The following is a 230,686-nucleotide window of genomic DNA, read 5'->3' on the forward strand; positions in this document are numbered from 1 at the left end:
CAGACGCGCCTGTTTGCTCGACAGATCGGTTTGCAGCCGGTGACCACACCTGTGCGCAGCCCGCAGAGCAATGGCATGGCCGAGAGTTTCGTGAAGACGATCAAGCGTGACTACGTGGCGCACATGCCCAAGCCGGATCGAGAAACGGCGTTGCGTAACCTGGCAATTGCCTTCGAACACTACAACGAGCAGCATCCGCACAGCGCCTTGAACTATCGCTCACCGAGGGAGTTCAGGCGCTTAGCGGCAGCATCAATTTAACAGGGAGTTGGTGTCCGGTTTTGTAGGGGCAAGTCCAGCTTTGGAGGAGAGTGAGTCCATCATGTTGCGTTTTCAGGGGTTGCTGCGAATATCTGAACTTGAAGATACAAGGAGAAGGTCTGGCTTCGAATCGTTCCAGCCCACATCGCTACTGACGCAGGCGCACGAGTTTTTCGAGCCTTTGGCACAGGAGCAGGGGCTCACACTGCTCCTTGATCTATCTGCAGATCTGCCGGCGTTATCGGGTGATGTTTCTCTTCTGTTCGAGGCGTTGGTTAACCTTTTAGATAACGCTATCAAGTTCACGCCCAAGGGAGGTGTGATTCACTTGAGCGGCTCTCTGACGCTCAACTCGCTCACTATCGAGGTCTCAGACAATGGCCCAGGAATCCCTGAGGAAGAGCGTGAAAGCGTGATTCGCAGGCTTTATCGCGGCGACTCTACTCGTCAGCAACCTGGGCATGGACTGGGGCTTTCTCTGGTATCGGCAATTGTTCGGTTGCATGGGTTCGTACTACGCATCCAGGAATCGCCGCGCGGAGGAGGAGCCACTGTTTCCATTATCTGTCCCTTGCCCGAGATGATCTCAATCGTAGTCGAGTCTAATTAAATTTAATTTAATATGGGTTAATTTGAGCGTTCACAAGTCCTAATTTAGTTTGGCGCGTCTTTCTGCTAATCCGAGGCTGGCGCTTGTGAAACACCCTAAATTGCGGCTTACACTCATTCTTGCGTGTTCTTTTTTGACACCAGCTTGGGCGGCTCCAATATCCACCCCAAGTCCTGCTTCACCGACTGCCCGAGCGATGATCCCAGCACCACCGCAATTGAGCGCGAAATCCTGGGTGCTTATGGATGCAGCGACAGGCACGATTATAGGTAGTCAAAACGCTGATATGCGTTTGCCGCCGGCCAGCTTGACTAAGTTGATGACGGTGTACGTCGCTACCAATGAGATACAGGCTGGACGTCTTAAGGCCGACGATACGGCTACTGTCAGTGAAAACGCATGGAGAACCGGTGGTTCCAGGATGTTTCTTGATCCTGGCGCCGTTGTCCCTGTGCATGACCTGCTCCGTGGCGTGGTGATCGACTCTGGCAATGACGCCAGTGTGGCTCTGTCGGAGCACATAGCGGGTAGCGAAGATGCATTTGCCGGGTTGATGAATGTCACTGCAAATAAACTTGGGCTGACTGACACTCACTTCATGAACCCTACAGGCTTGCCGGCACCTGAGCACTATTCCTCGGCTCATGATATGGCCCGGCTTGCGCGGGCAATTATCAATGATGAGTCCGCTTACTACCCGCTATACGCGCACAAATATTTCACTTGGAACAACATTCGCCAACCCAATCGCAATCTTCTCCTCTGGCGCGACCCAAGTGTTGACGGGCTCAAAACTGGCCACACTGAGGAGGCCGGCTACTGCATGGTGACCTCTGCTCTTCGTGATGGGCGGCGTCTTATCAGTGCGGTATTTGGCTCGACCACGATGAACAATCGTGCAGAAGATGCTCAAAAAATCCTGAACTACGGCTTCCGCTTTTTTGAGACGAAGACCTTTGAACAAGGCGGGCAAGTATTAGCCAGGCCGCGACTGTGGAAGGGTGAGAAAAACGTAATTTCTGTTGGATTACTCGATAATGTGACATTGACGTTGCCCAAGAATAGTAATCGCAAGGTGGAAAGCCGCCTGCACATCAATAACGCTCTGGAGGCTCCTATTGCCGTCGGTGACATAGTCGGAAGTTACGAGTTGTATGACGGCGAGAATAAACTTGCGACGCGCTCTCTCATCGCATTAGAAGCGGGAGAATCTGGTGGTTGGTGGACGCGTGCCTGGGATGCATTCCATCTTTTTTTTGCAGGATTGTTTGATGTGAAGGACGATACTGGAGAGTTAAAGGTTTGAAGCTGGCTGGGTGATTTCTAGTCGCGATACACCTCCCAGACAACTCAAATGATTGCCACTAATCTGACGTGGCACGGGCGAAACCGTCCAGTTGCCTCAGCAGCCTCTATGCCCAACGACATTTGCCTCAATGGCCTTTAGCGTCGGCTCGTAATGTCAGCCGTTACAGACGGAGAATGTTCAATGGGTTGTCGCTTCCATGCAGTTCATATCTGATTCCGACCTAAAGGAAAATGTTAGCTGCACCATAGATCTCCCTGAATTACACTCGAATTTGCTGAGGGATCAGCCCCATCCGAAATACAAAAAGCCCGGCTTCGCGCCGGGCTTTCTGTTTCTGTCGTTCTGCGCAAGGATTTAGCCTGGGCTGAAATCACAAACCAAATTTCATATCAGCCTGTGGTCAAATCATTTTAGATGTCGGTTACCCACTGGAACGTGAGCGCTCCTAACGCAGTCATGGCAAGCAACGCTATGACATGAAGCGAGATACCCCCAACTGCAGGAATAAACCGTTCTTTGTGGCTTAACGTAGCCGATCCTGCCGAGGCCAGTGAGAAGACCGCGAGCCCTATGCAAAAGCTAGTGATGATCGCAAGGTGCCAGCGAGGGAAGAGCAGCGGCGAATCCACCCAAAAGCCGATGGTCAGGCCAATGAAGTACCCCCCGGCTAAATTCGCTACGAGCGCTCCTGCGGGCATGCTCGGAAAAAACTCCTTGAGCTTCGCCCCCAAAATACTGCGTAGCCACCCTCCAAGCGATGCGCTTATGGCGATGGCCACTAATGTTCTCACCAAGCTTACGAACTCCTTGCAGCTCTAGGGGCTGAGAGCTTATGTACGGAAGGAAAGGGATTGGTTATCCAAAGCGACCTGTGATGTAGTCTTCCGTCTGCTTCATTTTTGGTTTGGTGAAGATGGTATCGGTCACATCATGCTCAATCAATTCGCCCATAAACATAAAGGCGGTGTAGTCCGAAACCCGAGCCGCTTGCTGCATGTTGTGGGTCACGATGATGACGGTATATTGCTCTTTTAACTCAGTAATCAACTGCTCTATGCGCCCGGTGGAGATTGGGTCAAGCGCGGAAGTCGGCTCATCCAAAAGCAATACTTGTGGGCGCAAAGCGATGGTGCGCGCTATGCACAGGCGCTGTTGTTGACCACCCGAAAGGCTCTGTGCGCTTTGTTTGAGCTTGTCCTTTACCTCGTCCCAAAGCGCTGCTCCATTTAAGGCTTGCTCTACGCGTTCATCCATCTCACGACGGGAGAGTTGTTCATGGTGACGCACGGCGTAACCGACGTTGTCGTAAATGGACATCGGAAACGGTACCGGTTTCTGGAAGACCATGCCGATATGGCTACGCAGGCGGTTCATCGAGTAACCAGGCGCGAGAATATTCTCTCCGTTGAGCAGCACCTCGCCCCGCGCTTCCTGCTTCGGGTACATGGCGTAGATACGGTTGAACACCCGCAGTAACGTCGACTTCCCGCAACCTGATGGCCCAATGATCGCAGTGATACGTTTCTCTGGAATGTCCATATCGATGGAGTTCAGAGACCGCTGGTTATTGTAAAAAAACTCCAGGCCACGAACGCGAATTTTAGTTCTTTCGTCGGCAAGGTCACGGCTATTCATCAGGTCAACCTATTGCGTAAAAGGATCAAGCGGGACAGTAAACTGAGTACCAGTACAAACAAGGTCAGCACCAATGCGCCAGCCCAGGCCAGGGCGTGCCAGTCATCGAATGGGCTCATGGCGTACTGGAAAACCACTACGGGCACGCTGGCAATCGGTTTCAGAAGATTGCTGCTCCAGAACTGGTTGCCGAACGCTGTAAACAGTAGAGGAGCTGTTTCACCAGTGATTCTGGCCAGTGCGAGTAGCACACCGGTCACCACGCCCGCTTTTGCCGCTCGCAATACGATTTGTAGAGTCAATTTCCATTGCGGGACGCCTAACGCCAGCGCGGCTTCCCGCATGGTTGACGGTTGTAGTTGAAGCATCTCGTCAGTAGTTCTCACCACCACTGGAATCACCAATAGCGCCAGTGCCAGAGCGCCGGCGATAGCGGAGAAGCCAACCTGGTGATTAGTCAGTATGTTCAACGGCAAGATGACGCCGGTGTAGATGAACAACCCAAGCACAATGGACGGTGCCGACAGCAGAATGTCGTTAATAAAACGGACTGTGGTGCCTAGACGCGAGTGTCGTGCGAATTCCGCTAGCCAGATTCCCGCCATCAAGCCGATGGGCGTCCCGATAAGCAAGGCGATACCGGACATCAGCGCGCTGCCATAGAACGCATTTGCCAGTCCACCTTCCGTACCGGGCGGCGGCGTCATCTGCGTAAAGAGGCGAAGATTGAGCGCCTGAAATCCGTTGATCACTGTGGTCAGCAGAATCCAGACCAGCCAGATGAGACCGAACGCAGTGGCACCGCAACTGAGCACCAATGCAAGTCGATTCTTGAAAGCCCGAATCTGGTAGAGACGTTCGTTGCCGGTCATAGACCCTCCTTGCGTGAAAGCCGCATGAGCAGGAGTCGTGCTAGCGCCAATACGATAAAGGTGACGACAAACAGCAGAAAGCCCAGCGCAATCAGCGCGGAGCGATGCAGGTCGGTATAGGCTTCGCTGAACTCGTTGGCGATGACTGACGCAATGGAGCTGCTTGGCATCAGCAATGAGGCGGAGAATTGTTGAGCATTACCCAGCACGAAAGTCACTGCCATGGTCTCACCCAATGCGCGTCCGAGCCCGAGAAAAATTCCTCCGACAACCGCTGACCGCGTGTAAGGCAGAACAATGTCCCAGACCACTTCCCAAGTAGTGCTACCTAGCGCGTAAGCAGACTCCTTGAGGGTTGTTGGAACACTACGGAACACCTCATGCATGACAGAGGTGATGAAGGGCATGATCATGATTGCCAGCACAATACCTGCTGTCAGCATGCCAATCCCTAAGGGTGGGCCCTGAAACAGCGAACCCACCAAAGGAAGCTCACCCAGATAGTCATTGATCCAAGGTGATAGATGTTCTGCCATGAACGGGCCGAAAACGAACAGCCCCCACATGCCATAGATAATCGATGGAATTCCCGCGAGCAATTCAACCGCCGAGGCGACGGGCATCCGCAACCAGGGCGGTGCTACTTCAGTGAGAAAAATCGCGATGCCAAAGCTGACAGGAACCGCAATCAGCAGCGCCAGTAAAGAGGTCACCAAGGTGCCGTAAATCGGTACCAAAGCACCGAAGTGATTGTTGACGGCATCCCACTCAGTGCTTGTCAGAAAGTCGAGACCGAAAGTCTTGAACGCAAGACTACCGCCCCAAAGTGTCGAGGCGGCGATGCTCACCAGTAGCAACAGCACCAGCATTGCGGCGCCCAGCATTGAACGCTTGAACCAGAGATCATGGCGCTGATCGCGAGCCGCACGCTTATCACTCGTAACGTCGCCAGTGTGGAGGGTCATGGCCAAAGGTTGCACTGTGTCGTTCATCATACGTCTACTCACAAACAAACCCCTTCGCCAGGCAAAACTTGCTAGAGGAAGGGGTTTAAGTGTTGCTGAATCAATGGGCGAAGTCAGACTTCCAGTAACCTTCGATACGCGTCACCAGAGAGTCAGGCAGGGCTACATAGTCCAGCGCCGAGGCCTGTTGCTGGCCTTTCTCCAACGACCATTTGAAGAAGTTGAAGGCTGCTTGGCTTTGCTCGGCATTCTTTGGCTGTTTGTACATGATGATCCAGGTGGTCGCCGTGATCGGCCAGGCGCTATCGCCAGGCGCGTTGGTCATGATCAGGTTGAAGTCCTTGGCGTTAGCCCAGTCCGCAGTGTCGGCAGCCGCTTGGAACGCTTTGGCATTGGGCTGAATGAATTTCCCGGCGGCATTCTTCAACTGCGCGTGCGTCATCTTGTTTTGCAGCGCGTAGGCGTACTCAACATAACCGATTGAGTTTTTGATCTGCTTTACGTAGGCGGAGACACCTTCGTTGCCTTTGCCACCTACACCGACGGGCCAAGGCACAGCGGTGCCAAAGCCGATTTTTGATTTCCAGTCATCACTCACTTTGGAGAGGTAGTTGGTGAAGTTATACGAGGTGCCAGAACCGTCAGAGCGGTGAACGACGGTGATTTTGCTGTCGGGCAGTTTCATGCCTGAGTTCAGTGCGACGATAGCCGGGTCGTTCCAGACAGTAATCTCACCAAGGAAGATTTTCGCCAAGGTCTCACCGTCGAGCTTCAATTGGCCCGGCGCGACACCCTCAATGTTCATCACCGGCACGATGCCGCCAATGACACTGGGAAATTGGCCCAGACCACCAGCCTTGAGGTCATCGGCAGACAACGGGGCGTCGGACGCACCAAAATCTACTGTTGCAGCCTTGATCTGAGCGATACCGCCACCCGATCCAATCGACTAGTAATTGATACGGTTGCTGGAGCTTTTGCTGTAGTCCTGCGACCACTTGGACAAAACCGGATAGACAAAGCTGGAGCCCGCACCGGTAACATCGGTTGCATGAGCAAGGCCACTCATGCAGAGGGAAGCCAGCAAGACAGACAGGCTTTTTTTAGTCAGCAACATCACGACAACACCTCAATGAAAGGAGTTAAGTGGAGGTATCCACCTATCGGAGAAGTGACGATTTAATTCTTTATTTATTTCTGTCTGATGACAATTTTGGCGCTTTCTGCAATATTTTGAAATAAATGCGAGTCGATCACACTCGCTCGTTTGCTCGTCGAAAAAGCTCGACTGCACCCCCATGGGGCGGTCGTTTGACCCTCATATGCGGAAGCAATGGCTGTAAGCCGAGTGAGGTCAGGCAGTCCAAGTCGTGCTCACATAATGGACAAATAGGCCATGAGCAAAACGCCTAGGATTGCCGTGATTACATTAATGCTGGGGCCAGCATTGACGCTGTAACCAAGGGGGATCTCTACGGGCTTGAGGGTCTTGACTACCTTTTTGTATTGCCAGGATGACCAACAGGCAACCCATGAGCCCAGAATCAGAAAAGCGAGTCCGATCCAGAAAGAAAAATGCTTTCCTGGAGGGCCCAAAACACCTGGCTTTAGCATTTGCAGAAGTAGTCCGGATCGTTCAATCACAAAGCCAAATGCCATCAGCGAAAGGCTGGTTCGGTTCCATGCCAGCAGCGTTCGCTCAGCGGCAAAGAACACTCGTGGATCGTTCAGGTCGGACATTAAATACTCCTGGGCCCAGCAATGATTGAAATTGCGTTGGTCAAATGGAGCAGAAATCGGACAGTGTTTCCGTCATTCGCTTTCATGGCTATCACCTGATTAACACGTGCGTCGGCTTTCTAGTACAGAGAACAAATACATACCGGCCAACATTGCCAATACGAAAACGATGATTTGCCAATGAGCTGTGAGTAGAAGAACTACCGCCGGCCCAGGACATATTCCAGCTACTCCCCAACCAACACCAAACACAAGACTGCCACCAATCAAGCGGGGGTCTAGCTCCCGATTCATGGGTATCTGCATACGGGCACCCAGCAAGGACAGCTTCTTCTTCCGAGCCCAATTCAGGGGGATAACCGCCACCGCGATGGCACCTCCCATGACCAGAGCAAGTGACGGATCCCAGGCACCGGCCAAATCAAGAAAAGCCAAAACCTTGGCAGGATTCGCCATACCTGCCAGGAGTAAACCGAGCCCAAAGATCAGTCCGGCAATAAGTGCACTCAGCTTGGTCATCTTTAAATCCCCAATACATGACGAGTGGCATACACCGTTGCGAACCCTGCCGTCATAAAACAAACAGTTGCCACGATGGAGCGAGGAGATAATCGAGAGATCCCACAAACCCCGTGACCACTGGTACAGCCAGAACCGTAACGTGTTCCCACGCCGACGAGCAGACCCGCAATAATCAGGGCCGGCCACTCTGTTTTGATCTCGATTTCTGGCAGCATTGCAAACATCCCCCAGAACAAAGGAGCAATCAAAAGCCCAAGAAGAAATAGTGCTTTCTCGCTACAGCCTTCACTATCAAATTGCATCACGCTTCCAAGCAAGCCGCTGATGCCTGCGATGCGGCCATTTGCGAGAACAAACAAGCTAACCGCTAGCCCTATAAGGGCACCGCCGCCTAGCGAAGACCAAGGTGTGAAGTTGATCCAATCAATGCTCACTTTACATCTCCTACACAGAAGTGCTGGTAAAGGACATGGATCACAGCGAGCGCCGCATAGCTGCTGATCCGGTATCTACTCGTTTCTACAACTTGTGGACAAGATCACTCCGGAGCCATCAGCACTGCGAGTGTCATTTTGATGAACTCCTTATTTTTACTGATCGTGCCCAGCGCTCCACGAACGTTGTCAGCGACTTCAGCATATCCACGCTGCTCAACCTAAAGCGTCAACTCTATAATGGCCGCCTCAAGCGAGTTGGTTCTGATTGATCTTGAAAAGCAGGGATGGGAACAGGTCTGAATTTGGCATCTTGATCCTCCGTGGAACAGGTGAGCGTAGCAGCAGTAATGTCGTCGACGGGAAGGGATTAATTGTCGGGCAGACTTGAGAGCAGGGTACGTCTCGCAGGTGTTACACGATCCTGTCGAAGGTCGTTTTCAGCTTACACGTCTCATCGGAAATCTAAGAGGATCGCTTGCTGTAGTGGCTCCCAGCCGCTAATAGTTAAGGAGGGCTTGGAGAGGGCGTGAAGATGATTTTGAGATTTGTTGTTGTCCCTGCAATTCCAACAGAAACTGGCTCGATACGTAACGGATCGCGGTTCTACTGTCAGACCGCTCCTATAGGCTTCAACCTCTATGACAATGAAGAGAAGCGTCGGCTGAATACTACCTACCAGACACGAGAAGAAGCCGAGAGTGAGTGCCAGCGGCTTAATCTGGAGCGGCTTCAAAGCGCTCTGTCGGAACGGGGCTCGATGCCCGCTCTTTAAGCCATTCACTGGTTCAGTGAGGCATATCGTCGATCTAATCTGCGCACAGCGAAGCGCTGCTGTCCAAGCCAATTGCCAGGTGCTCACCAAGTTGTATTGGTTTGATCCGCAGGCCTAATCGGCAGCTGTCTCAATTTACGAAGTGCTCCCTAAACCATTCGAGGAGGAGGTTTTCCCCATCCCTAAGTGCCTTCTAGACTTGCGATAATGGCTTTCTGATTTCAGTCCGGTTACGCTGACGCGCAACAGGGAGGAAGCGCGATGAGCCAGTACCTTTTGAGTTTTGCAAGGCAGAATCTTGAAGGGCGTACAGATGCTTATCTCGTGCTTCTCTGGTGTATGTACCAGGCGAACCAGAGCAAGGGGCGCTACTCTGACCACATTAAAGCGCACATAACGGCGGCAGCTGACCAGCTGCTGGGTCGCAACTACCAGCGCATCGCCGCGCGCTTCAAAAAAGTGCTCGATAACAGGCCGGAATTGGATCGGATACCGCCTTCCGGCCTGGGGGCGTTGGACTATCTTCGCGTCAAAAACTTCCGTGGCTTCGGGGAGTTTGGCCCTGACGACAAAGGTACCTTCATTCGCTTCAGCAAGCTGAAAAACATCTTTTACGCCCCCAATGGCGGCGGCAAATCGTCCCTGTGCGAAGCGTTGGAAATCGGCACCACTGGAGATATCAAAGAAGCTGCCAGGCGTAAGACCAAGGTCAAACAGTACGTGGCACGGGGAGATATCAAGCCCCAGCTGATGCTCATGGGAGCGGACAAGCTCAAGGTCACGCCAAGTATCAGTTGGTCGAGCTGTTTCATCGATCGGAACCGTCTTCAGGAATTTTCTCTGTTGGGTTCCAAAGACACAGGCAGTGACGAAAGTGATGTCCTGGCCACCTTGTTTGGCTTGGAAGAACTCCAAGAGGTCATTTCTCGGTTCGTCCGTCCTGAAAGCTTCACGCTTAAAGCTTCAATGCGTGCTGATCAGGCCGAAGCTCTGGCAACCCTGGAACGCACTCAGGCTGGACTGGGCCAACTGCGGCTCAAGCACAGGGCAGACCTTCAAACATCAATCTCCGAAATTTGTAAGTTGCTAGGACTGGGGCCGGATCAAGACTTCGAGATTCGCCCAAAGGTGTTGCGGCTGCGCAAAACAATAGAAATGCATATCCGTGGAGCCGAGCGCCTGCGAACAGCCAAAGCCCCTGTCGCTATCCCGGCAAAGCAGGTGAGGCGTACCTGTTCCATCGCCAAGCGGTTGCTCCACCGCAGAATTGACATCGAGAAAGCGTTTCTGCAGAGGGCCCGCGACGTTAACTATCGCGCCGTCTTTGAGGCGTTGGAGGCTATTGAGCAGTTGCAAACAGGGGAATCCTGTCCCGCATGTCTGACGCCCCTCGACAAGGTCGTCGTGAACCCGTTCGAGAGGGCGCGTGAGGAGATCAAAGCGTTGGGTGCTCTAGAGTCCTTGAAGCAATCCAAGCAACGAAATGATGCCCGGATTGCGCTCTGGGCTTCAAGAGTTGCTACGGGAATTAGCGCTGTAAAGGGCAATGAGAATGCCGACGTTCCTTGTTCGCTGAAGATGGACGAGTTGGTGGCGGTGCTCGCAGAATTTCACGCCGCTACAGATCGCTCGGAAGTGTCGCCGTCCGTCCTTGACTCATTCTTGAAGCTTTGCACGGAAAGTACAGATGAGATTGAGGCCTACCTTCGTACCTGTGAGCGCAAGCGCCGGGAGGTTGACCAAGCAGAAGTCCAGGCAGCCCGCCTTGAAAAACAGGTGGTACAACTGAAAAGGATTGATGAGTCGCTGAAGCAGCAGTTTGACAGCAAAACCCGAGCGAAAAGCGAGTTCAAGGCCATTAACGACCGGATGGCAGACCTGGTAACGCAAAAAGCGGCGTTGCTAAACGATGCCGTTGATAACAGTCACTACAACCAGTTACTCAAGGATTTAGAAGTCGAGTATCGGACGCTGTATCGCGATCTACTGGACTACAAGCTTGAGCTAGAAAAAACGCGTATTACAGGGATAGAAGCCAAGGCTGCCGAGTACTACCGAGCGATCAATAACCACGACGATGACCATGAGCAGATAGAGACGTTGAGCTTTGAGAAGCTCGCTGATAGCTACAGGATCAAGATCACCAATGTGGACGGATCCTTGCTTGATGCGTTTGCAGTGCTCAGCGAGGGGCATCTGAGGGCATTGGGTTTATCAATTCTCTTGGCGATGGCTGAGAAAAACAATTTCCCACTCATAGTTTTCGACGACGTCGTCAATGCTATCGACACGGATCACAGATCCAACATCATTGATCTATTTTTCAGCGATGCCTACCTTTGCCGGATTCAAATGGTAGTGACTACACATGACCGTCTCTTTTGGGAGCGCTTCTGTATCATTGCCGACCGTCACCCTCAGTGTGACCAGCACGCAAGCCATGTGCTCAGCTACACGAATAAAGGCGTCGTGGTTATTGATCACGCGGGTGGTTTTCAGAAGAAAGTACATGTGGCGCTGTCGGTCTTCGACGTTCGCCAGGCGTTGCTGTATTGCCGTATCTGGTTTGAATCTATGGTGCTTGAGTTCTGCATCGAAAACAGCGTTAAAGTCACCGCGAACTTCAATAAATCGCAGCTTAAGAAGAACATGTACCTTCAAGTCAGCCTGGAGCACACCTTCGCGCTGGTTGAACCGTTCATTGACTACGACTTGTCGCACTTCAATTTCATTAAGAATGATTTAGTGAACTGGGGTGGACAGAACCAGGAGCATCACGCCTTCGATGAGGGTAGCCTGAATTTCGTGCACTCGAAGACTAGCAGTGAAGTCTTGAGAATCTACGATGCCATCCGCTTCCTGGAATGCCAGCTCTTCACGGGAAGGAAAAAGGAGTCTGGGGAGAGGTACCTTACCGTGGTTCAAGAAAAAATCGAGAGGAGCCGGAGAAGGCTGGCGGGGCTCGCTAGGGCGCCGGAAGAGGTGCAGAAGGAGCATCAAGCGGTATTGAAATCCCTTGAAAAGCGTGCGGTGGAGCTCGGTGAGGAGCTTCAGTTCATCGACCGGTGCCTCGCCAGCGTCGCCCAACGCGAGCAGGGGATTGAGCAAACCGCTCGGGTACCGCCCGCCTAGATTTCAATAAACGCATCAAGATCGAGAAGTGCTCGTGGGCATGGCCTGACTTCGCTACGCACTCCTCAACCTACCGGAGAAGCGCTTCGCTGTTGGTGGTTTTAAGGTCAATACCCATCACACTCGTTTTAGGGTATGGAGGATAAGACTCTTGCTAACAGACGTACCCGTGAATGACTCTCTCGAGCTCAGCCTTTACGAGTTCGTATCCCGCTTCCGTTTGAGCAAACTCCAATGGTGTGCTTCCATCGAAGGCAGTTTTGGGGTGGTTCAGCCAAACATCCGCTTTCGCTTTGTTGCCAAATACCTGCTCGGCTTGGCGTCGGATCAGCTCAAGGTGATTCACTTTTTTGACTCTCGGAGTTCTGTTGTTGTTCTCTCGTTTCAACTGGCCGTCGAGGTTGATGCTGGGGCCTTGATGCAATATTCGCGAAACGACTTGATGCCGCGTTTGATGATCAATATTGGCTTAATCATGTAGCGATAGCTGATTAGCAGATTGAGCGCGATCCAGCATAACTGGTAAGTCGAGCCATGGAATCCTCCGTGGTGCGTGCTGTTTTGCCAGAAGCCATACGCAACAAAAATAGTAAAGATGGCGACCGCTAGAGGGAGGATGCTGAGCCTTCCCAGGGAGACGGCAATGAAGGGAATTGTGACAACTGAGCGGACAGGTTCGTTGTCGAGCTGAATGGCCCATATCCGGTTGACGTTGTCTTTGCCCGGCTGGTATGTCGCTCGAATTCGGTTGCCTGCCTTTACATGGGCATCGAGAACGTCTGGGATTTCGAGTTTTTCGTGCTTCTTGCCGTCAATTTTCCAGTAGTGATAGCTGACCATGTCGCCGCCAAAGCCTCGCGATTTCTCGTCGAGCCGACCATCTACGATTTGCATTTCCTTCATTTTGATCCCTGTCCTTGTGTTTGGAGTGATGGCAAAAGGATATTTTCGCCAGATACTAAGGAATACTTAGCATATCGTCAAAGCGAATCTAAGAATCTCTTAGCCTTTTGCGGCGAGAGAAATGACGACTTTCAGCAGGCGTTTGAAAGAGGCACGCAAGGCAAGAGGGTTTTCACAGGAGCGTTTGGGGATTGAGGCGGGCATTGAGCCGGCCACAGCTTCGGCGCGGATGTCTCAATACGAAAAGGGCGTTCACCTGCCTGGTGAAAGCATTGTGAAGCAGATTGCGACGGTGCTGGATCTACCCGTGGCGTATTTTTATTGTGCAAACGACGATGAAGCTCATCTGCTGCAATGCTTTCATTGCCTGAAACAAGATGATCGAAAACAAGTGGTCGACTTGGCCGAGAGCCTTGCTTTCAGTCAATGATGCCCACCCGTTAGATTGGCAAGCTTTCCAAATGGCCTCCGCGCTACTGACAACGGCGCCTCTTCTTTGTTGTCGGGTGAGTCGTCACTAACGCCATGTGGATTTGAGCCAGACACAGGTGTTCCCTCCGCTAGCGGTGCTGGAAGTGTTGGCAGAATTTTGGCTGAATCTGGATATCGGCGTGTGATTTCGGAGGGCGGATGGCAACGACAATAGGCGATCATTCATACAATTGCCGAGCCAGCTGAAATATTCACATCGCTTGATTCAAGGAGTTTTCTGAATGCTGGTGCAAGAGGCAGTGAGCTTTACTAAAGAGGATCAACGTATCCTGGATTCTTTGATGCCTGGACAGGAGGGATGGCACACGCCGAGTGATCTAGAGTGCTTGCCTACCTGCCCATATTCAAGTCGGTGTGACGGCCATGGGCCGGCAAAGAAAGTTTGCTCAGATGATTGGAGGCGAGCGCCCTTGGATGAATTTTCCTCCAAGGTTTTCGTGCATGTCCTGGAAAACTTTGATTTTTACAACCAGGGCGATTTACCGCATTTAACCGTCCAATCAGATCAAGTGGCGGCGCTTCATTTCAAATTCCTGAAAGCATGGGAAAGCTTGGTTGCCCCGGAGTATGCGGAAGGATCTCTGCAAATGACCAAGCATCGCCGACGTGAGCGAGCCAATGGTGTCTCTAAACTGCTGAAGAGCGAGCGTTTCTTTCAAACGAAAAAGCTTGAGTGTGAGGCGTGTGGCGTTGATTTTTACGCGCTTTACGGAACGCAGGGCTTTCGGGTAATCGAGTGCCATCACCAGATCCCACTGGCTCATGCCAACCATAAAGGGAAAACCAATGTGGAGGATTTAGCGCTGCTATGCGCGAATTGCCACAGGCTCGCTCACACATCGGAGTCACTGCATCTAACCGAGGCATTGCGCCAATACGTTCAGGGTAGGCAGGTAAATAATGGAAGACTCAGCGCGGCTTTAGAACCGCGCTGAGCTTCTTCCCTGCATGCTCCTATTCGTATCCCTGGGAGATAGCGGGCACCAAATCTTCTGAGGTTACCTGAATAGTGAATCACGTGATCCTGGCCGACATAGATACCGTGGTGGGTATATAGGCCGCGCCCGACAATGAGGTGAGATCCAGCGGGTAACGTAGGCATGGTGAGCTTCAGAGGACGCTCTTTAAGGAAGCAGCAGCGAGTTCGTCACATTCCGGTATGGCGGTGCGCTATCATCGGTAACTCTTGTATCAATACGTACCGCAGTGACTGTGGGTATCAAGTAAAGACCATTTTGGGCGGTTCTCCCGAACAGCCTTTCAGCGGCATAGGAGACAGGGATGTTCCGTCGTTTAGCTCAGGTGTTTTCGTCGCAGTGCGAGTACGTCAGCTCTCGCTTGAATCATGCGATGGGAGAGTACAAGCGCTATAGAAAAGCTGGCGACAAAGCCGTGGCTGCCGCACGTGAATACTTGGCTGTTCCCATCGGCAAAAATGTCTTCGAGCCGCTCACGCCTGTTCTTCTGGAGATGGATCGGTCACGTCGTTACGAGAGTGAGTTGCTGAGCGCACTGAGCAACGACCAAATTCGCAATATTGCGATTACGGGTGAGTACGGCGCCGGCAAAAGTAGCGTCATTCGTACGTTTGTCGATCGTCACCCTGAACTCACCTATGCATTCGTATCGCTGGCCGCCTTCGGAAAAGATCTGAGCACAGGTGGGGCAGGGAAAGTGCCCCCGGCTGATTCTTCTGTCGCTCCCGCTGATCCCAGTCCAGCGCCCAAAGAAGCAGAGAAAAAAAACGATTCGGACATCTTGACACGCATCGAGGAAACTATCGTTCAGCAGCTGCTGTACGCGGTACCGTCACATGAACTGCCGAAGAGTCGACTAAAGCGAATCATTCAGGCGTCTTCGTCCATCATCTGGGGGCGTACGTTTTTCTATCTTTTTATGATCGTAGGCATACTGCGAATTTACGTCCCGACGGTTGAGACGTTACCCAAAGTCGACCCGGCTTGGTTGGTCGAATGGCTTTTGTGGATTCCGGGATGGACAGCTGTTCTGGTGCTGGGAGTAGGTGGCATCTACATGCTGTTCTCGGTGTTGAAGCTGATGTCTCTGTTCAGCATTGACGGCTTCACAATCAAGGGCGGAAAACTGGAAACGACTCACCACGGCTCCGTGCTGCACAAAAATGTTGATGAGATCATCTACTGCTTTGAACGCAGCAAGATCGACATCGTGGTGATCGAGGATCTGGACAGATTTGGAATTCACGACGTTTTCACGCGTTTGCGGGAAATCAATTTCATCATCAAGCAGTCCCCGCAGATCAAAAGACCGGTTTACTTCATCTATGCGCTTCGGGATGAGCTGTTTGCCGTCGGTGAGAAAACGAAATTTTTTGACCTGATCATCCCGATTATCCCCGTGGTCAACTCCGAGAACTCTCGCGAGCAAATGTTCAAGATGCTTCGTGAGCGACAGTTCAGGGGGGCAGCGTTGGACATTGGGCTTAATGAGACGTTGGTCGAAACCGTTTGTTACCTCATCGATGACATGCGGTTGATCAAGAACATCGTCAACGAATTCGACATGTTCTCCAGCATTCTCAGCGGTGGCTCCGGCCTGAAGCTTGATCCAAATAAGCTGTTTTCGATCATTGCGATTCGCAATCTGCATCCTGCTGAATACGCTGACCTGGTCAAACGACGTGGGGCCATTTACGAGACCATCCAAGGATTCAACGAGTGGCGATTCCAGCAGTCCAAGCAGGCTGAAGATGCCTACCAGGCGTTGCGAGAGAAGCGGGAAAAGCGGGTACAGGAAATCGCTGGGAGTGTGGCAGAGCTGCGGGCGTACGTATGGCTAGAGCTTGTTAAAAAATCCGGCTTTGCGGCAACCCATGTTTGGATGCCAAGTGGCAGTCAATTTTCGTTGACTGACTTTGTTAAGGATGATGTTTTTGAGTCGATTTTTTCTCAAAGCATTCATTTAACGATGGCCATCAACGACATGTACGGGAATGCCAACCAGACCGCAGCACCTTTTGACTCAAAGCAGCTACTGACATCGACGTCATACTCAAAAAGATATGATCTGCTTCAGCGAACCCTTGCTGATATCGATGATGAAATGGCCGAACTCCGAATTGAGGCAGGCCGAATTAATCACCAAACCTTCCGAACTGCTGCCAAAAAAGCCTACGGCGATGTCATCACTCAAAAACTGAACGGCTTGGACATCGTTGTTTACCTGATGCGTCACGGATACTTCGATACCGATTACACGGACTATTTCGGCTACTTCTACGCAGGATCCCTCACATCCGAAGACAAAAACCTGATCCTTGAGCTGAGACGTGGTGTCTCTGTGGACATCGCGACTGTGATCAGTGCCCCGAAAAAGGCCGCCGAAAAACTGGATACTGACGATTTGAGCGATGGCAGAGGAATTATTGTCGCGCTGATCGAGTACCTTTCTAGCTGTCCATACAACGATTCCAGCATGAGCCATGAGCGCAGTAAGCTCGCGACTATTCTTGGGAGTGGGCTTGATGGGCACCTGGACAGAATGGCGCAAGCGACCGAAATTTTGATATCGACCGCTGCAACGCAAAAGTTCATTCAGGCTATTTATATTCTGGAGCCTGGGTTGTTCCAAGCGTTGTTGAACGCTAAGCGATTCGAGTCAGCAGTGCTGAGGCAAGCACTGATCAGCGCAGTTATGGATGGATTGGAGGTTGCCCAGCTCACTCAAGTTGACGCTATACCGGGCAAGGGTATCTATGATGCCATCGCGAGTCTCGAAGACGTGTCGCGATTGATGCATGGACTCGAAGCAGGAGGTAAAGGCTGGTCTTGGTTGAAAGAGCTGCCGATGCGTTTCTCAGCACTAAATGACAGCATCCTCCTGGACGACCTCAAGAAGCTAATCGGATGGGGCTGTGTTGAGGTAAACCTGAACATGCTCACGCTGATTTGCCAAAAAGCCGAACCCGTTAATGCAAGCAAATCTGATCACAGTGTAAGTATCATTTCCTATCGTCGACTGCAGGCCCTTCATATTGATGGCCTGAATAAACTCCTGGTTGAGGCCGCGGAGGAGTTTGCAAACACGCTTTTAGCCCAGGTTGGCACGCTGGACGAGTCTGCGACCTCCTTTACAGAACTGCTATGGGCCATCCTGGAAGAGTCGGACGATTCAGATGCCGTAGATCAGCTGTTTGAACGAACGACATGCACCTTCGACCGGCTTGAAGAAACCACCCCATCGTTGTGGGCGAAAATGCTGCTGTCTGATCGGGTGAAATTGAAGGCTGTTGCAGTGTGGACATTTTTCAAAGACGTACTCGTACCTGCTTTGGAGCATAAAGGTTGCGAAACCTTGGATATGGAGGCCTTCGCAAACTTCATCCAGCGCCATGAAAAGGAGCTAAAAGAGGAACTCTGGGGCCTCAACCCCTCTCTGCATCGAGAGCTGCAGACGTTCCTAATCGCCCCAACAGGGATATCTAACGAAACACTTGAAGTGCTCTTCACGAACGTCGTCTTGAGCGATCCCGCGATTCTTAAGGGACTGCAATCCAGGGAGCGTTGGGAGATGCTCGCAAGCGCGCCGTTTCTCGCGTACAGCCCTGAAATCCGCGAGAGCATCAAGACATTCAGTGCAGAATTGGAAGCTCCGTATCTCGTGGCACATTGGTTAGAGGCACGCGACCATATTGATCTATCTCAAATATCGATCGACATGGCATTGCCACTCAGTAAAAGCGGTGCGCTTGAGCTGAATGAAAAGATTCAGATGTGGACGGCGATGCCGATTGAAGCCTTTGACACCAATATCGAGGCCGTCAAAGAGGTCGCTGAAACCTGCGGCGTCGCTAATCGACACTCAACAAGCTTTCCGCCGGCGCTCATCCCCGAGCTCAAGAAGTTCGCAGCTGGGGAGGGCCTGACTTCAGCTCAGCGCTCTGAAGTTCTAATCCAATGCTTGCCATCGTGCAGTTGGGCAGAGGCAGCCACGATTCTTGGTATGTTGAGTGATGGCGGTTTCACAAAGCTTTCACCGAATGTCAAAAAAATCGAGGTGCCAAACACCGTTCTCAACATGAGACTGGTCAACGCTCTTAAAACGAAAGGCTTCGTTCAGACAGTAACGGAAGAAGACGCTGTCATCAGCGCTACCGCGAAGCCTAAAGGCATGATCTGACCTGACGCTCGCTCATTGCTACTGTGAGGACGATGCCGTTGCGATTCATCTATCCCCGCAATGGCCTAAAGAATGCTCGGATCTCATCAGCATGAATTTCAGGCTGCTCTAATGCTGCGAAATGACCTCCGCGCGCCATGTGTTCCTAGCGCTGGACATCGAACACACGGTCAACCCAACTGCGCGGCGGCATGGGTAGCGCTTTAGGAAAGACCGCCACGCCCAACGGTGTTTCCACTCGCACGCTGGCGTCAAAGATGAGCGGATTTTGTCTACTTTCCTTGTACAACCTCAAGGTCGATTGAATGCTGCCGCTGAACCAGTAAAGGGCGATGTCATTGAGGAGGGTGTCAATCGGCACCACTTGTTCAAGTTCGTAGGGATGATCTACCCAAGCGTGAAATTTCTCGAAGATCCATGCAGCCAGACCCGCTGGTGAATCCGCCAGTGCGAACGCCAGGGTCTGGGGTTTCGTACTGTGCAGCCATACGGTGATGGGGCTTCGTAAGTAACTTCATGAGCTGAACTACGCGTCTACTTTTAAGTACTGCAGCTTTCGAACGCGACTGCTGACGTGCAGTCTCTTCCGGCGTTATGCTCGATCCCAGGCAAGCATCGGTGCTCTAGGATCCAGGTAACCACCCAATGAAAAAATCACGAAAGACCCTAGCGAAGCGCGAAGGGCTGCAATCGGTGATCGATAATTCGCGCAAGTCAGCTGCAGCGGGCTATCCGGACTTTACCGCGGATGACCCTGCAACCTTCGTTGCGGATTTTCTCATTCAAAAGGAGAGGGAGGGCATGAGTCTTGACCGTGCGCTTCAGGCACTGATTGCATTCAAGCGCAATCGGAGGTCATGAGATTTCAACCCGGCTTTATGGGCTTCTATCTGATGCCAATCCAGTTAATCGGGTTCATTCATCCATTTCTCGACTTGGGAGTTCCAACCTTTAGCGCAAAAATCAAGTGTTGGCCAATAGTTCTGGAACTTCCCATAGTCTAGTTTTAACCCCTCTGCCCTTGATTTTTTGTCGATAACAATCCAAGCGTAATACATTCGCTCTTCCCAGCTATCAGCAGAGAGCAAAACATCGCCTATATCAAGCTTTCCTCCTAACCCGTACAGTCGAGAATTGAAAAACTCAATTCCAACGTGAGCATAGTTTGGTTGGCGCAGGGCAACTGCGTCGGCCATGTAATAGAGCAAGCCGATACCTTGAAAAATCGAACGTGTGATCGACTCTTTTTTTCTGTGGTGTGCTCTGTTTCTAGCACACGTCCAGCATTAGTTTGTAATAGACGAACATCGATGGAAAAGGTAGGCATGATCAGATCCTCATTTTATTAGCAGTTCGCTTCGGTGCATGCTTTCCTACGATTCCGGAGTGGGGATTTCCGAATAAAATCGTGAAACATCATGTTGAACGAGTCGAAGCCAGGCCAATAATTTTTATTTTCCTCGTCGTCATAGTCATACCCGAGTGCAAGTATTTGGTCTTGATAGCTCAATAGCGGCCAAATACGGCTGAAACGCTCCCGCCAGGTTTCAGCTCGCACAAGCGCACGCGCAGTCTCCCAGTCCAATGACGCCAGATTTATCAACGCATCGGAAACGTTGCTTTCGTGGACAATTTCGTCCCACTCGTCTACGAGCGCCCGCATTTTGTCGAACACATATAATATCCATCCGATCGTTTGGAATTTGCACTCGCGCACTGACTGCGGAACTTCACCTAAGTCATTAAAGATCACAAAAGCCATTTTGGTATTTTCTGAATGTTCAACGTGAATGGAATAAGACTCCATTGCATAACTCCTTTTTATTGTTATATGAACAAGCTAACATGGTAGATTTTTACTTTGCAAGAGACTTTCGCTTGACAAGCATCAAGTGTTATATATACAAGCAACTACTTAAATCCTGCGCGTTAGCGAGAGGCTGCTTGAATGACGCAGATTGAATTAACCCTGGTAAACCTGATTTTAGATGAGTGATAAGAATGCCCTATGACCTAGAAAATCGTTTGGTAATAGGCGTGGCTTCCAGCGCCGTTTTCGACTTGGTGGCGTCGGATGCCGTGTTCAAGAGTCAGGGAGAGGAGGAGTACCGCAAATTTCAGCAAGAAAACCTCCACGTCCCGCTTCCTAAGGGGATTGCATTCCCCTTCATCAAGCGTTTGCTGTCGGTGAATGACTTGAGCGTTAATCCTGAGGATCCGCTAGTAGAGGTCATTCTTCTTTCGCGAAATGATCCTGATACCGGGCTGCGCGTACTGAAGACTATCGAGCACTACGGACTCGGAATGACCAGGGCGATTTTCATGCAAGGCAAATCTCCCTACGAGTACATACCGGCACTGAATATCGCTTTGTTTTTGTCTGGTGACAAAAAAGACGTGGAAGCCGCTATTAAAGCCGGGTATCCGGCGGGCCAAGTGCTCGACTCGAAATTCGAAGACGACGAAGCCGACAAAACCCTACGCATCGCATTCGACTTTGACGGCGTACTCGCCGGCGACGAATCTGAAACGATCATGCAGGCCTCTGGCTTGTCAGTGTTTCATGCCCATGAAGTGAAGAACGTGATGGAGCCGCATAACCCTGGGCCGTTGAAGGAGTTCATGGTGCGGATTTCCAAGATCCAATCGGTCGAGGAGAAGCACAAAAAGCAAAACCCGAAGTACGAAAACCGTATTCGCGTTTCGATCGTCACGGCGCGGAATGCTCCGTCTCATGAGCGTGCGATGAATACCCTCAAGAGTTGGGGCGTCATGGCCAACGACGCTTTCTTTCTGGGGGGTATCGAGAAAGGCAAAATTCTGGCCGTGTTGAAACCGCACATATTCTTCGATGACCAATCCGGGCATCTTAAATCGACCAGCGCGGTTGCTCCGTCCGTGCACATTCCTTTCGGCATTACCAACAATTTGCCAACGGAGGACGCGCTCGCGACTGAGGCTGATCAGGTAGTGGTGTAGGACTGCGACCTGATGTTTATTTGTGGCTTCTCCGACGAGGCCACACCCAGCGTCTTGCGATCGCGACTCGGATTAACCGATGAGGTAGGGAGACTTCTGAATGTTCTGGTTGGGGCCGTTTGAGTACAAATCCAAAAAAGAGCTGCTGGATCGACTCAAAGACTATCTGCAAAACGCACCAATAGGCGTGGTCGCCAACATGCTCGCATGTCAAAAAAATGCACCTGCTAATAGCAATGCATCCGGAGGCGAGCAGAAAAATTGGTGTCGGGATCGACCACTTCAAGATCGTGAGAAATGCCTTGGGAGCGGGTAGGGGGATCAAACTTGATCGCACCGATGGCAGTGAAGAAGGTTTCTCCTATAAACGCTGCATTACCGGTCTCGTCCAATCGCCACATGGCAGGGTATGCGAGGCATTGAGGTTTGCTGTGCGCTCTCAATTGATCGCATTTCGTGACGCGCTGGGCATGCCGGTAAGTTGTACGGTGAGCGGGGCGATCATCGAAGATAGAGACGCTCGTCCCAGCCGCGCAGTCGACTTCCCCCCCTTCGAATTCGTTGAAAATCTCACTGGAAATATCAGGTTGTTCAGAGGGCTAACTTGTGTGGATTACCGCGTCTAGGACATCGGAGTTCGTGTGGCTTTTGCTGTTATTAGTAAATGCGGTCGCGGAGCATTTCTGGAAGATTCATAGCCAACTCGTCGATGTATGGGAGGCGGAAGCCAATTATTCCACCTGAGTGGCTCGGCATGGCTGAGCTGGAATCAGGGTCTAGGGGGAGGGCAATGACGTATCCGCGCCCCCTTTTGAAGTCCGCCCGTTGATCCAGCACCCTGCGCGTACTCCAAGCAAGCGGAGCGCGCAGGCGTGAGGATGGACGCCTACAGGGCCGAGACGCGCGCCTAGCGGGCGGCTTGGTTTACGACAGCCGAACTCGGAGAGCCACGCCCTGAATCCCAGCTGGCAGCATTAGGAAGGGTTCCCCAAATCCTTGCCCTGCCTAGGTTCGGAGACAGGCCGATTCGAGACAAGGGCTGTCGTCAAACGTCTGATTTCACTAGCAACCTCAACAATATCCGGATTATCCGACGCCAACGCCATATCCGCGAGGTTCTGCCTGATCGAGCACGTGATGAGCCAGAGACCTTTTAGATCGTGTACACCCAGCGAATCCTCCCTCGGAAACAGGCTCAACGCTGGCAACGGCTGGCTAGCATCAATATTCAGGTAAACCAGGTATCGGTCGAAAGTCCGGGAAAATGCCGGCGGCAAGGGAACCGCGGAGCCATTCTTGGGATGGCTTTCCAGCCAGTTGCCACGCTCATTACGCATGAACTGGTCGATACGCCCAGGGCTAGAAGCCGTACCCAGCACTTGCCACATCGGTCTGACCGTATGTCTGGCGATGGTCAGGTACATTTCGATCAGGTGTGAGTTATGTGGACTAAGCAGGTTCGGCAGCGTCTCGAAAATCCACTCCAGCACCACATCAGAAATGGTGCCTCGAGCCTGTGGTTCCTTAAAGAACAGCCAGTCCAGCTTGGCAGCGGCGACGTTTGGCCTCATGGCAGACACGTCCTTCAAGTAGAAATCCATGAACTGCGTGACGCTCCTGATCTCACGCTTCCAAACATTCCTGTCTATGGCGTCGCTGGACTTCGTGGCACGGGTGGAATGGAATAGTTTCCATTCAGGATTTATAGGGTAATCGTGGTAATTCTTGCCGGGGCTGACCAGGAACCGCGGCTGAATGCTAGGACTGGCCCAGTCACTGCCAGGGCTTTGGATAAAGCCCACATAGTCTCTGAAGTCGGCGTCCGTCCAGTCCAGCAACGAGAGGTTGTTCGCGAAACTCCAGTTGAGCATCTTTTCCAGACCGTTGATGGTCTTGTAATACTGAAGGTGTGGCGTCTGTGGACTCCAACTATGAGCAATCCAGTTCAAGTACCTATCGGCGTACCAAGCATTGATGAATGGAAGGCACAATTCGTCAACTTCGTTCAGGCGGGCTGAGACGTAAGCATTGACCGGGAACCGTTTTACTTGGTTGGGCTGCCAATGGTCGTACGATGGGAAGATTGGAAATGGGATGAACGGCCGCGTCATGGTGAAACCAGCAAGCTAGAATCTTTGGGTGATACGTATACGTGTAGCAGAGAGATTGAGGTACGGCCAGTCTGATTGTGACATGCGATGCTAACCGGCGATTAGTGAAACAGCAGCGAGAAGCAAACATGAGACAGGGGATGAGGATAAGCCTTCAAATTGCTGATTTTTTGAGAAACGGGGTTTTGTGCAAACGTGACCGGAGGTTAGTGGCGTTGGACAATAAAAAACTGATGAGCATTAAACACCTCGTTTAACATAATATACATTACACGTAACAAGGTGTTTCGAGATTAGCCCGGTTGCACGCAGATTTTGAAGCGATCAAATCGCCTCAGCCACTCATTCTCCCATCAGCTTCTCAAACAGCTCCGTGTGTTCGGGAAATTGCTCGGTAAGCTGCTGCTGATTACCCAACTCCATATCTGCAACATCAAACCCTGGTGAAACCGCTTCACTGATCAGACCGTATCCCGCCAATCCATTTGTAAGCTGCGAAGCTTTCCAGACGCCACCAGGTACATGCAACTGCATACATTGTCCGGCGATTATTTCGCTGCCCATCACAACTGTTTTTAATGTGCCGTCCGGAAAAATCAGGCTGTACTGAATCGCATCTCCCACATGGTAGTAATGCACGATGTCCGATTGGTTCAGATGAAAATGACCTATCGGCGAATCCTTGGTCAGCAAGTAGAAAATGGATGTCATCAGGTAGCGCCGGCCCCCAGCGGTCTCAACCATCGCGTGGTGATCGGTTTGAAAGGTTCTGCGGTAGAAACCGCCTTCCATGTGGGGTTCCAGGTTCAGTGCTGCGATTACAGCCTCAGCGCTGGGAATGTGTTTATCAAAGGTGTTGGTAGTCATGTTGAAGAGTTCCCCAACCTTTGAAATAGCGAGCAATGCATACGCGCTATCTATTGTTATTATGCATACGATTAATAATAGCTATGCTAAATAGCTCTTTAGTAGAGCTAGCCATTAGAGCTTGAACGCACGAGTACTCACTACCCTCGCCCACTTGTTACTCACGCCGCATTTGTGTTTGCGACACGAGCAGTGCGGATAAACAAGGCGCGCACTTTCTCCCAGAAATTTCCCCCTAATACGAAAAAGCTGCCGATCAGCATGAGGTCACCCAGCGCTTGAGCTTGCCAGAGGTTGGGTCTGAGCCCTGGCCAAATGCTGTCGATGTAGGGTTCAAGAAAGGAGGAAATCAGCGGCACAAAGAACATCACGATGCCAATTCTGTGACGCCATGGGCCCACTTCGACTTCCGTGCTAGGTGCAAGTGAGGACACATATCCGAACAGGCTGCGTTTTAACTGTTGGAATCCGGACTTGCCCATGATGGCAATGACGAGAATCAACAGGACTTTGTTGCTGATGAACAGCACGCCGGTCAGCGCAGCGATCTTTGAACCCGGCACATCGGCAGCCGCGGCGAGAGGCACTAACAGCCAGGAACCCAGCATCAAGCAGATAATGACTATTCCCACCTTAAAGCGCCAACCGGCTGAATGGAGTTCAACAACACCCGGGGTGTTATTCATAATCGTCGTACCTTTCTGACGGATCGCAATAGATCTGATGGCGCTTAAAAAGCGTAGCAGCCACGTGCCCATTTGGACGGCTATGCTCCAGTGATCTTTGTTGGTCGGGAAATGCGTAATGCATCCAGGTACAACCCTGCTGAAGTGGCCAGGCCGGCTTGTGCTGCTTGGCGTACTTGGCCTCAGTGGCTGCGTACGACTTGGGCCGGACTTCCAGCCGCCCGGCGAAGAATGGGTCAAACACTGGAGCACCCCTGCCCTTGAGCAATCCAGCCAGCGAGGGTTGAACCCGGATCTGCGTCAGTGGTGGGAAGTCTTCGCCGATCCGGTCCTCAATCATTTGATTGCCGAGTCGGATGCACGCAACTCCAGCCTCAAAATCGCCGGCTTGCGCGTCATGGAAGCCCGTGCCCAACTTGGCATTGCTCAAAGCGGTCTTTACCCGCAACTGCAGCAAGCCAGTGTCGACAGTCTTTACTTTAACCGCAGGCAATCCGGTGGGACCAACCCGCAAGACAGCCACTTCTGGCAACACAGCGCGGGGTTCGACGTGGGTTGGGAGCTGGACTTCTGGGGCCGCTTCAGCCGCGCCATCGAGTCGTCCGACGCCAGCTACTTCGCCGCCCAGGCCAACTATGAAGACGTGCTCGTACTGCTGCGCGCGCAAGTGGCCGATACCTACTTTTCGCTGCGCACCACCGAAGCCCGTTTGCGCGTCGCCCGGGAAAACGCCAAACAGCAAAAGCGCAACTTCGAAATCACCGAAAAGCTCTTCAACAGTGGCCAAAGTGCCGAGCTTGACCTGCAACAAGCCAGAACCCAGTACCTGGGCACGTTGAGCACCATCCCCAATTTCGAAGACCAGTTGCAACGGACCCGCAATGCGTTGGCGGTGTTGATTGGTCAGCCGCCCGGCGCGCTGCCGCAACTGCTCGAGAATGAAGGACTGATCCCGCTGATCGACCGTGCCGTGTTGCAAGATGTACCGGCCAACCTGCTGCTGCGTCGGCCCGACGTGCGTGCCGCCGAGCTCAATGTCGCCGCCCAGTCAGCGCTGATCGGCGTGGCCGAGAGTGATTTCTATCCGTCGCTGACCTTGCTGGGCAGCATCGTCTGGTCAACCGACACGCTCAGTGGCACGCCCCGAAATCTGGATTTAATCGGCGGCCCGAGTCTGCGCTGGAATCTGTTCGACCATGGCCGGATCAGCAACAACGTGCGCGTGCAGGATGCGCGGTTGCAACAGCTGATCGAGGCTTACCGCGACAAGGTTCGCCAGGCGGCACGCGAGGCAGACGATGCGGCCTATGGCCTGATCAAATCCCTGGAGCGCGAACGCATCCTGCGTGAGGCCGAAGTGGCCGCCAAGCGCTCGCTGGTGCTGGCCAGCGCGCAGTATCGCGAAGGCTATTCGGACTTCCAGCGGGTGCTGGATGCGCAGCGTGCCTTGCTCGAACAACAGGACAATTATCTGGTCGCCCGCAGCAATGCCGTGAGTAATGTCATTGCCTTGTACAAAGCCGTGGGCGGTGGCTGGTACAGCGCCCAGCCGAAAGTTGACCCAACTACCCGCCAGCAGATGGAAAAACGCATCGACTGGGGCGATCTGCTGGAAGAGCCCGCCACTGCACAGCCTGCCATTCCAATGTCTTACAAGGTAAAAGACCAATGAGTGAAGCCGCCCAGCCCACGCCCGAGCCCCCTGTCACCCAGGCGCCAGAGCCGGCCGCCGACCCGGCGAAAAAAGGCATCAAGTGGGTGCTACTACTGATCCTCCTGAGTCTGACCTGGTACCTGTTGGCGGATCGTTTCACACCCTATACACAACAGGCCCGGGTGGGTGCCTTTGTGATTCCGGTCGCCTCGGAAGTGGCGGGCCGCGTGACCCGGGTGAACGTGCGCAACAACCAGGACGTCAAAGCCGGCGAAATCCTTTTCGAGGTGGACCCGCAGCCGTATCAGATTGCCGTCGACCGTGCACGCGCCGACCTTGAATCGACCCGCCGACAAATCGGTGCCAGCACCGCCGGGATCGCGTCGGCCCAAGCCAATCTGCGAGCCGCCCAGGCCAATGAACTCAAGGCGCGCCAGGACAATCAGCGCCTTGAAGGTTTGTATCGCGAAGACCCCGGCACCATTTCCGTACGACTGCTCGAAGTGTCTCGCGCCAACCGCGAACAGGCTGTGAGTCAGGTCGCCGCTGCCCGCGCCGAAGTGCAGCGCGCGCGTGAGCAGGAAGGCGGCAGCGAGGAAGACAACGCCTTGCTGCGCAGTGCCGCCACGGCGTTGTCCAAAGCCGAACTGGATCTGTCCAACACGCAGATTCGCGCTCGCTCGGCCGGACTGATTACGGATCTGCGTACTGACGCGGGGCAATTCGCTGCTGCCGGTAGCCCGGTAATGACCCTGATCGCCATTCACGATGTGTGGATCAGCGCGGACATGACCGAGAACAACCTCGGCCTGGTCACGCTCGAAACGCCCGTGGCGATCGTACTGGATGCGTTGCCGGGCGAGGTTTTCGAGGGGCGCGTGCGCAGTGTCGGTTATGGTGTCAGCGTTGGCCAGACGCCCGCACCCGGCACGCTTCCCAGTGTGCAGAACAGTCGTGACTGGCTGCGTCCGGCTCAGCGCTTCCCGGTGATCATCGAGTTTTCCGAAGAGTCAATGAACACGCTGCGTGAGAGCCGCGCTATCCGTGCCATCCGCGCCGGTGGGCAGGCCGAAGTCATGGCTTTTCCCTCCCAAGGCAACCCGCTCAACCCGCTCGGTCGCGTATTCCTGGGACTGATGAGTTGGCTGTCCTATGCCTACTAAACGCACGCCCCGGGCTCAACGCGCTCTGCGCCTGGCCACCGGCACGGCACTGTGCCTGGCGATCAGTTTCGGTCTCGGTTTGCCGATTCCCTTTATCGCCCCGGTGCTCTGCGCGCTGCTGCTTGCCTCACTCAATCGTGCATTGCCTTTCAAGGCCGCCGTAGTTCTCGCATTGGTGGCGATGTTGACGACCGGCCTCGGCCTGCTGTTGATTCCGATCCTGCGTTACTACCCCGTCAGCGGCGTGCTGCTGGTCGGGACAAGTTTGTTCCTGGCGTTCCGCTTCGGTTTGCGTGGCGGCAACAACCTGATCGTCACGTTTCTGGTGATTGGCCTGACCATGATCTCGGCGGCCGGTGTGGCGGAATTCGATTTGGCCGCGATGGTTATCGGTGCGTTGGTCAAGGGGCTGCTCCTGGCGGTCATGGTGCTGGCGCTGAGTCATTGGCTGTTTCCCGAACCGGCCAACGCCCCGTCACCCCCACCCGCCCCGACCCTGCCAGCCGAGGAAGTCAGTCGAGTGGCGCTGCGTGCCACCCTGATCGTGCTGCCGACCTTCCTGTTGGCGCTGATCGATCCGGCCAGTTATCTGCCGATCATCTTGAAGGCCGTGACCCTGGGCCAGCAAAGCTCGACGACGACCGCACGCCAGGCCGGCCGTGAGCTGGTCGGTTCAACCTTGCTCGGTGGCCTGCTGGCCATTGTGTTCTGGTGTGCCCTCAGTCTGTTCGTGCATCTGTGGATGTTCTTTTTGTGGATGCTGCTGTTTGGCCTCGTGCTGGCCCGCAAGGTCTATGCCCTGAGTCCGACGGGATTGAGCCCGGGCTTCTGGCTCAACAGCCTGATCACGATGATTATCCTCTTGGGCCAGTCGGTTCAGGACAGCGCAGCGGGCAAGGACGTATACACGGCGTTCGCGGTGCGTATGGGGCTGTTTATCGCCGTGACTCTGTATGCCGACCTGATGGTGCATTTGCTCGATCAACATCGGCCAAAAGAGGTTCAAGGGTTAACCTGATACCCCTTCCCCTGCAGGCAACTGGTATAGACCGTTGTACTGGTCGAAGCACTGGTTTTTTGCTGCGCCCGGCGTTCCTGACGCTGGCGCGAGCCGCCCACCACCGCTCCCGCAGCCGCTGTCCCTTTTGCCTGGTTCTGACGATAGTCCTGCTTCACATCATCATCGACGCGATCATAAAACTCGTCATGCTGACGGCCGCGCACCTGCGCCCCCGCAGCTCCTGCGGCAGCGCCCACAGCAGCCCCCTTCAGCCTTCCACCGGCAGGAGGCGGTGCAGTCGAGGCGCTCTGACTGGCCGCGATGTTGTGGCAATCGGTGATGTCCACTTGGGTTTGTTGCGAACTCTGCCCTTTCATCGGCACGACCGTTTCTGCCCAGCCCTGGGTCCAGGAAACCGACAATGCGATGCACAGGCTAATGGATGACAACCTTTTCATGATGACCTCCGACAGGGCCCGGCACTCTGCAAGCACACTGGGTCGGTAGACAGACCGCTCAATACGCCACACCTCGTGATCCTGAGCGTCGTTCAGCATAAAAGATTGTAGATCACCCCTTCTCCCCCGCCTCCTTCTCTATACGTGATCCGCGTGGCACTAGACCTCCATGATCAATTGGTCTGCGACCCATCGCACCGGCACGGGCTCCAACTGTGCACCCTTGCAGGGACCGTCGATGCAATGCCCGTCGTCGAAACGAAACATCGCGCTGTGATGAGCGCACATCAGGATTTTGCCGCGATAGGTGCAGAATTCTTGCGGGCGATAGTCCAGAGGCACCGAGAAATGCGGGCAACGGTTGATGTAGACCCACACCTGCTCGCCTTGCCGCACCGCCACCAGACCGCCGGGATGCAATTGCTGGTGTTCGGGCAGACCCAGGGCGCCACCATCGGTGATGTCATCCAGTTGGCATAACGGAATGATGGTCATGATCAGCCGCGCAATTCCGGGTTGCCAAGGCTCCAGTGCCAGGGGCGGATCTGAATACTGGCGAACAGTCCGGCCTGAACATACGGATCGTCCTGGATGAACGCTTCCACCTCCGGCAGACTGCCCGCTTCGATGACCAGCAACGTGCCGTTCATGGATGCACCCGCCTCATCGAGGGTCGGGCCGCCGAACCGCACGACCACTCGATGCGTTTCGGTCGCTCGCAAGTGCGCCTGATGACTCGGCCGCAAGCGCTGACGCAAGGCCAGGGAATCCGGGTGGTCTGTAGCGAATACCGCAAAAAACTGTCCCATGGTTCACTCGGTTTCCATGACAAATTCGTAACATGCGCGCTTGAACGGCACTTCGATACCCAGTCGGGCGGACAAGTCATCGTGCACGACCCGGTCTTCATAGATCACCTGCAACGACTGTTTGACGCCGAACACCGCATCGGACGCCAGGTACGGATCATCGTGATTGAACAGGTGGGTGACCAGTTTGCGATAGCCGGGCACATCGATCATGAAATGCAGGTGCGCAGGCCGCCACGGGTGACGGTTCGCAGCGTTGAGCATGCGCCCGACCGGGCCATCGGTGGGGATCGGATAGCACACCGGGACAATCGTGCGAATCGCAAAATAGCCGTCGGCATCGGTGCGATAGCGTCCGCGCAGATTACCGAAAGGCTGTTCGGTATCTTGACCTGAATACATGCCATTTTCGGCAGTCTGCCAGACGTCGAGCACTGCGCCGGCCAGGGGATTGCCCCGAGTATCGACCACTCGACCGCGCACCAGCGCCGTCTCGCCCGCGGTGAAGGCCATGTTTTCACCGAAGTCCCGCTCCGGCATGCCTTCGATGTAGAACGGTCCGAACACAGTGGTCTCAGTGGCGTTTGCACTGTGCCGATGGTTGATCGCATCGACCAGCATCGACACACCCAGGGTGTCCGACAGCAGGATGAATTCCTGGCGCACCAGACCATCACATGTGTGGCCGGTCTCGGTCAGAAAGCGGATGCCTTCAAACCACTCCTGCTCGGTCAGTTCGACGTCGCTCACAAACGCGTGCAGGTGGCGAACCAGGCTCTGCATGATCTGTTTGTAACGCGCATTGGGCGCATAGCCAAAACTGCTGACCGCCTGCTCGGAGATCAGGGTTTCCATGGCTTTGTCGTGATCGGTCATTGTTGTTATTCCGACGAGGTTGAATGCATCAGGCTGGCGCCAGGCCTTTCATGGCGCGGGTCAGCAGCACTTCGATCGGGCCTTGTTCAAACGGCCGTGGGTTGTAATAAGGACTGGCGCAGGCAATTTGCGCGGCGTCGGCCGGCCCGTTTTCAGGCAGGCCAATGTCCGCCAACGCCAGTGGAATACCCAGCTTCTGGTTCAGCGCATACAACAAGGCGCCCACCTCCCCCGCTTCGCTGCCGCCCAAGGCGCGGGCCGCACGCTGTAACGGTTCTGCGGCCGCTTCACGGTTGTAATGCGCCGCGTGTGGCAAAACGATCGCGTGTGCCTGAGCGTGAGGCAAATTGAACGTTCCGCCCAAGGTGTGGCAAAGCTTGTGGTGCAAGGCCATGCCGACCGAACCCAGGCAGATACCTGCCAGCCACGCGCCATACAATGCCTGGCTGCGCGCTTGCGGATCGTTGGGATCATTGACCACGCCCGGCAGGGCCAGGGCCAGTGAGCGAATCGACTCTTCGGCCATGAAACCGATGATCGGATTGGCGTCCTGGGCGTACAACGCTTCAACCGCGTGGGCCATGGCGTTCATCCCCGAGCAGGCGGAAATCTGCGCCGGCAAGGTCAGGGTCAATTGCGGATCGTAGATCACAGTCTTGGGCAAAACCCTTGGATCACGTCCGGTTTTCTTCAGGCGGTTTTTGGTCAGCCCGTAGATCGGGGTCATCTCCGAACCGGCGTACGTCGTCGGAATCGCCACGATCGGCAGTCCCGAATCCATGGCAATCGCCTTGCCCAGACCAATGGTCGAACCACCGCCAATGGCGACGCAGCAATCGGCATCCAGACGCGCCGCTTCGACACGCGCCGCTTGCGCCACTTCCAGCGGCACATGCATCACTGCCTTGGGATAGACGCCCGCCGCGCGATCACCGAGCAACGCCGCGACCTGTTCGCCGAGCCCCTGCTGTTCAGGCGTGGTGAGGATCAGCGCACGCCTGGCGCCCAGGCGCTCGATCTCTTCAGCCAGCGCCGAGAGCTTGCCCCAGCCAAACACCACACGGGTTGGCAGGCTTTGGTAAACAAAAGGATTCATGGCAGGCCTCAACGTTTGAAGTGCGCAGCGATGTTGGCATCGACATTGACCCAGACCGAGCGAGCCTCGGTGTAATCATGGATCGCTTCAAAGCCCATTTCACGGCCGTAGCCCGACTGTCCAACGCCACCAAACGGGCTGCCAGGGCTCACGCGTTTGTAGCAGTTGACCCAGCACATACCGGCATGAATGGCGTCGGCCATTTTGTGCGCGCGGCTCAAGTTCTGCGTCCACAGGCCGCTGCCCAGCCCGTATTCAGTGCTGTTGGCGATGGCCAGGGCTTCTTCATCGGTGCTGAACCGCACCACGGTGACGAATGGACCGAAGACCTCTTCCTGGCAAACACGATCTTCTGGCGAAGCCTCGACAATGGTCGGCTCGACATAAAAGCCTTGGGCCAACGCCTGGTCATCCGGGGCCTTGCCGCCACAGAGGATTTTGCCGCCCTGCTCTATCGCGATATCGATATAGGCCAGCACGCGGTCGCGGTGCAGCGCCGACGTCAGCGGGCCCATTTCGGTCTCTGGGTCCATCGGGTCGCCCAAGCGAATGGATTTGGCCAGCGCGATGAAACGCTCCAGGAACTGGTCAGCAATGTCTTTATGCAGAATCAAACGCGAACCGGCGATGCAGGCCTGGCCCTGATTGTGAAAAATCGCCCAGGCAGCGCCGTTGACGGCCGCGTCCAGGTTGGCGTCTTCAAACACGATGTTGGCGCCCTTCCCGCCCAGCTCCAGTTGAATACGTTTGAGGTTGCCTTTCGACGCTTCAACGATCCGGCGACCGGTGGCCGTCGAACCGGTAAAGGCAATCTTGCCCACGTCCGGGTGTTCGGCCAGACGTTGACCGGCGGTATGCCCGTAACCCGGCACGACGTTGACCACGCCCTTCGGGAAGCCGACTTCGGTCATCAGTTCGACAATCCGCAAGGTCGTCAGCGGTGTGATTTCCGAGGGTTTGATAACGATCGTATTACCGGCGGCCAGTGCCGGGCCCATTTTCCAACTGGTGAACATCAGCGGGAAGTTCCAGGGCACGATCTGCCCGACCACACCGATCGGCTTGCGCTGCACGTAATTGAGAAACCCGGCTTCGACCGGAATCACTGCACCCTCGATCTTGTCGGCCATGCCGCCGAAATAGCGGAAGCACGCTGCCGTGCGCGGAACGTCGAGGCCGCGGGAGTCACGGATCGGATGCCCGGTGTTCAGGGATTCGAGCTGCGCCAGCTCTTCGCCGCATTCTTCGATCTTGTCCGCCAGTTTGAGCAACAAGCGCCCGCGTTCGGCGGCACCCAGGGCAGACCAGGCCGGAAACGCACGTTTGGCCGCGGCGACAGCGAGGTCGATGTCAGCGGCTTCTGCGGCGGCGACGCGGGTGATCAACGAGCCGTCATGGGGCGAGACGACGTCAATGGTGCCGCCAGCGACCGCATCCACGAAACGGCCATCGATATAGAGCTGATTTTGCATAATATTTTCCTCGCACCGCGCCGATGGCGCAGCGTCTGACGACTTGATTCTTGAGAGCATGCCCTGCTGAATAGCCCGGCGTGATGCCGGGCAAGACAAAGGCCTTAGAACTCGATCGGATACGGCTGGAGTTCACCGCTTTCGTAGCGCTGCGGCAGGTTCGGCGTGGCGTTCTCCCATACCAGCAGCATCGAGCGCTTGGTCGAGTACCCCTGATGACGAATGTCCGCCGGCATGGCGCAAATATCGCCGGCACGCATGGTGATGCGCGCTCGCGGGTTGCCGTCGTCCTTGTCGCCGACGTCCCAGAGGATTTCATCGGACAACTGCAAGAACCACTCGACCCGGTCATTGCCATGGAACACCGGCAGGATGAACTCTTCAGTGGTCGGGCAGAACAGGCTGGCCTTGCACACCGAAGTCACCGACGGGTTCCAGGTCACGTCGGAGCGCGACAGGTACTTGAACAGGCTGAACGCATGCAACTCACCTTCGAAACCTTCGGCTGCGTGTACTTCCGGCTCATCCTGAGGAACGTCGATGAACTGGCGATTGACCGGCAAATCGTTACGTAACGGCGAGTCATCCGGCAGGCCCGGCATGCGCTTCGTGGCGATGCGGAAACGTTCAATGGCTTCGATATTGTTGCCGTTCTTGCGACCGAACGCCGAACCGGTTTCTTCCGGTGCCGCGAAAGGGTCGAAGGTAACATTGGTCCAGTCCCGCAGGATGGCCTTGAAGGTCGCCATGATCAGCGGTGTTTCAAAGTTTTCGGTGTAGTTGACGCCTGCGGCCTTGAGCGTGCCATTGAAGGTGCCGGCGTACAGGTCGACTTTGCCGTAGTAGTTGCGGGTGCCGATGACGTGGTCGAAGTTGACCCAGCCATAGAAAAAGCCCCAGGCCACATCGCGCATCATGGCGCGCAGAAAGGCATCGACCGGAATCAGGTGCGAACGGGTCTGACCTTTGGCGGGCCAGGTGATACGGGCAAAATACTCGTCGCGCGACAGTTCGAAGGCGCCGAGTTTGAAGGCGCGATAGCCGGTGACGGCATGGGGGGCGCTGGCCTGGACTTCGTCGTCGGCAAAGGATGTGTGATCGGCAGCGTTTTCAAGCATGGCCATGACGGGGTTCCTCTTGTTGCTTTTGTCAGATGAAAGGACGGTGATCACTTGAAGCAGATGTCTGCCCATTTTTCGACCGACAACGGCCCCTTGATGGTCTGCTGCAGGATCACGCCGGGACGGCTGGCTTCGAAGCGGTACGCGGTGCCGACAGGCAGCAGGCACTGGTGACCGCGCTTGAGCAGCACGTAGCCCATCGGTTTGCCAGCAGGCACTTCGCCAGCCAGCCGAGTGCCCTCGCCGTCTTTCAAAGGCGCATCGAGCTTGAGGAAATCCACACGGACTTCGCCGTCCATGACGATGGCGAACTCATCGTGCGCTGACGTGTACCAAGGCGACTGGCCTTCGGCGCGCAGGGTTTCAATGACGTATCCGAGATTGAGACCGACGATGACTTTTTCGTAAGGAAGGGATTTTTCCGCCACTTCGAAAATATTCGAAAAGGCGTAATGACTGGCCTGGCCGCTGATGATTTCGACCGACCCTTTGCTGTATTTATCCAGGGAGCCGAAGACCGTTTCGATTGCCGCGCTACTCATGGTTTTCACCGTTTTGTTGTTGTAGTAACAGTGAGCCAACATTACGTCTCAGCTCCTGCGGGGACAATTAGAGAGCGGGCGACAACAGTGTTTGCGAAACGCAAACACTGTAGGAGCTGCCGTAGGCTGCGATCTTTTGATCCTGCTTTTAAAAATCAAAAGATCGCAGCCTCGTTTCACTCGTCAGCTCCTACAGGGACCGGGTGCTGCTCAGCGTACCCAGCCACGCTCCAGCAACGGTTTGTCCCAGCACGGTTCGTCACCGAAGTTTTCCACCAGGAAATCGATCAGCGTGCGCACTTTCAAGGCCCGGCGCTGGGTGGCGGGATACACCGCTGAGAAATTGAAGGATGACAATGCGTACTCCGGCAGAACCGGAATGAGTCGACCGCTGAGCAGGTCATCGCTGGCCACCAACGTTGGCAAACACACAATGCAGACCCCGGTCGAGGCGTAGTCGCGCAGCAGATGAACCGAATTCGACCGTACCTGCCCCGGCAGGCTCAGCTCCACCTGCTCGTGCTCTCCGGTGAAGATCCAGCGGTTGCGCGACGGATAGCCTTCGTACAAGGCGATTTTGTGTTGCAGCAGCTCCTGCGGATGCTTGGGCACACCGAACTCGGCGGCATAGTCGGGTGACATGCAGAACAACCGGCGAACGCTGAACAACTTGCGCTCAATCAGGGTTTCCGCCATCGGCGGGAACATCTGGAACGCCACATCGAAACCCTCTTCGATCGGGTCCACCACCCGGTCATTGACGATGACGTCGACCTCAATGTCCGGGTACAGCCGCGTGAACTCGGCGAGCATTCTGCCGAAGTGACCGATGGCAAAGCCCGGCAGCATCTGCACGCGCAATTTGCCGGTGGGTTTGGCGCGCAGCTCGCGCATGTGTTCAGTCAGCGAGTTGAAACTCGCGACCATGTCCGCGCACTCCTTGTAGTACGTCTCGCCCACTTCGGAGAGCCGGACATGCCGCGTACTGCGGTGGAACAGCGGTGCATTGATGAACTGTTCCAGCTGTTGAATGCGGTGAGTGATCACCGAACGGGTCACGCCCAATTGCTGGGCCGCCTTGGCGAAGTTGCCGGTTTCGGCAACCCGCACAAAGGCTTCGACACTGAGTAAACGATCCATGGGGCAGGCTCTCTGGATGTTTTTGTTCTTATAGGAACAGCGAGGTTAGCCTGTCGGCACCCCGCACTCCACATCCCTGGCAACGCGCTATTTGTGGTTCTGAACCGACAACTGCCGCTGCATGGGGAAAACCTGCCAGCCCAGGCGTTCACTGATCAGCCCCCACACCCCTTGCGGCGCCTTGAGCATCATCACCACCGCGACCACGCCGAGGATGATCATGTACACAGCGCCGTACTGCGCCAGACAACCGCGCAACACGAAGTAGATCAGCGTGCCGATCAATGGCCCCTCCAGGGTGCCGATGCCGCCGATGATGACAATGAAGATCACCACCGCCGTCCAGTCCTGCAGGTTGAACGCCGCGTCCGGAGAAATACGCAGTTTTTGCAGGAAGATCAGCGCCCCAACCACGCCCGTGCAACCGGCGGCCAGCACGTACACCATCAACTTGGTGCGGAAGGTGTTGACCCCCAGGCTGCCGGACGCCGCTTCGGAATCGCGAATTGACGCCAGGGCCAGCCCCTGGCGCGAACGCAGGACAAAGAACACCACCGCCACGGCGGCAATGGCGATGGCCAGAGCGGTGAAGTAGATCAGCATCTCGCGCTCGTCCCGGTCATTGCCGATCTGCCGCACAATCGCCGCCGGCAGGCTTTGCCCGGAACCGCCGCCGAGACTGCTCATCTGCGCCAGGCCCAGGCGAAAGACTTCGGCCACGACCCAGGTGCCAATGGCGAAGTAGGCGCCGCGCAGCCGAAACACAATCAAGGCTGTGGGAATCGCCAACAACGCGACCAGAACGCCCGAAAGCAGGACCGCAAACAACGGCGGAATACCAAACCGGGTGGCCAACATAAACAGCAGATACCCACCCAGGCCGACGAACGCCTGCTGCCCGACCGAGACCATGCCCGCGTAACCCGCCAGCAGGTTCCACATTTGTGCCAGCGCCAGGTAATAGGCGAACTCCACCACCAGCCGCAAACTTGAGCGATCGGCCCAGAATGGCGCACTGATCAACACCAACACACAGACACCCAGCAATGACAGCCCGATCATGCTGCTGGTGGTCGTGCGTTGTACGCGATAGCTGAGCGCGGGATTGTTCAAGGCATTCATCAGTCGACACTCCGAGGGAACAGGCCACGCGGGCGCACGACCAGGATCAGCAGAAACACAAGATGACCGGCGAGGATTTGCCAGCCAGGATCGATTTTTGCGCCCAGCGCCTGGGCGACGCCGAGAATCACCCCGCCGGCCAGGGTGCCCCACAGGCTGCCCAACCCGCCGATGATCACCGCTTCGAAACCGTACAACAGACGCGCCGGCCCCACCGTGGGGTCGAAACTGGTGCGAATCGCCAGAAACACCCCGGCAATCGACACCACAGCCATCGCCAGTGCCATGGCCAGACCGAAGATATGCGCGTTATTCACGCCCATCAGCCGCGCGGTGTGCTGATCATCGGAGGTGGCGCGAAACGCCCGACCCAGTGAGGTCTTGTAAAACAGCAGCTGCAGACCACCGATGATCAGCAACGCACTGCAAAACACGATCAGCGGCATGACGCCCACGCTCAAACTGCCGAAGCCGACACTGGCGACTTCAAGTTCACCCTGAGACAGCTTTTGACTGTCTGCGCTGAAAAACTCCAACAGCACGTTCTGCACGATGATCGACAAACCGAAAGTCACCAGCAGCGGCGGCAGGATGTCCTGGCCAAGCGTTCGGTTGAGCAACAGCCGTTGCAGCAGGTAGCCGAAGCAGAACATCAGCGGCACCACCACCAGCAGGCTCGCCAACGGGCTGAAGCCCAGATGATTGACCACCATCAGCGCCAGGTATGACGCCAGCACGATGAAGTCGCCATGGGCGATATTGACCAGGCGCATGATGCCGAACATCAGCGACAGCCCCACCGCGAACATCGCGTAGAGGCCACCCAGCAACATGCCCTGAAGCAAAGTATTGAGCCATTCCATAACTAGATCCCGAAATACGCGGCTTTGATTTGTGCTTTGTCCGCATCCCCAGGGCGGCCGGTCAGGGACACGCGCCCTTCCTGGAAGCAATAGAAACGGTCGCAGACACTCAGCGCCTGATTGATGTCCTGCTCGACGAGTATCACCGTGGTGCCGTCGGCCTTGATCGAGGGCAGCGCGGCGTAGATGTCCTTGATCGTGGTCGGCGCCAGGCCCAGGCTGATCTCGTCGCACAACAGCAAATGCGGGTTGGCCATCAAGCCCCGGCCTATCGCAACCATTTGCTGCTGACCGCCGGACAGCGCGGTGCCGGGGCGCTTGCGCAGTTTTTCCAGCACTGGAAACAGCTGATAGATCCGCGCCAGCGTCCACGGACCGGGGCGTTTGCTGTAGGCACCGATCAACAGGTTTTCCTCGACGCTCAGCGAAGGAAACAGCTTCCGGCCTTCCGGCACCAAGGCGATGCCACGCTCCAGCACCTGATTCGCCGCCAGATCACCAATCGCCTGGCCCTTGAACGTGATGGCGCCAGGCTGGTTTTTGATCAGCCCGGCCAGCGAGCGCAGGAACGTCGATTTGCCGGCGCCGTTGGAGCCGATGATCGCCACGGTTTCGCCCGCTTCAAGGGTCAGGCTGATATCGAACAGGGCTTGAAAGTCGCCGTAGCCGGCACAGAGCTTTTCGATGGACAACAGGTTTGAAGGGGTCGACATGATTCAGCTCCCAATGCCCATGTAGATGTCCTGGACCCGAGGGTCGGCCATCACGCTGCGCGGTTCACCCTCAGCCAATTTGGCGCCGAAGTTGATCACCGTCAGACGGCTGACGACCGCCAGCAAGGCATGCACGATGTGTTCGATCCAGATGATGGCGACGCCGGCCTTGTGAATGCCCTGAATGGTTTCCACCAGCGCCAGGCACTCCGGTTCGGTCAAGCCACCGGCGATTTCATCCAGCAACAACAGCCGCGGTTGGGTCGACAACGCGCGGGCCATTTCCAGACGCTTGCGGTCGAGCAATGTCAGCGAGCCGGCCAGGACGTTGGCCTTGCGCATCAACCCCGTCAGCTCCAGGGTCTGCGCGCACCATTGGCTGGCCTCCTTGTCACGCAATCGCGCCCCGAAGGTTGCGCCGACCAGCAAGTTCTCGAACACCGTCATTTTCACGAACGGATGCGGGATCTGATGGGAGCGGCCAATGCCTTGCTGACAACGTTTGAACACCGGCTCGCGGGTGACGTTGCGGCCTTCGAAATGGATCGTGCCGCTGTCGGCTGCCACGCCCCCGGCGATCAGGTTGAACAGCGTGCTTTTACCCGCGCCGTTGGGACCGATGATGCCCAGGGCCTCGCCCGGTTGCAGGGTCAGGCTCATCGCGTCCGTGACTTTCACCGAGCCATAGCTTTTATGCACATCGTTCATTTGCAGAAGTGGCTGTTGCATGGTGCACCCGTTTCTTTTCGAGTCATCAGTACGTAATGGCCTGCATGTCACCGCCCAGTGGAATCGCCGGTGCGGTGGCATTGCTGGTCACGACCAGGTCGTATTTGTTGTCATTGCCCAATCGCCATTGACCGCTCACCAGAGGCGTCTTGGCGACGTTCTTCACCGGTCCGTTTTTCCAGCTGATCGGCCCGACCACGGTGTTGAGGTCGGTCTTGAGCAAGGCATCGCGTACCGCATGCGGGTTACCGATTTCTTCAGTGCGCTTGAGGATGTCCACCGCGAGTTCGAACAGCGCATGCACGAAACCCAGCGGTTGAGTCCACTGCTTGCCAGTCGCCTGAGTGAAGCCCTGGGCTAACTGCCCGGCACTGGCGCCGGTCAATGAAGAGCTGAACGGGTGCGTCGGGCTCCACCAGATTTCGGTCGACAGGTTGTTGCCGGCCTTGCCCAGCGCTTCGACCGCCGTGGGAAACAGCAGCGCCTTGCCGACCGACACTGCTTTGGGCTTGAAGCCCTGCTGGCGAGCCTGGGTCCAGAAGGTGGTGAGGTCCGGTGGAATGACCACACCGGTGACGATCTCGACGTCAGCCTTCTTGAACGCGGCGATCTGCGCCGAGAAATCGTCGGTCAAGCTTTGAAAGCGACCGGGGTCGACCACTTGGAAACCCTTCTGCGCCAACACCGGTGGAAAGCCGAGTTTCGGATCGCCCCAGGCATTGCCGTCGCCATCGTTGGGGAACAGACCGCCGACCACTTTGTTGGACGGCATCGCGCCCCACATCGCGCTGTAAGTGCCGATCACATCCTCCAGGCCCCAGAAGAAGTGATAGGTCCATTCGAACCCCTGATCTGGCTTGCCGCCGCGGGTAAAGAACCATGGCTGCCACGGTGCCACCGTGGAAATACACGGAATCTCGTTGATTTCGCATTGGTCGGAGACCGGGTTGGTGGTTTCCGGCGTCGACGACACCAGCATCAGATCGACCTGATCAGACAGGATCAACTCGCTCGCCACTTCCGCTGCGCGATTAGGGTTGGACTGGCTGTCCTTGACGATGACTTCCAGGCGATACGTCTTGCCGGCCACGTTGATCGAGTTCTTCAACACCTGCTTGAGCGATTCGATGATGTAGTTGTCGGCGGCCGCAAAGGGCGCCAATGGCCCGGTCTGCGGGCTGACATAACCGAGTTTGATCACCCGCTCGCTACCCAGCGCAAAGTTGAACGGCAAACTCGCCAGCGCCACACCGCCGGCAGCAACGCCTGTGCTGCGCAGGAAATCACGGCGCGAGACGTCGCGGCCAAACAGGTTTTTATCGTTGTTGTCTGTCATGTAGTACTCCAATGCGGCTGCTTGCCGGCAAAGTCAGGACGAACAAAGTCGCAGCGTGTGGGCTGAGCCAGCACGCAGGGCCAGGTGCTTTGCGAAAGGGGCGGTTTAGAAAAAGAAGCTGACGTCGAAAGAAGCGACCAGTTGCGAGTCCTTTTGCCCATCGGCGTAGGCATCGCGACCGGGGCCGGAATGAATGTCGTAGCGCAATTCCGGTCGCAGGCGCACGTTGGGTGTCGGCGTCCAGGCCAGGTTGGTGGTCACACCGTAGAAACTGCCCCAGGTCGGGTCGGGAATGCCGGTGTGCGGGTCGATGTTGGCCATCATCACGTGCACCGGTGCATCGGTGTAGAACCACTCGGCGCGGCTGTTCCACATCAGGGTTTCGCTGACTCGGTGATACCAGTTGATATCGGTACCGTACCAGGTGGCATCGTTTTTGTTGGCAAACCCGGCGAAAGCGCCCTGCTCCTGCTTGCCGTAATTCAACTCCAGTGCCACGCGATTATTCGGATCGAGCACTTGCGACAAGGTCAGGTACGAGGCCAGGCGCTTGTAGTCGTCATCCTTGGTGCCGGCCGGCAATGGCGAACCACAACTGCAGTCGGCGAAGCTGTCGCCGGCGCCGTTGCCATAGATGTTTTCCCAGTCGATCCACGTGCTGAAGTCCGCAGAGCGCCAGCGTACGTTGGCAATCACGTCGGGGTCGTGGTTGGGGTCTTGCAGGTTGTTCCAGCCCTGCACCACGCCCAGTTCGAAGCCCAGCATGCTTTCCCCGGGTGCCGAGGGCAGTTTGAACGAATACAGCGCCCCGGCATGCTTGGCCGGGCCGTGCATGAAGGAATAGGTGTGCGAGTAGAAGTCGCTCGGTGCCGGGGATGGCAAGGCGAAGCCGATTTCATTTTCCAGCGGCGTGTGGAATATCCCGATCATCAAGTCGGAACCGCCCAGTACAGGGAAGTAAAAATCGACATACGCCTGAGCGACGGTGAAGGCTTCGTCTTCGGCCTTGTTGTCGCGATTGACACTCAGGTCCTCGTCCCAGCCATAGGTCTTGAAGAAACGCGCATCTTTGCCGTACAGCGCCGTGACATTGAAGCCCCAGTCAGCCTCTTGCGGCATGGGCCCGGGAAACGGTCCGACACGACCGATCACATTGCTCTTGGGTTTCTTTTCCACGGCCAGGGCGAACTGGTTGAGGTTCACGCCTTCGTCGGAAGTGAAGAAGCTCTGTTTGCTGACGTCATCCGTGCCGTTGTTGTTGTAGCTCACACCCACCTGGCCCCAGCCGTAGACCTTGATGCCATGCTCACGCTCAAGGCTGTCGCCGAAGACCCCGCGAACCAGCGAGCCCATTGGATCCTCGGCCGCCGAAGCCATCGAGGGACATACGATGCCGGCTCCCAGAACGGGGGCGAACAGGGTTGCTGCACATGCCCATGCACGAATACTCATACCTGTGTTCCTTATTTTTATTAGGCGCCAAACCCCCGAAAGGGCATCAGGCCGAAAGCAAGGTATGACGTGAAGGTGTCTGTCTTGAAAACCCTGGCTCGGGCTTCACTCGATCCTTGGCAGACCGTAGTGTTCGGCGTATTGCAGGCTACAAGTCCGCCACTACCCCAACAATTCCATTCTCGGCGACTTCAGTGTTTGCGTATTCAGAACAATCGAGCGCATCGCGGAACTATTTTTCGCGCCTGCACACGCTATGACCTAACCTGAATGGCTAAAGCCGCTGGAGGCATGCCTATGCGTCCTGCATTGAAATTACTCATATTCGTTGTGTTCGCGCTGATGGGGGCGAACATCGGCGAACTGTCGGCGGATGAACTACCCAATACGTCTAGCAACGCTGAGGCCAGTGCTACCTCTACCGTGTCAAAAAGCGATCTGGAAGCACTGCAATTAAGGCTGGACAACCTTAAACAACAGGTGTCACTGACCAGTAACTACACCCAGTTGATAGGCTTTCAGGACAACGTTCAGTTGCTCTTCAGTGATGCGGACAAGTTGGCGACCGCGTTACTTCCCGAGCAAGCACAATTGCAAGCGCAACTCAGCGTACTCGGTACGGCATCCGCCAACAGCGAGGCCATGGAAAAGTCCGATCTGGTGAAACAGAGGTCCTTTCTCAGCGCACAAAAAGACAAAGTGGATAACAATCTCAACATACTGCTGGCCATCAAGGAAGGCGCGACTAACCTCATCACCCAGATTGCCGCCATTCGGCGCACTCAACTGGAAACCGAACTGACCCAGCGCACCGCCAGCTTCCTCAACCCTCGGTTCTGGTTACCGCTGTTTTCTCCACTGGAGGAGGATAAGAACCGTCTGAGGTTTTTGATCGACCAGTCCAACAGTGTCATCCAGTCCGTCTGGCAACCCGGCCGGCGTGCCGCGACCGTCACGTTGTTATTGCTGGCCCTGGCCTTCTGGACGCTGGGGCGAAGACTGGCTGAGCGTGGTTTGACATGGGTCTGCATCCATCGAGTACCGGAAGGTCGCCTGCGCAGAAGTTCATTGGCGATAGCGACGGTAGTTGCCACGATGTTGAGCGCAGGTTGCGCAATACAGCTCATCTCCGCGGCGGCTACCCGGCTTCAACCATTGCCGCAGTCACTGCAAGGTTACTTCGACGATGTCGAGAAAGTCGCTTACGCCTGCGCCCTGATTATCGGTTTGAGTCGGGCCCTGCTGTCTAAACGCAATCCCTCTTGGCGGTTGCCTGGCATCGCCGATGAAGTGGCACTTGCAATCAACCCTTTTCCGGCGCTGCTGGCCGGATCAATGCTGATACTCATCTCGCTGGTACAAGTCACCAATGCGACGGGTATGAGTTCGCAGGTGGTTCTTTTCAGCCGGGGCGTATTGTCACTCGTCGTCATCCTGATTATCGGTGCGCTATTGCTACGCGTCAGTAGAACCCGCCGAGCGATGGTCATTGCCGGGGAACACCCTGAGTCAGGTACTACGCTGGCGGGGGTGATTTATACCGGCCTCAGTATCGCCGTGTTGATCTCGATTTTTGGTCTGCTGGTCGGTTACATCTCCCTGGCCCGGTTCATCACTTACGAAGTTGTCTGGCTCTATATCGTTATTGCCAGCTTCTATTTGCTGACGCAGTTGTTCAGGGACCTGTGTGATTACTTGTTTTCGCCCAAGCAATCCAGCGGCAAGGCGATCAAACAGCTGCTGGGTATCGGCGACGTACGGCTTGAACAAATCGAGGTTGTTGTGACGGGTATTGGCAGAGCGACCTTACTGTTGATTGCCGCGATTACAACGTTTGTGGGGGGGGTTGGAGCGACCTTTGGACAACTGACTGACAGGGTTTCAGCGATCCTCGGCGGCGATGGCCTGCGCAAGCTGAACATCATTCCGGGCAATCTGTTGAATGCGGTCCTCGCGCTGTTGATCGGTATTTACCTGATTCGATCGCTGCGCAGATGGCTGGATAACGAGTTCCTGCCGAAAACCGATATGGACCCCGGCATGGGAGCGTCGCTGAGCACCCTGTTCAGTAATATCGGGTACGTACTGGTCATTTTGCTGGCGTTGTCTTCGTTGGGCGTCAAATGGACGAATCTGGCCTGGATCGTCAGTGCGTTGTCAGTGGGGATCGGCTTCGGTTTGCAGGAGATCGTCAAGAACTTCGTCTCCGGGTTAATCCTGCTCACCGAGCGGCCGGTCAAGGTCGGCGACCTGATCAGCATCAGCGGGGTCGAAGGCGATATCCGGCGAATCAATGTCAGGGCCACGGAGATACAGCTCAGTGATCGCTCGATCGTGATCGTGCCCAACTCGCAGCTTATTTCCCAGAACCTGCGCAATGTAACCATGGGCGGCAGCGCCCAAGGGGTGGCCACACTCGAACTGGTGTTCCCTCTGGATATTGACCCCGAACAAGTCAAAACCCTGCTGTACACCACCTATTGCGAACATGAAACCATCCTCGACAAACCCTCCCCCGTTGTTCGATTCAGCAATCTGAGCCCTGAAGGCATCACATTGACCATCACCGGCTATGTCAGCAGCCCAAGGATTGTCAGTACGACCAAGAGTGATCTGCTCTTTGAGATCCTGAAGCGATTGAGTGCGGCTGGCATCGAATTAGCCAAGCCGGTGCCTCCTGCGTAATGCCCATCAATAGCCTGCCTGGCGCCTGAACATGCTCGTGATCACACGGAATCGGTGTAAATTTTTGCGCCACCGAATGATACGTTTATTTTCATTGCGTTGCATTGTGAAATAAAACATGTCATTTATAGCCACGCAAAATCACCAGGACTGATCCACCGCGCCAGATCGGATGGCCAGTACCACCCCAACGCCCCTCCAAGGAGTCAACAATATGAACAAGACAGAACTTCTAGGTGCTCTGGCACTGTGCGCCGCAAGTTTGCTGGCACACGCCGATGAAGACAGCCTGCGTATCGGTATCGAAGCCGCCTACCCACCCTTCTCTTTCAAGACACCGGAAGGCAACGTCAGTGGTTTCGACTACGACATCGGCAACGCCCTGTGCGAAGAGATGAAGGTCAAATGCGAGTGGGTCATCCAGGAATTCGACGGCATGATTCCGTCGCTGAAAGTGCGCAAGATCGATGCCGTGCTGTCGTCGATGTCGATCACTGAAGACCGCCTGAAGTCGGTCGACTTCAGCAAAAAGTACTACCACACGCCAGGCAAGTTCGCGATGAAGGCCGGCAATGTGATCAACGACCCACTGGTTGATCTCAAGGGCAAGAAGGTCGGGGTACAACGCTCATCGACCTACGACCGTTTTGCTACCGAGCAGCTTGAAAAAGCCGGGGTCGAAGTGGTGCGCTACGGCTCACAAAATGAAGCCTTCCTGGATCTGGCGTCGGGTCGTCTGGACGCGACGCTCGCCGACATCGTCAACACCGACGAGAGCTTCATCAAAACGCCAGCCGGCAAAGGCTTCGCGCTGGTTGGACCGGACATCAGCGACCCGAAATATTTCGGCCGAGGCGCCGGGATTGCGGTGCGTAAAGGCGACAGCGTGAACGTTGCACGCCTGAGTACAGCGATCGACGCCATCCGCGCCAACGGCAAGTACCAGCAAGTGATGGCCAAGTACTTCGCGTTCGATATCTACGGCGAATAAACCTTACCTGAAACCCTGTGGCGCCAGCCTCTTGCGGGCGCTTTGGGCTTGTCTCGCGCGCCTTTTGGCGCTCGTTTGAGGACCTTCATCATGCTTCACGGCTACGGATCGAGCATTCTCGATGGCGCCTGGCTGACCATTAACCTGGCCTTGACCTCCATGAGCATGGCGATTGCTTTGGGTCTGATCGGCGCGGCCTTTCGGTTGTCGCCGCTCAAATGGCTGGCGATGCTGGGCGAAGGCTATACCACCCTGATTCGCGGTATTCCTGACCTGGTGTTGATCCTGTTGATCTTCTACGGCGGCCAGGATCTGGTGAACCGCATCGCCCTGGCGCTCGGTTACACCCGCTATATAGACATCAATCCCTTCATCGCCGGCGTCTGCACCATGGGTTTCATTTTTGGCGCCTATCTCTCGGAAACCTTTCGCGGCGCGTTTATGGCGATTCCTAAAGGTCAGGCCGAGGCCGGCGCGGCGTATGGCATGAGTGGCGGCCAGGTGTTCTGGCGGATTCTGGTGCCGCAGATGATTCGCTTCGCCATTCCCGGGTTCACCAACAACTGGCTCGTACTGACCAAATCCACCGCGCTGATTTCGGTGATCGGCTTGCAGGACATGATGTTCAAAGCCAAGAACGCAGCGGACGCTACCCATGAGCCGTTTACGTTTTTCCTCGCGGTGGCGGCGCTTTATCTGATGCTGACCAGCGTGTCATTGCTGGTGCTGCGCTATCTGGAAAAACACTACTCGGTCGGCATCAAAGCCGCCGAATTGTGATTGGGAGCAACCCCATGATTCTCGACTACAACCTGATCTGGGAAAACCTGCCGCTGTATTTCAATGGCGCCTTGTTGACCCTCAAAGTCCTGCTGATTTCCCTGGCCTTCGGCCTGGTGCTGGCGATTCCGTTGGCATTGATGCGGGTGTCCCGATCGCCTCTGATCAACTTCCCGGCCTGGCTCTACACCTACGTGATTCGCGGCACGCCGATGCTGGTGCAATTGTTCCTGATCTATTACGGCCTGGCGCAGTTCGCAGCGGTACGTGAAAGCGCGCTCTGGCCGTACCTGTCCAGTGCAACCTTTTGCGCCTGCCTGGCGTTTGCGATCAATACCAGTGCCTATAGCGCAGAACTGCTGGCCGGCAGTTTGAAGGCCACGGCCCACGGCGAGATCGAAGCCGCCAAGGCCATGGGCATGTCGCGCTTTACCCTGTACCGCCGCATTCTGCTGCCGTCAGCCTTGCGCCGGGCGTTGCCGCAGTACAGCAACGAAGTGCTGATGATGCTGCAAACCACCAGCCTGGCATCGATTGTCACCCTGGTGGACATCACCGGCGCCGCGCGTACGGTCAGTGCGCGGTTCTATCTGCCGTTCGAGGCGTTCATCACGGCCGGCCTCATCTACCTGGCCCTGACCTTCATCCTGGTTCGCCTGTTCAAGCTGACCGAGCGCCGCTGGCTGGCGTACCTGGCACCGCGCAAGCACTAAGGAGCTGTTATGGAGCACATTGAATACCTGCTGCCGTGGAGTGCTTCGGGCACTGAACGGAAGCTGTCGCTGTTTCGTTTTGGCAGCGGGCCGCGCAAGGCCTACATTCAGGCGTCCCTGCACGCCGACGAGTTGCCGGGGATGCGCGTGGCGGTTGAACTCAAACGACGTCTGCGGGTGCTGGAAGAACAAGGTCGCCTGAACGGAGTGATCGAGTTAGTGCCGATGGCCAATCCGATCGGCATCGCCCAGATGTTCCAGGCCACCCATCAGGGGCGCTTCGAGTTCTCCAGCGGGAAAAATTTCAATCGGGATTTCCCGGAACTGGCTGAAGCCGTGGCGGCGCTGGTGAAAGACCACCTGGGCGACAATGCCGACGTCAACACCACACGGATCCGCCGGGCCATGGCCGATGTCCTCGCCGACATGCCACCACCGACCTCGGAACTCGATGGCCTGCGTCGCGTGTTGCTGCAACATGCCTGTGACGCCGATGTCGTGCTGGACCTGCACTGCGATTTCGAGTCGATCATGCTGCTTTACGCCATGCCGCAAAACTGGCCGCGATTGCGTTCGTTGGCCGCTCGACTGGGTGCCGGCGCCGCGCTGCTGGCCGAGGGTGCGGGCGGCAGTGCCTTCGATGAAGCCTGTGCGATCCCTTGGTTGTGGTTGACCGAGCTCTTTCCTGAAGCCGATATTCCGCTGGCCTGCGTGGCCACCACCATCGAGTTGCGCGGCATGGCCGACACCGAACGCGAACAATGTGTCGATAGCGCCGAGGCCATTCTTGGCTATCTCGCCGAGCAAGGCCTGATCAGCGGCGACTGGCCAGTAGCGCCACCGAACTGTTGTGAAGCGACTCCGTTCGCCGGCGCGCAGTACGCCTATGCGCCGCACCCGGGGGTGGTGAGTTTTCTGCAACCGCTGGGTGCCCGGGTCAGGATGGGCGATCCGCTGTTCGAAGTGCTGGATCCGCTGACCGATCGCCACAGTATCGTGCGCGCCAGCACCGACGGCATCCTCTATGCCCGAGAACGCCTGCGCTTTGCCCAGCCCGGTTTGTGGCTGGCCAAAGTCGCCGGCACCCGCCCTATTCGCCAGGGTCGCTTGCTCAGCGACTGATTCCAGAGAATAAAAACCATGTACAAACTTGAAGTTCAGGATCTACACAAAAGCTACGGCAGCCACCACGTGCTCAAGGGTGTGTCCCTGGAGGCGAAGGCCGGTGATGTCATCAGCCTCATCGGCTCCAGCGGCTCGGGCAAAAGCACCTTCTTGCGCTGCATCAACCTGCTGGAACAGCCCAACGCCGGCAACATCGTGCTCAATGGCGAACCACTCAAACTGGTGACCAACACACTCGGCGGGCTCAAGGCAGCCGAACCCAAGCAGCTACAACGCATGCGTTCGCGGCTGTCGATGGTGTTTCAGCACTTCAACCTGTGGTCGCACATGAGCGCGCTTGAAAACGTCATGGAAGCCCCGGTGCATGTGCTTGGCCTAAGCAAAAAAGAAGCCCGGGAAAAGGCCGAGCACTACCTGAACAAAGTCGGCGTGGCGCACCGCATGGACGCCTGGCCGGCCCATATGTCGGGTGGCGAGCAGCAGCGTGTGGCGATTGCCCGGGCGCTGGCCATGGAGCCGGAAGTGATGTTGTTCGATGAGCCGACCTCGGCACTCGACCCCGAGTTGGTCGGCGAAGTGCTCAAAGTCATGCAGGACCTCGCCCTCGAAGGTCGCACCATGGTGGTCGTGACCCACGAAATGGGTTTTGCCCGTGAGGTTTCCAATCAACTGGTGTTCCTGCACAAGGGGCAGGTCGAAGAACGTGGCGACCCGCGCGAAGTGCTGGTCAACCCGCAGTCCGAACGCCTACAGCAGTTTCTTGCCGGCAGCTTGAAGTAATAATCCGCCCGGCCAGCCGTAACGCAGTCCGTGTAGCAGCTGCCGAAAGCTGCGTTCGGCTGCGCAGCAGTCGTAAAACCTGACCGCGAGGTAGTCCTGAAGAACCGCATTGCCTGATTTCACGACTGCTGCGCAGCCGAACGCAGGCTTCGCCAGCTGCTACAGACTGCGTTGCCCGATCACCGGCCCTTGGCAAGCGTTGCACACCAACGGTTGGCTTCGGATACACTCCAGCCAACCTTGTGCCACCCCTTCTCCACCCCTCAGGAAATGTTGAGCCGGATATGCCGACCCCATCGAAAAACACCACGGTCTATGCCGCACCGGTCATGCGCAAACTGGCGGAGATCGTTGGCGATTTGCAGCCGTCACTGCGCAAGGTGGCGGACTTTATCCTGCGTCACCCGCTGAGGGCCGCAACGCTGACCATCGAGGAAATGGCTCACGAAACATCCACCTCGCCAGCCGCAGTCAACCGCTTGGCCAAGGCCCTGAACCTGGGTGGCTACACCGGCATGAAAGCCGAACTCGTCGCCACGTTGCAGCAGATGGTGTCGCCGGTCGACAAACTGCGCAACGAACTGGCACATCGTCCTGGCGGCGCGTTTGGCCTGCATGAGCAAATCCAGAGCGCCAGCAGCAACCTCGCCACGGCAGCGACCAACAACCATGCAGACACCTTCGAAGCGTTCGTCACGCGCCTGACCACCGCGCGAAAAATCTACATCCTGGGCTTTGGCAACAGCGTCTACTTCGCCGGCCTCGCCGCCTCGACCCTGATGCCTTTCTGCGCCGACGCCACTGCCATCAGCATGGAGGGCGGCAACGAAAACGCCGCTTACCGTCTGGCGGCGATTACCGATCAGGATGTGTTGCTGGCAATCTCCCTGCCGCGCTATTCCCTCGACACCCTGCAACTCGCCCGTTTCGCCAATGAGCGGGGTGCCTCGGTGCTGGCAATCACCGATTCACCCGCCTCGCCGCTCACCAGCATTGCCGAACATGTGTTGTTTGCTCCCGCCGACCATCCGGTATTGACCAGTTCCAACATCGCGGTGCTCGCCTTGATCGAAGGCTTGGTGGCGGGCGTCATGGCGCGCAACAAGGAAGCCGTCAAGCTGGCGACCGAACTGACCGAAAGCGTGATGGCTTACCTGCACATGCCTGGTAACAGCAAATCGGCGAAAGCCACAAAACCGCGCTGACGTGTCCCGGGCTTACCCGCGACGTGGTACGCCACAGGGTTTGCGGGCAAGCGTCTGACTGGGAAGTTCGTCGAACAACGCGCGATAACTGCTGGAAAATCGCCCTAAATGCCAGAAGGACCAGTGCATCGCCACTTCGGCAACCGTGGTGTCCATCACTGTGCGGCTGAGCAATTCTCGGCGCGCACTGTTGAGTCGGCGCAAGCGCAGCCAATGGGTTGGGGTCATCCCGGTATAAGCCTTGAACGCATGCTGCAACTGCCGCAGTGAAACCCCGGCAATTTGCGAAAGCTCCAGCAGATTCAGGGTCTCTTCCGGGGTATCAGCCGCCCATTCACCGATGCGTTTCATCACTGCACGTTCTTCGGCGCGGCGCTGTAACCCTCCGCGATCAAGGCAAACACACGCGTTGTCGAGGATGTACAGGCAGTCTTCGAGCAACTGCTGGGTCAACGCCTCCTTGCTCGGCGGATCGAGGGTCTGCGTCAGTCGGGTCAACGTCCCGCTGAGCCAGCGACTGAACAATGCGTTCTGTCCCGAGTTCAGCGGCGCCATGAACAGGCCTTCGAGCCTGGCCACGTTCAAACCGTGACGCTGCACGAACGCCGGGCCGAACACCACGGCGATTTCCTGGTAGTTCTCCGGGGTGATCCAGATATTGCGGCTTTCGCCATTCAACACGTACAGCGCGTTGTCACTTCGATCGAAACAGAACGCCAGCGCACCTTCGGGCGCGCTGAAATTCTGCTCGACCCGCGTGTTCATCTGTTCCTCGTAAATCTCCACGCCTTGCAGGTCCAGGTAGCGCACGCGCCCGGCGAAATGCCCCGGCGACATTTGCTGGTAATGCTGCACCCACCCCGGTGTGGCGCGGATTTGCTCGGCTACATCGGCGGTGTTGAACGCTTGGACTTGCAGGGGGTTGCAGGTTGTCATGGGTGACCTTGCGCACTCTTTTGGTGCGTTTTGGTGCTGCTGAAAGTGGATAGATGGAACGTCAAGGCTCGCCCAAGATAGTCGTCAACGCGCCACAGGGGAAGTGTGTGGTGGATGAAACCAGCCTCCCCGGCGTTAATAAAACCAATAACGAGGTCTTTATGAATGTCCCTTTCGATCAGCTGCTCACGTGGCTGAAAGATCACAAGATTACCGAAGTCGAGTGTGTGGTCAGCGACTTGACCGGCATCGCACGCGGCAAAATTGCACCCACCAACAAGTTCCTGCATGAGCGAGGCATGCGCCTGCCGGAAAGTGTGCTTTTGCAAACGGTAACCGGGGACTTTGTCGACGACGACATCTACTACGACCTGCTCGACCCGGCCGACATCGACATGGTGTGCAAGCCTGTCTCCGATGCGGTGTACGTGATCCCATGGGCCATCGAGCCCACCGCTATCGTGATTCACGACACCTTCGACAAGTTCGGCAACCCGATCGAGCTGTCGCCGCGCAACGTGCTGAAAAAAGTCCTGCAGCTGTACACCGACAAAGGCTGGCGGCCGATTGTCGCGCCGGAAATGGAGTTCTACCTGACCCAGCGCTGCGAAGACCCTGACTTGCCGCTCAAGGCACCGCTGGGCCGTTCGGGCCGTGCGGAGAGTGGTCGCCAGTCGTTTTCCATCGACGCTGCCAACGAATTCGATCCGCTGTTTGAAGACGTGTACGACTGGTGTGAACTTCAAGGCCTGGACCTCGATACCTTGATCCACGAAGACGGCCCGGCGCAGATGGAAATCAACTTCCGGCATGGCGACGCGCTGGATCTGGCCGACCAGATCACCGTGTTCAAGCGAACCCTGCGCGAGGCGGCGCTCAAGCACAACGTCACCGCGACCTTCATGGCCAAACCGATTGGCGATGAACCCGGCAGCGCCATGCATATCCACCAGAGCGTGGTGGACATCGCCACCGGCCAGCCGATCTTTGCCGATGCCGACGGGCAGATGAGCGAGCTGTTCCTGCACCACATCGGCGGCCTGCAAAAGTACATCCCCAAAGTGCTGCCGATGTTCGCGCCGAACGTCAATTCGTTCCGCCGCTTCCTGCCGGATACTTCGGCGCCGGTGAACGTCGAATGGGGCGAAGAAAACCGCACCGTGGGTCTGCGTGTGCCGACCTCCACGCCGGATGCAATGCGCGTGGAAAACCGTTTGCCGGGAGCCGATGCCAACCCTTATCTGGCAATCGCAGCAAGCCTGTTGTGCGGGTATCTGGGCATGGTCGAACGCATCGAACCGAGCGCTGCGGTGCAAGGTCGTGCTTATGAGCGTCGCAACCTGCGCTTGCCGATCACCATCGAAGACGCTCTGACGCAGATGGAAGAATGCGACACCGTTTCGCGTTATCTGGGCAGCAAATTCGTTCGCGGTTATGTGGCGGTCAAGCGAGCGGAACACGAGAACTTCAAACGGGTGATCAGCTCCTGGGAACGTGAGTTCCTGCTGCTTAGCGTCTGAGATCTGCGCTGCTCGTGAGGGCCTCATCGCGAGCAGGCTCGCTCCCACATTTGAAATGCATTCCCCTGTGGGAGCGAGCCGGCTCCGGGCGGCGTTCCGACGAAGGCGGCCGTCAGAACACCAAAAAAACGCCTGATAAATCCAAAAATTCGAAGAGGTGTCGATATGCGTCTATTGAAATCCGTGGTCCCGGTCGCGGCGGCTGTGTTGTTCAGCGCCGTTGCGCAGGCTCAGCCAACGGTCAGCGTCTACAACTGGACCGATTACATCGGCGAGACCACCCTCGTCGACTTCCAGGCGAAAACCGGGATCAAGGTCATCTACGACGTGTTCGATTCCAACGAAACCCTGGAGGGCAAATTGCTCGCCGGCCGTACCGGGTATGACGTGGTGGTGCCGTCCAACCACTTCCTCGCTCGCCAGGTGAAAGCCGGCGCGTTCCTGAAGCTCGATCGTTCGCAGCTGCCCAACTTCAAGAACCTCGACCCGAAACTGCTGGCGCTGCTGGAGAAAAACGATCCGGGCAACGAACACTCGGTCCCGTACCTGTGGGGCACTAACGGCATCGGCTACAACGTCGACAAGGTCAAGCAAGTGCTCGGCATTGACCGTATCGATTCCTGGGCCGTGTTTTTCGAACCGGAAAACCTGAAGAAACTCAGCCAGTGCGGCGTGTCGATGATGGATTCGGCCGATGAAGTGTTCCCGGCCGTTCTCAATTACATGGGCATGGACCCGCGCAGCGAAAACCCTGAAGACTTCAAAAAAGCTGAAGCCAAGCTGTTGACCATCCGCCCTTACATCACCTATTTCCACTCCTCCAAGTACGTTTCGGACCTGGCCAACGGTGACATCTGCGTGGCGTTCGGTTACTCGGGTGACGTGTTCCAGGCCGCGAACCGGGCCAAGGAAGCCAAGAACGGCGTGAACATCGCCTACGCGATTCCCAAGGAAGGCAGTAACTTGTGGTTCGACCTGTTGGCGGTTCCCGCAGACGCCAGCAACCAGAAAGAGGCGCATGCTTTCATCAATTACCTGCTCGATCCGCAAGTGATTGCCAAGGTCAGCGCGTCAGTCGGCTACGCCAACCCGAACCCGGCGTCCAAGCAAGACATGGACCCAGAGCTGGTCAACAACCCTGAGGTTTATCCGCCTCAGGCAGTCCTCGACAAGCTCTACATTTCGACCACCCCGCCCCAGCCGATCATGCGTTTGATGACACGTTCCTGGAGCAAAGTGAAGTCCAATCAATGAACCGATACAGCAACGAACATGCTCGCTCCTATTACGCGGCGTCAGCCAATGGAATGGCGCCCTACCCCACACTGGCCGCGGATCTTGAGGCCGATGTCTGTGTGATCGGCGGCGGCTTTACCGGCGTTAACACGGCGATCGAACTGGCGCAGCGCGGGCTCTCGGTGATTCTGCTGGAGGGTCGGCGAATTGGCTGGGGTGCCAGCGGGCGCAACGGCGGGCAGTTGATCCGCGGTATCGGCCATGACGTCAGCGGTTTTGCCCGTCATGTCGGTGAAGAAGGCGTGCGCTACCTTGAGCGTGCCGGTGTCGAGTCGGTCGAGCTCGTGGGCAACCGCATTCGTGAACACGGGATTGATTGCGACCTGCGCTGGGGGTTCTGTGAACTGGCCAATACTAAAGCGCAGTTCGCGGCGTTCAAGGTTGAGCAGCAAGGCCTTGCCGAATCGGGTTACGCCCACGAAACCCGACTCGTCGGGCCGGAGCAGATCCGTCAGCAGGTGGTGAACTCCGGCATGTATGCCGGTGGTCTCGTCGATATGGGCTCGGGTCACTTGCACCCGCTCAATCTGGTCCTTGGCGAAGCGCTATTGGCGCAATCCTTAGGGGTGCAGATCTTCGAGCAGAGTCCGGTGCTGGAGTTGATCCATGGCAGCACCGTGCAGGTTCGCTGTGCCGGCGGCACGGTGCGCGCCGGCAGCCTGGTGCTGGCGTGCAACGCTCACCTGGAAGAACTCGAACCGAAACTGAGCGGCAAGGTGCTTCCGGCGGGCAGCTACATCATTGCCACCGAGCCGTTGGCGCCCGACGTTGCAGCGCAATTGATCCCGCATAACCTGGCGCTCTGCGACCAGAAAGTCGGCCTGGATTACTACCGGCTCTCGGCGGACCGACGCTTGCTGTTCGGCGGCGCCTGCCATTATTCCGGGCGAGATCCGGCGGACATCGAAGCCTACATGCGCCCGCACATGCTCAAGGTCTTCCCGCAACTGGCCAACGTGCGCATCGACTATCAATGGGGCGGCAAGATTGGCATCAGCGCCAATCGCTTCCCTCAGGTCGGGCGCTTGAGCCAGCATCCGAACGTGTTTTACGCCCAGGGTTACTCCGGTCATGGCCTGAACGTGACCCACTGGTGCGCAAAGCTGTTGGGCGAAGCGATCCACGTCGGACACAGTCGAGGCTTTGACGTGTTCAGCGCCGTGCCGCACATGACCTTTCCCGGTGGGCCGATGCTGCGTTCTCCATTGCTGGCCCTCGGCATGTTTTGGTATCGCCTGCGCGAACTGCTGGGGTGAAGAACAACAGTGTTTGACCCACCGCTTTCGCGAGCAGGCTCGCTCCCACAGGGGATCTTCGCCGTTCACAAATAATGTGGCTACAGAAGATCAAATGTGGGAGCGAGCCTGCTCGCGAAGAACGATGACGCTGTCTATCAGGCATTTGGCCTTTAGATTTGCTCAATCGCTAGGCGCTTCTATATTGAGGGAGTGCTCTGACTTTCCTGCGTCCTGGCGAGTGCAGCCTATGGCTACTACTGACCCACTGATCATCTGCGAGCACTGCGACTGCGTGTATGAAAAAGTCACGCTCGCCAAACATCAAAAAACCCTGTGTACGCGCTGCGGCGGCGTGCTTCAGCGCTATAACGGCTTGACGGTGGAACAACGTCTGGCGTTGACCTTCACCGCGTTGATGCTATGGATTTTCGCCAACTTCTATCCCGTCATGAGCATCAGCCTCAAAGGCCTTAAAAACAGCGCAACACTCTGGGACTCGGTGCTGGCCCTGAGTCTGGGGCCGATCACTTTTATCGCCATGGTGGCGGCGATCTCGATGATCATCGCGCCGATTTTCCAGTTGTCGCTGCTTATCTGGGTCCTGAGCTTCGCCCTCGCCCACCAGCGCTCGCCCGGCTTCAAGTTTTGCATGCGCTGGCTGGAAACCCTCAGGCCCTGGAGCATGCTGGAGGTCTGTCTGCTGGGGGCGATGGTCGCGGTCATCAAACTCGCCGGCTTGCTGGATGTGCTGCCCGGCATCGGCCTGTTTGCCCTGGCCATTCTCAGTCTGATGATGATCCGCATCGCAGGGCGCGACATCCGTGATCTATGGGACATCTTATGAACAGGCCCCCGGTGGCGAGTGAACTCAACCTGTGCCTGTGTCATAGCTGCGGCCTGGCCTGCGACATGACCGATGAACCTCACGAATGCACACGGTGCGGCGCGACGTTGCATCGGCGCAAAACCAACTCACTGGCCCGGACCTGGGCCTACATGTTCACTGCCCTGGCGTTTTACGTCCCGGCTAATCTGCTGCCAGTGATGAACACCAAGATGGTCGGCAACGGCGCCGATAGCACGATCATGAGCGGTGTACTGGAGTTCTGGCAGCACGGCGCCTGGGACATTGCCCTGATTATCTTCATCGCCAGCATCGCGGTGCCGGGCATCAAGTTCGTCGCCCTGACGCTGTTACTGGTGACCGTTCAGCGCGACAGCCAATGGGCGAGTAAGCAGCGGTCAACGCTGTACCGTTTCGTCGAGCTCATCGGTTACTGGTCGATGCTCGATGTGATCGTGGTCGCCCTGGTGGCCTCACTGGTGAAGTTTCAAGCCCTGGCCGATATCGAACCGCGCCCGGGCATTCTGTTCTTTGGCCTGGTGGTGGTCTTCACCATGCTGTCGGCAATGAGTTTCGACCCACGCCTGATCTGGGATAAAGAAGAGCGGGATAACCCAAACGAGGAGGTCATGGATGAAGTCGCAAGCCACTGACGGGCCGCAAGCCCCTGGGCAGGCCCCTGTCAAAACCCGTCGTTTCAGCGTTTCGCTGGTATGGATCGTGCCGATCGTCGCGGTGCTGGTGGGGATTTCCCTGGTTGTACACACCATGATGCAGGAAGGTCCGACCATCACCGTTACCTTCAAGACCGGTAGTGGTCTGACCGCCAACAAAACCGAAGTCAAATACCGCAACGTGGTGATCGGGCAAGTCACCGATGTCGAATTGAGCAACGACCAGAAAAGTGTCAACGCCACCATCAAACTGGCCAAACAGGCGGAAAGTTTTACTCGCGAAGACTCGGAGTTCTGGGTCGTGCGCCCGCGCATTGGTGCCGGCGGGGTGTCGGGTATCGATACCCTGCTGTCCGGGGACTACATTGGCGCCGACATTGGCCAGGCCAATGCTCGCGCAAAAAACTTTACCGGCCTGGAAAACCCGCCGCCGATCACCTATGGCGAACCGGGTAAGCGCTTCACCCTGCACACCGAAGACCTCGGTTCCCTGGACATCGGCTCTCCGGTTTATTACCGCAAGATTCCAGTAGGTCAAGTGGTGGCCTATGCATTGGACGCCGACGGTAAAGGGGTCAACATCGAAGTGTTCGTCCACTCGCCCAACGATGCCTACGTCACTGAAAATACCCGGTTCTGGAACGCCAGCGGGATCGACGTGAACGTTGGCGCCAATGGCTTTTCGGTGAAAACCGAGTCGCTGTCATCAATCCTGGTGGGCGGCATCGCCTTCCGCGCTCCAGAATACAGCCCCAACGATCAACCGGCCGCCGAGGACAAAGCCTTCGACCTGTTCGAAGACCAGCTAACCGCACTCGCCCCGCCCAGCGGCAAGGGGCAATTCTTGAGTTTGCGTTTCGATCAGGCCTTGCGCGGGCTCAAGGTCGGCGCGCCGGTGGAATTCCTTGGCATAGAGTTCGGCAGAGTCGTGTCGGTCAATCTGGATTTCGACGCGAAAAAGCGCACTTTCCCGGTCAATGTCGGCATCGTGATCTACCCGCAACGCCTCGGCCAGGCACACATCAAAATGCTCGAGGTCTTGAAGCATGACCCCAACGACGAAGCCGCTGGCGTCCGGCTGATCGGCAGCTTCATCGAAAATGGTCTGCGGGCCCAGGCCCGGAGCGGCAATCTATTGACCGGTCAGCTCTACATTGCGCTCGACTTCTACCCCAAAGCGGACAAAGTCGTGTTCGATCCAACCGCTCGTCCAGTCTCTATCCCAACCATTCCTGGCAGCCTCGAACAATTGCAGGAAAAACTGGAGGGCATGGTCAACAAGATCAACCAACTGCCAATCGAGCGCATTGCCGGCAACCTGGACAGCAACCTCGTTGAACTGCGTAAAGGTCTGGCGCAATTCAACGCCAAGACCCTGCCCGGCGTGCAGACCACCCTGGCGGATGTCAGCAAGACGCTGCAATCGGCCAGTTCGACCTTGGCCGAAGACTCGCCGCAACGCGAACAATTAGGTCAGACCCTCGACGAGCTCGGGCGCATGTCGCGCTCCTTGCGTGAACTCTCGGATTACCTGGGACGGCATCCAGAATCGCTGATTCGCGGTCGTCCCGACAATGCTGCGCCGATGGACCTGCAGGGGCCGCCGCGCAAATGACCACAGGAGCATCACTCATGGTTTATCCGCTGAAGATCAGCTTGGTCACTGCATTGTTGCTACTCGCCGCTTGCCGCAGTGAGCCGATTCAATTCCACACCCTGACCCCGGCCCAACCGAGCGGCAATTCAAGGACCAGCGCTGCGGATATCCAGATCGAGAGCCTCAGCGTCCCGCCCCAGGTCGACCGCCCGCAAATCGTGATTCGCCAGGGCAACAGTGGCCTGGCGATCCTCGAAACCGAGTGGTGGGGCGCGAGTCTGTCGGATGAATTGCGCAGTGCCCTGGTCGATCAACTGGTCAACAGCAATCCCCAGCGCAAGGTATCGGTGCGGCTGGACGTGCAACGTTTTGATTCGATTCCTGGCCAATACGCCCTGATCGACGTCAAATGGCGTCTGCGCCATTTCGGCGAAAGCGATAACGCGCTGATCACTTGCCGCAGCACGTTGCAGACACCGTCAGGGCCTTCCATCGACGACCTGGTGATCGCCCAACAGAACAACATCAAACGCCTGTCCGCGTTGATCAATCAGGCCGCTTCCGGTACATCAAGAGGTTGTCCAGCGGCTCAGTAAGAGACGACCTCTCAGTCAAGTCAACCGTGAAGCAACATCCGTTTGGCTGGCGGCTGGTGAGCTCCACGCTCCAGTTCTGATGGGTGCAAATACGTTGGATCAACGACAGCCCCAGGCCCAGTCCTTCGCCACGTTGCTCATCACCGCGCACGAACGGTTGAAACATCGCATGACGTTTTTCTTCCGGAATGCCTATGCCACTGTCTTCGACACTGAAACCGTGCTCACGTAGCGTCAATCGAATGAAACCCTGATCGGTGTAGTGCCACGCATTACGCAACAAATTGCCCATGACCGATTGCAGGAACGTGAGGTTAAAGCGATCCGTTGAAACCTGTTCGACCAAGTAAATAAACTCGATGTTCTTTTCCCTGATCAGCGGCTTCCAGACATCCACCAGCGCGTCGGCGATGTCCTTCAGGGTGGCACTCGCACCTGAACCAGAATCCTCCCGCGCGCGCGCCAGCATCAAAAACGTCTCGACCAATTGGCGCATTTCATGACTGGCACGGGCGATTCGCTGGACCTGCGCCATGGAACGGTGGTCCAGCGAGGGATTGCCGAATAGCAGTTCACAGGAGCTGGCCAGCACCATCAATGGCGTGCGCAGTTCGTGACTCACATCGCTGGTAAAGAGCTTTTCCCGTCCCAGTGCTGCGCGCAAACGGCCCAGAGTCTGATCGAAGGAGAGCGCCAGTTCGCCCACTTCGTCCGTTGCATAATCGGGATGTAACGGTGGAGCGAGCTCCAGCAGTTGATCGCGATGCCGCACCTGACGCGCCAGACGAATCACAGGAGCGAGGACGCGCCGGGCCAGCAACCGGCCCATCAAAATCGCCAGCAAGACACTCAAAAAAAACCCGACAACCACCACCGAGAACAGCACATGCTCCCGTCGTTCGAGGCTTCGTTGATCGCGCAACAAAACGTATTTGCGATCTCCCACCAGGTTCACCATGGCGTAGTACTTCGCACCGTTGTAGAGAATCTCCTGAAACCCCGGGGGCAGCGCTTCCAGCATCGAGTTCAGGGCCATGGGGGGCTTGGCTCCCTGGGCGAAAAACAGTTCATCTTTCTCGGGTTGATGGGGCCATTTATCGGGGTTGTCCATCAACAGCAGACGGTGCAGTCCGCCTCCCAGTGTCGTGGCCGTGAGCCTTCGCTCTACCACGTGGACAGTCGCAACAATGCCAAACGCAAAAATGCCCGCGACCAGCGCGCTCATCAGGGCGAATACGATGACAATCCGTTTCGTCAGGCTTTGCTTTAAATCCATTCTGTTGCCGGGCTCCATTGTCGGGGTCAATTGCCACAGAACCGGGGCTAAAACCAACGTCAGCCCACAGGCAAGGTGCATTAGAGAAGCGTTTTCAATAACGTTCTAATAGTTAACTGACCATCCCTCTCGCAAAACTTTCACATTTCTTTCACCCCTCAGGCACCTGACACCTTTTAGTTTGTCGCTAATTGCGCCGTGACTACCCAAATAGCCGGAGAACTTCAAAGTCTTATTGGAAGAAGCGCATTGAAAGTTGATGTTTGTCGCGCATTCAGGGGTAAAACATACGTGCTTAATTTACTATCGCGCAAGTTTCCACAAAAACCAACGTGGCTATCGCGGCTGTTCGGGCTCACGGGGTTGATCGTGGTGTTGGTCATCATTGCCGGGGGCACCGGTTTTGCCTTGTGGTCAAGATCTCCGCCCAACCTGGTCACTGCCGGAACCGAAACTAAAGCGGACCTGCTCCAGCGCTGGCAAGCCGGTGAGATCGTCGCTCTGGTACGCCATGCCGAGCGATGCGACCGATCCTCGAACCCATGCCTGGGCCCGGCTGACGGTATTACCCAAGCCGGCAGCGTTGAGGCCGCGGCGGTGGGCCAGGGTTTCCAGCGCCTGGGCCTGTCACAGACCGACGTCCTGAGCAGTCCGGTTACCCGTACAGTGCAAACCTCACACTATATGCTCGGCAAAGACGCGATGACTCAGGAGTGGCTGTCGATCTGCGGCAAGACTATGCGTAACGATGTGGTGGCGCACAAGGTGGCCCATCGCAATTTGGTGTTGGTCACTCACAGCGGTTGTATTCACGAATTTGAAGCGCAGACCGGTTTCCGACACGCGCCGAAAAGTGAATATGGCAGCTCGTTGTTCGTGCGCATTAGTGCTGATGGACAACTTAAAGTGCTCGGTATCGTCAAAGCCGATGACTGGCATTCCCTGTTGAACGAAAAGTAGCTGGGCCAATAATCCTGCCGATGCGTCCGAACGCAGTGTTTGCGAACGAATCGCTTTAACTTAAAAGCATCAAAAAAATAGTTGCGCCAACTTCCAACTTAAAAGTTCAGGTCGCGGTGGAGTCGTGACATTCAAGAAGTTGCCTTCTTGCTGTGTCGTGCTGCGCGCGCCCGTTCATTTACAAACTTTGCCAAGGACTAGCCATGACGCCCGATAACCTGCTTCCCCGTTCTGCTGGCCATTTGTCCCGAGCAGACGCCTCGGTCCGGTCAATTGCCGAGCAATGGATGGTTCCGGGTTTGCTGCTGGTCTTCCTGGTCTTTTATCTCCTGCCGCTCGTGACCCATGGCTTATGGACGCCTGACGAAACCCGTTATGGTCAGATCAGTCAGGAAATGCTGTTGAGTGGTAACTGGGTCGCTCCGCATTTCATGGGGATTCGTTATTTCGAGAAGCCGATTGCCGGTTACTGGATGATCGCCATCGGTCAGGCTGTATTTGGCGACAACCTGTTTGGGGTGCGTATCGCCTCGGCACTGAGCACCGGGCTGAGTATCTGGCTCACGTACCTGATTGCCCGTCGCCTCTGGAACGACCCGCGCAAAAGCTTCGCCTGCGCACTGTTGTATATGAGCTTCGGGTTGATCGCCGGTCAGGCCGGATACGCCAACCTCGATCCGCAATTCACGTTGTGGGTCAACCTGAGTCTGGTTGCGCTGTGGTTTGCCATCGATAGCCAGGGTTCACGCGCTCGACTCGGCACTTGGGCGCTGTTGGGCGTTGCTTGCGGGATGGGCTTCATGACCAAGGGTTTTCTTGCCTGGTTGTTGCCCATGTTGATCGCCCTGCCCTGGATGCTCTGGCAACGACGCTTGGGTGAGTTGTTACGTTATGGGCCGCTGGCGGTCGTCGTGGCCGCGGCGGTCTGCCTGCCATGGGTACTTGCGATCCACCATCAGGAACCGGACTTTTGGCGGTTTTTCTTCTGGAACGAACACATTCGCCGTTTCGCTGCCGATGATGCGCAGCACGCTCGTCCTTGGTGGTTCTACGTGCCGCTGCTGGTCGTATCGAGTCTGCCCTGGGCAGCCTTGCTGCCAACGACATTCGTTCAGGCCTGGCAGCACAAACGCCAGCCGGCGATCTGCTTTCTGTTGCTCTGGCTGCTATTGCCACTGGGGTTCTTCAGCCTGAGCAGCGGCAAGCTGCCAACCTATATCATGCCGTGCCTGTTACCCCTGGCGTTGCTGATGGGCCATGCTTTGACCGAGTTGCTGAACCAGGCGCGCGGCCGGGCGATTCGTATCAACGGCGTGATCAATGTCGTCATGGCGACCACAGTCCTGATCGTCCTGCTTTATCTGCAGGCCACCAAAGAGATCTACGAAAACACTGAATATTTCAGCCTGTCGCTGGTGTTTTTCGTGCTGCTTGGCTGGATCATCGCTAACGCGTTGCAAGTCTTGCGTCCATTGATGTTCTGGGCCATGCCGGCCCTGGGCATCTGGCTGCTGGTCGCATTGCTGCCGGCGGCGATGCCCGGCCAGATTGTCGATAGCAAGATGCCCGATCAGTTCATTGCCGAGCATCTGGATGCCTTGAGCCAGACGACCTCGCTGCTCAGCAACGATTTGGGTGCGGCATCGGCCTTGTCCTGGCGCCTGAAGCGACCGCAGATCGGGCTTTACAATACCGTTGGCGAGCTGAAGTACGGCCTCGACGATCCCGCGATGGAATCAAGGAAAGTGACCAAGGACAGTGTCGGTCAATGGATGACCGAGGCTCGCAAAAAAGGCTCGGTTGGCGTGGTGATGCGGGTCAACAGTGTTCAGGAAGTGCAAGAAGTCGAGTTGCTGCCTATCGACGGCAAGCGTTATGAGCGCGGCAACCTGCAAATTCTGATATTCCCGCAGCGCCAACCCTGACAAGCCGCTGGAAGGCAGCGCAGACACCGCCCGGCAATCGAGCGTCTCGCTGCCCGAGCCCACAAGCCAAATGACAGGAATTAACGATTAATTTGACGTTTTTTTCTCATTTCAAGCTCTACATTCGCCGCGTCTTAAACATGCAAATGATTCCTATTGATCTACACTCATCGACGACCCACCTCGTCGACGCTGTCGAATCTGCGTGCACGATTTAAAAAAAACGGAGCTGCCACCGCATGAATTCCCCTGTCCCTTCGTTCCTGAAGAAGGCGTTATTGGTCACCGCTCTGCTGACCACCGGCCACGTGTATGCCGCAGATGCCGATGGCATCGTGGTCTACAACGCCCAGCACGAAAGCCTGACCAAATCCTGGATCGAGGGCTTTACCAAGGAAACCGGGATCAAAGTCACCGTGCGCAATGGCGACGACACCGAGATGAGCAATCAGATCGTGCAGGAAGGCGCCGCCTCCCCGGCCGACGTATTCCTGACCGAAAACTCTCCGGCCATGGTGCTGGTTGACAACGCAGGGCTGTTTGCACCGGTTGCGCCGGCCACTCTGGAACAGATCGGCGCGCCTTACCGCCCGGCCCATGGCAAATGGGTGGGGATCGCCGCGCGCTCCACGGTGTTTGTCTATAACCCGAGCAAACTGCCCGAAGCCCAATTGCCCAAGTCGCTGATGGACCTCGCCGGCCCAAGCTGGAAAGGTCGCTGGGGCGCTTCGCCGGCCGGTGCCGACTTCCAGGCCATCGTCGCTGCCGTGCTGGCACTCAAGGGCGAAGCCGCCACCCTGGAATGGCTCAAAGGGATGAAAACCAACTACACGGCCTATCGCGGCAACAGCGCTGTGCTCAAGGCGGTCAACGCCGGGCAGATCGACAGCGGCGTGATCTATCACTATTACAGCTTCGGCGACCAGGCCAAGACTGGCGAAAACAGCAACAACACCGCCCTGCACTACTTCAAGCACAAAGATCCTGGCGCGTTTGTCAGTGTCTCCGGTGGCGGCGTTCTGGCGTCCAGTAAACATAAGGAACAAGCCCAGGCGTTCCTCAAATGGATTACCGGAAAAGATGGCCAGGAAATCCTGAAAACCGGCAAATCGTTCGAATACGCCGTGGGCAAAAATGCTGAATCCAACCCGAAACTGGTGCCTTTGCAGCAACTCGACGCGCCGACAGTCGATGCCTCAAAACTCGACAGTAAAAAAGCCGTGGAGTTGATGACCCAGGCTGGACTGCTCTAATTGATACCTGAAACCTTGCCGGCGGGTGTCGCTGAGGCGATACCCGCAAACTTGCGACGACGATCCCGCGGTATCTTCGCGGGGCGCGGTGGCGCGTGGGTGATCGGTTTGTCGGTGCTGGTGTCGTTGCTGTCGCTGCTGCCGATTGGCTTCGTCGTTGGCGTTTCGTTTCAGACAGGCTGGGCGACCCTGGTTCCACTGGTATTCCGGCCGCGGGTCGCTGAACTATTGATCAACACCGTTTTACTGGTGGTCATCACGATTCCGCTGTGCGTCACGTTAGGCCTGACTCTGGCCTGGCTGACAGAACGCACCAACCTGCCGGGTCGACGCTGGTGGTCGTTGCTGGCCACCGCGCCGCTGGCGGTGCCGGCCTTCGTTCACAGCTATGCGTGGGTCAGTCTGGTTCCACCGATACACGGGCTGTTTGCCGGGGTTCTGGTCTCGGTCATCGCCTACTTCCCGTTCCTGTACCTGCCGATTGCTGCGACCCTGCGCCGGCTCGATCCGGCTATCGAAGACGTCGCCGAATCGCTCGGCCTCAAACCCTGGGCGATATTTTTTCGTGTGGTGCTGCCGCAATTGCGCCTGGCCATCTGCGGCGGCGCATTGCTGGTGGGCTTGCACCTGCTGGCTGAATATGGCCTGTACGCGATGATCCGCTTTGACACCTTCACCACGGCCATCTTCGATCAGTTCAAGTCCACCTTTAACGGCCCCGCCGCCAACATGCTGGCCAGCGTGCTCGCCCTGTGTTGCCTGGCGATGCTGACCACAGAATCGGCCGCTCGCGGCACGGCGCGTTACGCCCGGGTCGGGTCGGGAAGCGCTCGCGAGCAGCGGGTGGTACGCCTGAAACCCGCAACCACCCTCCTCGCCCTTACCGTACAGATCGTGACCTGCGCGCTGGCGCTGGGCGTGCCGCTGGTGACATTAGTTAACTGGCTGGTGGCCGGTGGTACGCAGGTGTGGCAGATGGACGAGCTTCTGCCGGCGCTGGAACAAACGCTGTTGCTCGGTGTGGCGGGTGCAGCCATCACCACCTGCGCCGCCATCCCGATTGCCTGGCTGTCGATTCGCTCTCCAGGCCGGTTGCAACGAGTACTGGAAAGCTGCAACTACATCACCAGTTCGTTGCCCGGGATCGTCGTTGCCCTGGCGTTGGTGACCGTCACCATCCATTTCGCCCGGCCGATTTACCAGACAACCATCACGGTGTTGCTGGCGTATCTGCTGATGTTTTTACCCCGCGCCCTGGTGAGTTTGCGCGCCGGTATTGCACAGGCGCCGGTAGAGCTGGAAAACATGGCCCGCAGCCTCGGCCGCTCGCCTGCCCGGGCATTGTGGCTGATCACCCTGCGCCTGGCCGCACCCGGCGCTGCCGCGGGCGCCGCGCTGGTGTTTCTGGCGATCACCAATGAGTTGACCGCCACCCTGCTGCTCGCCCCCAACGGCACGCGGACCCTGGCCACCGGGTTCTGGGCCATGACCAGCGAGATTGATTACGCCGCCGCCGCACCCTATGCCCTGCTGATGATTTTGCTGTCGCTTCCGTTGACCGGACTCCTTTATCACCAATCCAAACGAACGGCTGGCCGATGAACGCTCTTGAACTCCATTCCATTTCCAAGGCCTACGGCGCCCATCAAGCGCTGCAGAACATCAACCTGTCGGTGCCAACGGGCAGCCGAACGGTCATCGTCGGCCCCTCCGGCTCAGGAAAAACCACGCTGTTGCGAATGATCGCCGGCTTCGAGTTCCCGGACTCGGGCCGTCTTTCACTCAATGGCCAAACGCTCGTCGACGACACCCACGAAGTCCCGGCGCATCAGCGCTTGATTGGCTATGTTCCCCAGGACGGCGCCTTGTTCCCGCACATGACCGTGGCCGCGAACATCGGTTTCGGGCTTTCGATCAAGGGCAGTGCAAAACAGGAGCGAGTCGCAGAGTTGATGGACAGCGTGGCGCTGGATGCAAACATGGCCAACCGTTGGCCCCATGAACTGTCCGGCGGCCAGCAACAACGCGTGGCACTGGCACGGGCGTTGGCGCAACAGCCGCGCTTGATGCTGCTGGACGAGCCGTTTTCGGCCCTCGACACCGGACTTCGAAGCGCCATGCGCAAAATGGTCGCGCGGCTGCTGACAGACGCCGGCGTGACCACCATTCTGGTCACCCATGACCAGAGTGAAGCGTTGTCGTTTGCCGATCAGCTGGCGGTGATGCGCGACGGCCGGCTGGTGCAATCGGGCCATCCGCTGGACCTTTACCGCTACCCCGAGGATGAACAAACCGCGCTGTTTCTGGGGGATGCCGTGGTCTTGCCCGCCAGAATCGAAGCCGGCTGGGCCCATTGCGATCTCGGCCGTATACCGGTGAACAACCACCGGAACAACAAATCGGCGCAGATCATGCTGCGCCCCGAGCAACTGCAACTCGTCAGCATCCAGCCCAGCCCGACCAAGACTGCCGGGTGTCGCGCCGTCGTGACCGAGCGGGATTTCAGCGGCAATACCTGCACGTTGACGGTGGAACTGGAGACTTTGGCTTCCGGGCAACAGCCTGGTCGATCATTAATGGTGCGCAGTTCGGGCCTGTATGCGCCACCCGCCGGCAGTGAGGTTCACGTCTCGACAATCGGCCATGCCCACGTACTGAGCGAATCCTGAACCCCGTCCATCAAAGATCGAACCGGTCCACGGCCCGACGCCGCTCGTTGTCATCGCGCACATCGTAGTTGGCCGTGGTCTGGATGTTGCTGTGATGGGCGAGTTTCTGGGCGATCGACAAGTCGTACTCCTCAATCACTCGGGTAATGAACGAACGTCGAAAATCATGCGGCATGATTTTCACCCCGACCTGCGCCCCCCGCTGTCGGGCGATGTAATAGATCGCATGTTTGGTGATGCGCTCGCGGGTGATGTGACTGCCGCGACGGATGCGGTTGAACAGGAACGGATCGTCCGTTTCGCCCTCCTTCAGTAGCGAGCGCCGCAGTTCCAGCCAGTCATTGAGCTTGGCGAACGCCCAGGCCGGTGCGTACTTGATCAATTGCTTGTTGCCCTTGGCGGTCACACGAAGGCTGCGCTCGGCAAAATCGACCTGGTTCAGGTCCAGGTTCACCGATTCCGATTTGCGCATGCCCGAGCCATACAAAATCCCGATGATCGCCGCATCCCTCAACCCTTGTGGCCGTGGATCGGCGGCGCAGACTGCCATCAACTCCTGGATCAGCGTGCGCCTGAGGTTACGCCCCTGGGACAATCGCGTACCGGCAATCCCCTTCACCGAACGCATTTTCAGCAAGTGTTCCTGACTGATCAGGCTCATGCGCCACGCCTCGTTCATCACCCCGCGCACCGCGTTGACGTACAGCGAAGAGGTGTTTGGCGCGTAGCCGTCGGTGCGCAAGGTTGCCACCAGCGCAATGACATCTTCCGGTTGCAGGTTGTGCCAGGGAATCTCCTCGACGTTCATGTCTTCGAAGCCCAACCGGTCAGCGGCGTCCTGCAACACGTAACGCATGGTCAGTTGGCTGGAGGGCGCCAGGCGTGCCAGGTACAGGGTCAGCGGATTAGTCTTTGAGGAAATTGAGTCGGTAGCGGGTAAGTCAATCAAACGAAACGGCCTTAAGTGGAAACAGTTCATTAAACAACTAAGGATTGAAACATCCTTCATGTTAAAGCGGGACACTTCTGTAGGACTTCTTACTAGAAAACTCGATGAACGGCAGAAGTCTGAACAGTGGCTGTATGACGTTCAGATAAACGATTCGCCGACCGGGTTTTCATGTTCCTTTCACAAAATCGGGAATAACCTCATTGGATCCGCCCTGTCTCTTTGCGAGGGATCAAGCTGCCGACCATGGCAGAAGATGTCAACCGATGTGAATGATCAGGAATTTTCAGTAACTAATTGATGCAGCTTTCGTTTTTAGCGTCTACGCTTGCACTGGATCCAATTTTTTAGCCTCACAGGCTATTCATTTTTAAGCCCCGAGGTGCCCATGAGCCAGGCTTTTCTCCCCTTCTCCCGCCCGAGTATCGGCGATGAAGAAATTGCCGCCGTAGAGCAAGTATTGCGCTCCGGCTGGATCACTACCGGGCCCAAAAACCAGGAACTGGAAGAACAATTCGCCAACTATGTGGGTTGTCGTCATGCCGTGGCACTGTCCTCGGCGACCGGCGGGATGCACATCACTTTATTGGCATTGGGCATTGGTCCGGGCGATGAAGTCATTACGCCGTCCCAAACCTGGGTATCCACCGCCAACATGATCTGCCTGTTGGGCGCGACACCGGTGTTCGTCGACGTTGACCGCGACACGCTGATGAGTGACCTGGCCAGCATCGAAGCGGCAATCACACCTCGCACCAAAGCCATCATTCCAGTGCATTACGCCGGCGCGGCATTCGATCTCGATCCGCTTTATGCGTTGGCCGACAAACACGGTATCCCGGTCATCGAAGACGCCGCTCACGCAGCAGGCACCCTCTACAAAGGTCGGCATGTCGGCGCGAAAGGCACGGCGATCTTCTCGTTCCATGCGATCAAGAACATGACCTGCGCCGAGGGTGCCATGTTCGTCAGTGACGATGAAGCCCTGGCCAGTCGGGTGCGCATGCTCAAGTTCCATGGCCTCGGTGTCGACGCCTATGACCGCATGACGCACGGCCGCAAACCTCAGGCGCAGGTGATGGAACCGGGGTTCAAATACAACCTGGCCGACATCAATGCCGCCATCGCCTTGGTGCAGCTCAAGCGACTGGACGACATCAACGCCAAACGCACGGAGCTGGCCACTACTTATTTGCAGCGACTGGAAGGTTTGCCGGTGCAACCCCTGGCCCTTCCAGCTTATGCGCAGCAGCACGCCTGGCACCTGTTCATCCTGCGGATCGACAGCGAGCGCTGCGGTCTGGACCGTGAAGCGTTCATGAAGGCCTTGCAGGAACAGAACATCGGCACCGGCATTCATTTCATTGCCACTCACCTGCACACCTACTACCGCCAGCGCTTCCCCAACATCTACCTACCCAACACCGAATGGAACTCGGCGCGGCTGTGTTCGATCCCGTTGTTCCCCGACATGACCAACGATGATGTCGATCGTGTCGTCGGCGCCATTGAAAACATTATGGACAGAAGCCTGTGAAACCTTATCCGATCCGTTGCGTGTCGATCGTCATCCCGGTCTACAACGAACAGGACAGCCTGCCCGAGTTGCTCAGGCGCACTGAAGCGGCGTGCCAACTGCTGCACCATGACTACGAAATCGTACTGGTCGATGACGGCAGCCGCGATAACTCGGCGCAAATCCTCGAAGAAGCCGCCCAACGCGAATGCAGCGCGGTGGTGGCGGTCATTCTCAACCGTAACTACGGCCAGCACGCAGCAATCATGGCCGGTTTCGAACAGTGCAAGGGCGATGTGGTGATTACCCTCGACGCCGACCTGCAAAACCCTCCCGAAGAGATCCCGCGGTTAGTGGCTCAGGCCGAACTCGGCTATGACGTGGTCGCCACCGTGCGCAACAACCGTCAGGACTCGGCGCTGCGCCGCTGGCCGTCGAAGCTGATCAACCTGGCCGTGCAGCGATCCACCGGCGTTGCCATGAGCGACTACGGCTGCATGCTGCGCGCTTATCGCCGAACGATTGTCGATGCCATGCTCGCCTGCCGTGAACGCAGCACCTTTATCCCGATCCTGGCCAACAGCTTCGCCCGGCACACCACGGAAATCGTGGTGATGCACGCCGAACGCGAACATGGGGAATCCAAATACAGCCCCATGCGCCTGGTCAACCTGATGTTCGACCTGATCACCTGCATGACCACCACGCCTCTGCGTTTGTTGAGCATTGTCGGCTTCGGCATGGCGGCGCTCGGCTTGATATTTGCCACGGTGTTGATCGTGTTGCGCGTGGCCTTCGGCGCCCATTGGGCCGGCGACGGGACATTCGTGCTGTTCGCCGTGCTGTTCATCTTCACCGGTGGCCAGTTCATCGGCATGGGCCTGTTGGGCGAGTACCTGGGTCGCATGTACGGCGACGTGCGCGCCCGCCCCCGGTTCTTTATAGAAAAAGTTCTGCGTAACCAACCCGCTGCTCCTGCTCCCGTTGTCACCGTCGACGGTCTCACCTCCACTTCTTCAGATCAGGTTCACTCATGAGTGCAAAAGCTGTTGTCTTCGCCTATCACGATATTGGCTGTGCCGGCATCGAATCCCTGCTTAATTGCGGTTATGACATTGCCGCTGTGTTTACTCATCCTGATGATCCGAAGGAAAACGCGTTCTACGGCTCCGTTGCGCAACTGTGCGCCCGCAAGGGTATCCCGGTGCACGCCCCGGAAGATGCCAACCACCCACTGTGGATCGAGCGCATCAGTAAGCTCAACCCCGATTACCTGTTCTCGTTCTACTACCGCAACCTGTTGAGCGAACCGCTGTTGGCCACCGCCAGCAAAGGCGCCTTCAACCTGCACGGTTCGTTGCTGCCGCGCTACCGTGGACGCGCGCCGGCCAACTGGGTGCTGGTCAACGGTGAGACCGAAACCGGCGTCACCCTGCACCGCATGGTCAAACGCGCCGATGCCGGCGCAATCATCGCCCAGAAACGAGTGGCGATTGAGCGCAGCGACACGGCGTTGAGCCTGCACGGAAAATTACGCCTGGCCGCTACCGACTTGTTGCGTGACACGCTACCAGCGTTGCTTCAGGGCAAAGTCAGCGAAACCCCACAGGACGAATCCAAAGCCACGGTGTTTGGCCGTCGCACGCCAGCCGACGGCAAACTGCTCTGGAACAAACCAGCGGAACAATTGTTCAACCTGGTTCGCGCCGTCACCCAGCCTTACCCGGGCGCATTCTGCGCCGTCGGCGAACACAAGCTGATTGTCTGGAGCGCAGAAGTCGCCCAAGGCAATGAAGGCCAGGCACCGGGACGGGTCATCAGCGTCGACCCGCTGCGAATCGCCTGCGGCGAAGATTCCCTAGTGATCACTGCCGGCCAGCGCAACGACAACGGTCTGTACCTGAGCGGCCCGCAACTGGCCAACGAACTGGGACTGGTGGACGGTTCCGTGTTGCGTGGTGCCGAGTCGGGTCGTGCCCCGCGTCGCACTCGCGTGCTGATCCTCGGCGTCAACGGCTTCATCGGCAATCACCTGTCCGAGCGCCTGCTGCGCGACGACAAGTACGAAGTGTATGGCCTGGACATCGGTTCGGACGCCATTGAGCGTCTGCGCAGCCATCCGAATTTCCACTTTGTCGAAGGTGACATCAGCATCCACTCCGAGTGGATCGAATACCACATCAAGAAGTGCGACGTGATCCTGCCACTGGTGGCGATCGCCACGCCGATCGAGTACACCCGCAACCCGCTGCGGGTGTTCGAACTGGACTTTGAAGAGAACCTGAAGCTGGTTCGCTACTGCGTCAAATACAACAAACGGGTGATCTTCCCGTCGACCTCGGAAGTCTATGGCATGTGCCAGGACCAGAACTTCGACGAAGACACCTCCAACCTCATCGTCGGTCCGATCAACAAGCAGCGCTGGATCTACTCGATCTCCAAGCAACTGCTCGACCGGGTGATCTGGGCCTACGGCCAGAAAGGCCTGAACTTCACGCTGTTCCGCCCTTTCAACTGGATGGGTCCACGCCTCGACCGCCTGGACTCGGCGCGTATCGGCAGTTCCCGCGCGATCACCCAACTGATCCTGAACCTGGTGGAAGGCACGCCGATTCGCCTGTTCGATGGCGGTGAGCAAAAACGCTGCTTCACCGACATTGCCGACGGCGTGGAAGCGCTGGCGCGGATCATCGACAACGACAACGACGCCTGCAACGGCCAGATCATCAACATCGGCAACCCGGAGAACGAAGCCAGCATCCGTCAGTTGGGCGAAGAGCTGCTGCGTCAGTTCGAAGCGCACCCGTTGCGCGACAACTTCCCGCCGTTCGCCGGGTTCCGCGATGTCGAAAGCAAAGCGTTCTATGGTACCGGTTACCAGGACGTGTCCCACCGCAAACCGAGCATCGCCAACGCCAAGCGCCTGCTGGACTGGACGCCGACCGTGGAAATGAGTGAAACCATCGGCAACACGCTGGACTTCTTCTTGCGTGAAGCCATGCTCGAAATCGCGGACAAGCGTTAATGCAGGCAGGTCTTCGAATCGATGTCGACACGTACCGAGGCACCCGTGAGGGGGTGCCGCGGTTGCTGGAAATCCTCGATGAAGCGCAGGTCAAGGCGACGTTTTTCTTCAGCGTCGGGCCGGACAACATGGGGCGTCATTTATGGCGCCTGATCCGGCCACAATTTCTCTGGAAAATGCTCCGCTCCAACGCGGCCGGCCTGTACGGCTGGGACATTTTGCTGGCCGGCACCGCGTGGCCCGGCAAACCGATCGGCCGTGATCTGGGGCATTTGATGCGTCAAGCCGCGGCAGCCGGGCATGAAGTCGGCCTGCACGCCTGGGATCATCACGGCTGGCAGGCCAATGCCGGGCGCTGGAGCGACAAGCAACTGATCGAGCAACTTCGCCGGGGCGTGGACACCCTCGCCGACATCCTTGGGCAAAACGTCGAGTGCTCGGCGTGCGCCGGGTGGCGGGCCGACGAGCGCGTGATCGAGGCCAAGCAGGCGTTCAGTTTCCGCTACAACAGCGATTGTCGGGGGCAGAGCCTGTTCCAGCCGAGATTGTCCAATGGCGGTTTGGGTGCGCCGCAGATTCCGGTGGACCTGCCAACTTTCGATGAGGTGGTCGGCCCCAGCGTGGCGGCCAAGGACTTCAACGCCTTCATTCTTGATCGCTTCAGCTCTGAAAAGCTCAACGTCTACACAATCCATGCCGAAGTAGAAGGGATTCTGATGTCCAACGATTTTCGTCAACTGCTGGCCGAAGCGCGCCAGCGAAACATCCATTTCCAACCCTTGGGCGATCTGCTGCCCGAGGCGCCCGACTCCTTGCCGGTCGGCCGAGTGCTGCGTGGCACGCTCGAAGGACGCGAAGGCTGGTTGGGGGTGCAAGGCGTATGAGCAAGCGCTGGGCATTACCGTTGTTGCTGGCCATCTTCGCTCTGGCGTATCTGCTGCCGCTGGGCAGCCATGGCCTATGGATTCCTGACGAAACCCGTTACGCCCAGATCAGCCAGGACATGCTCCTGAGCGGCAACTGGGTGTCGCCGCACTTCATGAGCCTGCGCTATTTCGAAAAACCGGTGGCCGGTTACTGGATGATCGCCATCGGCCAGGCGCTGTTTGGCGACAACCTGTTCGGTGTCCGTATCGCATCGGCCTTGAGCACCGGGCTTAGCGTGTTGTTGTGCTACCTGATTGCCCGCAGGCTGTGGAACGAGCCGCGCAAAAGCTTCGCCTGCGCGCTGCTCTACATGAGTTTCGTGATCGTTGCCGGCCAAGCCGGTTACGCCAACCTCGATCCGCAATTCACGTTCTGGGTCAATTTGAGTCTGGTTGCCTTGTGGTTTGCCCTGGACAGCGTCAGCCGTGGCCAGCGCCTGATCGGTTGGGCGGCGTTGGGCCTGGCCTGCGGCATGGGGTTCATGACCAAGGGCTTTCTCGCCTGGCTGCTGCCGGTGCTGATCGCCCTGCCCTGGATGATCTGGCAAAAACGCTGGCGCGAACTGTTGATCTACGGTCCGTTGGCGATTGTCGTGGCCATCGCCGTCAGCTTGCCGTGGGCCTTGGCGGTACACGCGCAGGAGCCCGATTACTGGCGGTTCTTCTTCTGGCACGAACACATTCGCCGTTTCGCCGGCGACGATGCCCAGCACGACGCGCCGTGGTGGTTCTATTTGCCGTTGCTGGTGGCGTTCAGTCTGCCGTGGGTGGCGTTGCTGCCGTCGGCGCTGAAGCAGGCGTGGGACACACGACGCCAGGCCAACATCGCTTTCCTGCTGCTGTGGCTGCTGATGCCGCTAATTTTTTTCAGCCTGAGCAACGGCAAGCTGCCGACCTACATCATGCCGTGCCTGTTGCCATTGGCGTTGCTGCTGGGCCATGCACTGGTGGACCGCTTGAAACTTGAGCAAGGCCGGGTACTGGGCATCAATGGTCTGCTGAATCTGCTGCTAGGTCTGACAACCCTGTCGGCTCTGGTCTACCTGCAATTGAAGAAGCCGCTCTACAACCATGAACTGCACAACCTGGTGCTGGTGTTCATCGGCCTGACCGGCTGGATCATGGCCAACCTGCTGCAAGCCTTCAGACCTCTGCAATGCTGGGCGGCGCCAGCCTTCGGCAGTCTGCTGCTGATCGGCCTGTTGCCGGCCGGGCTGCCCGAATCGGTAGTCGCCAACAAGATGCCCGACCAATTCATCCTCGAGCATGCCCAGGAACTCGGCCAATCCGACCAGTTGCTGAGCAACGACCTTGGCGCCGCCGCGGCCCTGGCCTGGCGCCTGCAACGCCCGGACGTGGCGTTGTACAACACGATAGGCGAATTGAAATATGGCCTTGCCTATCCTGACGGCGCACAGCAACAAGTCGATCCGAACCGGGTTCAAGCATGGATGACCGAAGCCCGCCAGAGCGGTTCGGTCGGCGTGGTCATGCGCATCAAGGGTGACGACGAGTTGCACGAAATCGACCGGCTGCCCAAGGATGGCAAGCGCTATGAACAAGGCAACATTGTGATTCTGATTTTTCCTCAGGAGGCGTCATGAGCCTGTTACTGCTCCTGGCCGCCTGCCTGCTGACCTGCCTGGGCCAGATCGCCCAGAAGTACGCCGTGGAAAGCTGGCGCGGCAAGACGTCAGGCTGGAGCGAGAAACTGCGTTCGCCGTGGTTGTGGCTGGCGCTCGCCTCTTTGGGACTGGGCTTGCTGGTGTGGCTGCTGGTGTTGCAGCGCCTCGAAGTCGGCGTCGCCTACCCGATGCTGAGCCTCAATTTCGTGCTGATCACCCTGGTCGCCCGCTTCGTTTTCCACGAAATCATCGACCGTCGCCACTGGATCGGCGTGGCGTTGGTGATCAGTGGCGTCGTTCTGCTGGGGCAACACACATGAACCTGCGTCGCGGAATCACCTTCGCGCTGGGCAGTGTGCTGCTGGTCAGTGCCGCGCAATTGGGTATGCGCTGGAGCATGAGCCGCCTGCCATCGCCTGAGCACTGGTTCACCACCAGCATTGATTTATCCGCTGTCGCGGTGGTGCTGATCGCCATTCTCGCTTATGCCCTGTCGATGCTCTGCTGGCTCGCCGCCCTGCGGGATTTACCGCTGGGCCGGGCTTATTCGCTGCTGAGCATCAGCTACGCGCTGGTGTACCTGCTGGCCGCCAGCCTGCCGCTGTTCAACGAAGCGTTCAGTCTTTCAAAAACCATCGGGGTGGCCTTGGTCATCCTCGGTGTCATTACCATTAATTCTCGGCCTGCTCGCACGCGCGAACTCAGGAGTGCCCCATGAAAATCAGTGTATTTGGTAGCGGTTACGTTGGTCTGGTGCAAGCCGCCGTCCTGGCAGAAGTTGGCCACGACGTGGTCTGCATGGACATTGACGAGAAGAAAATCGCACTGTTGCAACAAGGCCACGTGAGCATTTTCGAACCGGGGCTCGCCAGCCTGGTGCGCGAAAGCCTGGAGGCCAAACGTCTACAGTTCACCACCGACGAAAAACTCGCGGTGCAGCATGGTCAGGTGTTGTTTATCGCGGTCGGCACACCGTCCCGGGACGATGGTTCGGCGGACCTGCGTTATGTGCTGTCGGTGGGAGAAGCCGTGGCGCGTCATCGTGAACAACCGGTGATTCTGGTGGAGAAATCCACGGTGCCGGTGGGCACGGGTGACGCCTTACGCGCGCATATTGACAAGTGCCTGATCAAGGTCGGCCGCTTGCTGCAGTTCGATATCGTCTCCAACCCGGAATTTTTGAAAGAAGGCTCGGCCGTGGCCGATTGTCGGCGCCCGGACCGGATCATCATCGGCTGCGAACGCGATGAAGTGCGGGACGTGATGCGTGACCTCTATGGGCCCTTCAACCGCAATCATGACCGCGTCATGTTCATGGACCTGCGCAGCGCCGAGCTGACCAAGTACGCCGCCAACTGCATGCTGGCGACCAAGATCAGCTTCATCAACCAGATCGCCGAACTGGCCGAACACCTGGGTGCCGACATCGAATCGGTGCGCCTGGGCATCGGTGCCGATTCGCGTATTGGCTACCACTTCATCTACCCCGGTTGCGGTTATGGCGGCTCGTGCTTTCCCAAGGACATGCGTGCGTTGATCCACAGCGCCGAAGAGGCGCATTGCTCCAACGATTTGCTGAAAGCGGTAGAAGCCATCAACGAGCGTCAGAAGCACAAGCTGTTCGAGCGCATCAATGCGTTCTACAAGGGCGATTTGCGCGGCAAGACCTTTGCCGTGTGGGGGCTGGCGTTCAAACCGAACACCGACGACATGCGCGATGCACCGAGTCGCGTGCTGCTCGAATCGCTGTGGGCCGCCGGAGCCAGCGTCCGCGCGTTCGACCCGGAAGCCATGCAGGAAACCCAGCAACTGTATCCCAATGAACCCAAGTTGATGCTCATGGGCACACCGGAATCGGTATTGTCCGGCGCTGACGCGTTGATCATCTGCACCGAATGGCAGCAGTTCAAAGCTCCGGATTTCGACCTGATCGAACAGCGGCTCAACGCACCGGTGATCTTCGACGGACGCAACCTCTACGACGCCGATCGCCTGGCCCGCGCGGGTTTCAAATACTTCCCGATGGGCCGCGGTGAATCGCGCAATCTGCCTATTCCGCATCAGCAGTGGCCCGCCGCTTCGGTCATCGCTTGATTTCGATATCACCCGCTATCCGCCGACAGTCTCTAGGCCTAGGGCTGTTGGCGCTGCTGCTGTTGAGCGCCGGGGTGTATCAGCAGGCGGTGATCGGCTTCGATTCGCGTTTTGTGCTGTTCGCTCAGGAGATGCTGCGCCACGGGCCATCCTTTTTTCCGACCACCTATGGCCAGCCGTATGCGGACTACTCTGCGCTGACGACGCTGTTCATCTGGCTGCTGTCGCTGCCGTTCGGTCAGGTCAACAGCCTGACGGCCTGGTTGCCGAGCGCCTTTGCCGGGGCGGTGATCGTCACGTTGATGTACCGGCTGCTGGCGCCCTACTCCCAGCGCTGGGCGTTGCTGAGCATCGCCCTGATGCTGCTGACCAACACCTTTGTCACCGAAGCCCGCGCCGTGTCCCTGGATTTGATGCTCGCGGCGGTGGCTTTTTCAGTGTTCTACCTGGGCTATGCCGCCGATCATTTCGCAGCAAAGCGCCGGTGGTGGCTGATCTTTGCCTTGTTGCTGCTGGGCTTCGGGATTCGCGGGCCGATCGGGCTGGTGATTCCCACTGGCATGCTGTGCAGCTATTTTTTGCTCAATCGACAATGGCAGCATTTTTTTGGTTTTGGCCTGGTGGCGGCGGTGCTGCTGGCCGTGTGCGTCGGTGTGCTGCTGTGGCTGGCGGAAGCCATTGGCGGCGCGGACTTCATGCACGATGTGGTGCGCATGCAGTTCATGGGGCGCCTGGACGGTAGCGAAGGCGTCAGCGGTTCGCTGTACTACTTCACCGGCTCGGTGGGCAACTATGCGCTCGCGTATCCGTTGGCGTTGCTGGTACTGGCCGCTGTCTGGCTGACAACGCCTCGGCAGGCCGGTCCCGCGTTGCGCCTGTTGCAGTACTGCACGGCAGCCGGCCTGATAGTGATGGTCGGGCTCTCGATACCCCAGGCCAAAAAGGCCCGTTATCTGCTGCCGATGTTGCCCATGGCGGCGATCATTGCGGCGTATCCGTTTCAGGTGGCGCAAGGTCGGGTATTCGTCTGGTTGCGGGGGTTGATGCAAGGGGTGTGGTTGTTGATTCCCGCCCTGTTGGCCGTTGGATTGATGGTCGCTCACCGACGTTTTTCCGAGCAAATGCCGGGGCTGCTTTCTATTTTTATCATTCTTGGCGTGCTGCAAGTCATTGCGCTGGCGATGCTTTTGCTGCCCGCCTGGCAGGCTCAGACAATGGCCTTGTGCGCGGTCCTGGCGTTGTGGTCGGTCTACATTCTGGTATTCGAACCGGTTGAACGCCGACTCTACGACACCCGGACTTTCAGCCGCGCGGCATTCGCACTGGTCCAGAAAGACCCTGCGCCTCTGGTGCTGCACGCCATGGGTAAAGACGCCAAGGCAATCAAGTTCATGGTCAACATCGAGCAGGACGTACAGCCGGTTTTTACCGAATCAATCCAGGAGCTGGAGAACCTTCAGGGGTCGCATTGGCTGATGATGGATGAAAACGACTACCGCGCCCTGCAAGGCACACCTTTGGGTGCGTTGCCGCCCATTTTGAGCGGCAGTTTCGACAAAAACGATTACGTCCTGCTGCACCTCAATCCCTTGTAGCAGCTGCCGAGCCTGCGAGGCTGCGTTCGGCGACGCAGTCGTCGTGAACCCAGGCAATGCAGTGTTTCAGGAAGACCCCATGTGCAGGTCTTGCGACGACTGCGTCGCCGAACGCAGCCTCGCAGGCTCGGCAGCTGCTACATTGGCCCGCATGAATTTCACTATTCGCCGTGCCCAACTTGCCGACGCCTCCGACCTCCCCGCCATTGAACGCTCGGCGGCCGAGTTGTTTCGCTGCGACCCGTCCTTGGCCTGGCTTGCCGATGCTGAGGTGACCGATGCCGAACAACATCGCCGGGCAATCGAGACGGATGAGGTTTGGGTTGCGCAATCCCCTGATGGCGTACTTATGGGATTTCTCAGTGCTGTTGAAGTCGACAACGAACTGCATATTCAGGAACTGTCCGTCAGACAACGCTTCCAGGGCCGGGGCGCGGGTCGAAAGTTACTGTTAACGGCGGTTGAGCATGCCCGGTATCGAGAACTCTACGGTCTGACGCTGACCACGTTCCGCGACTTGCCGTGGAATGAACCGTTCTATCAGCACCTGGGCTTTGAAACATTGAGCCCTGCACTATGGGGTCCGCGATTAGCGACTGTATTAAACGACGAAGTCACCCACGGCTTACCCGGTGAACGGCGTTGTGCGATGCGTTTGCGTCTTAGAGCGGCGCCTTCAAATCAACCCCCAACGCCTGGGCAAACGCCTTGACCAGCGGACTGCGCACAGTGTTGTGGCGAAGGATCAGATTGAACGGCGTGACGATGTGGATCAGGTCCGGGCGCACCGCGCGAAATAGCCCCTGAGCGACCATCGATGCAGCGTAATGCTGTGGCAGAAAACCCACGAAACGCCCGGTCTTGATCAACAATGCCACCGCTTCGACCTGGCTGGCCGAGGCGGAGAAGCTGTCGTAGTGAGCAAAATTCAGTTTGTCGCGATGGATCGCATAGCGATGGTTGATGCACTCGTAATCCTTGAGCACATGACTGCCGATTTCTGCGTCCGGCACCGAGAACAACGGATGACCGACCGCGCAATAAACTTCGGAGCGTTCTTCGTACAACGAGTAATAATCGAACTCTTCCCTTTTCTGATAAACCGGCACGATCCCCGCCACTAACCGTCCCTCTACGACGCCTCTTTCCACCTCATCCAGCTGAGAGGCTTGAAGTTGGAACCTGACTTTAGGTGATGTTTCATTAATTATTCTAAGCGCAGCAACTAACGGCGAATTAACATCGGAAATCGTATTATCAATAACCCCCACACCAAGGTCACCGATCAGTTCGTTCTGCGCTGAACTAAGTCGATCACGAAAGTTGTCGACCGAGGCAAATAAATCAATGGACGCCTGGTACACCAGACGGCCCTCTTCGGTCAGGTGAAAACCCTCGCGACCGCGGGTGCACAGGCGCATGCCGATGCGAATCTCCAGGTCGGAAATCTGTTTGCTGATGGCTGCCAGTCCCACATTCAGCTCGTTCTGGGCGGCACTGAAGCCGCCGGCCTCGACCACAGCCTTGAACACTTTGAGCAGTTTGAAGTCCAGACCGCTGAGGGTCAGCGGTGCCCGATGGCCCGTTTTCAGCGGCGGGTTTCCGGAATTGGAAAGTGGGGTTTCCATAATGCCTATTTACCTCTGACGCCCTATTCAACAACCTGTGTCCAACAACAAAAATAGTGCTGGTAAATAATAATGACCACAGAAAACCAGGCTTGGCAACCGATAATAAATCCCGCACATCAGTGCCAACTCACTGATTTCGAACTATTAAAAGCTGACACTTCGACGTAGGAGCTGCCGAAGGCTGCGATCTTTTGATCTTGATCTTTTATGGGTCAACCAAGATCAAAAGATCGCAGCCTTCGGCAGCTCCTACATGAATATCGCTTCGATCTGACGGCACACCGATTTCAGTTCGCTTTACCGACGAGGAAAACAACAATGTCTCAAACCACCGACCGTCTCTGGGGTGCTCGCTTCAAAAGCGGCCCGTCCGAAGCCCTGGCGGCCTTGTCCCGTTGCCCCGAGCGCTACTTTCGCCTCACCCCGTACGACCTCGCCGGTTCCAAGGCGCATGCCCGTGAATTGCAGCGCGCCGGGCTGTTGAACGAACAAGAAGCCCACACCATGCTTGACGCTCTGGAGCGCATCGGCGATGACTTCCGCGCCGGCAGCATCGCTCCGACCCTGGACGACGAAGACGTCCACACCTTCATCGAACGCCTGCTGACCGAACGCCTCGGCGCCCTCGGTGGCAAGCTGCGCGCCGGCCGTTCACGTAACGACCAGACCGCCAACGACCTGCGCCTGTTCCTTCGTGATCACGTCCGCACCCTGGCCGTTGAGGTCCTGGCCCTGCAACAAGCGCTGGTGGATCAGGCCGAGCAACATATCGAAAGCATCTGCCCGGGGTTCACTCACCTGCAGCAGGCCCAGCCGATCGTTTTCGCCCACCACTTGCTGGCACACGCCCAATCCATGCTGCGTGACGTGCAACGCCTGGTGGATTGGGACATTCGCACTTCGCTGTCGCCACTGGGCGCGGCGGCCATGGCCGGTTCCGCCATCGCTCGCCTGCCTCAGCAGTCGGCCAAGGAAATGGGTTACAGCGGCGTGTGTGAAAACTCCATCGACGCCGTGGCCAGCCGCGATCACGTTGCCGAGTTCCTGTTCATTGCCAGCATGCTCGGGATCAACATTTCCCGCCTCGCCGAAGAGTTCTGCCTGTGGTCATCGCGGCAATTTCGCTGGGTCGCGCTGGACGATGCCTACGCCACTGGCAGCTCGATCATGCCGCAGAAGAAAAACCCGGACATCGCTGAACTGGCGCGGGGCAAGGCGGGTCGCTTGATCGGCAACCTGACCGGGCTGCTCTCCACGCTCAAATCCCTGCCACTGTCGTACAACCGCGACTTGAGCGAGGACAAAAACGGCGTGCTCGACAGCGTCGATACCCTGTTGCTGGTGCTGCCAGCCATGGCCGGGATGGTCGCGACCATGAAGGTCAACGTCGAAGAACTGCGTCGTCAGGCGCCACTGGGTTTCACCCTCGCCACCGAAGTCGCCGACTGGCTGGCCATGCGCGGCGTGCCGTTCAAGGAAGCCCACGAAATCACCGGTGCGCTGGTCCAGGCCTGCGAGAAACACGACATCGAATTGTGGGAAGCCTCGCCGGCGCTGTTGGCCGAAATTGATCCGCGCCTGACCGCAGAAGTGCGCGAGAGCCTGACCCTCGAAGCCGCCATCGCCGCCCGCAGTGGCTGGGGCGGCACCGCACCGCAACAGGTTCGCGAGCAGATCGGCCGGTTGAAAACGGCCCTCGCCGCGCAGCAGCAATGGACCGAGAACTATCAAGGTTTCCGGCTCTGAGCCAGGACACAAAACCTGTGGGAGCGAGCCTGCTCGCGAAAGCGGTGTGTCATTAAACATTGATGTCGTCTGACACGACCTCTTCGCGAGCAGGCTCGCTCCCACAAGGGAATGTGGTTGGCCTGAATTACCAAGTGTACGGAGAAACAACATGAGCCAGACTCAGGCAGAACGACTCCAGGCGGAGCGCAAACTGGCGGAAAACCAGTTCGATATCACCCAGTACCACCATGTGCCACGGCGTTACTACGGGCGGATTTTCTTCGCCACCGTGATCGTCATTGCGATCCTCGGGTTGGTGCGGGCCTTCGCCGAAGGCAAGATCGAATGGTCTTACATCGGCCAATTCCTCACGTCCCAGGCGATCATGTGGGGTTTGCTCAACACCATCGTCATGGCGGTGCTGGCGATGGCGCTGGGCATCGTGTTCGGGGTGATCACGGCGATCATGCGCATGTCGGCCAACCCGATCCTGCGCTACGTGGCGGTGACCTACACCTGGCTGTTTCGCGGCACGCCACTGATTCTGCAACTGCTGTTGTGGTTCAACCTGGCGCTGATTTTTCCCACCATCGGCATCCCCGGCCTGTTCGAAATGGACACCGTGAGCCTGATGACGCCCTTCGTGGCCGCCCTCCTCGGCTTGAGCATCAACCAGGGCGCCTACACCGCCGAAGTGGTGCGTGCCGGCCTGCTGTCGGTGGACACCGGGCAGTACGAAGCCGCCAAGTCGATCGGCATGCCGCGCCTGCAAGCGCTGCGCCGGATCATCCTGCCGCAAGCCATGCGGGTGATCATTCCGCCGGTCGGCAACGAGTTCATCGGCATGGTGAAGATGACCTCGCTGGCGAGCGTCATCCAATACTCGGAACTGCTCTACAACGCGCAGAACATCTACTACGCCAACGCCCGGGTCATGGAGCTGCTGATCGTCGCCGGTATCTGGTACCTGGCCACTGTCACCGTCCTGTCCTTCGGTCAAAGCCGTCTGGAGCGTCGTTTCGCTCGCGGCGCCGGCAAGCGTTCTTGAGGAGTTCAACATGAGAAACATCGTCAAGGCCGTGAGCCTGAACAAGTACTACGACCAGTTCCACGCGCTCAAGGACGTCAACATCGAAGTCGAGCAAGGCGAAGTGCTGTGCATCATCGGCCCGTCCGGCTCCGGCAAAAGCACCTTGCTGCGTTGCATCAACCAGCTGGAAAAAATCGACAAGGGCGGCCTGTGGGTCGATGGCGAACTGGTGGGTTACCGCGTCGTCGGCAACAAACTGCACGAGCTCAACGAGTCGCAGATCGCCCGTCAACGCCTGTCCACCGGCATGGTGTTCCAGCGTTTCAACCTGTTCCCGCACATGACCGTGCTGCAAAACATCATCGAAGGGCCGTGCCAGGTACTCAAGCGTTCGCCCAAAGAGGCGCACGAAGAAGCCGTGGAATTGCTCGCTCGTGTCGGCCTGGCCGACAAGCGCAACAGCTACCCGATCGAACTCTCGGGCGGTCAGCAACAACGCGTCGCCATTGCCCGAGCACTGGCCATGCGGCCCAAGCTGATGCTGTTCGATGAACCCACTTCGGCACTCGACCCGGAATTGGTCGGTGAGGTGCTGTCGGTGATGCGTGATCTCGCGCAAACCGGCATGACCATGATCGTCGTCACCCATGAACTGGGCTTCGCCCGTGAGGTTTCCAACCGCATGGTGTTCATGGACGGCGGGCAGATCGTGGAGGCTGGAAGCCCCGAAGAAATACTAATAAGTCCGCAAAATCCGCGCACCCAAAGCTTCATTTCTGCCGTTCGAACCTAAGCGCCGTTTGGCGCTCACAACACTCATAAGAGAACGACCATGAAGAACATAGTTATCCCCGCAGTACTCGCCGGCGTTATGGCTTCCGGCTTCACCTGGGCCGCCGAACTACCGGCCAGCATCAAAGCGAAAGGCGAGGTCGTGGTAGCGATCATGCCGAACTACCCGCCGATGGACTTCAAGGACCCGGCCACCAACACCCTCACCGGGCTCGACTACGACCTGGGCAACGCCCTGGCCGAACGTCTGGGCGTGAAGATCAAATGGCAGGAAACCGGCTTCGAGCAAATGATCAATGCGCTGACCACCGACCGCGTGGACATGGTCATGTCGGGCATGACCGACACCGCCGAACGTCAGGCCAGCGTGACCTTCGTTGACTACTTCACCAGCGGTCCGCAGTTCTACACCTTGCAGAAGAACAAGGATTTCAACGAGATCATTGATTTGTGTGGCAAGAAAGTCGGCACCAGCCGCCGTACCACCTTCCCGGCGGAAATCGCTGAGTGGAGCAAGGCCAATTGCGAAGCCGCCGGCAAGCCTGCGATCAACGTGATCGGCACCGAAGGCTCGGCCGATGCCCGCGCACAATTGCGTCAGAGCCGTATCGATGCCGCCATGCAGGGCAGCGAGACCTTGTCCTACCTGAAGACTCAGGAAAAAGACATGTACAAAACCGTGGGCCAGCCGATCTCCAAGCAGTTCACCGGACTGGGCGTGAGCAAGAAAAAGCCTGAGTTGAGTGAGGCGGTGAAGGTCGCGTTGCAGAGCATGGTGGATGACGGCAGCTATCAGGCGATCCTGAAGAAGTGGGATCTGGAGTTGGGTGCGATCAAGACTGTGACCATTAACGCCGGGAAGTAATCCGGCACCCAAATCCATTGTGGGAGCGAGCCTGCTCGCGAAGGGGCCCTGTCAGTCAATATTGATGTTGAATGACACACCGCATTCGCGAGCAGGCTCGCTCCCACAGGGGTCGGTGTTTATTTATAAATAGTTGGAGCGCCACGATGTCCTCCTCGCCACTACCCACCTGGCCCAACCAGCACAAAGCCTGCCTCGCCCTGGCCTTCGACCTCGACGGCCCGACCGGCGATGCCATGCTCAACGGCTCGATCTGGCGCAAACCCGAGTACTTCGGTTTCGGCGGTTACGGCCCTTACCGGGCCTTGCCACGAATCCTCGATGTGCTCGATGAGTTCCGGATCCCGACGACGTTCTTCGTCCCGGCCTGGGTCGTGGAGAACTGGCCGAAACAGTGCCAGGCGATTGTCGAGCGCGGGCATGAAGTGGCCTACCACGGCTACAAACACGAATCCTTTTACGCCCTGACGCTGGAACAGCAAAAGGACGTGATGAAGAAATCCCGCGAGGTGTTCTGGAAGCACCTGAGCATCCGCGCCGAGGGCTTCCGCACCCCGTCCGGCGACTGGCGGGCCGAAACCCTGGCGATGCTGGTGGAAGCCGGCGTGACCTACTCCAGCAGCATGCGCGGTGATGACCGGCCGTACCTGGTGAAAGTGCCGGGCCACGACACGCCGCTGGTGGAAATCCCCGGTCGCTGGGAAATGGACGACTACGCCTCCCTCGCCTACACCCGCGCGCCGGACTTCCCTTGCGGGCTGGACCGCACCGCCAGCTATGCGCTGACCCTCGATAACTGGTGCCGCGAATACGACGGCGCCATGGACGAAGGGTTGTGCCTGACCACCCTGTTCCACCCCAAGATCACCGGCAAACCGGGACGCATCCTGCTGCTGGAAAAACTCTTCGAACACATGCGCCAGCGCGATGACGTGTGGTTCGCCACCTGCCGCGATGTCGCCCAGTGGTGGCTGAAGGAGCATCACCATGGCTGATTCCACTGTCTGGCCCAAAGGCTACCGCTGCGCCGTGGTATTGACCGTCGATTACAACGACATCCACGGCATCCTCACCCAGGCCCCGGAAGTCGCCGGGCGCGACAAGACGCTGTCGGTCTGGCGCTATGGCACCCAACGCGGCGTAAACCGTTTGCTCGGTTTATTCGAAGAACTGGGGGTTTCCAGCAGCTGGTTTGTTCCCGGTATCGTCGCCGAGGAAAACCCCGGGCACATTCGGGCAATCCAGGCCGGTGGACATGAGATTGCCTGCGCTGGCTATCGCCATCAGCACTACGACAGCCTGAGCCTCACCGAGCAAAGCGCCGAGATTGCCAAAGGCTGTGAGGCCTTGACCGCGCTGACTGGCCAGCGTCCAACAGGCTTTCGCATCCCGGCCGGCAACGGTGCGCCGGGCTTCATCGAAGCGTTGAAGGATCACGGCATTCGCTGGTCATCGTCGTGGCGCGGCGATGATTTGCCATTCGCTCATCCGACTACACCCGACGTCATCGAGTTGCCGTTGCACTACGAACTGGAAGACGAACCCTACTTCGCCTTCAACCTCAGCCCGGCCGTACCGCCGGCGCAATCGCGGATCGCTTCTTACAGTCACACCCTGGGCAACCTGCAAATGGACTTTGCCGGGTTTCACCGGTTCGGGTTGTGTTATGTGTTGCGGCTGCATCCGGAGATCATTGCGACACCCGGGCGGATTGGCGTGTTGCGCGAGTTGCTGGAGGGGATTCAACAGCACGATGACGTGTGGATCGCCACGGGGGGCGACGTCGCGCAATGGTGGGCCGAATCGGCGCTGCCGGTGACCGAGGACCATCCGGCGGCCGTGTATGAGCGGCATTATCGGGATTACCTTTCATGAGTGACCGGATGCAGCGATTGGCGCAGTTCTGCGTCGACACCCGATTCGAAGACTTGCCGCCCGCACTGGTGGCACAAGCCAAGCGGCACATACTCGACACCTTCGGCGCGACGCTGGCCGGGGCTGGCAGCGATGTCGCCAAGCAGGCACGCCAGGTCTTCGACGGTGAAACCGGGAGCACGCTGATCTGGGGCACCGATCAACGCACTGGCGCGGCTCAGGCCGCCATGCTCAATGGCGTCGCCGCCCATGCCCTGGAACTGGACGACACCGGTGGCTGCGACCATTCCGGCGCAGTGGTGCTGCCGGCGGTCATGGCGGCGGTGTCGATGTCTGGAAAACCGGTGAATGGCCGGGAGATGATCACGGCCGTGGTGATCGGCTACGAAATCGGCCGCCGGGTGCTGGAAGCCTGCGGCAGTTATTCAGCCCACAACGGCGCCGGCTGGCACTCCACCGCCACCTGCGGCGTGTTCGGCGCGGCGGCGGCCAGTGCGCGAATTCTCGGGCTGGATACCGCGCAAACCGTCTCGGCGCTGGGCATTGCCGGCAGTTTCAGTGGCGGGTTGTGGGCGTTTATCCACGACGGTTCGCACAGTAAAAAACTTCACAGTGGCCGTGCCGCCGAGGGTGGATTGCTGGCAGCACGATTCGCCCAACAAGGCATCACCGGACCGACTCGGTTATTCGATGATGTCTGGGGCGGGTTTCTGAAAACCCTGGCCGGTGTGAACGCACAACCCGACGCGCTGGATGCCGAACTGGGCGTTGTATGGAAACTCGCTCGCTGCTCGATCAAACCTTACGCGGCGTGCCGCGGAACGCATTCGGCAATCGATGCGCTGGGCTTGTTGCTGGATCAGCTGCAGGTCAACGCGGATCAGGTCGAGGATGTTCGGGTGTCGTTGTGCGGGTTTCTGCAGGACATGTGCGGCGGTCGCGACGCCAGCACCCTGGCGGCGGCGCAGATGAGCCTGCCGTATGCCCTCGCCGCGCGGCTGGTCCATGGACATTGCCGGTTGCAGGCATATGACGATGAACAACGAGCCGATCCAGGGATTGCTCACTGGATGTCGCGCATCCGTCTTGAAGTGGACCCGCCTCTGTCAGAGGATGGCGAGCCCGTCGTCAGCCTGCGGACCGTGGACGGTCGGCAGGCGAGCCTGTGTGTTGACCCGCCGCTGGGTGCCCCGCGCAATCCGTTGAGTGATGCGGCGCTGGAAGAGAAATTTTTCAGTCTGGCGGTGCGGGTAATGCCGCGGGAGCAGGCGGCAGAACTGCTTGAGCAGTTGTGGCGGTTGGATGAGCTTGAATCGGTTCGTTCGCTGGATCGGTGGCTGACTTGAATCTTGCGTTATCTATGCGGACCTCTTCGCGAGCAGGCTCGCTCCCACAGTTGAAATGCATTCCCTTGTGGGAGCGAGCCTGCTCGCGAATGGCCGCGACTCGGTACATCGGCGAACACCACAGAATCTGAATAAGGATATTTGCACCACCGTGGCCACTTACTCACTCGTTATCCGCCGGTTGATGATCGTTTCGCTGACCATCGTCGTCAGCCGCGCCATCACCAGCCCGCTGCTCACGTTGTTCCTGAGCAACAAACTCGGCCTCAACCAACAGGATGTCGGCTTGCTGCTGGGCATCGCGGTGTTCATCGCCACCCTGCTCGCGCTCTATGGCGGTTACATCATCGACCGCCTCGAGAAACGCCGACTGCTGATCCTCGCGATGCTCTCCAGCGCCATCGGCTTCGTGCTGCTGACCTTCGCCGACAACCTCTACCTGACCACCGCCACCCTGGTGATCACCGAAACCGCCTCGGCGCTGTTCCTGATCGGCTCGAAGGCGATCCTCAGCGAAAACCTGCCCATGGGCCAGCGCGCCAAGGCGTTTTCCCTGCGCTACACCTTGACCAACATCGGCTACGCCACTGGCCCGATGCTGGGCGTGGTGATTGCCGGTGTGTATCCGATTGCACCGTTCCTGATCGCCGGTGGCATCGCGTTCTTCAGTATTTTCCTGATGATCGGGATACCGAAGGACTCGGCCCAGACACCCGCCATCGGCCAACCGCAGAGTTTTCTCAAGACGCTGGTCACCCTGAAAAACGACCGCACGTTGATCATGTTCACCTGCGGCTGCCTGCTCAGTACCGTGGTCCATGGCCGCTTCACCCTGTACCTGTCGCAATACCTGCTGGTGACCCACGACTCCAAACGGGCACTGGAAACCATGGCCGCCCTGCTCGCCTGCAATGCGATCAGCGTGATCTTGCTGCAATACCAGATCGGCCGTTTCCTCAAACGCGAACAATTGCGTTACTGGATCGCGGGCGGCACCAGCCTGTTCATCGTCGGGTTGATCGGTTTCAGCCTGGCCGACAGCCTTGTGAGCTGGTGCGTGGCAATGTTCATCTTCACCCTCGGTGAAATGATCATTTACCCCGCCGAATTCCTCTTCGTCGACACCCTGGCCCCGGAAGAGCTGCGCGGCAGCTACTACGGCGCGCAAAACCTCGCGGCCCTCGGCGGCGCCCTGAGCCCGGTGATTTGCGGTTTCCTGCTGATGCACACCCCCGCACCAACCATGTTTTATGCCCTGAGCGCGCTGACCGCCATGGGCGGTTTTCTGTGTTTCATGAGTGGTCGCCGAGCGGCCTTACAGCAAAATTAATGCACTCAAACTGCATTAATATGAATTTGTCAGCATCAGGAATGGACGGCACACTGTGTCCCGTTCCTCCCCCAATAGTTGGAACAACTTCAAGGGCTTTCTGGGTATCCCAGCTAAGCCTTTTTTTTGCCTCGTTTTTTTCAACGGATCGTCTGCCTCATGTTCGCTCGCTGGTTTCCTGCCGCCATCAACACCCGCCCCTCCGAATGGAGCCGCGCCGCCATCGGCATGTCCTTGGGCACGATGTTCAGCGTCTGGCTCTGCAGCCAGGTATTCGGCATGCCAGTGGCGCAGCACCTGATCGGTCCGCTGGGCGCATCGGCCGTGTTGCTGTTCGCCGTGTCCTCCGGTGCCCTCGCCCAGCCCTGGTCGATTCTTGGCGGCTACCTCAGCGCCGGGGTGGTTTCGCTGCTGGTCGCTCACGTGCTCGGACGAACCCTCGGCAGCGCTTGCCTGGCGGCCGGCATGGCGCTGATTCTGATGTGCTGGCTGCGTTGCCTGCACCCACCGGCCGGGGCCTTGGCGCTGCTGTTGGTATTGGCAGACCCGGCGACCATTGCCCTGGACTGGAAAGCCCTCGGCCCAGTGATGCTCAGCGGATCGATCATGCTGCTCAGCGCCCTGGCCTACAACAACCTGACGCGCATTCGTTACCCAAAACGCGCCAGCGAACCAGTGTCCAGGGTGCCGGCCGACCACCCGCCCACCGACAGCCAGGCGATCACCGCCCAGGACCTGAAACTGGCCCTGGCGGACATGGAAGCCTTCTTCGACGTCACCCCTGAAGACCTCGAACAGCTGATCCATGCCAGTGAGTTGCATGCCAAACGGCGCAGTATTGGCACTGTATTTTCCAATAAGGCTTGAAGATCAAAAGATCGCAGCCTGCGGCAGCTCCTACATTGAAATGCGATCCCCTGTAGGAGCTGCCGCAGGCTGCGATCTTTTGCTTTTAGGATTTATCTAGGCCGCTGATTGTTGCCGTGCAGGCACTGCCAGACTCACCGCGCGCACCGATGAACCGGCACTCAACCCCAAACTCCTCGCAGTCTGTGCATCGACTATCAACGTACCGGCAGCCACCCGAGCCGGTGCCGCGGTAATCCGGCACTCGGCGAATTGACGGTTATGAATCAGGTAAGTCGCCGCCTGCTCCCCCGGAGTGCCGATGCTCAGTTGTAGCACCTGACTGTCACGCACCGCGCGGATGTCGCCGGCGGCGCATTCGATCAGCGGGCCGCCATCGAAGATGTCGATGTAGTCGCGGTGCTCGAATCCTTCGGCCTTGAGCATGCCCAACGCCGGTTCGGTATTGGGGTGAACACGACCGATGACCGTTCGCGCCGCTTCCGGCAACAGGCAGGTCGGCAGCGGAAACTTGGGCATCAGCTCGGCGATGAAGGTCTTGTTACCCAGCCCGGTCAGGTAGTCGGCATCGGCAAAGTCCATCTTGAAGAAGTGCCGGCCCAAGCCTTCCCAGAACGGTGAAACGCCATCTTCGTCCGAGTAGCCGCGCATCTCGGCGATGACTTTCTCCCCGAAATACTGACGAAATTCCGCCAGAAACAGGAACCGTGCCTTGGACAGCAAGCGCCCGTTCAGACCGCTGCGGTGATCGGCATGCAGAAACAGCGAACACAGTTCCGAATGACCGGTCATGTCGTTACCGAGGAACAATGTCGGCAGCTGCTGATTGATCCCGAGGTTTTTCGAGGCCGCGACAAACAGGCCCAGCCGATAGTTGTACCAGGGCTCACGCAGGCCGACAGCACCGGCCAGTGCGCAAATGCCGATGGCTTCATGCTGGTCATTTTCGAGCACAAACAGGTAATCGGCATCGGCGCGCTCGGCCTCGCCTGCGAACGTTTTCGCGGCCCACTCCAGACGCTGACGCAGACGCCCCGCGTCGGCCGGCAAGGTGGTCAAACCGGTTCCGGCGCTATGGGCCAGGGCTAACAGTGCCGGCAGGTCTGCCGGTGTGGCTGGACGAACGATCATCGCATTTACTCCTGGGTTGCCAGATGTTTGGACAGAAAGACCTCGGCCAACATGCAGCGCGCGCTACCGCCGCCGATGCGTTCGATGGTGTCGATATTCACGGGGAGTGGCGTGGTGTGGGTTTCGATCAGGCGACGCTGAGCGGCATCCAGCGATTGCCAGGCCGTGCGCGACATCACCAGCAAGGGTTCGCCCGCAGCGTTGTGGACTTCCAGCATGTTGCCGGCGAAAGATTCCAGTTGCGCCCAGTTCAAGGCAATCACCTGCTTGCCGCTGTCTTCCAGGCGTTTACGCAGGGCCAGGCGTTCGGCCGGCTGAGTGACCGACGCCAGGCACGCTACGGCCAGGCGCGTGCCGACACTCATCATCACGTTAGTGTGGTAAATCGCGACGCCCTGGCGGTCCACTGCATTGAATGCGCACAGCTCGTAACCCAAATGACTGACCACCTGGTCCAGGGCACGGGCATGGGTACGGGTGGAATAACCGGCGTAGCAAATCCGCTGCTGACGATCCAGCACCATGCTGCCGGTGCCTTCGAGGAACACTTCCTGCTGTTCGAGGCTGGAAAGGTCCAGCAACTGCTCGACCCGGTACTCGTCCCGCAGCCAGTCGAGCACGCCTTTGTCACGCTCCAGACGCCGGTTGTGGCCCTGCATCGGGTACAGCACCAAGGTGCCGTCGGGATGGCTGCTCCACCAATTATTGGGGAAGATCGAATCCGGGGTATGCGGTGCTTCGCGGTCGTTGTGCACCATGACTTCGACGCCGTGGCTGCGCAGCGCGGTAACGTAACCATCGAACTCTTGCAGGGCCTTTTGCTGAACGTCTTCGCTGACGTCGGCCGGTTGCTGGAAACGGTTGTTCGCCGCCGTGTCCTGATTGAAGGAGAAACGTGTCGGGCGAATCATCAAAACGGTATTGGTGGTTTGCATGGGCACAGATTCAATGAGGGTTAAGAGGTACTCATTGTCTGTTTCGCAGGTTGAAAAACCCGGTTGATAAGTGGCTGCGGCGTGATGAAAACGGCTGAAAAACGTGTGTGGCTCAGCCGATTCGGTGAGTGCCGAAAAGCAAAAGATCGCAGCCTTCGGCAGCTCCTACATAGACCGCGTGAAAACCCGATCCTGTAGGAGCTGCCGAAGGCTGCGATCTTTTGATCTTGCTTCTATTCCATCGTGGTCTTGACCATCGCCAATTCCGGATGGCTGACCAACTTGTCGATGTGCAAATCCGGGTCATCGAACCAGACTTCGGTCAGCACCCGATAGTGCTCCATGTCCCGGCAACGCATGCGCAAGCTGTAGTCGAACGCACCGCTGATCAACCGACATTCCAGCACCTGCGGGCAGGCGCGGACCTTGGCTTCGAACGCCTTTTGTGCCGCCCGCCCACTCTGGTTCGACAACGCAACCAGCACTAGCAACGACAAGCCTGGCGTCAGTTTCTTTTCATCGAGAATCGCGCCATACCCACGAATGACCCCGAGCTGTTCGAGTTTGCGCACCCGTTCCAGGCAGGGCCTGGGGGTAAGATGCACACGTTCGGAAAGCTTTTGATAAGTGATGCGCCCTTCGTGGCGCAGCACTTCGATGATTGCCTGATCGATACGATCAAGCACGATCGACAGATCGCGGATATCCGCCATGTACGTCTTGCCTCACTTCAAACGACCCGATAGAAATTGCTGCAAACGTTCACTTTTTGGCTGGTCGAGGATCGTAGCATCACCCTGCTCCTCGACCTTTCCCTGATGCAAGAACAACACCTGGCTGGAAACCTGCCGGGCAAACCCCATCTCGTGCGTCACCATCAACATGGTACGGCCTTCTTCGGCCAGCGCCTGAATTACCTTGAGCACCTCACCCACCAATTCCGGATCGAGTGCCGAGGTCGGCTCGTCGAACAACAGAATCTCCGGTTCCACCGCCAGGGCACGCGCGATCGCCACCCGCTGTTGCTGTCCACCGGACAGAAATGCCGGGTATTGATCGGCCACTCGTTGCGGCAGACCGACCTTGTCCAGATAGGCCCGCGCACTCTCTTCGGCGGCCTTGCGGCTAATCCCCAGCACCCGACACGGCGCCAGCACGATGTTCTCCAGCACCGTCAGATGGCTCCACAAATTGAAATGCTGGAACACCATCGCCAGGCGCGTGCGCAAACGCTGCAATTGCGCCGGATGAGCGACGCGCATGCCACCGGCACCCGGGCGCGTGATGACGCGCTCGCCGTCCAGCTCAATGGCGCCTTCATCCGCGCGCTCCAGAAAGTTGATGCAGCGCAGCATCGTGCTTTTACCCGAACCACTGGCGCCGATCATGCTCACCACATCGCCTGCCCGTGCATTCAACGAGACGCCCTTGAGCACTTCGTTGTCACCAAAACGTTTATACAGATTTTCAACCGTGAGTTTGTACATGTCAGCACTCCTGGAGCGGCGCGCCTGGCGGCACCGCTCTGGATAAAAAATGGGGTTCAGTGAGTCGGGCCGAGAAAACTCAGCCAGCGCTTCTCTGCCAGGCGGAAGGCTCCGACCAGGCCGAACGACAGCGCGAGGTACAGCAGGCCGGCAATGCCGAAGGCCTGGAAGGTCATGAAGGTCGCGGCATTCGCGTCCCGGGCGATTTTCAGGATGTCCGGAATGGTGGCGGTGAACGCCACAGAGGTCGCGTGCAGCATCAGGATCACTTCGTTGCTGTAATACGGCAGTGCCCGGCGCAATGCCGAAGGCAGAATCAGCCGCAGGTACAGGCGCCAGCCACTCAAGCCATACGCATGGGCGGCCTCGATTTCACCGTAGGGAATGCTGCGAATCGCCCCGGCGAAGATTTCCACGGTGTAGGCACAGGTGTTGAGCGTGAACGCGAGCAAGGTGCAATTCATCGCATCGCGGAAAAATGCTTCGAGCAGCGGTTGTGAGCGCACCACCGCGATGCCGTAGATCCCGCTGTAGCAAATCAGCAACTGGATATACAGCGGCGTACCGCGAAACACATAAGTGAACAGCTGAACCGGCCAGCGCAGCAGGCCCCAGCGCGAGGTGCGCATGATCGCCAAAGGCAACGACAGGAAGAACCCCATCACAATACTCGCCACCAGCAACCACAAGGTCATGGCCAACCCGGTGAGGCTGTAGCCGTCGCTGAACAGAAAGGGTTTCCAGTATTCGGCAATCAACTCGATCATCGTGCCATCCCCCGCACACCCTGGTTATAGCGCCGTTCCAGCACGCGCAAAACGTAGTTCGAAGCACTGGTGATCAGCAAATACAACGCCGCTGCCAGCAGCAGGAAATCGAGCATATTGAAGGTGCTTTTACCGGCTTCCTGCGCGACTTTGACCAGGTCGGACAAACCGATGATCGACACCAGCGCCGTGGCCTTGAGCAGTACCAGCCAGTTATTGCCGAGGCTCGGCAAGGCGAAACGCATCATTTGCGGGAACACCACGAAGCGAAACCGCTGCCAGCGATTCAGCCCAAAGCACGCGGCGGCTTCCTGCTGGCCACGCGGCACGCTCAAAATCGCCCCGCGAAAGGTCTCGGTGAAATAGGCGCCGTAGATAAAGCCGAGGGTGATGACGCCAGCCACAAACGGGTCGATTTCCATGTAGGGCCAGTCCATCGCCTCGGTCAGGCCACTCAGCCAGCCTTGCAGGCTGTAGAAAATCAGCAGCATCAGCACCAGGTCCGGCACACCGCGAATCAGGGTCGTATAGAAGGTCGCTGGCAGGTTCAACAGCTTCAGCGGCGACAGTTTCGCCGCCGCGCCGAGCAGGCCCAGCGCCATGCTCACCAGCAGCGAGAGCGCTGACAATTTCAGAGTGACCCAGGTGCCGTGCAGCAACAAAGGGCCATAGCCTTGCAGGGCCGAGAGATCGACCCCGATCAGATTCAGGAAGGAGTTCACGTCAGTCACCTGTCTTGAGGCGCCCGCGCTCAAGCGCTGCGCCTGTTACCAGGACGCAGCCTTCGGGGCGCGGGGATCAGTTGTTGTAGAGGTCCAGATCGCCGAAGTGTTTCTGCTGGATCTGCGCGTAGATGCCCTTGTCATGCAGGGCTTTGATGGCGGCATTGAGCATGCCTTTGAGTTCTTCGTTGTCCTTGCGCACGCCGATGGCGATGTCGGATGGGACCAACGGGTCGCTGATGCCTTCACTGTTCTTGAAGTCAGCCCCTTGGGGGGAAGTCAAGAAGCTCATTTGCGCCTGCATCTTGTCCTGGATCGAGGCGTCGAGGCGACCAAATACCAGGTCGGCGTAGACCTGATCCTGATTCTGATAGGCCCGCAGTTTCACGCCGCCGGGTGCCAGTTTGGCCTTGGCGTAGGTTTCCTGAATCGTGCCCTGCATGTAACCGATGGTCTTGCCCTGCAGCGACTCGGCAGTGGGCAACAGGCCGGAATCCTTGCGAGTGACGATGGCGGTCGGCCCGGCGTACAGGCGATCAGTGAAGTCGATCTGTTTTTTACGCGTATCGGTCACCGTCATCGACGACTCGATGGCATCGAACTTACCCGCCTTGAGGGCGGGAATCAGCCCGTCGAAGTCATTGCTGATCCACACGCATTTCACCTTCAATTCGGCGCAGATCGCGTTGCCCAAATCCACGCCAAAGCCCTGCACGCCGCCATCGGCGGTGGTGGACTCAAAAGGCGGGTAGCTCGGGTTGACGCCGAATCGCAGCTCTTTCCATTCCTTGGCACTGGCGCCGGTGGTGCAGCACAGCAATGCGATTGCCGGCAAGGTCAGCCATTTGATGTTGATCATCTTCTTGAGTCCCGGATTATTTGGATTTATCGCGGTCTGGCGCCTGCGCCTCACCACACTTTTTGACAGGGGCAGAGAGTCGATGCGGTATTCACCGCAGCCGTATTTGTTGTTGTTTTCGACCGGCCCGAGCCAGTCGTCGGAGTGCAGTCCGTTCCAGGCGCATCGTCGCGAGCGCTTGAAATGGACCGTCAGAATGCCAATTGCCAGGCCGGTGCAGGTGTCGTAAGCCCCTGTTCTGACAGCCCAACTGCGCTGAACGGGTGGCTTTCACAGCCGATTCTGTCGTCGGCTATCCGATGGAGCGGAAGATCAAAAGATCGCAGCCTGCGGCAGCTCCTACGCAATCAATGTTCATCCGCAATATCGCGGTGAGACACGGCTCTGTAGGAGCTGCCGCAGGCTGCGATCTTTTGATCTTGCTTTAAGGCAAAAACGCAAACTAACCCTGCACATATGCCGGTTGTACATCACAAATTTGCACTGGTACGATCCAGCATCGCTCGCGCGCGAGCTTCTCTATAAAGAACAATAAAAGCAGGGAGTTAGTGATGACTGCTCAGGTTTCATCGAAGGGGACTTCGTCCATGGATGCCACGCAAAACGAAGTGCTGGCCGAGGTTCGCAACCACATCGGTCACCTGACCCTCAATCGCCCCGCCGGCCTTAATGCCATTACCCTGGACATGGTGCGCAACCTGCAGCGTCAGCTCGACGCCTGGGCACTGGATCCGCACGTACACGCGGTGGTATTGCGCGGTGCCGGCGAGAAGGCGTTCTGTGCCGGCGGCGACATCCGTTCGCTGTACGACAGCTTCAAAAACGGCGACACGCTGCACGAAGATTTCTTCGTCGAGGAATACGCCCTCGACCTCGCGATTCACCATTACCGCAAACCTGTACTCGCCTTGATGGACGGTTTTGTCCTGGGCGGCGGCATGGGCCTGGTGCAAGGCGCTGACTTGCGGTTGGTCACCGAGAAAAGCCGTCTGGCAATGCCGGAAGTGGCGATCGGTTATTTCCCGGATGTCGGTGGCAGCCATTTCCTGCCGCGCGTTCCCGGTGAACTGGGGATTTACCTCGGCGTCAGCGGCGTGCAGATCCGTGCGGCCGATGCGCTCTATTGCGGCCTGGCCGACTGGTACCTGGAAAGCGACAAACTGGGCATTCTGGACGAGCAACTCGATCAGCTCGAATGGCACGAAACACCGTTGAAGGACCTTCAAGGTCTGCTGTCGAAACTCGCCGTGCAACAACTGCCGGCTGCACCTTTGGCGGCGTTGCGCCCGGCCATCGATCACTTCTTCGCCCTGCCCGATGTGCCGGGTATTGTTGAGCAACTGCGTGAAGTAACGGTCGCCGACAGCCACGAGTGGGCCACGACCACCGCCGACCTGCTGCAAAGCCGGTCACCGCTGGCCATGGGCGTGACCCTGGAAATGCTCCGTCGCGGCCGGCATCTGAGTCTGGAAGACTGCTTCGCCCTTGAGCTGCACCTGGACCGTCAGTGGTTCGAGCGCGGCGACCTGATCGAAGGCGTGCGCGCCTTGCTGATCGACAAAGACAAGAAACCGCGCTGGAACCCGCCGACCTTGCAGGCGCTGGACGCCGAGCACGTCGCGAGTTTCTTCACGGGTTTTGACCAACGCGGGAGCTAAGCCATGCACGATATCGAATTGAGCGAAGAGCAAGTCATGATCCGCGACATGGCCCGGGACTTTGCCCGCGGCGAAATCGCGCCCCACGCACAAGCTTGGGAAAAGGCCGGCTGGATCGATGACGGTCTGGTGGCGAAGATGGGTGAACTGGGCCTGTTGGGCATGGTGGTGCCCGAAGAATGGGGCGGCACCTATGTTGACTACGTCGCTTACGCCTTGGCCGTGGAAGAGATTTCGGCCGGTGACGGCGCCACTGGCGCACTGATGAGCATTCACAACTCCGTGGGCTGCGGTCCGGTCCTCAACTACGGCACTGAAGAACAGAAACAGACCTGGCTGCCGGATCTGGCCAGCGGACAGGCCATCGGCTGCTTCTGCCTGACCGAACCCCAGGCTGGCTCCGAAGCCCACAACCTGCGCACCCGCGCCGAACTGCGCGATGGCCAGTGGGTGATCAACGGCGCCAAGCAATTCGTCAGCAACGGCAAACGGGCGAAACTGGCCATCGTGTTTGCGGTGACCGATCCGGACCTGGGCAAGCGCGGCATCTCGGCGTTCCTGGTGCCGACCGATACAGCGGGTTTCATCGTTGATCGCACCGAACACAAAATGGGTATTCGCGCCTCCGATACCTGCGCGGTGACCCTGAGCAACTGCACGATTCCCGAAGCCAACCTGTTGGGTGAGCGCGGCAAAGGACTGGCGATTGCCCTGTCGAACCTCGAAGGCGGCCGCATCGGCATCGCGGCGCAGGCGCTGGGCATTGCCCGCGCGGCATTTGAAGCGGCGCTGGCCTACTCACGGGATCGGGTGCAGTTCGACAAACCGATCATCGAGCACCAAAGCATTGCCAACATGCTGGCCGACATGCACACCCGGTTGAACGCGGCACGACTGTTGATCCTGCATGCCGCGCGGTTGCGCAGTGCCGGCAAGCCGTGTCTGTCGGAGGCTTCACAGGCGAAGCTGTTTGCATCCGAGATGGCCGAGAAAGTGTGTTCGTCGGCGATGCAGATTCACGGCGGGTATGGGTATCTGGAGGATTACCCGGTGGAGCGTTACTACCGGGATGCGCGGATCACGCAGATTTATGAAGGGTCGAGCGAGATACAGCGGATGGTGATTGCTCGGGAGTTGAAGCATTATTTGGTGTGATGTCTGAAATTGGGGGTGGTCTTTGAATCCACCCCTCACCCTAACCCTCCCGAAACGTCGGACCGCCCCAGAGGGTAGAGGGGACTGACCGAGGTGTTTTTCGAGTTACATCGACCTGAATATTCCGAGTCGAACTCAGGATTTGAAAAGCATGGAGATAGGCTCCCTTTCCCCCTCTCCCCCTTGGGGAGAGGGCTGGGGTGAGGGGTGGATTTTGAATCTACCCCACTACCATCACTTACCCTTAAACTCCGCTTCACGCTTGGCAATAAACGCCGCCATCCCTTCCTTCTGATCCTGCGTCGCAAACGCCGCATGGAACACCCGACGCTCAAAGCGCACACCTTCCGACAGGCTCACTTCAAACGCGCGGTTGACGCTTTCCTTGATCATCATTGCAATCGGCAACGACTTCTTGGCAATCAGCGCCGCGACTTTCAACGCTTCTTCCAGCAATTCATCAGCCGGAACAATCCGCGCGACAATCCCGCAACGCTCCGCTTCCACCGCATCGATCAAACGACCACTGAGGCACATTTCCATGGCCTTGGCCTTGCCCACCGCGCGGGTCAGGCGCTGGGTGCCGCCCATGCCCGGCAGCACGCCGAGGTTGATCTCAGGCTGACCGAATTTGGCGTTGTCGCCGGCCAGGATGAAGTCGCACATCAGCGCCAGTTCACAACCACCGCCCAAGGCGAAACCGTTGACGGCGGCAATGATCGGCTTGCGGCGGTTAGCCACGCGATCGCTGTCGCTGAACAGGTCGTCGAGGTAGATCTGCGGGTAGGTCAGTTCGGCCATTTCCTTGATGTCAGCGCCGGCGGCGAAGGCTTTTTTCGAGCCGGTCAGCACGATGCAGCCGATGTTCGAATCGGCCTCCAGGCCATCGAGGGCGTGGTTCAGCTCGCTGACAATTTGCGCGTTCAACGCATTCAGCGCTTGCGGGCGGTTCAGGGTGATCAGGCCCACACGACCGTGGGTTTCCAGCAAAATCGTTTCGTAACTCACAGATGACTCCTTCTTAAAGATTGCGCGAAATAACCATGCGCTGAATATCGCTGGTGCCTTCGTAGATCTGGCAGACCCGCACGTCGCGGTAGATCCGTTCCAGCGGGAAATCGTTCAAGTAACCGTAACCGCCGAGGGTTTGCAAGGCCGCGGAGCAGACCTTCTCAGCCATTTCCGAGGCGAACAGTTTGGCCATGGACGCTTCGACCAAGGCCGGTTTACCGCTGTCTCTTAATGCCGCCGCGTAATGCACCATCTGCCGGGCGACGGCGATTTGGGTGGCCATGTCCGCCAGGCGGAACGCGACCGCTTGATGCTCGATGATCGGTTTGCCGAAGCTTTCACGCTCACGGGCATAGTCGCGGGCCGCTTCGAACGCAGCACGGGCCATGCCCACCGATTGCGAAGCGATGCCGACACGACCGCCTTCGAGGTTGGCCAGTGCGATTCGATAACCTTCGCCCTCCTCGCCCAAGCGGTTGGCCACCGGCACCTTCACGTCTTCGAACAGGATCTGGCAAGTATCGGAGGCGTGCTGGCCAAGCTTGTCTTCGACCCGTGCGACTTTGTAGCCCGGCGAATCGGTGGGCACGATCAGCGCCGTGATGCCACGCTTTCCGGCACTTGGGTCAGTCACGGCGAACACGATCACCACCCCGGCGTTCTGCCCGGAGGTGATGAACTGCTTGCAGCCGTTCAACACGTAGTGATCACCTTCCAGACGGGCACGGGTTTTCAGGCCGCTGGCGTCGGAGCCGGCCTGCGGTTCGGTCAGGGCAAACGCCCCCAGCATCGAGCCGCTGGCCAAAGGTTTGAGGAAGCGTTCTTTCTGGTCGTCATTGCCGTACTTGAGAATTGGCACGCAACCCACCGAGTTGTGCACGCTCATGATGGTCGAGCAGGCGCCGTCGCCAGCCGCGATTTCTTCCAGGGCCATGGCATAGGCCAGGTAACCGGTGTCGCAACCGCCCCACTCTTCCGGCACCAACATGCCGAAGAAGCCCAGTTCCGCCATCTCGCCGATGGCCTCCTTGGGGAAGCGATGTTCGCGATCCCACTCGGCGGCGAACGGTTTCAGCCGTTCCTGGGCAAACTGCCGGGCCGCGTCGCTGATCTGAAGTTGTTCGTCATTGGGAATCATGCCAAATCCTTAAAATAAATTGCCCCGTAGGAGCTGGCGAAGCCTGCGATCTTTTGATCTTGATCTTAAAGATCAAAAGACCGCGGCCTCGTTTCACTCGACAGCTCCTACAGAAACCATGCGGGCCTTAGTACAGGCACTCAACGGCCATGGCCGTGGCTTCGCCGCCGCCGATGCAGATTGCTGCAACGCCGCGTTTCAGGCCTTTCTGGCGCAGGGCCGAGAGCAAGGTCACGAGGATCCGCGCGCCAGACGCACCGATCGGGTGGCCGAGGGCGCAAGCGCCGCCGTGAACGTTGACCTTCTCGTGAGGGATTTCCAATTTGGTCATGGTGACCAGACTGACCACGGCGAAGGCTTCGTTGACTTCGACCAGATCGACTTCGGCCAGCGACCAGCCGGTTTTCTTCATCAGCTTCTCGATCGCGCCCACCGGTGCCACCGGAAACAGGCCCGGGGTGTCGGCAAACGCCGCGTGGCCGTGAATCACTGCCAGCGGTTTCAGGCCGCGCTTTTCAGCTTCGGAACGGCGCATCAACACCAGTGCCGCAGCACCATCGGAGATCGAGCTGGAGTTCGCCGCCGTCACCGTGCCGCCGTCGCGGAACGCCGGTTTCAAGGACGCGATCTTGTCCAGTTTGGCTTTCGGTGGCTGTTCGTCGTTGCTGATCAGCACCTGCTCTTTGCCGACGGTCACGGTGAGCGGCACGATCTCGTCTTTGAAGCTGCCGTCCTTGATCGCCTGCTGTGCGCGGGTGGTCGAGGCAATGGCAAACGCGTCCTGGGCTTCACGGGTGAAACCGTTGGTTTCAGCGCAATCCTCGGCGTAGGTGCCCATCAGGCGACCTTTGTCGTAAGCGTCTTCCAGGCCGTCGAGGAACATGTGATCCAGCACACGACCGTGGCCCATGCGGTAACCGCTGCGGGCGCGCTCCAGCAGATACGGCGCGTTGGACATGCTTTCCATGCCGCCGGCGACAACCACGTCGGCGCTGCCGGCCACCAGCATGTCGTGGGCCAGAATGGCCGCTTCCATGCCCGAACCGCACATCTTGTTCAGGGTGGTGCAGCGGGTCGATTTATCCAGCCCGGCGCCCAATGCAGCCTGGCGCGCCGGCGCCTGGCCGAGGCCGGCGGACAGGACGCAACCGAACAACACTTCTTCAACCGAGTCTGGCGCCACACCGGCGCGTTCGACGGCGGCGCGAATCGCCGCAGCGCCGAGTTGCGGTGCGGTCAGGCTTTTCAGTTCGCCCTGAAAACCGCCCATCGGGGTGCGGACGGCGCTGACGATAACAATGGGATCGTTAGAAATAGTCATGACAAATCCTCCTTATTTGGCGGCCATGCGCAAGGCGCCGTCGAGACGGATCACCTCGCCATTGAGCATGCTGTTTTCAATGATATGCCTGACCAGCCCGGCATACTCGCCTGGTTTGCCCAGACGTGGCGGAAACGGCACGCCAGCCGCCAGGGACGCGCGGACTTCCGGGGTCATGCCGGCCATCATCGGGGTTTCGAAAATGCCCGGCGCGATGGTCATCACACGGATACCGAAGCGCGCCAGTTCACGGGCGGCGGGCAAGGTCAGGCTGACGATCGCGCCTTTGGAAGCGGCGTAAGCGGCCTGGCCGATCTGGCCGTCATAGGCGGCGGCCGAGGCGGTGTTGATGATCACGCCGCGCTCGCCGTCAGCATCTGCTTCGGTTTCGGCAATCGCCGCAGCGGCCAGGCGCAGCATGTTGAAACTGCCGATCAGGTTGACGTTGATCACCTGGCTGAAATTGGCCAACAGGTGGGGGCCGTTCTTGCCGAGGATCTTTTCACCGCGCACGATACCTGCGCAGTTGACCAGACCATTGAGGCCGCCGAAGGCTTTGACCGTCGCCTGCACAGCGGCTTCCGCAGCGGCTTCGTTGCTGATATCCGCCACCACGCTTTGCGCGCCGAGACGTTCAGCCTGGGCCGCAACGGCTTCGGCGTTCATGTCCACCAGCATCACTTTGGCACCGGCCGCGACCAGCATTTCAGCGGTGGCCGCACCGAGGCCGGATGCACCGCCGGTGACGAGAAAAACCTTGTTTTCGATCTGCATCATTGTTTCCTTGGATTCAAGCTGAAACGTTCTTCGCGGCGGCCTCTTGAGCCTTGGCGATTTCCTGGTTGCGCAAGATAAAGCGCTGCAATTTGCCGCTAGGGGTTTTCGGCAATTCGCTGACAAATTCGATTTCACGGGGGTACGAGTGCGCGGCCAGCCGCTTGCGTACGTGTTGGCGCAGTTCTTCGGCCAGTTCCGGCGCCGCGCGGTATTGCGGGCTAAGCACAACGAAGGCTTTGACCAGTTCGGTGCGCTCCGGATCGGGCTTGCCGACCACGGCCGCTTCGACCACTGCAGGGTGTTCGATCAACGCGCTTTCCACGTCGAACGGACCGACGCGATAACCGGAGGTGGTGATCACGTCGTCGCTGCGACCGACGAAGCTGATGCTGCCGTCCGGGTTCCACTCGACGGTGTCGCCGCTCAAGTAATAGTTGCCGACGAAGGCCTTGGTCGGTGCGCCTTCGTAACCGGCGAACCAGCACATCGGCGATTGGGTGCGATCGATGGCCAGAATGCCCGGCTGACCGACGCCGAGCTCTTTGTACTCGTCATCCAGCACCACGATGCGGTGGCCGGGCGAGGCGAAACCGGCGGCACCCATGTGGATCGGATGCTCCAGGCCGTGGTGATTGCACAGCACCATACCGAGTTCGGTCTGGCCGTAATGGTCGTGAATGACCACGCCGAGGTTGTCGGCGAACCAGCGGATCACTTCCGGGTTCAGTGGCTCGCCAGCGCTGCTGACGATGCGCAGCTTGCCCTTGATCGACTTGGCAAATTCGTCGCCACCGGCGATCAACAGGCGATAGGCCGTCGGCGAGCCGGTGAGGTTGGTGATCCCGTATTTATTGATCACCCGGCAGGTGCTTTCCAGGGTGAACGGGCCATCGTAAAAGGTGATCGGATGCCCCATCGCCATGGGACCTGTGACACCGAAATAGATGCCATAGGCCCAACCCGGATCGGCGACGTTCCAGAAAGCGTCTTCAGGGCGCAAGTCCACGGCGTCACGGGTGTAGTTCTGGAACGCGACGATGGCCTTGAGCGGAACGGACAGCGCTTTCGACGGACCGGTGGTGCCCGAAGTGAACATCAGCAGGAACGGGTCTTCGCCCGTCAGCAGGACCGGTTCGCACTCAGAAGAATAATTGGCCAGTTCGGCCCAGAAGCTGTAATCGCCGCGGACGATGCCTTGGCCTTTGGGACCGGCGACGGTGACGATGGTTGGGCAGTCGGCGACTTCAGTGAGTTTGGAACGATTGCCCGCGTCGGTGACCACCACTTTGGCCCCGGAGGAGCTGAGGCGATGTTCGATGGCTTTCGGACCGAATGCCGTGAACAGCGGCTGGTAGACCGCGCCGATGCGCCAGGTGGCGAATACGGTGATCAGCAATTCGATGTTACGTGGCAAGAGACCGGCAACCTTGTCGCCTTTTTTCACGCCTTGGGCCAGCAGGAAGTTGGCTAAACGCGCAGCTTTGTCCTGCAAGTCGCTGAAGGTGTAAGTCGCGCTGGCGCCATCGCGACCTTCCCAGAACAGCGCGATGCGCCCCGGCAAGGCATGCCGGTCGCAACACTCGACACAGGCGTTGAGGGCAGTCAAATCGCCCGCGAGTGCGGCGTCGACGGTGTGCTGATAATTGAACTGTGATGTAGCAGACAAATAATCGCGCATTGCCAGAATCCCTTTGTATTTTTATTAGGCTGGGGGAACCTTGAATAACAGGGAAATACTCGCTCTGCGCGGGGCGCGGGACAATGGTCAAAGCTATCAAGTTGCGTGACTGGTTTGGCCAAGATCCGAGAAATGCGTCGTCAGGGATGGCCTCTTCGCGAGCGGGCTCGCTCCCACAGGTTTTTTGTACGCTACAGATCCACTGTGGGAGCGAGCCTGCTCGCGAAGAGGCCCGCGGCATTACTGCCCAATCCGGATCAGTGCGCTTCGTTGAGAATCAGGCTGCGGTAATGCCCGGGATTTGACCCCGACCACTTGCGAAACGCCTTGTAGAACGAGCTGGTATCGGCAAACCCCAGCCGCGCAGCGATCTCGGCGAAGCTGATGGTCGGTTCTGCCAGCCAGACAATCGCCAGCTCCTTGCGCACGCTGTCCTTGAGCCCCTGGTAAGTCTGGCCCTCTTCGGCCAAGCGCCGACGCAGGGTGGAAGCCGACATGCACAGCTGTTGCGCCAGGGGTTCGGTTTCCGGCCAGTGCTCGGCGGGCAGTTGCCGCAAATCGTGCTTGATCCGGCTGGCCAGGCTCTCCGGGTCCCGGTACTTGACCAGAATATTGGCCGGCGCATGGGCCAGGAAACGCTTGAGTTCTTCCGGGCTGCGCTTGATCGGCAAGTCCAGGCACTCGGCGGAGAAAATCATCCGCGTGCGCGGCCGGTCGAAACGCAGGTTCTCGGAGAACATCACCTGATAGTCATCGCAGAAGTCAGGCTCCGGGCAGCGCAACTCGATGGCCAGGATCGGAATCCGCCGCCCCGCCAGCCAGCAGGCGACGCCATGCACGATCATCCAATAAGTGAAATAAGTAAAGGCGCGGCGCGGGTCCTGATCGTCTTCGAGCAGCACGATTTCCGCCAGGCTTTGCTGACGAACCAACTGCGCCGACAGGTGTTCGAGCATCAACGACAAAAAGCTCAAACCCGAGGTCAGGCCGGCGGCCAGACTCGGCTGGACCATAGAGCAACGGCAGAGAAACTCCAGGCTACCGGATTTGAGTTTGCGCGGGTCCATGCCAAAAAACTCATCGTCCCCACGTCGTGCCAGTAAACGCCACAGACGCGCATAAGCTGTGGCCGGGACGCGTGCATCGCTGCTGTCGAGCAGTGCCGGATCGATGCCGACCTTGTTCAACACCTCATCGGTGGTCGCTCCGGGGGCGCAACTTTGCAACAGCGCTTCACGCACCAGTTGAATGGAGATGGTGTCTTTTTCCGACATTGACCGAGCTAAGCCCTGTTCTTGTTTGAATGGTGGGCATATTAGCTCGTTAGGATCAAAAGATCGTCCGAACGCGGCCCGAGCCTTCGGACGATCTTTTGTTTTTAAGCCTCAGAGAATGCGATAGAGCAACCGCTCGATCCGCACCCGACTCACGCGCTTGAGAAACTTGGCCACCCCCGCCGGGTATTCCAGCAGCGTTTCCAGTTCCTGGTAACGCTCGATGCGGCGGGTGTTCTCGAAAATCTCCGCCAGCTCTTTACGACGCGGCTCCAGCAGTTCGCCTTTCGGATCATCAATCAGCAAGGCGTTTTCCAGATCGAGACGGAACGCCCGCGGGTTGAGGTTGTTGCCGGTCAGCAAGGTGTAGCGCTGATCGATCCACATGCCCTTGAGGTGATAGGTGTTGTCGCCGTCACGCCACAGATGCAGGTTCAGCTGGCCGCTGTCGACGCTGCGATGATGACGTTTGGCGAAGCGCCGCAGGCTGATCTCGTAAAGGTATGGCAACGCCGAAATCACCTTGAACGGTTCGCTCGGCGGGATGTAGAAGTCGTTGGCCGTCTTGTCGCCGACAATGATGTCGATCTTCACGCCCCGCGCCAGTGCCCGGTTGATTTCCCGGGTCACGGGCAGCGGCAGGTTGAAGTATGGCGTACAGATGGTCAGTTGATGCTGAGCGCTGGCGATCAACTCGCAAATCACTCGGCTCAACGGATTGTTCTTGCCGACACCGAGCAATGGGCTGACTGACAAACCGTCCTTTTCCGTGGTGCCTGTCGTCGTGTCGTACGCCGCGTGCTTGAGGCGGCTGCGCAAGTCGCCGATGTCGTTGCGCAGGCTGCGGGTGGTCGGCAGGTTCGGCAAATCGAGACGATGCACTGCTTTGGAAGCGATCAGACCGTGCTGGACCAGGTGCTGCATCGAATCGGCCAGCGCGCTGTTATTTAGCAGGTGATAACGGTCGTAGCGGTACTTGTCGAATTTGTGCAGGTAAACGTTGTTCAGGCTCGCGCCGCTGTAGATCACACAGTCATCGATCACGAAGCCTTTCAAATGCAGCACCCCGAACAGCTCACGGGTCTGCACGGGAACGCCATACACAGGCACTTCACTGGCATGAGTGCGGGTGGTTTCCTGGTACCAGGCCGAGTTGCCCGGCTGCTTGCCGGCACCGATCAAGCCGCGCTGGGCGCGCAACCAGTCAACGACCACCACCACGTCCAGTTCCGGACGCGCCAGTTTGGCCGCGTGCAAGGCATCGAGAATTTCCTGGCCGGCTTCATCCTGTTGCAGATAGAGCGCGACGATATAGATGCGCCGGGTGGCGCTGGCGATTTTTTCCAGCAGGCAACGGCGGTACTCGGCAGCGCCGGAAAGAATGGTGACGGCATCGGCGGCCAGCGGAAAACTGCGCAGTTTGGGCAGCAGAGAGCGTTTGAAAAGCGACGGCATAAGGCTCGCAAAAAGGTCGAATCCGAAGAACCCGAGAGCTTACACCATGGATCGGTTCGGGTCTTGTTACTGACTGTAATGCCGCCATCGCGAGCAAGCTCGCTCCCACAGGGGAACGCATTTCAAATGTGGGAGCGAGCTTGCTCGCGAAGGCGATTTTTCAGACGACAAAAATATCTGCTTGACCAAGGAGAACGATCGTTCTACTGTGCGCCACATGAACGAAATGACCAGCAACGACACACGCGACATCATTCTGGATGTCACCGAAAAGTTGATCTACAAAAGTGGCATCGCTGCCACCGGGATGGATCTTCTGGTGAAAACCGCCGGCGTCTCCAGAAAAAGTATTTACCGCTACTTCGCCAACAAGGAGGAGCTCACCGTCGCGGCCCTGCAACGCCGTGATGTGCGCTGGATGCACTGGTACAGAAGCGAAGTCGACCAGGCTGAAACACCGGCCGACCGGCTGCTCAACCTGTTTACCGTACTCAAGGCCTGGTTCGCCTCTGAAGGCTTCCGTGGCTGTGCGTTCATCAACACCAGCGGCGAAACCGGCGACCCGCAAGACCCGGTTCGCCTGGTTGCCAAAGACCACAAACAGAAGCTGCTCGACTACGTGCGCGAGCTCTGCATCGAACATGGCGCCACAGACCCGGAGACGCTGGCCAAACAGCTGCTGATCCTGATCGACGGTGCCATTACCGTGGCGCTTGTCATGGGTGATCACAGTGCCGCCGATAATGCGCAATGCATGGCGCGAAAGTTATTGGACCTGTAACACTTTAACCAAGCCCGACAACTTGCAAGAACTTTACTTTGATAGGGAGACTATGAATGTCTAATGCCGAAGTTCGTCCGCCATTGCCACCATTCACCCGTGAATCGGCCATCGAAAAAGTACGCTTGGCCGAAGACGGCTGGAACTCCCGCGACCCGGAACGGGTGTCGCTGGCCTACACCCTGGACACCAAATGGCGCAACCGCGCCGAGTTCGCCTACAACCGCGAAGAAGCCAAAGGTTTCCTGACGCGCAAATGGGCCAAGGAACTGGATTATCGCCTGATCAAAGAACTTTGGGCCTTTACCGGCAACCGCATCGCCGTGCGTTATGCCTACGAATGGCACGACGACTCGGGCAACTGGTTCCGCTCCTACGGCAACGAAAACTGGGAGTTCGACGAGAACGGTTTGATGGCCAATCGGTTTGCCAGCATCAACGACATGCCGATCAAGGAAAGCGACCGCAAGTTCCACTGGCCACTGGGCCGTCGGCCGGATGATCATCCAGGCTTGTCCGACCTGGGCCTGTAATTCCTGAGAACAGTGGACCCTGTAGGAGCTGCCGAAGGCTGCGATCTTTTGATCTTGCCCTTAAAAAGCAGAATCAAAAGATCGCAGCCTTCGGCAGCTCCTACAGGGACCGAGGAAATCAGGCTATTGCAGCGGTGTGCTTGACCTGCGCCTTGGCTTCCAGCTCACGCACCAACGGCAACACCCGCTGACCGAAATATTCCACTTCTTCCTGGAAGTGCAGAAACCCCGCCAACACCAAATCCACGCCCACCGCTTTCAGCGCAACGATTCGCTCGGCAATCTGCTGCGGCGTACCGATTAGATTGGTCTTGAAACCGTCGTTGTACTGCACCAGATCCTCGAACGTCGACTTGGCCCAGTTGCCCTCACCCTCAGGTGACGCCCTGCCCGCCTGCTTCGCCGCATCGCCAAACGCATTCACCGCTTCCGGGTCCGCCTGATCGATGATTTGTGCCAGCACGGCTCGCGCTTCTTCTTCGGTGTCGCGGGCAATGACAAACGCGTTCACGCCGACCTTCACCGAATGATTGTTGGCCGCCGCCTTGGTGCGAATGTCATCGACCTGGGCCTTGATGCCTTCCGGGGTGTTGCCGTTGGTGAAGTACCAGTCTGAAACCCGCGCCGCCATGTCCCGAGCCGCGCGAGAACTGCCACCCTGGAAGATTTCCGGCTGACCCAGTGGTTTCGGTTTGAGGCTGTAGTTGTCGAAGCGATAGAAGTCGCCGCGAAAGCTAAAGTTGTCCTGGCTCCAGATGCCCTTCAGCGAGCGGATGAATTCTTCGGAGCGGCGATAACGCTCGTCATGTTCCAGCCAGTGTTCGCCAATCGCCTGGAATTCACCCTTGAACCAGCCACTGACAATGTTCACCGCCACCCGGCCGTTAGTCAGCTGGTCGATGGTTGCCAATTGCTTGGCCGCCAGCGCCGGCTGCCAAGGGCCGGGCAGGATGGCGGCGATCACTTTCAGTCGGGTGGTGGCGGCCAGCAGGGCATGGCTGAAGGCGACGGATTCGTGCTGGTACTCGGCGCCGTAACCGGCGGTGAAGCGGATCTGCGTCAGGGCGTATTCAAACCCCGCCTCTTCGGCCAGTTGCGCCAGTTTGCGGTTGTAGTCGATGCCCCAGTGGGTGCGTTGCTCGATCTTGCTGACCACCAGCCCGCCGCTGACGTTCGGCACCCAGTAGGCAAATTTGACGGCTTGCTGACGCATTGGCATGTCCTCGGGACGTTAGGGAAGTCCTGGGGTGAGAGCAGCAACCGTGCCAGCGCTTGAATCGCGACGGGTGACACTACGGCCCTGAGCCGAGCGAGAACCTTGTGGGAGCGGGTTTGCTCGCGAAAGCGGTATGTCAGCTAACGAAGATGTTGAATGGCCCACCGCTTTCGCGAGCAAGCCCGCTCCCACAGGAATCCGGGTGTGTCTGGGGCAATTTGCTGATGCACTGTTGGCGCAGCAACATCTGCAGCCGGGGAAAACCCGTACAAGCCCGTAATGACAGGCCTTTGAATTCGGCATGGACCGTGCAATCCCCAGTGACATCCACTGCCGACCCAAGGAGCCGTCCCATGACCGAACACCAGGTAATCAATCCGCTGTCCATTGGCACCGACTATGAAGCGCTGGCCGCAAGGTTCCGGCCGATTTTCCAACGCATCGCCGCCGGTGCCGTTGAGCGCGAACAGTCCCGCAACCTTCCGTACGAACCGATTCAGTGGCTCAAGGACGCCGGGTTTGGCGCGGTGCGGGTGCCGATTGAATACGGCGGTGGCGGCGCCTCCCTGCCACAACTGTTTGAGCTGCTGATCGAATTGGCCGAAGCCGATTCCAACGTGCCTCAGGCCTTGCGCGGGCACTTCGCCTTTGCCGAGGATCGCTTGAACTCGGCGCCCGGGCCGGCGCGGGATCTGTGGTTCAAGCGCTTCGTAGACGGTGACATCGCCGGCAATGCCTGGACCGAAATCGGCAGCGTGGCGATTGGCGATGTCATCACTAAAGTCTCGCCTCACGGCGACCAATGGAGGCTCAACGGCGAGAAGTTCTACAGCACCGGCAGCCTGTTTTCCGACTGGATCGACGTGTACGCGCAACGCAGCGACACCGGCGGCGACGTGATTGCCGCGGTCCGAACCCGCCAGCCGGGCATCGTGCAGAGCGACGACTGGGACGGTTTCGGCCAGCGCACTACCGGCAGTGGTACTTCACGGTTTATCGATGCCGACGTGGAGGCCGAGAACATCATCGACTTCGCCACCCGCTTCAAATACCAGACCGCGTTTTATCAGTTGGTGCTGCTGGCGACCCTGGCCGGGATCGGTCGTGCGGCGTTGCGCGATGTGGCTCATCAGGTGCGTGAACGCAAACGCATCTACAGCCATGGCAATGCGCAGCACGTCAGCCAGGATTCGCAGGTGCAGCAAGTGGTCGGTGAAATCGCGGCACTGGTGTATGCGGCCGAAGCCAGCGCCGTGAAGGCTGCGCAACCGGCGCAGCGGGCTTATCTGGCGCGATTCTCGGGTGATGAAGCCTTGGAACAAGAAGCGAATGTCGCGGCGGAAATCGAATCGGCCAAGGCTCAGGTGGTGGTGTCGGAGCTGATCCAGCGAGCGACCACAGAGCTGTTCAATGCACTGGGGGCTTCGGATACGCGGGTGGGTAAATCGCTGGACCGGCACTGGCGCAATGCGCGGACGGTGTCGTCGCACAATCCGGTGATCTACAAGGCACGAATTGTCGGGGACTGGGCGATCAACGGGACCGAGCCACCGTTTGTGTGGCAGATCGGCAATGGTCCACAGCCAAAGTGATGTGTTGTTTGGGCTGACGCCATCGCGAGCAGGCTCGCTCCCACATTGATCTGTGCACGCCGCAAATCCCCTGTGGGAGCGAGCCTGCTCGCGAAGAGGCCAGACAGGTCGCCGCTAGAGTTGGATATAGGTAAGATATCGGCCCTTCCCCGCAGCCCCGTTCTGCACCCCGCCGAATAAGCCGATTCCATGCCTTTCGAACTCAGTGTTGACCTCACCACCCTGGCCATTCTGGCCCTCGTCGCTTTCATTGCCGGTTTCATCGACGCCATTGCCGGCGGCGGCGGTCTGTTGACCACCCCGGCGCTGCTGACCGCTGGCCTGCCGCCGCATCTGGTGTTGGGCACCAACAAACTCAGTTCGACGTTTGGCTCGGCCACCGCCAGTTTCACCTTCTACCGACGCAAGCTGTTCCATCCCAAGCAATGGATGCACGCCATTGTCGGCACGCTGGTGGGCGCGTTGACCGGTGCTGTGGTCGCTCACTACCTGCCGGCCGAATGGCTGAACAAGATGCTCCCGGTGATCGTTTTCGGCTGCGGCGTCTATCTGTTGTTTGGCGGCACGCCGAAAGCACCGCTGGACAGCGACGCACCGATCAAGAAAAAGTGGCAATCGACCCAAGGCTTCGGCCTGGGTTTTTACGACGGCGTGGCCGGTCCCGGCACGGGTGCGTTCTGGACCGTCAGCACGATGCTGATGTACCCCATCGACCTGGTGAAGGCCAGCGGTGTGGCGCGCAGCATGAACTTCGTCAGCAACATTGCGGCGTTGTCGGTGTTCGTGTTTTCCGGGCAGGTGGACTGGATCATCGGCCTGAGCATGGGCCTGTCGGTGATGGTCGGGGCGTTTTTCGGGGCTCGCACCGCCATCAGCGGCGGTGCGAAGTTCATTCGCCCGGTGTTCATCACCGTGGTACTGGGCTTGACCGTGCGGTTAGCCTGGCAACACTGGTTCAGCGTGGCCTAAGCGCCGCGCTACATAGACGTCGATCAGGTAACGGGCAATCGATTTTGACGCCGGCAACGGCGGCAGCTCATGAACGTTGAACCACTGGGCGTCTTCGATCTCGTCTTCCTGGCACACAATCTCGCCACCGGCGTATTCGGCATGGAAACCCAGCATCATCGAATGCGGGAACGGCCAGCACTGGCTGCCCATGTACTGGATGTTCTTGACCTCGATCTGCACTTCTTCACGGACCTCGCGAATCAGGCAGTCTTCGGCGGACTCGCCCGGTTCGGCAAACCCTGCCAACGTGCTGTAGACCCCGGTGACAAAGCGCGGCGAACGCGCCAGCAGGACTTCATCGCCCCGGGTTACCAGTACGATCATGCTCGGCGAAATGCGCGGGTAGCTGCGTAAATCACACGGCTCGCAATACATCGCCCGTTCCCGGGTCACCTGGGTCATCGCCTGCCCGCAGTTACCGCAAAAGCGGTGTTCGCGGGCCCAGGTGCCGATTTGCGCGGCATAACCGAGCACCTTGTAAACCGTATGGTCGCCTTCGAGCATGAAAGCCCGTAGCCCCTTCCAGTTGCAGCCCGGCACGTCGCTGTGACTGCGCAGCTCCAGCAAATAGACCGGTTCGCCGTCCAGGTGACCGATGCCATGTTCGGCAAGGATCGACAGGTCCTGACGCTTGAGCCATTCACGCGGGAACAGCGCGCCATTGTCATCGAACAAAAAGCCTTCGGGGCTGCGCGCTACCGCCCAGCCGCCGGGTTGGTCGGTGTCCAGTACTGCAGTGGTCCAGCGTGAAGTCATTTTTAATCAGTCCAGAAATTCGGGTTTCTGTTTGCTCATATGGGCGGCCATGGCCACGCGCAGATCGGTGGATTGCAGCATGGCGGCGTTCCAGGTGGCGACGTATTCGAGGCCGTCATCGATGCGATGGTCGCGCATGTAGCTGATCATCTCTTTGGTGCCGGTGATCGCAATCGGTGACTTGCTGGCGATCTCGCGGGCTATGCCCATGACACCGTCGAGCAGGCTGGCGGTGTCGCTGTAAACGCGATTGACCAGGCCCATGTCACGCGCTTCTTCGGCACCAAACGTGCGACCAGTGTAAGCCAGTTCACGCAGCATGCCGTCACCGATGATCCGCGGCAAGCGTTGCAAAGTGCCAACGTCGGCCGCCATGCCGATGTCGATTTCCTTGATCGAGAATTGCGCATCTTCGGCGGCGTAACGCATGTCGCAAGCCGAAATCAAATCAATGGCGCCCCCCAGACAATAACCCTGAACCGCAGCCAGTACCGGCTTGCGGCAATTGTCGACGGCATTGAATGACGCTTGCAGGGCGAGGATCTTGCGGCGCAGCAGGCGCGCGTTGCGCCCCACGTCCTTGCCCAGTTCATTGGCCACGCCGGCCAGCATCATCAGGTCGATGCCAGAAGAAAAGTGCTTACCCGCACCACTGAGCACCACCACCCGGACTTCGTCGGTGTCGTCGACCCACTGGAAAATCTCGATGATCTCGCTCCAGAACGCGGCATTCATCGAATTGATCTTTTCCGGCCGGTGGATCTGCACATGGGCGATTTTATCGGCCAGTTCGACGGTGAACGCAGTGTACTGAGACATGGCAGTGATCCTTTACCGGCAAAAAATGAGGCCCGAACTATACCAAGGCATCAGGGCCGGCCGTAAGGCAGCGGTTAAGCCAAAGACGGGACTTGCCAGCCGCGCACCATAACAGTGCGCGAGCATTGCCCCGCTTCGCACATTCATGTGACATCTCGAATATTTTTTGAGGCAAAAAGGTAAAAAAACATGCCCTTCGTCGGTGCGTTCCTCCCTCCAAGCGGTACGTCCGTACCTCTTTAAACCGATTGTCGAACAATTTTGCCATCTGGCCTCCCCCGCTCTAAGTTCTGGCCTAGACTCAGTTCCGCGGGTCGAAACCGGCCGGTCACAAAGCGGAAAGAAAGTCGAAACTTTTGCCGGTCGTGACGGGTCAGGTTAAAGGGAGGTGCGTTGCGACTGGTGCAATCCTTGCAACGATCTCTACAGCCATTCTGCTTCATCGTATTGGAAGCCCTTGCTCACCGATGCGTAGCGCGTTTGCGCCCGGCCACAGGAATTGGCCACGAAACACCGTTTGTGCCAGACCTAAGAATTAGATCAACAACACGGGAGATTCATATGATCAGTGCGGCTTTAGATATTCAGGGAGAACGTGCTCATCAGCAGGTCGGCGAAACGAGCGCCGTGAGCGCCCCCAGTCACCAATCGATCAGCGTCCCCGGCACCAAGACGCTGGCACCGGTGGCCAGTCAGAATCCCAACAAGAAGAAAGTGCTGTTCGTCACCTCGGAGATCGCCGATCTGGTGAAAACCGGTGGTCTGGGCGACGTTTCCGCAGCGCTGCCGCGAGCCATGGCTCACTTGCACGATGTACGAGTGTTGATCCCCGGTTACCCGCAAGTGCTGCACAGCGAAAACCCGATTCATATCATTGGTGAACTCGGTGGTCACGCCGCCTTGCCTCCCTGCAAGATCGGGCGCATGGACATGCCCGACGGTCTGGTCATTTATGTGTTGATCTGCCCCGAGCTCTACGAGCGCGAGGGTTCGCCTTACGGCGCCAACAACGGCCGCGACTGGCCGGACAATCACATCCGTTTCGCCCGCCTGGGCCTGGCAGCCGCCGACATCGCCGCCAATCTTGCACAAATTCACTGGTGCCCGGACCTGGTGCACGCCCATGACTGGCCTGCCGGTCTGGCGCCCGCTTACATGCACTGGCGTGGACAACGTACCCCGACGCTGTTCACCATTCATAACCTCGCCTACCAGGGCGTAACCAGTCTTGGCTCGTGCCCGGAACTGGGTATTCCCCTGCATGCCTTGCAACAGGAAGGCATGGAGTTCTACGGCAAGATGTCGTTCCTCAAGGCCGGCATGGCTTATTCGAGCCACATCACCACCGTCAGCGCCACCTATGCCCAGGAAATCACCACCCCGGCCTTCGGCTGCGGTCTCGACGGTTTTCTTTCCGCCAAGACCCAGCAAGGTCTGCTCAGTGGTATTCCCAACGGCATCGATGAAAGCTGGGACGCCGCCACCGACCCGCACCTGTTCTGCCCCTTCAAAATTGGCGATTGGGAAGGCAAAGCGGTCAACGCCGCCCACGTGCGTGACCTGTTCGGCCTGGAAGATTCCGACGGTCCGCTGTTCGCCGTGGTTTCGCGACTGGTCTATCAGAAAGGCCTGGACCTGACCGAAGCCGTCTCCGAGTACATCGTCAAGTCTGGCGGGCAGATCGCGATCATCGGTCGTGGCGAGCCGGAAGAAGAACAAGCCATGCGTGAACTGGCCCTGCGCTTTCCAGGCCAGATCGGCGTGCGCATCGGTTTCAACGAGACCGACGCCCGTCGCATGTTCGCCGGCAGTGACTTCCTGCTGATGCCTTCGCGTTACGAGCCTTGCGGGCTGAGCCAGATGTACGCTCAGCGCTTCGGTTCGTTGCCGGTGGCACGCAACACCGGGGGTTTGGCCGACACCATTGAAAACGGCGTGACCGGTTTTCTGTTCGACGAATCCACGGCCGAAAGTTACGAGGAAGCCCTGAGCCGGGCCTTCAAGGTTTTTGCCTTCCCCGACCTGCTCAATGCCATGCGCTGCCGGGCCATGGCCGCGCCTTTCAACTGGTGCAAGGCGGTCGAACCGTACGCCGAACTCTACGAAAAACTGGTGACCAAGGCGCTGGGTAAATCGGGCAAACATTAAGAGGTTTTCAAAGATGCCGTTACGGACCCTTGAGACCTGGCCCCACGGCGCAGTCATGCTGGACGCAGAGCACACGCGTTTTGCCTTGTGGGCGCCAGATGCGTTTTACGTCAGTGTCGAACTGGAAGATGGACAGTCCTTGCCACTCCTGCCCCAGGCAGATGGCTGGTTCGTGATCAACACCCGCTGCCCCGCCGGCACGCGTTACCGCTACAACATCGACGGTGAGCTGGAGGTGCCCGACCCGGCCTCCCGCGCACAGGCCGGCGATATTGACCGCCACAGCGTGGTGGTCGATCCGCTTGCGTATCAATGGCAACACAGCGCCTGGCTCGGGCGGCCGTGGAATGAGGCGGTGATCTACGAATTGCACGTCGGTGCGCTCGGCGGCTTCAGCGAAGTCGAGCAGCACCTGGTGCGCCTCGTGGAGCTGGGCATCAGCGCGATCGAATTGATGCCGCTGGCGCAATTCCCCGGTGATCGCAATTGGGGTTACGACGGGGTTCTGCCCTACGCGCCCCAAGCCTCCTACGGCACTCCCGAACAACTCAAACACCTGATCGACACCGCCCACGGCCATGGCCTGGCGGTGATTCTCGACGTGGTCTACAACCACTTCGGCCCGGACGGCAATTACCTGCATCGCTACGCCAAGGGCTTCTTCCGCGAAGACAAGCACACCCCCTGGGGTGCGGCCATCGACTTCCGGCGGCGCGAGGTGCGGGACTTCTTCATCGACAATGCGTTGATGTGGTTGCTGGAGTACCGCTTCGATGGTTTGCGCCTGGACGCGGTACACGCCATCGAAGATCCAGACTTTCTTCAGGAACTGGCGCAAAAGGTTCGCCAGCAAACCGATCCGGGCAGGCATGTGTGGCTGACCGTTGAGAACGAACACAACCAGGCCAGTCTGCTGGAAGAAGGCTTCGACGCGCAGTGGAACGACGACGGCCACAATGCCTTGCACGTGCTGCTGACCGGCGAAACCGACGCCTATTACGCCGACTACGCGCAAAACCCGACTGAACAACTGGCTCGCTGCCTGAGCCAGGGTTTTGTGTTTCAGGGCCACGTGACCCGCCACGGTACAACCCGCGGTGAGCCCAGCGGTCACTTGCCGCCCAGTGCTTTCGTGCTGTTTCTGCAAAACCACGACCAGATCGGCAACCGCGCCTTGGGCGAACGATTGCATCAACTGGCCAACCCCGACGCGCTCAAGGCGGCCACCGCTTTACTGCTGTTGTCACCGATGATCCCGCTGATGTTCATGGGCGACGAGTTCGCCGCCGAGCAACCGTTCCTGTTCTTCACCAGCCATCACGGTGAACTCGCGGAGCTGGTGCGCGAGGGACGACGTAACGAGTTTGCCGCCTTCAGCGCGTTTGCTGATCCGCACAAACGCGAGCAGATTCCCGACCCGAACGCGCGCCAGACCTTCGAGGCTTCACGCCCCGAGCTGACATCAACCCGACAGTCCGCCATGCACGACCTGTATCGCCAACTGTTGCAGATCCGCCATCAGCAGATCATTCCCCGCCTGCCCGGTGCTCAAGCACTGGGCGCCGAGGTGCTGGCCACAGGCGCAGTAACGGCGCGCTGGCGACTGGGCGATGGCAGTCAGCTGCGCATTGACCTGAACCTCAGCGACACACCTGTGGTCCACTCCCCACAGACCGACGCTTCGTTGTTGTTGTTCGAATACCCGCCACAGTCAGCCGGTCTGTTGGATCAGGGCACACTTGCCCCGTATTGCGCGTTAGTCAGCCTCACGGCCGCAGCCCCTTTGCTACCCCCGGATGGAGAGCGCCAATGAGCGATGCGCAACTGGAAATACTGGCCAGCCGAGCTGGCCTGGCAGTCGACTGGATCGACGCCAACGGCCGCCCACAGAAAGTCGCTCCATCAGTGCTACGCAACGTCCTCACCGGACTCGGCCACCCGGCCGGCAGCGCTCAGGAAATCGACGCCAGCCTGCTGGAACTGCAACAGGTGCAACAGACCCGACACCTGCCGCCGCTGCTGACCGCAGACTTCGGTGTCGGCCTCAGCCTGGCGCATTACTTTGAGCCCGAAACACCGTGCGAAATCCACCTTGAAGATGGCTCGCGACTTCATTTGAAACTGGATGCCGAGGCGATTCTCCCCGGCCTGATCCCGGTCGGTTATCAACACGTCAGCATCGACGGACAGGAATTTACGCTGGCCGTTGCACCGGCTCGCTGCTACAGCGTCGGCGATGCCGTCGACAGCCCGATTCCGCGCGCCTGGGGCCTGAGCGTGCAGCTGTACTCGTTGCGTCGTCCGGGTGATGGCGGTTTCGGCGATACCCAGGCGCTGGAAGACCTTGCCCGAGTCGCCGGCGAACGCGGTGCCGAAGCGCTGGCGATCAGTCCGCTGCATGCAATGTTCGGCAGCGACACCCAGCGTTACAGCCCGTACTCGCCTTCCAGCCGTTTGTTTCTCAACAGCTTGTATGCCGCACCGGGCGCCATCCTGGGTGATCGAGCGTTGCGTACGGCGATTGATGCCACAGGCCTGGCGGCAGAACTCAAGCATCTTGAAGCCTCGCCGTTGATTGATTGGCCGGTAGCGGCCGAAGCCAAACATCGTCTGTTGCAGGCGTTGTACGAAGGCTTTGTGCAGGGCGAACACCCGTTGCATGCCGACTTCAGCAGCTTCCGCCACGCCGCTGGCGAAGCCCTGGAAAACCACTGCCGCTTTGAAGCCATTCAAGAAGCCCGCGCCGCCAAGGGTGAAAGTCTCGACTGGCGGCATTGGCCCGAGCAATGGCAAAACCCGCGCAGCGCGGCCCTCGCCGAATTCGCCGAAGAAAACGCCGGGCGCATCGGATTCTTTGCCTTCTGCCAATGGCTGATCACACGCTGCCTGGAACGCGCACAAACCGCCGCTCGCAGCGCCGGCATGAGCATTGGCCTGATCGCCGATCTGGCGGTGGGTGCCGATGGCGGTGGCAGTCAGGCCTGGAGTCGTCAGGACGAATTGCTCGCCTCGCTGACCGTGGGTGCACCACCGGACATTCTCAACCGCACCGGTCAGGGCTGGGGGATTTCCGCGTTCTCTCCCGAAGGTCTGGTGCGCAACGGCTTTCGTGCATTCATCGAAATGCTCCGCGCCAATTTTGCCCACGCCGGTGGCCTGCGCATCGATCACGTCATGGGCCTGCAACGGCTGTGGGTGATCCCCAATGACGCGTCACCCGCCGACGGCGCCTACCTCTATTACCCGGTGGACGACCTGCTGCGTTTGCTGACCCTCGAGTCCCATCGTCATCAAGCCATCGTCCTCGGTGAAGACCTCGGCACCGTAGCGGATGGTCTGCGAGAAAAGCTCATCGCCCGCTCGATCCTCGGCATGCGCGTGCTGCTGTTCGAACAGGACAACGCCCACTTCAAACCGATTCTCGACTGGCCGGACAACGCTCTCGCCACCACGAGCACCCATGACCTGCCGACGCTCAATGGGTGGTGGCATGGCCGCGATATCGACTGGAACGCCCGTCTGGGTCTGGTCGACGCCCCGGGTGAAATCGAATGGCGCCACCACCGTGAACGCGAGCGTGAAGGCCTGCGTCGGGTGTTGAGCGAGGACCCGCAGAACTTTCGCGAAGAGTCCCACGAAACCGATCAGGTGCTCGACGCCGCGATACGTTTCCTCGGTCATACCCGTGCGCCGCTGGTGTTGCTGCCGCTGGAAGATGCCCTGGGCATCGAGCAGCAAGCCAACTTGCCCGGCACCACCGACACACACCCCAACTGGTCCCGACGCCTGCCGGGCGACAGTGAAACCTTGCTCGATGACCCGGACGCCGCCCGGCGCCTGGAACTGCTCGCCTGTGCGCGGCTTCAGGCGGCCGAGCGTGACCAATGAAGCAAACGCTTATCCAACCGCTACGGGCCACCCTGCGGCTGCAGTTCCATAAAGACTTCACGCTGGACGACGCGGTGCCGCTGGTGCCGTACTTCGCCAGCCTCGGCATCAGCCATGTGTATGCGTCACCGCTACTGAGTGCTCGCGCCGGTTCCATGCATGGCTACGACGTGGTGGACCCGACCACGGTCAACCCGGAGCTGGGCGGCGAAGCGGCGCTGCGGCGTTTGGTCAGCGCATTGCGCAAGCTGAACATGGGACTGATCCTCGACGTCGTCTCCAACCACATGGCCGTCGGCGGTGACGATAATCCCTGGTGGCAGGATTTGCTGGAATGGGGACGCCTGAGTCCTTACGGCGAGTTCTTCGATATCCAGTGGCATTCGCCCGACCCGTTGATGGAAGGCCAGTTGCTGTTGCCCTTCCTCGGCAGCGACTACGGCATCGCCTTGCAGGACGGCACCCTGCCCCTGCGCTTCGATGCGCACAAGGGCGCGTTTTATGTCGAGCACTATGAGCATCACTTCCCGATCTGCCCGACCCATTACGGCGAACTGCTCAGAACCGATGACCCGCTGAGCGCCGAATCGCTCAAGTCGCTGGCAGACCGTTTCAGCACCTTGAGCTACCAGACCGACGCCCACAGTCTGGCGATGCCGCTTAAAACAGAGTTGCGTGAACTGGCCAGCGATCCGGCAATTCTGCAGGCCATCCAGCAAAACCTCAGCGCTTACGACTCGCTCACCACCGAAGGTTTCCAGCGCCTGCACCAGTTGCTTGAACAGCAAAGCTATCGCCTGGCCAGTTGGCGCACGGCGGCAGATGACATCAACTGGCGGCGTTTTTTCGATATCAACGAACTGGGCGGCCTGCGGGTCGAACGCCCGGCCGTGTTCGAAGCCACCCACGCGAAAATCTTCGAGCTGGTTGCCGAAGGCCTGGTTGACGGTCTGCGCATCGACCACATCGACGGCCTCGCCGACCCTCGGGGTTACTGCCGCAAACTGCGGCGGCGTGTTGACAGCCTGTCGCCGGATCGGCACCTGCCGATCTACGTCGAGAAGATCCTCGGCGAAGGTGAAACCCTGCACCGTGACTGGTCGGTGGATGGCACCACCGGTTACGAGTTCATGAATCAGTTGTCGCTGCTGCAACACGCACCCGAAGGCGCCGACACTTTGGCCGAACTGTGGAATCGTTACAGCGAACGGCCCGTCGATTTCAATCAGGAAGCGCAACTGGCCCGCCAGCAGATCCTCAACGGCTCCCTCGCCGGAGACTTCGAAAGCGTCGCCCAGGCCCTGTTGCAAGTGGCACGGGACGACCTGATGACCCGCGACCTGACCCTGGGCGCGATTCGTCGGGCGTTGCAGGAACTGATCGTGCATTTCCCGGTGTACCGCACCTACATCAGCCCCCGTGGGCGGTCGGCTGAAGACGATGTGTTTTTCCAGCAAGCCATGGACGGTGCCAGGCAAACCCTCGGCGAGGCCGACTGGCCAGTGCTCGATTGCCTGGCCCGCTGGCTCGGTGGTGAATCATGGCGCAAACGCCCGTTGGGCCGGCCGCGCAAGATGCTCAAGCATGCCTGTGTGCGTTTTCAGCAACTGACTTCCCCGGCGGCGGCGAAGGCCGTGGAAGACACCGCGTTCTATCGCTCGGCGACATTGTTGTCGCGCAATGACGTGGGCTTCAGCACCGAACAGTTCAGCGCGCCGGTGGCCGATTTCCATGCGGCTTGCGTCAACCGTCTCGACGAGTTCCCCGATAATTTGCTGGCCACCGCGACCCACGACCACAAACGCGGCGAAGACACCCGCGCGCGCCTGGCGGTGCTGAGCGAGCGCAGTGCCTGGTACGCCGAGCAAGTCCCGCTCTGGCGGACCCTAGCCCGCCCCCTGCGCGACGACGACCAGATGCCGACTGCGGGCGATGAGTTGATCCTCTATCAAGCGATCCTCGGCAGCTGGCCGCTGGATTTGCGCAGTGACGATCAAGCAGCGCTGGAGAACTACACTCAACGGGTGTGGCAGTGGCAACAGAAAGCCTTGCGCGAAGCCAAGTTGCAAAGCAGCTGGAGCGCGCCGAACGAGGCTTACGAACAAGCGGTTCAGCAATTCCTGCAACGTCTGCTTCTGAGCCCCGAAGGTGAACTGCTACGCGTTGCCCTCAGCAAAGCAGCCAAGAGCATCGCCGTCCCCGGCGCACTCAATGGGTTGGCGCAAACCTTACTGCGCATGACCGTGCCGGGGGTGCCAGATCTTTATCAGGGCAACGAGTACTGGGACTTCTCGCTGGTCGATCCGGACAACCGCCGGCCGGTGGATTACGCCAGCCGTCAGCAATCGATGCAGACGCCATCGGCACTGCCCGAGCTGTTGGCTGACTGGCGGGACGGGCGCATTAAACAAGCGCTGATCGCTCAGGTGTTGAACCTGCGGCTCGAGCACACCGAGCTGTTTCGGCGAGGGACGTATCAAGCCCTTGAAGTCGTCGGCAGCCAGGCTCACCGGGTGCTCGCATTTGCTCGCTCGCTGGAAGGAAAACACGCCATCGTGATCGTGCCGATACGCTGCGCCGAACTGCTGAAAAACAGTGCCGAACCCCGGATTGACGCGCCGCTGTGGGGCGATACACGGGTCAAATTACCGTTCACCGTCCCTGATGAAAATTTGAAGGGACTTTTTTCAAGCACAGCAGTCACACCCCAAAGGGAGCTGAACATCAGCGCCGCGCTAGGGGATTTCCCAATCAATGTTTTTATCCAAACTACCCCTTGAGTTCAGTTCAGGAGCATTGCGATGAGCACTAACGATAAACGCATCCGCGAATTCGCCTATCAGATCTGGGAATCGGAAGGAAAACCCGAGGGCCAGGACGCTCGCCACTGGGAGATGGCCCGCAAACTGGCTGAAGCCGAAGCCTTGGCACCGAGCAAATCGGCAAAAGCGGCTGGCAGCAAAACCGCCGGCACCAAGGCCCCTGCCAGCAAACCCAATGGCAAGGCGGCGGAGCCAAAAACCAAAGCCAAGCCCGCCGCTGCCTCCAAGGTCATCCCGCCGGGCGAAAAAGCCAACGAGAAAAAGCCTCGAGCAGCGCGTAAACCGCCCGCTGTCTGACGCCTCTCACTTTTGTCCTGATTGACCTCGTGGCGAGCCTTCTCGCCACCGAGGGCTCGCTCGCCCTCAAAAAAAACCAGAGCCAAGAACTATCCCCCCCTTTGCAGGAGCACCAATGACCAGTCCAAAAAAAGCCGCGCCAGAACCTCTCGTCGAGGCCTCGCGAATCCGTGAAGGCTTGCCCTTCCCGCTGGGCGCGAACTGGGATGGCCTAGGGGTCAACTTCGCCTTGTTTTCCGCCAATGCCACCAAGGTCGAGCTGTGCATCTTCGATGATGCCGGCGAGGTCGAACTGGAACGCATCGAGCTGCCGGAATACACCGACGAGATCTACCACGGCTACCTGCCCGACGCGCATCCGGGGATGATCTACGGCTACCGTGTCTATGGCCCGTACGACCCGGCCAACGGTCATCGCTTCAACCACAACAAGTTACTGATCGACCCCTACGCCAAACAACTGGTCGGCCAATTGAAATGGTCCGAAGCGCTGTTCGGCTACACCATCGGCCACCCCGACGCCGACCTCAGTTTCGATGAGCGCGACAGCGCCCCGTTCGTGCCCAAGTGCAAGGTGATCGACCCCGCCCACACCTGGGGTCACGACCATCGGGTCAGCGTGCCGTGGGACAAGACCATCATTTATGAGACTCACGTGCGCGGTATCAGCATGCGTCACCCCTCCGTCCCCGAGAATGTGCGCGGCACCTTCGCCGGGTTGATGGTCGATGACGTGCTGGAACACATCCGCAAGCTCGGCGTGTCGACCGTGGAATTGCTGCCGATTCATGCCTTCGTCAACGACCAGCATCTGTTGCACAAAGGCATGACCAATTACTGGGGCTACAACAGCATCGCGTTCTTCGCCCCCGACCCGCGTTACCTGGCCAGCGGCAAGATCGCCGAGTTCAAGGAGATGGTCGCGCACCTGCACGAAGCCAATCTTGAAGTGATCCTCGACGTGGTCTACAACCACACCGCCGAGGGCAACGAACAAGGCCCGACCCTGTCGATGCGCGGCATCGACAACGCCTCCTACTACCGCTTGATGCCCGAAGACAAGCGTTTCTACATCAACGATTCCGGCACCGGCAACACCCTGGACCTGAGTCACCCGTGCGTGCTGCAAATGGTCACCGACTCCCTGCGCTACTGGGCTTCGGAAATGCACGTCGACGGTTTCCGCTTCGACCTGGCAACCATTCTCGGGCGCTACCACGATGGCTTCGACGAACGTCACAGCTTTCTTGTGGCCTGCCGTCAGGACCCGGTATTGCGCCAGGTGAAGATGATTGCAGAAGCCTGGGATTGCGGCCCTGGTGGCTATCAGGTCGGTAACTTTCCGCCAGGCTGGGTCGAGTGGAATGACAAATTCCGCGACACCGTGCGTGCGTTCTGGAAAGGTGACGATGGCCAACTGGCGGACTTCGCCAGTCGCATGACCGCCTCCGGCGAGATGTTCAATCAGCGTGGCCGGCGGCCGTACGCTTCGGTGAACTTCGTCACCGCCCACGACGGTTTCACCCTGAACGACCTGGTGTCGTACAACGACAAACACAACGAAGCCAACGACGAGAACAATCAGGACGGCAGCAACAACAACCTGTCCTGGAACCATGGCGTCGAAGGCCCGACCGACGATCCCGAGATCAATGAGCTGCGTCAGCGCCAGATGCGCAATTTCTTTGCCACGCTGCTGCTGTCCCAAGGCACGCCGATGCTGGTGGCCGGCGACGAATTCGCCCGCACCCAGGAAGGCAACAACAACGCCTATTGCCAGGACAGCGAGATCGGTTGGGTCAATTGGGACCTGAGCGAAGACGGCAAGGCCCTGCTCAAGTTTGTTAAACGGCTGATCAAGTTGCGCCTGGCCTACCCGATCCTGCGTCGCGGCCGGTTCCTGGTGGGCAATTACAACGAGGACATCGGCGTCAAGGACGTCACCTGGCTCGCGCCGGATGGCAGCGAAATGTCCATCGAACAATGGGAGGAAGGCCATGGCCGCTGCCTCGGCATGCTGATGGATGGCCGCGCCCAGGAAACCGGTATCCGCCGCAAAGGCGCCGACGCCACCTTGCTGTTGGTGGTCAACGCGCATCACGACATCGTCAATTTCCTGCTTCCGGAAGTGCCCGACGGCGGTTTTTGGACCTGCATGATCGACACCAATCAACCGTCGATCCGGGGCCAGGAACGCTTCGAGTTCGGTCGCGAATATTCGGTCACTGGCCGTTCGCTGCTGCTGTTTGAGTTGCAGCGTGAGGAAGAAGAGTGAAATGGACCTTCAGGGATTTCTCCAGCATCAGCCCGCGGATTTCGCCGACACTCAAGCGTTAGGGCGGTGCCTGCGAGCGTTGGTGGAGGCGGGGCTGGATCAGCTTCCGCTGCCCGGCGGTGGCCAGACACTGGAGCGGTTTCAGCGTCTGGCCGAGGTCGGCGCTCATAATCTGGGGTTGTGCAAGTTGTACGAGGGCCATACCGATGCCCTGGCGATCATCCAGCAACTGGGTGGCTCGCCTACGCCTGGCAGCACGTGGGGCATGTGGGCTGCCGAACCACCACAAGCGCGGGTGCGCGTCCGTCCGCAGGGGCATATGGTCGCACTGAACGGGCGCAAGGCCTGGTGCTCGGGCGCAACGGTGTTGAGTCATGCGTTGCTCACGGCATGGGATCATCACGACCGGCAGCAATTGGTTGCGGTGGCGCTGGATCAACCCGGCGTGACCGTTACGGATCAGGGCTGGCAAGCCGTCGGAATGGGTGCCACTGGCAGCGTCGAGGTGCTGTTCGAAGGCGCCGAAGCACAAGCCATTGGCAACCCCGGCGATTACCTGCAACGTCCCGGCTTCTGGCAAGGCGGAATCGGCATTGCCGCTTGCTGGTACGGCGCGGCACAGAGCATCGCCGAACGCCTGCGCAGCCATTGCGCTCAACGTGAAGAACCCCACGCCCTCGCCCACCTGGGCGCGGTCGACAGTGCACTGCATGCGGCCGCCGAGGTATTGCGGGTCAGCGCATTGATGATCGACGCCGCTCCGCTGGACGACACCGAACTGCTGGCCCGGCGCGCCCGGGCGGTGGTGGAACACGCCGCCGAACAGGTCATGCTGCACGTCGGCCACGCACTCGGTGCCGGCCCCTATTGCAAAGATCGGCAGTTCGCCCGACTGATCGCCGACCTGCCGGTATTCCTGCGCCAAAGCCACGCCGAACGGGATCTCGCCGCGCTTGGGCAACAGGTTCTGACGGAGACATGGATGTTATGAAAACCAACCCGATTGTCGGCCAGGGAACACCTCTGCATTTATGGCAAACCTCAAGCCATCTGGCGCAGTTGCCGGTGACCGACATCCTGACGCTGGTGCCGGAAGGCTCGCGCGCCGTGATCATCGCCCCCCATCCGGATGACGAAGTGCTGGGTTGCGGCGGCTTCCTGCAATTGCTCGCCGCAGCTGGCCGGCCGCTGCAACTGATCTCAGTCACTGATGGCAGTGCCAGCCATCCCGGTTCCGAGCGCTGGCCGGTGGAACGCCTGAGCGTGGTCCGCCCGCAGGAATCGGCCCAGGCCTTGCGCCGTCTCGGCCTGCCGTTGCACAGCCTGAAATGGCTGCGCGGTGGCTTCGCCGACAGTCAGGTGGCGGCACGGGAAGCCGAGTTGTGCGAGTTCATCGAACGTCATCTGCGGCCCAACGATGTGGTGTTTACCACGTGGCGTGAAGACGGCCATTGCGATCACGAAGCTGTGGGTCGCGCCAGTGCCGAAGCGGCGAAACGGGTCGGTGCTGCGCTGCATGAGCTGCCCGTCTGGACCTGGCACTGGGCAACCCCCGAAGACAGTTTCGTGCCTTGGCACCGGGCGCGAAAGATTCTGTTGGCCCCGGCGCTGGTGGCGCGTAAACGTCACGCCATTCATGCCTTCGCCAGCCAGCTGGAGGGCGACCCGAAAACCGGCTTGCCACCGGTGCTGGCACCGTATGTGCTGGACCGGTTACTGCAACCGTTTGAAGTGGTGTTTGTATGAGCGTCGAGGATCGCTATTTCGACGGTTTGTTCGCCGGCAACGACGATCCCTGGGCGTTCCGTCAGCGCTGGTACGAACAGCGCAAACGCGCCATAACGCTGGCCGCGCTGCCCCGACCGCACTACCGCGCGATCTTCGAACCCGGTTGCGCCAACGGGGAACTGAGCGCTGATCTGGCCACGCGCTGCGATCGCCTGTTGTGTTGCGATACGGCAGCCGCCGCCGTGGCGCTGGCCCGGACTCGCCTGAGCCTGTTCGATCACGCCGAAGTCCGCCAAAGCCGCCTGCCGGGCGATTGGCCCAACGAGCAGTTTGACCTGATCGTGCTCAGCGAAGTCGGCTATTACCTGGATGCCGAAGACCTCAAGTGCCTGATCGAACACGCCGCCCGGTCACTGACTGCCGACGGCCAGCTCCTGGCTTGCCACTGGCGCCCACCGATCGATGGCTGCCCGCTCAATGCCCGACAGGTCCATGACCTGCTTCACGAACAGTTGCACTTGCCGCGCCTGGTCCTGCATCAGGAGGCCGATTTCCTGTTGGAACTCTGGAGCCGTGAACCGCGCTCCGTAGCCGCGCTGGAGGGCTTGCGATGATTGGCATTTTGATCCCGGCGCATAACGAAGAAGAGTTGATCGAGCAGTGTATACGGGCCGCCCTGCGCGCCGCGTGCCATGAACGGCTGGGGGGTGAAACGGTCCTGGTGCTAGTGGTGCTCGACAGTTGCACTGACCGATCCTCAGAGATTGTCGACAGTTACCCAGTGCACAGCCTGGCGATCGAGGCGCGTAATGTCGGCCAGGCGCGCGCCGCCGGTGCACGGTTTCTACTGGATCAGGGGGTGCGCTGGATTTCCTGCTCCGACGCCGACAGCCGGGTCGCCAAGGACTGGCTGGTGGCGCAACTGGACCTCGGTGCCGACGCAGTGTGCGGCACGGTGACGGTCGATCAGTGGACCGCGGCCTTCGATGAGTCAGCACAGATTCGCTATCACCAGCGTTATCAGGCCCGCGACGGACACCGGCATATCCATGGTGCCAACCTGGGCATCAGTGCCGATGCTTACCGGCGTGCCGGTGGTTTCGCACCGCTGGCCAGCGACGAAGATGTGCAAATGGTGCGGCAACTCGAGCGCTGCGGGGCGAATATTGCCTGGAGCCAGCGTCCGCAGGTGCTCACCAGTGCCCGACTGGACAGCCGCGCACGGGGAGGATTTGGCGATTTCTTGCGGGAAATGGCGCAGCTCGGATAAAAAAACGTACCGGATGGGACATCGAGGCGACGAATAGCGCGACATGAGCAATACTCTGTTCGCGGCAATCCAGGGTTTGGAGCGCTGCACATTGCTATCAACGAGAACAAGGACGTAGCCCCATGAAAACCGTTTCCATCAACGAAACCAGCCTGCCAGTACAAATCTGGAACAGCGCCCCGCAACTGGACAACATTCCTGTCATCAGCACTCAGACCCTGGTCCCCGCCGGCGCACGCGCCGTGGTGATTGCTCCACACCCCGGCGATGAAGTCGTGACCTGCGGCGGCCTGCTGCAGTTGCTCAGCGCATTGGGTCATCCCCTGCAATTGATCTCGATGACCGACGGCAGCGCCAGTCATCCGGGCTCGCAACAGTGGTCGGAGAAACGCTTGAGCGTGTTCCGCCCCCAGGAAAGCCTCGAAGCCTTGCGCCGGCTCGGGCTGCCGATGCACAGCCTCAAATGGATTCGTGGCGGCTTCACCGACAACGCCCTGGCCGAACGGGAAGTTCAGATGACTCAATTCATCGCCCGTTATTTACGCCCCGGGGATGTGGTGTTCAGCACCTGGCGCGAGGATGGCATTGTCGACCATGACGCCGTCGGCCGGGCCTGCGTCAAGGCTGCGGCCATGGTCGGGGCGGCGTTCAACGAAGTACCGGTCTGGGCCTGGCACTGGCCAACGCGTGATCGCGGGCTCATCCCGTGGCATCGCGCGCGCAAGATTCGCCTGGACACCTGGACCGTCGCGCGCAAAAGCCACGCCACCCACGCCTATGCCAGCCAGCTCGACGGCGAGCCGGCCATCGGCCTCGCCCCGCTGCTGCCCCCGGTGCTTCTGGAACGGATACGGTTGCCTTATGAAATTGTCTTCGTCTGAAGATCAAAAGATCGCAGCCTCCGGCAGCTCCTACCTGTTCCGCGTACACCTGTAGGAGCTGCCGGAGGCTGCGATCTTTTTGCTTCACAAAGACCTACCGCAAATCCCACTGAACTGCCCGCCGCTGTATCAGTCGCATACATAAGCAGCCCTGATTCAGAGGAGTGAACGTGACCAGTGATTCCAAGTGGCAGGCCGTCGAATCCTCTCCATTGAACACGCCCCTGGCGATTCATCGATTGAGAGTGCTGACGGTCAACACCCACAAGGGTTTTACCGCACTCAACCGACGTTTCATTCTCCCGGAACTGCGTGAAGCGGTACGCAGTACGTCGGCGGACCTGGTGTTCCTGCAGGAAGTCGTCGGAGAACACGACCGCCATTCCACTCGCTACTACGATTGGCCGCAAACCTCACAATACGAGTTCCTGGCCGACAGCATGTGGAGCGACTTCGCCTACGGTCGTAACGCGGTCTACCCCAACGGTCACCACGGCAATGCCCTGTTATCGAAATACCCGATCCGCGAACACCGCAACCTCGACGTCTCGATCACCGGCCCCGAACGCCGCGGCCTGCTGCATTGCGTACTGGATGTGCCGGGGCACACTGAAGTGCATGCGATCTGCGTTCACTTGAGTCTGCTGGAAAGCCATCGCCAACTACAGCTCCAGCTACTCTGCCAACTGCTCGAATCGTTACCCGACGACGCGCCGGTGATTATCGCCGGCGACTTCAACGACTGGCAGTTGCAAGGCAACACCGCCCTCGCCCGGCGCGACTACCTGCATGAAGCCTTCGAGCGCCACCACGGTCGCCCGGCGAAAACGTATCCGGCACGCTTTCCGCTGCTGCGCCTCGACCGGATCTATCTGCGCAATGCCAGCAGTCATGAGCCGCGGATACTGGGGCACAGACCCTGGACGCATTTGTCGGATCACTTGCCGTTGGCGGTGGAAGTGCATCTTTGAAACGCTCATTAGTTTCATAGACTACTGTGCCGGCCGCTTTCATGCGTTTAGCGGACGCGTTTAAAGACACTCGGTGTTACGTCCTAACGGCTACAACGCCTTGCGTCGTTACCTACGCGTGCGCCAGAATCCGCTGGCTTGTGCGCTTTGACCCCGGCCTCTATCGTTTACCTGCCACTGCTCATCAGTGGTCGGGTTTAGTCGCCCGGTGGTTATCGGTAAGGTGCATAAGCTCCATTCAGTCAGGTCGTTCTATGCCTGTACTTGATGGTGGTTGTGCGCAGGGCGCCCTTGGGCGCGCCGGGCTTGCTGATTCCACCGGTCGACTAACCTGCGTACAGCCGCCACCCTCTTTTAGTCGAGAGCGGTAGCGGCCCTAACTCTGGAAATCAGATCTATGTTCAAAGTAACGCCGAATCCCCCGCACACGGGTCCAGTACCCTACGACGCCTTTATTGATCTTGACCCCAAGAAAATGAGAGAGGCGGCCGACCGCGCGCTCAGCTTCTACCTCAACCCCGGGGCGTCGAAAACGCAGATACCGCCCCGCAAACCCAGCACCATTTTCACCATCGACGCAGCGGTGGATGACGAAACGTTGCTCGTCGAGGCCTGCGAATCGTTGGCATCAGCCAGCGCCATGGTCAACGATCTCGCCGACGTAACGGACGGCCCGCGACGGCAAACGATGCTGGTACTGCAACGGATGATCATGTTGGGTGAGTTAGCGGTCAATCGGGTTTTGGATAACCACAAGCCTGGGTAGTCGCCAGGCAGGTAGCGAGGGCGCTTGCGCCCTCACTATTTAGAAGCATTCAAAGGTCTCATTCGACTCCCACGGTGCCTGGACCGGTCGCCTCGGCGCTCGACTCAAAGACCGCTACCAAGTCAGTGGACGACCACTGGAACCTTTGTATGGCGGAGTCGACTACACCAGCAATATCGACAGCAATCAGCTGCGCGCGACGGCTGCAAATGTCGGTGTCAGGGTGAGTTGGTAGACCGGTAGCCCACTATCAAAAACGCTCTGGAATGCGGATTTCTTGACGATTTTTCGAACAAACAAGAACTTAGATGTGCGGCGTAAATCAGTCACTTGCGAGTCCTAAAATACACATACCACTTATCGGCCATTTTCTTGACGCGATGTCAAGGGTCTTCTTAGCTACACGTTACTACCCCCGGAAATACACCAGGGGCAAACCCCAAGACACCCGCAAAATCGGGCGGCCAAAGGCTTGCCCCACTACATTCGGTCGCCCCTCATTCGGGTAGGAGAGAGACGCCAGAGCGAAATACCGCATGCGATTGCAAGGCAGACCGCCATGAAAACTTCATTCACCCAACAAGAGATCAAAGTTACTTTTTGCACTGTCTCGAGCTCACTTCTTCTGTGCTCGTCCATGGAAGTACTGGCAGGGCCGGCAGAGAATGAAACCACGCCTTGGTACCGTCAGGATGTTCCGGTCATGACCTTACCCGCCGTCACGATCACCGCCCCCTACCCCGGCCGCTTCAGCACCGCCTCCGATACACGAAGTTCGCACCTGACCATCGAGGACGCTGCGCCTTCGACCTGGGATCAGATGTATGGACAGGCCTCGCGGCAGGCGCAAACCGATGTTCTGGCTCAGGGATTTGCTATCCCTGGCAGTAGCGAATTCAAAGGTCCGGCGATCCTGACTCTGCAAAGCGGTAGCGGTCATACCCAGCGGGTCGGACTGGTTGGCGGCATCACTCAGTTACAAGGCGACAGCAACGGGCTGCTGACCGGTCCCGCCCTTGCTGACCCCAGCCACGACACCCTCAACCTCGAAGGCCAGAGCCTCGGTGCCTACTGGAGCCTGACCGGGCCCCAAGGCTGGCACGTGGATTTGACGGCCAGCGGCGGCCGGGTCAACGGTTATACCCGCAATGACCAGGGCGCCCGACAGGCAACCGAGGGCAGCGCGGTGACGCTGTCGGTGGAAGGTGGTTTCCCCATTGGTCTGAGCGATAACTGGGTAGTTGAACCCCAGGCGCAGTTGATCAATCAACGCATTACCCTGGACACCCCGTATGCCGGGTCTGGCAATGCTTCGTCCAGCGATCTGACGTCCTGGAGCGGCCGGGTCGGTGCACGGTTGAAAGGTAATTACGACATCAACGGAATGGGGGTCGAACCCTACGTGCGAACCAACTTGTGGCACACGGTCTACACCAGCGATACCGTGAACCTCGATCAGGTCGAGAAGATCAGCAGCAGCCGCTATTCATCGACCGTCGAAGTGGGTTTGGGCTTGGTGGCCAGAGTGACACCTGCCGTGAGTCTCTACGTCAGCGCCGACTACAGCAGTAGTGTGGATGACAATGATTTGAACGGGTTGATTGGGAGTTTGGGTGTGCGGATGCGTTGGTAGAAAGATCAAAAGATCGCAGGCTCCGCCAGCTCCTACAGGAGGTACACCGACCCAATGTAGGAGCTGCCGCAGGCTGCGATCTTTTCGGATCAACCCTCCGGACGCAGCATCAACACCGCCAGCGGCGGCAGATTCAATACCAACGAGAGTGCCTGGCCATGGCTCGGCTCATCCTCGGTAAACGCCCCGCCGCTGTTGCCATAGTTCGAACCGGCGTAAGTGGCAGCATCGCTGTTGATCACCTCGGTCCAACGCCCGGCAAACGGTACGCCGATGCGATAACCCTCACGCGGCACCGGCGTGAAGTTAGCCACCACCAACACCGGCCGCCCCTCCCTGCTCCAGCGCATGAAGGCATAAACGCTGTTGATGGCGTCATCACCGATCAACCACTGGAAGCCTTGCGGCGCGTCGTCCTGATCATGCAGCGCCGGTTCTTCGCGATACAGCCGATTAAGATCGCCGACGAGCTTCTGCACACCTTTGTGTTCCGAGTACTGCAGCAAGTACCAGTCGAGTTGCTGATCGTGGTTCCACTCACGCCACTGACCAAACTCGCAGCCCATGAACAACAGTTTCTTGCCCGGATGCGCCCACATGAAACTGAGGTAGGCGCGCAGGTTGGCAAATTTCTGCCAGCGGTCGCCGGGCATCTTGTCGATCAGCGAGTGCTTGCCGTGTACCACTTCGTCGTGGGAGATCGGCAGGATAAAACGCTCGGACCAGGCATATACCAGGCCGAAACTCAGTTCGTTGTGGTGATGGGCGCGGTACACCGGGTCCTGCTGGATGTAGTGCAGCGAATCGTGCATCCAGCCCATGTTCCACTTGTAGTCGAAACCCAGTCCGCCCTGTTGCGTGCCCTGGCTGACACCCGGCCATGCGGTGGATTCTTCGGCAATCACCAGCGCGCCAGGGGCTTCGAGGTCGACCACGTCATTGAGATGGCGCAGGAAGTCGATGGCTTCGAGGTTTTCCCGACCGCCGTGACGGTTTGGCACCCATTCGCCGGCCTTGCGCGAGTAATCGCGATACAGCATCGAAGCCACGGCATCGACCCGCAGACCGTCAACGTGGAAATGTTTGAGCCAGTGCAACGCCGAGGCCAGCATGTAACCGTGCACTTCAGTGCGACCCAGGTTGTAGATCAGCGTGTCCCAGTCCTGATGGAAACCTTCCTGCGGGTTGCCGTATTCGTACAGCGCAGTGCCGTCGAATTGCGCCAGGCCGTGGGTATCGGTCGGAAAATGCGCTGGCACCCAGTCGAGGATCACGCCGATGTCGGCCTGATGGCAGGCATTGATGAACGCGGCGAAATCATCCGGCGTACCGTAGCGGGCGCTCGGGGCGAACTGCGACAGCAACTGATAGCCCCAGGAACCACCGAACGGGTGTTCCATGATCGGCATCAGCTCGATGTGGGTAAAACCCAGTTCCTTCACGTAAGGAATCAGCCGCTCGGCCAACTCATGCCAGGTGTACAGGCGCGCAACTTCGCCCAAATCATCCAGCTCACATTGCCAGGACCCGGCATGCAATTCGTAGATCGACAGCGGCGCACTCACCCGATGACGGTCGCCCCGGGATTGCATCCACTCCTGATCCTGCCAATCGATGTTCAGCGGCGAAGCGACTTTTGACGCGGTGTCCGGCGGCAGCGAGGTGGCCAGCGCCATCGGGTCGGCCTTGAGCGGCAGAATGCCGTGGGTACCGAGGATTTCGTATTTGTACGTTTCCCCCGCTTGCATGCGCGGGACGAAAATTTCCCAAACGCCGGTCGGATGACGCAGGCGCATCGGGTGCCGGCGACCGTCCCAGTTGTTGAAGTCCCCCACCACCGACACCCTTTTGGCGTTCGGTGCCCACACGGCGAACCGCACGCCATCGACACCGTCGACCGTTTTCAGCTGCGCGCCCAGGCAAGCGCTGAGATCGCGGTGATTGCCTTCGGCGAACAGGTACAAGTCCATCTCACCGAGCAACGGGCCAAAGCTGTAAGGGTCCTCGGCAATTTGTTCGCCGCCGGCCCACCGGGTTCGCAGCAGATACGGCTGCGCCCGATCGAAATGGCCGATGAACAGCCCCGGTGTCTGGGTGGCCTCAAGGTTGCCGAGTTCTTCCCCGGAGTCCTTGGCCAGTACCTGCACGCTCAAGGCGTCCGGCAAATAGGCCCGAATGAATTGCCCGCCGGCACCATCGCCGTGGGGGCCGAGAATTGCAAAGGGGTCGTGATGTTCGGCGCGTACCAGCGCGTCGATGTCCCGCGATCTGGGCAGCAACGCTTCTTTAGCGTGACCCTGTTCCTTGTTCGAGAAACTCATGACTACTCTCCACCAAGATCGGAAAAGGGTTTAAGCCCACTCAATAACCCATACAAACCGTGCAACGGCACGGACAACCATGTGGGGCGATTTTCTGCCTCATAGGCCACTTCATACGCTGCCTTCTCCAGGCCGAACAACGCCAATGCGGCGTCCTCGCCTTCCGGATCTTGCCATGCATGAGCAAGACTAGCTGCCGCCAGCCGATAAGCGTCGACAAATGCTTGTCTTGCTTCATTTAAATAGCGATCAGCGACACGTTGACGAGCGGCTTGGGCATCGGCGGTGTTGTCGACGTTGTGCACATTGATCGCCATCGCCGCAGCGTAGTCAAAGGAGCGCAATACGCCACTGACATCTTTGTACGGGCTGTGTTTGCCCCGTCGCTCATGCAGCGGCCGCGCCGGCTCGCCTTCGAAGTCGATCAAGTAGGCGTCGCCCTTGATCACCAGCACCTGGCCCAGGTGCAAGTCGCCGTGGACGCGAATGCGCAGACCACCAACGGCTTTTTTGCCCAGCTCCTGAACATGGCTGAGGATGGCTTTTTTGTTGTCCAGTAAACGAGTGACCAAGGCTTTGTCTGCCGGGTTCAATTCGCTTTGATGCTGTTTGAGCAACTTCAGCGCGTGCTCCAGTTGCCCCGCCACGTCCTTGGCACAGGCCAGAGCATCTTTCTGGGTAGTGACCTGCGGGGTGAAGTCCGGGTTGTCGCTGGGCGCCGCCAGCAGCTGATGCATTTCTCCGAGACGCTGACCGAGCATGCCGGCGAAGTCTCTCAGTTCGCCCAAGGCGTTGTAGTGTTGCTCCTGCTCGGACATGGCGTCGGCCAGTTCGTCGCGCAGCGCCCGTTCGAGGTTGTTCTGGGTCCATTCCCAGGCGTCACCCTGATTGCTCAAGTAGCCTTGGGCAATCATCAGCAGATTTTCCTCACCCGCCGGATCGCGGCGAACCACCGAACCCAACAACGGCGAAATATTGCGGAAACCGGCATGAGTCAGGAACGCGCTCATTTCCAGCTCCGGGTGCACGCCAGACGCGACCTTGCGGATCAGTTTCAGCACCAGGCTGTTGCCGATCACCACCGAACTGTTGGACTGTTCGGCGGACAGGTAACGCACTTCCGATTCCCCGCTCAGGCCGAGACTCGCCAGTTCCGTCGTCGGCTCGAAATGGATCTCGCCCGCGCTGGATGGCAATACGATATTGCTTTGTATGCCCTGCAAAACCGCATGCACAAAGGTTTCGAGGCTGAAGGCGTCGGTGATCAAACCGACCTGACGCACGCGCCGGACTCGAGACAAGGCCAGTTGCTGAGGCAGCGCGGCACCCACCTGATCTTCGGAGATAAAACCGAACGGCAACTGATAGCGGCTGGTCTGGCCGCCACTGGTGACGTCGATTTCACTCAACAGCACCGGATGTTGTGGATCGCCGAAGCGCACGCCGTAAGCGATGTTGACCTGTTCGATGGCCGCGTCCTTGCCGGCAAACCAGCGGCGATTCTGCAGCCAGCTCGGCAAGATGCCCTGCTCCAGCGTGCCGCGGGACGGTGCTTCGAGCAGTTCTTCCATACGTTTCTTCAGCACCAGCGTGGTGAAGTCCGGCAGGCTTTGCGCCGGCTCCACGTGCCAGCTTGGCATCTGGTTTTCTGCTGCCAGGCCGAACCAGTAGAAGCCGTAAGGCGCCAGGGTCAGAAGGAAATTCAACTGGCCGATCGGCGGGAAGGCGTTACCGCCAAGCATTTCCACCGGCACCATGCCGGCATAAGCGGATAAATCCAGCTCCGCCGCTTGCGCACTGCGCGATACGTTGGCCACGCACAGAATGATTTCGTACTTGCCATCCGGCCCGGTGAATTCCCGGGTGTAGGCCAGAATCCGCCGGTTGCTCGGCGAGAGCATTTTCAGTGTGCCGCGACCGAAGGCCTTGGACTGCTTGCGCACGGCGAGCATGCGCCGGGTCCAGTTCAGCAACGAATGCGGGTCGCCGGCCTGAGTTTCAACGTTAACCGACAGGTAACCGTATTGCGGGTCCATGATCGGAGGCAGCACCAGGCTGGCCGGGTCGGCGCGGGAGAAACCGCCGTTACGGTCAATCGACCACTGCATGGGCGTGCGCACGCCGTCACGGTCGCCGAGGTAGATGTTGTCACCCATGCCGATTTCATCGCCGTAATACAGGGTCGGCGTACCGGGCATCGACAGCAGCAAACTGTTCAGCAACTCCACACGACGACGGTCGCGCTCCATCAACGGCGCCAGGCGGCGGCGAATGCCAAGGTTGATCCGCGCCCGACGGTCAGCCGCGTAGTAATTCCACAGGTAATCGCGCTCCTTGTCGGTGACCATTTCCAGGGTCAGCTCATCGTGGTTGCGCAGGAAAATCGCCCACTGACAGTTGGCCGGGATTTCCGGGGTCTGACGCAGGATGTCGGTGATCGGGAAACGGTCTTCCTGGGCCAGCGCCATGTACATGCGCGGCATCAGCGGGAAGTGGAACGCCATGTGGCATTCGTCGCCGTTCAGACCCTTTTTGTCGGTGTCACCGAAGTACAGTTGCGTGTCTTCCGGCCATTGGTTGGCCTCAGCCAGCAGCATGCGGTCCGGGTAATTGGCGTCGATTTCGGCACGGATCTGCTTGAGGACATCGTGGGTCTCGGGCAGGTTTTCGTTGTTGGTGCCGTCGCGTTCGATCAGGTACGGAATCGCGTCCAGACGCAGACCGTCGATGCCCATGTCCAGCCAGTAGCGCATCACCGAGAGCACGGCTTTCATGACTTGCGGGTTATCGAAATTCAGGTCTGGCTGGTGAGAATAGAAGCGATGCCAGAAGTACTGGCCGGCCACCGGGTCCCAGGTCCAGTTGGACTTTTCGGTGTCGAGAAAGATGATGCGGGTGCCGTCGTACTTTTGATCGTCATCGGACCAGACGTAGAAATCCCGTGCCGCCGAACCTTTCTTGGCCTTACGCGCACGTTGAAACCAGGCGTGCTGGTCCGAGGTGTGGTTGATGACCAGTTCGGTAATCACCCGCAGGCCACGTTTGTGGGCTTCCGAGATGAACCGCTTGGCGTCGGCCATGGTGCCGTAGTCGGAATGCACCCCACGGTATTCGGCAATGTCGTAGCCGTCATCGCGCCGTGGCGAGGGATAGAACGGCAACAGCCAAATGGTGTTGACGCCCAGATCGGCAATGTAATCGAGTTTGGCGATAAGACCGGGAAAGTCGCCGATCCCGTCATTGTTGGAGTCGAAAAAAGACTTAACGTGAACCTGGTAGATAACCGCATCCTTGTACCAGAGCGGGTCCTTGATAAAGGTGGCTGCCTTGGGTTTCTTCGCCATTTGAAACTCCTGTTGAATTCGAAAAATCTGCTGAGCTGATCACCTGCCTGCGGGAGCGAGCCAGCTCCGGGCGGCGTTCCGACGAAGGCGGCGTGTCAGGCGACATCGATGTTTGATGTGCCGGCCTCTTCGCGAGCAGGTCGAATCGTCGCACCGTCGCTCCCACAGGTTTTTGCGTTTAGACGGTGATCCGCCAGATCCCGAACGGTTGATGCGCCGGGTCGATCCGCATGAATTGGTACTTGCCGTGCCAGGTCCAGCGATGACCGCTCATCAAGTCCTCGCCCTGGGTGCTGGCGTCGTCGGGCAAGCCCATTTCCCACAGCGGCAATTCGAAATTCGCTTCCTGGACGTTATGCGGATCAAGGCTGACGGCCACCAGAATGAAATTGCTGCCATCCTCGCTGCGTTTGCCGAAATACAGAATGTTGTCGTTCCAGGCGTTGTAGACCTTCAGGCCCAGATGCGTCTGCAGTGCCGGGTTCTGCCGGCGGATGCGGTTGAGCTGGGCGATTTCGGCAATGATGTTGCCCGGCGCGTTGAAGTCCCGTGGGCGGATTTCATACTTCTCGGAATTGAGGTACTCCTCCTTGCCCGGCACCGGTGCCGCTTCGCACAATTCGAAGCCTGAATACATGCCCCACAGGCCGGAGCCCATGGTGGCCAGCGCCGCGCGGATCAGAAAACCGGCGCGCCCCGACTCATGCAAAAACGCCGGGTTGATGTCCGGTGTGTTGACGAAGAAGTTAGGCCGGAAGCATTCGCGCCACGGAGACTCATTGAGCTCGGTGAAATAGGTGGCCAGCTCGGACTTGTTGTTGCGCCAGGTGAAGTAGGTGTAGCTCTGGGAGTAACCGACTTTGCCCAACCGCGCCATCATCGCCGGGGTGGTAAAGGCTTCGGCGAGGAAGATCACCTCGGGGTACAGCGCCCGCACATCAGCGATCAGCCATTGCCAGAACGGCAGCGGTTTGGTGTGGGGGTTGTCGACGCGAAACAGCTTCACGCCCTCCTCGACCCACCCCACCACGATGTCGCGCAACTCGACCCACAGACTCGGAATCGCATCGGTGGCATAGAAATCGACGTTGACGATGTCCTGGTACTTCTTCGGCGGGTTCTCGGCGTATTTGATCGTGCCGTCCGGCCGCCAGTTGAACCAGCCCGGATGCTGTTGCAGCCACGGGTGATCCTGGGAACACTGAATCGCGAAGTCGAGGGCGATTTCCAGCCCATGGTCTGCGGCCGCCGCGACAAGTCGACGGAAGTCTTCGCGCGTGCCCAGCTCCGAATGAATGGCTTCATGCCCACCCTCTTCGCTGCCAATGGCATACGGACTGCCCGGATCGTCCGGCCCGGCGGTCAGGGAGTTGTTCGGGCCTTTGCGGTAACTGCGGCCGATCGGGTGGATCGGCGGGAAGTACAGCACATCGAAGCCCATGTCCTGGATCATCGGCAGCCGCGAATGCACATCGTTGAAGGTGCCATGACGGGCCGGATCGTCTGTGATCGAACGCGGAAACAATTCATACCAACTGGCGAACTGTGCCAGGTCCCGTTCGACGTCGAGCGGGTACTCAGGGCTGATGCTCAAATAGGCACGATGATCGGCCTGCGTCATCAGCTCGGCGCTACGCGGGTGCAGAAACAGCTGGACCTGTTCGATTTCGAGCAGACCCGACAATTCATGGTGCAGTGCCGCCAGTTGTTCACTCAGCTGCCCTTCGGTGCGTTCGGCGGCTTGCTGGACCAGCGTTCGCCCCTCCTGCAACTCCAGGCTGATCGGCACCCTGGCGGCGTGTTTTTTCTCCAGCTCATAACAGAAGCTGGCGAACTGATCGATCCAGGCTTCGATGCAAAACACATAACGGCCCTGGCGCGCGACCCGGAACTGGCCTTGCCAACCGTTATTGCCCAGTTCAGTCATGACTTCGCTTTGCCAGGTTTCCTCACCCTCGGCGTGCCAGCGCACTCGCACGGCCAACTTGTCGTGACCGTCGGCAAACACTTTGCTGGTCACCACCACGTCCTGGCCCACCACGGCTTTGACGGCGAACTGCCCGCCGTCGAGGGTCGGCATGGTGTTTTCGATGGCGATGCGCGGTAGCAATAAGGCCTGCGACAGCGGCATATGAGGGTTGTAGTTCAGCTCTGTCGGTTTTTCAGCAGTCATCGAGCATCTCTCCTTTACGCCCCATGGACGCTCTTGTGTCTGTGGCTTGTAACTGGATAGCCATCCCGCAGGATCGTCCGCCCCGGAATGAACTCACTTAGGTTCCGAGCGACAGGCGCCGGTAAAAGTTCACGAGCAATTGCCTGGGCCTTCGCAGGAATCAATTCCTTTGCACTGTGGTCAACACACTTAAGCACGACTTACGCCATGTGCCACTGGAGGCTAAATTCATGAGCATTCCGATCCCTGCCGAAACACCTGATCCAAACATCGACAGCCCGGCCATTCCGCCGACCGAGCCTGCACCTGTGCCTGAGCAAGACCCACCCGGTACCACCCCGCCACCGCGTGAAGACCCGCCAGAGACGATGCCGCCGGTGACCGCTACACCGTAGGAGTGTGATCCTTCTCCAGCAATCGCACGATCTTCGGCATGACACTGAATATCGCCAGCGCCAAAAACGTACTGAACACCGCCGTCGCCTCTCGCCCCAACCCGGCCGAGACGCCGATGGCGGCGGTCATCCACAACCCGGCGGCGGTGGTCAGGCCTTTGACGTGTCCCTCGTCGCCCTCGTTGTTTTTCAGAATAGTCCCTGCGCCAAGAAAGCCGATCCCCGCGATCACACCCTGCACCACCCGGCTCATCGCATCGGCTTGCGAGCCGGACATTTGCGGCACCAGCACAAACAACGCGGCACCGAGCGCCACCAGCATGTGGGTGCGAACCCCGGCGGCCTTGCCCTTGTGCTCGCGTTCAAAGCCGAGAATCCCGCCCAACACCGCAGCCATCAGCAAACGCACGGTAATGCGCGTCAGTTGTGAAGCGTCGCCAATGTCGGCGAACTCCGCTTGCAGGGTCACCCAAACCTCATGCCACCAGGCGTTCATGGTGTTGTCCTTGTGATGACTGAATGGAAAGTGGCTTTATTGAGGATGGACCGCGTCGACCATTAATCGGTTGCACAGAACGATGATCCTCGGCTGTGCCCTAACACTTTAGAACCCGCAGAAAAAAGGACACCTCCATGACTGTGCGCATCGCAAACCAGACCTGCTTCTTCATTACCGAGAACGGCGAAGAAATTCGTTTGTGTCCCGACGTCACCATCATTACCGACTCGGAAAAATCCATGTCGGCGGTGGAGCTCAATGACCAGCGCTTCTACATTACCGAAGCAGAAGCCGACGCATTGACCGTAGCAGGCGCAGTCGACGGGCGTAAGCATTTGAAGGCCACCGACAGTGATTCGGTGATTTGACTGACCCGGATCAATAACCCACGCAGACGCTTGATATAGGTGTCTGCGACCCGCTGTAGCGGGTGCATCAACTTGTCGCAGGCAGCGGATCAAAGTCCATCTGATCCGCTTTTTATTGCAATAGGTGAGTCTGTTATGCAAACAGATCGCCGCTCATAGTGCTCAGGCCTGATGGAGGCTGATGAGCGAAAGACCATGAGCGATAGAATCCCCGTCCGAACCGTAGAAACCGCCCCTTTAGTACAGAACCCTTCCGTGCAGAGCTATGAGCCTTCGCGTCCAAAGATGAAGGCCAAATCCAGCGACAACCTGATCCACACCCGCAGCTTCACCGGTTTATTCCGCACCTTGCGCCTGAGCGGCGCAGGGTTTCTGTTTTTGCTGTTCTTCGGCACGGTGTGGTTGAACTGGGGCGGCCGCCAAGCCGTGCTCTGGGACCTTTCCGAAAGCAAATTCCACATCTTCGGCGCGACCTTCTGGCCGCAGGATTTCATCCTGCTGTCGGCGCTGCTGATCATTGCCGCGTTCGGCCTGTTTGCGATCACCGTGTTCGCTGGCAGGGTCTGGTGCGGCTACACCTGCCCACAGAGCTCCTGGACCTGGATCTTCATGTGGTGCGAGAAGATCACCGAAGGTGAACGCAACCAGCGGATCAAGCTGCAAGCCGCGCCCTGGGGCCTGAACAAACTGGTCCGCCGCTCGGCCAAGCACACCTTGTGGCTGTCCATCAGCCTGTTGACCGGCCTGACCTTTGTCGGCTATTTCACCCCGATCCGGCCGCTGGCCGAAGAACTGCTGACGTTGCAGATGGGCGGCGTCAGCCTGTTCTGGGTGCTGTTCTTTACCGGCGCGACATACATCAACGCCGGCTGGCTGCGTGAAGCGGTGTGCATGCACATGTGTCCGTATGCGCGGTTCCAGAGCGTGATGTTCGACAAAGACACCCTGACCATCTCCTACGACGTTGCCCGTGGCGAAAACCGTGGCCCGCGCAAACGTGATGTGGCCCCGGCAGAAGTCGGCCTCGGTGATTGCATCGACTGCCAGGTGTGCGTGCAGGTCTGCCCGACCGGCATCGACATCCGCGACGGCTTGCAGATGGAATGCATCGGCTGCGCCGCGTGTATCGACGCCTGTGATTCGATCATGGACAAAATGGGCTACGCCCGCGGGCTGATCAGCTACACCTCCGAGCATCAATTGCAGGGTGGCAAGACTCATCTGCTGCGGCCTCGATTGATCGGCTACACCGCGGTCCTGCTGGTGATGATCGGTGCGCTTGCCCTGGCGCTGGTGGAGCGGCCGATGGTGTCGCTGGACGTGAGCAAGGACCGTGGCCTGTTCCGCGAGAACAGTCAGGGGCAGATCGAAAACATCTACAGCCTGAAAGTCATCAACAAGACCCAGCAACGCCAGGATTACCGTCTGACCCTGGTCGATGGCGATGGCTTCCAGTTGCAAGGCAAGACCGGACTGAGCCTGGCACCGGGCGAGATTGTGGATGTGCCGGTGTCGGTGGCGATGACCACTGAACGGCCGAGCAGCAGTTCGCAAGCGATCAGTTTCAAAATTGTCGACAGTGATGAGCCTGAGATTTATAGCGTGGCGAAGAGCCGGTTTGTTGCGCCGATGAATCGTTGAGCCTTTAAGATGGCGAGCGGTCAGAGGCGGGATTGAGTTTTGTGCATGATCTGGAAGCCACCCCTCACCCTAACCCTCCCGAAACGTCGGACCGCCCCAGAGGGGCGAGGGGACTGATTGGGGGATATTCAAGGTACGGCGACCTGAAAAATCTGCTTTGAATCCATAGTCGACTTGGTGTTTCAGGTCGCCGTAATTCGCTGGACACCTCGGTCAGTCCCCTCGCCCCTCTGGGGCGGTCCGACGTTTCGGGAGGGTTAGGGTGAGGGGTCGATTTCCCTGACACACCACACAACAACCTGGCGACAAGGCCCCCCCCGATGAAACGCTACGAAAAATTCGCCGACGACATCGCTGAACTGATCCGCTCCGGCGTTCTCGGCCCCGGCCAGCGTGTGCCATCGGTGCGCTACGCCAGCCAGACTTATGGGGTCAGCCCGTCCACGGTGTTCCAGGCCTACTACCTGCTCGAACGTCGCGGCCTGATCCGCGCCCGCCCGCGTTCCGGCTACTTCGTCAACGCACACGCGCCGAGCCCGTTCTCGGAGCCGGTGATCAGCAGTCAGGTCAATGAGTCCACCGAAGTCGACGTCAGCGAACTGGTGTTCTCGGTCCTCGACTCGATCAAGGACCCGAACACCGTGCCCTTCGGCTCGGCCTTCCCCAGCCCGACCCTGTTCCCGCTGCAACGCCTGTCCCGTTCCCTGGCCAGCGCCGCCCGCGAAATGGACCCACGCATGGTCGTCACCGACATGTCGCCGGGCAACCCGCAACTGCGTCGACAAATCGCCCTGCGCTACATGGTCGGCGGGCTGATGCTGCCCATGGAAGAACTGCTGATCACCAACGGCGCGCTGGAAGCGCTGAACCTGTGCCTGCAAGCCGTCACCGAGCCCGGCGACCTGGTGGCCATCGAAGCCCCGGCGTTCTACGCGTGCCTGCAAATCCTGGAGCGGCTAAAGCTCAAAGCCGTGGAAATCCCTGTGCATCCGCGCGATGGCATCGACCTTGGCGTACTCGCGCAAACCCTGGCACGGCACCCGATCAAGGCTGTCTGGTGCATGACCAGCTTCCAGAACCCGATGGGCGCGACAATGCCCGAGGCGAAGAAACAGGAACTGGTAGAGCTCTTGCGCAGCCATCAGGTGCCGCTGATCGAAGACGACGTCTACGCCGAACTGTATTACGGCCAACAGGCGCCGAAACCGGCCAAGGCTTTTGATACCGAAGGGCTGGTGATGCACTGCGGTTCGTTCGCCAAAAGCCTGGCCCCCGGCTACCGCATCGGCTGGGTCGCCGCCGGGCGCTACGCGCAGAAGATCGAACGGCTGAAACTCATGACGTCGCTGTGCGCGTCGATGCCCGCCCAGGCGGCCATCGCCGATTACCTGCAACACGGCGGCTACGACCGGCACCTGCGAAAACTGCGCTACGCCCTTGAAGAACAGCAAAGCGCCATGCTCGCCGCGATCGCGCGCTACTTCCCGACGCAGACTCGCGTCAGCCAACCGGCCGGCGGCTACTTCCTGTGGCTGGAACTGCCACCGCAGATGGATTCACTGAAGTTGTTTCAGATGGCGTTGGCGCAAGGGATCAGCATTGCGCCCGGGCCGATTTTTTCACCGACCCAGCGCTTCAGGAATTGTATCCGCCTGAATTACGGCAGCCCCTGGGATGAGACAGCCGAGAAGGCGATGGAGACGTTGGGGCGGATTGTGCGGTCGTTCTGAGGGTTTGATGGCGTCTGGTCTACCGCCTTCGCGAGCAGGCTCGCTCCCACAGGGGAATGCGATCAACTGTGGGAGCGAGCCTGCTCCGGGCGGCGTTCCGACGATGAAGCCAAATCCAGCGATACAAATCCTAAGGGTTAACGCCCACCACCAAGGTCGACAAACGTCCCGGTCGCGTAAGACGCCTTGTCCGACAGCAACCACACAATCGCCTCAGCCACTTCTTCCGGACGCCCGCCCCGAGCCATCGGAATCCCCGACTCCAGCTTGCTGACCCGATCCGGGTCACCGCTCAACGCATGGAAATCGGTGTAGATGTAACCGGGGCGCACGGCGTTGACGCGGATGCCTTCGCCGGCCACTTCTTTGGACAGGCCGATGGTGAAGGTATCGAGCGCACCTTTGGAGGCGGCGTAGTCGACGTATTCACTGGGCGCGCCCAGGCGTGAGGCCACCGAGGACACGTTAACGATGCTGCCACCCTGCCCGCCATGCTTGGGCGACATGCGCAGGATCGCGTGTTTGGCGCAGAGAATCGGCGCCAGGACGTTGGTTCTGAGGATTTTGAGAATACGGAATTCGGACATTTCATCGACTCGGGACTTATGCCCGACGGTGCCGGCGTTGTTCACCAGCGCCGTCACCCGGCCCAGCTCAGTGTCCACGCGGTGGAACAGGGCGATGACTTCGTCTTCGATGCTGACGTCAGCGCGCACCGCGATGGCTTGCGCGCCCAGCGCCCGGACTTGCTCCAGCACCGTTTGCGCAGCCGATTCATCGGCCAGGTAGTTGATGCAGATCCGATAGCCTTGTTTGGCGGCCAACAGGGCTGTGGCAGCGCCGATACCGCGGCTGCCGCCAGTGATGACGATGACTTTGTCCATGCGAAACTTCCCCCATACCAAGCGTTAGCAGTCGGGGCCAAGAATAACCGTCATCGCTGGCTTTTGCATGGGCTCAGATCAATCACATTGTTATCAACTCACCGCCAATTGCTCTGCACGCAGAATATCCACCATAAAGCGTTCGGCGGGCAGCGGGTGCCCGAGCAGATAACCCTGAAGCGAATCACAACCGAGTTGCGTCAGGAAGTCTTGCTGCGAGTCGGTTTCCACCCCTTCGGCGACGATCCGCAACCCCAGTGCCTGGCCGAGGGCGACGATGGCGGAAACGATGGCGGCATCATCGCTGTCACGCTCCAGATCGCGGACAAAGCCCCGGTCGATCTTCAGTTCGTTGGCCGGCAGGCGCTTGAGGTACATCAAGCTCGAATAGCCGGTGCCAAAGTCGTCGATCGACAGGTCGACTCCCATTGTCGACAGCTCCTGAAGCACCGTCATGCTCGCATCGGCATCGCTCATGGCGGTGGTTTCTGTGATCTCGAGGGTCAGGCTGTTGGCCGGCAAATGGTGAGTGGCCAAGGCTTTGGCGACGCTCTGGACCAGGCCTGCGTGGCAGAACTGCAGGGCTGAAAGGTTCACCGCGATGCGCCAGTCGGTGTACCCGAGCACGTACCACTCGCGCATCTGACGGCAGGCTTCGTTGAGCACCCACTCGCCAATCGGAATGATCAGCCCGGTCTTTTCCGCCAGTTCGATGAACTTGTCCGGCAGCAGCATGCCCTGGGTCGGATGCACCCAGCGCAGCAACGCCTCGGCACCGACCGGTCGGCCATTGTTGGCATCGAACTTGGGTTGGTAATAGAGACTGAATTGCTGCTGATCAATGGCGATACGCAAGTCCTGCAATAACTGCAGCTGTTTGCGCGCGTTGCTGTTCATCGAGGCATCGAAGAAGCTATAGCCGTTTTTCCCGGCGCCCTTGGCGTGGTACATCGCCGCGTCAGCGTTCATCAGCAATTCCTCGGCGGTTTCACCGTTGCCCGGATATATAGCGATGCCGACGCTGGCGGAAATCTGCAAGTCATGTTCGCTGACTCGGAACGAACGCCCGATCAGCTCGACCTGACGGGCCGCCAGGTTCAATGCGTCATTCTGCTCGCCGAGTTGCACCAGCAATACGAACTCATCACCGCCGATCCGTGCCAGGGTGTCCTGGCTGCGCAAATCCTCGCGCAAGCGCAAGCCGACCTCACGCAACAACAGATCGCCCATGTGGTGACCGAAGGCATCGTTGACGGGTTTGAAACCGTCCAGATCGATGAACATCAACGCGAAACAACCGCCCTGCTCCTGCACCATCGACATCGCCTGATCGATGCGGTCAGCCAGCAACACGCGATTCGGCAGGCCGGTCAGGGTGTCATGCAGGGCCAGTTGGGTCAGTTCGCGGTTGGCCTCGGTCAATGAGTGGGCAAGTCCTGCGGTGCGGGCCTCAAGGCGCGCATCGAGGATCGAGGTCAACAAGGCAAGGCTCAACACGGCCAGGGTGGTGATCAGCACCAGATTGTCCAGGCCCTTGCCGTTCAGGCCGCTGACGGCCGCACCACAGAAGCTGCCATCCGGGAAACGCGCCGCCGCCATGCCGGTGTAATGCATACCGACGATCGCGAACCCCATGATCACCGCCGCACCGCCACGGATCAGGCCGACATAAGGCGTGTGCTGGCGCAGGCGGAAAGCGATCCACAACGCGGCGCCCGAGGCGACTACGGCGATCAGCAGCGAGGCGCCGAACAGCGTCGGATCGTAATCGATACCCGGCTGCATACGCATGGCGGCCATGCCGGTGTAGTGCATGGCGCTGATCCCGACGCCCATGACCAGCGCGCCGAATGCCAATTGCCAGGCTGGCAATTGTGGCTGGCTGACCAACCACAGGGCAAAGCCGCAGGACAGGATGCCAATCAGCAGTGACAGCAATGTGATACCGACGTCGTAACCGAGGTCGATGGGCAATTTGAACGCGAGCATGCCGATGAAATGCATCGACCACACGCCAACCCCCATCGCAAAGGCGCCGCCCGCCGTCCATAGATGCACCGCCCGACCCTTGGCCGTGGAGATGCGTTCGGTCAGGTCGAGCGCGGTATAGGAGGCGAGAATCGCCACAAAAAGCGAGATGATAACCAGCGTGGGGGAATAGCTACCGATAAGCATGAGACTTCTCGTGACCGCCCTCCGTACTGCTTCCATTCTCGGGGGGCAAATCGGGCGATTGTACTGATTGCGCAAAAGAACGCACTGACAAAATAAGCAAATGGCCATCAAGCCGATGAAACGCTTGTTTGACACCTCGCGACGGCCGCGTCCACCCGTAGCAGCTGCCGAGCCTGCGAGGCTGCGTTCGGCGGCGAAGCCGTCGTGAAATCAGACGGTGCGGTGTTTCAGTAGGATCCGGTACTCAGGGTTTACGACGGCTTCGCCGCCGAACGCAGCCTCGCAGGCTCAGCAGCTGCTACAGGAGCCTTACTCTTTTTCGCTCACCTGCAACGCCCCATCCCAGCCACCGCCCAGCGCCGCGATCAACTGCACGCTGGCAATCAACCGGCTCTGCAACAGGCTCAGCACGCTGCGTTCATTGTTCAACGCTGTGGCCTGAACGACCACCACGCCCAGATAAGCGATCACACCGGCCTTGTACTGGTTCTGGGTCAGACGCAAGGATTCACGCGCCGCGTCCAGTGCTTCCTGGCGCACGCCCGCTTCGTCTTCCAGGACCTTGAGCTGCACCAGATAGTTTTCCACTTCACGGAAGCCATCGAGCACGGTCTGGCGGTACTTGGCCACTGTTTCGTCGTAGGCCGCTTCGCTGCGGTCAACTTCCGCGGAGCGCTGACCGCCGTCGAACAAGGTCATGGCCAATTGCGGTCCGACCGACCAGAAGCGGTTCGGCACGCTGATCCAGTTGGCATAGGTGCTGCTGCTATAGCCACCGTTCAGACTCAGGGTGAAGTCCGGGTAATAGGCCGCCTTGGCCACACCGATGTTGGCATTAGCCGCCATCACCGAGCGTTCGGCGGAGGCGATGTCCGGGCGGCGCTCGAGCAATTGCGAAGGCACGCTCAGCGGTATCTCGGGCAACGCAGGAATGTCTTTGGTTTCAGCCAGGCTGAACTCGGCCGGCGGTAGCCCGATCAGTACGGCAATGGCATTCTCGAATTGAGCACGCTGCCAGATCAAATCAACCATGTCAGCCTGGGTGCTTTTGAGCTGAGTCTGGGCCTGGGCCACCGCATCCTTGCCGGAGACACCGGCGCGATACTGGTTTTCAGTCATTGTCAGCGAGCGCTGATAGGCCTCGACCGTCGCTTCCAGCAGGCGTTTCTGCTCGTCGATCACGCGCAGTTGCAGATAGTTCTGCACCAGTTCCGACTGCTGGCTCAAGCGCATCGCCGCCAGATCGGCAAAACTCGCCTCAGCATTGGCGGTGTCGGCTTCAAGGCCTCGACGCAGTTTTCCCCAAACGTCGGCCTCCCAACTGACTCCGGCCTGTGCGGTGTAAGTGTCGCGAATCCCGCTGGAAGAACTGGTCAGGCTCGAACTGCTGCTGCCGGTGCCCTGGCTGGAGCGGTTTTTCCCGACGGTCAGGTCCACGGTCGGAAAAAACGCGCCACGAGCACTGCGCACCAAGGCCTGGGCCTGACGGTACTGGGCCTCGGACTGCGCAACGGTCTGGTTGGCACTGTTAAGCTTTTCGATCAGGCCATTCAACTGCTGATCGCCATACAACTCCCACCAGGCGCCACGTGCCAGAGAATCGCTGGGTTTGGCCTGACGCCAGCCTGCCGCTTCCTTGTACTGCGCCGGCGCAGCCGCTTGCGGGCGCTGGTAATCCGGGCCGATGGCGCAGGCGCTGAGCATCGCCACGCACAGCGCCAGGCTCAACAAACGCGAGCCTCGGGCCGTTACCAGCGGTGCAGCCAGAGTGATAAGCGAACGGTCAGTCATAGCGGAGTTTCCAGAGCAGCATCGGTACGCACCCCACGCCAGTGGTTGAAGCGATGGCGCAGTTTGTCGAGATAGAGGTAAACCACCGGGGTGGTGTAAAGGGTCAGCACCTGGCTGAAGATCAGCCCGCCAATGATGGTCAGGCCCAGCGGCTGACGCATTTCCGCACCTTCGGCGCGGCTCAGCAGCAACGGCAACGCGCCGAGGATCGCTGCCAGGGTAGTCATCAGAATCGGCCGCAGACGTTGCAAGCAAGCGCTGCGAATCGATTCCAGCGGCGCCATGCCCTGATGCCGTTCCAGCTGCAAGGCCAGGTCGATCATCAGAATGGCGTTTTTCTTCACCACGCCGATCAGCAGGAACAGCCCGAGCAACGAGATCAGGCTGAACTCACCGCCCAGCGCGTAAATCGACAGCAACGCGCCGACCCCGGCCGATGGCAAGGTCGAAAGAATGGTCAGCGGATGGATATAGCTTTCGTACAGCACACCGAGCACCAGATACACCGCCACCAGCGCCCCGAGAATCATCCACGGCTGGCTCTTCTGGGTCGCAGCAAAGGCGTCGGCAGTGCCGGCCATTTTCACGATCACGTCTTCCGGCATGCCCAGTCTGGCAATAGCCCGCTCGATGGCCGCCGTGCCCTGCTCCACCGTCACGCCTTCGGCCATGTCGAAGGAAATGCTCTCGGAGGCGAACTGGCCTTCGTGGCTGACGCGGTCGTCTTCCAGGCTGTTTTCGTAATGAGCGATAGTCGAGAGCGGAATCCGCGCACCGTCGGCGGTGATCACCTGAACCTGTTTGAGGGTGATCGGGTCCTGGGCATATTTCGGATTGACCTCCATGACCACCTGATACTGGTTAAGGCTGTCGTAAATCGTCGAAATCTGCCGCTGGCTGTAGGCGTTGTTCAGCACCGCGGTGACCATATCCATGTCGACGCCCAGGCGTTTGGCCTGATCACGGTCGACGATCAGGGTCACCTGTTGGGCGCCGCGCCCTTCACGGGCGTCAATCGCGGTCAGCTCCGGCAAAGCCTTGAGTGCGGTAACGACTTTCGGATACCACTCGCGCAATTCACCAAGGTCGGCGCTTTGCAGGATGTAGGAATACTGCGACGTAGTCTGTTCACGACCGCCACCAAACTGCAGGTCCTGATCGGCCATCAGCATCAGCTGCGCACCGGCGACCTTGGGCATTTCCTTGCGCAGGCGTTCAATGACTTTTTGCGCAGAAATGTTGCGCTCCTTGATCGGTTTCAGCCGCACCAGCATGAAAGCATTGTTGGTGCCGTTGGTGCCGCCGATGAAGCCGGCGACGCTTTGCACCGCGTCATCCTTGAGCACCGCGCGGCGGAAAGTTTCCATTTTTGGCTGCATCACGCTGAATGACAGTCCGTCGTCACCGCGCACGTAACCGATCAGCTGGCCGGTATCCTGTTGAGGCATAAATGTTTTAGGAACAACGATATACAGCGCAATGTTAACGCCGACTGTCACGACAAGACTAAGCAAGGTCAATCGGCGATGACGCAGCACCCAGTCGAGGCTTGTGGCGTATTTGCCGACCATCCACTCGTTGGCGCGCTGACTCCAGCGCTGCAAACGGTTTTCCTCACCGGGTGTATGCGGCTTGAGCCAGCGGGCGCAGAGCATGGGGGTCAGCGTCAAGGAGACCACCAGCGACACCACGATGGACGCCGCCAGCGTGATGGAAAACTCGCGAAACAGGCTTTCGACAATCCCGCCCATAAACAGGATCGACAGGAACACCGCCACCAGCGAGACGTTCATCGACAGCAAGGTGAAGCCGACTTCCTGCGCCCCGAGGTACGCGGCCTTCATCGGCGGAACGCCTTTGTCGATGTGCCGCGAAATGTTCTCCAGCACCACAATGGCATCGTCCACCACCAGCCCGGTGGCCAGAATCAGCGCCATCAGCGACAGGTTGTTCAGGGAGAATCCATAGAGGTACATCACCGCAAAGGTGCCGACCAGAGACACCGGCACCGCAAGGGTCGGAATCAGCGAGGCGCGGAAGTTACCGAGGAACAGGAACACCACCAGAATCACCAGCGCCACGGCAATCAGCAGGGTCATTTCCGCTTCGTGCAAGGTCGCCTTGATCACCGGCGACCGGTCCATCGCCACGTTCAGCTTCACGCTGGCCGGCAACACGGCCTGCAGCGCAGGTAGTTGAGCCTTGATGTCGTTGACCGTCTCGATGATGTTGGCGCCGGCCTGCCGGTTGATCACCAGCAGTACCGCCGCGTCGTTGTTGAAGAAGCCGCTGTTGTAGCGGTCTTCGACGCCGTCGCTGACCTTCGCCACGTCCTTCAGGCGCAGGGCCGCGCCGTCCGCGTAGTGGATGATCAGCGACTCGTAATCCTTGGCTTTCTCCAGCTGGTCGTTGGCCTGAACCTGCCACAACCGCTGACTGTCTTCGACCGAGCCCTTGGGCCGGCGCACGTTGGCATTGGCGATGGTGTTGCGCACATCGTCCAGCGCTACGCCGTACTGGTTGAGCGCCTGCGGTTCGAGTTCGATGCGCACCGCCGGCAAGGAACTGCCGCCGATCTGCACTTCGCCGACGCCCTGCACCTGAGACACGCTCTGGGACAGGATCGTCGAGGCCAAATCGTAGAGCTGGCCCTTTTCCAGCACGTCGGAGGTCAGTGACAGCACCATGACCGGCGCCTGGGACGGGTTGACCTTCTTGTAGGTCGGCATGCTGCGCATCCCGCTTGGCAGCAAATTGCGCGAAGCGTTGATCGCCGCCTGCACTTCCCGCGCCGCGCCGTTGATGTCGCGGTCCAGGTCGAACTGCAAAATCACCCGGGTCGAGCCCTGGCTGGAGCGGCTGCTCATGGTATTGACCCCGGCGATGGCGCCGAAGGAGCGCTCCAGCGGCGTGGCCACCGTCGAGGCCATGACCTCCGGGCTCGCACCGGGCAGACTCGCCTGGACCACGATCACCGGGAAGTCCATCTGCGGTAACGGCGCCACCGGCAACAGGCCGAAGCTCACGCCGCCCAGCAGCAGGATCGCCAGGCTCAGCAACATCGTCGCGACCGGGCGCTTGATGAAAGGTCCGGACAGGTTCATGGCTGTTCTGCCGCTTCCACGGCTTCAGGCTTGCGACCCCAGCGCCGACCGAGGCGGTCGAAGTACAGGTAGATGACCGGAGTGGTAAACAGCGTCAGCACCTGACTCACCAACAAGCCACCCACCATCACCAGACCCAACGGTTGACGCAGTTCCGCGCCGGAACCGGTCGCCAACATCAATGGCACCGCGCCGAACAACGCGGCCAGTGTGGTCATCAGAATCGGCCGGAAACGCAGCAGCGCCGCCTGATAGATCGCCGTTTCCGGGTCCATGCCCTGATTGCGTTCAGCATCGAGGGCGAAGTCGATCATCATGATCGCGTTCTTTTTCACGATACCGATCAACAAAATGATGCCGATGATCGCGATCATGCCCAGGTCATTGCCGCTCAACAGCAACGCCAGCAAGGCACCGACCGCCGCCGAGGGCAAGGTCGAGAGAATGGTGATCGGGTGGATGTAGCTCTCGTACAGCACGCCGAGCACGATATACATGGTGACCACCGCTGCCAGAATCAGCAGCAAGGTGCTCGACAGCGACGCCTGGAATGCCTCGGCCGCCCCCTGGAACTGGGTCTGCACGCCAATCGGCATGCCGATGTCCTTCTGCACCTGATCGATGATCTCCACCGCATGGCCCAGCGCCACGCCGGGCGCGAGGTTGAAGGACATCATCACTGCCGGGAACTGCCCGATATGAGTGATCGCCAGTTGTGCCTGACGCTCCTCCATGTGCGCCAGACTGGATAGGCGCACTTGCCCGCCGTCGGTGGTTTTCACGTGAATCTGATTCAGCGCCTCCGGGCCGATCTTCTCGCCGGACTGCGATTGCAGCACCACGCGGTACTGGCTGGCCTGGGTGTAGATGGTGGAAATCTGCCGCTGACCGAAGGCGTCGTACAGCGCATCGGTGATGTTCGACACCGACACACCGACCCGCGACGCCGCATCGCGGTCGATCACCAGATACACCTGCAGGCCTTTGTCCTGCAAATCGCTGGCGACGTCGGTCAGCTCAGGCCGTTGGGCCAGTGCTTCCACCAGTCGACCACTCCACAGACTCAGCAACTCCGAGTCCGGCGACGACATGCTGAACTGATATTGAGTCCGGCTGACGCGGTCTTCGATGGTCAGGTCCTGCACCGGTTGCATGAACAGGCGAATGCCGGTGAGTTTGTCCAGTTCCGGTTGCAGACGTGCAATCACCTCGGTGGCGCTCAGGTCGCGATTGCTGTGGGATTTGAGGTTGATCAGCAGACGACCGCTGTTCAGCGTCGAGTTGTCACCGTCGACGCCGATGTAGGACGACAAGCTCTCCACCGCCGGATCCGCCAGGATCACTTTGGCCAGTTCCTGCTGGCGTTCGCTCATGGCCGCAAAGGAAATCGACTGCGGCGCCTCGGAAATGCCCTGGATCACCCCGGTGTCCTGCACCGGGAAAAAGCCCTTGGGCACCACCATATAAAGGAACACGGTCAACGCCAGCGTGCCGATGGCCACCATCAGGGTCAGCGGTTGATGCTTGAGAACCCACTTTAACTTGCGCCCGTAAGCCGCGATCATCCAATCAATTGTGGCGCCGCTGGCCCGGTAGAAACGGCCCTGTTCTTCTTCCTTCGGTTCACGCTTGAGCAGCCGCGCGCACATCATTGGCGTCAGGGTCAGGGAGACGACAAGGGAAATCAGGATCGCCACCGCCAGAGTGATAGCAAATTCACGGAACAGCCGCCCCACCACGTCGGCCATGAACAGCAGCGGAATCAGTACGGCGATCAGCGACAGGGTCAGGGAGATCAGCGTGAAGCCAATCTGCTTGGCGCCCTTGAGCGCCGCATTCAGGGGGCTGTCGCCCTCTTCGATAAATCGGGAAATGTTCTCCAGCATGACGATCGCATCGTCCACCACGAAACCGGTGGCGATGGTCAGTGCCATCAGGGTCAGGTTGTTGACCGAGAAACCCGCGAGGTACATCACGCCGAAGGTACCGATCAGCGACAGTGGCACGGCCACTGACGGAATGATCGTGGCGCTGGCCCGACGCAGGAACAGGAAGGTCACCATCACGACCAGCGCAATGGCGATCAACAATTCGTGCTGCACGTCGGTGACCGAGGCGCGGATAGTCTGGGTGCGGTCGGTCAGCACGGTGACTTCGAGACCGGCCGGCAGGTTGTCGGTGATGCTCGGCAGCAGGGCTTTGATCCGGTCAACCACTTCGATGACGTTGGCGCCAGGCTGACGCTGGATGTTCAACAACACCGCCTGGCTTTCATTGGCCCACGCCGCCAGACGTTCGTTTTCCGCGCCATCGACGATCTCCGCCACATCCTTGAGCCGCAACGGCGCGCCGTTGGCGTAGGCGAGAATCAGGTTGGCGTAGTCCTTGGGCGAGGTCAGTTGATCGTTTGCATCGAGCATCGACACCCGGGTCGGGCCGTCGAAGTTGCCTTTGGGCTGGTTTACGTTGGATGCACCGATCAGGGTTCGAACGTCGGAGAGGTTCAAGCCATTGGCGGCTAGGGCTTCAGGGTTGACCTTGATCCGCACGGCCTGACGCTGGCCACCGGCAATGCTGACCATGCCGACGCCGCTGATCTGGGCAATTTTCTGCGCCATGCGCGTGTCGACCAAATCATTGAGCTTGGGCAGCAGCATGGTCTTGGAGGTGATGGCCAGGGTCAGCACCGGGGTGTCCGCCGGGTTGACCTTGTTGTACACCGGCGGCGCCGGCAGGTCCTTGGGCAGCAAATTGGTCGCAGCGTTGATCGCCGCCTGCACCTGTTGCTCCGCGACGTCCATGTTGATGTCGAGACTGAAACGCAGGGTCAGCACTGAAGCGCCGCCGGAACTGGTCGAAGCCATCTGGGTCAGGCCGGGCATTTGCCCGAACTGACGCTCAAGGGGCGCGGTCACGGCGCTGGTCATGACATCCGGGCTGGCACCTGGATACAGCGTCATGACGCGAATGGTCGGGTAATCGACCTGAGGCAATGCCGACACCGGCAACAGCCGATAGGCGATCACGCCGGCCAGGATAATGGCCAGCATGCTCAGGGTCGTGGCGACCGGGCGAAGGATGAACAGCCGCGAGATGTTCATGCGCCGCCCTTTTTCGCCTTGTCGGGGGTCGTCGCGTCAGGCACCGTGGCGGCCGATTTGCCTTGCAGGTGCTCGGTCGGGGTGGTCGGTACATCCTTGGTGTCGTTGACCACTTCCACTTCGCTGCCTTCCTTCAAGCGGTCGGTGCCTTCAAGGACCACGCGATCCCCGGGGGCCAGGCCTTCGGTAATCACGGTGTTTTCACCGTCACTGGCGCCGACTTTCAACTGACGAATCGCGACTTTCTTGTCGCCGTCCAGGGCGTAGACAAACGTGCCGTTGGTGCCGAACTGAATCGCTGCCGAAGGTGCGAGCACCACGTCTTTGAGGGTGTCGGCCAGCAGGTGGACGTTGACGAACTGATTCGGGAACAGCGCCTGATCGCGGTTCTCATAACGAGCCTTGAATTTCAGGGTGCCGGTGGTGACGTCGATCTGGTTGTCCAGGCTCTGCAAGACGCCGGTGGCCTGCAACTTGGTGTCGCCACGGTCCCAGGCTTCGGCGGGCAGTTTGGCGCCGGCGCGATAACGGGCCAGCACGGTCTCCAGGACGTTTTCCGGCAAGGTGAAGGCAACGCTGATCGGTTGGGTCTGGGTGATGATCGCCAGCGCTGTGGTGTCGTTGGCTGCCACCAGGTTGCCGACATCCAGCTGACGCAAGCCCACACGCCCGGCAATCGGGGCGCGGATTTTGGTGAATTCCAGATTGAGCTTGGCGTCGTTGACCGCCGCCTGATTGGTTTTGACCGTGCCCTGATACTGGCCCACCAGCGCTTCGGCGGTGTCCAGGGTCTGCTTGGCGATACTGTCTTCGCGATACAAGCCGCGATAGCGTTCCACATCGACCTGGGCGTTTTTCAGCTGTGCCTGGTTCTGCAGCAACGTGCCTTCGGCCTGAAGCAAGGCGTTCTGGTAAGGACGCGGGTCGATTTCAGCCAGCAGATCGCCCGCCTTGACCATCTGCCCTTCCTCGAATGAGATCTTCATCAGCTCACCTCCGACGCGGCTGCGCACATTAATGGTGTTCAGCGCCGTCACGGTGCCCAGCGCCTTGTAGTACAGCGGAAAGTCGCCCTTGACCGCTGGCGCGACACGCACTGGTACTGGCCCGGTCGCCCCGCCGAAACCGGGACGCATCCCTCCCGACCTGCCGGTATGCCCGGCAACGGCTTTTTGCCCTGCGCCCTCTTTTTGGGCACTGCCGGCGGGCCAGAATTTCCAGCACAGGCCAGCGATGACCAACAGGACTAGCAGGCCAAACAGCCAGCGACGGGGACTACGGGAAACGGAGGATTGCATGGAATGATCAACCATTGGGCGCGTGGGCTTCTTCTACAGGAGGCTGAACGATAAGCACTGGCGGGTATTAAGCAAAGCGGCTTTACCGGCAATTTACCTTTGGCTTACGTAACAGGATGTTTGGCCAAGACACTGAATCACAAATGAAAACGGCCTGGACAGGGCCAGGCCGTTAACAATTGTAATGCTTTACTTATTTAAGAACGGCAAGTGCCGCTTCGTAGTTCGGTTCTTCAGCGATTTCCTTGACCAGTTCGCTGTGCAGAACGTTGTCGTTTTCGTCCAGAACCACGACGGCACGGGCCGTCAGGCCTTTGAGCGGGCCGTCAGCGATGGCAACGCCGTAGTTCTCGATGAACTCGGCACCGCGCAGGGTCGACAGGTTCTGTACGTTTTCCAGGCCTTCGGCGCCGCAGAAGCGAGCTTGAGCGAACGGCAGGTCAGCGGAGATGCACAGCACGACAGTGTTGGCGACATCACTGGCCTGGGCGTTGAACTTGCGAACCGAAGTCGCGCAGGTCGGGGTATCGACGCTTGGGAAGATGTTCAGCACTTTGCGCTTGCCGGCGAAGCTCGCCAGGGTCACGTCGGACAGATTGCCGGCAACCAGGGAAAAGGCTGGCGCCTTGGAACCGGCTTGTGGCAGTTGGCCGTTGACTTGAACCGGGGAGCCTTTAAGAGTGACTTGAGCCATGAACGGAGTCCTTCTGAACGTTGTTGTAGAGAATTTTGAAGAGGCCGAAGTTAACCACGAAATGGCCCGACGACCTATGCCCAGATACAAATTGTGAAGTGTCGTCGCACACATTGGATACAACCTGCCCCCATCACCGCATAGCGAGTTTAGTGTCGAGAAACAAATCCGCTTTTCGGCGATCTTCCGTAAGAAGCGCTGTCGATTCAGGCGACGGCCATTCGACTAGTCAGTGAGTCACTCACATCCAGCGGAGATAAAACCATGCGATTCATGATCATTGTCAAAGCCAGCCAGGATTCCGAGGCCGGTGTGATGCCCAGCGAGGAACTGATGACGGCGATGGGCAACTACAACGAGGAGCTGGTCAAAGCCGGCATTCTCATCGACTGCGATGGCCTGCAGCCGAGCAGCAAAGGCGCTCGCGTGCGCTTCTCTGGTGACCAGCGAACAGTAATCGACGGCCCGTTCGCCGAAACCAAGGAGCTGATCGCCGGCTACTGGATATGGCAGGTGAAGTCGAAACAGGAAGCGATCGACTGGGTCAAACGCTGCCCCAACCCAATGCCAGGCACCGACGCCGAAATCGAGATTCGCCAGGTGTTCGAGGCTGACGATTTCGGGACGGAGTTCACACCGGAACTGCGGGAGCAGGAAGAGCGGGTGCGCGCGCAGGCGAAAAAGCGCTGATGAGTCAAATCATCGTGGCGGAGGGTTTACCCCTCCCCACATCAGCAGTCGGACGATCCACCCCGCTGTTTCCCATTAACTTTCCAGTCCACAGAAACTCACGCAGTCGTGGACAAAAAGCCAAGGATCCCCCTCTTCGACTGGCGAACCCGGCGTTAGCTGCTAGCTTCAAGAGACGTGTCCTACAGGCTTGATAGGAAAGAGATTTACGCAGTAACGGCCGCCAAGTGCCGAGTCGTCCAATGAGCCATGGAGGAACGGGGGAGTCATGTCGAACAATGTGGAAGCTCACGCCTCGCCAGGGGCGGCCTTAATGGGTGTGCCGCAATTGCTGCATGCCACCGAGTCGATCTGCACCCGCCCCCACTACACCCCACTCGGTTTGGCTGGTGGCAACGTGTGGAAATCCTGTTCCAATATTCTTAATGCCTTCGTCACCTTCGGCACATAAGGACTTTGATATGCACAGCATAATTCGCGCAGCTGGTTACAGCCTGATGACGATGTTCGTCAGTTGCGGCGTGGGTGCCCAAGATCTGGATACGCGGATCGACAAGATCGCGATGGAAGGCGAACTCCCGGCCCATGAATCCATTGCCAGGCTCTATGCCGAGCTGGATTTCCAACAGGCGACCCAGCGTTATCTCTGGGCGTTGCCGCTGGTGTCCTACGCGCAATGGCAGGAAGAATTCGCGAAAAGCTCGGCGCCCGCAGCGGATCACAACCGTCATTTGACCGACGCCGGCCATCCGGCAAAGCTGCATCAAGCATGAACGCGCGCCTGACGGCAAACGCATCTGGACTATGGACGTTGCAATGCCGAAACATAAAAATAAAGCGGTACAGCCAAGCCCTGATTCGCCACCAACCCTGATTAACCGTTACCTGTTTCCCGTCACCCTCGGTGTCTTGCTATTGGCCATCGCCGGCATCGGCTGGTTTCTGTTCAGCAGCAAACCGGCCCCCGTGGCTTATGCGCCTGTCAGCGCTCCGGCCGCTCAGCCGGCCAAACCGCAACCGGTCGCCGTGGCGCCGGCAACGATGGTCGATGAGCAACAATGCCAGGGCTGCCACAGCGAGCAGGTCAAGGACTGGCAAGCCTCCCATCACCAATTGGCGATGCAGGAAGCCAACGCCGAGACGATGCTGGGCGACTTCAATAACGTCACCTTCAAAGCGGAAAAAGAAACCACCCGTTTCTCGCGCAAGGGCAACGAATTCTGGGTCAACACCCCCGGCATTGATGGCAAGAATGCCGACTTCAAGGTCGCGTACACCTTCGGCATCGCGCCGTTGCAGCAATACCTGATTGAGGTCGGCGAAGGTCGGTTGCAAGCCCTCGGCGTGGCCTGGGATACCGAGAAGCACCGCTGGTTTCACCTCTATCCGGGCCAGGGCGTGAACTTCAAGGACCCGTTGCACTGGAGCAAGCCGAGCCAGAACGCCAACTTCATGTGCGTCGAGTGCCACACCACCGGTTACAAACGCAATTTCGATGCCGCGAAAAACACCTTCGACAGTCACTGGAACAGCCTCGGTGTCGGCTGTCAGGCCTGCCACGGCCCGGCCTCCAATCACCTGGAATGGACAGCAAAAAAAGGTGACTTGGTCCATGCCGGTTTTGCCGTCGACCTGAAGGACAAGAACGCCACTGTCGAAATCGAAACCTGTGCCCGCTGCCACTCGCGCCGCGCGCCACTGGGCGACGGATTCACTGCCGGCAAGCGCCTGATGGATGACTACCTGCCGAGCACCCTGACCCGCGAGTTGTACGCACTGGACGGCAAGATCAAGGACGAAGTGTTCGAACACGGCTCCTTCGCCCAGAGCAAAATGTTCGACAAGGGCGTGCGCTGCAGCAACTGCCACAACCCGCACAGCACCGAGCTCAAGGCACCGGGCAACGGTGTCTGCCTGCAATGCCACAACACCGCCGGCAAGACCTCGGTGGAAGGCGTTGATGGCCAGGGCCTGCAAGCGAAGAATTACGATTCCATCGAACACACCCGCCACACCATGGGCCAACCGGGTTCGCAGTGCGTGGATTGCCACATGCCCGGCAAGTTCTACATGGGCAATGACTTCAGGCATGACCACAGTTTCAGCATTCCCAACCCTGAGCGGGCGAAAAAACTTGGCACGCCGGACGCTTGCCTGACCTGTCACCAGGGCAAGGCTGGCGACAAGGTCACGGAGCAATTCAAGCTCTGGAACACCACCACCGCGCAGGCACCGCGTTACGACGAAAGCCTGTGGCTGATTCGCAACGGTCAGCCCGGCGCGGCACAAGCCTTGTACGAACAGCTTCAACGCAGCAATTTGCCAGCAATTCAGCGCGCAACCCTGCTGGCCGAGTTGCCGCTGTATCCAAGCGAACAGGCGTTGAAACTGGCTACCAAAGACTTGAGCCACCCAGCCCCGCAAGTGCGTGAAAGTGCTGTTAGGGCGATCAGCGCGTTCCTGCCGCCACCGGAACGCGCGCCGCTGTTGACGCCGTTACTGCATGATCCGGTGAAGGCTGTGCGGATTGTCGCGGCTCGGGACTTGCTGAGCGTGGCCCGTAATGGCTTGGGCAGCGCCCAGGACCACTGGAACGCGGCCATCGCCGAGTACGAGGCGGTCCAGAAGAGCCTGGCCGAACGCGCTGAAGCCAACCTCAACCTGGCCATGCTCTATCAGGCCAGCGGTCGTAGCGGTGAAGTCGAAGCGCTGCTGCGCACAGCCCTCAAGCGCGATCCGGATTTCTATCCGGCGCTGGTGACGCTGGTGCAATGGCTGGAGGCGAACGGACGCAGTCAGGAAGCTCAGACGCTGCTGGAGCAGCGCCTGAAAGAACATCCGGATGCCGCCCTGCTGCAACACACTCAAGGCCTGTCGCTGGTGCGTGCGGGCAAATCGGCCCAGGCCATGCCGGCCCTGCGCAAGGCCGCGCAACTGGAACCTCAGAACGCTCAGTACGGTTACGTGTTGGCGGTGGCGTTGCACGACAGCGGCAAGGTCGATGAGGCCTGCCAAGAGCTGGAGCGGCTGCTGAAAGTGCAACCGGCCAATCGCAATGCTCGGTTGACGTTGATCCAGTACTACCTGAACAACGGGCAGGAACCGAAGGCACAGGTGCTGTTGCAGGGCTGGAAGAAAATGAACATGGGGGATCCGGCGTTGAAGTGATCTTGAACGTGTTCGGACGTAGCCTGTAGCAGCTGCCGAGCAGCGCGAGGCTGCGTTCGGCGACGAAGTCGTCGTAAACCCTGCAAACGCGGTTTTCCTGTAAACCGTATCGCCTGATTTCACGACGACTTCGTCGCCGAACGCAGCCTCGCGCTGCTCGGCAGCTGCTACATAGACCGTGGAATCACCAGGACGAACCGCTTTTGAGTGCCAACTCCCGCCGACTATTCGCCCGCATCGCCTTGATCAACGATACCGTCCCCACCAGTAAAATCGCCGCGCCAAACAGGAAGTCAATGTTGTACAGCTGAAAGTCCTGCAACGGCCCCACCAGAAACACGCGGATCGCCCCGATACTCACCAGCGTGGCGAGAAAATCGATGCCGGGCTCGTCGCGATAAAACACGTGCATCAACGGCAGGCAAATCACCAGCAGCAACAGCAATACAATCACCTTGAACGAGCCCTTGCGCTCGACGCTGAACGCGCATTCGTTGGCGGCGTAAGGCTTGTAATCCTCGTCGCGAACCAGCGAGTTTTTCTCGTTGATGTACTCGACCCGGTTGAACTTCTGAATGGGCGTAAAGGTGTTCGACATCTCCATCACCGTGGTGATGTGGCGAAAGCGCAAGTCGATGCGCTCATTGCCCTTGAGGTAATACAGCACCGGTTTGTAGCCATAGCGGTAGGTGTCGAAGGGAAACTCGGTGGCGCGCCCCTGCACGCCAATCGGTCGCGGCTCGAGCTCCGCGTAGGCGCTTTTGTTGTCGGAGGCGAGGTTACGGCTCAGGGGTTTGATCCTGACCTGTTCGAGGAAAATCGGCGTGGCGCCGTAGGACCATTGCAGCGGTTCCAGGCGCAGGCGCAGCTCGTTACGGCCCAGGTCATAGCGATTGAAGGTACGTTCGGAAACAATCACCGCGCCGCTAAGCAGGAACTCGCCACGCAGATTGTTGGTAATGCGCAGGGTCAGCTGATCCTTGCCCAGCGACAGCGCATCCGCGGCCGGTGGCGTGCCGCACCAGGCATAACTGTCGAACGCGCCCCCCAACTGACCGCCGCGGTTCTCCTGGAACACATAAAAGTAAGCGCCCCACAGGGTCAACATCAGCAGAAACGCGGTTAACCCTAGAATTTTCTTGCCCACACTCAAACCAGACTCCTTTTGGTACGACTTCCTTATGAGGTGCGGACTCTACCAAAGTGCCATCATCGACCCAAGTACAAATGCCTTGCGCCACCACACAACATTTCCCTCGGCGTGCGGCAAAGCCGGATTTATTTAAATTCCGGATGATGGCGCACTGCCATTAGCGCTAGAGTCCGCGCCGGGCAGTCAGCCCCCAATATTCACAACGAGGCGACATGAAGCGTACCTCGGCCAATGACGGCAAATCCCGGTCTCAAGGATCATCAATGAAAGCTCTCCGCACGCTGTTCACCGTTTCAGCCCTGACCGCCACCCTGCTGACTTCGGGCTGTGCAAGCATTGTTGGCGACAGCAAATACCCAGTGAACGTATCGAGCACTCCAAGCGGTGCCGACTTCACCATCAAGAACAAGGACGGAGTCGTCGTTCATAACGGTTCCACGCCCAATACCGTTACCCTGCCTTCAGGTCGTGGCTACTTCAAAGGTGAGGCCTACACCATCACCTTTAAGAAAGAAGGTTATGCCGATACCAGCGCTACGCTGGAAACCAGCATGAGTGGCTGGTACTGGGGCAATCTGTTGCTCGGTGGGTTGATTGGCATGCTCGTTGTCGATCCACTCACTGGCGCGATGTACAAACTTCCCGCCGACGCTGCGGGCAATCTCGGCAACCCACTGCCTGGTGAACCGCCAAAAAGCCTGACACTGCTCGAAATTGATCAGCTTTCTCCAAGCGATCGAGCGGCTCTGGTCCGCATCAACTGACAGCACTCGGCGCATCCTGCTCTACAGGATGCGCCCTCCTCACCGGCGTTCTACTGACGCCGTCGAAACAACGGCCGCGGCTCAATCACCGAACGCCCATACAACACGCTCATCCCCGCCAGCCCCTTGAGCGCATCTTCGGCGGACTTGTCCTCGCGCACCGCGAAGCTGTCGAATCCGCATTGACGCATGTGGCTGAGTTGATCGCGCAGTACATCGCCGACGGCGCGCAACTCGCCCGTCCAGCCCAATCGGGTGCGCAACAAGTACGCCTGACTGTAACCGCGACCATCACGGAAACTCGGAAAATCCAGGGCAATCAGCGGCAGGTGTGAAAACCACGGCTTTAGGCTTTCCACCTCATCGTCCGGCCCCAACCACACGCCCTTTTGCGGTGGACCTTCAAGCCAACGGGCCAACGGCAGAATCACTGCACCCGCCGGCCATTCATCGTTGACATCCCTGACCAGGGTCCAGGGATCATCAGCGACAATCCGCGCCACACCCTCCTCCAGCCGCAGCAAATTGTTCATGCCGACACCTCCAGCAGCTTCGGATAGACCTGCTCTTTGAACGGTTCCAGACCGATGCGCTGCAAGGTGTCGACGAACACTTCCTCGCTCTCGCGATAATTGACGAACGTGGCGATGATCTGCTCGATCACCCCGGGCACTTCGGCGGCGCTGAAGGACGGGCCGATGACTTTGCCCAACGCACTGTTCTTGCCCTGAGCACCGCCGAGGGTGATCTGGTACCACTCGCTGCCGTTCTTATCGACCCCCAGAATGCCAATGTTGCCGATGTGGTGGTGGCCGCAGGCGTTCATGCAGCCGGAAATGTTCAGGCTGATGTCGCCCAGATCATGCAGATAGTCGAGGTCTTCGAAGCGTGCCTGAATGGCTTGCGCGATGGGGATCGACTTGGCATTGGCCAGCGCGCAGAAGTCGCCGCCAGGGCAGGCGATGATGTCGGTCAGCAAACCGATGTTGGCGCAGCCCAGGCCCTGTTCGCAGGCCAGGCACCAGAGCGAGTAGAGATCAGCCTTGGGCACGTCGGGCAACACAATGTTCTGTTCATGGGCGATGCGAATTTCGCCAAAACCGAACTGCTCGGACCAGTCGGCCACCGCCTCCATCTGCTCGGCCGTGACATCACCCGGCGGCGAGGCAATGCCCGGTTTGGTCGACAGCACCACACTGGCGTAGCCCGGCACTTTGTGTGGCTGAACGTTGCGCGACACCCAACGGGCGAAGGCCGGGTTTTCGGAAAGACGTGTGCCGAAATCGAGGTCGGCATCAGCCAGAACTTGGTAGTCCGGTGGCACAAAGGCACTGGCCACGCGCTCATACTCGACGTCGGTCAACTGCGCCGGGCCGTCCTTGAGGTACTGCCACTCCTCCTCCACTTCCCGGGCAAAGGCTTCGATGCCCAGCGCCTTGACCAGAATCTTGATCCGCGCCTTGTACTTGTTGTCGCGCCGGCCATGTCGGTTATAGACGCGCAGCACCGCCTCGACGTAGGACAGCAGGTGCTGCCACGGCAACCCTTCGCGGATCTGCAAACCGAGGATCGGCGTGCGCCCCAACCCGCCGCCGACGATGACCCGCAGCAACATCTGTCCGTCGGGTCCCGGGTAAAGATAGAGGCCGATGTCATGCATCATGATCGCCGCCCGGTCCTGTTCCGCCGAGCAGATCGCGATCTTGAATTTACGCGGCAGGAACAGAAATTCCGGGTTGATGGTCGACCACTGCCGCAGAATTTCCGCCAGGGGCCGCGGGTCGATCATTTCATCCGCTGCCACCCCGGCAAAGGCTTCGGTGGTGATGTTGCGTACGCAGTTGCCGGAGGTCTGGATCGCGTGCATTTCCACGTGTGCCAGACGTTCGAGAATGTCCGGCACCTGGGCCAGTTCGATCCAGTTGAACTGCATGTTCTGCCGGGTGGTGAAGTGGCCGTAGCCACGGTCGTAATCCCGGGCGATGCTCGCCAGCGTGCGCATTTGCGGCGCGCTTAACGTGCCGTAAGGAATCGCCACGCGCAGCATGTAGGCGTGTTTTTGCATGTACAGGCCGTTTTGCAAACGCAGCGGCAGGAATTCTTCTTCGCTCAACTCATCCGCCATGAAGCGTTCGACCTGATCGCGAAACTGCGCGACCCGCTCAAAGACCAGGGCCCGGTCATAGTCATCGTACTGATACATGTGGCTACCTCATCAGGATTGATCGGGCTCTGCACAACCCCTGTGGGAGCGAGCCTGCTCGCGAAGACGGCGGCACATTCAACATTGATGCTGACTGATCCGACGCCTTCGCGAGCAGGCTCGCTCCCACAGGGACTTCAGTGAGCTTGAAGCTCTATGACCCGTTTTCTTGAGGCGACTATGGACCTGCGGCGCAGCACGTTACAGATTCAGCTAAACACTAAAAAACCGTATCAGACTGCGGCTGATCACCGCAGGCATTCGCTTTATCTGATCCGCATAAACTCGGTTTTTCTGAGCCTGTTTTGTTTCCGGCAGGGTTTCTACAGTGCATGACATGCCAGTCCGGGTGGCCTGGCAAGACTTTGCAACCGTGGAAGCATTGACCATGAGCACAGCAACAATCGGACAGGCCTATAACTACAAGGTCGTCCGTCAATTCGTCGTGGCAACCGTGGTTTGGGGTGTCGTGGGGATGGCGATGGGGGTGTGGATCGCCTCGCAACTGGTGTGGCCGCAGATGAACCTCGACCTGCCATGGACCACCTTCGGCCGCTTGCGCCCGCTGCACACCAGCCTGGTGATTTTCGGCTTTGCCGGCAGCGCGCAATTCGCCGCCAGTTACTACGCGGTGCAGCGCACCTGCCAGGTGCGGTTGTTTTCGGACAAGCTCGCGGCATTCACTTTTTGGGGCTGGCAGTCAGTAATCGTGGTGATGTTGATCACCCTGCCACTGGGCTACACCACCACCAAGGAATACGCCGAGATCGAATTCTCCGGCGCAGTGTGGATGACGGTGGTCTGGGTCGCTTATGCGATTGTGTTTTTCACCACCGTGGTGCGACGCAAGACTAAACACATCTACGTCGGCAACTGGTTCTTCGGCGCGTTCATCGTGGTCATCGCCATGCTGCACGTGGTCAATCACCTGGCGATTCCGGTGGACTGGTTCAAGTCCTATCCGGTGTATTCCGGGGCGACCGACGCCATGGTGCAGTGGTGGTACGGGCACAACGCGGTGGGTTTCTTCCTGACCACCGGGTTCCTCGGGATGATGTATTACTTCGTGCCGAAACAGGTCGGACGGCCGGTGTATTCCTATCGGTTGTCGATCGTGCATTTCTGGGCGCTGATTACCCTGTACATCTGGGCCGGCCCGCACCACTTGCATTACACCGCGCTACCGGACTGGGCGCAGTCGCTCGGCATGGCGATGTCGCTGATCCTGCTGGCACCGAGCTGGGGCGGGATGATCAACGGCATGATGACGCTCTCGGGCGCCTGGCATAAATTGCGCACCGACCCGATCCTGCGTTTTTTGGTGTTGTCCCTGGCCTTCTACGGGATGTCGACCTTCGAAGGACCGATGATGGCGATCAAGACGGTCAACGCCCTCTCCCACTACACCGACTGGACCATCGGCCACGTTCACGCCGGCGCCCTCGGTTGGGTGGCGATGATCACCTTCGGCTCGCTGTACCACATGATCCCGAAAGTCTTCGGACGTTTACAGATGTACAGCACACCGCTGATCAACCTGCACTTCTGGCTGGCGACCATCGGCACGGTGCTGTACATCGCCTCGATGTGGGTCAACGGCATCACCCAGGGCTTGATGTGGCGTGCGATCAACGACGACGGCACGCTGACCTACTCCTTCGTCGAAGCCTTGCAGGCCAGTCATCCAGGGTTCGTGGTGCGCTTCGCCGGCGGTGTGTTCTTCCTCAGCGGCATGTTGCTGATGGCTTACAACGTCTGGCGCACGGTGCGGGTTGCGGACGTCGAAATGGCCCACCGCGAAGCGCAGATTGCCTGAGGCAGGGGGCTTGAGATGATTGAGGTCGTGCTGAATGTGTTGGGCGTTGTGGGGCTTTGGCTGGCGGTTGAATACTGCCTGAAACACCAGACGGCGGAGAGTCTGGATGAAGCCAGTCTGATTCCGTTTGCCGATGACCCGGAGGTGGCGCGACGGGTGGAGTTGGCGACGGGCAAGACCGTGAAGGCGGTAGCGCCGGAAGAGGTGAAACCTGGCTGGGGCAACCTGGAAATCTGACGCCACGCCAATCAATGTGGGAGCGAGCTTGCTCGCGATGGCGGTGTAACAGTCAACATGGATGTTGGATGTTATGGCCTCATCGCGAGCAGGCTCGCTCCCACAGGGTATGTGTCAGGTCAGAGGGTTCAGCTACGCTCGCGGGGGATCAAGCTCTGCAACTGCTGCGCCAAAAAGTTCGCATCAAAGGCAAAGGTATCCGGGTCTTTCAAGCCATTGGTCTTGCGCCATTGCCAACTGCTGGACGGCGGCAGGCACACCAGCGAAATGCTGCCGTACCGCGCGGCTGTCAGGCCCATCACGGCCAGTGAAATCTGCCCCCCGGCACCCATCACATCCGGCACAAATTCCACCGGTTTACCGGCGATCACAATGGACAGCTTCTCGGTCTTGAAGGTCGACGTTTCGACCGGCACACTCGGCCCCGAGGCCACATAGGCCTCGCGGCTCACCTCCAGCAGATTCGGCGCCTGGACCGGTTCCAGCCATTGCTGGATCTGATCGAACAGTTCACCAATGCGCGTCGCCCACACGGCCGATTGCGACTCGAACAGTTGCTTCTTGTGCGCTTCGCTTTCTGCGTAATGGCGAAGCATCTCACCCAGTTGCTGTACGTCGTCCATTGCGGTGTTCCTTTGTTGAAGCGGTGCTGCGGACTTTGAGCATGGCAGATGCGCGCTGCCGGCGTACGACTAAAAGCGTGAACGGTATTGGCTGGGGGTCATGTCCAGGTATTTGCGAAAGGCACTGCCCATGTGGGACTGATGGGCGAAGCCGGCGTCCAGGGCGATGTCGGCCAGGGACAGGTCGGTGTGTTCGATCATCCGGCGTGCCGCCTGAAGCCGCACTTCAACGAGGTAAGCGTGGGGTGTCAGGCCGATGGTGCGGGTGAAGTCGCGCAGAAAGCGCAGCTCGTTTTGCCCGTAGGTGGCGGCCAATTGTTCAAGGGTCAGGGGCTCGTGGAACTGCTCGGCGATCTGGTCCAGCACTCGGGTGAAGACCCTGGGCGTGACACGTTGCGCAGTACTGGCCTTCGGGTTCATCAAACCAACGAATTCCACCGCCCTTTGCTCAAGCGCCAACCTGTCCGGTTGCGGAGCGAGCAACAGACGCCGCAGTTCCCGGCCCAGCATCAGAGCACGTCGATTGCCTGAAGACTGCACACGGTGGTCAACCGCAGGTAAATGCTGATCGGCCAACGGCTCCTCCAGACGCATCAGCAGGTATTCGCCACCACTGGCCGATTCGGAAAACACGTCCACGCCGACCGGGGTGTAAGCCAGCACGCCAGGCAAGGTATCGAAATCCACCCGGTGATCCGAATCGATGGCGTGCACACCTTGTTGACGTTCCAGTGTTACCCCAAGGGTTTGCCACTGCACAGGGTCACGCGCGCTGTAAGCAGCACGGGGCAAAAGCTGCAGGAACAGTCTGCCACCCAACAGATCCTGGCTCAGCGCCGCTGGCATGTGAAATTTCCTGATAGATCGCGATGAAGGGCCACGGGTACTCTCAAATAAGGGCATGCTCGAACAAAGGGTTGCCATCAACAGGAGCACGACATGCGCACCATCGGCCTTATCGGCGGCATGAGCTGGGAGTCCAGCGCCGAGTATTACCGTCTCATTAACCAGCAGGTGCGCGACCGGCTCGGGCCGTTGCGTTCGGCGAAATTGCTAATGTACAGCGTCGACTTTGGCCCTGTCGAACAGGCCCAGCACGCCGGGCGCTGGGACGATGCGGCGGCGATTCTGGTGGACGCAGCCCAACGGCTGCAGGCGGGTGGCGCCGATTGCGTGGTGTTGTGCACCAACACCATGCACAAGGTGGCGGGGCAGATTCAGGCAGCGATCAGTATTCCGTTTCTGCACATCGCCGACCCGGCGGGTCAGGCTGCCGTTGAGGCTGGCGCGCTGAGGATTGGATTGCTCGGCACAGCGTTCACCATGGAGCAGGACTTCCTCAAGGAACGCCTGACGTCGATGGGGCTGACCGTTTTGGTGCCGGATGCCGATGAACGTCAGGCCGTCCACCGGATCATCTATGACGAGTTGTGCGTCGGGGTGATCAGCGAGGCGTCGCGCAAGGTGTATCAGCAGGTGATCGAATCGCTGACCCAACGTGGTGCCCAGGCGATCATCCTCGGCTGCACGGAAATCGGCCTGCTGATCAAACCCGAGCACAGCGCCCTGCCCTTGCTCGACACCACCGAACTGCATGCGCAGGCGGCGGTGGCGTTCGCCTTGGGCGAGTGACTCAACCGGCCTTGGGCGTGCGACGCAGGCGCGCCATGCTCAAGGCATCGACCCATCCACCATCACGCACGGCATAGTCGCGAAACAGCCCTTCGGTGTCGAAGCCGAACTTGCGATAAAGCCCGATGGCAGCTTCGTTGTCGGCGTACACCGAAAGCTCGAGCCGTTGCAGGTTCATCCAGTTGTCGGCGATGTCCAGCGCCGCCGCCAACAGCTTCGAGCCGACGCCCTTGCCCTGCCACGCCGTCGCGACGCCCATGCCCAGATTGCCGGCATGGCTGCGGCGGATCCGTGAAAACTGCTCCAGGCCAATATTGCCGATGACCGTCCCTTGATGCAGCGCCACCAGCTGCACCACACGCTCGTTGTCCGACTCCAGGCGTTTGCGCCAGACTTCGGGTGACTGAAATGGCATTTGCAGCACCTGCCGGGTAATGGCCGGGTCGTTGTAGAGCGCGGTAATGCCGTCGATGTGCGACTCGTTGAAACGTTCGAGGGAAATGACAGCGTCAGTGCCGGGCATGGGTGATTCATCCTTGAGACAGACATGGCCGCCCACTCTATACCGCTGAAGGTTGTTCGAACCACTCCCGCCGTTCATTGAAGGTGTTCTGAATCAGCTCGACGATCATCTGCACCTGCGCTGAACCCTCGGACTGCGCATTGACCGCCATCCACACCTCGCGCTGCATCGGTTGACTGAACAACCCCGGCAATTCAATCAGGCCGCGATCAAAGCGGCTGATGTATCGGGGCAACAGGCCAATGCAGGCGCTACAACGGATCATCTCCAGCATCAGCTCATAGGAATGCAACTGCACCACCCCGGCCAGGCGCTGGTCCACGAGGGTATTCCACGGCCGAAAACAGTCGACCTGACGGTCATGCTGCCATTGCACCAGCAGGAAATCCGCCAGGTCATCGAGGCTGTCAGGGCGGGACGCGACCCGTGAATAACGTTTGGCGATGTGGGGCAGATAGTCGAGCCGCGCCAGACGCCGGGGCTCGCTGACAGCAAAACTCGGGCCGGGCAGCGGTGAATCGGTGCCGGCCAGCCACAGCACCACATCGGCACTGACCGCTTGCAGGGAGAGCTCGCTGTCCAGGGTGATGATGTCCAGGCGCACGCTGGCGTTGCGCCGCAACAAGGCAACCAGATCGCGACCGAGAATGTCATGCAGGATCGATTCGGCGACGGCCAGGCGAATCAACGGCTGTTCGATCACCGGCAAATCGCGCTCATGGGCCAGTGCAATCAACTGCGATTGCAGCTGCAATCCGTCACGACTGAGGGCAACGCCATTCTCTGAATGGCTGAATAGCGAACACTGCAGTTGCGCTTCAAGCTGCGCCAATTGTTTGCGCAGCTGGGTGGCCTTGATGTTGAGACTGCGGGCTGCCTGCATGAAACAGCCGCAACGGGCACTGACCCGAAAAGACTGCGCCAGCACCGGATCGATCCCTGCCGCCAGCGTGCGCCAGGATGAGGTTTTTTCTACGGGCGAGCGGTACTCGGCAACTCGCTGACGACCTGTGGTTTCCATGAATCGCATCGCTGACTCCCTGTCGACCTGTCCTTGAAGGTCTCATCCTGCGCAGTGTTTATGAACCTGATGTGACGCTCTGGGCGGAAAATCGATTCAGCCTCCGGGGGTTTGCCGGAAACTCACTGCCAGGCGATTCCAGCTGTTGATGGTGGTGACGACGATGGTCAGGTCGACCATCTCGCCTTCGTTGAACTGCTCCCGGGCCTGCGCGTAGACCTCGTCCGGCACATGGTTTTCAGAGAGCAAGGTGACGGCTTCGGTCCAGGCCAGCGCCGCGCGTTCTCGCGCATTGAAGAAGCCGCTGTCGCGCCAGACCACGATCGAATACAACCGACGGTCAGTCTCGCCCAAGCGCCGGGCATCCACCGAGTGCATGTCGGTGCAGAAAGCGCAGCCATTGAGTTGCGACGCACGGATTTTGATCAAGTGCAGCAAGGCCGGCTCGATGCTGAGGTTGCTAGTCAAGGCCTCCATGGCAATCATCGCTTTCATCGCCTTGGGCGATGCGCTGTAGTAATCCAGGCGGGCGTTCATGGAGTGACCTCGTGGATCGAATGTGTGCCCCCCAAGGTAGGCGTTGATACGCAGGCGTTACAGATCCAATTCTGCGAAATACCCGTGGACCACTCAGGCACCAGACCAATCGGAGGTTTTTCGCCCACGCAACTTTTGCGCAGGCGCTCATGCGGGTAATCTGGCCCGACGCACACGCGCCTCAATCGCCCCAGGAGCCTCGCCGGTATGGAACTTCACGTTGTCATCAACGGCCGCAAGGACCTGGCAGGCCAGTTGTATAACCAACTGCGCAGCGCCATCGAATCCGGCCGTCTGGCAGCCGGGACGCAACTACCGCCCAGTCGTTTGCTGGCAGAACAATTGGGCATTTCGCGCAAGACCATTTCCGACACCTACACGCAACTGACCTACGAAAACTTCCTCACCGGGGTCATTGGCAAAGGCACCTATGTCAACGCCCGACCGGCGAAAATCACTCGTAAACAGAGCCATTCGGAATTGGCCAGTGCCGAGGTCATCGAGTCCTGGCGCAACCTCCCGGTGTTCCTGCGCCATCCGACGCTGGAAGGCTCGTTACGCTATGACTTCATCGGCGGCGCCACCAGCAAGGGCCAGTTTCCCCAGGATGACTGGCGGCGCTGCACCGCTCATGCCTTACGCCAAATCGCTGCATCCAAGGGCTTCTACAGCCTGCCCGAAGGCCTGCCGGCACTGCGCAACGCCATCGCCCGGCACATCGCGTTTTCTCGCGGGGTCAATTGCCAGGACGAAGACGTGGTGGTGTGCAACGGCGCGCAACAGGCGCTGGACCTGATCTCCCGGGTGCTCACACGTCCTGGCAGCATTGTCGCCATGGAAGACCCCGGCTATCCGCCCGCACGCCTGTTGTTCGGTACCCACGGCGCCACAGTGATCGGCGTCCCGGTGGATGCCGAAGGCATTCAGGTGGACAAGATCCCCCTTGGCACCCGCCTGATTTACGTCACGCCGTCCCACCAGTTCCCGCTCGGCATGCCGATGAGCCAGGCGCGCCGGATGGCGCTGCTGGAGCGAGCCCATGAGTTGGGCGCGATCATCATCGAGGACGATTACGACAGCGAATTCCGCTACGAGGGCCGGCCTACCGACTCGCTGCAAAGCATGGACGAACGCGGCATCGTCGCCTACGTCGGGACCTTTTCGAAAACCCTGCTGCCGGAGCTGCGCCTGGGTTATGCGATCCTGCCGCCGGCAATACTCGAAGCGGTCATTCGCGCGAAGCAGCTCACCGACCTGCACACGTCCACCCTGCCCCAATGGGCGCTGGCCAAGTTCATCGCCGAAGGCTGTCTGCTCAAGCACATCCGGCGCTGCCATACGATCTATGCCGGGCGTCGTGAGCGGATCCTCGAGCGCATGGCCGGCGATCTTTCACCGTGGCTCGAGGCTGTCCCGACCACCGCCGGGTTCCACATGGTGGTTATGTGCAAAGTGTCTATCGATATTCCATTGGTGATCACACTTGCAAAAAAGGTCGAAGTCGGGGTGTATCCCATCGACAGCTTTTTTTATCAGCAAGCGCCGCAGGCCGGGCTTTTCCTGGGTTTTGGCGCCATTGAAACCCTGGACATCGACATTGCCCTGGACCGCCTGCGGGACATTTTGCAGCAGGTTGCCTGACGGATTGGTCTGCGTTTTTATTCCGCGATTGGCTATTGGTGGTCCGGGGATGCAGGCCTATCCTGCATAAGCGTTATCTCTCAATGAGCAGGATTCGTCCGGCCTGATTCAGGAGTGTGAGCAATGTCCAACGAAGTGATCAATACCGTTAAGGTGCAGGCCGCCGCCGGCCGCTCGGACGAACTGGGCAAGCAACTGCAAAAGATTGTCGACACCCTGCGCGAACTACCGGGCTGTGACTCCTATATGGTCGACCGCTGCCCCGAGGACGACAACCGCTGGACGGTCAGCGCTCGCTGGCAATCGGAAGCGGCCATGCAAATGCATTTCAACTGCCCTGAAGTCCAAGGCTTTATCGGCCTGATCGACAGCCGCCTGGCCAACAGCGTCGACTTCAACAGCTTTCCTATCGTTTAAAAATTAGGTCGCCGCCTTCGGCCACTCCTACAGGGCAATGGGTACCCCTGCAGGAGTGGCTGGAGGCGGCGATCTTGTTTTTTCAACGCCCATGATTGGTCCCCTCGCCTTCACGAAAATTGGCTGTTTGATTGGCCTTGGCCGAGACTTACTGTGGTCCCTGACGACTAACCAAGCAGGTGATACCCATGAAAGCCTTCCGCTACTGTGCTGCGCCCCTCGCCGCCCTCGCCCTGACCGTTTCCGCCGCGGCATTCGCCCACGAAGCCGCGCCTTCGGAAAAGGTCACCGTGTTGCAGGACCAGATGTTGAAAAACGCACCGGGTAAAAAAGCGCTGATGATCGAAGTCGATTACAAACCCGGCCAATCGTCCATCGCCCACAAGCACGAGGGCACGGCCATGGCTTACGTCATTTCGGGAGAAATCATCTCCCAGGTCAAAGGGGAAAAGGCGATCACTTACAAGGCCGGTGAATACTGGTACGAACCGGCCGGTTCGGAGCATTTAGTCTCGAAAAATGCCAGTACCACCAAACCCGCCAAACTGTTGGTGTTTATGGTGTTAGCGCCCGACGAAAAAGTATTGATCCCTTTGGAAAACTGATAGCTGTTGCGCCAGCCATAAATAAACAGGCCCGAATTAAGCATTCAGGCCTTTTTATTTCCCGGCGCAATTAACCGCAACCTTTTAAACCAAACAAAACTATTGGCTGCCTGACAAGTACAGAGATTGGCTGTTTCATTCAGCAACGACAGGTTTAGTCTGGAATTACCGCCGACCACGTCCGGCCTATTAACTTTCCGACTCAAGTTGTTTCACTGGAGAAACACCATGAAACTTGCACTTGTCAGTACCTTGTCGATGACGGTTCTTTTAACGGGTTGTTCAATACCCACTGCACCGAAGGCTGTTTCTTCGCTCGACGGCATTTTCACCGAGCCGGTCGGCCGCAGCAGTGCCACGCATGTCACCCATGGCAGCAACGTTTCCCTGGGCATCGTCTATAGCCGCAACACTCAGACCAACCGCGCCTACCTTCAGGATTACCAGGCCAACGCCGGCACCGGTTTCGGCCAGAGCCTGCTGGTGCAGTCGATTCACGACGCCTACGTCGCCACCTCCAAACCGGACCTGGCGGTGGACTGGGTCAAAGCATCCTTGCAACGTCAGTTTGGCTCGGTGACGGTGTACCCGGACATGCAAAGTCTCAGGGCCGCTAAACCGGACGTGGTCGCCGTTGTCGATACGCGCAGTCAACTGATGACGTCGCGCAGTTCGGATATCAGCGCGAATGTCAGCGCCGCTTTCTACGATACCCATTTCAACTACATCGGCACTGCGCAAGGGCATGACGCTAAAGAACTGAGTCCGTTATGGGCAGACTATAAACGCAGCGAAGAGATAGTTGCCGATATAAACGAACAACAGAACGTGCAAGTCAGGGCCTTGCAAAAGTTTGACCAGTCGCTCAGTAATTTATTGACCAGACCGACAGATAAAGTGTCGATGATCGATAACCCAACAGGTCAGAAGTTGTATTAAGGCGAATGGCCCCATCGCGAGCAAGCTCGCTCCCACAGGTTATACGCGATCAATGTGGGAGCGAGCTTGCTCGCGATAGGGCCCTATCAGACACCACAAAAACAACACAAAAAAAAGCCCCACATTTCTCAATGCGGGGCTTCTTCATTCAGCGCCTGATCAGGCAGCCGGCTCCAACTCAGCGCTGGCAATGCTAGAGGCAGTGACTGGCACTACCGCTTGACCGCTCAACGCCAGATCCAGCAACTCACGGTTGGCCACCGCATACATGGCGTAATCAGTGCCGCTGGCGGCACGGATTTCTACCAGCATGGCGCGCCAGCGTTCGATCATCCCTTCGTGCTCTTCCATCCACAGCTCCAGACGGGTTTCCACGTCCTGGGTGCCGTCGCCCTGTTGCAGGACGGAGATGGTGATCGCACGTTGTTGCCAGTCGACGTCATCGCGGAACGCTTCACGGGCCAGGGCCTGCCAGTTGTTTTCAACCGGCAGAGCGCTGATCTGTTGCAAGTACCAGGTGATGTCCAGCGCGCTGCCCACGGCGAAGTAAGCCTTCGCCACGTCGGCTGCGTTCTGACCGGTCACGTCGGACGCTTCGATGATCGGCAGCAAGGTGTACAGGTGAGTGGTGCCTGCAACCATGCGCGCCAGCAACTCAGGAACGCCAGCCGCAACGTACGCCTGATAACGGGTCTGCCAGCCTTCGCGGGTCGGGCCTTCCAGCAATTCGTCGAGCTTGAGGCCCAGCGCTGCCAGATGTGGACCGAAGTGCGCGACGTCACGGGCAGCATTCTGCTCGTTGCGACGGCTGCGCAGGAACCAGCGCGTAGCGCGACGGCCCAGACGCATCAGCTCGTCCATCAGCTCCAGTTGTACGTCGGCGGAAACCTGGTAGTCCAGGGCTTCGATCTGACGGAACCAGTGCGGGAGGTGGAAGATGTCACGCACGATCACGTAAGCACCGGCCACGTTCGCCGGGCTCATGCCGGTCGACTCTTTGAGTCGTTGAACGAAGGTGATGCCCATGTGGTTGACCAGATCGTTGGCGATCTGGGTGCTGACGATCTCACGCTTCAGACGGTGACGGCGCATGGCGTCGGAGAACTTGCTCACCAGGGTCGGCGGGAAAGCGGTTTCCATGTCGCGCGTCAGGTAATCGTCGTCCGGCACCTGAGAATTGAGCAGCGCTTCCTTGAGGTCGATCTTGCTGTAGGAGATCAGCACCGACAGCTCTGCACGGGTCAGGCCATGGCCTTCCGCGAGGCGCTCGTTGATCGCTTCTTCAGACGGCAGGAACTCGATGGCGCGATCCAGCTTGCCGCGGCCTTCCAGATCGTTCATCAGACGTTTGTATTCGGCAATCCGCACGAAAGCACGGCGTGCCGCCAGGGACAGGGCCTGGGTCTGCTTGTAGTTGTTGCCAAGCACCAGGTTGCCGACTTCGTCGGTCATGCTCGCCAGCAACTGGTTACGTTGCTTGTCGGTCATGTCACCGGCATGAACCACTTCGTTCAGCAGGATCTTGATGTTTACTTCGTGGTCGGAGCAGTCCACACCACCGGCGTTGTCGATGAAGTCGGTGTTGGAACCGCCGCCATTGAGGCCGAATTCGACACGACCCAGCTGGGTCATACCGAGGTTACCGCCCTCGCCCACGACTTTGCAGCGCAGTTCGTTGCCGTTCACGCGCAGTGCATCGTTGGCCTTGTCGCCGACATCGGCGTGGCTTTCGCTGCTGGCTTTGACGTAAGTACCGATACCGCCGTTCCACAACAGATCCACCGGTGCCTTGAGCAAGGCATTCAGCAGTTCGGTCGGGGTCAGCTTGTCAGCCTGAATGTCGAAGCGCTCTTTCATCTGCGGGGAAATCGCGATGCTTTTCGCGCTACGGGAGAAGATCCCGCCGCCTTCGGACATGATGCTGGTGTCGTAGTCCGACCAGGCCGAACGCGGCAGGTCGAACAGGCGCTGACGCTCGGCGAAGCTGTTGGCCGGCTCCGGGTTCGGGTCAATGAAGATGTGCAAGTGGTTGAACGCTGCGACCAGTTGCAGCTTGTCGGACATCAACAAGCCGTTACCGAACACGTCACCGGCCATGTCGCCGACGCCGACCACAGTGATGTTGTCTTCCTGGACATTGATGCCGCGTTCGCGAAAGTGACGTTGAACGCCAACCCACGCGCCCTTGGCGGTGATGCCCATTTTCTTGTGGTCGTAACCGGCCGAGCCGCCCGATGCGAACGCATCGCCGAGCCAGAAGCCGTAGTCGATGGCGATACCGTTGGCGATGTCGGAGAAGGTTGCAGTGCCCTTGTCCGCAGCAACCACCAGGTACGGGTCATCGTCGTCATGACGCACGACGTTGACCGGCGGTACCAGCGCGCCGTCTTTCAGGTTGTCGGTGATGTCCAACAGGCCCGAGATGAAGATGCGGTAGCAGGCGATGCCCTCGGCCGCGATCTCGTCTCGACCGCCACCCAGTGGCAGGCGACGCGGCAGGAAGCCGCCCTTCGCGCCAACCGGCACGATGACCGAGTTCTTCACTTGCTGGGCTTTTACCAGGCCCAGGACTTCAGTGCGGTAGTCTTCTTCACGATCAGACCAGCGCAGACCACCGCGAGCAACGTTGCCGAAGCGCAGGTGCACACCTTCGACGCGTGGCGAGTAAACGAAGATTTCGAACTTCGGTACTGGCTTCGGCAGCTCTGGAATCTGGTGCGGGTTGAACTTGAAGCTGAAGTAGGACTTGTTCTGACCGTGGGAATCGGTCTGGTAGAAGTTGGTCCGCAGGGTGGCCTTGATCAGGTCCAGGTAGCGACGCAGGATCCGGTCTTCGTTCAACACCTGGACGTCGTCCAGTGCGCTCAGAATCGCGTGTTCCAGGCGTTGCTGCTTGTCTTCCAGATCGTCAGTACCGAGCTTGCGGGCCAGGTAGAAACGGGTTTTGAACAACCGGGTCAACTCGCGAGCGATATCGGTGTGGTTGTTCAGGGTGCTGGCGATGTAACCCAGGTCGAAGCCCAGGCGAATCTGCTTCATGTAACGGGCGTAGGCGCGCAGCAGCGCGACATCGCGCCATGGCAGGCCGGCGGTCAGCACCAGGCGGTTGAACGCATCGTTCTCGGCATCGCCGCGCACGATGTGGACGAACGCGTCCTGCAAGGTGTCGTTGAGTTGCTGGATGTCGAGTTCCAGGCCTTCAGCGGCGGTGAACGCAAAGTCGTGAATCCAGAACTCGCGGCCATTGTTGTGACGCAGGCGATACGGGAATTCACCCAGCACGCGCAGGCCGAGGTTTTCCAGGATCGGCAACACGTCGGACAACGCCAGCGGGGTATCAGCGTGATACAGCTTGCAGTGCAGCTCGCGCTGACCGGAGACCTGACCCAGTGGCTGATAGAAGCTCATCACCAGCGGATTGGATTCTTTCAGGCTCAGCAGGTGCTGCATGTCGACCACAGCCGAATGCGCGGCGAAACGCTCGCGGTAACCGGCCGGGAAGCCTTTCGGAAAGTCGGCCAACACGTTGGTGCCGTGGGCTTCGCCGAAGCTTTCGACGACCAGGCTCGCGTAGTCGTCCTGCCAGCTGCGGCAGGCCTGTACCACTTCTTTTTCCAGCAGAACCGGGTCGATGTCCAGACGGTTCTTCGGATCGACGCGCAGAATAAGTTGCACGCGGGCCAGCACGGACTCGGAGAAGAAGGTCCAGAACTCGCAGTCCGAGGCTTTCAGGCGATCCATCAGCACTTGCTGGATCTTCTGGCGCACTTCGGTGGAGTAGATGTCGCGCGGCACGTAGGCCAAGCAGTAGCAGAAACGACCATACGGGTCTTTGCGCAGGAACACGCGAATCTTGTTGCGTTCCTGGATCTGCACGATCGACATCACGGTGGTGAACAGCTCGTCCACCGGGGTCTGGAACAGGTCGTCGCGGGGCAGCACTTCAACCACCTGAGCCAGTTCCTTGCCCAAGTGAGCCTTGGCCTGGAAGCCGGAACGGCGTTCGATTTCTTCGACCTTGCGACGGATGTACGGGATGACCCGCACGCTCTCGCCATACACCGAGGAGGTGTACAGGCCCATGAAACGGCATTCCTTGATGACGTTGCCGTCGGCGTCGATTTCACGGATCGACACGTAATCCGGGTAAGCCGGACGGTGTACACGGCTTGGGTGCGCAGCCTTGGCGAACGACAGCAGGGTCGGTTCGCGCAGGTAGTTCACGGCGTAGTCTTCGATGCGCAGGTCATCGTAGGTCAGGCCGGTGCGCAGCAATTTGGTCAGGCCGAGGAAGGAATCCTGGTCGTAGACGATGTGGCCGCCGTCGGCTTCATCGCGAACCACGAATTCTTCATAGCCCAGGAAGGTGAAGTGGTTGCCCACCAGCCATTCCAGGAAGCTTTTGATTTCGGCTTTTTCTTCCGGATCGACAGCGAACTGGCTGTTGTCCAGGCCGGTGAGGATTTCCTGGACCTTGGCTTTCATCGGTTCGAAATCGGCGACCGCAACGCGGACTTCACCGAGAACCTGTTCCAGTTCCTTGCTCAGGACATTCAGTTCGGCCGAGTTAGCGCAACGGTCGATTTCCAGGTACATCAACGACTCTTGCAGTACGTCGTCGCCCTGGGTGCCTTTCGGCAGGATTTCCAGCAGCTCGCCCTTGCTGCCGCGACGCACGCTCAGCACAGTGGTTTGCAGGGTGTGAATGCTGTAGCCGCGACGGTTCAGCTCGGTGCGTACCGAGTCCACCAGAAACGGCAGGTCGTGGTGCAGCACTTCGACCGCGGTGTGGGTCGACTGCCAGCCGTGGCGTTCGTAATCGGGGTTGTAGACGCGCACTTGCGGTTGCGCGTGATCGAAGCGCTCAAGCAGGCGCCACGCAGAAAGGGTACAGCCGGCGAGGTCGGACAACCGACGCTGGGTCAGCTCGTCCAGGGAAATGATGCCGAAAAATTGTTCCGCGAACAGCGCCACTTGTGGCAGTGCCTGTTCACTGATGTGCTGGGCCAGTGCCGCTTGCAGTTGGTGCTGGAAGTCGGCTTTGCTGGCTGCGGTGAAGAACGCCATCTGTGGTACTCCGCTTGGGCTTGTTATTGATGGAAGCGTCGCGTGCAAACCCCTTTCGGGGTAATCCGTCACCCTGTTCCTGATTCTCGGGCAGAGGAAACAGGATGACAGGTGGGTGAAGCTGGACGAGACACTCAGGTCACATTCACCTTCCATGAATGGGCATCTGCAAAAACGACTGGGCAAGGTGCAGCGCAATGTCTTTACAGGTGCTCATCCGTTGCGCAGCTTAACGAGTGCGGCAAGCCCCGTGCTTGCAGCGCTGCGACATATTCGGTCATCGGTACGCAGCTTGCGCCTTGTGCATCGAACAACACTAGCAGCCGCACGGCAAAACGGGGGGTTTAAGCCCGGTTTTGCGGCACATCCGTACCAGAAATGACCAGCAACACCTCAGATGTTCACGACACATCCTCTGACACTCAGGCGAGCAGAAATTCCCGAGGGCTGGCAGAATCTCCCTTTGTTCGTCTTCACAACGCTCGTCGAGCCAGGAATTCCCCATGCAAATGACCACCGCCCTCTTGATCGTCAACCCGTGCGACGACGAAGAAGACAACATGGCCATGCTCTGCTGCCACAGCGATCAGGGCGATATGTTCCTGATGACCCGCTACCCGGACGAGGACGCGCTGGACATCACCCTCGACGGCGAGCCTTCGACGCTGGACGGCGTAAAAGTCACCCTCAGCCCTACCCGCCTGCTGATCGAAATCGCCGCCGCTGACGCTGATGCGCTCAATGGTGATGATTCGCTGGAAATCATTCACAGCACTGATGCGAGCGATCTGCTGGAAGTGGAAGAGACATTGCAGAACATTCTCAAGGGCACCGGTACCTATATCAGCGAGATTTGAGGGTGCCTTGACCGGCCCCTTCGCGAGCAGGCTCGCTCCCACAGGGGATCTCCAGCGGACACAAGATTTGCATCCAGTGCAATTCCAATGTGGGAGCGAGCCTGCTCGCGAAGAGGCCCTATAGTTCACCACCCCGCCCTACCCATACAAATTTCAAACACTTTCGCCAATCATTTCCCGCAGATTGCACAAAATGCCGTTAGTCGCCGCCCCCCGCGATAGATTAAAGTAACGCCCCCAGCCCTGGCGTTATTCGAACGTCTTCGGTCACCCTTTCCAGGAACAGTCATCGATGGAACATCGTGAAGCGCTGCTAGCGCTGCGAACCTTTCTTTCAACGCAGATTCTCGGCCAGGAAAAACTCATCGAGCGCTTGCTCATCGCCTTGCTCGCCGACGGCCACATGCTGGTCGAGGGCGCTCCGGGCCTGGCCAAGACCAAGGCCATCAAAGAACTTGCCGAAGGCATCGAAGCACAGTTCCATCGCATCCAGTTCACACCCGACCTGTTGCCGGCCGACATCACCGGTACGGAAATCTATCGCCCGGAAACCGGCAGTTTCGTGTTCCAGCAAGGTCCGATCTTCCACAACCTGGTGCTGGCGGACGAAATCAACCGCGCCCCGGCCAAGGTTCAGTCGGCCCTGCTCGAAGCCATGGGCGAGCGCCAGGTCAGCGTCGGGCGCAGCACGTATGAGCTGTCGCCGCTGTTTTTGGTGATGGCCACGCAAAACCCGATCGAGCAGGAAGGCACCTATCCACTGCCCGAAGCGCAGCTCGACCGCTTCCTGATGCACGTAAAAATCGGCTTTCCGGACGCCGCCGTCGAACGACGGATCCTGCAACAGGCCCGTGGCGAAGCGCTGAACGGCGAAACCAAGCCCGAGCGTCGGGTCAGCCAGCAGGCGATTTTTGCCGCGCGCAAGGAAATCCTCGGCTTGTACATGGCCGACGCCGTGGAGGAATACTTGGTGCAACTGGTCATGGCCACGCGCACCCCGGCCAAGTTCGACCCGGAGATGGCCGAGTGGATCGCCTATGGCGCCAGCCCGCGTGGTTCGATTGCCCTCGACCGTTGCGCCCGGGCCCACGCCTGGCTGGCCGGTCGCGACTTCGTCAGCCCGGAAGACATCCAGGCGGTGCTGTTCGACGTACTGCGCCACCGCATCATTCTTTCCTTTGAAGCCGAAGCCGCGGGCATCGACCAGGACCGGGTGGTCCAGCGGATTCTCGACGTCGTAGCCGTCGCTTGACCCCGATGAACGCCCTCCTGCCGCCCGAGCCGGGCATCCGTGTCAGCCTCGCCGAGCTGATCGAGATGCGCCATCGCGTGCGTGAAGTGCAACTGTTTTCCACACCGAGCCAGCGCAGCCCGCTGATCGGCTTGCACCACTCCAAACTGCGCGGGCGCGGGGTGGACTTCGATCAGGTGCGGGTCTATCAGGCCGGCGATGACGTGCGAAGCATCGACTGGCGCGTCACCGCCCGCACCCAGGAACCCCACACCAAACTGTTCCATGAAGAGCGCGAGCGGCCGATTTTCATCATGGTCGAGCAAAGTCGCCGGCTGTTTTTCGGCTCGGGGCTGATGTTCAAATCGGTGCTCGCCGCCCAGGCCGCGAGCCTGATCGGCTGGGCCGCACTGGGTCATAACGATCGGGTCGGCGGACTGGTGTTCGGCAACAACGAGCACTATGAAATCAAGCCACGACGCAGCAAGCAGAGCCTGCTGCAATTGCTCAACCGTCTGGTGCGGGTCAATCAGTCGCTGCACACGGAAAACGAGCCGGACCGGGACGCCTTCAACATCGCCCTGCGCCGCGCCCGGGAAGTCCTGCGTCCCGGCAGCCTGGTGATCATAATCTGCGACGAACGCGCCCTGACCGAGGGCGCCGAACAACAGCTGAGCCTGTTGTCGCGGCATTGCGATCTATTGCTGCTGCCGGTATCCGACCCGCTGGATCACGCCCTGCCCGCCGCCGGGCTTTTACGCTTCGCCGAACGCGGTGCGCAACTGGAACTCGACACCCTGAATTTCGAGCTGCGCCAGACCTATCGCGCCCAGGCCGAAGCGCGCATCGCTCGCTGGGAATTGCTGGCGCAGAAGCTGCGGGTATTGCTGATGCCCCTGAGCACCCAAAGTGAGATGGTCGAGCAACTGCGCGAGTACCTGAACCCACAGAAACCGGGGAAAGGCCGATGAGCAGCCTCGATCAACTGCAACCGCTGATCTCCCCGCCACCGATTGAATTCTGGCCACCGGCACCGGGCTGGTGGCTGTTGCTGGTGTTACTGCCGCTCATCGGTTTCGGTCTGTGGAAGGCCAGGCACTTCTTTGCGAACAAACGTCCGATCGTGCGCGCCGAACAACCGCTGGACCCGGTGCGCCTTGCCGCGCTGGCAGAACTCGCGCGGATGCCCAAACCCTACGACGGCGCGCCGGCCGGTGCCTGGTTGCAGCAACTCAACGGTTTGCTCAAACGCCTGTGCCGCAACCACTACCCCTACAGCCAGAGCCATACCCTCAATGGGCGCAAATGGCTGGCATTCCTCGACAATCGTTGCCCGGCTGCCGGTCTGACCCGCTGGATGGTGCTGGTCGAAGGCGCCTACAAACCCGAATGCAAACTCGACGACAAGGCCATCGCCGGCCTGACTCAAGCGGTCGATACCTGGATTCGTAAACATGTTTGAGTTCGCCTGGCCGTGGATCTTTTCCCTGTTGCCGCTGCCCTGGCTGATGCGCATCGTGCTGCCTGTCGCCGACAGTGGCGAGCCGGCGCTCAAAGTCAGCTTCCTCAGCGACCTCGAAGGCCTGGCTCGCCGCCGCGCCCGGGCCAACCTGCCGGCCTGGCGCCAACAGGCACCGTTCATTCTGCTGTGGCTGTTGCTACTGATCGCGGCGGCGCGCCCGCAATGGCTTGGCGAACCGCTGCCCATCGCCGCCAGCGGTCGCGATCTGCTGGTAGCGGTCGACGTGTCTGGCTCGATGGATTTCCCCGACATGCAGTGGCAGGACGAAGACGTCAGTCGACTCACACTGGTTCAGCACTTGCTCGGTGACTTCCTTGAAAGTCGCGACGGCGATCGCGTCGGCCTGATCCTGTTCGGCAGCCAGGCCTACCTGCAAGCACCGCTGACGTTCGACCGGCACACGGTGCGCGTGTGGCTCGACGAAGCGCGGATCGGCATCGCCGGCAAGAACACCGCCATCGGCGATGCCATTGGCCTGGCCCTCAAGCGCCTGCGCCAACGCCCGGCACAAAGTCGCGTACTGATTCTGGTCACTGACGGCGCCAACAACGGTGGCCAAATCGACCCGCTCACGGCTGCGCGGCTGGCTGCCAGCGAAGGCGTGAAAATCTACCCGATCGGTATCGGCGCCGATCCGGAGCAAAGCGGCACTTTGGGTTTCCTGGGGGTCAACCCGAGCCTTGACCTCGATGAACCCTCCTTGATGGCGATCGCCGAAGCCACGGGCGGCCAGTATTTTCGCGCCCATGATGACAAGGAGTTGCAAGCGATCAAGGACACCCTCGACAAACTGGAACCGGTGACCCAGCAACCGACTCAGGCCCGTCCGGCACAGGCGTTGTACCACTGGCCTTTGGCGCTGGCGTTGCTGTTGAGCATGCTGCTGGTGGTTCGCGAGCGCTGGCCGGACAACCCGTTGCGGCGATTGTTCACCAAAGATCTTCTGCACACTCAACTGCCCGACTGGCGCCAGCGGCTTAAACGTCTGCGTCTGCGGAGGCGCCGATGAGTGCACTCTGGCCGTACTTGTTCCGCCCCTGGTGGCTGCTGTTGTTGCCATTGCTTGGCTGGTTGCTCTGGCAACTCTGGCATCGGCAGAAACGCGCCGGTCGCTGGCAGATGATTCTGCCACCGGCCTTCCATGCGGCGTTGCTCAGTGGTGGCAATGGTCGCGACAGCAAATTGCCCTGGGTCATCCTGGGATGTGCCTGGGTGCTGACCGTTCTGGCGCTGCTCGGGCCGAGCTGGGAACGTGTCGAGCAAGCCAGCCAGAAACCCGCCGACCCGCTGGTCGTGGTCCTTGAGCTGACCCCGGAAATGCTCGCCACCGACGTACCACCCAACCGGCTGGAACAGGCCCGGCGCAAGCTGTTCGACCTGCTGGAGCACCGCAGCGATGCCCAGACGGCGATCGTCGTCTACGCCGGCAGCGCTCACACGCTGGTGCCGTTGTCGGATGACCTGTCGACCAGCCGCAATCTATTGGATGCCCTCAAGCCTTCGCTGATGCCCCAAATGGGACATCGCGCCGATCTGGCAGTGACCAAGGCCCTTGCCCTGCTGGAACAGGGCGCCCTCGGTGATGGGCGGATCCTGCTGATCGGTTCGACCTTGACCGAAGAGGAACGCCAAGGAATTCGGCAGGCGCTGGACGGCAAGTCGACACAATTTCTGATGCTCGGTATTGGCACTGCCGAAGGCGCGCCGATCACCCAGGAGGACGGCAGTTTCCTGAAGGACGACCAGGGTGCGATTCTGGTGCCACATCTGGACGAACCCAGCCTGAAAGCCTTTGCCAACGACCTGGACGGACATTATCGCCACGCGCGCCTGGACGATACCGACTTGCGCGCACTCGGCTTGCTCGAGGGACCACGCATGCTGCGCAACGACGGTCAGACCCTGCGCCTCGATACGTGGGCCGATCAGGGTTACTGGCTGTTGTTGCCATTGCTGCTGCTGGCGGCGTGCGCCGGTCGTCGCGGCTGGCTGTTCTGCTTGCCACTGCTGTTTTTGCTGCCACAACCGAGTTATGCCTTCGACTTCAACGATTTGTGGCTGCGACCCGACCAACAGGGTCTGATCTTGCTGAAGCAGAAGCGCCCGGCCGAGGCTGCGCAGCATTTCGAAGATCGACAATGGCAAGGTGTCGCGCTCTACGAGGCAGGCGACTACAGCGGCGCCGCCCAGCGGTTCGCCGAAGGCAGCGACGCCCACGCCCACTACAATCGTGGCAACGCCCTGGCCAAAAGCGGTGAGCTGGAAGCCGCGCTGGATGCCTACGATCAGGCGCTGGAACGTCAACCGGATTTGCGCCCGGCCCTGATCAACAAGGCGCTGGTGGAAATTTTGCTCAAGCAGAAAAACACTCCACCGCCCGTTGATTCGGACAAAAACACCGGCAACGAGACCGAGCCCCATACGCAAGAACCGCCGCCGGGCGCGGCCACGCAACCGTCGGATAATGGCGAACCAAAAACCGACGGCCAACAAACCACGACGGACTCCGACCAACAGAGCAAAACGCCGTCGAAACCCGGCACCAATGAAGTCCCGGGCAGCGAACTGGGGGATGAAGACAGCACCCGACCACCGATGCGCCCGGCCAGCGACAGCATCGATGGTGAACAGCGCCAGGCGCTGGAGCAATGGCTGCGCAAGATCCCGGATGATCCGGGTGAATTGCTCAGACGCAAATTCTGGTACGAACAGCAACAACATCAGGATCAGGGAAAAACTCGATGACCCGCTTCACCACTTTCTTGCTCGCACTGCTGCCCGCCCTGCTGCTCTGCACTGTTCAGGCCCAGGCAGCCGGGCTGGTCGCCAGTGTGGATCGCAGTCGCCTGAACAGCGGCGAAACGATTGAACTGACCCTGGAATCCAACGACGTGACCCAGTTCGGCAAGCCTGATCTGACACCACTGGGGCCGCTGTTCGACGTGCGTGGCACCCGTCAGGTCAACCAGTTGACCACCCTGAACGGCGACAACCGTGCGACCACCCGCTGGATCATCACCCTGCTGCCTCGGCAGAACGGCAGCGTGGTTATTCCGTCACTGAAACTGGGTGACGTGCAGAGCCAGCCGATCACCGTGCAAGTGGTCGAGACTGAAACCCAGGACAGCCCGAACAAACGGGCCGCGGTATTCATCGACGCCAGCCTCGATCAAAACAGCGTGTACGTACAAGCCCAGGCGATCCTGACCTTGCGCATCTACCATTCGGTGTCGCTGTACGACGACAGCAGCCTGCCCCCTTTGCAAATCCCCGATGTGCGCATCGAGCAATTGGGCGTGGCGCGCACCTACGAGAAAGACATCAATGGCCTGCGCCACGGTGTGATCGAGATGCGCTACGCGATCTACCCGCAACACAGCGGTGAGTTGATCATTCCGCCGCAGATATTCAATGCCGCACTGGTGGACGCACAGCCCGCCCAGGACGCCGCCGCCCAGGCACCGAAATCCGGCAAATTGATGCGGGTCAGCTCCGCCGAGATTCTGCTGACGGTCAAGGCCAAACCCGTCACCTACCCGGCCGACGTGCCATGGCTGCCGGCCCGCAGCCTCAGCCTGAGCGAAAGCTGGAACCCGGAACCGGATCATGCGCAGGTGGGTGATTCGTTGACCCGCAGCCTGACGGTAAAGGCTGAGGGTCTGGACAGTTCGCAATTGCCACCGCTGCCCGCCACCGACGTCAACGGCTTGCGGCGCTACCCGGATCAACCGGTGCTGGGCAACCAGAACAGCGAGCGAGGCCTGATCGGCAGTCGCGAAGACCGTGAAGCCCTCGTGCCAACGCGTGCCGGCGCAATCGAGTTGCCAGCGGTTGAAGTGATCTGGTGGAACACCTTCGAGGACCACCTCGACCACAGCAGCCTGCCGGCCCAAACCCTTCCAGTGGCGAACAATCCGAGCCTGATGGTCGACACCCCGGCCGGCATGCCTCAAGTCTTTTCCGCGGCCGACAATGAAGCCCTCTGGTGGTGGAAACTCAGCACCCTCATCCTGGCCTGCACCACCCTGCTGGGCTTCGGTCTCTGGTGGCGCGCTCGCTGGCAACCGGCGATCCTGCGTGCGGCGCAGACCGGCCCGAGCCCGCGCACCGTGCTCGACGATCTCAAGCGCGCCTGTCAGGCCAACGACTCCCACGCCACCCGCCAGGCCCTCGACGCCTGGGCCCGGCAACAACCGGAAACCCTGGCCGATATGGCGGCGCGCTTTGTGCCGTTGTCCGACGCCCTCGACGGCTTGAACGGCGCGCTCTACAGCGAAACCGGCCAGCATTGGCAAGGTGAAGATCTGTGGCGGGCGATCAAGGCGATTCCGATTGCCGAGCGGGTTCAGGACCCGGTGGGCGACAGTGGCTTGCCACCGCTTTATCCCAAATAAGATCAAAAGATCGCAGCCTTCGGCAGCTCCTACAGGTGTGCGCCATTCCCATGTAGGAGCTGCCGAAGGCTGCGATCTTTTCAGGCTTTCAGCAACCGTCGCCTTTTGCCAGTAAACTCCCTCCCCTTTAGCCGCCATCATTTTCCTCGCGGCCATCACCTTATTTCCTACGGAGTTCACCTTGCGTCTGTTTCACACCTCCGACTGGCACCTTGGGCAGAACCTGCACGGCCAGGAGCGCGATTTCGAACACGCCTGCTTTCTCGAATGGCTGTTGCGCCAGCTGAAGCTGGACCAGCCAGACGTGCTTCTGATCGCCGGCGATATCTTCGACACGGTCAATCCGCCGGTCAAAGCCCAGGAACGTCTCTACGATTTCATCGTCAGCGCCCATGAACAACAGCCGAAGCTGACCATCGTGATGATCGCCGGCAACCACGATTCCGGCTCGCGCATTGAACTGCCCGCGCCGTTGATGCGGCGTTTGCGCACGCATGCGCTGGGCCGTGTGCTGTGGCTGGATGACGGTCAACTCGACGCCGAGCGCCTGCTGCTGCCATTGCCGGACGCCAAAGGCAAAACCGTCGCCTGGTGCCTGGCGCTGCCGTTCCTGCGCCCCGCCGAAGTGACCGGTGCGCATTTGGGTGACAACTACCTGCGCGGCATCGGTCAGGTTCACGAATGGCTGATCGAAGCCGCCAATGCCAAGCGCAAATCGGGCCAGGCCCTGATCGCCATCAGCCACGCGCACATGGCCGGCGGATCGGTCTCGGAAGACTCCGAGCGCAGCCTGATCATAGGTAACGCCGAAGCGCTGCCCGCCAGCCTGTTCGGGCCGACTATCAGTTACGTCGCCCTCGGTCATTTGCACAAGCCGCAGAAGGTCAATGGTGAAGAGCGCATCCGCTACAGCGGCTCGCCGATTCCTTTGTCGTTCTCCGAGATCGGCTATCAGCACCAGATTCTCGACATCAAACTCGAGGGCGAAACCCTGGTCAGCGTCGAACCCAAACTGATCCCCCGGGCGGTGAATCTGCAACGCATCGGTCCCGCGCCATTGGCCGAAATCCTGCTGCAATTGGCCGACTTACCGAACATCGACCTGCTGGCCGACATCCAGCGCCAGCCGTGGCTGGAAGTTCGGGTGCGCCTCGATGAGCCGCAACCCGACTTGCGTTATCAAGTGGAAACCGCCCTGCAAGGCAAAGCCGTGCGTCTGGTGCGGATCGCCGCTGAATACGCCGGCAATGGCAGCCGCGATGGCGTCGATGACGGCACGACCTTGATTGAACTCGACCAGCTCTCACCCCAGGAACTGTTCAGCCGCGCCTGGCAGGACAACTACGGCAGCGAGGTCGACGAGCAAACCCTCAAGGACTTCGCCGAGCTGTTGCAAGACGTGCAGATGGAGAGCGAACAACCATGAAGATCCTCGCGATCCGCCTGAAAAACCTCGCCTCACTGGCCGGGCCCTTTGAAATCGACTTTACCGCTGAGCCGTTGGCCAGCGCCGGTCTGTTCGCGATCACCGGGCCGACCGGCGCCGGTAAAAGCACCTTGCTCGACGCCTTGTGTCTGGCGCTGTTCGGTGCTGTGCCTCGGCTTAGCAATGCTCAGGTGTCTGCCAAAGCGCCAGACGCCGACGGCGAGATCAGCACTGGCGACCCCCGCACGCTGCTGCGTCGCGGCACAGGTGAAGGTTATGCCGAAGTCGATTTCGTTGGCATCGATGGCCGTCGCTACCGCGCTCGCTGGGAGGCCAATCGCGCCCGGGAGAAGGCCGGCGGCAAGCTGCAAGCCAGCCGTCAGAGTTTGCGCGACATCGATCTGGATCAACTGCTGGCCAGTCAGAAAGTTGAATTCAAAATCCAGCTCGAATCCGTACTGGGCCTGAACTTCGAGCAATTCACCCGCGCGGTGCTGCTGGCCCAGAGTGAATTCAGTGCTTTTCTCAAGGCTAACGACAACGAACGCAGCGAACTGCTGGAAAAACTCACCGACACCGCGCTCTATACGCGCCTCGGTCGCCGGGCTTTCGACAAAACCAAAGAAGCTCGCGATACCCACAAGCTGCTGCAGGACCAGGCCACCGGCGTGACGCCGTTGTCGCCAGAAGCTCGGGCAGAGCTCGATGAACGCTTCAGCGAGGCGCAGCAACAACTCAAGACCCAGCAAGCGCAACTCAAGCAACTGGAGCTGCAACACACCTGGCTCAAGGACCTGCGTCAATTGCAGGACGAGCAGCAGAGCGCCACCGAGCAGTTGCAATCAGCCCAGCAGCGCTGGGAAGTTCTGGCCGGCGAACGTTTGAAGCTGACTCGCCTGGAGCAACTGGCCCCGCAACGCCACCAGTTCGCCCGCAAGATAGAACTCACTGCCCAGCTCACACCGCTGGCCGCGCAGATTCAGCAGCACACCCAACAGCAAACCGACCTGAATGAGCGCCAGGCGCAACTCGAACACAGCCTGAGCGCTGCGCAGACCGCACGGGACGAAGCCCAAGGCCAACACGCCTCCAGCGCTCCGTTGCTGCGTCAGGCCTTCGAAGAGCAAAGCACCCTCGCTCGCCTGGTCAAGGACGCCAGTCTCAGTGCCGATCTCAAGCAGCAGGCGGAATTGGCCTGCACTCAGGGCCAAAACACGATCCAAGGCTTGCTGGACCAACAGAAACAGGTCGCCGAACGTTTGCAGCGGATTGCCGGGGAGCTTGAGCAAAGCACTCCTCTGGCGCCTTTGAGCAATGCCTGGAACGCCTACCGTGATCGCCTGCAACAGCTGATGCTGATCGGCAATCGCCTGAACAAGGGCCAGGCTGAACTGGCCGCCCTGGAACAAAGCGCCGCTCGCGCTGCCGAGGATCTGTCCACTCAGCGCCAGAGCCTTGAAGTGCTGTACAAGGAGGTCGGCGCCGAACCGGAAGCGGTAGCCGAGCAGATCCAGATTCTCGGGAGTCTGTTGCAAGACAACCGCAAGCAGCAGCGGGCCTTTGAAGAGCTGACGCGCCTGTGGGTCAGTCAGCAGGAACTGGACAAGCGCGCGTCCGAACTCCAGCAGCGCCAGCTGACCGCTCAGCAAGAACGAGAACGTCTGACTCAGGACGGTGTAAAAACCAAGAAGGAATTGGTCGTTGCCGAACAGACCCTGACCGTCACCCGCGAACTGCTGGAACGCCAGCGCCTGGCCCGCAGCGCCAGCGTCGAAGAACTGCGCGAGCAGTTGCAGGACGATCAGCCGTGCCCAGTCTGTGGCAGCCCCGACCATCCTTATCATCAGCCCGAAGCACTGCTGCAGAGCCTTGGTCGGCATGATGAAAGCGAACAGGCCAACGCCCAGAAAGCCGTCGACCTGTTGAAAGAAAAACTCACTGAACTGCGCGGTGAAGTGGGCGGTGTGATTGCTCAGCAAAAGGAGTTGCTGCAACAGCAAGAACACCTCGCGACCCAGCAACAGAACCTGGCGCCGAGCCTTGAGGCACATCCGTTATCTGCGCAGCTGCTCACGCAGGATCCGCTCAAACGCGATGCCTGGCTGACGCAGCAAAGCAGTCAGCTAAACCAGAGCATCACTCAGGACGAACAACGGCAAACCGCCCTGCTCACCCTGCAACAGGACGCCGCGCGCCTTCAACAGCAATTGCGTAGCGCTGAAGCGGCGAGCCAGCAAGCTGCCCAATACCTGGCTAACCAGCAACGTGAGCTGAGCAGTGATCGCCAGCGCCTGGACGAGGAGTTGACGGCGTTCAGCACCCTGCTCCCGGCCGACACGCTGCAAGCGCTGCGCAACGAACCGGCCGCGACCTTCATGCAATTGGACCGGCAGATCACCCAACGTCTGGAACAACTCGATCAGCAACGCGATGAACTCAGCGAACAGCAACAACGGCAGCAGACGCTGGAGAAAGAACAGGACCGCCAACTCACTCGCCTCCAGCAGTTGGAAACGGCCCGCCAGCAGTTCACCGCCCTCGCCGACCAGCAACAGGCCTGCCAGCAAAAACTCACGCAATTGCTCGGCAAACACGCCAGCGCCGAGCAATGGCAGCAGCAACTGGATCTAGCCGTCGAACGGGCGCGCAATGCCGAAGCCACGGCCAATCAGGAACTCCAAACCGTGCGCACGCGGCTGGTGCAGCTGGGCGCCGAACTCAAGGCGCAGCAAGAACGCTCCCAGGCACTGGACACCGAAGATCGCGAGCTGAGCGGCAAGATTGCCGACTGGCGTGCATTGCATCCGGAACTGGATGACGGTGGTCTGGAAGATCTACTGAGTGTCGACGACCAGCAAGTCAGCGAGCTGCGTCAGCAATTGCAGCAAAGCGAAAAAGCCATCGAACAGACCAAGGTTCTGTTGCAGGAACGCGATCAGCGTCTGCTCAATCATCAAGCACAGCACAACGGCAATCTCGACACCGAACAGCTGGCAACAGCGCTTGCCGAGCTGCAAAACCTGTTCACCGCCAGCGAACACCGTTGCGCCGAACTGCGCGCCGAACAGGCCGAAGATCAGCGCCGGCAAAACGCCAATCAGGCCCTCGCTCAGCAGATCGCCGACGCCTACACCGAATACCAGCGCTGGGCACGTTTGAATGCACTGATCGGTTCGGCCACGGGCGACACCTTCCGCAAGATCGCCCAAGCCTACAACCTCGACCTGCTGGTGCATCACGCCAACGTTCAGTTGCGGCAACTGGTGCGGCGCTATCGCCTCAAACGTGGCGGCAGCATGCTCGGTTTGCTGGTGATGGACACCGAGATGGGTGATGAACTGCGTTCGGTGCATTCGTTGTCCGGCGGCGAGACGTTCCTGGTGTCGCTGGCCCTGGCCTTGGGCCTGGCATCAATGGCATCGAGCACGCTGAAAATCGAATCGTTGTTCATCGACGAAGGCTTCGGCAGCCTCGATCCGGAATCCCTGCAACTGGCCATGGATGCTCTCGACGGCTTGCAGGCGCAGGGACGAAAAGTCGCGGTGATTTCACACGTGCAGGAAATGCATGAACGGATTCCGGTGCAGATTCAGGTCCGCCGTCAGGGCAACGGCCTGAGTACGCTGGAGGTGAAATGACTACGCTGTATTCCTTCCGCCGCTGCCCCTACGCGATGCGGGCGCGAATGGCCCTGCGCTACTGCGGCGTTGCGGTGAACATTGTCGAGGTCAGCCTGAAGGCCAAACCTGCCGAAATGCTGGCGCTGTCGAGCAAAGGCACGGTGCCGGTGCTGAGCGTCGACGGTCAGGTGATTGATGAAAGCCTGGCGATCATGCACTGGGCGTTGGCGCAGATCGATCCGCAGGATTGGTTGCTCAAGGATGATCCTGTCGGGCAGCAACTCATCGCTGGGCTGATCGAAGAAAACGATCAGGTGTTCAAGGTGCATCTGAATCGCTACAAGTACGCCGAGCGATACCCCGAGCAGCCAATGGTGTTTTATCGCGCCGAGGGTCAAGTGTTTTTGCGCAGGCTCGATGAGTTGCTGGAGGGACGCGACTACTTGCTGGCCGAGCATCCGAGCCTGGCGGATGTGGCGCTGATGCCGTTCGTGCGGCAGTTCGCTCATGTCGATCGCGAGTGGTTCGGGCAGTCGCCCTATCACCGTTTGCAGGCCTGGTTGCAGCGGTTTCTGGAGTCGGAGCTTTTTACATCGGTAATGAAAAAGTAACTGGATGTTCGCGATCCGTGTAGGAGCTGCCGAAGGCTGCGATCTTTTGATCTTCGGCGGCAGCGACAATGCGAACATCAAAAGATCGCAGCCTTCGGCAGCTCCTACGGGTGGACTCAGGCGAGAACTTCACACATCTGCAACACCGAGCAATCCACGTGGAACGGCCCGAAGAAATCGTTCTGGCGTTCGATTGGCGGATTGCCGGCCAACAGCCCCAGGGCTTTCGCGGTTTCAATGTTACGAGCAAGGTTGTGATTGGCTTCGATAGTCCGTGCCACCGACCCCGCCGAGCCCTGTCCGATCCCCAGCAAGGAAGATCCATTGGTCATGAATGCCAGGAAGGCGATGACCCAAAGTCTGTGCCCTTTCATTCCCCGGCGACTCCTGCGAGTTCAGCGTGATCGACCATCGCGGTTTGCGAACGGTGTTCAAACTGGATGCCGGGATGAGCGACTTGAATCGGCGCTTCAAGAGGTTGGCGCGATTGAGGCGAGAGGCTGACAACCAGCACCAGGACCCCATAAAGGGCGATAGCCAGGTAGGCGCCGTGTTTGGCAGAAGTGATGATTGCGCTGGCCATGATGTTCTCCGCAGGCATGTTTCGATGCCCACAGAATCGATCAAAAAAGCGGTGATAACCACTCAGGGTTATCCATAGTAACCATCAGCTTCGTTAATCATTAAACCAAACTATCTCAGTCTTCAATAAAACTCATCAAGCGCTCGCGGGCCGCATCCGGCTCGTCTGAAACGGGCTGGGCAGCCGAAAGAATGGGGGTGGAATAGAGAAACAGAAGAACCACGGCCAGACGCATTGCCATGCTGTCGATCCTTATCATGGGAAGGAGTCAAAAAATCAGCGTCAAATTTAAACTTATGGCCATGTGATATCAAGGAATACATTGATAGCAATATGATGCTGTCGTAAACGCGTTATGCAGGAGCGACATCACTCAGGTCTCTCGAAGCGTTTCAGCTCGATCGGCGCAAGTGACTTCGCTCCTGCATAAAGGGTGCAGGGTTCAAATTTCAGGCTTGGGTCTTGTGATCCAGAGCCGCGTAAAAGTTGGCGCTCTGTTGCAGGTATTTCTGGGTGTAGCTTTGGGCGTGGGATTTTTTGTCGCTGATTTCAACGTTGGCGCTGGCTGGCAACGCAACGGTGGCAGAGATAGCGGAAGCGGCGATTACGGAGAAGAGATTGAAGTTCATGACGGTATTCCTCGGATTCAGTTGGCTTGCTTGCCCGGTGGGGCCGTGAAGCAAACTTAACCTTCGAGGTTGGCGCCTTGAAATCTTTTGTAGCATTAGCAGATATCAGCGTCATTAATAGAAGGATGCAGGCCCCATCAACCGGGGCCTGCGGCCTATTGACGCACCATGAACTTAAGGTCGCTCGGGGCGTCCATCGGCAGTTTTTGCACGGTTTTACCCAGCAGGCCTGTCTTTGAATCGCGCTCGACGACGACAATCTGGTTGCTTTTCTGATTGGCGATCAGCAAGAACTTGCCACTCGGATCGAGGCTGAACTCGCGCGGGTGATCGCCTTCTACGGAACGGCGCTGCAGCTCCTTAAGGTGCCCGGTCGCAGGATCGATGGCGAACACCAACAGCTGATTGGCGGTGCCACGGTTGCTGACGTAGAGGAACTTGCCATCGGTCGACGCGTGAAGCGCAGCGGCTGCCTTGTCCGAAACGGGTTGCCCCGCCGCCAACTCGACCATTTGCGTTTGCTTGAGTTGGCCATCCTTGTAATCGAACACCGCAACCTGCGCGCTCATTTCCATGGTCAGCCACGCGTGCTTGCCATCGGCGCTGAACAGTAGATGACGCGGCCCGCTGCCGGGTGGCAACTGGACAGACGCCGGTGTAGCAGCGGTCAAAGGCAGTTCCGGGTTAGCCTTGGGGTCGAAGCGGTAGGCAAAGATCTTGTCGGCGCCCAGGTCGTTGGAGAACACATACTGGCCGTCCGGCGAGGAAACCGTGGAATGCACGTGTGCCGACATCTGCCGCTCGGGATTGACCCGGCTTGATGGATGGCTGCTCATCTGTACCACGGGTTTGAGCTTGCCGTCGGCGTCCACCGGCAATACCGCCAGCGTGCCGCCCGGATCTTCAGCCACCGAATAGTTGCTGACAAACAGGTGACTGGCTTCAACGTTGAGGCCCGAATGCGTCGGCTCGTTGCCCAGGCTTTGCACCTGATTGATCAGGCTCAGCGCATGGGTTTTGGGATCGATCGCATAACTGCTGACGCGCCCTACCGGATCAGTTTGTCCCGGGCCGTTTTCGTTGACCACGAACAGGTGACGCTGGTCCTTGGACAGGGTCAGCCAGGATGGGTTTTCGCTCTTGATCACTTGCAGCGGCTTGGCATCGATCTGCCCGGTAGCGCTGTCGAAGTTCAGGCGATAAATCCCCTGGCTCTGACCGGCCGTGTAGGAACCAACCAGCAACTGATAGTCGTCAGCCGACGCAACCTGAAAACCCATCGCGCCGACGCTCCCGGCCATCAACAATGGCCAAAGCTTATGCATCCTCATTCGCTTCTTCCTCGTCGTCATCACCGCGGAACGCGGTCATGCACACCAACCGGTGCTCACCGGAACTGCCGGTGATCAGCCAGCTTTGCAGGTCTGGATCGAAGGTCGCGGCCTCGACTTCGGCCGGGGTGAATTCCCAGTGCTTGGACACACGACCGTCCAAGCATTCGATGTGCAGGTTATCGTCTTCATCAAGGGAGAATTCGAAGGCGTGCAGCCCGTCGATTTCCACCATATCGCAGTGTTCGAGGGTGGCGAGCAAGGTGTCGGTTGCGGCGGTCATGGCAGTCAATCTTTGAATGGGAAAGACGCAATGATAGCTCAATGCAGGAGCAACTCCGTGTCGGTCACTAAACTCACACACAACCCCGAACAAATGTGGGAGCGAGCCTGCTCGCGAAAGCGGTGTATCAGCCAAGGTTGATATCGACTGACACTCCGCCTTCGCGAGCAGGCTCGCTCCCACAGGAGATTGTGCTCGGCGGTTACAGCGCGTCGCGGGACGGCTGCCCATCGACCAACCGCTGAATACGCAACGGATTGCCATTCTTCAACGCATCCGGCAGCAGGCTGTCGGGGTAGTTCTGGAAACACACCGGGCGCAGAAAACGGTCGATGGCCAAAGTGCCCACCGACGTGCCGCGCGCATCGGAAGTTGCCGGATACGGACCGCCGTGGACCATCGAATCGCAGACTTCCACGCCGGTCGGATAGCCGTTGAGCAGGATCCGTCCGACCTTCTGTTCCAGCAACGGCGTCAGCTCAGCGAACTGCTCGAAGTCCGTCGGCTCGCCAATGATCGTCGCCGTCAGTTGCCCGTGCAGGCCGTTCAACGCGGCGCTTAGTTGCGCCTGATCGGCGACTTCGACAAACACCGTGGTCGGGCCGAACACTTCCTCCTGCAGCACGTCATCGCCCTTGATCAACAGGCTGACATCGGCCTTGAACAGTTGCGGCTGAGCCTGATTGCCCTGCTGTGCCTGGCCGGCCAGGTGCTCGATGCCCGGATGAGCGAGGAGTTTTTGCAGGCCTTTACCATAGCTGCTCAAGGTTCCGGCATTAAGCATCGTTTGCGCCGGCTGATCGCCGATCAGACCCGCCACCTGTTGCATGAAGGTGGTGAACTGCGGCGAACGAATACCGATCACCAAACCGGGATTGGTGCAGAACTGACCGCAGCCCTGCACCACCGAAGCGGTCAGGTCGCGGGCGACCGATTCGCCGCGAGTTTGCAGCGCCTGCGGCAACACGATCACAGGGTTGATGCTCGACATCTCGGCGAACACCGGAATGGGCTGCGCACGTGCTGCAGCCATGTCACACAACGCACGGCCGCCCTTGAGCGAGCCGGTAAAGCCAACCGCCCGAATTGCCGGATGCTTGACCAGCGCTTCGCCAACCCCACCGCCGTAGATCATGTTGAACACGCCGGCCGGCATGCCGGTTTTCTCAGCGGCGCGAATGATCGCATCGGCCACCTGTTCGGCTGTGGCCATGTGACCGCTGTGGGCCTTGAACACCACCGGGCAACCGGCGGCCAACGCCGACGCGGTGTCGCCGCCAGCCGTAGAGAACGCCAGCGGAAAGTTACTGGCGCCAAACACGGCGACCGGCCCGAGGCCGATGCGGTACTGACGCAAGTCCGGACGCGGCAACGGTTGGCGCTCAGGCAGCGCCTGATCGATCCGTGCACCGTAGAAATCACCGCGACGCAGCACCTTGGCGAACAGACGCATCTGGCCGCTGGTGCGACCGCGTTCGCCTTGAATGCGTGCGGCGGGCAGCGCGGTTTCGCGGCAGACCAGCGCCACAAAGTCATCGCCCAGCGCGTCCAGTTCATCGGCGATCGCATCGAGAAATTGCGCCCGACGTTCGGCGCTCAGGCTGCGATAGATCGGGTAAGCCGCACCGGCAGCCTTGGCGGCGGTATCGACTTCTTCCGGAGTCGCCTGGGAGAAATCGAACGGCAACGCTTCGCCCGTGCTGGCGTCGATGCTCTGTAGATTGAGTTGACCGGCCGCACTGCGCTGACCGCCGATGTAGTTGTGACCAAGAATTCGGGTCATGCCTATCTCCTTAAAGGGTGCCAACGGTGCCAGGCTCGAACGCCGCTTCAACCGGTGCAATACCGTTGATCAACGGTGCGCCGAACTCGGCCTGACTGATCTCGAACACGTCACCCGGCTGGGTGCGAATGCCGTCGGCAAAGGACAAGGTCGCAGTGCCGAAGAAGTGAATGTGCACATCGCCCGGGCGCAGGAACTGGCTGTATTTGAAATGGTGGTACTCAAGGTTTTCCAGGCTGTGGCACATGTTGGCCTCGCCACTGAGAAACTCGTTCTGCCACAGCACTTCGCCGTCGCGCAGGATGCGACTGGTGCCTGCCAGATGCTCCGGCAGCTCACCGACCCGAAGTTCCGGGCCATAACTGCAACTGCGCAATTTGGAGTGGGCCAGGTACAGGTAATTCTTGCGTTCCATTACGTGATCGGAGAACTCATTGCCCACGGCAAAACCGAGTCGATACGGTTTGCCGTCGTGGCCGATGACGTAGAGCCCGCTGAGCTCCGGCTCCTCCCCCGCGTCTTCAGCAAACGGTGGCAGCGGGAACGGTTGGCCCGGACGCACGACGATGCTGCCGTCGCCCTTGTAGAACCATTCCGGTTGCACGCCGGCCTGCCCCGTCGTCGGTTTGCCGCCCTCCACGCCCCATTTGAAGATGCGCATGGTGTCAGTCATCGCGGCTTCGTCGCCGACTTGCTGGTGCATCTTGTCCCGGGCCGACGCACTGCCCAAATGGGTCAGGCCCGTACCGCTGACCAGCATATGCGCCGGGTCCGGGTGATCCAGCGGTGGCAGGATGCGCAACGTGGCCAGCAGTTCGGCGTAGTCATGGCTGATACCCAGGCCCAGGGTTTTCACCTGCTGCTCAAGATTGACGCCCGCCTCGATCGCGGCCAACGCCAGGTCGCGAACCGTGCGCGCATCCTGTACTTCGCGCACCAGACCTTCTTCGACCACGCCCACCCGGCGCTCGCCGTTACTCAATTCGAACTGAACTAAACGCATGATTTTCTCCTGTAAACAATCTTGAAGTCGGCATCGCACCCTGTGGGAGCGAGACCGGCTTGCCGGCGAAGAGGCGGTCACATCCAACAGTAAGGCTGACTGACACTCCGCTTTCGCGAGCAGGCTCGCTCCCACAGTTGATAGGTGTGAATTCTCAGGTGCGGGTAGCGCCTCGGGCGCTGGCAGCGAACTGATCGGCCGGCAGTACGTGCTTGCGTTCCAGCAGGCGATAGACCACACCGGTCAGCACCAACCCGAACACCATCACACCCGAAAGGAAATACAGGCCCGAGGCCAGGTTGCCGGTGTATTCCTTGAGCGCGCCGATCACGAACGGACCGATGTACCCGCCGAGGTTGCCCACCGAGTTGATCAAGGCGATCCCGGCCGCGGCACTGGCGCCGGCAAAGAAGCGGCCCGGCAAGGTCCAGAACACCGCGGTGCAGGAAAACAGCGCGAAGGCCACCAGGCACAACGCCGCCAGTTGCAGCACCGGCACGGTCAGCCAGGCGCTGAGGAACAGGCCGATGGCACCCAACACGTAAAGCACCGCCAAGTGGCCGTAACGATCATTCAAACGGTCGGAACTGCGCGGAATGATCAGCAACCCGATGATCCCGAAGATGTACGGCACCGATGACACAAAACCGGTCACCAGGTCCGTGCCACCGAACTGCTTGATCAGGGTCGGCAGCCACAAGCCCAGGCCGTAAATGCTCAGGGTCACCGGCAGATAGAACAGTGCCAGCAACAACACACGTTTGTCCTTGAGGGCGTGCAACGGATTGCCGTGGCGGGTCTGGCCGTATTCCTCAAGATCTTTTCTCAGTTCGCCGGTCAGCCAGTCCTTTTCGGCCTGGTCCATCCACTTCACCTGTTTCGGACCGTCCGGCAGCCAACGCAGCACCGGCCAGGTCAACAGGATCGCCGGGGTGCCGATGACGATGAACAGCCACTGCCAGCCATGCAGACCAAGAACGCCGTCCATGCCGAGCAGACCGCCGGACACCGGGCCGGTGATCAACATGGCGATGGGTTGGGAAAGGATGAATAACCCGAGGATCTTGCCGCGATGGCGCACCGGAAACCATTGGGTGATGTAGTACAGAACGCCCGGGAAGAATCCGGCTTCCGCCGCGCCGAGCAGAAAGCGCATCACATAGAAACTGTGCGGCCCCTGGACGAAGGCCATGCCGATGGTGATGGCGCCCCAGGTGATCATGATTCGCGCGAACCAGCGCCGCGCGCCAAAGCGTTCGAGCATCAGGTTGCTGGGGATTTCCAGCAGGAAATAGCCAATGAAAAACAGCCCGGCACCCAGCCCGTAAGCCGCATCACCGATGCCGAGGTCGGCGCCCATGTGCAATTTGGCGAAGCCTACGGCGGAGCGATCCACATAGGCGATCAGGTACAGCAGGATCAGGAAGGGAATCAGTTTCAGCGTTATGCGACGAATAAGCCGCAGTTCCTGGCTCATGAGATCGGTCTCCGATTGTTGTTGTTATAGAACCTCGGGGGACGCCTCTCGCGGAAAACCGCCAGGGCAATCCCTCCGTTGAGATGGACTATATAGTAATACTATTTACTCAACAACACTTCCAAACTGCCGGTTTTGCGCTTATGTTACGCCTCAGCTCGAACAATATAGTCATACAATAAGAGAACTGATCATGTCTGATAAGAAACCCACCCTGCGCTCCGCCCAATGGTTTGGCACTGCCGACAAGAACGGCTTCATGTACCGCAGCTGGATGAAGAATCAGGGCATCGCCGACCACCAGTTCCATGGCAAGCCGATCATCGGCATCTGCAACACCTGGTCGGAACTGACCCCGTGCAACGCGCATTTCCGCCAGATTGCGGAGCACGTCAAACGTGGGGTGATCGAGGCTGGGGGCTTTCCCGTGGAATTCCCGGTGTTCTCCAACGGTGAATCGAACCTGCGCCCGACCGCCATGCTTACCCGTAACCTGGCGAGCATGGACGTCGAAGAAGCGATTCGCGGCAACCCGATTGACGGCGTGGTGCTGCTGACCGGCTGCGACAAAACCACCCCGGCGTTGTTGATGGGCGCGGCCAGTTGCGACGTGCCGGCGATCGTCGTCACCGGCGGGCCGATGCTCAACGGCAAACACAAGGGCCAGGACATCGGCTCGGGCACCGTGGTCTGGCAGCTCAGTGAGCAGGTGAAAGCCGGCACGATCACCATCGACGATTTCCTTGCGGCCGAAGGTGGCATGTCCCGCTCGGCCGGTACGTGCAACACCATGGGCACCGCGTCGACCATGGCCTGCATGGCTGAAGCACTGGGCACTTCCCTGCCCCACAACGCGGCGATTCCAGCGGTCGATGCGCGTCGTTATGTGCTGGCGCACATGTCCGGCATGCGCGCGGTGGAGATGGTTCGAGAAGATTTGAAGCTATCGAAAATCCTCACCAAAGAAGCCTTCGAAAACGCCATTCGCGTGAACGCTGCCATCGGTGGCTCGACCAACGCCGTGATCCACTTGAAAGCCATTGCCGGTCGCATCGGCGTCGAACTGGACCTGGATGACTGGACCCGCATCGGTCGCGGCATGCCGACCATCGTCGACCTGCAACCGTCCGGGCGTTTCCTGATGGAAGAGTTCTACTACGCCGGCGGCCTGCCAGCGGTGCTGCGTCGTCTGGGTGAAGCCAACCTGATTCCGCATCCGAATGCCCTGACCGTCAACGGCAAGACCCTCGGTGAGAACACCAAGGACGCACCGATCTATGGCCAGGACGAAGTGATCCGCACCCTCGACAACCCGATCCGCGCCGACGGCGGCATCTGTGTGTTGCGCGGCAACCTGGCGCCACTCGGTGCAGTGCTCAAGCCTTCCGCCGCCAGCGCCGAACTGATGCAACATCGCGGGCGGGCGGTGGTGTTCGAGAACTTCGACATGTACAAGGCGCGGATCAACGATCCGGAGCTGGAGGTGGATGCCAACTCGATTCTGGTGATGAAAAATTGCGGTCCGAAGGGTTATCCAGGCATGGCCGAAGTTGGCAACATGGGCTTGCCGGCCAAGTTGCTGGCCCAGGGCGTGACGGACATGGTGCGTATTTCCGATGCGCGCATGAGCGGCACGGCGTACGGCACTGTCGTTCTGCACGTGGCCCCGGAAGCGGCCGCTGGCGGACCTTTGGCGACGGTGAAGGAAGGCGACTGGATCGAACTCGACTGCGCCAACGGTCGTCTGCACCTGGACATTCCGGACGCCGAGCTGGCGGCGCGCATGGCTGATCTGCAGCCACCGCAGCAATTGATCGTGGGTGGCTATCGTCAGCTGTACATTGATCATGTGCTGCAGGCGGATCAGGGTTGCGATTTCGACTTCCTGGTGGGTTGTCGCGGTTCTGAAGTACCGCGTCACTCCCACTAACACCCCCGCCCGTTGTGGGAGCGAGCCTGCTCGCGAAGGCGGTTTATCATTCGACATCTTCGTTGTCTGACACCCCGCCTTCGCGAGCAGGCTCGCTCCCACTTTTATTTGCACCTGCCTCAAGATCGTGCCGCGCCTGTTATCATGCGCGGCACCCCATCACCCAGGATCGCGCCGTTTCCCATGGATTACCGCAAACCTTCCGACCGCAAAAGCATGCACTCGCGCATCGTCCAGGAACTGGGCATGCAGATCGTTTCCGGACGCTTCAAGCCGTGTGACAAGCTGCCCGCCGAAGCCTTGTTATGCGAAGAGTACGCGGTCAGCCGGCCAGTCCTGCGCGAAGCCACCCGGGTTTTGGTCGCCAAGGGTCTGGTGTATTCCCGTCCGCGAGTGGGCACGGTGGTCAAGCAGCGCAAGGAATGGCACATGCTCGATCCCGATGTGCTGCATTGGCTGATGCAAAGCAGCCCGCAAAATGAATTCTTCGATTTGCTGACCAGTGTGCGCAGCATCATTGAACCCGCTGCAGCCGCCCTCGCCGCGCAGTTCGCCACGGACGCTGACATCGCCTCCATCAGTGAAGCCTACCAACGCATGGAAGCGGCGCCGACGCCGGAAGCGCTGCTGCAACCGGACCTGGATTTCCATAGCCGGATTGCCGATGCGACCCATAACGACTTGCTGGCCAACCTGTGCAACATGCTATCGGTGGCGATTGCCGAAGCCTTGAAGCATTCCAACCAGCGGCCGAATCTGCATGAACTGGCATTGCCCCGGCACAAGGCGATTCTGACGGCGATCGAGAACCGAGATGCGCTGGGTGCGCGGCATGCGACGTTGGTGCAGTTGGATGATGCGCGTAGTGCGTTGAATGCAGTGCTGGGTACCGACCTTTCATAAAAGCAAAGTCAAAAGATCGCAGGCTTCGCCAGCTCCTACGTTGCCCGAGTACACCCGCAATTCAACGGTGCACGCGGTCCCTGTAGGAGCTGGCGAAGCCTGCGATCTTTTGATCTTCGAATAAAAAAGCCGCAACCTGGGTTGCGGCTTTTTTGTTTCAGCGATCGATCAGTGAGCAAACAACGAATTGCCCTTCTGCCCCGCCAGTTTCTCCGGTTTGATCAGGAACCGCGCCAACGCCGGCAACAGCCACAGTGCACCAAACATGTTCCAGAGCAGCATGAAAGTCAGCATCAGGCCCATGTCGGCCTGGAACTTGATGGCCGAGAAGATCCAGGTGCACACGCCGATCGCCAGGCACAGACCGGTGAACAGCACGGCTTTACCGGTGGACTTCAGCGTCTGGTAGTACGCCTCTTGCAACGGCAGACCCGCACGGAGGAAGCTTTCCAGACGGCTGTAGATGTAGATGCCGTAGTCCACGCCAATCCCCACCCCGAGCGCCACAACCGGTAGGGTTGCGACTTTCACGCCGATGCCCATGAAGGCCATCAGGGCGTTGCCGAGTACCGAAGTCAGTACCAGCGGCAGCACGATGCACAACGTCGCCGCCCATGAACGGAAGGTGATCATGCACATGGTCGCCACGCAGAGGTACACCAGGATCAGGATGGTCAGCTCGGATTCCTTGATCACCTCGTTGGTGGCGGCCTCGATCCCGGCGTTACCGGCGGCAAGGATGAATTCCAGGCCTTCCTTGTTGTTCTCCTTGGCGAAGTCTTGCACCGCATGCACGGCGCGATCCAGCGTGGCGGCCTTGTGATCGTTGAGGAACACCAGCACCGGCGCCAGGGAGCAACTGTTGTTGTACAGACCATCAGCCCGAGCGATCGAGTTGTTCAGCACGTCCGGGTTACGCGACAAGGTTTCCCATTTCAGGTTGCCTTCGTTCATGCCCTTGATCATCTGCTTGGACACGGTCACCAGCGAGATCGCCGACTGCACGCCCTCGGTGTTCTGCATCTTCCACATCAGCTCGTCGATCGGCGCCATGGCTTCGTAGCGCGAGCAGCCTTCGGACTTGGTCTTGACCATCACCACCAACACGTCGGAACTGGTGGAGTAATTGCTGATGATGAAGTTGTTGTCCTTGTTGTAGCGCGAGTCCGGACGCAGTTCCGGAGCGCCCTGATCCAGGTCACCGATTTTCAGGTTCTGGCTGTACCAGAGGCCACCGCTGAAGGCCAACAAGGCCAAAATAATCGACACCGGCGCCACTTTCGGACTGGCAAAATTCGACAGCAAACGCCAGAACGGGTGTTCGCGGTGCGCGTCTTTCTTGCTGCGTTCGACCGCGCGTTTGCTGATGCCGACGTAGGAAATCGCCACCGGCAGCAGGATCAGGTTGGTGAACACAATGACCGCCACGCCGATAGACGCGCCGATGGCCAGTTCACGAATTACGCCGATGTCGATGATCAACAGCGTGATGAAACCCACCGCATCCGCGAGGATCGCAATCATCCCCGGCAGGAACAGCTGACGGAACGTGCGCCGCGCCGCGGTCAAGGCGTTGTCTGCCTCGCTGGACTGCAAGGCAATACCGTTGATTTTCTGCACACCGTGGGAAATACCAATGGCGAAGATCAGGAACGGCACCAGCATCGAGTAGGGATCGAGCCCGAAACCAAAGAAGTGCATCAAACCGAGTTGCCAGACCACCGCCACCAACGTGGTGCTCAACACCGCCACGGTGCTGCGCATGCAGTTGGTGAACCAGTAGAGCAGGATCAACGTGATGATGAAGGCGACGCCGAAGAACATCACCACCATGACCAGCCCATCGATCAGGTCGCCGACTTTCTTGGCGAAACCGACGATGTGGATCTGAACGTTAGGGTTCTGGGCTTCGAATTTATTGCGGATCTTGTCTTCGAGTTCGTGAGAAAACTTGCGATAGTCCAGCGCCAGCAACTTGCCTTGGTCCTGCGGGTCCGGGTAGGACTCCAGCAGCGGGATATCGACAATGCTCGACTTGAAGTCGTTGGCCACCAGACGCCCGACCTGACCGGACTTGAGCACGTTGTTGCGCAACAGGTCGAGGCTTTGCTGGGAGCCGTTGTAGCTCTGCGGAATCACTTCACCACCGGCGAAGCCCTCCTCTGTCACTTCGGTCCAGCGTACGCTCGGGCTCCACAGCGACTTGAGACCGGAACGGTCAACACCGGAAATGTAGAACACCTCGTCATTGATCTGACGCAGAGTCTCCATGTACTCCTTGGAGAAGATGTCGCCATCAGTGGCTTCCACCGAGATGCGCACCGTGTTGCCCAGGTTCGCCAGATCGTTGCGATGCTCCATCATCTTTTGAATGAACGGATGCTCGAGCGGGATCATTTTCTCGAAACTGGTGGACGGCCGGATCAGCGTCGCTTGCCAGAACAGGAAAACACTGACCAGCAGGCAGATGACGATCACTGCCGGGCGGTTGTTGAAAATCAGGCGTTCGAGAAACGTCGCCTTGTCATGATGATGAGTGCTCAAGGATGTCATAGACCCGCCTTCTTATTATTTGCCCGGCTCATTTGGACGACCCATTTTTTTCATTCTCTGCGCCGGTTGGCGAAGTGACGCGAACGCCACCCTGTCCTGCCAGAATCAGATTGCCGTTGCCCGCTGCGGTGACTGCCGAAACGGAAATGCGATCCGGACGGTTGAACACGCTAAAGGTTTCGCCGTTGTCGTCGCTGCGGATCACCGAGCCACCGTTGCCGACGATCACGATGGAACCGTCGTCGAGCAGCGTCGCGCCGGACAGACCGAACTCCAGCGCGCCCCGAGTGGCCTGGAGCTCAACCGGCTCCCAGGTCGTACCGAAATCGGTGGAGCGAAACAGATTGCCCCGCAGCCCGTAGGCCAGCAGCGTATTGGCTTGAGCGGTGCCGATCACGCCAAACAGTGAGCCCTCATAGGGACCTTCAAGCTTCTCCCAGGTCTGGCCCCAGTCGGCGGAGCGGAACATGCTGCCCTGCTCACCAACGATGAACAGACCGGAGTCCTTGACCGCGGCGATGCCGTTGAGGTGGTACTGGTCTTCGTTGTCGAGGCGATCGCTGACATCTTCCCAGTTCTTGCCGCCGTCGGTGGTGGCCAGTAACGCGCCGTAAGCGCCTACGGCAAAGCCGCTATTAACGTCCTGGAACCAGACGTCGAGCAGCGGCGATTCGCGTTTCAGATCTTCGAATTGCTTGGTCCAGGTGACACCGCCGTCCTCGCTCGCGAGGATCTGCGCATCATGGCCGACGGCCCAACCGTGCTTGTCGTCGACGAAAAACACCGACGTCAGCAGTTGCCGGGTCGGCACCTTGGCTTGGGTCCAGGTCGTGCCCTGGTCATCGGAATACAAAATGTGCCCGCGATCCCCGACCGCCACCAGACGCTTGCCGGCATGCACGACGTCGAGCATCAGGCTCTTGCTGGCTTTGGCAGATTCAACGGAATAGACAATGTCGGATGCTGGTGCAGCAGCGGCCAGCACAGGTGCCGACAGCACGGCACAGCCCAACAGCGAGAGCGCTGTAGCCAGCAACGCGAATTTGCGTAGTGCCGGCGGGCGGCAGATACCCACACCCATGACAGGCTCACTCATAGACCTTCCCCCATTATTATTGTTAGGTCGTTCAACCTTTCAGGGCGCCGTAAGGGCTGCTGTTTGGGATTGTCTTTTCTGGAGCATAGTCCTGAAATATGCAATCTAGAGCCCCTTCGGAAGCTGGCTTATCCTATCGGGGTTTGGAAAGGTCTGACAATCGACGCCACGTTATGTTTTGTTAACCTGGGGGGTATGGGTGGGTGCTGAATGATTCGGTATCAGGTGGGATGATTGGGTTTTGGGTTTGGTGTACATATCCGTTGCTGCGGTAACGGCCGCTTAGGGTTTCGCCCTTACGGCGACTCACTTTTCCAGACGCCGGAATGCCGGCCCAGCGAAAAGTAAGCAAAAGGCTTCGCCCCGGCGTACGGCACTTCGCTAAAGCTCAGTGTTCCCTCGCTCCGGTGTCCATCAGGGGGCATCGCCTACGGTCTGCTTCGCGACGACCTCCTCTCGATGTGTGCGGCTTCGCCGCACGGCGCTACGCGCCTAACCCCCTGATGAACACCTCCACTCGGCCTGCCGAAGGGGCGAAAGATCAAGATCAAGATCAACGTCAAAAGCCAACGGCAACGGCAACGGCAACGGCAACGGCAACGGCAAGATCAACAGCTTCGCGAGCAAGCTCGCTCCCACAGGGATTGGATGTTTGGCAGTAAGAGATTGGTCGGCTGTCAGGCCGCCTTCGCGAGCAAGCCCGCCCCCACAGGGGATTGGTGTTCGCTTTTCGCTTCTCACCACTCAACAGGCCGAGCGTTAGCTCGCCTGCAGCTCTTGATCTTGATTCACCCGCCCCTTCGGGAGGCTGAGTGGAGGTGTTCATCTGGGGGGCAGGCGCGCAGCGCCGTTCGACGAAGTCGAACACATCGAGAGGAGGTTGAAGCGAAGCCAACCGGAGGCGATGCCCCCAGATGAATGCCGGAACGAAGGAACGCCGAGCCTAAGCGAGGGGCCGGACGCTCGGGGCGAGCCTTTTTTTGCTTACTTTTTTTTGGCGTTTGAAAAAAAAGTGAGTCGCCGTAAGGGCGAAACCCTAAGTGGCCGTTACCACAGAAATGGATATGTACATCTGTAAGGAAATGGTCGGCTGTCAGGCCGCCATCGCGAGCAAGCTCAGCTCCTACAGGGTTCAGGTGAACCACTGCAGGAGCGAACCCAAAGTCAGGCCAGACTTTTGCTGACCACCTCGAACACATCGCTCGACAGCTGACCCGAAGCGCGAATCCGCTCCAGCTCACCTTTCATCAACGCCTGACGCGCATCGTCATACTTGCGCCAGCGAGTCAGCGGTGCCAACTGCCGAGAAGCGATCTGCGGGTTGAACCCGTTCAGCTCGATCACCAGATCCGCGAGGAACCGATACCCCGAACCATCGGCCGCATGGAAATTAATCAGGTTCTGCCCGGCAAACGCCCCGACCAGTGCGCGAACCTTGTTCGGGTTCTTGATGTTGAATGCCGGATGCTGCATCAACGCCTTGACCCGCTCCAGGCCACCGGGCAACACGCTGCCCGCCTGGACGCTGAACCACTGATCCATGACCAGAGGGTTGTCCATGAAATGCTCGGCAAAACTGGCCAGGGCCTTGGCTTTTTCGTCTTCGAACGACGAATTGACCAGCACCGCCAGCGCCGTCAGGCGCTCGGTCATGTTGTCGCTGGTTTCGAACTGCTCAAGCGTCGCCGCCAACACTTCCGGTTTACCGCTGAGCATCAGGTACGACAGCGCAATGTTCTGCAACGCGCGACGAGCGAAGTGCTCGGCCTCAGCTACATACGGGGTTTTCTTCGACAGATCGCGATTGGCCTGATAACGCAGCCACAACGCTTCGAACAAACCTTCTGCCAATTGTTTACGAGCAAACTCGCGAGCGATGTGAATGGCGTCGACGTCAGCCACTTCGCTGATCTCGGTCAGGTACGCCTCGCCCGGCAGCGAGAGCATTTCCGCGACCATCGCCTGATCCAGCGTCTCGTCCGACAACACGGTGCGCAAGGCAGATACCAGACGCTGATCCAGCACCAGTTTCTCGCCCTTTTGCTGCTGAGCAATCAGCTCTTGCAGCACCTGAACCGACAATTGCTGACCCGCATCCCAGCGGTTGAAACCGTCCCTGTCGTGCTGCATCAGGAACATCAGCTGGTCGCGGTTGTACGGGAAGCTCAGTTTCACCGGCGCCGAGAAGCCACGCAGCAACGAAGGCAATGGCTGTTCCGCGATGTCGATGAAGGTGAATGTCTGCTCGGCTTCGGTCACCGAAATGACCCGTGAGGTGCCCTGAGCACTGGCTTCACCGGAAAAACGCAACACGATGGCCGCGCCTTTGGAGTCCAGTAGGCCCAATTCGACCGGGATCACGAACGGCAACTTCTCAACCTTGTCCGGGGTTGCCGGGCAGCTTTGACGGAACGTCAGGCTGTAGGCTTTCGCCGCCGCGTCGTAGGACTCGCTGACCGCCAAACGCGGTGTGCCGGCCTGGCTGTACCAGCGCTTGAACTGGGTCAGGTCGACGCCGTTGGCATCTTCCATGGCCTTGATGAAGTCGTCGCACGTCACGGCCTGGCCGTCATGGCGTTCGAAGTACAGGTCGCTGCCTTTGCGGAAGCCTTCGGCGCCAAGCAAGGTGTGAATCATGCCGACCACTTCCGAACCCTTTTCGTACACGGTCAGGGTATAGAAGTTGGAAATCTCGATGAAGCTGTCCGGGCGCACGGCGTGGGCCATCGGGCCGGCATCTTCGGCGAACTGGTGGGTGCGCAGGTACGCCACATCCTGGATGCGCTTGACCGTGGCCGAGTTCATGTCGGCGGAGAAGCCCGAATCGCGGAACACGGTGAAGCCTTCCTTGAGCGACAACTGGAACCAGTCGCGGCAGGTCACGCGGTTGCCCGACCAGTTGTGGAAGTACTCGTGGGCAACAATCGCCTCGACCCGCTGGTGCGCGGCGTCGGTCGCGGTTTCGGCGCGGGCCAGCACGGCGCTCGAGTTGAAGATGTTGAGGCCCTTGTTCTCCATGGCGCCCATGTTGAAGTCGTTGACCGCGACGATCATGAAGATGTCCAGGTCGTACTCGCGACCGTACACCTCTTCGTCCCAGCGCATGGATTTCTTCAGGCTGTTCATGGCGTGCTGGCACTTGTCGATGTTTTCCGGCTCGACATAAATGCGCAGTGCCACGGAGCGATCGGTCATGGTGGTGAAGGTGTCTTCGACGCACCACAAATCACCGGCCACCAGCGCGAACAGGTAGGCAGGTTTCTTGAACGGATCTTCCCAGGTCGCCCAGTGCCGGCCGTCTTCGCCGGGACCTGAGGCAATCGGGTTGCCGTTGGACAGCAACACAGGATAGCTGTGCTGTTCGGCAACTACCGTTGTGGTGAAGGTACTCATCACGTCCGGACGGTCGAGGTAATAGGTGATCTTGCGAAAACCTTCGGCCTCGCACTGGGTGCAGAACATCGTGCCGGATTTGTACAGGCCTTCCAGCGCAGTGTTGGTTTCCGGATGGATCCTGACGCTGGTGTCGACCGTGAAAGTGGTGCTGGTCGGGTGCAGGGTCAGGTGATTCTCGGTCAACTGGTAGTCGGCTTCACTCAGTTCGCGGTCGGCCAACGTCACCGACAGCAGGTCGAGTTGCTGACCGTCCAGCACCAGCGGCGGCAGGCCCGGGCCACGCTCAGGATTGCGGCGCATCACCAGTTGCGCATGGACCAGGCTGTGGTCCTCGTACAACTCGAAGGTCAGGTGCGTCTCGTCGATCAGGTACTCGGGCGCCTGATAGTCCTTCAGGTAGATCATCTTCGGTTGTTCGGTGCGCATGCTGGAGTCCTTACTGATGCACGGCGAGCTGGTAGGCCGTGTATTTACGAATATTGATTACGCCGGTGTCGAAAATCAGGTACTGGCCCTTGATTCCCAACAGCGTGCCTTCGGCGATCGGATTCTTGTCCAGGTTGAAGCTGACGATCTTGGCCGGGTATTGCTCGACCGGATAGCGGATTTCGAGCGTTTCTACATCGGCAATAGTCTGGATCGCCTGTAGGCCGAATCGTTCCTGCAAAACTTGCAAACCTTCGGCGCAGCTGTCGAACAGCTGATCACGAACCTGCGCCAGGTCGACCGACACCGCGTCGCCCTTGAGTAAAGCACGCCAGTTGGTCTTGTCCGCCACCTGACTGCGGAACAGGTCTTCGACGAAGCCCGACTGCTGACGGGTCGAAACCCGCATGATCGGCAAGGCCTGACGGGCGCCCTGATCGATCCAGCGGGTCGGCAGCTGAGTGGCGCGGGTAATCCCGACCTTCACCCCCGAAGAGTTGGACAGATACACAATGTGATCCGTCATGCAGAACTTCTCGCCCCACTCCGGCTCACGGCAGGTGCCAGCGTCATAGTGGCAACGCTCCGGGCTCATGATGCAGATGTCGCATTGGGCCAGTTTGGTCATGCACGGGTAGCAGTAACCCTGACTGAAACTGGTTTTGGTCTTGCGTCCGCAATGGGTGCAATGAATCGCCCCCAGGTATTCCAGGCGCACCGTGGTCCCGATCAATGGATTGACCGGTACCTCGACGTCGTCCAGACGAAACGCGTACTGCACGTTCGGCCCGTCAAGGCGAGCCGACATTTTGCTGATTGCACCGCGGCCAATCTCGATCAATGGACGGCATCCGATTTGAACAGGATATTCGGCACTTCGATCGACTTGGAGCCGCACTCCTGCACGCCCATATAACCGGTGCGCTGGTCTTCGGGCAGGTTCTGGATTTCCCAGGCGATCATCGCTTGCAGCGACAGTTCGCGTTGTTCGGCGGTGAGTTTGCCACCGTCGGACCATTTACCGATTTCCACCGCCAGTTTCAGGCTCTGGTAGATATCAGGGGTGATGTTGTTGATCATTTCGTTAAAAGAGGACATCAAGGGCTCCGCGCTCTTTAATACATAACTGTTTTAGGCGGCCAGTTTACGGCGGTTGTACAAACCACCCAACAAGCCGGTCAAGCATCCGACGAGCAACCCGCCGACGTGGGCCGCATTGGCAATTTCACCGAAGCCGATCATCGAGACCAGCCCCGACAGGCACAGCAATAGCCACACCAGCATCATCACCAGCACGCCGCGCGGCAGGCGATAAGCATGGTTCGGCGACAATAGCTGGAAAATCCAGCAATGCCCGAGCAGGCCGTAGAGCACGCCGGACAACCCGCCAAACAGGGTCGGGCCACTGAAATAATACTGGGCGTAGTTGGACACCAGACTGAAGAGCAAGGTCAGGCCGATCAGGTTGATGCTGCCCTGGCGCGACTCGATGCGTCGCCCCAGTTCCCAATACCACATGCCGTTCATCGCCAGGTGCAGGATGCCGAAGTGGATCAGCATCGGTGTCACCAGACGCCACCATTGCCCCGCCGCCAGGCTGTCGGCCAAAGGCACGAAATGGATGTACTCGCCGACAACGCGAAAATCAAGGAAGGTCAGCCAGCGCATCGTGTCGAGGTTTTCGCCCAGCAGTGTCACGGCGCCGACAAGCAGGCTCAGCAGCAACACGAACGCTGTCGCCTTGGCGTGGCGCAGTTGCTCGACGAAACTTGGGCGCTTTATGGTTTGCGCCACCGGAATGTCCAGCTGTTGATCGGGATCACCGGCCGGGAAGCGTTCGTACAACGAGCGCACGTCTTCACTGATGTTGGCCGGCACCCAAAGCACTTGCTCGCCCGCCTCTTCGCTGACCCGATGCGGCACCTGCATGCGCTGCAACAGTTTGACGAACCCGCTCAAGTCCACCGCCAGCGGCAGCCGTAAAACAGCAACGGCACTCATCGCAGCACCTCCGGCCGCTCGACATCGACCCAGACAAACTTGTGCGGGTCGAGACGGGTTTCCTGGTCCAGACGGTAGGCGACCAGTTTGCCGTAGAGCACGGCGCTGTAATCCAGACAGGCCAGGTTCGGCCGGATCGGCACCGGTTTGCCGCTGCGCCAGTAATGGCCCACGAACAACAATGGCTCATCGACGCCATAGCGCAGTAAGGTGTTTTTTTCAGTGGACGACAGCGGCGTCCGGGCCACGGGTTCGGGCAAGGCGTCGGGCTGGAACACAATGTCTCCGTAGGTTTGCGGGTCGTCTTCCCAGAACTTGGTGCGGAAGAACGATCGCGTCAGGCCATCGCCACTGGTCATTGTCAGGCCATGAGGCAAGCGCATATCAGTGCCGCGCAGCAGGCGGTCGAACACGGTGCAGGCGAAACTGCCCGGTACGGCAGAGGCCTGGAGGAAATGTTCATCGACGCAACCGTTGGGGAATAGCGCGCGCAATGGTTCGATCAGGCCCGCATCCCAGCAGGCATGCACCACGCGGAAACGCCCGGCATCGACGAACAATGGCATCTCATAGAACCATTGCAGGAAGTCATGCCAGTCAGCCGGATGGTCTTCGAATTGGGTCAGGGTTTCGTTCAGCAAACGGGCATGGCGCGGGGTGTGTTCACGCACAAACTGCTTGCCGCTGCCCGGAGGCGCCGGCGTGCTCCAGCCGAGGGCGTTGAATTCATGGTTGCCCATGATGCACAACGCCTGACCCGCTTCGACCATGTCGTGAACGATGTGCAGCGCTTCGCGAATCCGCGGACCGCGGTCGATGATGTCGCCGACGAACACCGCCATGCGCGACGGATGCCGCCAGACACCACCGTGTTTTTGGTAACCGAGCCGGTCGAGCAAGTGCTCAAGGGTCAGAGCGCAACCGTGCACGTCACCGATCAGGTCGTAGCTACGCGCGGGATCGAGCATCAGTCGCCTCCACCACCCAACTTGCTGCCCCAGCCGAGTTTGGTCCGGCAGACTTCATAGTAGTTGTGGTCTAGTGGGTGAATCAGCCGCAGCTTCTGGGCCTTCTTGCTGATGGTGATGGTGTCACCCGGCGCGCAGGTGAAATGGTTCTGCCCGTCACAGGAGACTTGCGGGTAAATCTGCATATCTTTGGACACGACGATTTTCAGCTCACTGTTGCCATCGACCACAATCGGCCTGCCCGACAAGGTATGGGGGTACATCGGCACAATCACAATAGCGTCGAGCTTGGGATGCATGATCGGCCCGCCCGCCGACAGCGCGTAGGCGGTCGAACCGGTGGGCGTGGCGACGATCAGGCCGTCGGCCTTCTGGCTGCAGACGAACTGGCCGTCAATGTACAACTCGAACTCGATCATCCGCGTCGACTTGCCGGGGTGCAGCACCACGTCGTTCAGCGCGTCGCCCTGACCGATGGCCTCGGCGTGGCGGCGGACTTCGGCTTGCAGCAGGAAGCGGTTCTCGACCAGATAGTGGCCGTCGAGCACTTCGGCGACTTTGACTTCCAGCTCATCGGGGCGAATATCGGTCAGGAAGCCCAGGCTGCCACGGTTGATGCCGAGCACCGGAATATTGTGCTTGGCCAAAGCACGTGCAGCACCGAGCAAGCTGCCGTCACCGCCGACCACAATCACCATGTCACATACTTCGCCGAGCATCTTGCGCGACGAGGTTTGCAGGCCATGACCCGGCAACACTTCGGCGATGGTGTCTTCGAGGATCACGTGCAGGTGACGATCGAGCAGAAACCGTTTCAGTCGGCGAACGGTATCCAGCACCTGCGAACTGCCCAGGCGACCGATGATGCCGATATTACGAAATTGCTCCATGGGGCCCCTAAGGTCTACGGCGGCGAAAAACACGATTATGGGCGAAAGCGCAGGATAGACAAAATCCTTTCAGCCACAACGGTGTACTCACGATTGAGGCTATGCTCGCAAGATGATCCTATTTCCCGATTTGCTGCAGTTACCCCACCAGTTGCGCCACCCCGAAGTGCGCGACCTGGCTTGGGTCATCCTCGCGCCGCCGATGCTTGGCGTCACGACGTGGCCGCAGCGTCACCCGCTGACCGGCAGTGACTGGGTACAAGCACCGGAGCGGCTGGAACGGTGGCTGCGGCAACTCGATCACGACAGTTATGACTTGCTGCACTGGCTGGCGCAGGCCCGAACCCGGCGATTGGGCTTGTACTACGAACGCCTCTGGCAATACGCCGTGCGGCACGCGCCGGGTATCGAGCTGATTGCCGCCAACATGCCGATCCGCCGCGAAGGCCACACGCTGGGCGAGCTGGACATGCTGCTGCGCGACCGTGACGGCGTGCATCATCTGGAACTGGCGATCAAACTTTACCTTGGCCCGCAAAATGGCGACGGGCACGACACGGCGCAGTGGCTCGGCCCCGGTTGCCACGATCGGCTGGACCGCAAACTGGCCCATCTGACTCAGCATCAATTGCCGATTTCGGCGCGCCCGGAGAGCCGCGAAGTACTGGCGGCGCTGGATATCCAGCAGTTCAGTGCGCATTTGTGGCTGGGCGGTTATTTGCTGTATCCGTGGCCGGGACCGGCCGAGCCACCGAATGGCGCACATCCCCAGCATTTACGCGGTAGCTGGCTGCACCAGAAGGACTGGGCAGAGTTTGTCGTGCAGCGCCCGTTCGGTCGCTGGCAACCCCTGCCCCGCCATGCCTGGCTGGCGCCGGCGCACTATCCGGAGGAGCAGACCTGGAGCACTGAACAGCTGAATGCCTGGCTCAGCGACCTGGAGCCGCTGGCCCCGGCGCAGTTGCTGGTGCGACTCACAGAAAACGCCCAGGGCGATTGGGAAGAAGCCGAGCGGCTGTTTCTGGTGGCCGATCTTTGGCCGAACGTTCCTGGCAGTGGCTGAGATTTGTGGTGACTGCAATGGCCCCTTCGCGAGCAGGCTCGCTCCCACATTTGATCTCCTTGTGCCGAAGGCCCCTGTGGGAGCGAGCCTGCTCGCGAAAGGGCCGACTCGGTCTAAACCGATAACCGCAAAGCCAAAGCCGCCAACGTCACCAACAATACCGGCACCGTCAGCACAATCCCGACCTTGAAGTAATACCCCCAGCCGATCCGGATACTCTTGCGCTCCAGCACATGCAACCACAGCAACGTCGCCAGGCTGCCGATCGGCGTAATCTTCGGCCCCAGGTCGCTGCCGATGACGTTGGCGTAGATCATCGCCTCCTTAACCACCCCGGTCGCCTGGCTGGCATCGATCGACAGCAAACCGATCAGCACCGTCGGCAGATTGTTCATCATCGACGACAGCAGCGCCGTCAGCACGCCCGTGCCCATGGCCGCGCCCCACACGCCGTAACCGGCAAAACCATCCAGCCATCCGGCCAGATACCCCGTGAGCCCCGCATTGCGCAGCCCATACACCACCAGGTACATGCCCAGCGAGAAAATCACGATATGCCAAGGCGCTTCTTTGATGACTTTACGGGTGGAGATCTTGTGACCACGGGCGGCAATGGCCAGCAGCAACGCCGCGCACACCGCAGAAATGGCGCTGATCGGTATCCCCACCGGTTCCAGAGCGAAGCAGCCGAGCAGCAGAATCACCAACACGGCCCAACCGGCATAGAACGTGGCGTGGTCGTGGATCGCTGAAGCCGGATGCGCCAGTTGCTCGGGGTCGTAATTCTTGGGAATGGCACGACGGAAAAACCACATCAGCATCGCCAGGGTCGCCGCGACACTTACCAGGTTGACCGGGATCATCACCGCCGCGTAACGGTTGAAACTGATGTGGAAGAAGTCCGCGGAAACGATGTTCACCAGGTTCGACACCACCAGCGGCAGGCTTGCCGTGTCGGCGATGAAACCGGCGCCCATGACGAACGCCAGCGTCGCCGCCGGGGAAAAGCGTAACGCCAACAGCATGGAAATCACGATGGGTGTGAGAATCAGCGCTGCCCCGTCGTTGGCGAACAACGCCGACACCAACGCACCGAGCAGCACCATATAAGCAAACAGCTTGCGTCCGCTGCCCCGCCCCCAACGGGCCACGTGCAGCGCCGCCCAGGCAAAGAACCCCGCCTCGTCCAGCAGCAGACTGATGACAATCAGCGCGACAAAGGTCCCGGTGGCGTTCCAGATAATCTGCCACACCAGCGGGATGTCGCTCAGGTGAACGACCCCGAAAATCAGCGCAAGTACCGCGCCGAATACCGCACTCCAACCGACGCCAAGGCCTTTTGGCTGCCAGATCACCAAGGTAATGGTCAGCAGGAAAATCAACGATGCGATCAGCATGCAGTGCAGCCTTGTCGGAAAAACAAACCGCGATTCAGCCGCAACACGCGATCGGAGTAAAGCCCAACTTGCTCCCCTGCGCCTAAACGCACCGGGATCGATGTAGCAGCTGCCGAGCAGCTCGAGGCTGCGTTCGGCGACGCAGTCGTCGTAAACCCTGCGAACGCGGTATTCCTAGGACACCGCAGTGCCTGATTTCACGACGACTGCGTCGCCGAACGCAGCCTCGCGCTGCTCGGCAGCTGCTACGACAGATCGGTGTGCTATAGCCGGATCACATGCCCCGCCACCGGCGCGATCTGGCCATGAAACAACCGGGAAATCACACTCTGCGCGGCTTCATAGCCTTTGTTCTCGACCACCTCCAGCAACGGTTTATCAGTCGCCGTCAACTGCCGGTAGAAACGCTGCAAACCCTCACCAATATGCTGACTGACCCCTTCCGGCCCCCACTCGGCATTGCGCTTGCGGATCTGGATCGGCGCAAAAAAGAACACCGGTTGCGGCCCCTCAATAGCCGTCAATCGAGCCTCATCGGTGCTTTGCGCAGAGCCGGCGAAGCAGCTGTAAACCAACTGCCCGGCAAAATGCTGGTGCACCTGATCCCGTAAATCCAGGTCGCCGGAAAAATCTACATACAACGTAGGGCGGTCATTGGCCAGGCTCGTCAGTTCTGCGTAGGTCACGGTTCGCTCGTAACAACCGAGCTTCTCGACAAACGCCTTGTTGCCGGTCGAGGTCAACGCCACCCGCTCCAGGTCAGGATGATTTTCCAGGCAAACCGCCGTGCCGTACGCGGTTTTGCTCGAAGCGCTGGAGAACACTAACCGGGTCGCGCCAAAGAACTGCTTGTCCTGAAGGAAGTCCGCGAGCATCGACGACGTCAGAAACAGCGGCTTGAGCAAAATCTGCAGGTTTTCGGTTTCAGGGCTGTAGTACGAATCCCAACTGCAACGGGTGTATTGGTTGTAAGCCGACGCCAGTGCCAGCCGATGCTCGGCGGCGTCATAGAAACCACGCTCGGTGATCCGTTCCGGGCGCATCCACAGATGGCTGGCAATCGGAAAGTACCCGTAGAAGCGTTCCCCGACCTTGATGCCGGCCACATCAGACGCCACGACATCGGCAAAACCCCACGCCGGGACGTGTCCCCATTCCGCCAACCCTGTAGGAAAGAACTCCCAATAGCTCATCGAATTGCCATAGGCCGCGTAGGTAATGTTGTTGGTGGTCAACGCGCACCGGTCGATCTTGAAAATCACCTCGCCGGCCGCCGGAATCAGGCTACGTTGCTCCTGTTCGATTCGACTTTGGTCAAGGGCGTTTTTGCGGGTAATCAGCCGTGTTACCGTGCTTGGACTTTGCATTGTTCAGACTCCTGCTGCGCATCAGTGGCGGGTCGCACCAGAGTAGTGGCAGCCGATGAAGAGCGGGTTCGGAAATTCCAGGGGCAGCACCCCCACCCTCAATCCCCGCGCCAAACCGTTGAAACGGCCGAGCCAGGCCCGGGCGATTTTCACCGTAGAGGCAATTTACGAAGCATTTGTTCGGATTTGGCAGCGCGACGGCTGGTCGGGGTTGACCACGCGCGCAGTCGCGTTGGAAGCGGGCGTTGCCATTGGCACGCTGTACGATTATTTCCCGAGCAAGGAAGCCTTGCTGTCGGGCTACATTCGACATTGCCTGGACGCCTTGTTACTGCGCCTTGATGAACACGTCGTGCACGCGAAAGAGCTGAGCTGGCCAGTCCGGATCAAACGCTTGATACGCCTGACCTGCGACCCGAACGATACGTTTCAACCACTGTTCAATGATGATGTGTTGGCGATCGAGCACCGAATCGCCGAACCCAAACACCACCGGCGGGTATTCCAGGAGCTGTCGCAAAAATGGCGTGAAGCCTTCGCTTCCTGCGAGGACTTGCCCGCTCAACCGCCACCCTCAACCATTGATGCCTGGGTAATCATGGCCTGGGGCGGCCGTCGTTATTGCGTTACTGCACAACCGGCGGCGGAGCAAACCGCCGCGTGGCTGTCGGAAATGGAAGCAATGATCTGTAGCCGACTGACCAGAACCCCGTAACCTACGGGACTTGTCACATCTTCTTGTGTTGTTCGACCCAAAGACCATAAGCATTGATGAATTTTTGCAAAAACGGTTTGAGCGACTCGGACAGGTTACCCGCCTCGTCGAACGCTGAACCGGCACCGCTCAGGTAGGCTTCCGGTTGCTGCATGCACGGCACATCCAGAAACACCATGGACTGGCGCAGGTGATGGTTGGCGCCAAAACCACCGATAGCCCCCGGCGAAGCACTGATCACCGCTCCAGGTTTTCCGCTCCAGGCACTCTTGCCATAGGGACGCGAACCCACATCGATCGCGTTCTTCATCGGCGCAGGCACCGAACGGTTGTATTCGGGGGTTACGAACAGCACCGCGTCGGATGAGCTCACTTGTTGCCGGAAAGTGCTGTAGGCTGCCGGCGGTGAAGCACCATCGATGTCCTCGTTGTAGAGCGGCAGATCGCCGATTTCGACGATAACCAGTTTGAGATTGGCAGGCGCCAGGTCGGCCAGGGCCAGCGCCACCTTGCGATTGATCGATTCCTTTCTCAAGCTGCCGACCAGTACAGCGATCGTATAGACGTTGCTCATGGAAGACTCTCGACTGTCCGATGGAAAGAGCTTGTAGTTATAGATGACGATTCAACCCGTGGGCGACTAAAAATGCCGCCCCTGACTATTTTTTTCCTGTAGGAAAACTTACCTCGCCCAACCACGGTCTACAGAGCCGCAAATTGAGTGATTTATCCCCAGAGGTTCTAAGCAGATGGCAGCAGTACTCGTCGGTCAGTTCCATGCAAGAGACGCGGAAGGCCGCGTTTATTCCGTGCATGAGTTCCAGGAATCCACCCCGTCGGCAGACGGTCTCACTGGCTCGGTGCCTGTCACCACCTACAAATTGGCCATTGGCGATCGCGTCAAAAAGCTCGATGACAACCAATTTCTGCTGGTGCAATCGGACGTGACCATCGTGCGTGAACCCGACACCTATGTCGGCAAACTGCCGGAAACCAACGTCGCTTCATAACCCCGTGTTATGAGCAGAAGTCATATGCGCGCACTTGAGTTAGGATTCAGCCACTGACTCCCTCACCTGCTGAACATGGACTTCACGCATGCGTTTACGTCATATCGAAGTGATCCAGGCGCTCCTGCAGACCGGTCACCTGGGCACCGCCGCCGAATGGCTGCAGTTGCCTGTGGCTGAAGTCGAAGGGATTCTGCGCGACGCCGAGGATCAGTTGGGTTTCATGCTGTTTTCCAGCGTGCGTGGACGCTTGCAGGCCACGCGTGAGGCGCGGGAGTTGCAGGTCCAGATCGCCCACGTCTATGAAGCGCTCGAGCCGGTTCAGCGGCTGGCCAACAGCCTCAAGCAATATCAGGCTCCGCCCTTGCGGATCGTCTGCACACCACCCCTGGCACAGCAGCTATTGCCACAGAGCATTGCCGCCCTGCGCCGACGCCTTCCTGACGCGCCTTGCACCCTTCTGAGTCAACCTACCCGCGAGATCGTCAGAAACCTGCTGCTGCGTGAAAGCGATCTGGGCCTGAGCCTGCATGACCCCGATCACGCCGACATTCATTGCCAGGTGATCGCCCAAGGCAAACTTCAGCTGCTGGCACCCCACGGCTGGTTGCAACCCAAACAAAAGTACATCTCGCTGCAGGACCTGGCCGGCCAATCGATGGTGGGCCTGGAAGGTCATGATCCGCTGAGCCCGGCGCTGGAAAACAAGCTGCATGCCCTGCGCCCTGCCCCGGTCATTCAAACCCGGGTACAGACTCACCAGATGATGCGCAGCATGGTCGAGGCCGGTGAAGGTCTGGCCATCGTCGACCCTTTCACCGCCCTCGGGGCGAAATCGGCCGGGCTGGATGCCTGCCCGCTGGCGCCGGCCGTGCCGATCAGCCTGTATGCCTTGACCCTCAAGAACGGCGAGCCATCGCCAGCGGTTCAGGCATTGCTGGGCATCATCACGGAACAAGCCGTGGCGATGTTGGCGAACTAAGCGGGGTTTCCAGCGGATTATCGAACAATCGATACCAGAACAGCGCCACTTCGGCGGTGTTCGGGTCGATCCCGCGATAGCGCAGATGATCGATTCCGCCCAAGACGTAACCGCGGCGCTCATAAAGCCGGCAGGCTCCCAGGTTGTTGTTCTGGGTTTCAAGCATGATGCCCGGCAGTTTCTTTTTACGACTCCAGAACTGCGCCACATCCAGCAACGCCTTGGCCACACCATGACGGCGCGCCGGCGCATGCACCGCCAACTCGTCGATATGGGCAAAGCCGTTCCAGTTGGTGCTGACCACCAGGTGACCCACGGGCTCATCATCGAGATAAGCCATGAAGATCGCGCTGTCAGCGGCATCGCGGAAACTGCTGAACTCTTCAGGATCAATGCCGTAGCACTTTCGATAGGGCGTGATCGGCGTCACCGGCCACTGCTCCACCGGTTTACCGATTTCAGCGGCACCGTAGACCGCGACTTCAAAACTGAAATCACTGCCCCAGATGTAGGCTGCAAAACCATCGTCGGCAACGCGCACCGACAGCCCTGGGTATTTCGGATTCATGACCGGTTGCATACTGGGAAAGGTCCTCATTCCTTGATGCAATCGACGGTATACAGCCGTCCATTGCCCTCGTCTTCGTGTTGCAGGCCGTGCACATCAGCGACAAACCCCGGGAAGCTGCTGTCGAACGTACGGGCAAACGCCAGGTAATCGATGATCGAGCGTGTCGACTCGGTAAAACGCTCGCCGGGCATGATCAACGGAATTCCCGGCGGGTATGGCACCAGCATCACCGCGGCGATCCGCCCATCCAGAGCATCGATCGACACTGCTTCAACCTCGCCACGCACTAATTGATCATAGGCGTCAGACGGCTTCATGGCGACTTCAGGCAGCACTGTGTACATGCGTTTGAGGTGTTTGGCCGTGGCATTGCTGCGATAGCAGGCGTGCAGTTGATCGCACAGGTCGCGCAACCCCATGCCCTGATAGCGCGTGACATTCTCTTGTGCCACGCACGGCAGGCACGTCGCGAGGCTGACATTGGCATCGTAGCTGCGCTTGAACTCCAGCAACTCGGTCAGCAGCGTGCTCCATTTGCCCTTGGTGATGCCCATGGAGAACAGCACCAGGAACGAATACAGCCCGGTCTTTTCAACGACCAACCCACGTTCCCAAAGGAATTTGCTGACCACCGCCGCCGGAATCCCTCGCTGGCTAAGGGCGCCGCCTGCCGTCAGGCCCGGCATCACCAACGTGACCTTGATCGGATCAAGCAGCACGTAGTCGTCAGTCACGCCGCCAAAGCCGTGCCAGTCGGCGTCGGGTTGCAGCAGCCAGTCGTCGGTGATCACGCGGTCAATGCCTTCCACGGACGGCGGCTGCCAGATGGAAAACCACCAATCGTCAGCGGCGATGTGCTGACGCAAATTGGCCAGCGCCCGGCGGAAACTCAGCGCTTCGTCGAACATTTCCTGCAACAGCGATCGCCCGGCCGGGCCTTCCATCATGGCCGACGCCACATCCAGCGAAGCGATGATGCTGTACTGCGGCGAGGTCGAGATGTGCATCATGAACGCTTCATTGAAGCGATCCCGATCCAGCTGCCGCGCGCCGCCGTCCTGGACGTGAATCATCGACGCCTGGCTGAAGGCCGCCAGCAGTTTGTGGGTGGAATGCGTGGTGAACACCAGCGGGCCGTCTTCACTGCGGGAAGTGCCCATGCCGTAACGTCCGGCGAAGAACTCGTGAAACGCCGCGTAGGCGTACCAGGCTTCATCGAAGTGCAAGACCTCGACGCTGTTGCCCAGTTGCTGCTTGATCAGCTCAGCGTTGTAGCAGAGGCCGTCGTACGTCGAGTTGGTCACCACCGCCAACTTGACCTTGGGCGCCCGGCCCTTGGTCAGCGGGCTGGCGTCGATCTTGGCCTGAATCGATTCGCGGCTGAATTCGCTCAATGGAATCGGGCCGATGATCCCCAGCTCATTACGCTCCGGGCACAAGTACAGCGGAATGGCGCCGGTCATGATGATCGAGTGCAATATCGACTTGTGGCAGTTGCGATCCACCAACACCAAGTCGTCGCGAGCGACCATCGAATGCCAGACTATTTTGTTGGCGGTCGAGGTGCCATTGATCACAAAGAAGGTGTGATCGGCGCCGAAATTACGGGCAGCACGGGCCTCGGCTTCTGCCAGCGGACCGGTGTGATCGAGCAAAGAACCGAGTTCTGGCACCGACACCGACAAATCGGATCGCAGGGTATTTTCCCCGAAGAACTGGTGAAACGCCTGACCCACCGGGCTCTTGTGGTACGCCACACCGCCGCCATGGCCGGGCGTGTGCCAGGAATAATTGGAGTCAGCCGTGTGCTGCACTAGCGCTTTGAAAAACGGCGGCAGCAGACCATCCAGATATTTGCGGGCCGCTCGGGCGACCTGCCTGGCCAGAAAAGGCACGGTGTCTTCGAACAGATAAAGAATCCCGCGCAGCTGATTGAGTTCGGCCATGGCGTCGGCGGGAGCGTTCTCAAGGGTCACCTGCTCACCCAGCGCGAAGATCGGCAAGTCGGGCGCACGCACCCGCGCCAGGCCGATCAGCTCGGCCATGTTGTGCAATAGATGAGAGTGGGTGCTGGCGTCTTCGGCCGCAATCAACATGCAGGAAAGACCGTGATGGGTCGAGGCAACCAGACGCCCTTCGGTGTAATCCACCGCCGAGACAATGCTGAAGCCTTCCTGCTCCAGCTCCCGGGCGATGCCACGCACGCGATCACCGGCGACGGTGTCGGCCTTGGTGTCGCGATGGACGATCAGGACCGGGAATTTCAAATCTTTATACATGGGGCTCAGTGTCCTGAGGCGGCAGACCGTGGTCCGCCAATCACCTCAGGGTAGAGGGTTCGAGCGCATGTGGCGAGTGTGATGCACTGAAATGGGTCATCGGGCGCGTTACGCTTTATCAAGATCAAAAGATCGCAGCCTCGTTTCACTCGACAGCTCCTACAGGGTTATCTATTCCGCTGTAGGAGCTGTCGAGTGAAACGAGGCTGCGATCTTTTTCCGAAGCGCTACGCCTGAGCCTTGGCCTCGGCCAGTTGTTGCCAGAGCGAAGGGGCGCCGGCGGATTTGGCGATGGTTTCCAGGCGTGCCACGTGCTGGGCCAGGTCATCTTCGCTGGCACGGATGATACGCGTCGGTTGACGATCGATCGGCAGGCGGCGGATCTCGGTGGCGGAATTGTCCGCACCTTCCCCGGAACCGTTGCCGTCCGAAGCATTACCGGCCAGGGACAGGCTGGTCTGGCCGCCCGTCATGGTCAGGTAAACGTCGGCGAGGATCTCGGAGTCGAGCAAGGCGCCGTGCAGTTCACGACCGGAGTTGTCGACGCCATAGCGTTTGCACAAGGCGTCGAGGCTGTTGCGCTGCCCCGGGTGACGTTCCCGGGCCATCATCAGGGTGTCGAGGATCGAGCAGTGCTGCGTGATGTCCGCACGATCGTGCTGGCCCATCAGGGCGAATTCGTTGTTGATGAAGCCAACGTCGAACGCCGCGTTATGGATGATCAGCTGCGCACCCTTGATGAATTCAAAGAATTCATCAGCCACTTCAGTGAAGCGCGGCTTGCCGACCAAAAATTCGTTGGTGATGCCGTGGACGCCAATGGCGCCTTCATCACTCTCGCGGTCCGGTTGCAGGTAAACGTGGAAATGCCGGCCCGTCAGGCGCCGACCGATCAACTCGACACAACCGATTTCGATAATCCGGTGGCCGTCGGTCACCGGCATGCCGGTGGTTTCGGTATCGAGTACAACGGATCTGGTGGCCATCAGTGCTCAGCTCTCAACGGGTCATTCGTGCAAAAGCGGCGATGTTAACACGCCCGCCGGGGTCTTTCAGATACACCGTGTTGCACCCATCGCGAGCAGGCTCGTTCCCACATTGAATTCGGGGGTTCACAGAATTTGTGCTCAACGAAGATCAAATGTGGGAGCGAGCCTGCTCGCGATTGGCTACGACGCAGTACGTTGGTAGAACCGGAATCAAGCCTGCTTGTAACCGCGCACTTCATCCACGCCACGATTGGCCAGTTGGTCGGCGCGTTCGTTGCCATGATGGCCAATGTGCCCGCGTACCCATTTCCAGGTGACGTTGTGGCGATTGACCTGCTCATCCAGCAACTTCCACAGATCAGCGTTTTTCACCGGTTCTTTCGCAGCGGTTTTCCAGCCGCGCTTCTTCCAGTTGTCCATCCACTCGTTGATGCCTTTCATCACATACTGCGAGTCGGTGACCAGCAGCACGTCGCAGGAGCGCTTGAGTTCTTCAAGACCACGGATTGCGCCCATCAGCTCCATGCGGTTATTGGTGGTGTTGGCTTCGCCGCCCCACAGTTCTTTTTCAATGCCCTTGCATACCAGCAAAGCGCCCCAGCCACCAGGGCCAGGGTTGCCTTTACAGGCGCCGTCAGTGAAGAGTTCTACGCTATCGCTCATGCCAATCTATCCAGAAAATGCGGTGGCTCGCCGATCGGTGATCGACGATGCCCGAGGCCGGGGCAAACCCGGCCGGGAAAATAAAACGTGTATTACGGATCGATGCGGCGACGATTGACCTTGGCCATCGGCAATGGAATCAGCTTGCCCATCGGTTCGCGCCGCTCCTGACGGACGGGCCGCAGGCCCACCACGATCTTGCGCGCAACCAATAAATAGAAGCCGCCACCCGACAGTTGCCAGTCACCGGCCTTGCGTTCCCAACCGGCCAGACGAGCCTGCCAGGCGGGTGACGCAAGCGGCGGACGATAGCATCCGAAGCGGCGTTTCTCCAGTGCGAAGCCCAGCAGGTTCAGCCAGTCACCGACCCGCGACGGGGAGATGCAGCGAGCCTTGCGCAAGGCGTCGTGAGCAAAAACGTGACGCAAGCCCCAAGTGCTCCAGGGGTTGATCCCGACGATCAGCAGATGCCCGCCGGGCCGCACGCTGCTCGCCGCTTCACGCAGCAAACCGTGGGGCGACAGGCAGAAATCCAGCCCATGCTGCAACACCACCACATCGGCGGCATGCTCGCTCAAAGGCCACGCCTGCTCTTCGCAGACGATCTCGACACCCGGCAACGGCGCGCCGAGCCGCACATTACGCTGGACTTGCGGCGCCGACGGCGGCGTTTGGGCCGACGGGCCGTAATGCACCAGGTAGCCACCGAAGAACCGTCCCAGCTCGTCTTCGAGCATGCGACGTTCTTCGTCCAGCAAAAATTGCCCGATGGGGCCGGACAGCCATTCACGGGCCGCGCTGATCAATGTCAGCCATTCAGGATCAGCCTGAGCGAACGCTTTATCGGTCATTGCATTCTCCAACGCGCCAGGAAGTTCTAAGATGCGCCATTGTTTTCCGCTTGGCGAATCCGACGATGATACAGATCAGTGCCCTGCCCGCCTTCACCGACAACTACATCTGGTTATTACAAGACCACCGCACCCAGCGCTGCGCGGTGGTTGATCCGGGCGATGCTGCGCCGGTGCAGGCGTGGCTCGCCGCGCATCCGGGTTGGGTGTTGAGTGATATTTTGATCACTCACCATCATCATGACCACGTCGGCGGCGTCGAGCAGCTCAAAAAAGCGACAGACGCGACAGTCTACGGTCCGGCCAGCGAAACCATCCCACTGCGGGACGTAGCCCTCAAGGACAACGACCGCGTCAGCGTGCTGGGCTGGGACTTCGATGTCTATGCCGTCCCCGGCCACACCTTGGGGCATATCGCCTATTACCATCAGGGTTTGCTGTTCTGCGGTGACACCCTGTTCGCGGCCGGTTGCGGGCGCTTGTTCGAAGGCACGCCGGAGCAAATGCATACCTCACTGACGCGCCTCGCGGCGCTGCCTGAAGATACGCTGGTCTACTGCACTCACGAATACACCTTGAGCAACCTGAAGTTTGCCGCAGCGGTCGAACCGGGCAATCCGGACACCGCCGCACGTCTGGAAAAAGTCACCGCTCAGCGCGAGGCCGGAATCATGACGCTGCCCTCTACTCTGGCGCTTGAAAAGCTTACCAACCCGTTTTTGCGTGTCCACGAAACATCCGTTAAAGAAAAAGTGGACGAACGGAATGGAACCCAAAACCGGGCTCCCAGTGCGGTTTTTGCTGCTCTGCGTGCTTGGAAAGATAAGTTCTAAGTAGCCATCACGTTGGTACAAAAATTCTGAATGGTTGACCGCAGGGGGTGCGCTTTCTAGAATCGCCCGACATTTTTGCCCGGAACTTACTTCCAGCCAATGTCGTCATCTATTCGTAAAGCCATCAATTCAGACGCATTGACCCGCTTGGCTCAAGCCATCGCGGTGGCTGTGTCCGCCACTCTGGCGGGCTGCTCAAGCCATGTGCCGCAGACCGACGCGACACACACTCCGAACATCGCCGCTCGAGCCAAACAGAAACCTATCTGGCTCAGCGAAAAACCGACTCCACAAATTCCACAAGATGTCTGGGAGCGCATGCGCCAGGGCTTCCAGTTACAGGACAACCTGGGCGTAAACCCGCGCATCGAGCAACAGCGCCTGTGGTTCGCCAGCAACCCGTCCTTCCTCGAAAACGCCGGCGAACGCGGCAGCCTCTACATTCACTACATCGTCGAACGCCTTGAAGAACGCAACATGCCGCTGGAACT

Annotated in this window: 202 protein-coding genes and 4 pseudogenes (1 of these 206 cut by a window edge); 107 read left to right on the plus strand and 99 right to left on the minus strand. The window is 59.0% G+C overall.

Annotation, left to right across the window (positions count from 1 at the left end; all coding sequences use genetic code 11):
• From EAH74_RS12455 to EAH74_RS12465, 3 genes are all read left to right on the plus strand, one after another.
• Positions 1–261 (plus strand): integrase core domain-containing protein (locus tag EAH74_RS12455; RefSeq protein ID WP_140678765.1); only part of this gene is annotated, 261 nt, incomplete at its 5' end.
• A gap of 61 nt (positions 262–322) precedes the next feature.
• Entirely contained in the window at positions 323–871 is a 549-nt protein-coding gene (locus tag EAH74_RS12460; protein WP_140678767.1) for a sensor histidine kinase, read from the plus strand.
• Between the two features lie 196 nt (positions 872–1,067).
• On the plus strand, positions 1,068–2,177 hold the full coding sequence (locus EAH74_RS12465) for a D-alanyl-D-alanine carboxypeptidase family protein (protein ID WP_140679419.1): 1,110 nt from the start codon (positions 1,068–1,070) through the stop codon (positions 2,175–2,177).
• A 413-nt stretch (positions 2,178–2,590) separates the two neighbouring features.
• Here EAH74_RS12465 and EAH74_RS12470 read toward each other — a convergent pair whose 3' ends face one another.
• From EAH74_RS12470 to EAH74_RS33325, 9 genes and pseudogenes are all read right to left on the minus strand, one after another.
• Positions 2,591–2,971 (minus strand): CrcB family protein, encoded by a 381-nt coding sequence (locus EAH74_RS12470; RefSeq protein ID WP_345789576.1) that lies wholly within the window; start codon positions 2,969–2,971, stop codon positions 2,591–2,593.
• Positions 2,972–3,035: 64 nt separating this feature from the next.
• Entirely contained in the window at positions 3,036–3,815 is a 780-nt protein-coding gene (pstB, locus tag EAH74_RS12475) for a phosphate ABC transporter ATP-binding protein PstB (RefSeq protein ID WP_140678771.1), read from the minus strand.
• On the minus strand, positions 3,815–4,687 hold the full coding sequence (pstA, locus tag EAH74_RS12480; protein WP_140678773.1) for a phosphate ABC transporter permease PstA: 873 nt from the start codon (positions 4,685–4,687) through the stop codon (positions 3,815–3,817). Before pstA ends, pstB begins: the two co-directional genes overlap by 1 nt.
• On the minus strand, positions 4,684–5,679 hold the full coding sequence (gene pstC / locus EAH74_RS12485) for a phosphate ABC transporter permease subunit PstC (protein WP_140679421.1): 996 nt from the start codon (positions 5,677–5,679) through the stop codon (positions 4,684–4,686). Before pstC ends, pstA begins: the two co-directional genes overlap by 4 nt.
• 73 nt (positions 5,680–5,752) lie before the next feature.
• Positions 5,753–6,769 (minus strand): annotated as a pseudogene (gene pstS, locus EAH74_RS12490) (phosphate ABC transporter substrate-binding protein PstS).
• Positions 6,770–7,026: 257 nt separating this feature from the next.
• On the minus strand, positions 7,027–7,392 hold the full coding sequence (locus tag EAH74_RS12495; protein WP_140678775.1) for a YidH family protein: 366 nt from the start codon (positions 7,390–7,392) through the stop codon (positions 7,027–7,029).
• Positions 7,393–7,491: 99 nt separating this feature from the next.
• On the minus strand, positions 7,492–7,911 hold the full coding sequence (locus EAH74_RS12500; RefSeq protein ID WP_140678777.1) for a DUF6691 family protein: 420 nt from the start codon (positions 7,909–7,911) through the stop codon (positions 7,492–7,494).
• 2 nt (positions 7,912–7,913) lie between these two features.
• A complete protein-coding gene (locus tag EAH74_RS12505; RefSeq protein WP_140678779.1) occupies positions 7,914–8,348 on the minus strand; it encodes a YeeE/YedE family protein in 435 nt (144 codons plus the stop codon).
• Between the two features lie 104 nt (positions 8,349–8,452).
• Positions 8,453–8,660 (minus strand): annotated as a pseudogene (locus EAH74_RS33325) (hypothetical protein).
• 724 nt (positions 8,661–9,384) lie between these two features.
• Between EAH74_RS33325 and EAH74_RS12520 the strand changes: the two are divergent.
• Positions 9,385–12,255 (plus strand): AAA family ATPase, encoded by a 2,871-nt coding sequence (locus EAH74_RS12520; RefSeq protein ID WP_140678781.1) that lies wholly within the window; start codon positions 9,385–9,387, stop codon positions 12,253–12,255.
• Between the two features lie 154 nt (positions 12,256–12,409).
• On the opposite strand, the gene EAH74_RS12525 is transcribed toward EAH74_RS12520, so the two are convergent.
• A complete protein-coding gene (locus EAH74_RS12525; protein ID WP_140678783.1) occupies positions 12,410–12,601 on the minus strand; it encodes an MbcA/ParS/Xre antitoxin family protein in 192 nt (63 codons plus the stop codon).
• Positions 12,602–12,639: 38 nt separating this feature from the next.
• The gene (locus tag EAH74_RS12530; RefSeq protein WP_140678785.1) at positions 12,640–13,158 is read right to left on the minus strand and encodes a hypothetical protein; all 519 of its coding nucleotides are present in this window, start codon (positions 13,156–13,158) and stop codon (positions 12,640–12,642) included.
• A gap of 121 nt (positions 13,159–13,279) precedes the next feature.
• On the opposite strand from EAH74_RS12530, the gene EAH74_RS12535 reads away from it, so the two are divergent.
• Positions 13,280–13,588, plus strand: a complete 309-nt coding sequence (locus tag EAH74_RS12535) for a helix-turn-helix domain-containing protein (RefSeq protein ID WP_140678787.1) — start codon at positions 13,280–13,282, stop codon at positions 13,586–13,588.
• Positions 13,589–14,060: 472 nt separating this feature from the next.
• Entirely contained in the window at positions 14,061–14,585 is a 525-nt protein-coding gene (locus EAH74_RS12540; protein ID WP_161600328.1) for an HNH endonuclease, read from the plus strand.
• Here the strand turns inward: EAH74_RS12540 and EAH74_RS33600 are convergent.
• The gene (locus EAH74_RS33600; RefSeq protein ID WP_140678791.1) at positions 14,531–14,752 is read right to left on the minus strand and encodes a lecithin retinol acyltransferase family protein; all 222 of its coding nucleotides are present in this window, start codon (positions 14,750–14,752) and stop codon (positions 14,531–14,533) included. The two genes, EAH74_RS12540 and EAH74_RS33600, sit on opposite strands and share 55 nt — an antisense overlap.
• A 179-nt stretch (positions 14,753–14,931) precedes the next feature.
• Between EAH74_RS33600 and EAH74_RS12550 the strand changes: the two genes are divergently transcribed.
• On the plus strand, positions 14,932–18,807 hold the full coding sequence (locus EAH74_RS12550) for a hypothetical protein (RefSeq protein WP_140678793.1): 3,876 nt from the start codon (positions 14,932–14,934) through the stop codon (positions 18,805–18,807).
• Between the two features lie 145 nt (positions 18,808–18,952).
• Here EAH74_RS12550 and EAH74_RS33200 read toward each other — a convergent pair whose 3' ends face one another.
• Positions 18,953–19,168, minus strand: a complete 216-nt coding sequence (locus tag EAH74_RS33200) for a hypothetical protein (RefSeq protein WP_205012910.1) — start codon at positions 19,166–19,168, stop codon at positions 18,953–18,955.
• 284 nt (positions 19,169–19,452) lie between these two features.
• On the opposite strand from EAH74_RS33200, the gene EAH74_RS12560 reads away from it, so the two are divergent.
• Positions 19,453–19,668: a hypothetical protein gene (locus EAH74_RS12560; RefSeq protein WP_140678795.1), complete on the plus strand. Its 216-nt coding sequence runs from the start codon at positions 19,453–19,455 to the stop codon at positions 19,666–19,668.
• Between the two features lie 44 nt (positions 19,669–19,712).
• Here the strand turns inward: EAH74_RS12560 and EAH74_RS12565 are convergent, their stop codons facing one another.
• Both EAH74_RS12565 and EAH74_RS12570 read right to left on the minus strand, forming a co-directional pair.
• Entirely contained in the window at positions 19,713–20,015 is a 303-nt protein-coding gene (locus EAH74_RS12565) for a hypothetical protein (RefSeq protein WP_140678797.1), read from the minus strand.
• 137 nt (positions 20,016–20,152) lie between these two features.
• The gene (locus tag EAH74_RS12570; RefSeq protein WP_140678799.1) at positions 20,153–20,614 is read right to left on the minus strand and encodes a hypothetical protein; all 462 of its coding nucleotides are present in this window, start codon (positions 20,612–20,614) and stop codon (positions 20,153–20,155) included.
• 194 nt (positions 20,615–20,808) lie between these two features.
• Here EAH74_RS12570 and EAH74_RS12575 point away from each other — a divergent pair, with 194 nt between their 5' ends.
• A complete protein-coding gene (locus EAH74_RS12575) occupies positions 20,809–21,786 on the plus strand; it encodes a 5'-nucleotidase (protein ID WP_140678801.1) in 978 nt (325 codons plus the stop codon).
• A 236-nt stretch (positions 21,787–22,022) separates the two neighbouring features.
• On the plus strand, positions 22,023–22,412 hold the full coding sequence (locus EAH74_RS33865) for a DUF3223 domain-containing protein (protein ID WP_430539783.1): 390 nt from the start codon (positions 22,023–22,025) through the stop codon (positions 22,410–22,412).
• A 348-nt stretch (positions 22,413–22,760) separates the two neighbouring features.
• Here EAH74_RS33865 and EAH74_RS12585 read toward each other — a convergent pair whose 3' ends face one another.
• The 3 genes from EAH74_RS12585 to EAH74_RS12595 all read right to left on the minus strand — a co-directional run bounded on the left by EAH74_RS12585 (position 22,761) and on the right by EAH74_RS12595 (position 25,450).
• Positions 22,761–23,897 (minus strand): integrase, encoded by a 1,137-nt coding sequence (locus EAH74_RS12585; protein WP_140678803.1) that lies wholly within the window; start codon positions 23,895–23,897, stop codon positions 22,761–22,763.
• Positions 23,898–24,239: 342 nt separating this feature from the next.
• Positions 24,240–24,764, minus strand: a complete 525-nt coding sequence (locus tag EAH74_RS12590) for a cupin domain-containing protein (protein WP_140678805.1) — start codon at positions 24,762–24,764, stop codon at positions 24,240–24,242.
• A 161-nt stretch (positions 24,765–24,925) separates the two neighbouring features.
• A complete protein-coding gene (locus EAH74_RS12595; RefSeq protein ID WP_140678807.1) occupies positions 24,926–25,450 on the minus strand; it encodes a transporter suffix domain-containing protein in 525 nt (174 codons plus the stop codon).
• Between the two features lie 118 nt (positions 25,451–25,568).
• Between EAH74_RS12595 and EAH74_RS12600 the strand changes: the two genes are divergently transcribed.
• From EAH74_RS12600 to EAH74_RS12610, 3 genes are read left to right on the plus strand one after another with little or no spacing between them, the layout of a single operon-like run.
• On the plus strand, positions 25,569–27,122 hold the full coding sequence (locus EAH74_RS12600; RefSeq protein WP_140678809.1) for an efflux transporter outer membrane subunit: 1,554 nt from the start codon (positions 25,569–25,571) through the stop codon (positions 27,120–27,122).
• Positions 27,119–28,267, plus strand: coding sequence for an HlyD family secretion protein (locus EAH74_RS12605; RefSeq protein WP_140678811.1), 1,149 nt, complete (start codon positions 27,119–27,121; stop codon positions 28,265–28,267). The genes EAH74_RS12600 and EAH74_RS12605 overlap by 4 nt, the downstream gene beginning before the upstream one ends.
• Positions 28,257–29,285, plus strand: a complete 1,029-nt coding sequence (locus EAH74_RS12610; RefSeq protein WP_140678813.1) for a DUF2955 domain-containing protein — start codon at positions 28,257–28,259, stop codon at positions 29,283–29,285. The genes EAH74_RS12605 and EAH74_RS12610 overlap by 11 nt, the downstream gene beginning before the upstream one ends.
• On the opposite strand, the gene EAH74_RS12615 is transcribed toward EAH74_RS12610, so the two are convergent.
• From EAH74_RS12615 to EAH74_RS12685, 15 genes are all read right to left on the minus strand, one after another.
• Positions 29,270–29,725, minus strand: a complete 456-nt coding sequence (locus tag EAH74_RS12615) for a YMGG-like glycine zipper-containing protein (protein ID WP_140679424.1) — start codon at positions 29,723–29,725, stop codon at positions 29,270–29,272. The genes EAH74_RS12610 and EAH74_RS12615 overlap by 16 nt on opposite strands.
• A gap of 159 nt (positions 29,726–29,884) precedes the next feature.
• Positions 29,885–30,220 (minus strand): Rieske (2Fe-2S) protein, encoded by a 336-nt coding sequence (locus EAH74_RS12620; protein WP_140678815.1) that lies wholly within the window; start codon positions 30,218–30,220, stop codon positions 29,885–29,887.
• A gap of 2 nt (positions 30,221–30,222) precedes the next feature.
• Positions 30,223–30,534, minus strand: coding sequence for a YciI family protein (locus tag EAH74_RS12625; protein WP_140678817.1), 312 nt, complete (start codon positions 30,532–30,534; stop codon positions 30,223–30,225).
• A gap of 3 nt (positions 30,535–30,537) precedes the next feature.
• On the minus strand, positions 30,538–31,410 hold the full coding sequence (locus tag EAH74_RS12630; protein WP_140678819.1) for a dioxygenase: 873 nt from the start codon (positions 31,408–31,410) through the stop codon (positions 30,538–30,540).
• Positions 31,411–31,438: 28 nt separating this feature from the next.
• Positions 31,439–32,506 (minus strand): maleylacetate reductase, encoded by a 1,068-nt coding sequence (locus EAH74_RS12635; protein ID WP_140678821.1) that lies wholly within the window; start codon positions 32,504–32,506, stop codon positions 31,439–31,441.
• Between the two features lie 8 nt (positions 32,507–32,514).
• On the minus strand, positions 32,515–33,978 hold the full coding sequence (locus EAH74_RS12640; RefSeq protein WP_140678823.1) for an aldehyde dehydrogenase family protein: 1,464 nt from the start codon (positions 33,976–33,978) through the stop codon (positions 32,515–32,517).
• 104 nt (positions 33,979–34,082) lie between these two features.
• The gene (locus EAH74_RS12645; RefSeq protein WP_140678825.1) at positions 34,083–35,102 is read right to left on the minus strand and encodes a hydroxyquinol 1,2-dioxygenase; all 1,020 of its coding nucleotides are present in this window, start codon (positions 35,100–35,102) and stop codon (positions 34,083–34,085) included.
• Between the two features lie 44 nt (positions 35,103–35,146).
• Positions 35,147–35,641 carry a hydroxyquinol 1,2-dioxygenase gene (locus EAH74_RS12650; RefSeq protein ID WP_140679426.1) on the minus strand — a complete coding sequence of 165 codons (495 nt, stop codon included), beginning with the start codon at positions 35,639–35,641 and terminating at the stop codon, positions 35,147–35,149.
• Between the two features lie 210 nt (positions 35,642–35,851).
• Entirely contained in the window at positions 35,852–36,781 is a 930-nt protein-coding gene (locus tag EAH74_RS12655) for a LysR family transcriptional regulator (RefSeq protein ID WP_140678827.1), read from the minus strand.
• Positions 36,782–36,868: 87 nt separating this feature from the next.
• Positions 36,869–37,903 carry a branched-chain amino acid ABC transporter permease gene (locus tag EAH74_RS12660; RefSeq protein ID WP_140678829.1) on the minus strand — a complete coding sequence of 345 codons (1,035 nt, stop codon included), beginning with the start codon at positions 37,901–37,903 and terminating at the stop codon, positions 36,869–36,871.
• Entirely contained in the window at positions 37,903–38,766 is an 864-nt protein-coding gene (locus tag EAH74_RS12665) for a branched-chain amino acid ABC transporter permease (RefSeq protein ID WP_140678831.1), read from the minus strand. The genes EAH74_RS12660 and EAH74_RS12665 overlap by 1 nt, the downstream gene beginning before the upstream one ends.
• Before the next feature lie 2 nt (positions 38,767–38,768).
• Entirely contained in the window at positions 38,769–39,461 is a 693-nt protein-coding gene (locus tag EAH74_RS12670; protein ID WP_140679427.1) for an ABC transporter ATP-binding protein, read from the minus strand.
• A 21-nt stretch (positions 39,462–39,482) separates the two neighbouring features.
• Positions 39,483–40,208 carry an ABC transporter ATP-binding protein gene (locus EAH74_RS12675; protein ID WP_140678833.1) on the minus strand — a complete coding sequence of 242 codons (726 nt, stop codon included), beginning with the start codon at positions 40,206–40,208 and terminating at the stop codon, positions 39,483–39,485.
• A gap of 25 nt (positions 40,209–40,233) precedes the next feature.
• On the minus strand, positions 40,234–41,544 hold the full coding sequence (locus EAH74_RS12680) for an ABC transporter substrate-binding protein (protein ID WP_140678835.1): 1,311 nt from the start codon (positions 41,542–41,544) through the stop codon (positions 40,234–40,236).
• A gap of 105 nt (positions 41,545–41,649) precedes the next feature.
• Positions 41,650–42,996, minus strand: a complete 1,347-nt coding sequence (locus EAH74_RS12685; protein ID WP_140678837.1) for an outer membrane beta-barrel protein — start codon at positions 42,994–42,996, stop codon at positions 41,650–41,652.
• A 297-nt stretch (positions 42,997–43,293) separates the two neighbouring features.
• On the opposite strand from EAH74_RS12685, the gene EAH74_RS12690 reads away from it, so the two are divergent.
• The 7 genes from EAH74_RS12690 to EAH74_RS12720 all read left to right on the plus strand — a co-directional run bounded on the left by EAH74_RS12690 (position 43,294) and on the right by EAH74_RS12720 (position 51,275).
• A complete protein-coding gene (locus tag EAH74_RS12690) occupies positions 43,294–45,681 on the plus strand; it encodes a DUF3772 domain-containing protein (RefSeq protein WP_140678839.1) in 2,388 nt (795 codons plus the stop codon).
• A gap of 214 nt (positions 45,682–45,895) precedes the next feature.
• Entirely contained in the window at positions 45,896–46,672 is a 777-nt protein-coding gene (locus EAH74_RS12695; RefSeq protein ID WP_140678841.1) for an ABC transporter substrate-binding protein, read from the plus strand.
• Between the two features lie 90 nt (positions 46,673–46,762).
• Entirely contained in the window at positions 46,763–47,452 is a 690-nt protein-coding gene (locus tag EAH74_RS12700) for an ABC transporter permease (RefSeq protein WP_123364053.1), read from the plus strand.
• A 14-nt stretch (positions 47,453–47,466) separates the two neighbouring features.
• A complete protein-coding gene (locus EAH74_RS12705; RefSeq protein ID WP_140678843.1) occupies positions 47,467–48,165 on the plus strand; it encodes an ABC transporter permease in 699 nt (232 codons plus the stop codon).
• 9 nt (positions 48,166–48,174) lie between these two features.
• Positions 48,175–49,287 carry a succinylglutamate desuccinylase/aspartoacylase family protein gene (locus tag EAH74_RS12710; RefSeq protein WP_140678845.1) on the plus strand — a complete coding sequence of 371 codons (1,113 nt, stop codon included), beginning with the start codon at positions 48,175–48,177 and terminating at the stop codon, positions 49,285–49,287.
• 18 nt (positions 49,288–49,305) lie between these two features.
• Positions 49,306–50,070, plus strand: coding sequence for an ABC transporter ATP-binding protein (locus EAH74_RS12715; protein ID WP_140678847.1), 765 nt, complete (start codon positions 49,306–49,308; stop codon positions 50,068–50,070).
• A 284-nt stretch (positions 50,071–50,354) separates the two neighbouring features.
• Positions 50,355–51,275, plus strand: coding sequence for a MurR/RpiR family transcriptional regulator (locus EAH74_RS12720; protein ID WP_134421518.1), 921 nt, complete (start codon positions 50,355–50,357; stop codon positions 51,273–51,275).
• A 12-nt stretch (positions 51,276–51,287) separates the two neighbouring features.
• Here EAH74_RS12720 and EAH74_RS12725 read toward each other — a convergent pair whose 3' ends face one another.
• A complete protein-coding gene (locus EAH74_RS12725) occupies positions 51,288–52,211 on the minus strand; it encodes a helix-turn-helix domain-containing protein (RefSeq protein WP_140678849.1) in 924 nt (307 codons plus the stop codon).
• A gap of 161 nt (positions 52,212–52,372) precedes the next feature.
• On the opposite strand from EAH74_RS12725, the gene EAH74_RS12730 reads away from it, so the two are divergent.
• From EAH74_RS12730 to EAH74_RS12760, 7 genes are all read left to right on the plus strand, one after another.
• Positions 52,373–53,731, plus strand: a complete 1,359-nt coding sequence (locus EAH74_RS12730) for a glutamine synthetase family protein (RefSeq protein WP_074876680.1) — start codon at positions 52,373–52,375, stop codon at positions 53,729–53,731.
• A 165-nt stretch (positions 53,732–53,896) separates the two neighbouring features.
• Positions 53,897–54,985 (plus strand): polyamine ABC transporter substrate-binding protein, encoded by a 1,089-nt coding sequence (locus EAH74_RS12735; protein WP_140678851.1) that lies wholly within the window; start codon positions 53,897–53,899, stop codon positions 54,983–54,985.
• On the plus strand, positions 54,982–56,283 hold the full coding sequence (locus tag EAH74_RS12740) for an NAD(P)/FAD-dependent oxidoreductase (protein ID WP_140678853.1): 1,302 nt from the start codon (positions 54,982–54,984) through the stop codon (positions 56,281–56,283). The genes EAH74_RS12735 and EAH74_RS12740 overlap by 4 nt, the downstream gene beginning before the upstream one ends.
• 229 nt (positions 56,284–56,512) lie before the next feature.
• Positions 56,513–57,109 carry a paraquat-inducible protein A gene (locus EAH74_RS12745; protein ID WP_140678855.1) on the plus strand — a complete coding sequence of 199 codons (597 nt, stop codon included), beginning with the start codon at positions 56,513–56,515 and terminating at the stop codon, positions 57,107–57,109.
• Positions 57,106–57,762: a paraquat-inducible protein A gene (locus tag EAH74_RS12750; RefSeq protein WP_140678857.1), complete on the plus strand. Its 657-nt coding sequence runs from the start codon at positions 57,106–57,108 to the stop codon at positions 57,760–57,762. Before EAH74_RS12745 ends, EAH74_RS12750 begins: the two co-directional genes overlap by 4 nt.
• A complete protein-coding gene (locus EAH74_RS12755) occupies positions 57,743–59,398 on the plus strand; it encodes an intermembrane transport protein PqiB (RefSeq protein ID WP_140678859.1) in 1,656 nt (551 codons plus the stop codon). Before EAH74_RS12750 ends, EAH74_RS12755 begins: the two co-directional genes overlap by 20 nt.
• Positions 59,399–59,415: 17 nt before the next feature.
• A complete protein-coding gene (locus EAH74_RS12760; protein WP_140678861.1) occupies positions 59,416–59,976 on the plus strand; it encodes a PqiC family protein in 561 nt (186 codons plus the stop codon).
• On the opposite strand, the gene EAH74_RS12765 is transcribed toward EAH74_RS12760, so the two are convergent.
• Positions 59,927–61,252 (minus strand): sensor histidine kinase, encoded by a 1,326-nt coding sequence (locus EAH74_RS12765; protein ID WP_140678863.1) that lies wholly within the window; start codon positions 61,250–61,252, stop codon positions 59,927–59,929. The two genes, EAH74_RS12760 and EAH74_RS12765, sit on opposite strands and share 50 nt — an antisense overlap.
• A gap of 291 nt (positions 61,253–61,543) precedes the next feature.
• On the opposite strand from EAH74_RS12765, the gene EAH74_RS12770 reads away from it, so the two are divergent.
• The 5 genes from EAH74_RS12770 (at position 61,544) to EAH74_RS12790 (ending at position 68,059) form a co-directional block, all read left to right on the plus strand.
• On the plus strand, positions 61,544–62,212 hold the full coding sequence (locus tag EAH74_RS12770) for a histidine phosphatase family protein (protein ID WP_140678865.1): 669 nt from the start codon (positions 61,544–61,546) through the stop codon (positions 62,210–62,212).
• A gap of 203 nt (positions 62,213–62,415) precedes the next feature.
• Positions 62,416–64,137 (plus strand): lipid IV(A) 4-amino-4-deoxy-L-arabinosyltransferase, encoded by a 1,722-nt coding sequence (arnT, locus tag EAH74_RS12775; RefSeq protein ID WP_140678867.1) that lies wholly within the window; start codon positions 62,416–62,418, stop codon positions 64,135–64,137.
• A 239-nt stretch (positions 64,138–64,376) separates the two neighbouring features.
• Complete coding sequence (locus EAH74_RS12780; protein WP_140678869.1) at positions 64,377–65,390, plus strand: iron ABC transporter substrate-binding protein; 1,014 nt, start codon at positions 64,377–64,379, stop codon at positions 65,388–65,390.
• A gap of 3 nt (positions 65,391–65,393) precedes the next feature.
• Positions 65,394–66,992, plus strand: coding sequence for an ABC transporter permease (locus EAH74_RS12785; protein WP_140679429.1), 1,599 nt, complete (start codon positions 65,394–65,396; stop codon positions 66,990–66,992).
• Complete coding sequence (locus EAH74_RS12790; RefSeq protein WP_140678871.1) at positions 66,989–68,059, plus strand: ABC transporter ATP-binding protein; 1,071 nt, start codon at positions 66,989–66,991, stop codon at positions 68,057–68,059. The genes EAH74_RS12785 and EAH74_RS12790 overlap by 4 nt, the downstream gene beginning before the upstream one ends.
• A gap of 10 nt (positions 68,060–68,069) precedes the next feature.
• On the opposite strand, the gene EAH74_RS12795 is transcribed toward EAH74_RS12790, so the two are convergent.
• Positions 68,070–69,008, minus strand: coding sequence for a site-specific integrase (locus EAH74_RS12795; RefSeq protein ID WP_140678873.1), 939 nt, complete (start codon positions 69,006–69,008; stop codon positions 68,070–68,072).
• Positions 69,009–69,396: 388 nt separating this feature from the next.
• Between EAH74_RS12795 and arnB the strand changes: the two genes are divergently transcribed.
• The 10 genes from arnB to EAH74_RS12845 all read left to right on the plus strand — a co-directional run bounded on the left by arnB (position 69,397) and on the right by EAH74_RS12845 (position 80,501).
• Positions 69,397–70,545: a UDP-4-amino-4-deoxy-L-arabinose aminotransferase gene (gene arnB / locus EAH74_RS12800; RefSeq protein ID WP_140678875.1), complete on the plus strand. Its 1,149-nt coding sequence runs from the start codon at positions 69,397–69,399 to the stop codon at positions 70,543–70,545.
• Positions 70,542–71,561, plus strand: coding sequence for an undecaprenyl-phosphate 4-deoxy-4-formamido-L-arabinose transferase (gene arnC / locus EAH74_RS12805; protein WP_140678877.1), 1,020 nt, complete (start codon positions 70,542–70,544; stop codon positions 71,559–71,561). Before arnB ends, arnC begins: the two co-directional genes overlap by 4 nt.
• A complete protein-coding gene (gene arnA / locus EAH74_RS12810; RefSeq protein ID WP_140678879.1) occupies positions 71,558–73,549 on the plus strand; it encodes a bifunctional UDP-4-amino-4-deoxy-L-arabinose formyltransferase/UDP-glucuronic acid oxidase ArnA in 1,992 nt (663 codons plus the stop codon). The genes arnC and arnA overlap by 4 nt, the downstream gene beginning before the upstream one ends.
• Positions 73,549–74,433 carry a 4-deoxy-4-formamido-L-arabinose-phosphoundecaprenol deformylase gene (gene arnD, locus EAH74_RS12815; RefSeq protein ID WP_140678881.1) on the plus strand — a complete coding sequence of 295 codons (885 nt, stop codon included), beginning with the start codon at positions 73,549–73,551 and terminating at the stop codon, positions 74,431–74,433. The genes arnA and arnD overlap by 1 nt, the downstream gene beginning before the upstream one ends.
• Positions 74,430–76,079, plus strand: coding sequence for a lipid IV(A) 4-amino-4-deoxy-L-arabinosyltransferase (arnT, locus tag EAH74_RS12820; protein WP_140678883.1), 1,650 nt, complete (start codon positions 74,430–74,432; stop codon positions 76,077–76,079). The genes arnD and arnT (EAH74_RS12820) overlap by 4 nt, the downstream gene beginning before the upstream one ends.
• Positions 76,076–76,420 carry a 4-amino-4-deoxy-L-arabinose-phosphoundecaprenol flippase subunit ArnE gene (arnE, locus tag EAH74_RS12825; RefSeq protein ID WP_140678885.1) on the plus strand — a complete coding sequence of 115 codons (345 nt, stop codon included), beginning with the start codon at positions 76,076–76,078 and terminating at the stop codon, positions 76,418–76,420. Before arnT (EAH74_RS12820) ends, arnE begins: the two co-directional genes overlap by 4 nt.
• Positions 76,417–76,818 (plus strand): 4-amino-4-deoxy-L-arabinose-phosphoundecaprenol flippase subunit ArnF, encoded by a 402-nt coding sequence (arnF, locus tag EAH74_RS12830; protein ID WP_123364078.1) that lies wholly within the window; start codon positions 76,417–76,419, stop codon positions 76,816–76,818. The genes arnE and arnF overlap by 4 nt, the downstream gene beginning before the upstream one ends.
• Positions 76,815–78,194 carry a UDP-glucose dehydrogenase family protein gene (locus EAH74_RS12835; RefSeq protein WP_140678887.1) on the plus strand — a complete coding sequence of 460 codons (1,380 nt, stop codon included), beginning with the start codon at positions 76,815–76,817 and terminating at the stop codon, positions 78,192–78,194. Before arnF ends, EAH74_RS12835 begins: the two co-directional genes overlap by 4 nt.
• Entirely contained in the window at positions 78,191–79,789 is a 1,599-nt protein-coding gene (locus tag EAH74_RS12840; RefSeq protein WP_140678889.1) for an ArnT family glycosyltransferase, read from the plus strand. The genes EAH74_RS12835 and EAH74_RS12840 overlap by 4 nt, the downstream gene beginning before the upstream one ends.
• A gap of 151 nt (positions 79,790–79,940) precedes the next feature.
• A complete protein-coding gene (locus tag EAH74_RS12845; RefSeq protein WP_140679431.1) occupies positions 79,941–80,501 on the plus strand; it encodes a GNAT family N-acetyltransferase in 561 nt (186 codons plus the stop codon).
• Here the strand turns inward: EAH74_RS12845 and EAH74_RS12850 are convergent.
• Entirely contained in the window at positions 80,452–81,417 is a 966-nt protein-coding gene (locus EAH74_RS12850; RefSeq protein WP_140678891.1) for a LysR family transcriptional regulator, read from the minus strand. The two genes, EAH74_RS12845 and EAH74_RS12850, sit on opposite strands and share 50 nt — an antisense overlap.
• A gap of 321 nt (positions 81,418–81,738) precedes the next feature.
• Between EAH74_RS12850 and argH the strand changes: the two genes are divergently transcribed.
• From argH to EAH74_RS12895, 9 genes are all read left to right on the plus strand, one after another.
• Complete coding sequence (argH, locus tag EAH74_RS12855) at positions 81,739–83,166, plus strand: argininosuccinate lyase (RefSeq protein WP_140678892.1); 1,428 nt, start codon at positions 81,739–81,741, stop codon at positions 83,164–83,166.
• Positions 83,167–83,317: 151 nt separating this feature from the next.
• Positions 83,318–84,196, plus strand: a complete 879-nt coding sequence (locus tag EAH74_RS12860) for an amino acid ABC transporter permease (protein WP_046047004.1) — start codon at positions 83,318–83,320, stop codon at positions 84,194–84,196.
• Between the two features lie 10 nt (positions 84,197–84,206).
• The gene (locus EAH74_RS12865; RefSeq protein WP_140678894.1) at positions 84,207–84,971 is read left to right on the plus strand and encodes an amino acid ABC transporter ATP-binding protein; all 765 of its coding nucleotides are present in this window, start codon (positions 84,207–84,209) and stop codon (positions 84,969–84,971) included.
• 39 nt (positions 84,972–85,010) lie between these two features.
• Positions 85,011–85,835: an ABC transporter substrate-binding protein gene (locus tag EAH74_RS12870; RefSeq protein ID WP_140678896.1), complete on the plus strand. Its 825-nt coding sequence runs from the start codon at positions 85,011–85,013 to the stop codon at positions 85,833–85,835.
• A 146-nt stretch (positions 85,836–85,981) separates the two neighbouring features.
• Complete coding sequence (locus tag EAH74_RS12875) at positions 85,982–86,830, plus strand: polysaccharide deacetylase family protein (protein ID WP_140678898.1); 849 nt, start codon at positions 85,982–85,984, stop codon at positions 86,828–86,830.
• Complete coding sequence (locus tag EAH74_RS12880; protein WP_140678900.1) at positions 86,823–87,710, plus strand: polysaccharide deacetylase family protein; 888 nt, start codon at positions 86,823–86,825, stop codon at positions 87,708–87,710. Before EAH74_RS12875 ends, EAH74_RS12880 begins: the two co-directional genes overlap by 8 nt.
• The gene (locus EAH74_RS12885; protein ID WP_140678902.1) at positions 87,707–89,056 is read left to right on the plus strand and encodes an MmgE/PrpD family protein; all 1,350 of its coding nucleotides are present in this window, start codon (positions 87,707–87,709) and stop codon (positions 89,054–89,056) included. The genes EAH74_RS12880 and EAH74_RS12885 overlap by 4 nt, the downstream gene beginning before the upstream one ends.
• A gap of 151 nt (positions 89,057–89,207) precedes the next feature.
• Positions 89,208–90,386: an MFS transporter gene (locus tag EAH74_RS12890; RefSeq protein WP_140678904.1), complete on the plus strand. Its 1,179-nt coding sequence runs from the start codon at positions 89,208–89,210 to the stop codon at positions 90,384–90,386.
• A 159-nt stretch (positions 90,387–90,545) separates the two neighbouring features.
• A complete protein-coding gene (locus EAH74_RS12895; protein ID WP_140678905.1) occupies positions 90,546–91,253 on the plus strand; it encodes an HPP family protein in 708 nt (235 codons plus the stop codon).
• Between the two features lie 96 nt (positions 91,254–91,349).
• Here the strand turns inward: EAH74_RS12895 and astA are convergent, their stop codons facing one another.
• The 7 genes from astA to EAH74_RS12930 all read right to left on the minus strand — a co-directional run bounded on the left by astA (position 91,350) and on the right by EAH74_RS12930 (position 97,154).
• Complete coding sequence (gene astA / locus EAH74_RS12900) at positions 91,350–92,384, minus strand: arginine N-succinyltransferase (protein WP_140678907.1); 1,035 nt, start codon at positions 92,382–92,384, stop codon at positions 91,350–91,352.
• Between the two features lie 5 nt (positions 92,385–92,389).
• Positions 92,390–93,319 (minus strand): citrulline utilization hydrolase CtlX, encoded by a 930-nt coding sequence (gene ctlX, locus EAH74_RS12905; protein WP_140678909.1) that lies wholly within the window; start codon positions 93,317–93,319, stop codon positions 92,390–92,392.
• Between the two features lie 233 nt (positions 93,320–93,552).
• Positions 93,553–94,032: an Lrp/AsnC family transcriptional regulator gene (locus tag EAH74_RS12910; protein WP_007974731.1), complete on the minus strand. Its 480-nt coding sequence runs from the start codon at positions 94,030–94,032 to the stop codon at positions 93,553–93,555.
• 12 nt (positions 94,033–94,044) lie between these two features.
• The gene (locus EAH74_RS12915) at positions 94,045–94,806 is read right to left on the minus strand and encodes an ABC transporter ATP-binding protein (protein ID WP_008155281.1); all 762 of its coding nucleotides are present in this window, start codon (positions 94,804–94,806) and stop codon (positions 94,045–94,047) included.
• 56 nt (positions 94,807–94,862) lie between these two features.
• A complete protein-coding gene (locus EAH74_RS12920) occupies positions 94,863–95,573 on the minus strand; it encodes an ABC transporter permease (protein WP_008155279.1) in 711 nt (236 codons plus the stop codon).
• Entirely contained in the window at positions 95,570–96,295 is a 726-nt protein-coding gene (locus tag EAH74_RS12925) for an ABC transporter permease (protein ID WP_140678911.1), read from the minus strand. Before EAH74_RS12925 ends, EAH74_RS12920 begins: the two co-directional genes overlap by 4 nt.
• A 76-nt stretch (positions 96,296–96,371) precedes the next feature.
• Positions 96,372–97,154, minus strand: a complete 783-nt coding sequence (locus tag EAH74_RS12930) for a transporter substrate-binding domain-containing protein (protein ID WP_240050503.1) — start codon at positions 97,152–97,154, stop codon at positions 96,372–96,374.
• On the opposite strand from EAH74_RS12930, the gene EAH74_RS12935 reads away from it, so the two are divergent.
• The 3 genes from EAH74_RS12935 to EAH74_RS12945 all read left to right on the plus strand — a co-directional run bounded on the left by EAH74_RS12935 (position 97,144) and on the right by EAH74_RS12945 (position 99,967).
• Complete coding sequence (locus EAH74_RS12935; protein ID WP_140678913.1) at positions 97,144–97,383, plus strand: hypothetical protein; 240 nt, start codon at positions 97,144–97,146, stop codon at positions 97,381–97,383. The genes EAH74_RS12930 and EAH74_RS12935 overlap by 11 nt on opposite strands.
• Before the next feature lie 322 nt (positions 97,384–97,705).
• Positions 97,706–98,812 (plus strand): enoyl-CoA hydratase/isomerase family protein, encoded by a 1,107-nt coding sequence (locus EAH74_RS12940; RefSeq protein WP_140678915.1) that lies wholly within the window; start codon positions 97,706–97,708, stop codon positions 98,810–98,812.
• 3 nt (positions 98,813–98,815) lie between these two features.
• On the plus strand, positions 98,816–99,967 hold the full coding sequence (locus EAH74_RS12945) for an acyl-CoA dehydrogenase family protein (RefSeq protein ID WP_059402381.1): 1,152 nt from the start codon (positions 98,816–98,818) through the stop codon (positions 99,965–99,967).
• Between the two features lie 234 nt (positions 99,968–100,201).
• Here the strand turns inward: EAH74_RS12945 and EAH74_RS12950 are convergent, their stop codons facing one another.
• From EAH74_RS12950 to pssA, 7 genes are all read right to left on the minus strand, one after another.
• A complete protein-coding gene (locus EAH74_RS12950; protein ID WP_140678917.1) occupies positions 100,202–100,975 on the minus strand; it encodes an enoyl-CoA hydratase in 774 nt (257 codons plus the stop codon).
• Between the two features lie 13 nt (positions 100,976–100,988).
• On the minus strand, positions 100,989–102,116 hold the full coding sequence (locus tag EAH74_RS12955; RefSeq protein ID WP_140678919.1) for an acyl-CoA dehydrogenase: 1,128 nt from the start codon (positions 102,114–102,116) through the stop codon (positions 100,989–100,991).
• Positions 102,117–102,243: 127 nt separating this feature from the next.
• Positions 102,244–103,437 carry an acetyl-CoA C-acyltransferase gene (locus EAH74_RS12960; RefSeq protein WP_140678921.1) on the minus strand — a complete coding sequence of 398 codons (1,194 nt, stop codon included), beginning with the start codon at positions 103,435–103,437 and terminating at the stop codon, positions 102,244–102,246.
• A gap of 12 nt (positions 103,438–103,449) precedes the next feature.
• Positions 103,450–104,211, minus strand: coding sequence for an SDR family NAD(P)-dependent oxidoreductase (locus tag EAH74_RS12965; protein ID WP_140678923.1), 762 nt, complete (start codon positions 104,209–104,211; stop codon positions 103,450–103,452).
• Positions 104,212–104,227: 16 nt separating this feature from the next.
• Positions 104,228–105,892 carry an AMP-binding protein gene (locus EAH74_RS12970; RefSeq protein ID WP_140678925.1) on the minus strand — a complete coding sequence of 555 codons (1,665 nt, stop codon included), beginning with the start codon at positions 105,890–105,892 and terminating at the stop codon, positions 104,228–104,230.
• A 257-nt stretch (positions 105,893–106,149) separates the two neighbouring features.
• Complete coding sequence (locus EAH74_RS12975; RefSeq protein ID WP_140678927.1) at positions 106,150–107,166, minus strand: AraC family transcriptional regulator; 1,017 nt, start codon at positions 107,164–107,166, stop codon at positions 106,150–106,152.
• A 111-nt stretch (positions 107,167–107,277) separates the two neighbouring features.
• On the minus strand, positions 107,278–108,621 hold the full coding sequence (pssA, locus tag EAH74_RS12980) for a CDP-diacylglycerol--serine O-phosphatidyltransferase (protein ID WP_140678929.1): 1,344 nt from the start codon (positions 108,619–108,621) through the stop codon (positions 107,278–107,280).
• 217 nt (positions 108,622–108,838) lie between these two features.
• Between pssA and EAH74_RS12985 the strand changes: the two genes are divergently transcribed.
• Together EAH74_RS12985 and EAH74_RS12990 are read left to right on the plus strand one after the other, a co-directional pair.
• Positions 108,839–109,402 carry a TetR/AcrR family transcriptional regulator gene (locus tag EAH74_RS12985; protein ID WP_140678931.1) on the plus strand — a complete coding sequence of 188 codons (564 nt, stop codon included), beginning with the start codon at positions 108,839–108,841 and terminating at the stop codon, positions 109,400–109,402.
• 56 nt (positions 109,403–109,458) lie between these two features.
• On the plus strand, positions 109,459–109,935 hold the full coding sequence (locus EAH74_RS12990) for a DUF1348 family protein (protein ID WP_140678933.1): 477 nt from the start codon (positions 109,459–109,461) through the stop codon (positions 109,933–109,935).
• A gap of 118 nt (positions 109,936–110,053) precedes the next feature.
• Here EAH74_RS12990 and sfnG read toward each other — a convergent pair whose 3' ends face one another.
• Positions 110,054–111,148 carry a dimethylsulfone monooxygenase SfnG gene (gene sfnG, locus EAH74_RS13000; protein ID WP_140678935.1) on the minus strand — a complete coding sequence of 365 codons (1,095 nt, stop codon included), beginning with the start codon at positions 111,146–111,148 and terminating at the stop codon, positions 110,054–110,056.
• Between the two features lie 356 nt (positions 111,149–111,504).
• On the opposite strand from sfnG, the gene EAH74_RS13005 reads away from it, so the two are divergent.
• Together EAH74_RS13005 and EAH74_RS13010 are read left to right on the plus strand one after the other, a co-directional pair.
• On the plus strand, positions 111,505–112,743 hold the full coding sequence (locus tag EAH74_RS13005) for an acyl-CoA dehydrogenase family protein (protein WP_140678937.1): 1,239 nt from the start codon (positions 111,505–111,507) through the stop codon (positions 112,741–112,743).
• Between the two features lie 189 nt (positions 112,744–112,932).
• Positions 112,933–113,712, plus strand: coding sequence for a TSUP family transporter (locus tag EAH74_RS13010; RefSeq protein WP_140678939.1), 780 nt, complete (start codon positions 112,933–112,935; stop codon positions 113,710–113,712).
• On the opposite strand, the gene nudC is transcribed toward EAH74_RS13010, so the two are convergent.
• On the minus strand, positions 113,680–114,510 hold the full coding sequence (nudC, locus tag EAH74_RS13015) for an NAD(+) diphosphatase (protein WP_123364101.1): 831 nt from the start codon (positions 114,508–114,510) through the stop codon (positions 113,680–113,682). The genes EAH74_RS13010 and nudC overlap by 33 nt on opposite strands.
• A gap of 6 nt (positions 114,511–114,516) precedes the next feature.
• A complete protein-coding gene (locus EAH74_RS13020; protein ID WP_140678941.1) occupies positions 114,517–115,329 on the minus strand; it encodes a crotonase/enoyl-CoA hydratase family protein in 813 nt (270 codons plus the stop codon).
• A 561-nt stretch (positions 115,330–115,890) separates the two neighbouring features.
• On the opposite strand from EAH74_RS13020, the gene glgA reads away from it, so the two are divergent.
• The 15 genes and pseudogenes from glgA (at position 115,891) to EAH74_RS13095 (ending at position 134,008) form a co-directional block, all read left to right on the plus strand.
• Positions 115,891–117,477, plus strand: coding sequence for a glycogen synthase GlgA (gene glgA, locus EAH74_RS13025; protein ID WP_123364103.1), 1,587 nt, complete (start codon positions 115,891–115,893; stop codon positions 117,475–117,477).
• Between the two features lie 13 nt (positions 117,478–117,490).
• A complete protein-coding gene (gene treZ / locus EAH74_RS13030; protein WP_140678943.1) occupies positions 117,491–119,290 on the plus strand; it encodes a malto-oligosyltrehalose trehalohydrolase in 1,800 nt (599 codons plus the stop codon).
• On the plus strand, positions 119,287–121,365 hold the full coding sequence (gene malQ / locus EAH74_RS13035; RefSeq protein WP_140678945.1) for a 4-alpha-glucanotransferase: 2,079 nt from the start codon (positions 119,287–119,289) through the stop codon (positions 121,363–121,365). The genes treZ and malQ overlap by 4 nt, the downstream gene beginning before the upstream one ends.
• Positions 121,362–124,145 (plus strand): malto-oligosyltrehalose synthase, encoded by a 2,784-nt coding sequence (locus EAH74_RS13040; RefSeq protein WP_140678947.1) that lies wholly within the window; start codon positions 121,362–121,364, stop codon positions 124,143–124,145. The genes malQ and EAH74_RS13040 overlap by 4 nt, the downstream gene beginning before the upstream one ends.
• Positions 124,146–124,166: 21 nt before the next feature.
• Entirely contained in the window at positions 124,167–124,484 is a 318-nt protein-coding gene (locus EAH74_RS13045) for a DUF2934 domain-containing protein (RefSeq protein WP_140678949.1), read from the plus strand.
• Between the two features lie 115 nt (positions 124,485–124,599).
• Positions 124,600–126,759, plus strand: coding sequence for a glycogen debranching protein GlgX (gene glgX / locus EAH74_RS13050; protein WP_140678951.1), 2,160 nt, complete (start codon positions 124,600–124,602; stop codon positions 126,757–126,759).
• A gap of 1 nt (position 126,760) precedes the next feature.
• Positions 126,761–127,750, plus strand: coding sequence for an acyl-CoA dehydrogenase (locus tag EAH74_RS13055; RefSeq protein WP_140678953.1), 990 nt, complete (start codon positions 126,761–126,763; stop codon positions 127,748–127,750).
• Complete coding sequence (locus EAH74_RS13060; protein ID WP_140678954.1) at positions 127,747–128,505, plus strand: PIG-L deacetylase family protein; 759 nt, start codon at positions 127,747–127,749, stop codon at positions 128,503–128,505. The genes EAH74_RS13055 and EAH74_RS13060 overlap by 4 nt, the downstream gene beginning before the upstream one ends.
• Positions 128,502–129,101 (plus strand): SAM-dependent methyltransferase, encoded by a 600-nt coding sequence (locus tag EAH74_RS13065; protein WP_140678955.1) that lies wholly within the window; start codon positions 128,502–128,504, stop codon positions 129,099–129,101. Before EAH74_RS13060 ends, EAH74_RS13065 begins: the two co-directional genes overlap by 4 nt.
• Positions 129,098–129,757 (plus strand): glycosyltransferase, encoded by a 660-nt coding sequence (locus EAH74_RS13070; protein WP_140678956.1) that lies wholly within the window; start codon positions 129,098–129,100, stop codon positions 129,755–129,757. Before EAH74_RS13065 ends, EAH74_RS13070 begins: the two co-directional genes overlap by 4 nt.
• A 122-nt stretch (positions 129,758–129,879) precedes the next feature.
• A complete protein-coding gene (locus tag EAH74_RS13075; RefSeq protein ID WP_140678958.1) occupies positions 129,880–130,638 on the plus strand; it encodes a PIG-L deacetylase family protein in 759 nt (252 codons plus the stop codon).
• Between the two features lie 170 nt (positions 130,639–130,808).
• Positions 130,809–131,609 (plus strand): endonuclease/exonuclease/phosphatase family protein, encoded by an 801-nt coding sequence (locus EAH74_RS13080; RefSeq protein WP_140678959.1) that lies wholly within the window; start codon positions 130,809–130,811, stop codon positions 131,607–131,609.
• 397 nt (positions 131,610–132,006) lie between these two features.
• Complete coding sequence (locus EAH74_RS13085; protein WP_140678960.1) at positions 132,007–132,375, plus strand: DUF6124 family protein; 369 nt, start codon at positions 132,007–132,009, stop codon at positions 132,373–132,375.
• Positions 132,376–132,424: 49 nt separating this feature from the next.
• Positions 132,425–132,610, plus strand: a pseudogene (locus EAH74_RS33330) (hypothetical protein); the annotation flags it as partial.
• A gap of 324 nt (positions 132,611–132,934) precedes the next feature.
• Positions 132,935–134,008, plus strand: a complete 1,074-nt coding sequence (locus tag EAH74_RS13095; RefSeq protein WP_140678961.1) for an autotransporter domain-containing protein — start codon at positions 132,935–132,937, stop codon at positions 134,006–134,008.
• An 89-nt stretch (positions 134,009–134,097) separates the two neighbouring features.
• Here EAH74_RS13095 and glgB read toward each other — a convergent pair whose 3' ends face one another.
• From glgB to EAH74_RS13110, 3 genes are all read right to left on the minus strand, one after another.
• On the minus strand, positions 134,098–136,329 hold the full coding sequence (gene glgB, locus EAH74_RS13100; RefSeq protein ID WP_140678962.1) for a 1,4-alpha-glucan branching protein GlgB: 2,232 nt from the start codon (positions 136,327–136,329) through the stop codon (positions 134,098–134,100).
• A gap of 2 nt (positions 136,330–136,331) precedes the next feature.
• A complete protein-coding gene (gene treS, locus EAH74_RS13105; RefSeq protein ID WP_140678963.1) occupies positions 136,332–139,673 on the minus strand; it encodes a maltose alpha-D-glucosyltransferase in 3,342 nt (1,113 codons plus the stop codon).
• A gap of 178 nt (positions 139,674–139,851) precedes the next feature.
• Positions 139,852–141,846 carry an alpha-1,4-glucan--maltose-1-phosphate maltosyltransferase gene (locus EAH74_RS13110; RefSeq protein ID WP_140678964.1) on the minus strand — a complete coding sequence of 665 codons (1,995 nt, stop codon included), beginning with the start codon at positions 141,844–141,846 and terminating at the stop codon, positions 139,852–139,854.
• A 230-nt stretch (positions 141,847–142,076) separates the two neighbouring features.
• On the opposite strand from EAH74_RS13110, the gene EAH74_RS33080 reads away from it, so the two are divergent.
• Positions 142,077–142,241 (plus strand): hypothetical protein, encoded by a 165-nt coding sequence (locus EAH74_RS33080; protein ID WP_170206623.1) that lies wholly within the window; start codon positions 142,077–142,079, stop codon positions 142,239–142,241.
• On the opposite strand, the gene EAH74_RS13115 is transcribed toward EAH74_RS33080, so the two are convergent.
• Positions 142,231–142,737: an MgtC/SapB family protein gene (locus EAH74_RS13115; protein ID WP_140678965.1), complete on the minus strand. Its 507-nt coding sequence runs from the start codon at positions 142,735–142,737 to the stop codon at positions 142,231–142,233. The two genes, EAH74_RS33080 and EAH74_RS13115, sit on opposite strands and share 11 nt — an antisense overlap.
• A 137-nt stretch (positions 142,738–142,874) precedes the next feature.
• On the opposite strand from EAH74_RS13115, the gene EAH74_RS13120 reads away from it, so the two are divergent.
• The 3 genes from EAH74_RS13120 (at position 142,875) to mapR (ending at position 146,479) form a co-directional block, all read left to right on the plus strand.
• Entirely contained in the window at positions 142,875–143,108 is a 234-nt protein-coding gene (locus tag EAH74_RS13120; RefSeq protein ID WP_140678967.1) for a DUF3203 family protein, read from the plus strand.
• Positions 143,109–143,303: 195 nt separating this feature from the next.
• On the plus strand, positions 143,304–144,749 hold the full coding sequence (ccoG, locus tag EAH74_RS13125) for a cytochrome c oxidase accessory protein CcoG (protein ID WP_140678968.1): 1,446 nt from the start codon (positions 143,304–143,306) through the stop codon (positions 144,747–144,749).
• A gap of 320 nt (positions 144,750–145,069) precedes the next feature.
• Positions 145,070–146,479 carry a GntR family transcriptional regulator MpaR gene (mapR, locus tag EAH74_RS13130; protein ID WP_140678969.1) on the plus strand — a complete coding sequence of 470 codons (1,410 nt, stop codon included), beginning with the start codon at positions 145,070–145,072 and terminating at the stop codon, positions 146,477–146,479.
• 137 nt (positions 146,480–146,616) lie between these two features.
• Here the strand turns inward: mapR and EAH74_RS13135 are convergent, their stop codons facing one another.
• The 7 genes from EAH74_RS13135 to tpx form a co-directional block, all read right to left on the minus strand.
• Positions 146,617–147,363: an SDR family oxidoreductase gene (locus EAH74_RS13135; protein ID WP_140678970.1), complete on the minus strand. Its 747-nt coding sequence runs from the start codon at positions 147,361–147,363 to the stop codon at positions 146,617–146,619.
• 93 nt (positions 147,364–147,456) lie between these two features.
• Complete coding sequence (locus tag EAH74_RS13140) at positions 147,457–149,538, minus strand: putative bifunctional diguanylate cyclase/phosphodiesterase (protein WP_140678971.1); 2,082 nt, start codon at positions 149,536–149,538, stop codon at positions 147,457–147,459.
• 309 nt (positions 149,539–149,847) lie between these two features.
• A complete protein-coding gene (locus tag EAH74_RS13145) occupies positions 149,848–151,329 on the minus strand; it encodes an efflux transporter outer membrane subunit (protein WP_140678972.1) in 1,482 nt (493 codons plus the stop codon).
• The gene (locus EAH74_RS13150; RefSeq protein ID WP_140678973.1) at positions 151,326–154,433 is read right to left on the minus strand and encodes an efflux RND transporter permease subunit; all 3,108 of its coding nucleotides are present in this window, start codon (positions 154,431–154,433) and stop codon (positions 151,326–151,328) included. The genes EAH74_RS13145 and EAH74_RS13150 overlap by 4 nt, the downstream gene beginning before the upstream one ends.
• The gene (locus tag EAH74_RS13155; RefSeq protein ID WP_140678974.1) at positions 154,430–157,534 is read right to left on the minus strand and encodes an MdtB/MuxB family multidrug efflux RND transporter permease subunit; all 3,105 of its coding nucleotides are present in this window, start codon (positions 157,532–157,534) and stop codon (positions 154,430–154,432) included. Before EAH74_RS13155 ends, EAH74_RS13150 begins: the two co-directional genes overlap by 4 nt.
• The gene (locus EAH74_RS13160) at positions 157,531–158,847 is read right to left on the minus strand and encodes an MdtA/MuxA family multidrug efflux RND transporter periplasmic adaptor subunit (protein ID WP_140678975.1); all 1,317 of its coding nucleotides are present in this window, start codon (positions 158,845–158,847) and stop codon (positions 157,531–157,533) included. Before EAH74_RS13160 ends, EAH74_RS13155 begins: the two co-directional genes overlap by 4 nt.
• Before the next feature lie 178 nt (positions 158,848–159,025).
• The gene (gene tpx, locus EAH74_RS13165; RefSeq protein WP_008150862.1) at positions 159,026–159,526 is read right to left on the minus strand and encodes a thiol peroxidase; all 501 of its coding nucleotides are present in this window, start codon (positions 159,524–159,526) and stop codon (positions 159,026–159,028) included.
• Between the two features lie 264 nt (positions 159,527–159,790).
• Between tpx and EAH74_RS13170 the strand changes: the two genes are divergently transcribed.
• The 4 genes and pseudogenes from EAH74_RS13170 to EAH74_RS13185 all read left to right on the plus strand — a co-directional run bounded on the left by EAH74_RS13170 (position 159,791) and on the right by EAH74_RS13185 (position 163,384).
• Positions 159,791–160,216, plus strand: a complete 426-nt coding sequence (locus tag EAH74_RS13170) for a YciI family protein (RefSeq protein ID WP_140678976.1) — start codon at positions 159,791–159,793, stop codon at positions 160,214–160,216.
• 268 nt (positions 160,217–160,484) lie between these two features.
• Positions 160,485–160,667, plus strand: coding sequence for a hypothetical protein (locus tag EAH74_RS13175; protein ID WP_140678977.1), 183 nt, complete (start codon positions 160,485–160,487; stop codon positions 160,665–160,667).
• A 10-nt stretch (positions 160,668–160,677) separates the two neighbouring features.
• Positions 160,678–160,934, plus strand: a pseudogene (locus EAH74_RS13180) (DUF1254 domain-containing protein); the annotation flags it as partial.
• Positions 160,935–161,032: 98 nt separating this feature from the next.
• Entirely contained in the window at positions 161,033–163,384 is a 2,352-nt protein-coding gene (locus tag EAH74_RS13185; protein ID WP_140678978.1) for a tetratricopeptide repeat protein, read from the plus strand.
• 184 nt (positions 163,385–163,568) lie between these two features.
• On the opposite strand, the gene EAH74_RS13190 is transcribed toward EAH74_RS13185, so the two are convergent.
• Positions 163,569–164,537 carry a hypothetical protein gene (locus tag EAH74_RS13190; protein ID WP_140678979.1) on the minus strand — a complete coding sequence of 323 codons (969 nt, stop codon included), beginning with the start codon at positions 164,535–164,537 and terminating at the stop codon, positions 163,569–163,571.
• Positions 164,538–164,749: 212 nt separating this feature from the next.
• On the opposite strand from EAH74_RS13190, the gene EAH74_RS13195 reads away from it, so the two are divergent.
• Complete coding sequence (locus EAH74_RS13195; protein WP_240050505.1) at positions 164,750–165,301, plus strand: hypothetical protein; 552 nt, start codon at positions 164,750–164,752, stop codon at positions 165,299–165,301.
• A 50-nt stretch (positions 165,302–165,351) separates the two neighbouring features.
• Here EAH74_RS13195 and EAH74_RS13200 read toward each other — a convergent pair whose 3' ends face one another.
• Both EAH74_RS13200 and EAH74_RS13205 read right to left on the minus strand, forming a co-directional pair.
• A complete protein-coding gene (locus EAH74_RS13200) occupies positions 165,352–165,834 on the minus strand; it encodes a DUF934 domain-containing protein (protein WP_140678980.1) in 483 nt (160 codons plus the stop codon).
• Positions 165,831–167,504 (minus strand): nitrite/sulfite reductase, encoded by a 1,674-nt coding sequence (locus EAH74_RS13205; protein WP_140678981.1) that lies wholly within the window; start codon positions 167,502–167,504, stop codon positions 165,831–165,833. The genes EAH74_RS13200 and EAH74_RS13205 overlap by 4 nt, the downstream gene beginning before the upstream one ends.
• A gap of 388 nt (positions 167,505–167,892) precedes the next feature.
• On the opposite strand from EAH74_RS13205, the gene ccoN reads away from it, so the two are divergent.
• Positions 167,893–169,320, plus strand: coding sequence for a cytochrome-c oxidase, cbb3-type subunit I (ccoN, locus tag EAH74_RS13215; RefSeq protein ID WP_140678983.1), 1,428 nt, complete (start codon positions 167,893–167,895; stop codon positions 169,318–169,320).
• Between the two features lie 15 nt (positions 169,321–169,335).
• Positions 169,336–169,557 (plus strand): cbb3-type cytochrome c oxidase subunit 3, encoded by a 222-nt coding sequence (locus EAH74_RS13220; protein WP_140678985.1) that lies wholly within the window; start codon positions 169,336–169,338, stop codon positions 169,555–169,557.
• Positions 169,558–169,685: 128 nt separating this feature from the next.
• Here the strand turns inward: EAH74_RS13220 and EAH74_RS13225 are convergent, their stop codons facing one another.
• Positions 169,686–170,180 carry a hypothetical protein gene (locus EAH74_RS13225; protein ID WP_046046933.1) on the minus strand — a complete coding sequence of 165 codons (495 nt, stop codon included), beginning with the start codon at positions 170,178–170,180 and terminating at the stop codon, positions 169,686–169,688.
• Between the two features lie 69 nt (positions 170,181–170,249).
• Positions 170,250–171,026, minus strand: coding sequence for an AraC family transcriptional regulator (locus EAH74_RS13230; protein ID WP_140678987.1), 777 nt, complete (start codon positions 171,024–171,026; stop codon positions 170,250–170,252).
• A 93-nt stretch (positions 171,027–171,119) separates the two neighbouring features.
• Here EAH74_RS13230 and EAH74_RS13235 point away from each other — a divergent pair, with 93 nt between their 5' ends.
• Positions 171,120–171,812 (plus strand): aspartate/glutamate racemase family protein, encoded by a 693-nt coding sequence (locus EAH74_RS13235; protein WP_140678989.1) that lies wholly within the window; start codon positions 171,120–171,122, stop codon positions 171,810–171,812.
• Position 171,813: 1 nt separating this feature from the next.
• On the opposite strand, the gene EAH74_RS13240 is transcribed toward EAH74_RS13235, so the two are convergent.
• The 3 genes from EAH74_RS13240 to EAH74_RS13250 form a co-directional block, all read right to left on the minus strand.
• On the minus strand, positions 171,814–172,335 hold the full coding sequence (locus tag EAH74_RS13240; RefSeq protein ID WP_140678990.1) for a GNAT family N-acetyltransferase: 522 nt from the start codon (positions 172,333–172,335) through the stop codon (positions 171,814–171,816).
• Between the two features lie 37 nt (positions 172,336–172,372).
• Positions 172,373–173,365 carry a LysR family transcriptional regulator gene (locus EAH74_RS13245; RefSeq protein ID WP_140678992.1) on the minus strand — a complete coding sequence of 331 codons (993 nt, stop codon included), beginning with the start codon at positions 173,363–173,365 and terminating at the stop codon, positions 172,373–172,375.
• Between the two features lie 87 nt (positions 173,366–173,452).
• The gene (locus EAH74_RS13250) at positions 173,453–173,893 is read right to left on the minus strand and encodes a carboxymuconolactone decarboxylase family protein (protein WP_140678994.1); all 441 of its coding nucleotides are present in this window, start codon (positions 173,891–173,893) and stop codon (positions 173,453–173,455) included.
• Between the two features lie 207 nt (positions 173,894–174,100).
• Here EAH74_RS13250 and EAH74_RS13255 point away from each other — a divergent pair, with 207 nt between their 5' ends.
• From EAH74_RS13255 to EAH74_RS13270, 4 genes are all read left to right on the plus strand, one after another.
• Positions 174,101–175,534 (plus strand): PLP-dependent aminotransferase family protein, encoded by a 1,434-nt coding sequence (locus EAH74_RS13255; RefSeq protein WP_140678996.1) that lies wholly within the window; start codon positions 174,101–174,103, stop codon positions 175,532–175,534.
• A 123-nt stretch (positions 175,535–175,657) separates the two neighbouring features.
• Positions 175,658–175,951: a putative quinol monooxygenase gene (locus tag EAH74_RS13260; RefSeq protein ID WP_008150809.1), complete on the plus strand. Its 294-nt coding sequence runs from the start codon at positions 175,658–175,660 to the stop codon at positions 175,949–175,951.
• A gap of 188 nt (positions 175,952–176,139) precedes the next feature.
• Positions 176,140–176,556 carry a cupin domain-containing protein gene (locus tag EAH74_RS13265; protein WP_140678998.1) on the plus strand — a complete coding sequence of 139 codons (417 nt, stop codon included), beginning with the start codon at positions 176,140–176,142 and terminating at the stop codon, positions 176,554–176,556.
• Positions 176,557–176,784: 228 nt separating this feature from the next.
• The gene (locus EAH74_RS13270) at positions 176,785–177,495 is read left to right on the plus strand and encodes an ATPase (RefSeq protein ID WP_140679000.1); all 711 of its coding nucleotides are present in this window, start codon (positions 176,785–176,787) and stop codon (positions 177,493–177,495) included.
• A gap of 159 nt (positions 177,496–177,654) precedes the next feature.
• Here the strand turns inward: EAH74_RS13270 and EAH74_RS13275 are convergent, their stop codons facing one another.
• Entirely contained in the window at positions 177,655–182,562 is a 4,908-nt protein-coding gene (locus EAH74_RS13275) for an NAD-glutamate dehydrogenase (RefSeq protein ID WP_140679002.1), read from the minus strand.
• 503 nt (positions 182,563–183,065) lie between these two features.
• Between EAH74_RS13275 and EAH74_RS13280 the strand changes: the two genes are divergently transcribed.
• The 10 genes from EAH74_RS13280 to EAH74_RS13325 all read left to right on the plus strand — a co-directional run bounded on the left by EAH74_RS13280 (position 183,066) and on the right by EAH74_RS13325 (position 196,223).
• On the plus strand, positions 183,066–183,419 hold the full coding sequence (locus EAH74_RS13280) for a hypothetical protein (protein ID WP_140679004.1): 354 nt from the start codon (positions 183,066–183,068) through the stop codon (positions 183,417–183,419).
• A 292-nt stretch (positions 183,420–183,711) separates the two neighbouring features.
• Positions 183,712–184,671, plus strand: coding sequence for an AAA family ATPase (locus EAH74_RS13285; RefSeq protein WP_008150800.1), 960 nt, complete (start codon positions 183,712–183,714; stop codon positions 184,669–184,671).
• Between the two features lie 5 nt (positions 184,672–184,676).
• A complete protein-coding gene (locus tag EAH74_RS13290; protein ID WP_140679006.1) occupies positions 184,677–185,621 on the plus strand; it encodes a DUF58 domain-containing protein in 945 nt (314 codons plus the stop codon).
• The gene (locus tag EAH74_RS13295) at positions 185,618–186,112 is read left to right on the plus strand and encodes a DUF4381 domain-containing protein (protein WP_140679008.1); all 495 of its coding nucleotides are present in this window, start codon (positions 185,618–185,620) and stop codon (positions 186,110–186,112) included. The genes EAH74_RS13290 and EAH74_RS13295 overlap by 4 nt, the downstream gene beginning before the upstream one ends.
• Complete coding sequence (locus EAH74_RS13300) at positions 186,105–187,181, plus strand: vWA domain-containing protein (protein ID WP_140679010.1); 1,077 nt, start codon at positions 186,105–186,107, stop codon at positions 187,179–187,181. Before EAH74_RS13295 ends, EAH74_RS13300 begins: the two co-directional genes overlap by 8 nt.
• Positions 187,178–188,917, plus strand: coding sequence for a tetratricopeptide repeat protein (locus EAH74_RS13305; RefSeq protein ID WP_140679012.1), 1,740 nt, complete (start codon positions 187,178–187,180; stop codon positions 188,915–188,917). Before EAH74_RS13300 ends, EAH74_RS13305 begins: the two co-directional genes overlap by 4 nt.
• Positions 188,914–190,566 (plus strand): BatD family protein, encoded by a 1,653-nt coding sequence (locus EAH74_RS13310; RefSeq protein WP_140679014.1) that lies wholly within the window; start codon positions 188,914–188,916, stop codon positions 190,564–190,566. Before EAH74_RS13305 ends, EAH74_RS13310 begins: the two co-directional genes overlap by 4 nt.
• 181 nt (positions 190,567–190,747) lie before the next feature.
• Positions 190,748–191,992 (plus strand): exonuclease SbcCD subunit D C-terminal domain-containing protein, encoded by a 1,245-nt coding sequence (locus tag EAH74_RS13315; RefSeq protein WP_140679016.1) that lies wholly within the window; start codon positions 190,748–190,750, stop codon positions 191,990–191,992.
• A complete protein-coding gene (locus tag EAH74_RS13320; RefSeq protein WP_140679017.1) occupies positions 191,989–195,630 on the plus strand; it encodes an SbcC/MukB-like Walker B domain-containing protein in 3,642 nt (1,213 codons plus the stop codon). Before EAH74_RS13315 ends, EAH74_RS13320 begins: the two co-directional genes overlap by 4 nt.
• Positions 195,627–196,223, plus strand: coding sequence for a glutathione S-transferase (locus EAH74_RS13325; RefSeq protein ID WP_140679019.1), 597 nt, complete (start codon positions 195,627–195,629; stop codon positions 196,221–196,223). The genes EAH74_RS13320 and EAH74_RS13325 overlap by 4 nt, the downstream gene beginning before the upstream one ends.
• A 116-nt stretch (positions 196,224–196,339) precedes the next feature.
• Here the strand turns inward: EAH74_RS13325 and EAH74_RS13330 are convergent, their stop codons facing one another.
• The 9 genes from EAH74_RS13330 to EAH74_RS13365 form a co-directional block, all read right to left on the minus strand.
• Positions 196,340–196,597: a hypothetical protein gene (locus EAH74_RS13330; RefSeq protein ID WP_140679021.1), complete on the minus strand. Its 258-nt coding sequence runs from the start codon at positions 196,595–196,597 to the stop codon at positions 196,340–196,342.
• Positions 196,594–196,806 (minus strand): hypothetical protein, encoded by a 213-nt coding sequence (locus EAH74_RS13335; protein WP_140679023.1) that lies wholly within the window; start codon positions 196,804–196,806, stop codon positions 196,594–196,596. Before EAH74_RS13335 ends, EAH74_RS13330 begins: the two co-directional genes overlap by 4 nt.
• 115 nt (positions 196,807–196,921) lie before the next feature.
• On the minus strand, positions 196,922–197,047 hold the full coding sequence (locus EAH74_RS33605; protein ID WP_261985184.1) for a hypothetical protein: 126 nt from the start codon (positions 197,045–197,047) through the stop codon (positions 196,922–196,924).
• A 208-nt stretch (positions 197,048–197,255) separates the two neighbouring features.
• A complete protein-coding gene (locus EAH74_RS13340; protein WP_008030101.1) occupies positions 197,256–197,435 on the minus strand; it encodes a hypothetical protein in 180 nt (59 codons plus the stop codon).
• 155 nt (positions 197,436–197,590) lie between these two features.
• Positions 197,591–198,760: a lactonase family protein gene (locus EAH74_RS13345; protein ID WP_140679435.1), complete on the minus strand. Its 1,170-nt coding sequence runs from the start codon at positions 198,758–198,760 to the stop codon at positions 197,591–197,593.
• On the minus strand, positions 198,753–199,049 hold the full coding sequence (locus EAH74_RS13350) for a DUF5629 family protein (RefSeq protein ID WP_008157045.1): 297 nt from the start codon (positions 199,047–199,049) through the stop codon (positions 198,753–198,755). The genes EAH74_RS13345 and EAH74_RS13350 overlap by 8 nt, the downstream gene beginning before the upstream one ends.
• Before the next feature lie 202 nt (positions 199,050–199,251).
• On the minus strand, positions 199,252–200,832 hold the full coding sequence (locus tag EAH74_RS13355) for an aldehyde dehydrogenase (NADP(+)) (protein WP_140679025.1): 1,581 nt from the start codon (positions 200,830–200,832) through the stop codon (positions 199,252–199,254).
• Positions 200,833–200,842: 10 nt separating this feature from the next.
• On the minus strand, positions 200,843–201,835 hold the full coding sequence (gene araD1 / locus EAH74_RS13360; RefSeq protein ID WP_140679027.1) for an AraD1 family protein: 993 nt from the start codon (positions 201,833–201,835) through the stop codon (positions 200,843–200,845).
• A gap of 154 nt (positions 201,836–201,989) precedes the next feature.
• Positions 201,990–203,312, minus strand: a complete 1,323-nt coding sequence (locus EAH74_RS13365) for an MFS transporter (RefSeq protein WP_140679029.1) — start codon at positions 203,310–203,312, stop codon at positions 201,990–201,992.
• A 193-nt stretch (positions 203,313–203,505) separates the two neighbouring features.
• Between EAH74_RS13365 and EAH74_RS13370 the strand changes: the two genes are divergently transcribed.
• Together EAH74_RS13370 and EAH74_RS13375 are read left to right on the plus strand one after the other, a co-directional pair.
• A complete protein-coding gene (locus EAH74_RS13370; RefSeq protein WP_008157040.1) occupies positions 203,506–205,242 on the plus strand; it encodes an IlvD/Edd family dehydratase in 1,737 nt (578 codons plus the stop codon).
• Between the two features lie 183 nt (positions 205,243–205,425).
• On the plus strand, positions 205,426–206,145 hold the full coding sequence (locus tag EAH74_RS13375) for a FadR/GntR family transcriptional regulator (RefSeq protein WP_161600329.1): 720 nt from the start codon (positions 205,426–205,428) through the stop codon (positions 206,143–206,145).
• 168 nt (positions 206,146–206,313) lie between these two features.
• Here EAH74_RS13375 and EAH74_RS13380 read toward each other — a convergent pair whose 3' ends face one another.
• The 8 genes from EAH74_RS13380 to EAH74_RS13415 form a co-directional block, all read right to left on the minus strand.
• Entirely contained in the window at positions 206,314–208,698 is a 2,385-nt protein-coding gene (locus EAH74_RS13380; protein ID WP_140679035.1) for an efflux RND transporter permease subunit, read from the minus strand.
• A gap of 28 nt (positions 208,699–208,726) precedes the next feature.
• Positions 208,727–209,794 carry a WD40/YVTN/BNR-like repeat-containing protein gene (locus EAH74_RS13385; RefSeq protein WP_140679037.1) on the minus strand — a complete coding sequence of 356 codons (1,068 nt, stop codon included), beginning with the start codon at positions 209,792–209,794 and terminating at the stop codon, positions 208,727–208,729.
• Positions 209,795–210,958: 1,164 nt separating this feature from the next.
• Positions 210,959–213,616, minus strand: coding sequence for an aminopeptidase N (gene pepN / locus EAH74_RS13390; RefSeq protein WP_140679039.1), 2,658 nt, complete (start codon positions 213,614–213,616; stop codon positions 210,959–210,961).
• Between the two features lie 10 nt (positions 213,617–213,626).
• Positions 213,627–214,457: a DUF2797 domain-containing protein gene (locus EAH74_RS13395; protein ID WP_140679041.1), complete on the minus strand. Its 831-nt coding sequence runs from the start codon at positions 214,455–214,457 to the stop codon at positions 213,627–213,629.
• Positions 214,454–214,714: a YeaC family protein gene (locus tag EAH74_RS13400; protein WP_008152127.1), complete on the minus strand. Its 261-nt coding sequence runs from the start codon at positions 214,712–214,714 to the stop codon at positions 214,454–214,456. The genes EAH74_RS13395 and EAH74_RS13400 overlap by 4 nt, the downstream gene beginning before the upstream one ends.
• 33 nt (positions 214,715–214,747) lie before the next feature.
• On the minus strand, positions 214,748–215,617 hold the full coding sequence (locus EAH74_RS13405; RefSeq protein ID WP_140679042.1) for a rhomboid family intramembrane serine protease: 870 nt from the start codon (positions 215,615–215,617) through the stop codon (positions 214,748–214,750).
• Positions 215,614–216,588, minus strand: a complete 975-nt coding sequence (locus EAH74_RS13410) for a metallophosphoesterase (RefSeq protein WP_403145944.1) — start codon at positions 216,586–216,588, stop codon at positions 215,614–215,616. The genes EAH74_RS13405 and EAH74_RS13410 overlap by 4 nt, the downstream gene beginning before the upstream one ends.
• Positions 216,585–217,475, minus strand: coding sequence for an NAD(+) kinase (locus tag EAH74_RS13415; protein ID WP_030130396.1), 891 nt, complete (start codon positions 217,473–217,475; stop codon positions 216,585–216,587). The genes EAH74_RS13410 and EAH74_RS13415 overlap by 4 nt, the downstream gene beginning before the upstream one ends.
• Before the next feature lie 112 nt (positions 217,476–217,587).
• On the opposite strand from EAH74_RS13415, the gene EAH74_RS13420 reads away from it, so the two are divergent.
• Positions 217,588–218,538, plus strand: coding sequence for a DUF1853 family protein (locus tag EAH74_RS13420; RefSeq protein ID WP_140679044.1), 951 nt, complete (start codon positions 217,588–217,590; stop codon positions 218,536–218,538).
• A gap of 113 nt (positions 218,539–218,651) precedes the next feature.
• On the opposite strand, the gene EAH74_RS13425 is transcribed toward EAH74_RS13420, so the two are convergent.
• Both EAH74_RS13425 and EAH74_RS13430 read right to left on the minus strand, forming a co-directional pair.
• Positions 218,652–219,935 (minus strand): arsenic transporter, encoded by a 1,284-nt coding sequence (locus EAH74_RS13425; RefSeq protein WP_140679045.1) that lies wholly within the window; start codon positions 219,933–219,935, stop codon positions 218,652–218,654.
• 263 nt (positions 219,936–220,198) lie between these two features.
• On the minus strand, positions 220,199–221,302 hold the full coding sequence (locus EAH74_RS13430) for a DUF2855 family protein (protein ID WP_140679047.1): 1,104 nt from the start codon (positions 221,300–221,302) through the stop codon (positions 220,199–220,201).
• A 55-nt stretch (positions 221,303–221,357) separates the two neighbouring features.
• On the opposite strand from EAH74_RS13430, the gene EAH74_RS13435 reads away from it, so the two are divergent.
• Complete coding sequence (locus EAH74_RS13435) at positions 221,358–222,017, plus strand: TetR/AcrR family transcriptional regulator (RefSeq protein WP_140679049.1); 660 nt, start codon at positions 221,358–221,360, stop codon at positions 222,015–222,017.
• Positions 222,018–222,030: 13 nt separating this feature from the next.
• Here EAH74_RS13435 and EAH74_RS13440 read toward each other — a convergent pair whose 3' ends face one another.
• On the minus strand, positions 222,031–222,591 hold the full coding sequence (locus EAH74_RS13440) for an NADPH-dependent FMN reductase (RefSeq protein WP_140679051.1): 561 nt from the start codon (positions 222,589–222,591) through the stop codon (positions 222,031–222,033).
• Positions 222,592–222,766: 175 nt separating this feature from the next.
• On the opposite strand from EAH74_RS13440, the gene EAH74_RS13445 reads away from it, so the two are divergent.
• On the plus strand, positions 222,767–223,027 hold the full coding sequence (locus EAH74_RS13445; protein WP_140679053.1) for a hypothetical protein: 261 nt from the start codon (positions 222,767–222,769) through the stop codon (positions 223,025–223,027).
• Positions 223,028–223,115: 88 nt separating this feature from the next.
• On the plus strand, positions 223,116–224,009 hold the full coding sequence (locus EAH74_RS13450) for a LysR family transcriptional regulator (RefSeq protein WP_140679055.1): 894 nt from the start codon (positions 223,116–223,118) through the stop codon (positions 224,007–224,009).
• Here the strand turns inward: EAH74_RS13450 and EAH74_RS13455 are convergent.
• From EAH74_RS13455 to EAH74_RS13475, 5 genes are all read right to left on the minus strand, one after another.
• Complete coding sequence (locus EAH74_RS13455; RefSeq protein WP_140679057.1) at positions 223,975–224,589, minus strand: GNAT family N-acetyltransferase; 615 nt, start codon at positions 224,587–224,589, stop codon at positions 223,975–223,977. The two genes, EAH74_RS13450 and EAH74_RS13455, sit on opposite strands and share 35 nt — an antisense overlap.
• 14 nt (positions 224,590–224,603) lie before the next feature.
• The gene (locus EAH74_RS13460; protein WP_140679059.1) at positions 224,604–226,859 is read right to left on the minus strand and encodes an Orn/Lys/Arg decarboxylase N-terminal domain-containing protein; all 2,256 of its coding nucleotides are present in this window, start codon (positions 226,857–226,859) and stop codon (positions 224,604–224,606) included.
• A 227-nt stretch (positions 226,860–227,086) separates the two neighbouring features.
• On the minus strand, positions 227,087–227,845 hold the full coding sequence (gene dnaQ, locus EAH74_RS13465) for a DNA polymerase III subunit epsilon (RefSeq protein ID WP_140679061.1): 759 nt from the start codon (positions 227,843–227,845) through the stop codon (positions 227,087–227,089).
• 213 nt (positions 227,846–228,058) lie between these two features.
• On the minus strand, positions 228,059–228,511 hold the full coding sequence (gene rnhA, locus EAH74_RS13470; RefSeq protein WP_008152099.1) for a ribonuclease HI: 453 nt from the start codon (positions 228,509–228,511) through the stop codon (positions 228,059–228,061).
• Positions 228,512–228,603: 92 nt separating this feature from the next.
• Positions 228,604–229,362: a methyltransferase domain-containing protein gene (locus tag EAH74_RS13475; RefSeq protein WP_008152097.1), complete on the minus strand. Its 759-nt coding sequence runs from the start codon at positions 229,360–229,362 to the stop codon at positions 228,604–228,606.
• A 65-nt stretch (positions 229,363–229,427) separates the two neighbouring features.
• On the opposite strand from EAH74_RS13475, the gene gloB reads away from it, so the two are divergent.
• Complete coding sequence (gene gloB / locus EAH74_RS13480; RefSeq protein ID WP_140679063.1) at positions 229,428–230,195, plus strand: hydroxyacylglutathione hydrolase; 768 nt, start codon at positions 229,428–229,430, stop codon at positions 230,193–230,195.
• A 99-nt stretch (positions 230,196–230,294) separates the two neighbouring features.
• Positions 230,295–230,686 carry the start of a transglycosylase SLT domain-containing protein gene (locus EAH74_RS13485; RefSeq protein ID WP_140679065.1) on the plus strand. 1,057 nt of this gene lie beyond the right edge of the window, so the window shows 392 of its 1,449 coding nt (coding positions 1–392); its start codon is at positions 230,295–230,297; its stop codon lies off the right edge, out of view.

The sequence above is a fragment of the Pseudomonas mandelii genome, assembly GCF_006438925.1.
GTDB lineage: Bacteria > Pseudomonadota > Gammaproteobacteria > Pseudomonadales > Pseudomonadaceae > Aquipseudomonas > Aquipseudomonas mandelii_C.

Coding starts and splice junctions, on each gene's coding strand:
- EAH74_RS12460 (WP_140678767.1), top strand. CDS start 323: ATGTTGCGTTTTCAGGGGTTGCTGCGAATATCTGAACTTGAAGATACA.
- EAH74_RS12465 (WP_140679419.1), top strand. CDS start 1,068: ATGATCCCAGCACCACCGCAATTGAGCGCGAAATCCTGGGTGCTTATG.
- pstB (WP_140678771.1), bottom strand. CDS start 3,815: ATGAATAGCCGTGACCTTGCCGACGAAAGAACTAAAATTCGCGTTCGT.
- pstA (WP_140678773.1), bottom strand. CDS start 4,687: ATGACCGGCAACGAACGTCTCTACCAGATTCGGGCTTTCAAGAATCGA.
- pstC (WP_140679421.1), bottom strand. CDS start 5,679: ATGAACGACACAGTGCAACCTTTGGCCATGACCCTCCACACTGGCGAC.
- EAH74_RS12495 (WP_140678775.1), bottom strand. CDS start 7,392: ATGTCCGACCTGAACGATCCACGAGTGTTCTTTGCCGCTGAGCGAACG.
- EAH74_RS12500 (WP_140678777.1), bottom strand. CDS start 7,911: ATGACCAAGCTGAGTGCACTTATTGCCGGACTGATCTTTGGGCTCGGT.
- EAH74_RS12520 (WP_140678781.1), top strand. CDS start 9,385: ATGAGCCAGTACCTTTTGAGTTTTGCAAGGCAGAATCTTGAAGGGCGT.
- EAH74_RS12530 (WP_140678785.1), bottom strand. CDS start 13,158: ATGAAGGAAATGCAAATCGTAGATGGTCGGCTCGACGAGAAATCGCGA.
- EAH74_RS12535 (WP_140678787.1), top strand. CDS start 13,280: ATGACGACTTTCAGCAGGCGTTTGAAAGAGGCACGCAAGGCAAGAGGG.
- EAH74_RS33600 (WP_140678791.1), bottom strand. CDS start 14,752: ATGCCTACGTTACCCGCTGGATCTCACCTCATTGTCGGGCGCGGCCTA.
- EAH74_RS12550 (WP_140678793.1), top strand. CDS start 14,932: ATGTTCCGTCGTTTAGCTCAGGTGTTTTCGTCGCAGTGCGAGTACGTC.
- EAH74_RS12560 (WP_140678795.1), top strand. CDS start 19,453: ATGAAAAAATCACGAAAGACCCTAGCGAAGCGCGAAGGGCTGCAATCG.
- EAH74_RS12570 (WP_140678799.1), bottom strand. CDS start 20,614: ATGGAGTCTTATTCCATTCACGTTGAACATTCAGAAAATACCAAAATG.
- EAH74_RS12575 (WP_140678801.1), top strand. CDS start 20,809: ATGCCCTATGACCTAGAAAATCGTTTGGTAATAGGCGTGGCTTCCAGC.
- EAH74_RS33865 (WP_430539783.1), top strand. CDS start 22,023: ATGCATCCGGAGGCGAGCAGAAAAATTGGTGTCGGGATCGACCACTTC.
- EAH74_RS12585 (WP_140678803.1), bottom strand. CDS start 23,897: ATGACGCGGCCGTTCATCCCATTTCCAATCTTCCCATCGTACGACCAT.
- EAH74_RS12590 (WP_140678805.1), bottom strand. CDS start 24,764: ATGACTACCAACACCTTTGATAAACACATTCCCAGCGCTGAGGCTGTA.
- EAH74_RS12595 (WP_140678807.1), bottom strand. CDS start 25,450: ATGAATAACACCCCGGGTGTTGTTGAACTCCATTCAGCCGGTTGGCGC.
- EAH74_RS12600 (WP_140678809.1), top strand. CDS start 25,569: ATGCATCCAGGTACAACCCTGCTGAAGTGGCCAGGCCGGCTTGTGCTG.
- EAH74_RS12605 (WP_140678811.1), top strand. CDS start 27,119: ATGAGTGAAGCCGCCCAGCCCACGCCCGAGCCCCCTGTCACCCAGGCG.
- EAH74_RS12610 (WP_140678813.1), top strand. CDS start 28,257: ATGCCTACTAAACGCACGCCCCGGGCTCAACGCGCTCTGCGCCTGGCC.
- EAH74_RS12615 (WP_140679424.1), bottom strand. CDS start 29,725: ATGAAAAGGTTGTCATCCATTAGCCTGTGCATCGCATTGTCGGTTTCC.
- EAH74_RS12620 (WP_140678815.1), bottom strand. CDS start 30,220: ATGACCATCATTCCGTTATGCCAACTGGATGACATCACCGATGGTGGC.
- EAH74_RS12625 (WP_140678817.1), bottom strand. CDS start 30,534: ATGGGACAGTTTTTTGCGGTATTCGCTACAGACCACCCGGATTCCCTG.
- EAH74_RS12630 (WP_140678819.1), bottom strand. CDS start 31,410: ATGACCGATCACGACAAAGCCATGGAAACCCTGATCTCCGAGCAGGCG.
- EAH74_RS12635 (WP_140678821.1), bottom strand. CDS start 32,506: ATGAATCCTTTTGTTTACCAAAGCCTGCCAACCCGTGTGGTGTTTGGC.
- EAH74_RS12640 (WP_140678823.1), bottom strand. CDS start 33,978: ATGCAAAATCAGCTCTATATCGATGGCCGTTTCGTGGATGCGGTCGCT.
- EAH74_RS12645 (WP_140678825.1), bottom strand. CDS start 35,102: ATGGCCATGCTTGAAAACGCTGCCGATCACACATCCTTTGCCGACGAC.
- EAH74_RS12650 (WP_140679426.1), bottom strand. CDS start 35,641: ATGAGTAGCGCGGCAATCGAAACGGTCTTCGGCTCCCTGGATAAATAC.
- EAH74_RS12655 (WP_140678827.1), bottom strand. CDS start 36,781: ATGGATCGTTTACTCAGTGTCGAAGCCTTTGTGCGGGTTGCCGAAACC.
- EAH74_RS12660 (WP_140678829.1), bottom strand. CDS start 37,903: ATGAATGCCTTGAACAATCCCGCGCTCAGCTATCGCGTACAACGCACG.
- EAH74_RS12665 (WP_140678831.1), bottom strand. CDS start 38,766: ATGGAATGGCTCAATACTTTGCTTCAGGGCATGTTGCTGGGTGGCCTC.
- EAH74_RS12675 (WP_140678833.1), bottom strand. CDS start 40,208: ATGCAACAGCCACTTCTGCAAATGAACGATGTGCATAAAAGCTATGGC.
- EAH74_RS12680 (WP_140678835.1), bottom strand. CDS start 41,544: ATGACAGACAACAACGATAAAAACCTGTTTGGCCGCGACGTCTCGCGC.
- EAH74_RS12685 (WP_140678837.1), bottom strand. CDS start 42,996: ATGAGTATTCGTGCATGGGCATGTGCAGCAACCCTGTTCGCCCCCGTT.
- EAH74_RS12690 (WP_140678839.1), top strand. CDS start 43,294: ATGCGTCCTGCATTGAAATTACTCATATTCGTTGTGTTCGCGCTGATG.
- EAH74_RS12695 (WP_140678841.1), top strand. CDS start 45,896: ATGAACAAGACAGAACTTCTAGGTGCTCTGGCACTGTGCGCCGCAAGT.
- EAH74_RS12700 (WP_123364053.1), top strand. CDS start 46,763: ATGCTTCACGGCTACGGATCGAGCATTCTCGATGGCGCCTGGCTGACC.
- EAH74_RS12705 (WP_140678843.1), top strand. CDS start 47,467: ATGATTCTCGACTACAACCTGATCTGGGAAAACCTGCCGCTGTATTTC.
- EAH74_RS12710 (WP_140678845.1), top strand. CDS start 48,175: ATGGAGCACATTGAATACCTGCTGCCGTGGAGTGCTTCGGGCACTGAA.
- EAH74_RS12715 (WP_140678847.1), top strand. CDS start 49,306: ATGTACAAACTTGAAGTTCAGGATCTACACAAAAGCTACGGCAGCCAC.
- EAH74_RS12720 (WP_134421518.1), top strand. CDS start 50,355: ATGCCGACCCCATCGAAAAACACCACGGTCTATGCCGCACCGGTCATG.
- EAH74_RS12725 (WP_140678849.1), bottom strand. CDS start 52,211: ATGACAACCTGCAACCCCCTGCAAGTCCAAGCGTTCAACACCGCCGAT.
- EAH74_RS12730 (WP_074876680.1), top strand. CDS start 52,373: ATGAATGTCCCTTTCGATCAGCTGCTCACGTGGCTGAAAGATCACAAG.
- EAH74_RS12735 (WP_140678851.1), top strand. CDS start 53,897: ATGCGTCTATTGAAATCCGTGGTCCCGGTCGCGGCGGCTGTGTTGTTC.
- EAH74_RS12740 (WP_140678853.1), top strand. CDS start 54,982: ATGAACCGATACAGCAACGAACATGCTCGCTCCTATTACGCGGCGTCA.
- EAH74_RS12745 (WP_140678855.1), top strand. CDS start 56,513: ATGGCTACTACTGACCCACTGATCATCTGCGAGCACTGCGACTGCGTG.
- EAH74_RS12750 (WP_140678857.1), top strand. CDS start 57,106: ATGAACAGGCCCCCGGTGGCGAGTGAACTCAACCTGTGCCTGTGTCAT.
- EAH74_RS12755 (WP_140678859.1), top strand. CDS start 57,743: ATGAAGTCGCAAGCCACTGACGGGCCGCAAGCCCCTGGGCAGGCCCCT.
- EAH74_RS12760 (WP_140678861.1), top strand. CDS start 59,416: ATGGTTTATCCGCTGAAGATCAGCTTGGTCACTGCATTGTTGCTACTC.
- EAH74_RS12765 (WP_140678863.1), bottom strand. CDS start 61,252: ATGGATTTAAAGCAAAGCCTGACGAAACGGATTGTCATCGTATTCGCC.
- arnT (WP_140678867.1), top strand. CDS start 62,416: ATGACGCCCGATAACCTGCTTCCCCGTTCTGCTGGCCATTTGTCCCGA.
- EAH74_RS12780 (WP_140678869.1), top strand. CDS start 64,377: ATGAATTCCCCTGTCCCTTCGTTCCTGAAGAAGGCGTTATTGGTCACC.
- EAH74_RS12790 (WP_140678871.1), top strand. CDS start 66,989: ATGAACGCTCTTGAACTCCATTCCATTTCCAAGGCCTACGGCGCCCAT.
- arnB (WP_140678875.1), top strand. CDS start 69,397: ATGAGCCAGGCTTTTCTCCCCTTCTCCCGCCCGAGTATCGGCGATGAA.
- arnA (WP_140678879.1), top strand. CDS start 71,558: ATGAGTGCAAAAGCTGTTGTCTTCGCCTATCACGATATTGGCTGTGCC.
- arnD (WP_140678881.1), top strand. CDS start 73,549: ATGCAGGCAGGTCTTCGAATCGATGTCGACACGTACCGAGGCACCCGT.
- arnT (WP_140678883.1), top strand. CDS start 74,430: ATGAGCAAGCGCTGGGCATTACCGTTGTTGCTGGCCATCTTCGCTCTG.
- arnE (WP_140678885.1), top strand. CDS start 76,076: ATGAGCCTGTTACTGCTCCTGGCCGCCTGCCTGCTGACCTGCCTGGGC.
- arnF (WP_123364078.1), top strand. CDS start 76,417: ATGAACCTGCGTCGCGGAATCACCTTCGCGCTGGGCAGTGTGCTGCTG.
- EAH74_RS12835 (WP_140678887.1), top strand. CDS start 76,815: ATGAAAATCAGTGTATTTGGTAGCGGTTACGTTGGTCTGGTGCAAGCC.
- EAH74_RS12845 (WP_140679431.1), top strand. CDS start 79,941: ATGAATTTCACTATTCGCCGTGCCCAACTTGCCGACGCCTCCGACCTC.
- EAH74_RS12850 (WP_140678891.1), bottom strand. CDS start 81,417: ATGGAAACCCCACTTTCCAATTCCGGAAACCCGCCGCTGAAAACGGGC.
- argH (WP_140678892.1), top strand. CDS start 81,739: ATGTCTCAAACCACCGACCGTCTCTGGGGTGCTCGCTTCAAAAGCGGC.
- EAH74_RS12860 (WP_046047004.1), top strand. CDS start 83,318: ATGAGCCAGACTCAGGCAGAACGACTCCAGGCGGAGCGCAAACTGGCG.
- EAH74_RS12865 (WP_140678894.1), top strand. CDS start 84,207: ATGAGAAACATCGTCAAGGCCGTGAGCCTGAACAAGTACTACGACCAG.
- EAH74_RS12870 (WP_140678896.1), top strand. CDS start 85,011: ATGAAGAACATAGTTATCCCCGCAGTACTCGCCGGCGTTATGGCTTCC.
- EAH74_RS12875 (WP_140678898.1), top strand. CDS start 85,982: ATGTCCTCCTCGCCACTACCCACCTGGCCCAACCAGCACAAAGCCTGC.
- EAH74_RS12880 (WP_140678900.1), top strand. CDS start 86,823: ATGGCTGATTCCACTGTCTGGCCCAAAGGCTACCGCTGCGCCGTGGTA.
- EAH74_RS12885 (WP_140678902.1), top strand. CDS start 87,707: ATGAGTGACCGGATGCAGCGATTGGCGCAGTTCTGCGTCGACACCCGA.
- EAH74_RS12895 (WP_140678905.1), top strand. CDS start 90,546: ATGTTCGCTCGCTGGTTTCCTGCCGCCATCAACACCCGCCCCTCCGAA.
- astA (WP_140678907.1), bottom strand. CDS start 92,384: ATGATCGTTCGTCCAGCCACACCGGCAGACCTGCCGGCACTGTTAGCC.
- ctlX (WP_140678909.1), bottom strand. CDS start 93,319: ATGCAAACCACCAATACCGTTTTGATGATTCGCCCGACACGTTTCTCC.
- EAH74_RS12910 (WP_007974731.1), bottom strand. CDS start 94,032: ATGGCGGATATCCGCGATCTGTCGATCGTGCTTGATCGTATCGATCAG.
- EAH74_RS12915 (WP_008155281.1), bottom strand. CDS start 94,806: ATGTACAAACTCACGGTTGAAAATCTGTATAAACGTTTTGGTGACAAC.
- EAH74_RS12920 (WP_008155279.1), bottom strand. CDS start 95,573: ATGATCGAGTTGATTGCCGAATACTGGAAACCCTTTCTGTTCAGCGAC.
- EAH74_RS12935 (WP_140678913.1), top strand. CDS start 97,144: ATGTTGATCATCTTCTTGAGTCCCGGATTATTTGGATTTATCGCGGTC.
- EAH74_RS12930 (WP_240050503.1), bottom strand. CDS start 97,154: ATGATCAACATCAAATGGCTGACCTTGCCGGCAATCGCATTGCTGTGC.
- EAH74_RS12940 (WP_140678915.1), top strand. CDS start 97,706: ATGACTGCTCAGGTTTCATCGAAGGGGACTTCGTCCATGGATGCCACG.
- EAH74_RS12945 (WP_059402381.1), top strand. CDS start 98,816: ATGCACGATATCGAATTGAGCGAAGAGCAAGTCATGATCCGCGACATG.
- EAH74_RS12955 (WP_140678919.1), bottom strand. CDS start 102,116: ATGATTCCCAATGACGAACAACTTCAGATCAGCGACGCGGCCCGGCAG.
- EAH74_RS12960 (WP_140678921.1), bottom strand. CDS start 103,437: ATGACTATTTCTAACGATCCCATTGTTATCGTCAGCGCCGTCCGCACC.
- EAH74_RS12965 (WP_140678923.1), bottom strand. CDS start 104,211: ATGCAGATCGAAAACAAGGTTTTTCTCGTCACCGGCGGTGCATCCGGC.
- EAH74_RS12970 (WP_140678925.1), bottom strand. CDS start 105,892: ATGCGCGATTATTTGTCTGCTACATCACAGTTCAATTATCAGCACACC.
- EAH74_RS12975 (WP_140678927.1), bottom strand. CDS start 107,166: ATGTCGGAAAAAGACACCATCTCCATTCAACTGGTGCGTGAAGCGCTG.
- pssA (WP_140678929.1), bottom strand. CDS start 108,621: ATGCCGTCGCTTTTCAAACGCTCTCTGCTGCCCAAACTGCGCAGTTTT.
- EAH74_RS12985 (WP_140678931.1), top strand. CDS start 108,839: ATGAACGAAATGACCAGCAACGACACACGCGACATCATTCTGGATGTC.
- EAH74_RS12990 (WP_140678933.1), top strand. CDS start 109,459: ATGTCTAATGCCGAAGTTCGTCCGCCATTGCCACCATTCACCCGTGAA.
- sfnG (WP_140678935.1), bottom strand. CDS start 111,148: ATGCGTCAGCAAGCCGTCAAATTTGCCTACTGGGTGCCGAACGTCAGC.
- EAH74_RS13005 (WP_140678937.1), top strand. CDS start 111,505: ATGACCGAACACCAGGTAATCAATCCGCTGTCCATTGGCACCGACTAT.
- EAH74_RS13010 (WP_140678939.1), top strand. CDS start 112,933: ATGCCTTTCGAACTCAGTGTTGACCTCACCACCCTGGCCATTCTGGCC.
- nudC (WP_123364101.1), bottom strand. CDS start 114,510: ATGACTTCACGCTGGACCACTGCAGTACTGGACACCGACCAACCCGGC.
- EAH74_RS13020 (WP_140678941.1), bottom strand. CDS start 115,329: ATGTCTCAGTACACTGCGTTCACCGTCGAACTGGCCGATAAAATCGCC.
- glgA (WP_123364103.1), top strand. CDS start 115,891: ATGATCAGTGCGGCTTTAGATATTCAGGGAGAACGTGCTCATCAGCAG.
- treZ (WP_140678943.1), top strand. CDS start 117,491: ATGCCGTTACGGACCCTTGAGACCTGGCCCCACGGCGCAGTCATGCTG.
- malQ (WP_140678945.1), top strand. CDS start 119,287: ATGAGCGATGCGCAACTGGAAATACTGGCCAGCCGAGCTGGCCTGGCA.
- EAH74_RS13040 (WP_140678947.1), top strand. CDS start 121,362: ATGAAGCAAACGCTTATCCAACCGCTACGGGCCACCCTGCGGCTGCAG.
- EAH74_RS13045 (WP_140678949.1), top strand. CDS start 124,167: ATGAGCACTAACGATAAACGCATCCGCGAATTCGCCTATCAGATCTGG.
- glgX (WP_140678951.1), top strand. CDS start 124,600: ATGACCAGTCCAAAAAAAGCCGCGCCAGAACCTCTCGTCGAGGCCTCG.
- EAH74_RS13055 (WP_140678953.1), top strand. CDS start 126,761: ATGGACCTTCAGGGATTTCTCCAGCATCAGCCCGCGGATTTCGCCGAC.
- EAH74_RS13060 (WP_140678954.1), top strand. CDS start 127,747: ATGAAAACCAACCCGATTGTCGGCCAGGGAACACCTCTGCATTTATGG.
- EAH74_RS13065 (WP_140678955.1), top strand. CDS start 128,502: ATGAGCGTCGAGGATCGCTATTTCGACGGTTTGTTCGCCGGCAACGAC.
- EAH74_RS13070 (WP_140678956.1), top strand. CDS start 129,098: ATGATTGGCATTTTGATCCCGGCGCATAACGAAGAAGAGTTGATCGAG.
- EAH74_RS13075 (WP_140678958.1), top strand. CDS start 129,880: ATGAAAACCGTTTCCATCAACGAAACCAGCCTGCCAGTACAAATCTGG.
- EAH74_RS13085 (WP_140678960.1), top strand. CDS start 132,007: ATGTTCAAAGTAACGCCGAATCCCCCGCACACGGGTCCAGTACCCTAC.
- EAH74_RS13095 (WP_140678961.1), top strand. CDS start 132,935: ATGAAAACTTCATTCACCCAACAAGAGATCAAAGTTACTTTTTGCACT.
- glgB (WP_140678962.1), bottom strand. CDS start 136,329: ATGAGTTTCTCGAACAAGGAACAGGGTCACGCTAAAGAAGCGTTGCTG.
- treS (WP_140678963.1), bottom strand. CDS start 139,673: ATGGCGAAGAAACCCAAGGCAGCCACCTTTATCAAGGACCCGCTCTGG.
- EAH74_RS13110 (WP_140678964.1), bottom strand. CDS start 141,846: ATGACTGCTGAAAAACCGACAGAGCTGAACTACAACCCTCATATGCCG.
- EAH74_RS33080 (WP_170206623.1), top strand. CDS start 142,077: ATGAGCATTCCGATCCCTGCCGAAACACCTGATCCAAACATCGACAGC.
- EAH74_RS13115 (WP_140678965.1), bottom strand. CDS start 142,737: ATGAACGCCTGGTGGCATGAGGTTTGGGTGACCCTGCAAGCGGAGTTC.
- EAH74_RS13120 (WP_140678967.1), top strand. CDS start 142,875: ATGACTGTGCGCATCGCAAACCAGACCTGCTTCTTCATTACCGAGAAC.
- ccoG (WP_140678968.1), top strand. CDS start 143,304: ATGAGCGATAGAATCCCCGTCCGAACCGTAGAAACCGCCCCTTTAGTA.
- mapR (WP_140678969.1), top strand. CDS start 145,070: ATGAAACGCTACGAAAAATTCGCCGACGACATCGCTGAACTGATCCGC.
- EAH74_RS13135 (WP_140678970.1), bottom strand. CDS start 147,363: ATGGACAAAGTCATCGTCATCACTGGCGGCAGCCGCGGTATCGGCGCT.
- EAH74_RS13140 (WP_140678971.1), bottom strand. CDS start 149,538: ATGCTTATCGGTAGCTATTCCCCCACGCTGGTTATCATCTCGCTTTTT.
- EAH74_RS13145 (WP_140678972.1), bottom strand. CDS start 151,329: ATGACTGACCGTTCGCTTATCACTCTGGCTGCACCGCTGGTAACGGCC.
- EAH74_RS13150 (WP_140678973.1), bottom strand. CDS start 154,433: ATGAACCTGTCCGGACCTTTCATCAAGCGCCCGGTCGCGACGATGTTG.
- EAH74_RS13155 (WP_140678974.1), bottom strand. CDS start 157,534: ATGAACATCTCGCGGCTGTTCATCCTTCGCCCGGTCGCCACGACCCTG.
- EAH74_RS13160 (WP_140678975.1), bottom strand. CDS start 158,847: ATGGTTGATCATTCCATGCAATCCTCCGTTTCCCGTAGTCCCCGTCGC.
- tpx (WP_008150862.1), bottom strand. CDS start 159,526: ATGGCTCAAGTCACTCTTAAAGGCTCCCCGGTTCAAGTCAACGGCCAA.
- EAH74_RS13170 (WP_140678976.1), top strand. CDS start 159,791: ATGCGATTCATGATCATTGTCAAAGCCAGCCAGGATTCCGAGGCCGGT.
- EAH74_RS13175 (WP_140678977.1), top strand. CDS start 160,485: ATGTCGAACAATGTGGAAGCTCACGCCTCGCCAGGGGCGGCCTTAATG.
- EAH74_RS13185 (WP_140678978.1), top strand. CDS start 161,033: ATGCCGAAACATAAAAATAAAGCGGTACAGCCAAGCCCTGATTCGCCA.
- EAH74_RS13195 (WP_240050505.1), top strand. CDS start 164,750: ATGAAGCGTACCTCGGCCAATGACGGCAAATCCCGGTCTCAAGGATCA.
- EAH74_RS13200 (WP_140678980.1), bottom strand. CDS start 165,834: ATGAACAATTTGCTGCGGCTGGAGGAGGGTGTGGCGCGGATTGTCGCT.
- EAH74_RS13205 (WP_140678981.1), bottom strand. CDS start 167,504: ATGTATCAGTACGATGACTATGACCGGGCCCTGGTCTTTGAGCGGGTC.
- ccoN (WP_140678983.1), top strand. CDS start 167,893: ATGAGCACAGCAACAATCGGACAGGCCTATAACTACAAGGTCGTCCGT.
- EAH74_RS13220 (WP_140678985.1), top strand. CDS start 169,336: ATGATTGAGGTCGTGCTGAATGTGTTGGGCGTTGTGGGGCTTTGGCTG.
- EAH74_RS13225 (WP_046046933.1), bottom strand. CDS start 170,180: ATGGACGACGTACAGCAACTGGGTGAGATGCTTCGCCATTACGCAGAA.
- EAH74_RS13230 (WP_140678987.1), bottom strand. CDS start 171,026: ATGCCAGCGGCGCTGAGCCAGGATCTGTTGGGTGGCAGACTGTTCCTG.
- EAH74_RS13235 (WP_140678989.1), top strand. CDS start 171,120: ATGCGCACCATCGGCCTTATCGGCGGCATGAGCTGGGAGTCCAGCGCC.
- EAH74_RS13240 (WP_140678990.1), bottom strand. CDS start 172,335: ATGCCCGGCACTGACGCTGTCATTTCCCTCGAACGTTTCAACGAGTCG.
- EAH74_RS13245 (WP_140678992.1), bottom strand. CDS start 173,365: ATGCGATTCATGGAAACCACAGGTCGTCAGCGAGTTGCCGAGTACCGC.
- EAH74_RS13250 (WP_140678994.1), bottom strand. CDS start 173,893: ATGAACGCCCGCCTGGATTACTACAGCGCATCGCCCAAGGCGATGAAA.
- EAH74_RS13255 (WP_140678996.1), top strand. CDS start 174,101: ATGGAACTTCACGTTGTCATCAACGGCCGCAAGGACCTGGCAGGCCAG.
- EAH74_RS13260 (WP_008150809.1), top strand. CDS start 175,658: ATGTCCAACGAAGTGATCAATACCGTTAAGGTGCAGGCCGCCGCCGGC.
- EAH74_RS13265 (WP_140678998.1), top strand. CDS start 176,140: ATGAAAGCCTTCCGCTACTGTGCTGCGCCCCTCGCCGCCCTCGCCCTG.
- EAH74_RS13270 (WP_140679000.1), top strand. CDS start 176,785: ATGAAACTTGCACTTGTCAGTACCTTGTCGATGACGGTTCTTTTAACG.
- EAH74_RS13275 (WP_140679002.1), bottom strand. CDS start 182,562: ATGGCGTTCTTCACCGCAGCCAGCAAAGCCGACTTCCAGCACCAACTG.
- EAH74_RS13280 (WP_140679004.1), top strand. CDS start 183,066: ATGCAAATGACCACCGCCCTCTTGATCGTCAACCCGTGCGACGACGAA.
- EAH74_RS13285 (WP_008150800.1), top strand. CDS start 183,712: ATGGAACATCGTGAAGCGCTGCTAGCGCTGCGAACCTTTCTTTCAACG.
- EAH74_RS13290 (WP_140679006.1), top strand. CDS start 184,677: ATGAACGCCCTCCTGCCGCCCGAGCCGGGCATCCGTGTCAGCCTCGCC.
- EAH74_RS13295 (WP_140679008.1), top strand. CDS start 185,618: ATGAGCAGCCTCGATCAACTGCAACCGCTGATCTCCCCGCCACCGATT.
- EAH74_RS13300 (WP_140679010.1), top strand. CDS start 186,105: ATGTTTGAGTTCGCCTGGCCGTGGATCTTTTCCCTGTTGCCGCTGCCC.
- EAH74_RS13305 (WP_140679012.1), top strand. CDS start 187,178: ATGAGTGCACTCTGGCCGTACTTGTTCCGCCCCTGGTGGCTGCTGTTG.
- EAH74_RS13310 (WP_140679014.1), top strand. CDS start 188,914: ATGACCCGCTTCACCACTTTCTTGCTCGCACTGCTGCCCGCCCTGCTG.
- EAH74_RS13320 (WP_140679017.1), top strand. CDS start 191,989: ATGAAGATCCTCGCGATCCGCCTGAAAAACCTCGCCTCACTGGCCGGG.
- EAH74_RS13325 (WP_140679019.1), top strand. CDS start 195,627: ATGACTACGCTGTATTCCTTCCGCCGCTGCCCCTACGCGATGCGGGCG.
- EAH74_RS13330 (WP_140679021.1), bottom strand. CDS start 196,597: ATGAAAGGGCACAGACTTTGGGTCATCGCCTTCCTGGCATTCATGACC.
- EAH74_RS13335 (WP_140679023.1), bottom strand. CDS start 196,806: ATGGCCAGCGCAATCATCACTTCTGCCAAACACGGCGCCTACCTGGCT.
- EAH74_RS33605 (WP_261985184.1), bottom strand. CDS start 197,047: ATGGCAATGCGTCTGGCCGTGGTTCTTCTGTTTCTCTATTCCACCCCC.
- EAH74_RS13340 (WP_008030101.1), bottom strand. CDS start 197,435: ATGAACTTCAATCTCTTCTCCGTAATCGCCGCTTCCGCTATCTCTGCC.
- EAH74_RS13345 (WP_140679435.1), bottom strand. CDS start 198,760: ATGCATAAGCTTTGGCCATTGTTGATGGCCGGGAGCGTCGGCGCGATG.
- EAH74_RS13350 (WP_008157045.1), bottom strand. CDS start 199,049: ATGACCGCCGCAACCGACACCTTGCTCGCCACCCTCGAACACTGCGAT.
- EAH74_RS13355 (WP_140679025.1), bottom strand. CDS start 200,832: ATGACCCGAATTCTTGGTCACAACTACATCGGCGGTCAGCGCAGTGCG.
- araD1 (WP_140679027.1), bottom strand. CDS start 201,835: ATGCGTTTAGTTCAGTTCGAATTGAGTAACGGCGAGCGCCGGGTGGGC.
- EAH74_RS13365 (WP_140679029.1), bottom strand. CDS start 203,312: ATGAGCCAGGAACTGCGGCTTATTCGTCGCATAACGCTGAAACTGATT.
- EAH74_RS13370 (WP_008157040.1), top strand. CDS start 203,506: ATGTCTGATAAGAAACCCACCCTGCGCTCCGCCCAATGGTTTGGCACT.
- EAH74_RS13375 (WP_161600329.1), top strand. CDS start 205,426: ATGGATTACCGCAAACCTTCCGACCGCAAAAGCATGCACTCGCGCATC.
- EAH74_RS13380 (WP_140679035.1), bottom strand. CDS start 208,698: ATGACATCCTTGAGCACTCATCATCATGACAAGGCGACGTTTCTCGAA.
- EAH74_RS13385 (WP_140679037.1), bottom strand. CDS start 209,794: ATGAGTGAGCCTGTCATGGGTGTGGGTATCTGCCGCCCGCCGGCACTA.
- pepN (WP_140679039.1), bottom strand. CDS start 213,616: ATGCGCACCGAACAACCGAAGATGATCTACCTGAAGGACTATCAGGCG.
- EAH74_RS13400 (WP_008152127.1), bottom strand. CDS start 214,714: ATGTCCTCTTTTAACGAAATGATCAACAACATCACCCCTGATATCTAC.
- EAH74_RS13405 (WP_140679042.1), bottom strand. CDS start 215,617: ATGAGTGCCGTTGCTGTTTTACGGCTGCCGCTGGCGGTGGACTTGAGC.
- EAH74_RS13415 (WP_030130396.1), bottom strand. CDS start 217,475: ATGGAGCAATTTCGTAATATCGGCATCATCGGTCGCCTGGGCAGTTCG.
- EAH74_RS13420 (WP_140679044.1), top strand. CDS start 217,588: ATGATCCTATTTCCCGATTTGCTGCAGTTACCCCACCAGTTGCGCCAC.
- EAH74_RS13425 (WP_140679045.1), bottom strand. CDS start 219,935: ATGCTGATCGCATCGTTGATTTTCCTGCTGACCATTACCTTGGTGATC.
- EAH74_RS13430 (WP_140679047.1), bottom strand. CDS start 221,302: ATGCAAAGTCCAAGCACGGTAACACGGCTGATTACCCGCAAAAACGCC.
- EAH74_RS13435 (WP_140679049.1), top strand. CDS start 221,358: ATGAAGAGCGGGTTCGGAAATTCCAGGGGCAGCACCCCCACCCTCAAT.
- EAH74_RS13440 (WP_140679051.1), bottom strand. CDS start 222,591: ATGAGCAACGTCTATACGATCGCTGTACTGGTCGGCAGCTTGAGAAAG.
- EAH74_RS13445 (WP_140679053.1), top strand. CDS start 222,767: ATGGCAGCAGTACTCGTCGGTCAGTTCCATGCAAGAGACGCGGAAGGC.
- EAH74_RS13450 (WP_140679055.1), top strand. CDS start 223,116: ATGCGTTTACGTCATATCGAAGTGATCCAGGCGCTCCTGCAGACCGGT.
- EAH74_RS13455 (WP_140679057.1), bottom strand. CDS start 224,589: ATGCAACCGGTCATGAATCCGAAATACCCAGGGCTGTCGGTGCGCGTT.
- EAH74_RS13460 (WP_140679059.1), bottom strand. CDS start 226,859: ATGTATAAAGATTTGAAATTCCCGGTCCTGATCGTCCATCGCGACACC.
- dnaQ (WP_140679061.1), bottom strand. CDS start 227,845: ATGGCCACCAGATCCGTTGTACTCGATACCGAAACCACCGGCATGCCG.
- rnhA (WP_008152099.1), bottom strand. CDS start 228,511: ATGAGCGATAGCGTAGAACTCTTCACTGACGGCGCCTGTAAAGGCAAC.
- EAH74_RS13475 (WP_008152097.1), bottom strand. CDS start 229,362: ATGACCGATAAAGCGTTCGCTCAGGCTGATCCTGAATGGCTGACATTG.
- gloB (WP_140679063.1), top strand. CDS start 229,428: ATGATACAGATCAGTGCCCTGCCCGCCTTCACCGACAACTACATCTGG.